The organism is Pseudomonas sp. microsymbiont 2, assembly GCF_054788395.1.
This window is the reverse complement of record NZ_CM139112.1, coordinates 3,169,515-3,397,178: the sequence shown is the minus strand read 5'-3', so window position 1 is coordinate 3,397,178 and position 227,664 is coordinate 3,169,515. Positions and strand designations below refer to the sequence as shown.

Below are 227,664 nucleotides of genomic sequence, written 5' to 3'. Positions count from 1 at the left end.
CCTTACGCCGAACTCACGGCGCCGAAGGGTGTGCTGCTGGTGACGGTCGGTGTCGACGTCCAAGGCGATCGCCTTGCCGTGCTGTTCACGGGCTGGGGGCGGGGGGAGGAGTCCTGGCGGTTGTACTGGGGCGAGTTACCCGGCAACCCCATCGATCCCCATGACCCGGTGTGGACCGAGCTGGACAAGATGATCGCCACACCGATCCCCACCGAGAGCGGTGCCCAGATCGCCGTGTCGGCGGTCAGCATCGACAGCTCGGACGGCAACACCAGCGACGCGGTGTACACCTACGTGCGGGATCGTCAGCGCTTCAACATCATGGCGATCAAGGGCGCCTCTATCGACAGCCGGGATCGGGAGATCTTCACCAAGCCGGCCCAGTCGGCGGACACCAGCCAGGACAACACCAAGGCCTCGAAGTATGGCCTGCGGGTGTTCATCGTCGGCACCCACAAGGCCAAGACGTTGATCGATGGCCGGATGAAGCTCAAAGGCTCAGGACCAGGGCGCATGCACTGGTACAGCGAGATCCGCTCGGACTACTACGAGCAGGTGACCAACGAGGTCTTGGCCCCGCACCCACGTAACCCCAGCAAGATGGTCTGGCAGAAGAAGGCCGGCCGGCGCAACGAAGCGCTGGACTGCGAGGTGTATGCCTTGCATGCGGCTCGCAGCCTCAAGACGCACCTGCTGCGTGATCACGAATGGGACCAGCTGGAGCAGCAACTGCTTCAGCCCACGCTCTTCACTACTGAACAGGCGGTGGCGCCGGTTCCTCGCCGTGCGGTCACGCGCGGTCGGGGCACGCGGAGCCGCGTCCACTAACCGAGGTCACCATGACTGATGCACAACAACGCCTCGCAGAGGTCCGGGCGGCGATCTCGCGCGTCCTGAAGAATGGCCAGCGCCTGCGTCGGCAGGATCGCGAGGTCCAGCTTGCCGAGCTCAGCAGTCTACGGATGCTGGAAAAGCAGTACGCCGACGAGGTCGCCCGAGAGCAGGCCGCTCTCTTGGGGCGTGGCCGCAACCGCGTTTCGTACGTGGGGATTTGAATATGTGGCCGTTCAGCAAACGGGAGTCGGCTGCCGAGCAGCTGATGACCGAGGCCATTCGTGTGGCCAGGGCGTCGGTCGAGGATCAGCAGATCTCTGCGCAGGGCGGCGGCGGTGGGGTTGAAACCCGCTGGCGTGGTGCGTCGCGGGTGCTGCGAAGCATGGCCAGCTGGCTGCCTGGTCTCGGCAGCCCACGGCGCGACTTCAACCAGAGCGAGCGCCGTACCCTTGTGGCGCGTTCCCGCGACGCCATGCGCAACCACCTGGTAGCCCGCGCGGCCATCACGCGGTTGCGCACCAACGTGGTGGGAACGGGGCTGGTCTGCCGGGCGCAGGTTGACCATGAGGCGCTGGGCATCACCGAGGAGGAAGCCGAGCAGCTCAATGGTCAGTTGGACCGGTTGTGGTCGTTGTATGCCGATGACCCCCGTGAATGCGATGCAGAGGCGACGCTGAACCATTACCAGCTGCAGGCCCTGGTGCTGGTGTCGTCGATGGTGGCGGGCGACGTATTCGTCGCTAGCCCAGATCAGGAGCGACCCGGATGCCTCTTCAGTACGCGGTTGCAGCTGATCGAGTCCGACCGTGTCGGCAACCCCAACAGCGGCCTTGACCGTGTTGACCTGGTGGAGGGTGTCGAGTTTGACGGCCTGGGCGCGCCGGTGGCGTATCACGTGTGTACCGGATACCCCGGCGAGCACCTGCAGGGCAAGCCGCTGCAATGGGAGCGGTTGCCGGTGTTCGGCGCCGAGACCGGACGGCGCCGTGTGCTGCATGTCATGGCCGACAAGGAACGGCCTGGACAGAAGCGCGGGGCGCCGTACCTGTCACCGGTGCTGGAGCCGCTGCAGAAGCTGGAGCGCTACAGCAGCGCCGAGCTGATGGCGGCGGTGATATCGGCGATGTTCACCGTGTTCATCAAGAAGAGCGACGGCTTCAACCCCGGCAACCTGCCGATGTCGGCACTCAGCGAAGAGCAGCCCGGCGGCGATGACACCTCCGACGGTGCGCTCGCGCTGGGCGAGGGCGCCATTGTCGACCTCGGTGTGGGTGAAGAGCCGATGGTGGCCAACCCCAGCCGACCCAACGCTCAGTTCGACCCGTTCTTCACCGCGGTGGTGAAAGAGATCGGTGCCGCGCTGGAGCTGCCGCTGGAGGAGCTGCTATTGCACTACAGCAGCAGCTACAGCGCCGCCCGCGCCGCCATGCTACAGGCCTGGCGGTTCTACAGCCTGCGGCGCTGGTGGCTGGCCTGCGACTTCTGCCAGCCGAGTCGCGAACTGATCATCGATGAAGCCGTGGCCAGGGGGCTGATCGAGCTGCCTGGGTACAGCGAGCCCGCCAAGCGCAAGGCGTATTGCCAGGCGCTCTGGATTGGTCCGGCGCGGGGCGCGATCGACGAGCTGAAGGAGGCCAACGCTGCCGGCAAGCGCATCGAAATCGGCGTCAGCAACGAAACGCTGGAGACGGCGGCCATGACCGGAGAGCCCTGGCAACAAGTGATCCGGCAGCGAACCCGCGAAGTCGCGTACCGGCGGCAGCACAACATGCAGGCCTTGCCCAAGGGTGGCCTTGAAAACCCGCCAGATCCCGAACCCAAAGAGGACTAGAAATGCCTCGAGCACTTGAGCTGGCTGCCTCGCAGCCCTGGCTGATGATGCCCGACGCCTTGGACAACCTGCTGACCATCTCCGACCGCATGGGCGATCCGGTGGCGCTGGCGACCAAGCGCGGCGAGCGGCTGGAAGAAACCCGGCGCGTCACCATGCGCGGCAACGTGGCGGTGGTACCGGTCACCGGGCCGATCTTCCGCTACGCCAACCTGTTCACCGAGATCAGTGGTGCCACAAGCACCCAGGTCCTTGCCACCGACATACAGCGTGCCCTGGACGATCCCAAGGTCAAGTCAATCGTGCTGAACATCGACAGCCCTGGTGGCGTCGCCTCGGGCATCAACGAGCTGGCCGAGATGATCTACGCGGGCCGCGCCCGCAAGCGGATCGTGGCGTACATCGGCGGGATGGGCGCGAGCGCGGCCTACTGGATCGCCTCGGCGGCGGGCGAGATCGTCATTGATGAGGCCAGCCTGGCCGGCAGCATTGGTGTTGTCGTCGAGGCTGTGGTCGAGGACGACAAGAAGGCCGGGCGAGCCCGCTACCAGATTGTCAGCCGTAACGCGCCGAACAAGCGCCCCGACCTCGGTACCGAAGAAGGGCGCGCCAAGGTGGGCGAGACCATCGACGCGATGGCCGAAGTCTTCGTGGGCAAGGTTGCCCGCAACCTCGGCGTCGCTGCCGAGAAGGTGCCCGAGATGGGCGATCACGGCGGCATCCGCGTCGGTGCGGACGCCGTCAAGCACGGCCTGGCCCACCGCACGGGCTCGCTGGAATCCCTGATCACCGAACTGGCCAAGCCGGCCATCAACTCCCCAAGGATACACACCATGACCACCGTCAAGACCACGGCAGAACTGCGCACCGCGATTGCGGCGGGCACTGACCCCAACACCATCGAGATCGCCCAGGCCGAGCAGGTCGACACCACTGCGATCCGCGCCGAGGCCACTACCGCTGAGCGTGACCGCATCAAGGGCATCAACGCCCTGGGCGCCAAGGGCTTCGAGAAGGAGATCGGCGCGGCGATCGACGATGGCTCGTCCGTAGAGGCCACGGCCCTGACGTTGCTCAAGGCTTCGCAGGATCGCGGTATCTCGCTGGCCGGCATCAAAAGCGACGCCCAAGGCGTTACCGGCACCGCTCCACCTGCCGGCGGCAAGGAGGGCGAGCGCAAGGTCGCCGTCAACGCAATCGTTGCAGGCGCCACGCGCCGCTAACTAGGAGGTTCCAATGCCAAACCCTACCCGCAGTTCCTACCTGCCGAGCCAGCTCTCGGCGGGCGACTTCCCCATCGTGATGGATACCGGCCTTATCGCCGCCGGCCAGAAGCTGACCCGTGGCGCAGTGCTGGGCCAGATCACGGCTAACCATGAGTACGTACTGTGCAAGGCTGCGGCCGAGGACGGCTCGCAGGCGCCCTGCGCGATCCTCGACCAGGACGTCGACACCACCGAGGGCGCCAAGAGCGCACCGATCCGTCTGACCGGCCAAGTACTCGGCGGTCAGCTCACTTTCGGCGAAGGCTTGACCCTTGCCGCCGCGAAGGCCGCCCTGCGGCCGCTCAGCATCTTCATTCGATAACGGAGTTCCAATGGATATCTTTGACACCCTCACCATGCTGGAAGCCATCGAGCAGATGCCGACGCCACGTCGCTTCCTCATGGACACCTTCTTCAATGCGAGCATGCCTGAGACCTTCGGTACCGAGGCGGTCACCATCGACATCGTGAAGGGCCAGCGCAAAATGGCGCCGTTCGTTCACCCGACCCTGCCAGGCAGTGTGTCGCAGCGCACCGGCATCAGCTCGTCGACTTACAAGCCGCCTTACATCCAACCGAAGCGCGTCACCCGTGCCGAGCTGATCCTGAAGCGTGGCGCGGGTGAGAACCCGTTCTCGACCCGCACTGCGCTGGAGCGTGCAGGCGAGCGGCTCGGCCGGGACCTGGTCGAACTCGACAACGAGATCACCCGGCGGGAAGAGTGGATGTGCGCTCAAGTGCTGACGACTGGCCGTCTGCGCGTTGTCGGCGATGGTGTAGATGACACCATCGACTTCCGCATGGAAGACACTCACAAGGTCACGCTGGCCGCCGGGCGCTGGAACACCAGCGATTCTGACCCGATCGGTAACCTGCGTCAGTGGCGTCGCCTGATTGCCAAGGACTCGGGGCGCTCCGCCAATGTGGCGGTGTTGAGCGCTGAAGCCCAGGACTCCTTCCACAACAACGATTCAGTGCTCAAGCAACTGAACAACCGTCGCGTCGACCTCGGCTTGATCAAGCCCGAGTTACTGCCAGATGGGGTGACCTACCTGGGCTACCTCAACGATCCGGGCATTGACCTCTACGCCTATGACGAGTGGTACCTGGATGACGAGGACGGCGAGAAGCCCCTGGTACCAGCCGGTGGCTTGATCCTGGGTTCTACTGGGACGCGCAACGCGATGCTGTACGCGGCGATTCAGGACATGGAAGCCATCGAGAGCGGTCTGGTCGAGGCGTCTCGCTTCCCCAAAAGCTGGGTCACCCAAGAGCCGAGCCAGCGTTGGCTGAAGGTGCAGGCCGCCCCGTTGGCTGGCCTGCTGGAGCCGAATGCCTTCCTCTTCGCCAAGGTGGTGTGACATGGCCAAAGTCGAATACGTGGTGGTGGATGGCTGCATTCAGGACGGCGGCAAGGTCGTGAAGGCGGGTGAGGTCTTCGTTCCGTCTTCGGCTGCCATCCGCGAGCTGCTGCTTGAAGAAGGAGCCATCGTTGCTCGCGGCAAGCTGAGTACCAGTAGTCGTTCCGCTGGTCGCTCGCCTTCAGCGGGGCCGCCCGCTCCGGCCCCTGCTCCAGCCTCTGGCCCGGATGGCGGTGGTAACCCAGACGAGGAGGAAGAGGAAGAGGAGGAAGACGAAGACGAAGGCGGGGAGGGCTGATCATGTCCTTTCGCGAGGGCGTGTCGGACATGGATGAGTCCCTGCTAGAGGAGTTGGGCGACGAAGTCGAGATCGAGGGCTTCGCGGAGCCGGTGCAAGGTTTCATGTCGGTGCCGTGGCAGCAGCCACGGGTCGGCTCGATCAACACCGGCCTGCGGCAACCCATCTTCTCGGTGCGGGTCGCCCAGGCCAATGGCATCAGGGAGGGCCTGCACCTGGTGTGCGATCTCGCCCCGGCAGATGGCGGTGGACGGTACGTCATCGCCAAGCGGGAGCCGGATGGGAGCGGTTGGATCAACTTTGCCCTTCGGGAGGTGAAATGAGCGTCGGCAGCTATTACAAGCAGTCCGGCAGCACCGGGTTGATCACGCTGCAAGCCAATCCCCGGCAGGTCAAGGGGTTTGAGCAGTTCGCTGGGTTGGTGCCCAAGGCGGTTGCCGCTGCTGAGCGTCGAGCGATAAACAAGACGTTGCGCTGGTTACAGGGACGAGTTGCTCGGTCGGTGGGGCAGCAGGAGCGCATCGCTATCAAGGCGGTGCGGCAGCGCCTGCGGGCTTACAAGGCCGGCAGTAACGGCCAGGGCAAGCTGTGGTTCGGTCTCAATCCGATCGAGGCCAGCCGGGCCGGGCGTCCTCGGCAGACCCGCGCGGGCGTGTCTGTGGCAGGGCGTCGCTATCAAGGCGCGTTCTACCGCCAGGTGTACGGCAGCAAGGCCGATATCTGGATCCGCACGGCCAGCAAGCACTTTGACCCCAGCGAGTACCCCGACAGCGAAGTCTCCAAGGGTGGCGGAGCTAGTTCAGGTTGGATCGCCGAGAACGACAGTCGCTTTCCCCTGGCCAAGGCCAAGATCTCGCTGGAGGAGGTCAGGCCTCACTTCGAGTCATGGACGAACAAGGCCCACCAGCGCCTGCTGGTGGTGATGGAGCAGGAGTTGAACTTCGAGATGGTCAAGCTTACACGGAGGGCCGGAAATGGCTGACGATGCAATCCCCCTGGCCAGGGTCTATGCGGCGATGGAGGAAGCCATCACCCAGGCGATACCGGGTCTGTGTTATGTGGGCACGATGCCCGGAATGCTCACCGTCGTTGATGTGCCGGCAGTGGTGATCGAGCTGGCGGGGTTCGACGCTGCAGAGCGTGACCCTGGCACAGGGGAAGTGGCGGTTGAGGCTCGCTTCGAGGCACGGCCCATTGTTGGCGTCGAGGACGAAGATCACCTGCACGTTGTGGCGTTCATTGCTGCGCAGCTGGCCGTGCTTCTGCGGCTGCAGACCTGGGGCATCGAAGTCGAGCCCGCACAGTTCGTTCGGGCGGAGCGAGATTGGAGTCGCCCCGAGCTGGACAGCATGGCGGTCTGGGTCGTCGAGTGGACGCAGATCATCTACCTCGGCGAGGAAGAGTGGCCATGGCCGAATCAGCCGCCCGGCTCACTTGTCTGGGGCTTCGCTCCCAACACCGGGCCAGGCAGTGAAGACAACTACCAATCGCCGGAGGCCATGGAATGAGCTACGCCGCTGCAATGCACGATCGCATGCTGGCCAGCCTGGTGATCCCGTGCCGGGTGGTCGCCGTCGATCTCGCGGCCGCCATGGTCCGGGTGTCGGATGGCAACGGTTGGACCAGCGCCTGGGTGCGCTGGCACAGCCAGGCTGCGGGCAAGGCGCGGCACTGGCGCGCGCCGAGCTTGGACGAACAGGGCGCGCTTATCAGTCCCAGCGGCGAGCCCGCGCAGGGTACGTTCGTGCCTGGCCTCTACGGCAATGCCGGCGCTCAGCCGGACAACCGCGACCACGTCGAGGTCTGGCGTTTCGACGACGGTGGTTCCCTGGTCTACGACTGGCAAGCCAAGAGCTACACCATCCAACTGCCGAGCGGCACGGTGACAGTGCAGGTCGGGGCGACCCAGGCGGTGCTGACAGTTGATGCCATCACGGCCCAGTCCGGCAACATCACCGCCACGGCTGACAGCATTACAGCCGAGGCCAGCACGATCACGCTGACCGGCGTAGTCAAGATCAACGGGACGCTGACGGTCACCGGAGACATCAACGGCGGTGGCCGGATCATCGACACCGCCGGCAACACGGCAAACCACAAACATTGATCAGAGCCCGCCAAGCGCGGGTTTTTTCATGCCTGGAGGAAACCATGGCCAGAACACAGCAAGCGCCTGATGAGGGCAACGAAGCAGCGCCGGTGCCGAGTGGGCCGGTGACCTTCATCGATCAGGAGTACACCCGCCGCAAGTTGATCCTGCCCGACTGGGTGGAGCTTGAGGTGGTGCAGGGCCAGGTCACGATCAGCGGCGATGACGCGGTGGGCCTGGCTTACATGCGCAACCGGCCCGACTTCAAAGAGGCCTGACCATGATCGGCATGGATCGTCGAACGGGCCAGCCGATTGCCGGCGTTGCGCACCTGCGGCAGTCCATCGAAGACATCCTCGGCACCACGGTCGGCAGCCGCCGCATGCGGCCCGAGTATGGCTGCCAGCTGCGGCGCTACGTCGATCTGCCGGTCAACGATGGCTGGAAGAGCGCCGTGCAGGCCGAGGTGGCACGCGCTCTGGGCCGTTGGGAGCCGCGGCTACGGCTTGAGCGTGTGCGGGTGCTGGCAGTGGTTGGCGGCAAGATTGATCTGCAGTTGACCGGTGAGTACCTGGGCGACAGCGCGGTGTTGGAGGTGAGTGTATGAGCGCAGTGGATTTGTCGCAGTTGCCGACGCCCCAGGTGCTGGAAAGCCTGGATTTTGAGGGCGTCTACGACGAGGAGCTACAGCGCTTCCGTGCGTATATGGGCGACAAGTGGGATGCGCTGCTCGAGAGTGACCCGATTACCAAGCTGCTTGAGCTGGGCGCTTACCGGCGTATGCAGAACAGAGCGCGGGTCAATGATGCGGCGAAGGCGTTGCTGCTGGCCTATGCCACTGGTGCCGATCTGGATCAGCTGGCGGCGAACGTGAACTTGAAGCGTCTGGTTGTGCAGCCCCAAGACCTGAATGCGGTCCCGCCGGTGGAACAGGTCATGGAGGCAGACGATGCGTTACGTGAACGGGTGCAGCTGGTCTATGAAGGGCTGACCACGGCAGGGCCGCGAAACAGCTACATCCTGCATGCCCGCAACGCCTCCGGGCGCGTCGCTGACGCCACGGCGGAAAGCCCGGCCCCGGCCGAGGTCGTTGTCACGGTGCTGGACCTGGAAGGGAATGGGCAGCCAACTGCCGAGCTGCTGGAAACGGTGCGGCTACACCTGAACGACGATGATGTGCGGCCGGTCGCGGATCGGCTCACAGTCCAAGGCGCGGAGATCCTCCGGTACCAGGTCACCGCGATCGTCTACATGTCAGGCACAGGGCCTGAGAACGAAGCCGTCTTGGCCGAGTGCAGGGCTCGCTTGGCTGCCTGGGTGAACCCCCGGCGTCGGCTGGGCCTGGAGGTGGCGCGTTCAGGGGTAGACGCCCAGTTGCACATTGCCGGCGTCAGCCGGGTGGAGCTGGTGGGCTGGTCTGATGTTCGGCCCACCAAAGCCCAGGCAGCTTGGTGTGAAGACTTCAGCGTTACCCGTGGAGAGTCGCCATGAAAAGCCTGCTTCCGTTGAACAGCACCCAGCTGGAGCGTGCCGTCGAGATGGCCACGGACGAGGTGATCGAGGTACCACTGCGCACGCTCTACAACCCCGACACTTGTCCGGCCCACTTGCTGTACCAACTGGCCTGGGCCTGGTCTGTGGATCGCTGGGACGACAGCTGGTCCGAGGCGGTCAAGCGCTCGGTTATCCGCTCATCGTTCTTCGTGCATGCCCACAAGGGCACGCTGGGGGCATTGCGGCGGGTAGTTGAGCCGTTTGGCTATCTCATCGAGATCGTAGAGTGGTTTCGCATGGCGCCGCCGGGCGTGCGCGGGACGTTCTCGCTAAAGGTTGGGGTCTCGAACGGAGGCATCAGCGATGAGACGTACCGCGAATTGTCTGCGTTGCTCGATGATGCCAGGCCGGTTAGCCGCCACATGATCGGGCTTGAGATCAGCATGGAGACGCGGGGGGCCATCTACATCGGTTATGGCCTGAACGAAGGGGACCAGCTCGACGTGTACCCGCCAGCGCTACTGGATATCGATGTTACCGGCGCGGTCGGGCGCGGAGGCCGCGACCACACTATTGACTCCCTGGACATTTCTTATGGTTGATCAGAACTCACAGTTTTACGCCATCCTCACTAACGTGGGGGCGGCCAAGCAGGCCAACGCGGATGCCCTCGGGATCCCGTGGAAGATCACGCAGATGGGCGTGGGGGATGCGAACAACACCGACCCTACGCCCAATGCCTCCCAGACTCGCCTGATCAATGAGTGGCGTCGCGCGCCGCTGAACCAGTTGAAGGTGGACGACAACAACGCGGCAATCATCGTGGCCGAGCAGATCATCCCGGCCGATGTCGGTGGTCGCTGGATTCGGGAAATCGCGCTGTATGACGCTGACGGCGACATGATCGCGGTGGCCAACTGCCCACCAACCTACAAACCACTGTTGAATCAGGGCTCCGGGCGCACGCAGGTGGTGCGTATGAACCTGATCGTGAGCAGTGCCAGCAACGTGCAACTGAAGATCGATCCGGCGGTGGTTCTGGCCACGCGTGAGTACGTCGACAGCCGGATTAGTGAGGAGATCAGCAAGCTGGACAACAAGCAGTCAGTGCGCGTCGCAGCTACAGGCAACGTCGCTTTGGCTGGACTTCAAGTAGTTGACGGCGTGCAGCTGGTTGCGGGTGATCGGTTGCTTCTGCCAAAGCAGGCGGCGGCAAAAGACAACGGGCTGTGGGTTGCGGCGGCGGGGGCATGGTCCCGCGCAACTGATGCCGATGCCAGTTCTGAGGTCACCCCCGGCCTGGTAGTCGCGGTCGAACAGGGAGCGACTTTTGCCGACACGATCTGGCAGTTGATCACCGACGCCCCAATCATTCTGGGCTCAACCGCGCTGACGTTCCGCGATATTACCGATGGCTTTGCCCGTCTGCTGTCGCCAGCCTTCGCGGGCACGCCTTCCACGACAAACCCAGCTCAGTTCGATAACAGCGGTCGAATTCAAACGACTGCTTTTGCAAAGCGTATGGGCGTGGAGTATTCGGGCTTTTCCCCGCTCACTGCCAGCACCGCGCTTGGGGTTTCAAGCGTGGGCGGGATTGTGGCCGCAGCGTCCGCTGCACCGATCAACATTACGTTGCCACCCACCTCTGCAGTGCCTGAAGGCGCCGTGGTGGAACTGGTGAACTCCGGGAGTGGTGCATTAACGGTCCTGGCTGCCGGGACGGATGTGTTGGCATCTCAAGTCGCAGCTGTAATACCGGTCGTCCTGGGGATGGGGGATAGTGCTGAGTTCGTGAAAGTATCGACTACTTGGCGCTTGCGTGGCGGGTCCGCGTTTCTCAAGTATGCAGCTGTCATGTCCAGTCCAAGCTGGTCAACGCGGCCGCAGTTCGACAATGCCCAGTACCTTGCGACGACGGAGTTTGTGCAGCGCTCGCTCGGGAATCAAGCTGGGGTAGTGAGTTTCACAGCCTCGGCAAACTTGATCTTGGCCAATGCTGGAGCGCTGGTCATGGCAAACATGGCGGCGAATGGTTTTATCACGCTGCCAGCGGGAGCCGTACCGGGGGTTGCATTCCATATCGTGAATTGGGGAATTTATGACGTCACGTTGGTTGCAAACTCAGGGTCGTCCATCAATGCAGGTGGTGGCATAAGAGCAAACATCACCATTAAGCCTGGCTGCAGTGCACGAGTGATTTCCGAAAACATCAACTCATGGGTGCTGGCTGGAGGCTCTGCCGAGGATATGTATTCTCCGTTGTTCCACTCGAGCCTGGGTCAATCCGGCTGGGCGAAGCGCCCGGATGGGCTCATTGAACAGTGGGGGCAGGGTCAGACGGATGCAAACGGTCTGATTTACATCACGTTCCCAATAGCGTTCCCGAACGCGGTGTTCAACATCACACCGATGCACTTGGGTTCACTGTCGCTTATGCACAACGTCATGGGGGCCTCGCTCACCAAGACAAGTTGTCAGGTTCGAATTCAGAACTCGGCAAACGCCGCACAGGCGGGCTGGACCGCTATGTGGCGAGCCATTGGCAATTGAGGTCGGAACTATGAACGAAGCAGTGTATTTCAGCCCGTCCACATGCGGTGCTTATTACCTCAGCGTGCACGGTGTAGATATGCCGTCGGATGTGGTGAAGATCAGTGAGACTGAATGGCAGGCTGTGCTGTCGGGCCTTTCCTCCGGTGCCAAGGTCGTTAGTTCGGATGAGGCTGGGTATCCGGTGCTGATCGATCCGCCGCCGCTAGCCATGGAACAACTGAAGGCCTTCGAGCGATCCTGGCGTGATGCTCAGCTTGCGGCAACTGATTCCCTGGTCTCGAGGCACCGCGATGAGCTGGAGGATGGCGGGACCACCACGTTGGCCGAAGAGCAGTATGCCGAGCTGCAAGCGTACCGCCGTGCGCTCCGCACATGGCCCGAGGGCGGAGATTTCCCACTGATCGAGCATCGGCCGCCGGTTCCGACCTGGTTGCCTGACCTCAACCCCTGACGCCCCGCACTGACGGGGCGTTTTCTTTCCTGCTGAACCAACGGCCTCGCTCTGCGGGGCCTTTTCGCATCTGGAGACTTGCATGAGTGGATTCTTTCACGGCGTCACCGTGACCAACGTCGACACCGGCGCCCGCAGCATCGCGCTGCCGTCGTCCTCGATCATCGGCTTGGTCGACACCTTCACCGAAGGCCCTGGCGCCACGGCCAAGGCGAATGACCTGGTGCTGATCACCAGCGAGCGCGAGGCGGTCGCCGCGTTCGGCGAAGGTGCGGCAATCACCAAGGCCTGCCGCGCCATCTATACCCGCGCCAAGGCCGTCATCGTCGCATGCGGCGTGGCTAAACTCGAGGACGCTGCTGAACAGACCTCGGCGATCATCGGGGGGACCAAGGCAGGCGGCCAGCGCACCGGCCTGCAGGCGCTGCTCGACGGCAAGAGCCGGTTCAACGCGCAACCGCGGTTGCTGGTCACCCCCAAGCACAGCGCTACCCAGGCCGTCGGCACGGCGCTGGTGGCCCTGGCCGACAAGCTGCGTGGGATCGCCATCATCGACGGGCCGAACACCACCGACGAAGCGGCCACTGCTTATGCCGGTGAGTTCGGTGCCAAGCGCGCGTTCCTGGTCGACCCCGGTGTGCGGTTCTGGGATACCGATGCGAGCACAACGGTGGATGCCCCCGGCTCGGCCTGGGTCGCCGGTCTGTTCGCGTGGACGGACAGCGAGTACGGCTTCTGGGCCTCGCCGTCGAACAAGGAGTTCGTCGGCATCACCGGCACCTCACGGCCGATCGAGTTCCTCGACGGCGACGAGACCTGCCGGGCCAACCTGCTGAACAACGCCAACATCGCCACCATCATCCGCGACGACGGTTACCGCCTGTGGGGTAACCGCACCCTGTCGAGCGATCCGAAGTGGGCCTTCGTTACCCGCGTGCGGACCATGGACATCGTCATGGACGCGATCCTCTACGGCCACAAGTGGGCCGTTGACCGTTCGATCACCGCGACCTACGTCAAGGACGTCACCGAAGGCCTGCAGGCCTTCATGCGCGACCTGAAGAACCAGGGCGCGATCATCAACTTCGAGGTGTTCGCCGACCCTGAGCTGAACACTGCCAGCCAGCTGGAACAGGGCAAGGTGTACTGGAACATCCGCTTCACCGATGTCCCGCCGGCTGAAAACCCCAACTTCCGCGTCGAGGTCACGAACCAGTGGCTGACCGAAGTCCTCGACGGCAACGCATAAGGAGCAACCTGCATGGCGATGATCCCCGAAACACTGGCCAACCTGAACCTGTTCGTCGACGGCGTCAGCTTCCAGGGCGACGTGCCCAGCCTGACCCTGCCGAAGCTCACCCTGAAGATGGAAGAACACCGTGCCGGTGGCATGGACTTGCCGGTCGAGATGGACCAGGGCATGGAAAAGCAGGAGGCCGGCTTCACCACCACCGGCATTCGCCGCGAATCGCTGAAGTTCTTCGGCCTGGCCGACGGCACCGCCTTCAACGGCACCTTCCGCGGTGCCTTCAAAGGGCTCAAGGGCCGTATCACTCCGGTGGTTGTGACCCTCCGTGGTGCGCTGAAAGAGGTAGACATGGGCGACTGGAAGTCCGGCGACAAGGCCGAGATCAAGCACAACGTCGCGGTGACCTACTACAAGCTCGAGGTCGACGGTCGCCTGGTCTACGAGATCGATGCCCTGGGCATGAAGCGCGTGATCAACGGCGTCGACCAGCTCGCCGCCCAACGCCAGGCCCTGGGCCTGTAACCCCTCACTGACAAGGACAACACCCCATGAGCAAGAAGATCCCCGCTTATCTGCAGGTTGAAGTCGACCGCGTCACCGTCACATTGAGCAAGCCAGCCGAGTGCAATGGCGTGCAGGTGGACAAGCTGAGCCTGCGGGCGCCGACGGTGCGCGACATCCGCGCTGCACAGCAGCTCACGAACGGTGATGACGAGCAACGCGAACTGAACCTGTTCGCCTCCCTGGCCGAGGTCGGTTTGAAGGACCTGGAAGGCCTGACCCTGAAGGACTACACCCGCCTGCAGGCCGGCTATTTTCGCTTGGTGCAAGACGACGAACTTTGACCCGCGATCCCAGAAGCGGCTGGCCAAGCGGCTGGCGAAGGAACTGGGCTTTTCGGCGGTCGAGATCTCGGCGATGTCGTGGATGGACATCGTCTGGTGGCTCACGGATTGAGCCTGCAGGAGGGTAGCGCATGGCAAAGCTGGCGATCGCGCTGGAAATTGGCGGGGCCGTTGCCGCATCGCTTGGTTCGGCATTCGGTACCGCCAAGGGGCATATCAAGAAGCTCGAGGAGAGCGGCAGCCGCGCGAAGGTGTTGAAGAACACCATCGGCGAAACGATCAAGCTCCGGGAGGAATGGAAGAAGGCGCACGACAGCGGCGCGGCGGCGGCCTCCGGGTTGCTGCGGCGCCTGGAGGGCAATCTCGATGCGCTGAAGAAACAGGGCGTCGAGGTCGGCCGGCTGTCCAAGGAGTACCAGCGACTCGGGCGTGAAGCGAAAGCTGCAGATCTGCAGCATAAAGGCCGGCAACAGATCGATGCGGGCAAGTCGTCGCTCAAGTCCAACATCGGTGCCACTGTAGTTGGCGCCGGTCTGGCGGCGATCCCGACGAAGATCAGTGCGGACTATCAAGCGATCATCCGTGACATCGCGATCAAGTCGGACATCGTCAACAAGCCGCAAGAGGCCCAGCTCAGCAGGGCGGTAATCGATACCGCGCGTGATACCGGAATGTCGCGCAACGACGTGGCGGACCTGATCAATCAGCTGGTCGGTGCCGGTATGGAGGTGGACAAGGCCATGGCCTATGCGCCGACGGCGGCGAAGTTCGCCATCGGCCAGGGGGCGTCGGGCGTCGACACGGCGGCGATGATCCAGGCGCTGCAGCAGAACGCCAAGATCACCGATCCGAAGGTCATGCAGCAGGCCCTGGAGGCCATTGCTTACCAGGGCCAGGCCGGTAGCTTTGAAGCCAGCGACATGGCGCGCTGGTTTCCGCAGCTGTTGGCGGGCATGGAGAAGGGCGGTGTCACGGGGCTGGATGCGGTCACCTCGCTGGGTGCAATGCTGCAGGTGCAGATGAAGACTGCCGGCAGTTCCGACGAGGCGGCGAACAACTTCAAGAACTGGATGGAGAAGATCGGCGCCGGTGACATCCAGAAGAACTATGAGAAGGTCGGGATCGACTACCAGAAGTCGCTGAACACCGGCTTGCAAAAGGGCATGAACGTCTTCGAGGCGTCCATGGGCCTGGCCCTGCAGTACGTTGAGAAGACCGACCCAAAGAAAGCGCTGGCGATGAAGGAAGCCCAGGCCAAGATCGACAAGGAAGTCGATCCGGAAAAGGCCACGGCGGCGCTGGCGGCGTTGGAAAAAAGCCTGCGCACCGGCGATGTGTTCGCTGATCAGCAGGTCAAGGCGGCGCTCACGGCCTACGCGCAGAACCGTGGCCTTTACAGCACGTTGAAAGCCGACTCAGCAGACGCCAAGAAGGTCGCGGGCATCCTCGACAAGAACCTGGCCGAGCGTCGCGAGACGTCCAAGCAGCGGTGGGGCGAGCTGGGCCAGGCCGTGGACGACTCAATGCGGAGCATCGGCGATGCGATCCGCCCGGCCACTGACCTGCTGGCGACGGGGTTGACCAAGATCGTCCACGGCATCACTGACCTGTCGGACAAGTTGCCTGGACTGGTCATGGGCATCGCGGGTGTTGCTGCGGCGGTCATGGCGTTCCTCACTGCTCGCAGCGCGGCCAGGGTTGGGCGTGGGGTGTTCAACCTCGCACGTGGCCGTAGGATGGGGCGCGGCGCCGGTGGCGAGGGAGAGCTGCCGGAGACGGGCAATCCTGTAGTCGATGCAGGCCTCGGTGCGTTAGGCAAGGTGTTTGGTGCGGGTGCTGCGAACGATGACCGTGGTGGCCTCGGGAGCGAGCCACAGCGAGTATTTGTCGTCAACGCCAAGGACCTGGGTGGGTTTGGCTCATCGGCCGACGTGGGTGAGCCGGCTGGTCGACGGCGCCGCCGGCAGCGCAGGGGCCGGGGTGGACCTGCGCCGCGTCGATCCGCTCCTACGGGGGCTGTCGGCCGAGTCGCTCGAGCCGGGGCAGCGACAGGTGTGGCGGCTGCAGGTGCTGCGACGGCTGCAGCGGAGGTCGGGCGGATAGGCCGAATGATGGGCGCAGTCGGCAAGGTGTCGAAGGTGGTCGGCAGGCTCCCAGGCGGGAAGGTCCTCGATGCGGGCATGACCGTGGTCGAGACTGCCATGAACGCGAAAACCCAGGACGAGAAAGCCGAGGGCTACGGCAGCGCGGCGGGCGGGTTGGCCGGTGCGCTGGCGGGCGGTGCCGCAGGTGCGGCGCTCGGCTCGGTTGTACCGGTCTTGGGTACGGCGATTGGCGGTGCCATCGGGGCGGCGATCGGCGGCCTCGGTGGTGAGGGCCTGGGTGGTTGGCTGGGCAAGAAACTGTTCGGTGAGGACGAGCAGGTGGCAAAGGTCGACAAGGACAAAGCCGCACCTGGGGATGTCGCGCGATCGATCGCCGCTGCGTCGCCCGCTCCCACGGCGCCCGTCGTGGCCCAGGCGCTCGAGCAGGCCAAGCCCAAGGCGGACCCGCCCAAGGTCGACCAGCAGTTCTCCTACATGCCCAACATGCCGATCACGGTTCAGGGTGACGTCAAGGATCCGCAGCAGGTGTTCCGCTCGCTTGAGGGGATGATCCGCAACAGCTGGGAAACCTGGTCACGGGAAAGCCTCGCGCGACAGGCTGCTGGTCAGCTCTTTGATCAACCTCATGTGTAAGGAGGTGCCATGGATTATATGGAGTCCATGCAGTCAACGCTGTCGTCGTTGATCGCGGCGGGGGAGGCTGGCCGTACCAGTCTGGATGGAATGCTGGGGCCGCTGACCGGCGCCGTCAGCGACATGACCGGCGCCGCGAGCGAGCTCGAGGATCTGCCAGTCCTCGGCCCGGCCCTCGGCCAGCGGCTGCAGCGCATGATGCGAGGCATCAACGCCGCGCAGTCGGCGGTGGGTCAGGTCGCGTCCACTTACAGCCGCGTAGTCAGCGGCGCAGCGGCGGTGCAAGACCGCATCGGTTCGCTGAAGGAGCAAGCCAGCAAGGCCTCGGCGGCGATCAACCGCATCGCCGGACAGGCCAGCCCAGCACTGGCGAACATCTTGCCGACAGGCGCACTGGGGCCGTTGGCAACGCCTGCTGCCTCGGCAGTCAAGCCGTTTCCGCACTTGCTGATCCTGCAGCCGCTCGATGCGAAGTTGCAGCCGTACTACTTCAACCTCGATACGGCAGCGTTCGATGAGTTGCGGCGGCAGACGTCCGCGCGCTGGGCTGGCCAGGAGCGCCTGACGCGTGACATCGCGCAACAGGCGGTAGGGCAGGGCGAGGACAAGTTGACTCTCAAGGGGGTGATCTTCACCAGTCGAAGCGGCATCAAGCAACTGGATGCCTTGCGCACCATCATTCGCCGTTTGCAGCCGGTCAGCTTGGTGACCGGTTACGGCGACGTGTTGGGCACCTGGTGCTTGACCAACTTGGACGAGGAGCAGGGCGCGCTGCTGGCCGGCGGCATCCCTCGCAAGCAGGGTTTCTCACTGGAGTTTGTGAAGTATGGCAACGACATGCAGAACGTCTGACGGGGATCTGCTGGACACGCTGTGCTACCAGCATTACGGGCACCTCAACGGCACCGTCGAACTGGTGCTGCAGGAGAACCCTGGGTTGGCGGATGAGCCGCAGCCCTACCGCGCCGGGGTGATCATCGTGCTGCCCGAGCTGGCAGCGCCGTCGATCGAGACAATCGAGCTGTGGGGGTGACCCACCGCCACACACCGAGCCCCGCCCAGTGCGGGGCTCTTTCATTCTGGAGGGCCTATGCAACCCACTTTCCGCATCGTCGCTGATGGCAGGGACATCACGATGCTGATCAACGACCGGCTGATCCTGCTGAGAACCACCGACAAGCCCGGCATGGACTCCGACGAGTTCGAGCTGCGGATCGATGACCGCGATGCCGCAGTGGCATTGCCTGCCCGGGGAGCCCGGATCGAAGTCCACCTGGGCTACGTTGGCCAGCCCCTGGCTCGTCTGGGGCGGTACACCGTCGACGAGATCGAGGTCTCGGCGCCGCCCCGCACCATGGTGATCCGTGGCAAGGCCAGCGATATGCGCGGCACCGGCAAGACCACGCGCAGTGGCAGCTGGGAAGGCGTGCCCCTGTCGCAGATCGTCCGCGACATCGCCGCCCGGAACGGCTGGACGCCGGTTTGTCCGGTGCAGACGAAGGTTGATCGCGTCGACCAGCGCAACGAATCCGACTTCAACTTCATCACCCGCCTGGCCAAACAGTACGACTGCACGGCGAAGGTGGCCGACGGCAAGCTGCTGGTCATGCCTCGCGAAGCCAGTCTGAGTGCCAGCGGCAAGTCCTTTGGTGCGATCACGGTCACCCCGGCGGATGTGAGCCGGTGGCAGTTCCGACTCGGCGATCGCAGCGCGCAGGCGGCCGTGAAGACCACACACCAGGACAAGAAGACTGGAGAACTGGCCGTCATCGAGCTGAGCAACGACGACGCCCCCTCCGGCCTGCCGGGCGTGCACACCGATCGCCACATCTACCCGAACAAGTCGGCAGCCCAGCAGGCGGCCAAAGCCAAGCTTGCGGCATTCAACCGCAGCACGGCGAGCGTGCGCCTGCAGATGCCCGGGCGAACTGATCTCTTCGCTGAGCGGGTGATCACCGCCAAGGGCTTCAAGGATGGGCTGGACGGGCAGTACCTGGTCGACAGTGTCGAGCAGACGTTCGATGCCTCTGGCTGGTCGACTGCGGTGGAGTGCAACGGCGGGAAGAAGGGTAAGGCCAAGGCCAAAGGCAAGGGCAAGAAATCGAAATCCGGCAAGCCACTGAAGGTGGTCGCGGTGAACCCGGCCTGAGCGGCCACAACAGGAGATTCAAGATGACCGTCACACTCAAGCAGCTGCAGCAGATCCTCCCCAACGCCGGCACCCAAGCCGGCGTTTTTCTTCCTGTCTTGAACGCGTCGATGGTGAAGTGGGGGATCGTCACTCCCTTCCGCAAGCGTGCGTGGCTTGCCCAGGTTGGCCACGAATCTGGCCAGCTGCGCTACGTCCGCGAGCTGGGCGGCTATCAGTACCTGAGCAAGTACGATACCGGCAAGCTCGCCGCGCGCCTGGGCAACACCCCTGAGGCAGATGGCGACGGCCAGAAATACTGTGGCCGTGGCCTGATTCAGGTCACCGGGCACGACAACTACAAACGCTGTGGCGAGGCGCTGGGCCTGGACCTGCTGGCCCACCCCGAACTCCTCGAGCGCCCTGAGCATGCCGCAGACTCGGCCGGGTGGTTCTGGCATCAGGCGGGGCTTAACTCGCTGGCCGACAAGGGGCCGTCGGCGTTCGAAGCCATCACGCGGCGCATCAACGGCGGCCTGAATGGTTTGGAGGATCGCTTGGCGATCTACAGGCGTGCCGAGCAGGTGCTGATCTGATGGGCCTGGAATCGCGGCTTGCGCTGCTGGCCCTGGTGTTCGGGGCCGTGGTCGGCGCACGGCTTGCCTGGTGGTGGCAGGCCAACGAGCTGGCCACGCAGGCGGCGGGCTACGAGCAGCAGCTTGCTGCAAAGGACCTGGAGCATAGCCGAGAGCGGGAGGGGGCTGCGGTGGCGGCGCTTGACCAGCTCGAGCAGCTACAGGAAGCAAGGCGTGCCCTGGAGGATCGCCTGCAGGCCCAAGATAAAACCCACTGGAAGGAGATGAACGATGCTCAACAAGCTCAGGCTCGCCTGCGCGACCGGCTTGCTACTGCTGATCTACGGTTGTCAGTCCTGGTCGACGCCGGGTCCATTGCCGCCCAGGGTTGTGACGGTAGGGGGCGAGCGCCCGCCGGCACCGGAAGCGTGGTGGATGGAGCCCTACGCGCCCAACTTGACCCAGCGCATGCTCGACGAATTATCGCCATCACCGACGAAGGCGATCGAGGATTGATCGCGCTCAAGGCCTGTCAGGCCTACGTGCGCGAAGTCACGAAGTAGTAAAGAGGCGAGCCGGGTGGATGCGTCAACATCCAGCCCGGCCCGCCGAACCCGCAGACCCTTCCTGCAAGTCCAGCCGTGGCCCCTGCCTTGTGCACAAAGCGCGGCGAGCCTAACACCTGTTTATTCATACAGTAAAGACTTGCAATCAATGACCTCTCCAATCATTCCCTGGATGGGCGGCAAGCGCCGCCTGGCCGACCGCTTGATCCCTCTATTTCCCCCTCATGAATGCTATGTCGAAGTCTTCGCCGGCGGTGCCGCGTTATACTTCATGCGTCCCCAGGCCGCTCCGGTCGAGGTGCTAAACGACCTCAACGGCGACCTGGTGACGCTTTACCGGGTGGTGCAGAACCACCTCGAGGAGTTCGTCCGTCAGTTCAAGTGGGCGCTCAGTTCTCGCCAGATCTTCGAGTGGCAGAAGATGACCCGCCCCGAGACGTTGACCGATATCCAGCGCGCCGCCCGGTTCTTCTACCTGCAGCAGCATGCCTTCGGCGGCAAGGTCACCGGGCAGACGTTCGGTACCGCTACCACGGGGCCGGCCATCAACCTGCTGCGCATCGAGGAGAATCTCTCGGCCGCATGGCAGCGCCTGGCCGGCACCTACGTCGAGAACCTCTCCTGGCTCGACTGCGCCGAGCGCTACGATCGAGCGCACACGTTCTTTTACATGGACCCGCCTTACTGGCAGACCGCGGGCTACGGCGTCGACTTCCCGTTCGAGGAGTACGAGCGCATGGCCGGCTTCATGCGGCGTTGCAAGGGCAGGGTGATGGTCAGCATCAACGATCACCCGGACATCCGGCGAGCCTTCGACGGTTTCCACTTCGAGTACCTGGACATCCGCTACAGCAACGCCAACCAGAGGCAGGGCAAGGCCGAGGTGACCGGCGAGCTGGTGATCATGAACTGGCAGCCAGCGGGGCTTGGCCAGCTGTTCTGACCCAGGCGGCATGGGGCAAAAATGGGGCAACCCGAGGGCCATTCTATGCCCCTCTATGCCCTTTCGACTTCTAGGCGGTCGACGCAAAAAAAGCGCCCAAGCCTTTTGTATATGGGGCTTGGGCGCATTTTTTCGTCAATACTCCAGCACAATCGGGGTGTGATGCCCTAGGGCTTGGAGGGGCTAGGAAGCTTATTTGGCGAAGTGATGTTCCATGTGCTTCAGAAGGGTCGACATGTTCAGTTCGGCGAGCGGCAGGTACACCTCCTGAGTGTTGTCGATATCCTCTTTGCTGGCGACGACGATTGCAAACTGGGTCGCGCCATCTAGCACCATCACACCGATACGCTTGTTAGTGATTTGACAGTCAAAGACGAACGATTCAGCGGCGTGGCCTTCCGCTCGGACCTTCCGGCTGTTGCTGCCGGCGCTGACACACGAAGCGGGGTAGAGCTTGGAAAACGTACTAGCTACGTTAGCACCAAGCTGGTGCAGTGGTATTGCGTCAGTCATGCTTGCTCCTCGGTGGTCTTGAGTGGTCATCATATTGTTGACGCCAGAATAATGGTAGTGGCGTTCCAGTGGCACGCCTTTTTGGCCTGATGAAGCCGAACGAATAATCTATATTGCCAATCAATAGGCAATCCGAAGGCGATTCTCATATTCACCGCCTTCCTGCCGCAGTTCGTGTCTGTCGGCAGCGCCACGCCGGTCGGTGAGCAGTTCCTGCAACTGGGCGTGCTGTTCCTGCTGCTGGAGTGGGCGGCCATCGCCATCTATGCAGGGCTCGGCGCGTACCTGCAGCGTTGGTTCGAGCGCCCCGGGCCACGCCGGCTGTTCAACCGGGTCAGTGCCGCGCTGCTGGGCTGTGCGGGCCTTGGGCTGCTGGTGGCGCGCCGCTAGAACTGCCAGCGCACTCCCAGGTTCACACCGCTGGCCTCCTGCTGGCGGCTATCGAGGTTGCTGGTGTACTGCACGCCACCGTGCAGGCTCAGCGCTTGGGTCACCTGGGCGACCATGCCGCCTTCCACTTGCATCGAGGTATAGCGGTAGTCGGTCTTGATCCTGTCCACCCCATCGAAGGTCAGGGTGTCGCGGCCACCGTCAGCGTGCCACAGGTCGAGCTGAACGTAAGGTTGCAGCAGGCGCACGCGGCTCTGGTTGAATGTCCCTTCCAGGCGCAGGCCCAGGCGCCCGGTCAGCTCCACCTGGGCGTCATGGCTGATGCGCGAGACGCTGTCGTTGGCGCTGTCGAGTGAGACCTTCTGGGCGATGAGCTGCGCCTGGGGCTCCAGGGTCCAATGCTCGGACAGGGCGATCGGGTAGCCAGATTCCGCCGATGCGGTCCAGGCGTGGCCGTCGATGTTTATCCTGTCGCCGCGTTGCGAGCGCGCGCGACCATCGAACTTGGTGTACTGCAGGACGATATCGAGGTAGGCGCGCTGCGCGCCCACCAGGGTCCAATAGGCACCGACGCTGTCGCCGTCGAGCTTCAAGTCGCCGACACTGCGGTCCTTCATGGCCAGGGCGAAGCCCTTGACGTCGGCATCCAGACGGGCGTGACTCAAATACACTCCGATCTGCTGGCGGTAGCCGTCGTCGCCGACCTTGGCGAACACATCCTGGCCTACCTTGAACCCGTAGAGGTTGCCATCCAGGCTCGGGCTGACAGTGCCGCTCCACTGTTGGCGCAACGCGCCGCCATAGGCCTGGCCCCAGCTGGCCGGCAGCGCGCCTTGACCAGCCAGCAAGTGCTGGTCGCCCTGGCGCTGGTGGAATGTGCCCAACGCCTGTCGGGCGATGAGCGCCGCCGCCCTTGGCGCGGCGGCATAGACAGGTACCTCGGGCCGGTACAGCGGCAGGGACTGGCCGGGCACCGGGTCGGGCAGATCGGGCTGGCCTGGCGCGAGGGCTGCCACGGGAGAGGGAAGCTCGGGCGTGGACGGCGCCACCAGGGTCGAACGCAGGTACCAGCTGTTCTCGCTGCCTGCTGCCACGCCGCCTTTGAATAGGCGGTAGTCGTAAGCGCCGACCGAGAGAGTCTGGGTCTGCACGAAGGCGGTGGAGGTGCTGCTGGCGCCGTCGCGGGCCTCGACTACCTGGATGCCGTTCTGGCTTGTGGCGGCACCCGTGCCGCCAAGGTTGTTGACCTGCAGCAGCGTGGTGCCGGTGATGCTGCCTTGGCTGACCACCAGGCGATCGGAGGGCGCTCCGTCAGCGCCGAGTTCGCTGTTGAGCCTGAGCGTGCCACCATCACCGGCATAGTCACCCACGATCGTCAGGCGTCCCTGTCCATCGTCGCCAGTGCCCAGGTCGATTGTCCCTGCGTTGCGCAGGCCTGCTCTCTGACCGCTGGCAAATGCCGATACCGTGCCCTGGCTCGAGCGCAGCGTGCTGCCGGCACCTATGCTCAGCACGCCGTTGAGGCTGCCAGCGTCACCCAGGACCAGGGTGTCGTCCAGGGTCAGCTGGCTGTTCCCGCTCAGGGTGATGGCCTCCCAGTTGACATATTGCGCCGCACCGACCAGCCGGCTGCTCTCGAACAGCAGGCTGTCGTTGCCCTGGCCGCCGTCGAGCGTGATGGACAGGGTCTGGGCACTCAGGTTGCGCACGCTGGCACGGTCGTTTCCCTCGCCCATGTCGACCCTTGCGCCGATGCTGCCGCCGGACCAGTCGAAGACATCGTTTCCTGCGCTGGCCAGGACACTGCCGGCCACTCGGCCACCGCTGATGCTGATGCTATCCACGCCGCCGCTGGTGCTGATGTTGCCGCCAATGGTGCCGCCACGCAGGATGATGGTGTCGTTGCCGAAGCCGCTCACCAGGTTGCCGTCGATGCGCGTCTGCACCGCGCTGTCCTGGGACATCTCGAAATAGTTGTCGGCGAGTTTCAGATCGACCCGGCCGATCCGACCACCGCTGAAGATCGCGCCGTCACCGTCCTCGAAGGCACCGATGATATGGCCGTCGGACATGGTGAAAGAATCGTACCCTTGGCCTTGGTTCAGTGACTGAATGGTGCCACCGGTCATGGTGAATGTGTCGATGTCCTGGGACTGTACGACAGCGCCGAGCGTGTCACCGGCGGACACCGTCAACGATTCGGCGAAACTTGGCGCAGGCAGGGCGAATACTACCAGTGAGGCGGGGAAGAGCAGGCGGGCACGGCGCATCGGCAGGTCTCCATTCCATTGGATAGGGACCAGCGCGTGATTGCGTGCAGCTCTGTTGTGCGTCGGCCTTGGCCGAGGTTGTAGGTGAACACCACACCAGGGGCAACTGGCAAAAATGCCAGGTGCCGTGGCGTCAGTCGCGATAGAACGTCTGCACCAGGTGATAGCCGAACTTGCTCTTGATCGGTCCATGCACCACGCGCAGAGGTTTCTTGAAAATCACCTGGTCGATCGCGCCCACCAATTGGCCCGGGCGCACCTCGCCCAGATCACCACCGCGCTTGCCCGACGGGCAGGTGGAGAACTTCTTCGCCAGGACGTCGAAGGCCTCGCCGTTGGCGATACGCTGCTTGAGCTTTTCGGCTTCGTCAGCGGTCTTGACCAGGATGTGGCGGGCTTGGGCTTTCATGGGGAGATACCTGTGTTTCGCGGCAAAAAGGACGCCATTATGCCTGATCGCGCAACTCCGCGCGGTCGCGGAACTGCTCCAGCGCCTCGGGGTTGGCCAGGGCGTCGGTATTCTTTACCGGCAGGCCATGCACCACATTGCGAATCGCCAGCTCCACCAGCTTGCCGCTGAGGGTGCGCGGGATATCACCGACCTGGGCGATCACCGCCGGCACATGGCGCGGCGTGGCGTACTGGCGGATCACCTGGCGGATGCGCAGGCGCAGGGCGTCGTCCAGTAGCAGGCCATCGCGCAGACGCACGAACAGCACCACGCGCACATCGCCGTGCCAGTCCTGGCCGATGGCCACGCTTTCCAGCACCTCTTCGACCTTTTCCACCTGGCGGTAGATTTCCGCGGTGCCGATGCGCACGCCGCCAGGATTGAGCACAGCGTCGGAGCGGCCATGGATGATCAGGCCTCCCCCTGGGATCTGCTCGGCGTAATCGCCCTGGCACCAGACCCCCTCGAACTGGCTGAAGTAGGCGTCATGGTAGCGGCTGCCGTCGCTGTCGCCCCAGAACCCAAGGGGCATCGATGGAAACGGTTGAACGCAGACCAGTTCGCCTTTCTCGCCGCTGACCGCCTCGCCCTGGTCGTTCCATACCTCCACAGCCATGCCCAGGCCCTTGCCAGCGATTTCGCCACGGCGCACCGGCAACAGCGGATTGCCGAGCACGAAGCAGGCGACGATATCGGTGCCACCGGACATGGAAGCCAGGCAGACATCGGCTTTTACCTTGGCGTAGACATAGTCGTAACTGTGCGGTGACAGCGGCGAACCGGTGGAAAGGATTAGGCGCAGATTGTCGAGACGATGGGACTTCGCCGGTTCGACACCGGCCTGCTCCAGGGCGGCGAGGTACTTGGCGCTGGTGCCGAAGGCGTGGATACCCTCGGCGTCGATCAGGTCCAGCAGGCGCTCGGGGCCTGGGTGGAACGGCGAGCCGTCGTACAGCACCAGGGTGGCGCCGACCGCCAGGCCGCTGACCAGCCAGTTCCACATCATCCAGCCACAGGTGGTGTAGTAGAACAGCACGTCGTCGGCCTTGAGGTCGTTGTGCAGGCCGTGTTCCTTCAGGTGTTGCAGCAGCACGCCGCCGGCACGATGGACGATGCACTTGGGCACGCCGGTCGTGCCGCTGGAGTAGAGAATGTAGAGCGGATGATCGAAGGGCAGGGCAGCGAACTCCGGAGCGCCGCCTGGCGTGAAGTAGTCAGCCCACAGGGCGGTCTGCTTGGCGCTGAACTCATCGGCGCGGGTCTGCGACCGGGTATGTGGCACCACCAGCAACAGCTCGACACTGGGGAGCTGAGCGGCGACCTGGTTGATCTTCTCCACCTGGTCGATGGTCTTGCCGGCGTACTGGTAACCGGCGCAGGCCACCAGCAGCCTGGGCGCGATCTGGCCGAAACGGTCGATGATGCCCTGGGTGCCGAACTCCGGCGAGCAGCTGGACCAGACCGCGCCAAGGCTGGTGGCGGCAAGCATCGCCACCAGGGTTTGCCAGGTGTTGGGCATCACCGCGGCGATACGGTCGCCGGGCTGGATACCGGCCTGCCTGAATGCTTGTTGCAGCCCCGCGACCTGAGCGGCCAGCTGGTTGTGGGTGAGGCTGTGGCGAGTGCCATCCTCGCGCACGGCGACCACGGCCGGGCGGTCGTCGCGGCGTTGCAGCAGGTGCTCGGCGACATTCAAGGTGGCGCCTTTGAACCAGCGGGCGTCGGTCATGTGCTCGCCTTGCTCGAGCACGCTCGCAGGGGGCGTGTGCCAGCGCACATGGAAGTACTCGGCCAGCGCCTGCCAGAACTGCGAGCGCTGCTCGATGCTCCAGCGGTGCAGGGCGGCGTAGCCATCGAGCTGGAGGTTGAAACGCCGGTTGACCCGGCGGCGGAAGGCGTCCATCCGGCTGGCTTCGATGCGGGTGGTGGAGGGGCGCCAGAGTACGTCGTTCATGCCGGGACCCTCGGTGATAGTCGATGGTGGGTACTATGCGTTTCTTCAGTCCAGCGCAATTCCTGTAGGAGCGCGTAACCCTGATCATCCGGCGTCAGGGTGTCCTTACACCACTTTAGTCGCTTACTGGGCGAGCCAGCCGCCATCGACGTTCCAGGCCGCGCCACGCACCTGGCTGCCGGCCTCGCTGCACAGGAACAGCACCAGCTCGCCGAGATGGCGGGGCGTGACGAAGGCCAGGGACGGCTGCTTTTCCGCCAGCAGGTCATGCTGCGCCTGCAGCGGATCGCCGCCGTTGGCGGCACGGTCGTCGATCTGCTTCTGCACCAGCGGCGTCAGCACCCAACCCGGGCAGACGGCGTTGCAGGTGACATTGCTGGTGGCGGTCTCCAGGCCGATGACCTTGGTCAGGCCGACCACGCCATGCTTGGCGGCCACGTAGGCGGCCTTACCGGTGGAACCCACCAGCCCATGCACCGAGGCGATGTTGACGATCCGCCCCCAGCCCCGTGCGCGCATGCCGGGCAGGGCCAGGCGGCAGCCATGGAACACCGCCGACAGATTCAGCGCGATGATCTTGTCCCAGGCTTCGACCGGGAACTGCTCGATCGGCGCCACATGCTGGATGCCGGCATTGTTCACCAGAATGTCGATCGCGCCGAATTCGCGTTCGGCCGTGGCGAACATCTGCTCGATCTGCGCCACATCGCCAAGATCGGCGGGGTGATGGCGCACCTTGACGCCGTGGCGCTGGATCTCGGCGATGGCCGCGGCCGGGTCGCCGAAGCCGTTGAGCAGGATATTGGCGCCGGCCTCGGCCAGTACCTGGGCTATCCCCAAGCCGATGCCGCTGGTGGAACCGGTGACCAGCGCGGTCTTGCCTTTGAGCGTCATGCCATTCTCCTTCATACGATGCCGGTGGCGTAGAACGTGGCGATGACCACGAACACGGCCAGGGTCTTGATCAGGGTAATACCGAAAATGTCCTTGTAGGCTTCGCGGTGGGTCAGCCCGGTCACCGCCAGCAAGGTGATCACCGCGCCGTTGTGCGGCAGGGTGTCCATGCCGCCGCTGGCCATCGCCGCCACCCGGTGCAGCACTTCGAGGGGAATGTCGGCGGCATGGGCGGCGGCGATGAAACTGTCGCTCATGGCTGCCAGGGCGATGCTCATGCCACCCGAGGCGGAACCGGTGATGCCGGCCAGCAGGGTAACGGTGATGGCTTCGTTGACCAGTGGATTGGGGATGCCGCGCAGGGCGTCGGCCAATACCAGAAAGCCCGGCAGCGAGGCGATCACCGCGCCGAAGCCATATTCCGACGCGGTGTTCATCGCCGCCAGCAGGGCGCCGCTGACTGCGCTTCTGGTGCCCTCGGCCAGGCGCTGGCGGATCGTTGCGAAAGCGCACGCCAGCACCATCAGGATGCCCACCAGCAAGGCCGCCTGTACCGCCCAGATCGCCGTGAGCTTGGCCACGTCGCTCTGCACCGGCGTGGCCATGCCCGGCAACTGCAGGGTGTGGCTGGCGCCGTACCAGTGGGGTATCCAGTGGGTGAACAACAGGTTCATCACCCCCACCAGAATCAGCGGCGCCAGCGCCAGCCATGGGTTGGGCAAGTCGATGTCGTCGGCGGTTTCCGGCTCGTTGCGCAGGTTGTTGCCGTAGCCCTCGCCAGCACGCTGAGCCTTGTTGCGCTGGCGTTGCAGGTAGAGCATGCCGGCGCAGAACACGAACAGCGTGCCGATCAGCCCCAGCCAGGGCGCGGCCCAGGCGGTGGTATTGAAGAAGGTGCTGGGGATGATGTTCTGGATCTGCGGCGTGCCGGGCAGGGCGTCCATGGTGAACGAGAAGGCGCCCAGCGCGATGGTGGCCGGGATCAGTCGCTTGGGGATGTCGCTCTGGCGGAACATCTCGGCGGCGAACGGGTACACCGCGAACACCACCACGAACAGCGAGACGCCGCCATAGGTGAGCAGGGCGCAGACCAGCACGATCACCAGCATTGCCTGGCGCGTGCCAAGCAGGCCGATGGCGGCGGCGACGATCGAGCGCGAGAAGCCCGAGAGTTCGATCAGCTTGCCAAACACCGCGCCGAGCAGGAACACCGGGAAGTAGAGCTTGATGAAACCGACCATTTTCTCCATGAACACCCCGGTGAACGCCGGGGCCACGGCGGCCGGATCGGTGAGCAGCACGGCACCGAGCGCGGCGATGGGGGCGAACAGGATCACGCTGTAGCCGCGGTAGGCGGCGAGCATCAGCAGGGCCAGGGCGGCGAGGGCGATGAGCACGGTCATCGGGGGTCTCCAACTGTTGTTTTTATGGTTGGAAATGCGAATAGCGGGAATCGTGCCAGGTTTATAACTAATTGATTTATAAGTAGAAAATTTAATTCGCTAAATTAAAAGTCTCTATCTTGAGACACGGTTGCGTGGGAGCGGGCTTGCAAGGCCGCTCAAAGACAGTTGCTCCTATGATCCCTGTTTTGAGATTGGAATCTCTTTATTGAGACTCTATCCCCAGCGCCACCATCTTCTTGTACAACGTCGACCGCCCCAGCCCTAGAGCCCGCGCTGCCTCCGGCACATTCCAGGTGCTGCGCGCCAAGGCATCGACAATCAACCCGCGCTCGAACTGCGCGCACGCCTGGCGATAATCCAGCGTCGGCGTGGCCGAGGCCACCGGGCTCAACGTCCCCAACGCACTGGTCAAGTCCGACACATTCAAGCGCGGCTGGTCCGCCAGCAAAGTTGCCCGTTCCAGCACGTTGCGCAGTTCCCGGATATTCCCAGGCCAGGCATGTCGCCCCAACAGTGCCTGGGCCTCGGCCTCCAGCTCATACTGGCTGCCCAGCTCGGCAAGGATCGCCTCGCACAGCGCCGGCAGGTCCTCCAGGCGTTCGCGCAGCGGCGGCACCTGCACCGGCAGCACATTCAGCCGGTAGTACAGGTCGCTACGAAACGCCCCCCGGGCCATGGCCGCCTGCAGGTCGATGGAGGTGGCGGCGATGATGCGCACATCGCTGCGCAGCATCTGGTTGCTGCCCACCGGCTCGTACTCCTTCTCTTGCAGCACCCGCAGCAGCTTGCTTTGCAGCGCCAGCGGCATGTCGCCGATTTCGTCGAGGAACAGCGTGCCGCCTTCGGCCAGTTGCAGCTTGCCGCTGCGTCCCTTGCGATCGGCACCGGTGAAGGCGCCAGGGGCGGTACCGAAGAACTCGGCCTCGAGCAGTGCCTCGGGAATCGCCGCGCTGTTGATGCCGACGAACGCCTTGTGCGCCCGTGGCGAGGCGGCGTGAATGGCGTGGGCGAGCAACTCCTTGCCGGTGCCGGTCTCGCCCAGCAGCAGTATCGGCGAGTCGCTGCCCGCGCCCCGGCGGGCGCGTCGCTTGGCCTCCAGGCAGGCGGGGCTGGTGCCGACGAACTGGGCGAAACTGTAGCGGGCCTGGCGGGCGCGCAGTTGCGAGCGGGTCGAGGCCAGTTCCTGCTGCATGCTGGCGTAGCGCTGGAGCAGTGGCGACAGACTGCGCAGCTCGTCGAACAGGGCGAAGCCAATGGCACCGATCAGAGCACCCTGGTCGTCATGGATCGGCAGGCGCATCACCACCAGTGGCTCGTTGGGCGTATCTAGCATGTCCAGCAGGATTGGCTTGCCGTTGCTCACCACCTCGCGCATCAGGCTGCCGGGGATCACCGCCTCGCAGGGCTGGCCGATCGCGTTGGCGGCATCCTGCAGGCCGAAACGTCGGGCATAGCGCTCGTTCATCCAGACGATGCGCGCCTGGCGGTCGACGATGACCGTGCCTTCGCTGGACTGCTCGATGATCTCGAATAGCGAGTGGATGGCCAGTTGGCGGACCTGGGGGTAGTTCTTGAGGTTGTCGCTTTCATGCATGGCTCGAGCCTTCGAGTCGGATATCCGGGGTATGCCACAACAAGTCGGGCGGCGACGGCTGCACGCCAAGGACCTTCGGCGAGCTAGCAATTCTGACAGTGGCGCAGGCATCAGGGGAACGTTAAATTTCCGCTTCAGGGAGAGTGGAGTAGGCATTATGGAACGGGTACCTGGCGCCAGGGAGCTTTTCGGGGCACTGGAGAAATTGTTCGCGTCCCAAGCGGGTGACGGTTTGCAGTTGCTGGGCTGTGACGTGAAGGGCAGTGTGCTGGTGCGTCTGCATGGTGGTTTGCTGCGGCGAATTGCCTATACACCCTATGGCTTCGCTCGGGGCGTCGTCGGCCTAGGGTTCAACGGCGAGTGGCATGACCCTTTCAGCCAGGCGTATGTCCTGGGCAATGGCTACCGCGTATTCAAGCCGAGCCTCATGTGTTTCCTGTCATTTGACGACAAAAGCCCATTCCAGCACGGTGGTATCAATGGCTATGCATACTGCCAGGGCGATCCGACCAATTACCTGGACCCCTCGGGAGAGGGACCGATCAGTTGGTTGCGGAACAAGTTCAGGCGCACCGATCCCCTCCCTTCACCGAGCAAGGTAGGAGGCGCTGTAGCTCATCTGGTGAGGGACATGGCTGGGTTGGCCGGATCTCAGCAGGAAGTGCGCAAGCAGAGCGCTGACTTGCGCCAGTTCCATGTCGACATGTCGCGCATTGCGGACAGTAGATGGCACGACATTGTCTGGCGTGAGTCGATAGCTGATGCTTCCAGTTATGTGGAGAAAGTGCTGACTTCCTGGTTCGTTCAGGGATCTTCCCTTGCGCAAAGTGCGTATGAGGCCCATCAAGTGGCCGCAATCGCTGAGGATTATGCAAATTACGCTGTCTCCAACGATGAGTTGGTAGGGCGCATCATGGCTATTCGCGGTGTACAACGCAGATCCGCGCTCAGCGACGAGGGTCGAACGCCTCGCGCAGTGCATCGCCGATGAACACCAGCAACGACAGGATCAACGCCAGGGCAAAGAACGCGGTGAAGCCCAGCCAGGGCGCTTCTAGGTGCTGCTTGCCCTGGGTCACCAACTCGCCAAGCGAGGCGCTGCCCGCCGGCATGCCGAAGCCGAGGAAATCCAGCGCGGTCAGGGTGGTGATCGCCCCGGTGAGCATGAACGGCACGTAGGTGAGGGTCGCGTTCATGGCATTGGGCAGGATGTGGCGCAGCATCACCTGGGTGTCCGGCAGGCCCAGGGCGCGGGCGGCCTTGACGTATTCGAGGTTGCGCCCGCGCAGGAACTCGGCGCGCACCACATCGACCAGGGTCAGCCACGAGAACAGCGCCATGATCCCCAGCAGCCACCAGAAGTCCGGCTCGACGAAGCCCGAGAGGATGATCAGCAGGTACAAGACCGGCAGCCCCGACCACACCTCCAGCAGGCGCTGGCCAAGCAGGTCGACCCAGCCGCCGTGGTAGCCCTGCAAGGCGCCGGCCGTTACGCCGATCAGCACGCTGGCCAGGGTCAGGGCGAAGGCGAACAGCAACGACACCCGGGTGCCATATAGCACCCGCGCCAGCACGTCGCGACCCTGGTCGTCGGTGCCCAGCCAGTTGCTCGTGCTCGGTGGGCTGGGGGTGGGTACCTGCAGGTCGTAGTTGGGGGTGTCGGCGCTGAACGGGATCGGCGCGAACAGCATCCAGCCGCCCTGGCTTTCGATCAGCTGGCGCACGTACTGGCTGCGGTAGTCGGGCTGGAACGGAAGCTGCCCGCCGAACTGCTGTTCGGTGTAGCGCTTGAGCGCAGGGGTGTAGAGCTCGCCCTGGTAGCCAAGCAGCAGGGGTTTGTCGTTGGCCACCAGCTCGGCGCCCAGGCTGAGCACCAGTAGCCCGGCGAACAGCCACAACGAAATCCAGCCGCGGCGGTTGTCACGAAAGCGCCGCAGGCGGCGTCGGGCGATCGGTGAGAGCATCAGCGGGCCTTCGCGTCGAAGTCGATGCGTGGATCGAGCACGGTGTAGCACAAGTCGCCGACCAGGCGGATCAGCAGCCCGGCCAGGGTGAAGATGAACAGTGTGCCGAACACCACCGGATAGTCCCGCGACACCGCCGCCTCGTAGCTCATGCGCCCGAGGCCATCGAGGGAGAAGATCACTTCGATCAGCAGCGAGCCGGCGAAGAACACGGTGATCAGCGCCTGGGGCACCCCGGCCACCACCAGCAGCATGGCATTGCGCAGCACATGGCCATACAGCACCCGACGCTCGCTCAGGCCCTTGGCGCGGGCGGTGACCACGTACTGGCGGGAGATCTCGTCGAGGAAGGCGTTCTTGGTCAGCAAGGTGAGCGTGGCGAAGCCGCCGATCACCAGGGCGCCGACCGGCAGCACCAGGTGCCAGAAGTAGTCGGCCAGCTTGCCCAGCAGGCTGAGTTGGTCGAAGTCGTCCGACACCAGGCCGCGCACCGGGAACCAGTTGAGCGAGGTGCCGCCGGCGAACAGCACGATCAGCAGCAGGGCGAACAGGAACGAGGGCAGGGCGTAGCCGATCACGATCAGCGCGCTGCTCCAGGCGTCGAAGCGACTGCCATGGCGCACGGCCTTGCGGATGCCCAGGGGGATGGACACCAGGTAGGTGATCAATGTGGCCCAGAAACCCAGGGACAGGGTGACCGGTAGCTTTTCCAGGATCAGCTCGGTGACCTTGGCGCCGCGGAAGAAACTCTGACCGAAGTCCAGCCGGGCGTACTGGCCAAGCATCAGCCACAGGCGTTCGGGAGCGGACTTGTCGAAGCCGTACTGGCGCTTGATTTCCTCGATCAGCTTCGGGTCCAGCCCACGTGTGGCGCGGGATTCGCCCTGCACCGTCTCGACCCTGGCGCCCGGCGCGCCGCCGCCGATGCCCTGCAGGCGCGCCACCGCCTGTTCCACCGGGCCGCCCGGCGCGGCCTGGACGATGGCGAAGTTGACCAGCAGGATCGCCAGCAGGGTGGGGATGATCAGCAGCAGGCGGCGCAGGATATAGGCGGTCATGGCGTTGTCCCGAGCAATTCGCGCATCTGCTGGTTGGTCAGCGCCTTGGGGCTGACCTCCCACCAGGTGTCCAGGCCTTCGTCATAGGTGGCCTGCACCTTGGGCAGGCCGAAACGGTTCCACCACACGGTCGAGCTGCCGGGCGGGTAGTAGTTGGGGATCCAGTAGTAGTTCCACTGCAGCACCCGGTCCAGGGCATGGGCATGGCGCAGCATGTTGGCCTGCGTGCTGGCGCGGACCAGGCCGTCGATCAGGCGGTCTACGGCCGGGTCCTTGAGCACCATCAGGTTGTTCGAGCCAGGATCGTTGGCGGCGGCGGAGCCGAAGTAGTTGTACAGCTCGCTGCCAGGCGACAGCGTCACTGGGTAGCCGGTGACGATCATGTCGTAGTCGCGGGCCATCAAGCGGTTGACGTACTGCGCCGAATCGACGTTGCGGATGTTCAGCTCGATGCCGATCTGTGCCAGGTTGCGCTTCCAGGGTAGCAGCAGGCGTTCCAGGCCCGACTGACCGTTGAGGAAGGTGAAGCTCAGCGGTGTGCCCCGAGCGTTCACCAGACGATCGCCCTGAGGTCGCCATCCGGCTTCCTGGAGCAGAGCCAGTGCCTGCAGCTGCTGGGGGCGGATGATGCCCGATCCATCGGTGACGGGGGCCGTGAAGACCTGCTCGAACACCGCGTCCGGCACCTGGCCGCGCAGCGGCTCCAGGAGCTTCAGCTCCTCGGCGTCGGGCAGCTCACGGGCCGCCAGCGGGGTATTGGAGAACAGGCTCTGCTGGCGGATGTACAGGTTGCGCATCATCTGCCGGTTGCTCCACTCGAAATCCCAGAGCATGCCCAGCGCCTGGCGCACGCGGCGATCCTGAAACTGCGGTTTGTCCAGATTGAACACGAAGCCCTGGGCCACTTGCGGCTTGGCCGGCCCCAGGTGGGCGCGCCGCAGGCGGCCGTCGTCCAGCTGGGCGCCGTTGTAGCCCAGGGTGAAGGCGGTGGCGGAAAACTCGCGGTTGTAATCGTAGCCGCCGCCCTTGAGCACCTGGCGCGCTACTTCGGTGTCGCCGAAGTACTCGATGCGCAGGCGCTGGAAGTTATACAGGCCGCGCGTCACCGGCAGGTCCCTGGCCCACCAGTCGGCATTGCGTTCGAAGGTGATGCTACGGCCGTTATCGATCCTGCCGATGCGATACGGACCGCTGCCTACCGGCTGTTCGAAGCCCGCGCCATTGGCGAAATCGCGTTTCTGCCAGTCGTGCTCAGGCAGCACCGGCAGGGTGGCCAGGTCCAGCGCCAGGGTTCGCGCGTGTGGCTGCCTGAGGTCGAAGCGTACCTGGCGTGGACCTTCGACCGTCACCCCGGCGACGTCGGCGAACTGGGTGCGGTACTTGAGGCTGCCCTTGCTCATCAGCAGCTCGAAGGTGAAGCGCACATCCTCGGCGCGCACCGGCTTGCCGTCGGCGAAGGTGGCGCGTGGGTCGAGATGAAAACGCAGCCAGGCATCGTCCGGGCCTCGCTCCATGCGGCGGGCGATCAGGCCATAGACGGTGTAAGGCTCATCGAGCGAGCGCATGGCCAGTGGCGCGTACAGCCAGCCGTCGACCTGGCTGACGCCGATGCCTTTGTCGATGTACGGCAGGATATGGTCGAACTGGCCGATCTCGATGGCCGAGCGGCGCAGGCTGCCGCCCTTGGGGGCGTCGGGGTTGACGTAGTCGAAGTGGCGAAAGTGTTCGGGATAGCGGGGTGCTTCACCGTAGACGGTGAGGGCGTGGCTGGGGGTGGCATTGGCCAGCGGACCCATGCACGCCAGCACGAGACAATACAGCACCTGTAGGAGCGGGCTTGCCCGCGAATGCGTCTGCTCACGCAACGCCGTTGCATGTTCGGAGTCATTCGCGGGCAAGCCCGCTCCCACAGGGCGGGCGATCAAGAACGCCTCAATCCTGACGGCTGGTCACTTCGAGCAGGTGGTAGCCGAACTGGGTCTTGACCGGGCCTTGCACCACGTTCAGCGGCGCGCTGAACACCACGGTGTCGAACTCCTTGACCATCTGGCCCGGGCCGAACGAACCCAGGTCGCCGCCCTGGCGGCTGGACGGACAGGTGGAGTTGGCCTTGGCGACTTCGGCGAAGTCGGCGCCGGCTTCGATCTGTGCCTTGAGTTCGTTGCACTTGTCTTCGCTGCTGACAAGGATGTGACGGGCAGTGGCGCGGGCCATGGGTAATGCTCCTTGGAGGTAAAGGCGCAAGCCTAGCGCAAAGCCTGCGGGCTTGTCTGTCGAAAACTACCTTGGCAGCCGCGCATGCCTGGTTTCTCGGGCATTGAACCTATCAATTCTGTCAGTTGTGCCTGTGCTTGCAACGGTCGTTCAATCAGGCCTGTCCACGTCCACTCAACCCATCGAACAAGGGGCGCACCATGGCTGACGATGCACAAGTGAATCAGGTAGAAGAAGAGACGACCGGGTCTTTTCTCAGTGAACAGATCGCCGCGCACAACGCGCGGGTGAAAGGGCGCAGCATGGGGCTCCTGGCCGCCACGACTTCACTTGATCCTATTTACATTCCGGGCCCGGAACTTGATTTGAAGACGCCAGGTGCCTTGGTCGGTGTCAACTACGGCATGGCCACCAGCAGCACTGCCGGCCTGATGGTCATCGTCCAGCCCTATAACAACATGCGTGATGGGGATTGGATCGAGGTGTTCTGGCGCGACGGTCAGATACCGGTCGCATCGAATGGCGTGAGGCCCGAAAACGTTGGACAGCTGTTCCCCATGCATGTGCCGGCGGAGGCCATTCCCGGCTACGCTCGGCCCGCGACCGTGCCTACACCTGAGCAGATCCGAGGCGTGGTGTCCGACCTGTGGTTCCGAGTGACTCGCGCAGGCGCCGGCAACAAGGAAGAGTCTGTGAAGCTGAGCGTGCTCAGCCGTCTGGTGTTTCCCGGTGGCACTGACCCGCAGCCTGGCGACGTTGGTCACTACAACCTCAGACCACCGGTCGCGGCCGTGCCCCCATCAGGGGTCATCGACGAGGATGCCGCGCGCAAGGGGGTAAGCGTCACCATCCCTGCCTATCCGAACATGCGCGCCTATGATGCCATCCGCCTGAGCTGGGGCGGGCTGTTCGTGGATTACACCGTTCAACCCGTCGACGTTGACAAAGATGTAACCCTCACGGTCGGCTACCAGATCATTCAGGCGGCGGGTGATAGCGACAGCCTGGTGCTGTACTACCGCATCGTGGACGAAGTGCATAACCAGTCCAGCGACTGGTCTTTGCGCAGCACGATCGCGGTCGCGCTCGAGCCTGGCCTGCTCCCCGCGCCGCTGATCGAAAACCCCGACCCGGATTCGTCGCAGAGCGATGTGATCGAACTGGACAAACTGGGGGAGGCTGACCTGCGGATTTTCGTCAACACGCTTTGCTGCAGCGATCCCAAACTGGAGAAGGGTGACAAGGTCGAGCTGACCTGGACGGGTATCACCGCAGCTGGTGTGCGTCTCGAGGTCAAGGCTGAGCAGGTGGTCAACCAGCCCGGTATTCCGTTGATTTTCACGATTCCGAACGCGCATATGCTTGGTCTCGGCATGGGCAGTGGCGTTGCGTCCTACGTAGTTGTCCGCGGCGCCCAGCAATTGAGGTCCAAGCGCTCGTTCGTCTCGGTGATCGGCAGGATCAGGTTGCTGCCCGAGCCGGAATTGCTCGAAGCAATTGGCGGCGTCGTCGAGCCGGACGTGAACACCGCCACCGTCCGTGTCCCGGCGGCCGCAGGCCTTCGGGCAAACGATTGGTTGATTTTGGAGTGGCGAGGCAGCCGGGGGACTGTGCCGCATGCAGAGCGTCGGCGCATTTCGGGGTCGCAGGCGGGCAGGGAGTTCCTGTTCAGAGTCGACCCGGTTGTGCATCTGGCTCCGCTGGTTGGCAGTCGGCTGATCCTCAGTTACAAGATCGAGCGACGAGGCTTGGAGTTGCCGCTGGATTCCGAGCAGTCGATGTACAACGTCGGCGCACAGTTGCCCGAATTGCCAGCTCCGTACACGGTTCCTCATTTTGCCGATGGGACGATCAAGCCGGGCGAGCATCCCAATGGCATCGATGCGCTCGTGCCGGTCTACCCGAACATGAATCCGAACCAGCAAGTTCACTTGCACTGGGCTCATCAGTCGGGTGAGTTCTCCGATTACCTGGAAGCAGATCCCAGGTATCCAGAGCCGTTCAGCTTCTGGATAGAGCAGGCACTGCTCAAAGCAAGCGAGGGTGCAGAGGTGCGGGTGTTCTACAGGATCACCGAGCCGGGCAAGCCTGACCGTCAATCGGACGAACTGGTGCTCTTCGTGGGTGATCGTCCAAGCAAGGAACTGCCAGCGCCAACCGTTTTGCAGGCCGAGGGCGGAGTGCTGGACCCGAGCAAGGGCGCGACCGCGCAGATTTCGCAAGAAGCCAAGCTGGCGGTCGGCGATATTGTGATCGCCTACTGGGCCGGGGAGCACGGCGATGCCAGCAAGGATGAGCAGCAACACACCGTCGTTGAAGGCGAGGCAGGGAAAGCTCTGAACATCGACTTCACGGATTCGGCGGTCCGTGCCAGCAACAATGGCAATGTCCAGGTACGGTACGTGGTATGGCGCCAGTCGACAGGCCTGCCGGACAACTCGCTGGCGTTGACGCTGCGTGTTCAGGGCGCCGTGCTGCCATTGCCGAGCTTCGTCCAGGCGGTCGACGGCAATCTCAACCCGGACGACGTGCCCGACGGAGTTACCGTGCTGATCGACGCCAGTGCGCGACTGCGGACCAATGACCTGGTCACCATCAAGGTCGGTCGCGATGCGGGAAGCAGGACTTACCCTGTCACCGTTCTGCCAGGCGATGCCGGCCAGGCTCTGCGTCATGTGATTCCTGCTGTCGATGTGCAGTCCTGGCAGGGCCAGACCGTCAGGCTGTCGTACGACATCTTCCGTTCCCCCAATGGGCCGCGCGAAGAATCGGGCGTGGGGAGCTACACGGTCAATCGTGTCATCGGCCAGGGCACGTTGCGCGTCTTCGGCGCACGCTACAACGCCAGCACCTATCGTGCCTCGGCATCGTCGCGCCTGCTCAGTGCCTACAACGCCACCACCGGGCGTCCGTTGCTCGCCGAGTGGCAGTATGTCGGCGATGTGCAATGGCGGGCGGGCACCACCTGGTTGGACCGCGAACCGTCACGCTTGCTGCGGGTGCGTAGTAGCACGGATGCCGTATTGCTCAACCCAGCCAACGTGGTGGGAACCGGTAACGATGCACAGGTCGATGGTACAGCGGCTTTCGCGGCCATGACCGATAACGCCAGACCCAATCCAGGGGTGCATGTCGCGGTTTGCTGGGGCAACGCGGCTTGGGGAGGGACGCTGCCTTTCAGCATGAGCGATGTCGTGGAAATCACGGGTACTCGAAGTGCCTATGCGGCACGGCTGGTCAACAAGACACTGGTGTGCTGGGGCAATGTGTCCGAAGGAGGGACTCTCCCATCGGAGCACTTTGGCCAGCCGTTCCTCGAGGTGCGCAGCAACGCGACGGCGTTCGTCGGTCGTCGCGAGGTGGTCGCTGGCAGCAATCTTGGACGTGTGGTTGGCTGGGGCACGGCTGCCAACGGTGCGAGTATCCCGCCTGCCATCGGCAGTTTGACGGACATCGTCGAGGTCTATGGCGCAGGTACGGCTTTTGCCGCCAAGCGCAGCGACAACACACTTGTCGCCTGGGGGCAGGTAGCCAATGGTGGCAACGTGCCGGCGGAGATCGCGCGCCGTACCGACAACATCTATGTCAAGGGCAATTCCGCGGCGTTTGTCGTGCGGCGCACGGATAACTCCGTGGCGGCGTGGGGGCATTCGGGCTATGGCGCAACCCTGCCCGACGCGATTGCCGTGAGAAGGGACATCGCCTCGCTGGAGGGCGCTTCCGCACGGGCCTTCTCGGTACTCACCACGGCAGGTCAAGTGTTGGCATGGGGCGCGGCCACCCATGGCGGCACCTTGTCGGCGGAGGCTGCGCAACTTACCGATGTGCTCGAGGTGACCAGTACCTGGCATGCATTCTGTGCTCGCGTGCGGATGCCCAACGGCGGTGGACGCGTGGTGGCCTGGGGCAATGCGACAAATGGCGGCACCGTGCCGCCTCAAATCGCCCAGCTGACCGACATCGTCCAGGTCACCGGCAGTGCCTGGACCTTCGCCGCGCTGCGCAGCACGGGCAATGTGGTGGTCTGGGGGGGAACCGCAGCCTCGGGCCTGGACATCAGTGGTGTGGTGAACGAGCTACGGGATGTGCGGGCCATCTATGCCAATGGCAACGGGTTTACCGCACTGACCAATGACGGTCGCGTGGTGACGTGGGGGCACGCCAATGGTGGCGGCAACAGTTCCGCGGTGCAGCCGCATCTGCGAGGTCGCTTGCTGACCGGGCGTCCCGACAACTCGCCGAACACGGTCGTGGCGTCGGACAACGATCTGCGCCAGGCGTCGTAGGCCTGACCTCAGGTTGCGTGACGCACTCAACGGTTACGCCTGATACCCATTTCAAACCAATGCGGCCTGGAGCGCCCTGTGCGCTCCAGGCATGGGAGCACTTTGATGCGCGAAACATATTACCGACGCCTGGAGTCACGCTTCTGGGCACATCTAGCGTGCGGCATGTTCGCTTTGTTGCTTGTCCTCGGCATGCCGGGCAAGACCTGGGCGGCGCTGCCCGCGCCGCAAATGACGCCCGCGCCGGTAAATGGCGTGCTTGACCCAGGTGACATTCCAGGCCGCAGTGTACGGGTTCGAACGCTCGAGGGGGGCCAGGAGCACTACGGTAAGGAGCTGGTCCTGCTGATGACCGATGATAAGGGCGCCCAGGTGAGCCGGGTCGCGACCAGAGTGGGCTTGGCCCCAATGTTCATAGAACTCAACCTGTCTAAGGACGCCTTCCTGCGGGTGATAGGGAAGGACGTGAAGGTTTATTACACCGTGGCGGGAGTACCTAGCCCGAGCGTCGCCTTCAAGGTGGGGCACGGCTTCGCTGACGATTTCACGCTGGACTTGAGCGGCAAGCTGCGCTTGGCATTCTACCGGGATGGGGAAATGCAGCTCCCGGAAGATGGCGAGGCGCGCGCGCCACTCAGGTTCACGCGCGAAGCGCCCGGTGCCACGAGTTACCAGAGCAGTGATAGCAGCATCGCCACGGTCGATGACAGGGGAGCCGTCACGGCACTGCGCAATGGTCAGACCACCATTACCGCCAAGGTGCCGTCTGGCTCCCAGTCCTATGTGCTGACGGTCACCGGCCTGAAAGGGCTCGAGGTGATATCCAAACAAGGCGCCAAGGCCTGGGCGAACGCCGATGGAATCTGCCGGGAGCTGCAGTTGAGGCTACCGAGCAAGGTCGAGCTCGACGATCTCAAAGGCGACTATCCCGGTCAACTGCGCAAGCTCGATCTGCCGGACTACCCGATATGGGGGGGCGCGCAGAGCGCAGGTACGGCTTGGACCTACTACGCACGCACCGATGAGGTGACCAGTGAATCGCGGGACGCCAACACGTTGCGTCAAGTGGCCTGCGTCACGCAGTGAACCGTGTGGCGTACAGCATAGCTGCGTCCAACCTGCACATTTGGGAGCGTTGTAATGAGATCGATAGGATGGCTTTGCGCGACACTGATGTATTGCCTGCCTTGCGTGGGGGTCTGGGCGCTGGATGGTCCAGAGACGGCGCAGGCGCTCAACCAACGCTTGCAAGCCGTGCCGGTGCGCTGCGTGGGCAACCAACCGATCGAGGCGTGTAGCGGTGTCCTGGTTCGCCCCATGAAGGATCATCACCTTGAAAATTTCTGGTTGCATGACGACGAAGCGACGAAGCGAGGCAGCGAGTGGTTCTACTTCCTGCGCAAGGGGCTCGCCCTGAATCCACCGGAACAGCGCACAGGCTACGTGCTGATGAGCGCGTTCGATGCCATGACAGCCGGCAAGCCGTATCGGGTGTTGACCCGTCCCAACCCCGCCGAGATACCGGTTCTCAACTGGGATCACGCCCGGCCAGCAACCATAGCCCTCGAAGCGCTTTACTACACGGTCGGCAAGTCCCAGGCCCTGTTGCGTGCCCAGCGTAGCCAACTGGCCTGGTTCAAGGCCACAGGGCAGTGGCTGCCGGTGTTGCGGTTTACTCCGGGACAGGCTGCTGCCTTTGGTTACGACGATGCCGACCAGCTGTATACCGGCTACACCGTCGCTTCGCGTATCAGGCAACGCTACGCCGATACCGCCGCCAGGTGCCCGGATGGTAGCGCAGCATTCAATTGCAACGGCGTACTGCTACGTACAACGGATGTCGGCAACTTCCACGCCTGGGACCCCAGCCCCAGTTCCATCACAGGCAATGGTGTCTCGTTCAGCTATTTGCGGGCGGACACCCGGGTGACCTCCATCTCCAAGCCTCAAGGGTTCATCGTTCGACCCTTGTCCTACCCGGTCACCCAGCGTTTGGCACTGCGTTGCGCATACCCCTTCGACGCCCATACCGTGAATTCAAGGGACATGTGTGATTCTAGCCGTTCTTGCGCCTCGTCGAAGGTGGCCACGGTGGAAGCCTGGACGGCCCTCTATAAGAACGATGCCAAAAGAACCTGCTACTTCGAGACCAACCCTGCCGACTTCCAGCTGAGCAACCAGGTCCGTGGCACGGTGGCTGACGCCAAGTCGGACTACGGCTGGAACGAGCCGATGATGGCCGCCTGGACCAAAGGGTCCGGAGCCGGATTACCGCTGGAGGCGTTCATCTACAGCACCGTCGCTCATGAATCGGGTCCGGGCTTGCAGGGGGCCCAGGCGTTCCAGATGGATTTCTATGAAAGCACCGGTCGACACCTGCCGATTTTGCGGGTGCAACCAGGGGCGGCGGTGGAGCAGATGTTCACCTACATGCCCGAAGACCAGAAGACCGAGTAGGGAAATGTCACGATGGAACGCAATGCATACCTCGTACTGCGTGTGTTCATGCTCTTGCTTTTGGGCGGTCAATCCTTGGTTGCGTTGGCGCTCAGTGGTCCGGAAACGGCAATGATGCTCAACCAGCGTCTGCAAGCGGCCCCCGCGCGTTGCGTCGGCAACCAACCGGAGTATGCCTGCAGCGGCGTGCTTGTGCGCCCCATGAGCGAACAGCACCCCGTGAAATTCTGGGAGCACGATCCCGCGAGCATCGTTCGCGGCAGCGAGGCCTTCGTCTACCTGCGTAGCGACCACGACGGCGGCCCGCTGACGCAACGCACTGGCTATGTGCTGATGAGTCGCTTCGATGCGCTGGCCGTGGGCAAGCCCTATGAGGTCAGCGCCAGGCCGACGCCGGGCGAAGTACAGGTGCGCAACTGGGACCAAGGGACGCCGGGCAGGCTCGCCGTGGAGGCGCTGTATTACGACCATGCCCAGGCCGGGGCGTTGCTGCGTGGGCAGCGTGCCCAGCTCGAATGGCACAAGGCTACTGGTGATTGGCTGCCCTTGCTGCGCCACGCTGGAGGTCGTTTTGGTTTCGACCAGGGTGAGCAGTTATACAACGGCTACCGTATCGCTCGCGACATCAATGCGCGTTATGCCAACACAGCAGACGCCTGCCCGGATGGCAGTGCCCGGTACCAGTGCCAAGGCGTGCTAGTTCGCGGCACGGGGGTTGGCAACTTCAAAGCCTGGAATCCCAGCCCCTTGTCGGAGAAGAGCCTTGGCGTCTCGTTCACGTATTTCGCGGCTGACGCGGGGCTGTCGATGACGGTCTGGCCGCAGGGATTCATCGTGCTGCCACTGGGGATACCGGTCAACCAGCCCCTTACGCTGAGCTGCATCTATCCGTTCGATGGCGGCACTGAACAAGTCGGTAAACCTTGCGAGGATCGGGGTGTTTGCTCCGGCATCGTCGATAAGGCGACCTGGTTGAAGCGTTACCCGAACCCGACCCGAAACTCCTGTGCGTTTCGCCCTGATCCGGCTGATTTCGTCGTCGGGGTGAAAGCGCACAAGTGGAGCCTTGAAGGTTTAAAGAGCGTACCTGATGGCTACGACTGGAACGAGCCGGTGGTGAAAACCTGGCCACAGGGCAAAGGCGCCGAGCTGCCCCTTGAAGCGTTCTTCTACAGCCTGGCTGCCCGTCGCCTGCCTGTCGAGGTAGGTCCTGCCAATGCCAGGCGCTTTCAGGGCGAGTACTTGGAAGAAGCCGGCAAGTACTTGCCAGTTCTACGCCTGAATCCCGAGGCGCCAGGCGGTACCTTGGTGACCTTTCTCCCGGAAGATCAGATGAGCAAATAGGGCATTTACACCATGGGTTGCTTACAACGTTTTGCGGCGAGTCTGGTGCTGGTTGTGTTTGCATTGCCCTCCCTGGTTTGGGCTGTCAGCGGGCCGGAGCTTGCCGTTACCCTCAATCAGGCTTACCAGAGCGGCGCGCCCCGCTGCGTGGGCAATAGACCTGCATATTTTTGCAGTGGCGTGATGCTTCGCCAACGGCCGGCGGACGCGCCTTCGCTGTTCTGGCTGCATGGTCCCGAAGCGATAGCTCAGGGGGCCGAGCGTTTCAGCTGGTTGCGCCATGATGTGCAAGGCCAGGGCGTGAGCGCTGCCAACGGTTATGTCTTCAGCAGCCGCTTCGAGGCCATGGCCCAGGGCAAGGACTACAGCTTGCAAGGTGACGATGGCAGCGGTCGGCCCAGCGAGTTGCTGGTGGCAAATTGGGACACGTCGCAGCCCGAGCGTCTGGCCGTGGTCGCGGTCTACTACAACCGAGGCGACATCAATGGCTTGCTGGCCGCGCAAAAGGACCAGCGTGACTACTTTGACGCTACGGGGGCCTGGTTGCCGCTGCTACGGGTAGACCCCGCCTTGCCGGCCGGGCAGGTATTCGGGTTCGACCAGCGCGAACAACTGCACAGCGGCTATCAGGTGGCCGACGGGCTCAACCAGCGTTACACCGACACCGCCTCCAGCTGTGTGGAGGGCCGTCCTGGCTACAACTGCAATGGTGTGTTGATTCGCGCCACCAGCGCCGCGACCAGTTACCACTCCTGGAACCCGACGGCCAACTCCATCGGACGTGACGGGGTGTCGTGGACTTACCTGCGGGCCGACACTGGAATCCTTCGACTGGCGAGCAACGCCTCGGGGTTGATCTTCGATCGCCTCGATCAGCCGTTCGCCCATGCCGTGAGGTTGCGCTGCGCCTATCCGGCCAATGCCGGGACCAGTGGCATTGCCAATAGCTGCCGTGCCAGTTGCCTGTCTCAGAACATCACCACGGTGGCAGCCTGGCGGTCGAGGTACGGCAGCAGCCCTGGTTCCAGCTGCGCCTTCAGCATGGAACCCACGCCCCATGCGGCGCAGTACCAGTTGAACATCGATGTGAGGGCCAGCGGGGGAGCGCACAACGAGATCATCATCGGCGCCTGGCCGCAGAACATACCCGCTCAGTTGCCCATCCAGGCGATCTACTTCCCCAGCGGCAGCGCCAGCCTGGCCGGCGCCCAGTACATCCAGTGGGACTACTTCAGGGAAACCGGCAGGCGCATGCCCCTGGTGCGGGTCAATCTTGCCGCAGGCGGACAGGTCTTCAGCTACCTGCCCGCCGACCAGTACCTGCAGGAGAGGCCACCGATCCTGCCGATGTCGGCGATCCTGCCCCAGGGAGAGACGCCTGAGTACTGAGCTATCCGTGTAACGCAACGGCAGCCTGGCGCAGCAGATGGGCGGTGCTTTCCCAGCCCAGGCAGCCGTCGGTGATCGACACGCCGTATTTCAGCGTGCCCTTGCCCAACGCCTGGCAGCCGTCGAACAGATGCCCCTCGATCATCACCCCGACCAGCGAACGGTCGCCAGCCAGGCGCTGCTGCAGGACTTCCTCGAACACCGCCGGTTGGCGCATCGGGTCCTTACCGCTGTTGGCATGGCTGCAATCGACCATGATCCGTGGCGCCAGGCCGGCCTTGGCCAGGCCCTGGCGCGCCAGGGCAACGCTCGTGGCGTCGTAGTTGGGGCCTTTGTGCCCGCCGCGCAGCACCAGGTGGGTGTCCGGGTTGCCCAAGGTCTCGATGATCGCCGGGTAGCCTTGCGCATCCATGCCGAAGTGACGGTGCGGATGCGCGGCGCTGCGCATGGCGTCGCAGGCGATGCCGATGCCGCCGTCGGTGCCGTTCTTGAAGCCCACCGGCAGTTCCAGGCCGCTGACCATCTCGCGGTGGATCTGCGATTCGGTGGTGCGCGCGCCGATGGCGGCCCAGCCCAGCAGGTCGTCGAAGTAGCCCGCGGCCATCGGCTGCAGCAGTTCGGTGGCGATCGGCAGGCCGCGCTCGAGCATGCCCAGCATCAGGCCACGGGACAGGGCGATGCCGGCGTGCATATCGTCGCTGCCGTCCAGGTGCGGGTCGTAGGCCAGGCCTTTCCAGCCGACCGTGGTGCGGGGTTTTTCCACGTAGGCGCGCATCACCAGCAATAGCTGGTCGTCGACCTCGCGGCTGAGCGCGGCGAGTCGGTCGGCGTATTCGAGGGCCGAGCGCGGGTCATGGATCGAGCAGGGGCCGACCACCACCAGCAGACGCTCGTCGCGGCCTTCGAGGATGGCGCGGATCGCCTGGCGGTGGGCATGGACTTGCTGGGTGAGTTCGGCGGACAGCGGCATTTGCTGCTTGAGCAGGTGCGGGCTGGGCAGGCGCTGGCTGACGTGGGTGTTGGCCGCTTGCGGCTGGCTCAGGGGCAGGGCGAGGTTCGAGGCTTGCATGGCGTGTTCTTCCTTGGGCGGACGGCGGGTTCTGGCCCGCGCGGTCGGCCCTATCGAGGTGTTCGACAGATTGTCAAAAGCTGTGTTTGTGCGGCTTCGCCACCGGAAATCGACCGAACGGAGGCGGCAGGCTGGCCCGAACGGCACTGGCTAAATCGCCATGCAAAGGTGCTTGGGTAGTAGTAGGTGGCGTAGTTCATGAATCTGTCCTCAATGTGAATCGGTGTTTTCGAAAGCCCGGAAAAGCAAAACCCCCGGTCGGGGAGCCGGCCGGGGGTTTGAGTATTCTCATGTTCGGCGGCCCCTCGAAGGTGGGCGCCGGATGGGTGATCGGCGCCTAGTGGCTAAACCAATACCCAAAATAAAAGCTGGCAACGGCGTCGCGACCGGCAACGGCCAGCACAGGGCGCGCGGTGCGACCGGTGTGATTGGCGTGGTTGCAGGATTGTTTCGACATGTTGCTCTCCAGTGAATGAGCCCGAGCTTACTGCACCTTGGCCTTGGCGTTCAATGGGTAATTGCTATTGCGGTGATAGCCCCTTTTACCGTGTCGCCTGATTCGCGGGCAAACCCTCCCACAGGGGCAAGGCGACACAGAAGGTTGCGGCCCATGCCTGCACAAAACGGATAGCACTCTGCACGATCCGGATATCGGTGCCTCATCCACGGGCATAACCTGACCTGGCCTGAACAATAACAACGGAGGCCCTGGCCATGTCCCTGGGATTCGACTATCTCAACGCCTTGCTCGAGGATGACCGGGAAAACGGCGTCTACCGCTGCAAGCGGGAAATGTTCACCGACCCGCGCCTGTTCGACCTGGAGATGAAGCACATCTTCGAGGGCAACTGGATCTACCTGGCCCATGAAAGCCAGATCCCGCAGAACAACGATTTCCTTACCCTGACCATGGGCCGCCAGCCGGTCTTCATCGCGCGCAACAAGGAGGGCGAGCTCAATGCCTTCCTCAATGCCTGCAGCCACCGCGGCGCCATGCTCTGCCGGCACAAGCGCGGCAACCGTGCCAGCTACACCTGCCCGTTCCACGGCTGGACCTTCAACAACAGCGGCAAGCTGCTCAAGGTCAAGGACCCAGGTAACGCCGGCTATCCCGACAGTTTCAACTGCGAAGGCTCCCATGACCTGACCAAGGTCGCCCGTTTCGAGTCTTACCGAGGTTTCCTGTTCGGCAGCCTCAACGCCGACGTCAAGCCGCTGGTCGAGCACCTGGGCGAGTCGGCGAAGATCATCGACATGATCGTCGACCAGTCGCCCGAGGGCCTGGAGGTGCTGCGTGGCGCCAGCTCGTACATCTACGAAGGCAACTGGAAGCTGACCGCCGAGAACGGCGCCGACGGCTACCACGTCAGCTCCGTGCACTGGAACTACGCCGCCACCCAGAACCAGCGCAAGCAGCGCGAGGCGGGCGACGAGATCAAGACCATGAGCGCCGGCGCCTGGGCCAAGCAAGGCGGTGGTTTCTATTCCTTCGATCATGGCCACCTGCTGCTCTGGACCCGCTGGGCCAACCCCGAGGACCGTCCGGCCTACGAGCGTCGCGAGCAGCTGGCCGCCGACTTCGGCCAGGCCCGGGCCGACTGGATGATCGAGAACTCGCGCAACCTGTGCCTGTACCCCAACGTCTACCTGATGGACCAGTTCAGCTCGCAGATCCGCATCGCCCGGCCGATCTCGGTGAACAAGACCGAGATCACCATCTACTGCATCGCCCCCAAGGGCGAGAGCGCCGAGGCCCGGGCCAGCCGGATCCGCCAGTACGAGGATTTCTTCAACGTCAGTGGCATGGCCACGCCGGACGACCTCGAAGAGTTCCGCTCCTGCCAGACCGGCTATGGCGCGGGCCAGGGCTGGAACGACATGTCCCGTGGCGCGACCCACTGGGTCGAGGGCGCCGACGAGGCGGCCCGCGAGATCGAGCTCACGCCACTGTTGTCGGGCCTGCGCACCGAAGACGAAGGCCTGTTCGTACTGCAGCACAAGTACTGGCAGGACACCATGATCCAGGCGCTGAAGGACGAGCAGCGGCTGATCCCCGTGGAGGCCGTGCAATGAGCCTGCATGACACCGTGCGCGACTTCCTCTACCGCGAGGCGCGCTACCTGGACGATGCCCAGTGGGACCAGTGGCTGGAGCTGTATGCCAGCGACGCGACCTTCTGGATGCCGGCGTGGGATGACGATGACCGCCTCACCGAGGATCCGCAGAGCGAGATCTCGCTGATCTGGTACGGCAACCGTGGTGGTCTGGAAGACCGCGTGTTCCGCATCAAGACCGAGCGCTCCAGCGCCACGGTGCCGGACACCCGCACCTCGCACAACCTCAGCAACATCGAGATCGTCGAGGTGGGCGAGGGCAGCTGCCAGGTGCGTTTCAACTGGCACACCCTGAGCTTTCGCTACAAGACCACCGACAGCTACTTCGGCACCAGCTTCTACACCCTCGACCTGCGTGGCGAGCAGCCGCTGATCACGGCCAAGAAGGTGGTGCTGAAGAACGACTACGTTCGCCAGGTCATCGACATCTATCACATCTGATTCACCGCCGAGCCTGTCGGTGTGCCCTCGGGCGCGCCGCGGCCAGGCTCGCCCGCGAGGTGCACCATGAGCTACCAGATCGCATTGAATTTCGAGGACGGGGTTACCCGCTTCATCGAGACCGATGGCCACGAAACCGTGGCCGACGCCGCCTACCGCCAGGGCATCAACATCCCGCTGGACTGCCGTGACGGCGCCTGCGGCACCTGCAAATGCAAGGCCGAGTCCGGGCGCTACGAGCTGGGCGACAACTTCATCGAGGACGCCCTGAGCGACGAGGAAATTGCCCAGGGCTACGTGCTGACCTGCCAGATGCGCGCCGAGTCCGACTGCGTGGTGCGCATCCCGGCCTCCTCGCAGCTGTGCAAGACCGAGCAGGCCAGCTTCGAGGCGGCGATCAGCGATGTGCGCCAGTTGTCGACCAGTACCATCGCCCTGTCGATCAAGGGCGAGGCGCTGAGTCGCCTGGCGTTCCTGCCGGGGCAATACGTCAACCTGAAGGTGCCGGGCAGCGAACAGAGCCGCGCCTACTCGTTCAGTTCGCTGCAGAAGGACGGCGAAGTCAGCTTCCTGATCCGCAACGTGCCGGGCGGCCTGATGAGCAGCTTCCTCACCGGGTTGGCCAAGGCCGGCGACAGCCTGAGCCTGGCAGGGCCCTTGGGCAGCTTCTACCTGCGCCCGATCCAGCGTCCGCTGTTGCTGCTGGCCGGCGGCACGGGCCTGGCGCCGTTCACGGCGATGCTGGAGAAGATCGCCGAGCAGGGCAGCGCGTATCCGCTGCACCTGATCTACGGGGTGACCAACGATTTCGACCTGGTCGAGCTCGATCGCCTGCAAGCCCTGGCCGCGCGCATTGCCAACTTCACGTTCAGCGCGTGCGTGGCCAACCCCGAGAGCGAGTATCCGCAGAAGGGCTACGTGACCCAGCACATCGAGCCGCGCCACCTCAACCAGGGCGACGTCGACGTGTACCTGTGCGGTCCGCCACCGATGGTCGAGGCGGTCAGCCAGTACATCCGCGAACAGGGCATCACCCCGGCCAACTTCTACTACGAGAAGTTCGCCGCGGCGGCCTGAAGTTTCACGGGGCTGCCCGCATCGTGCGGGTGAGGGTGGCCTCTTTTTATCCATGAGCTTCGAGAGTGCCGGGGCCGCGATGCGGCCCTTTCGCGACACAAGGCCGCTCCCACAGGTTCTCCTGTGCCCTGAACCGAGCGCGGTACCTGTGGGAGCGGCCTTGTGTCGCGACGGAGGGCGTAGCCCTCCCGGCAATTTCGGATCGAGCAGGAGATCGACATGAACAACCGATTCCAAGGCAAAGTCGCCCTGGTCACCGGCGCCGCCCAGGGCATCGGCCGCGCCGTGTGCTGGCGGCTCAAGGCCGAAGGCGCGCAGCTGGTGGCGGTGGACCGCTCCGAGCTGGTCCACGAACTGGCGGGCGAGGGCGTGCTGACGCTCACCGCCGATCTCGAGCGGCACGCCGACTGCGCGCGGGTCATGGCCAAGGCGGTCGAGACTTTCGGCCACCTCGACATCCTCATCAACAATGTCGGCGGGACCATCTGGGCCAAACCCTTCGAATACTACGAAGTCGAGCAGATCGAGGCCGAAGTGCGCCGTTCGCTGTTCCCCACCCTGTGGTGCTGCCACGCCGCGCTCCCCTACATGCTCGAACGCGGCAGCGGCGCCATCGTCAACGTTTCGTCGATCGCCACCCGTGGCGTCAACCGCGTGCCCTACGGCGCGGCCAAGGGCGGCGTCAACGCGCTCACCGCGTGCCTGGCCTTCGAGACCGCCGGGCGTGGCATCCGGGTCAACGCCACCGCCCCAGGCGGCACCGAGGCGCCACCACGGCGCATCCCGCGCAACGAGGCCGAACAGGGCGCGCAGGAAAAGCACTGGTACCAGCAGATCGTCGACCAGACCGTCTCCAGCAGCCTGATGAAGCGCTACGGCACTCTCGACGAGCAGGTCGGCGCGATCCTGTTCCTGGCCAGCGACGAGGCCTCCTACATCACCGGCGTGACCCTGCCGGTGGGCGGCGGCGACCTCGGCTGAAGGCCGCCCCGGCAAGGTTTTCTCTTCACACAACAAAAACAAAAGAGACACATGCCATGCGCACACTCGACATCCACCCGATCATCGACAATGCCCGCTTCAGCCCTTTCCACTGGATGGTCATGGCCTGGTGCGGCCTGCTGCTGATCTTCGACGGCTACGACCTGTTCATCTACGGCGTGGTGCTGCCGGTGATCATGCAGCAGTGGGCGCTGACCCCGCTGCAGGCCGGCGCCCTGGGCAGCTACGCGCTGTTCGGCATGATGTTCGGCGCCCTGGCCTTCGGCAGCCTGGCCGATCGCATCGGGCGCAAGAAGGGCATCGCCCTGTGTTTCGCGCTGTTTTCCGGGGCCACCATCCTCAACGGTTTCGCCACCAGCCCCAGCGAATTCGGTGTCTATCGCTTCTTCGCCGGGTTGGGCTGCGGCGGGCTGATGCCCAACGCCGTGGCGCTGATGAACGAGTACGCGCCCAAGCGCCTGCGCAGCACCCTGGTGGCGATCATGTTCAGCGGCTATTCCCTGGGCGGGATGCTCTCGGCGGGCATCGGCATCTTCCTGCTGCCGCGTTGGGGCTGGGAGTCGATGTTCTTCGCCGCCGCCGTGCCGCTGCTACTGCTGCCGGTGATCCTGTACTACTTGCCCGAATCCATCGGTTTCCTGGTGCGCCAAGGCCGGGTGGACGAGGCCCGCCGTCTGCTCAAACGCCTGGACCCGCACTGTGATGTGCGGGCTGACGATCAGTTGCAGGCGCTGGACAAGCAGGGCAAGGGCGCCTCGGTGCTGGAGCTGTTTCGCGACGGTCTGGCGGTGCGCACCCTGGCCCTGTGGCTGGCGTTCTTCTGCTGCCTGCTGATGGTCTACGCGCTGAGCTCGTGGTTGCCCAAGCTGATGGCCAATGCCGGCTACAGCCTCGGTTCGAGCTTGTCGTTCCTGCTGGCGCTCAACTTCGGTGGCATGGCCGGAGCGATCCTCGGTGGCTGGCTGGGCGATCGCTACAACCTGGTCAAGGTCAAGGTGGCGTTCTTCATCGCCGCCGCGCTGTCGATCAGCCTGTTGGGCGTCAACAGCCCGATGCCGGTGCTGTACCTGCTGATCTTCGTCGCCGGCGCGACCACCATCGGCACGCAGATCCTGTTGTATGCCGGCGCCGCCCAGCTTTACGGCCTGTCGGTGCGCTCCACCGGTCTTGGCTGGGCCTCTGGCATCGGCCGCAACGGCGCCATCGTCGGCCCGCTGCTCGGCGGCGCGCTGATGGGCATCAACCTGCCGCTGCAACTGAACTTCATCGCTTTCGCCATTCCCGGCGCCGTCGCCGCGCTGGCCATGGCCTTGCACCTGGCCAGCGGCCGGCGCCATGGCCTGGCCACGGCGGCCTGAATCGAACACTGACTGAACTGGAGCCTGGCATGACAAGCCCGACCATCGACCGGCTGGAGGCGATCATCGTCGACCTGCCGACCATTCGCCCGCACAAGCTGGCCATGCACACGATGCAGCAGCAGACCCTGGTGATCCTGCGCCTACGTTGCAGCGACGGCAGCGAAGGCATCGGCGAGTCCACCACCATCGGCGGCCTGGCCTATGGCTACGAAAGCCCGGAAGGCATCAAGGCCAACATCGACGCGCACCTGGCCCCGGCGCTGATCGGCCTGCCAGCGGATAACATCAACGCCGCCATGCTCAAGCTGGACACGATCGCCAAGGGCAACACCTTCGCCAAGTCTGGCATCGAGAGCGCGCTGCTCGATGCCCAGGGCAAGCGCCTGGGGCTGGCGGTCAGCGAACTGCTCGGCGGGCGTGTGCGCGACAGCCTCGAGGTGGCCTGGACCCTGGCCAGCGGCGACACCGCCCGGGATATCGCCGAGGCCGAGCACATGCTCGAGCTTCGTCGTCACCGCGTATTCAAGCTGAAGATTGGCGCCAATCCGCTGGAGCACGACCTCAAGCATGTGCTGGCGATCAAGCGCGAACTGGGCGAGCGCGCCAGTGTGCGGGTGGACGTCAACCAGTATTGGGACGAGTCCCAGGCTATCCGTGCCTGCCAGGTGCTCGGCGATAACGGCATCGATCTGATCGAGCAGCCCATCTCGCGCAGCAACCGTGGCGGCCAGGTGCGCCTCAACCAGCGCAGTCCGGCGCCGATCATGGCCGACGAGTCCATCGAGAGCGTCGAGGACGCTTTCAGCCTGGCCACCCACGGGGCCGCGAGCATCTTCGCCCTGAAGATCGCCAAGAACGGCGGCCCCCGTGCCGTGCTGCGTACCGCGCAGATCGCCGAGGCCGCCGGCATCGCCCTGTATGGCGGGACCATGCTCGAAGGCTCGGTCGGCACCCTGGCCTCGGCCCACGCTTTCCTCACCTTGCGCCAGCTGACCTGGGGCACCGAGCTGTTCGGCCCACTGCTGCTGACCGAGGAGATCGTCAACCAGCCGCCGGTGTACCGCGACTTCCAGTTGCACGTCCCCACCACCCCCGGCCTGGGCCTGACCCTGGACGAACAACGCCTGGCGCGCTTCGCCCGCCGTTGAAGGCAAACACAGCCCCCTGTAGGAGCGGCCTTGTGTCGCGAAAGGACCGCAAAGCGGCCCCAGTGTTACCACATGGATCGCCGGGGCCGCTGCGCAGCCCTTTCGCGACACAAGGCCGCTCCTACAAGGGCCGAGCCAGATTAGAGAAAGGAGAATCAGCATGCTGTTCCACGTAAAGATGACCGTGAAATTGCCGGTCGACATGGACCCAACCAAGGCCGCGCAACTGAAGGCCGATGAGAAGGAACTGGCCCAGCGCCTGCAGCGAGAGGGCAGCTGGCGCCACCTGTGGCGCATCGCCGGCCATTACGCCAACTACAGCGTGTTCGACGTGCCCAGCGTCGAAGCCTTGCACGACACCCTGATGCAGCTGCCGCTGTTCCCCTACATGGACATCGAGGTCGCCGGCCTGTGCCGCCATCCCTCGTCGATCCACGGCGACGACCGCTGAACTCACTACAAGAACGACACGAGGTACCTGATCATGACCGTGAAGATTTCCCATACCCCTGAAGTGCAGCAGTTCTTCGAACAAGCCGCAGGCTTTGGCAACGACAGCGGCAGCCCGCGCCTCAAACGCATCATCCAGCGTGTGCTGGCGGACAGCGCGCGGCTGATCGAGGAGCTGGAGATCAGCGAAGACGAGTTCTGGCACGCCGTCGACTACCTCAATCGCCTGGGCGGGCGTGGCGAGGCCGGGCTGCTGGTGGCGGGCCTGGGCATCGAGCACTTCCTCGACCTGCTGCAGGATGCCAAGGATGCCGAGGCCGGCCTGACGGGCGGCACCCCGCGCACCATCGAAGGCCCGCTGTACGTGGCTGGGGCGCCGATCGCCCAGGGCCAGGCACGCATGGACGACGGCAGCGAGGAGGGCGTGGCCACGGTGATGCTGCTCGAAGGTCAGGTGCGCGGCCCCGATGGCCAGCCATTGGCCGGGGCGACGGTGGACCTGTGGCATGCCAACACCCGGGGTACCTATTCGTTCTTCGACCAGAGTCAGTCGGCGTACAACCTGCGTCGGCGCATCGTCACCGATGCCGACGGCCGTTACCGCGCGCGCTCGATCGTGCCCTCCGGCTACGGCTGCGACCCGCAGGGGCCGACCCAGGAGTGCCTGGACCTGCTCGGTCGCCACGGCCAGCGCCCGGCGCATATCCATTTCTTCATTTCGGCACCCGGGCATCGTCACCTGACCACCCAGATCAATCTGTCCGGCGACAAGTACCTGTGGGACGACTTCGCCTATGCCACCCGCGACGGGCTGGTCGGAGAGGTGGTGTTTCGTGACGGCGCGCAGGGGCGGGTTGCCGAGCTGAGGTTCGATTTCCAGTTGCAGCAGGCGTTGGACAGCGAGGCCGAGCAGCGCAGCGGGCGGCCGCGGGCGTTGCAGGAGGCCTGATACAGCGCGTCAGGTATTTCGCGGGTAAACCCGCTCCCACAGGTTTCAAGCCTTGTTGATTTCCTGTGGGAGCGGGCTTGCCCGCGAAGCAGGCCACACCAGAACAAGAGCCTGCCACGAAGGCCGGCCAATGCCTTGCGAGAAACGCCATGAAAACCCTACTCGCGGACTGTTCCCTGTCGGCCGTCGTTGCCGGCTGCATTGCCACCCTGATCTCCTACGCCGGCCCCTTGGTGATCATCTTCCACGCCGCCGAAGCCGCCGGCCTGTCCCACGGCCAGCTGTCGTCGTGGGTCTGGGCGGTGTCCATCGGCAGCGCCATGCTGGGCGCGGTGCTGAGCCTGCGCTATCGGGTGCCCGTGGTGATCGCCTGGTCGATCCCGGGCTCGGCACTGCTGGTGAGCGCCTTGCCGCAGATTGGCCTGGCACAGGCGGTTGGCGCCTATCTGGTGGCCAACACCATGCTGCTGCTGATCGGCGTCAGCGGCGCCTTCGACCGCCTGATCGCCCGGTTGCCTGGCTCCATCGCCGCCGGCATGCAGGCCGGGATCCTGTTCGGCTTCGGCATCGAGGTGTTTCGCGCGCTGCCGGTGCAGCCCGTGCTGGTGCTGGCGATGTTCGTCAGCTACGTGCTGATGCGCAGGCTGCAACCGCGCTATGCGGTGGCGAGCGTGCTGGCGGTTGGGACGTTGGTGACCCTGCTCGGTGGCGAGTTTCGCGGCGACGAGCTGGTGCTGGCGCTGGCCTCGCCGCAGTGGATCACGCCACAGTTCAGCTTGGGCGCGACCTTCAGCCTGGCGCTACCGCTGGTGCTGGTGGCGCTGACCGGGCAGTTCATGCCTGGCATGGCGGTGCTGCGCAACGCCGGCTATGGCACCCCGGCCAGTCCCCTGATCGGCGCCAGCGCCGTGGGCGGCCTGCTGCTTGCGCCGTTCGGCTGCCACGGCCTGAACCTGGCGGCGGTCACCGCCAGCCTGTGCACCGGGCGCGAGGCCCACGAAGACCCGCGCCGGCGCTATGTGGCCGCCGTTGCCGGCAGTGGCCTGTACCTGCTGCTGGGCATTGCCGGCGCCACCTTGATGTCTGTGTTCGCCGCCTTTCCCGTCGCGCTGATCGCGGCCCTGGCGGGCCTGGCCTTGTATGGCGCGATCAGCGAGGCCCTGGTGCGTAGCCTCGCCGAGCCGGGCGAGCGCGATGCCGGCCTGTTCACCTTTCTGGTCACCGCCTCGGGGGTGACCTTTCTCGGGCTGTCGGCGGCGTTCTGGGGGCTGCTGTTCGGCCTGCTCGCCCATGGCCTGGCCCACCTGCGCCGAGCGCCTGCACTTGACCGAAGGAGGGCATGACACCGCATCCGCAACGTTCCAGCGCTTCATCACATAACAACAAGATCAGAGAGCTTCGGAATGAATCACACCCCTTGCGTCGCCATCGGCCTGAGCCTGCTCAGCCAATCCCTGTGGGCCGCCGACGGCGGCTTTTTCGAAGAGGCCAAGGCCAGCCTCAGCGCCCGTAACTACTACTTCAGCCGCGACTTTTCCGACATTGTCGGCGCCAACCGGCAGTCCAAGGCCGAGGAGTGGGCCCAAGGCTTCATCCTCGATTTCAAGTCCGGCTACACCCCGGGCGCCGTCGGCTTCGGCCTGGATGTCCAGGGCCTGCTCGGCATCCGTCTGGACAGCAGCCCCGACCGGGTCAACACCGGGCTGCTGCCGGTGCATGGCGATGGCCGCGCCGCCAGTGACTACAGCCGCCTGGCGCCGACCTTCAAGGCACGGCTGTCGAACACCGAGCTGCGTGTCGGTGAGTTGCAACCCAACTTGCCGGTACTGGCGTTCAGCGATATCCGCCTGCTGCCGCCCAGCTACCAGGGCGTGAGCCTCAGTTCCAGCGAACTGGCCGGCCTGAGCGTGCAGGCCGGTCACCTGAGCGCCACCCACCTGCGCAACGAGGCGGGCGACGGCAAGATGAACGCCATGCTTGGCCATGTACCGATGCGCCAGGCCGAGAGCGACGGGTTCGACTATGCCGGTGGCGACTATGCCTTCAACGCCGGGCAGAGCAGCGCCAGCCTGTGGTATGGGCAGCTGCGGGACATCTACCGGCAAGGCTTCGTCGGGTTCAAGCACAGTCAGCCGCTGGGCGACTGGGTGCTCGGCGCCAATCTGGGTTACTACAGTGCCCGTGAGGCCGGTGATGCGCGGCTGGGCAATATCGACAACCAGGCGTTCTTCTCGCTGTTCACTGCCAGGCTCGGCGGCCACGCCTTGCATGCCGGCTACCAGGCCATGTACGGCGACAGCCCGTTTCCCCGGGTGTTCGCCAACATCACGCCGCTGGGCAACGAAGTGCCAACCTACGAGTTCGCCTACACCGACGAGCGTTCGTACCAGCTGCGCTACGACTACAACTTCGTGGCCATGGGCATTCCCGGGCTGACCGCGTCGGTGCGCTACATAACCGGTAACAATGTCGATACCGGGCAAGGCTTCGAGGGCAAGGACCGCGAGCGTGACATCGACCTGGGCTACGCGGTGCAGAGCGGACCGCTCAAAGGACTGGGGATTCGCCTGCGCAATGCCATGGCGCGCTCGAACTACCGCAGCGACATCGACGAGAATCGCCTGATCCTGGTGTACACCTGGCAGCTGTTGTGATCGCCCGCGCGGGTTTGCACTGCCCGGCAGGATGCAGGTAGCTTTCCTGTATCTCCTCCCGGAAGCTCGTCATGGACTCTTTGACCCAAGCCGTACTCGGCGCCGCCCTGCAAGGCAGCGTGCTGGGGCGGATCCAGGGCCGCCGTTCGCTGCTGTACGGCGCCGCCCTGGGCACCTTGCCTGACCTGGACGTGGTGATCCGCTACGCCGATCCGGTGTCGCAGATGACCTATCACCGGGGCTTTTCCCACTCGATCTTCGTCCTGACCGGCTTGGCCCTGTTGCTGGCCTGGCTGGTCGCCTGGCGCTGGCCGAACAAAGGCTACAGCAGGCCCAGGCTATTTATGGCGTTCTGGCTGGTGCTGGTCACTCATCCAATCCTCGACGCATTCACCGTCTACGGCACCCAGCTGTTCTGGCCGCTGCAGCTGACGCCGCAGAGCTGGGCGGCGGTGTTCATCATTGATCCTGTGTATACGGTGCCGCTGCTGCTGGCGGTCGTGTATGCAGCCCTCAAGGGCCTGCAGGGCAGGGCGAGCGCGCTGCTGTCGCTGGCGCTGGTGTTCAGCACCGCCTACCTGGGCTTCGGCCTGGCCGGGCGCATGGCCGCCGAGCAGCGCTTCCATCTGGCCCTGCAGGCACAGGGCATTGCCACCAGCGAGGTGCGCGCGGTGCCCATCGCGTTCAACAGCCTGGTCTGGCGGGTGCTGGCCAAGACCCCGGACGGCGACTACTACGAAGGCATAAGCAGCTGGTTCGACAAGGCGCCCCCCGAGATGCTGCGTCAGTCGCGCAACCTGCAGGCTGGCCAGTTGCTGGCCGGTGAACCGTTGCACGAGCGCCTGCGCTGGTTCACCGGTGACTGGTTGCGCTATGACGTGGTCGGCGATGCATTGGTGGTCACCGACCTGCGCATGGGCATCCCCGGCAACTACACCTTCCGCTTCCAGATGGCCCAGCGCGATGGCGATGGTCAGTGGACGGCCATTGCGCCGCGTGGCTGGATCGGTGGTGGCGCCGCGTCGCTGTTCGATGGCGGGAAACTGTCACTGATCTGGCAGCGGATCCTCGCCCAGCAACCGCCCCTGCCACTGGCGGCCTGGGCCGCGCAGGCCAGCGGCGTCGCCGCCGAGGCCAGGCACTAGCCGGTGCGCTCGGCCGGGCTGGACCTGCTCAAGTGGACGGCGATCGTGACCATGGTCGCCGACCACCTGCGTTACCTGTGGCCCGCCGCCGATGGCCTGTTCGTGCTGGGGCGGCTGGCCTTTCCACTGTTCTGCCTGGCGATCGCGGTCAACGTCGGGCGCAGCCGCGTGGGTGAGCTTTTCACCCCGGCCAATGCCCGCTATCTCGGCTGGATGCTGGTGTTCGCAGTGCTGTCGGAGGCACCGTACCGCTGGCTGGATACCGGCTCGCTCACTTTCAACGTGATCCCGACCCTGGGCCTGGGCCTGTTGGTCGCCTGGGGCGTACGACACCCGCAGCCGCTGGCTCGCGTCTGCGGCATCGCTGCCGCGCTGGTGGCGACGGTGTTCAGTTCAGCGCTGATGTATGGGCTGGCGGGCGTCCTGTTGCCGGGCGCGTTGCTGCTGGCCAGAACCCGAGGTGGGTTGTGCTGGTGCCTGCCGGTCCTGCTGGCGGTGGCTGGCAATCTCAGCAACGGCTGGTTGCGCGAACACCTGCTGGCGCCGATCACCCTGATGGCGCTGGCGGTCGCTGCGCTGGCGGTGCCGGCCGGCATCTGGCTGCTGCGCCAGGATGGCTGGCGCGTGCCGCCCGTGGGCCGTTGGGGGTATGCGTTCTATCCCTTGCACCTGCTGCTGATCCGGTTGCTCCAGGGGCTGGGCTGACTTGCCTTGCAATCCCTGGATCCGCACCCATCTAACAGCCCTTGCCAAACTGGAAACCGCCCATGGAAACCAACCGCTTCGGCGATATCGCCGCCTTCGTCAGCGCCGTGAAGGCCGGCAGTTTCACCGCCGCTGCCGCCAGCCTGGGCCTGACCCGCTCGGCGGTGGGCAAGAGCATCGCCCGCCTGGAGGCGCGCATGGCGGTACGCCTGCTCAACCGCACCACGCGCAAGCTGAGCCTGACCGACGAAGGTCTGGTGGCGTTCGAGCGTTGGCGGCAGATCCTCGACGACCTGGACGAGGTCGAGACCACCATGGCCCAGCGCCGTGCACAGCCTACCGGTACCTTGCGCCTGACCGCGCCGCTGTCGTTTGGCCAGCGTCATGTGCTGCCGCTGCTCGATGCCTACCTCAAGCAGTGGCCCCAACTGCGCGCCGATATCCGTTTCACCGACCGTTTCGTCGATCTGGTCGAGGAGGGTATCGACGTCGCCGTGCGCATCGGGGCGCCGAAAGAAGACTCGCAACTGCTGACCCGCACCGTGGCCTGGCAGCAGTTCGTAACCTGCGCCTCGCCCGACTACCTGGCGCGCCATGGCACGCCGCAGACGCCGGCCGATCTCTACGGTCACGACAAGATCGCCTTTCTGGTCGGTGAGAAGCCCAACCCCTGGCGCTTTCGCACGGATGCGGGGCTGCATCTGTGCGAGGAGCCGGGGCGACTGAACATCGATAGCGCCGAGGCCCTGCTCGAAGGCGCACGGGCCGGGTTCGGGCTGATTCACCTGCCCACCTACATTACTGGTGACGACCTGCGCAGGGGCCAACTGGTAGAAGTGTTGCACGACTACCGGCCACCGGCAGATCCGATCCGCATCGTATACCCGAGCAAGCGGCACCTGTCGCCACGGGTGCGTGGGTTCATCGACCTGCTGGTGGCGCGCTGGGCCGATAGGGTGCCTTGGGAAAACTGACAGGGACATTCCTATATCGCGCGGCTCTGGTCACGCTGAGTTGACGGGCAACCAATAAAAGCGACTGCTCGACGACCTGGCAGAAATGCCAGTGGTGCCGTTTGCTGAGACGTGCGCATGATGCTGCATGTCGGGGCTACTCATTGGCAGTTCCGGCGCAAACAACTTGGACGAAGTATGGCATCAATCATCGAGGGCTCGGATCATGAGCGGACAACAAAGTGGGGTTGTGAAGCGGTACGACGAAAACAAGGGTTTTGGATACATAACACCGGATGACGGTGGGCAGGATCTGTTCGTACACTTCAACGCGTTTAGAAGCAGTGGCTTGAAAACATTGGCAGAAGGCCAGCATGTCAGCTTTGACGTCGAAAATGGACCAAACGGTGCGCTAGCCGTCAATGTGTCTGCTCAGTGAGCCCGACTGAGCAGTGCTTGCCTGGCGCAGGAACCTTCGGTTCAGGTGTTCCTGTCGCCAGGGCAAGTCGAGTTGTCAAGGGGATATTGCCCCTTGGCGCAGGCTAGGCCTGTTGCAGAACCGGATAGTCGGTGTATCCCTCGGGCCCATTGGCGTAATCGAACTGTGCCCGGTGTTCGTTCAGCGGCGCTTTCTGCTTCAGCCGCTGCGTCAGGTCCGGGTTGGCGATGAAGGCCCGGCCAAAGGCCACGGCATCGATCAGCCCGCGTGCCAGCAAATCCTCGGCTTTCTCGACGGTATAGGCCCCGGCCGCCACGATCACGCCGGGGAACGCTGCACGGATGGCTTCGCGGAATTCGTCGCGCAGCGGCTTGCCGCCCGACCAGTCCGGCTCCGACAGGTGCAGGTAGGCCAGGTTGCGCTTGGCCAGCTCGCCGATCAGGTACAGGCTGGCCGCTTCCTGGTCTTCACCGTTGTCCACGCCATTGAAGCCGCCCAGCGGGAAAATGCGGATGCCCACGCGCTCGGCGCTCCATTGGGCGATGGCGGCGTCCACCGCTTCCAGCACGATACGCGCGCGGTTCTCGACGCTGCCACCGTAGCGATCCTCGCGCACGTTGGCGCTGGGGGAGAGGAACTGGTGCAGCAGGTAGCCGTGGGCGGCGTGCAGCTCGATGAAGTCGAAGCCGGCTTCCCGGGCATTGGCGGCGGCCTGGCCGAAGTCGCCGACGATACCGGCGATCTCCGCTTGGTCTAAAGCCCGCGGGGCCGAGGTTTCGACGCGGATCACCTGGCGCGCTTCGTCACGCAGCGAGGTGCGGGTATTGGCAGGCAGCGCCGAAGGCGCCACGGGCGCCGCGCCGTCAGGTTGCAGCGAGGTGTGCGAGACCCTGCCGGTGTGCCACACCTGCACGGCGCTGTGACCGCCGGCGGCATGGATGCCCTCGTTGACCCGGCGCCAGCCGGCGATCTGCTCGGCGGTGTGGATGCCGGGCGAGCCGGAGTAGCCCTTGGCCTGGAAGGAAATCTGCGTGGCCTCGGTGATGATCAGCCCGGCACTGGCGCGCTGGGTGTAGTACTCGGCCATCAGCGGCGTCGGAACATCGCCCGGTTCGCGGCTGCGCAGGCGGGTGAGTGGGGCCATGAAGACCCGGTTGGGCAGGGTCAGGGGGCCAAGCGCGAGAGGTTCGAAGAGTTTCATCGGAGCTCCATCGGAAGGTTGGTTCGATGGTGGCCACGATACCGAGATGATTGGGGAAAGGGGGGACCGGAATACCGGCCTCTGGCTCCCCAATGGGGAACTGAGAGATATGGTTTAGCCGGTGCCATACGCTGCGGCGCTTGCTTCGCGGGTAAACCCGCTCCCACAGGATGGGGCAGGGCGTGAAGCAAGCGCGCTCGTTGTGGGCTGCCGGGTTATCCGCGCGACACGCGCCCGCTGACGAAGTGCGCCACGTCATTGAACCCCGGCGTCGAGGCATGCCCCGGCGTCACCAGCGAGTCGATGAACGCTTCGTCCTCGGCCGTGATCTTGACCTCCAGCGCCCCGGCATAGGTGTCCCACTGCGCCTCGGTGCGTGGCCCGACGATGGCCGAGCTGACCAGGCGGTTGTTCAGCACCCAGGCGATGGCGAACTCGACGATGCCCACCCCCTTGGCCTCGGTGTAGGCGTGGATCTTCTGGGCGATGGCCAGCGACTCCTGGCGCCACTCCACTTCCATGATGCGCTTGTCCTGGCGTCCGGCGCGGCTGCCTTCGTCCGGCGTCGAGCCGGGCGCGTACTTGCCGCTGAGCACGCCACGGGCCAGCGGGCTGAACGGCACCACGCCCAGGCCGTGGTAGGCGGCGGCGGTCAGTTGCTCGGGTTCGGCCTGACGGTTGACGATGTTGTACAGCGGCTGGCTGACCACCGGCTTGGCCACGCCGAGCCGCTCGGCCAGGTTGCAGATCTCGGCGATGCGCCAGCCACGGAAGTTGGACACGCCCCAGTAGCGGATCTTGCCCTGGGCCAGCAGGTCGCCGATGGCGCGCACGGTCTCTTCCAGCGGCACCGTGTGGTCCTCACGGTGCAGGTAGTAGATGTCCAGGTAGTCGCTGCCCAGGCGCGCGAGGCTGGCCTCGAGGGCATTGAACAGGTGCTTGCGCGACAGGCCGCTGCGGTTGGGGACGCCATCCACCGGGCCATAGCCGGCCTTGGAGGCGACGATCCAGTCCTGGCGATTGCGCGCCACCGCCTGGCCGACGATTTCCTCGGAGCGCCCGCCGTTATACACATCGGCGGTGTCGATGAAGTTGATGCCCTGGTCCCAGGCCTTGTCGATGATGCGCAGCGCGTCTTCGCTGCTGGTCTGCTCGCCGAACATCATGCTGCCGAGGGTGAGGGCCGAGACCTGCAGGCCGGATTGACCGAGGGGGCGGTAGATCATTGCAGATAATCCTTTTCTGACACCTGAAGGGAAATAGCCCTCTGTTTTACACAGATCCGCCGTGCATTGAAAGCGCACTCCCAAGCGGTCATGGGTCCGGCCAGGCGTCGATCAGCTCCCGCGCCTCGCGGCTCGACAGTGGCCGTTTCAGGCGCTGCGACAGCACCGCCATGGCCCGTGCGTAACCCTTGGCGATCACCGCCTCGACCTGGTCGTCGATGCATTGCAGGGCAATGAAATCACCGTGCTCCGGCTCCCCCACGTATTCGATGCGGTTCCAGTGCTGGCCATGCCCGAGCACCTCGTAGGTGCGTCCATGCTGGTAGGTCCAGAAGAACGGCACGTCGTCATAGCGACGTCGCTCGCCCAGCATGTTGGCCGCGGCGATCACCCCATGCTGCTCGGCCAGGCGCCAGTGTTCGATGCGTACCGGCCGTCCGGCGAGCGGGAAGGTGGCGACATCGCCGGCTGCCCACAGGCCGTCGGCGGCCTGCAGGTGCGCATCGACGCTGAGCGAACGGTCCTCGGCCAGTGCCAGGCCCTGCACGAAGCCTGTCACCGGCGTGACGCCGATACCCAGCAGCACCAGGGGCGTGACCAGCCGTTCGCCGTTGGCCAGGCGCACGGCCTCGACCCGTTCCTGGCCTTCGAAGGCGGTCACCTCGGTCGGGCCATGGAACACCACCCCCTTGCGTTCATGCAGCGCGCGCAGGCTGCGGCCGATGCGCTCGCCGAACGGCCGGGCCAGCGGGATCTCATGCCGGGTCACCACATGCACTTGCAGGCCGTACTTGTGCAAGGCGCTGGCCGCTTCCAGGCCGATGAAACCATCGCCGACGATCACCACCGGCTGGCCGGGCTCGGCCAGGTCGAGCAGGCGCTCGGCGTCACCCAGCGAGCGCAGCACACAGATGCCCGGCAGCTGCACGCCCGGCAGTTCGGGGCGATTCGGCTTGCCACCGGTGGCGAGCAGGGCAGCGTCGTAGACCAGGCGCTGGCCGTCGGCCAGGACCAGTTCGCGCTTATCGGTGTCCAGTGCGCGGACCTTGCCGTGCAGGCGTTGAACCTGTCCGTGGCGTAGCGTGCCGGGGGCGAGCAGGGGCGGCACTTCGTCCGCTGGCATCTGCCCGGCGATGACGAACTTGCTCAGGGCGGTGCGATCGTAGGCGCTCGGCTGTTCCTGGTCGATCCATAGCAGTTGCCCGCCGAAGCCGTGATCGAGCAAGGTGGTCACGGCGGCCGCGCCTGCGGCTCCTGCGCCGATCACCACGAAGGTACGGGCGTCGTCGTGCCGGGGCGGGCTGGGCTCGGGCAACGGTTGGTCATCGACCCAGACCTGGTCACCCTTCAACTGCACCGTATGGCGTCGCAATCCTTTCAAGGCGGGTGGTTCGCACACCGCCCCCTCGTCCAGCGCGAAAGCGGCCTTGTGCCAAGGGCAGACCAGCAATCCGCCACACACCACCCCTTCGTCCAGTGGCGCGCCTTCATGGGGGCAGTTGCCCTGGTAGGCACGCACCTGGTCGCCATGGCGTACCAGGATGAGCTCTTCGGCGCCGGCCTGGACGCGTAGCGGACGATGTTCATCGAGCTGGGCGAGGGACGCCACGGCATGCAGGGTCATGGGCATTCTCCTGAAGGCTGTGTGGTCATTTGACCCCTGGGGGATACCGAAGGTGCGCCCAACCGACGACCGGACTCACCGCTTACAATCTTTAACACAAAGCTCATATGAGACTAAATTGACTCAAATTAAATGTAAAAGTACTATCCGCGTCGTTTTTAACCAAAGGCTCGGGTGAGTACATGGGCAATTTGCGTGCAATAGGGATGGCCAGTTGGCTGGCGGCGGCCGTGGTACTGGCGGGTTGTGACACGGCGCAGGACCAGCAGGCCGCGGCTGAAACGGCGTTTCCGGTCGAGGCCGTGACTGTGGCCAGCGAACCCCTGGCGCTGGCGTCGACGCTGCCGGGCCGGGTCGAGCCGATGCGGGTGGCGCAGGTGCGCGCCCGGGTGGCGGGCATCGTCCTGCACAAGCGTTTCGAGGAAGGCGCCGACGTCAAGGCCGGCGATGTGCTGTTCCAGATCGACCCGGCACCGTTCAAGGCCGCCCTGGCCCGCGCCGAGGCAGACCTGGCCCGGGCCCAGGCCGTGCAACAGGAAGCCCAGGCGCGGGTCAAGCGCTATGCGCCGCTGGTGAAGATCGAGGCGGTCAGCCAGCAGGACTTCGACAGTGCCACCGCCGAGCAGCGCAGCGCCCAAGCCGCCGTGCGTTCGGCTCAGGCCGACGTGCAGACCGCGCGCCTGAACCTTGGCTACGCCACGGTCACCGCGCCGATCTCCGGCCGTATTGGCCGTGCCCTGGTCACCGAAGGCGCGCTGGTCGGGCAGGGCGACGCCACGCTGATGGCGCGTATCCAGCAACTCGACCCGATCTACGTCGACTTCACCCAGTCCGCCGCCGATGCCCTACGCCTGCGCCAGGCGCTCAAGGACGGCGCCCTGGCCGGTGGCGACGACAAGGCCCTGACTGCTCAGGTGGAGGGCACCGACTACCAGCGCCAGGGCGCGCTGATGTTCACCGATGTCACGGTGGACAGCAGTACCGGCCAGGTCACCCTGCGCGGTCGCTTCGACAACGCCGACGGCATTCTGCTGCCAGGCATGTATGTGCGGGTGCGCACTCCGCAGGGCACCGACCAGCAGGCCATTCTGGTGCCACAGCGCGCGGTGCGGCGCGGCAGCGATGGCGAAGCACAGGTGATGGTGGTCGGCACCGGCAATCTCGCCGAGACGCGCAGCGTGCGCACCGGCGTGATGCACGGTTCGCGCTGGCAGATCGTCGAGGGCTTGCGCGCTGGCGACCAGGTCATCGTCGGCAGTCCGGCCGGCCTGGCCGCGGGCATGCCCGTGGTGCTGGCCCAGGCTCAACAAGCCGCGGCGCGATAAGGCGAGGGTAGCGAGATGTCCAAGTTCTTCATCAATCGGCCGAACTTCGCCTGGGTCGTGGCGCTGTTCATTTCCCTGGCCGGCCTGCTGGTGATCCCGGCGCTGCCGGTGGCCCAGTATCCCAGCGTGGCGCCGCCACAGATTTCCATCAACGCCACCTACCCGGGGGCTTCGGCCAAGGTGATGGTGGAATCGGTGACCAGCATCATCGAGGAGTCGCTCAACGGCGCCAAGGGCTTGCTGTACTACGAGTCCACCAACAACTCCAACGGCGTGGCCGAGGTGATGGTGACCTTCGAGCCGGGCACCGACCCGGACATGGCCCAGGTCGATGTGCAGAACCGCCTGAAGAAGGCCGAGGCGCGCATGCCCCAGGCGGTGCTGACCCAGGGCTTGAAGGTCGAGCAGGCCAGCTCGGGCTTCCTGCTGATCTACGCCCTGACCAGCAAGCAGGGCGACCGTGGCGACACCACGGCGCTGGCTGACTACGCCGCGCGCAACATCAACAACGAACTGCTGCGCGTGCCCGGGGTGGGCAAGCTGCAGTTCTTCGCCTCGGAAGCGGCCATGCGGGTCTGGGTCGATCCGCAGAAACTGGTGGGCTATGGCCTGTCTATCGACGATATCAACGCGGCGATCCGTGGCCAGAACGTCCAGGTGCCGGCCGGCAGCTTCGGCAGCACGCCGGGCGCCAGCGAACAGGAGCTGACCGCGACCCTGGCGGTGCAGGGCACCCTGGAGACCCCCGAAGCCTTCGCCGGCATCGTGCTGCGCGCCAATCCGGACGGCTCCAGCGTGCGCCTGGGCGATGTCGCGCGCATGGCCATCGGCAGCGAGAACTACAACCTGTCGTCGCGCCTGGACGGCCACCCGGCGGTGGCTGGCGCGGTGCAACTGGCACCGGGCGCCAACGCCATCCAGACCGCGACGCAGGTCAAGGAACGCCTCGCCGAGCTGGCGCAGTTCTTCCCGGAAGGTGTCGAGTACTCGGTACCGTACGACACCTCGCGCTTCGTCGACGTGGCCATCGAGAAGGTCATCCACACCCTGCTCGAGGCCATGGTGCTGGTGTTCCTGGTGATGTTCCTGTTCCTGCAGAACATCCGCTACACCCTGATCCCGTCGATCGTGGTGCCGGTGTGCCTGCTGGGCACGCTGATGGTGATGAAGCTGCTCGGCTTCTCGGTGAACATGATGACCATGTTCGGCATGGTGCTGGCCATCGGCATCCTGGTGGACGACGCCATCGTGGTGGTGGAGAACGTCGAGCGGCTGATGGCCGAGGAAGGCCTGTCGCCGGTGGATGCGACCATCAAGGCGATGGGGCAGGTGTCCGGGGCGATCATCGGCATCACCCTGGTGCTGGCGGCGGTGTTCCTGCCGTTGGCGTTCATGTCCGGTTCCGTGGGGGTGATCTACCAGCAGTTCTCGGTGTCGCTGGCGGTGTCGATCCTGTTCTCCGGGTTCCTGGCCCTGACCTTCACCCCGGCGCTGTGCGCCACGCTGCTCAAGCCGGTGCCCCATGGGCACCATGAAAAACGTGGTTTCTTCGGCGTGTTCAACCGGATCTTCGCCCGTGTGACCGAGCGCTACTCGCTGATGAACAGCGCGCTGGTGGCCCGTGCCGGGCGCTGGATGCTGGCCTATGTCGGCATCCTGGTGGTGCTCGGCTATTCCTACCTGCGCCTGCCGGAGGCGTTCGTGCCGTCCGAGGACCTGGGCTACAGCATCGTCGATGTGCAACTGCCGCCAGGCGCCAGCCGGGTGCGCACCGACCACACCGCCGAAGCCCTGGAGCAGTTCCTGATGTCCCGCGAGGCGGTGGCCAGCTCGTTCATCGTCAGCGGCTTCAGCTTCTCGGGCCAGGGCGACAACGCCGCGCTGGCGTTCCCCACCTTCAAGGACTGGTCCCAGCGCGACAAGGCGCAGTCGGCGGAGGCGGAAACCGCCGCGATCAATGCGCAGTTCGCCGCCAACGGCGATGGCACCATCACCGCCGTGATGCCGCCACCGATCGATGGCTTGGGCAACTCAGGTGGTTTCGCCCTGCGCCTGATGGACCGTGGCGGCTTGGGCCGAGAGGCGCTGCTGGCGGCACGCGACCAGTTGCTGGCCCGTGCCAACGGCAACCCGGTGATCCTCTACGCGATGATGGAAGGCCTGGCCGAGGCGCCGCAGCTGCGTGTGCAGATCGACCGCGAGAAAGCTCGCGCCCTGGGGGTGAATTTCGAGGCCATCAACAGCACCCTGGCCACCGCCTTCGGTTCGGCGGTGATCAACGATTTCACCAACGCCGGGCGCCAGCAGCGCGTGGTGGTGCAGGCCGAGCAGGGCGAGCGCATGACCCCGGAAAGCGTGCTGCGCCTGTACGCGCCCAACGCCAATGGCGAGCAGGTGCCGTTCAGCGCCTTCGTCACCACCCGCTGGGAGGAAGGCCCGGTGCAGCTGGTGCGCTACAACGGTTATCCGTCGATCCGCATCGCCGGTGACGCCGCGCCCGGGCACAGCACCGGCCAGGCGATGGCCGAGATGGAGCGCCTGGTCAGCGAGCTGCCGCCGGGCATCGGCTATGCCTGGACCGGTCTTTCCTACCAGGAAAAGGTTTCCAGCGGCCAGGCCGCGGGGCTGTTCGGCCTGGCCATCCTGGTGGTGTTCCTGTTGCTGGTGGCTCTGTACGAAAGCTGGGCGATCCCGCTGACGGTGATGCTGATCGTGCCGATCGGCGCCCTGGGCGCGGTGTGGGCGGTGATGCTCACCGGCATGCCCAACGATGTGTACTTCAAGGTCGGCCTGATCACCATCATCGGCCTGGCGGCGAAGAACGCCATCCTCATCGTCGAGTTCGCCAAGGAACTGTGGGAGAAGGGCCATAGCCTGCGTGACGCCGCCATCGAAGCCGCGCGCCTGCGTTTTCGTCCGATCGTGATGACCTCCATGGCCTTCATCCTCGGCGTGGTGCCCCTGGCCATCGCCAGCGGCGCCGGCGCCGCCAGCCAGCGCGCCATCGGTACCGGGGTGATCGGCGGCATGCTCAGCGCGACCCTGCTGGGCGTGGTGTTCGTGCCGATCTGTTTCGTCTGGGTGCTGTCGCTGCTCAAGCGCAAACCGGCCCCCGTGCAGCATGCTGTCGAGGTGACGAAGTGATGCTCATGCGTACTCTTGCAATCCCGTTCGCGCTGGCTGTCACGTTGGCCGGCTGCTCCCTGGCGCCGACCTATCAGCGCCCCGAGGCGCCGGTGGCGAATGCGTGGGGCGACGCCGCCGGCCATCACGGCAAGGCGCTGGAGCAGCTGGACTGGCAGGCGTTCATCGTCGACCCGACGCTGCGTCAGCTGGTCGACACCGCGCTGGACAACAACCGCTCGCTGCGCCAGACCCTGCTGGATATCGAACAGGCCCGTGCGCAGTATCGCATCCAGCGTGCCGACCGGGTGCCAGGCCTGAATGCCGCTGCCTCGGGCAACCGCCAGCACCTGCCGGCGGGCCTGTCGAGCAACGGTCGCGAAGGCGTGGCCAGCACCTATCAGGAGGGTCTGTCGCTGCCGGAATACGAGGTGGACCTGTTCGGTCGGGTCAAGAACCTGAGCGATGCGGCCCTGCAGCAGTACCTGGCCAGTGAAGAGGCCGGGCGAGCGGCGCGTATCGCCTTGATCGCCGAAGTCAGCCAGGCCTACCTGACGCTGGATGGCGCCGAGCGGCGCCTGGCGTTGACCCGCCAGACCCTGTCCAGCCGCGAGGACTCCCTGTCCCTGGTCGGGCAGCGCCGCGCAGCCGGCACGGCCACGGCGCTGGATCACCAGGAAGCGCTGGGGCTGGTCGAACAGTCGCGCGCCGAGCTCGAAGCCACCGTGCGCCAGCAGCGCCAGGCTTACAACGCCTTGGTCTTGCTGCTGGGCACTGCCGATGCGGCCAAGGCGATTCCGGGCGAGCGTCTGGCCGAGCCGATGGTGCTGCAGGACATTACCCCGGGCGCGCCATCGGCGCTGATCGAACGTCGGCCAGACATTCTTGCCGCCGAACACCGGCTGCGGGCGCGCAACGCCGATATCGGCGCGGCGCGGGCGGCGTTCTTCCCGCGGATCAGCCTGACCGGCAGCTTCGGCACCTCCAGTGCGCAGATGTCCGGGCTTTTCGACGGTGGTTCGCGCAGCTGGAGCTTCATGCCGCAGCTGTCGTTGCCGCTGTTCGACGCCGGGCGGAACAAGGCTGGGCTGAGCCTGGCCGAGGCGCGCAAGGACTCGGCGGTAGCGGCTTATGAAGGGATGATCCAGACGGCCTTCCGCGAAGTCGCCGATGCCTTGGCCGCTACCGACACGCTGCGCCGCGAGGAGGCCGCGCGGCGGGCCCTGGCCGATACCAGCCGGGCGACCGTGGCCCTGGCCAAGGCGCGCTATGAGGGCGGGGTGGACAACCACCTGCGCTACCTGGACGCGCAGCGCAGCAGTTATGTCAACGAAGCGGCCTTCATCGAGGCCAGCACCCAGCGCCAACTGGCCCTGGTCGATCTGTTCCGCGCCCTGGGCGGCGGCTGGCCGGACAAGGGCTGAAAGACTCCTTTGGTTGGGGAATCCAACCGCTTGGCCCCGGGGGATTTTTGCCCCGGGGCTTTTTTATTGGGGGTTTTACACGATCTCTGTAGGAGCGGCCTTGTGTCGCGAAAGGGCTGCAAAGCAGCCCCAGGATCTCGTGGCAAGGCGAATATTGCCGGGGCCGCTACGCGGCCCTTTCGCGACACAAGGCCGCTCCTACAGAGATCGTGGTGTACTACGCCTGACAGGTTAATCCTGCAGCAGATCCGGGCTGTTGAAGTTACTCAAGCGCCCATCGTCCTCGGCACACTCCAGCCCCTGGACACTGGCCTGCAGCAAGGCCTTCTGCAAACTCCGTTCCCCTGCCTGCCAGGCTTGTTCCAGCAGCGGCAACAGCCGCCGCGGCAGCACGCTGAACATCGGCTGCCAGTAGCCGCCCTGGCGGACCATGGCCGCGCTGTCATGACGCACCGCCAACGCCAGCAGATCCTCGATCAGTACCCGGTCGATCCTCGGCGCATCGCAGGCCAGCAGCACCACCCATTCATGCCGCGCCACCTTGAGCCCGCTGATCACCCCGGCCAGCGGGCCGGGGAAATCCGCTTCGGCATCGCCGACGATCTGATCGGCATACGCCGCATAGGCCGCCTGATTGCGGTTGCAGGAAATCACCAAGTCATCGCTGAGCGCCCGCACGGCGCGCTGCACATGGGCCACCAGCGGCTCGCCGCGCCAGGCCACCAGGCCCTTGTCGCGGCCGCCCATGCGCTGGCCACGGCCACCGGCGAGGATGAGGATGGAGCAGGAGGGGAGGGTGGAGGGCATGAAAAAGGGTTCCGGGCAGTCGATGCCGGGAACCCTCCCATGTACCGCGGGGCTTGTCCAGTCAGGTATCGCTCAGCGCTACGTCAGCGGCCCTGGCCTTGCCGCGCCCGGCCAGGCGCATCACCACGACGAAGAACACCGGCACGAACACCACGGCGAAGGTGGCGCTGAGCATGCCGCCGATCACCCCGGTACCGATCGCCTGCTGGCTGGCCGAACTGGCGCCGCTGGCGATGGCCAGGGGCACCACGCCGAGGATGAAGGCCAGCGAGGTCATCACGATCGGGCGCAGGCGCAGGCGTGCGGCCTGGATCGCGGCGTCCGCCGCATCGACGCCCTGGTCCACCAGGTCCTTGGCGAACTCGATGATCAGGATGGCGTTCTTCGCCGACAGGCCGATCAAGGTGATCAGGCCGACCTTGAAGAACACGTCGTTGGGCAGCCCGCGCAGCGTCACGGCCAGCACCGCGCCAAGCACGCCCAGCGGCACCACCAGCAGCACCGCGGTGGGGATCGACCAGCTCTCGTACAGCGCCGCCAGGCACAGGAACACCACCAGCAGCGACAGCGCCATCAGCAGCGGCGCCTGGCTGCCGGATAGCCGCTCCTGCAGCGACAGGCCAGTCCATTCGAGGCCGCTGCCAGCCGGCAGCTGGGCCACGATGCGCTCGATCTCGGCCATGGCCTCGCCGGAGCTGAAGCCGGGCGCCGGCTCGCCGGAGATCGACACCGCCGGGTAGCCGTTGTAGCGGGTCAACTGCACCGGACCGCTCTGCCAGTGGGCGCTGACGAAGGCGCCCAGCGGCACCATCTTGCCGCTGGCGTTGCGCACGTGGATCTTCAGCAGGTCCTCGATCTGGCTGCGCTGGTCGCCTTCGGCCTGCACCACCACCCGCTGCATGCGGCCCTGGTTGGGGAAGTCGTTGACGTAGTTCGAGCCCACCGCCGTGTCGAGCACCGCGCCGATGTCGGCGAACGACACGCCCAGGGCGTTGGCCTGGCGACGATCCACCTCCAGCTCCACCTGCGGACTTTCGGCCAGCGAGGCCTCGCGCACGTTGACCAGCACCTTGCTCTTGCGTGCCTCATCCAGGAGCTGGTCGCGGGCCTGCATCAACTCGTTGTAGCCCATGCCGCCACGGTCCTGCAGGCGGAACTCGAAGCCGGTCGATTCGCCCAGGCCGTCCACCGGCGGCGGCAGCACCGCGTAGGCGATGGCGTCCTTGAGCTGGGTGAAGGCCAGCGTGGCGCGGTCGGCGATGGACTGCGCGCTGTCGTCATGGCCACGTTCGGACCAGTCCTTGAGCGTGGTGAAGGCCAGCGCCGCGTTCTGCCCGCTGCCCGAGAAGCTGAAACCGAGGATCAACGTGGTGTTGGCCACGCCCGGCTCCTGGCCGTTGTGCGCCTCGATCTGCTTGGCCACCTCGATGGTACGGGCCTGGCTGGCGCCGGGCGGCAGCTGGATGTCGGTGATGGTGTAGCCCTGGTCCTCGGTGGGCAGGAACGCGGTGGGCAGCTGGCTGAAGCCATAGACCAGCGCGCCGACCAGCGCGGCGTACACCAGCAGGTAGCGGCCGCTGCGCGCCAGGGCGTGGCCGACCCAGCGCTGGTAGCCGTTGCTCATGCCCTCGAAGCGGCGGTTGAACCAGCCGAAGAAGCCCTTGCGCTCGTGGTGCTCGCCCTTTTCCAGCGGTTTGAGCAGGGTGGCGCACAGGGCGGGGGTCAGGCTCAGGGCGAGGAACGCCGAGAACAGGATCGACACCGCCATCGACACCGAGAACTGCTGGTAGATGACGCCCACCGAGCCCTTCATGAAAGCCATCGGCAGGAATACCGCCACCAGTACCAGGGTGATGCCGACGATGGCGCCGCTGATCTGGCCCATGGCCTTGCGCGTGGCCGCCTTGGGGGGCAGGCCTTCCTCGGCCATGATCCGCTCGACGTTCTCCACCACCACGATGGCGTCGTCCACCAGGATGCCGATGGCCAGCACCATGCCGAACAGCGTCAGCACGTTGACCGAGAAGCCCAGCGCGTTCATCACCGCGAAGGTGCCCATCAGCGCGACCGGCACCACCAGGGTCGGGATCAGGGTGTAGCGCAGGTTCTGCAGGAACAGGAACATCACCGCGAACACCAGCACCATGGCTTCGAACAGGGTGTTGATCACCTGCTTGATCGAGACCTTGACGAATGGCGAGGTGTCGTAGGGGATGTCGTACTTCACCCCGGCCGGGAAGTAGCGCGACAGCTCGTCGAGCTTGGCCTTGACCAGGCTGGCGGTCTCCATGGCGTTGGCGCCCGGCGACAGCTTGACGCTGAAGGCGCTGGTGGCCTTGCCGTTCAGGCGGGTGCCGTACTGGTATTCCTGGGCACCGATCTCCACCCGGGCGACGTCGCCGACGGTGACCGTCGAGCCATCGGCGTTGGCGCGCAGGACGATGGCGGCGAACTCCTCGGGCGTGCTCAGTTGCCCCTTGACCACCACGTTGGCGGTGATTTCCTGGGTCGGCCGGCTCGGCAGGTCGCCGATGCTGCCCGGCGCCACCTGGGCGTTCTGCGCGGCGATGGCCTCGGCCACGTCGTTGGGCGTGAGGTTGAAACCGACCAGCTTGGCCGGATCGATCCAGATGCGCATGGCGCGCTCCGAGCCATACAGCTGGGCCTTGCCGACGCCCTTGATGCGGCGGATCTCGTTCATCACGTTGCGCGCGAGGATATCCGACAGGGCGATCTCGTCGAGGCTGCCGTCCTCGGAGGTGAGGGTGGCCAGCAGCAGGAAACCGGTGGATACCTTTTCTACCTGCAAGCCTTGCTGCGTGACTGGGCGCGGCAGGCGTGACTCGATCACCTTGAGGCGGTTCTGCACGTCGACCTGGGCCAGGTCCGGGTTGGTGCCGGGCTGGAAGCTGGCGGTGATGGTGGCGCTGCCCAGGCTGCTCTGCGATTCGAAATACAGCAGGTTGTCGGCGCCATTGAGCTCCTGCTCGATGATGCTGACCACGCTTTCGTCCATGGTCGCCGCCGAGGCGCCTGGGTAGACGGCGTAGATTTCCACCTGCGGCGGCGCCACGTCGGGGTACTGGGCCACCGGCAGCTGCGGGATGGCCAGGGCGCCGACCAGGAGGATGAACAGGGCGACCACCCAGGCGAACACCGGGCGGTCGATGAAGAACTGCGGCATGGATCAGGCCCTCACTGGCCGTTGTGTTGGGCGACCGCGGCGGCCCCCGGTTGCTCGTCTACCTGCACCTGGTCGCCGGCCTTGACGTGTTGCAGGCCCTCGACCACCACGCGTTCGCCGGGCGCCAGGCCCTCGCTGACGATCCAGCGATCGGCCTGGGCGCTGCCCAGGGTCACCGGGCGTTCGCTGACGCGGTCTTGCTGGTCGACCACCAGCACCTTGGGCACGCCGGCGCTGTCGCGCAGGATGGCGCGCTGCGGCACGCTGATGCCCTTGGGCTGCACGGCCTGTTCCAGGCGCACGCGCACATAGCTGCCAGGCAGCAAATCGAGGTCGGGGTTGGGGAACTCGCTGCGCAGGGTGATCTGGTTGGTGCTCGGGTCGACGCTGATGTCGGAGAACAGCAGCTTGCCGGCCAACGGATAGGCGCTGCCGTCGTCCTGGATCAGCGTGGCCTTGACCTGGTCCTGGCCCACGCGCTGCAGCTCGCCGGCGCGCATCGAACGGCGCAGGGCGTTGAGCTCGCGGGTCGACTGGGTGACATCGGCATGGATCGGATTCAGTTGCTGGATAGTCGCCAGTGGCGTGGTCTCGCTCTGGCCGACCAAGGCCCCTTCGGTCACCAGCGCGCGGCCGATGCGCCCGGAAATCGGCGCGGTGACGGTGGCATAGCCCAGGTTCAGGCGTGCGCGCTCCAGCGCGGCCTTCGCCTCGGCGACGGCGGCATCGGCCTGGAGGAAGGCGGCGCGGGCATTGTCGTACTCCTGGCGGCTGACCGCCTTGTCGTCGACCAGCTCGCGGTAGCGCTGCTCCTGCAGGCGCGCCTGGTACAGGGTCGCCTCGGCCTTGGCCAGGGTGGCGCGGGCGCTGTCGAAGTCAGCCTTGAACGGCGCCGGGTCGATGAGGAACAAGACATCGCCCTGCTTCACGTCGCTGCCTTCGCGGTACACGCGCTTGAGCACCACGCCGGCGACCCGGGCGCGGACCTCGGCGGTGCGCGGGGCGAGGATGCGGCCGCTGAGCTCGGTGCTGATCGCCAGTGGCTGCTCGGCCAGGGTTTCGACCCGTACCTGGGGGGCAGGGGCCTGTTCTTCCTGTTCGGTGGCGTCATTGCAGCCGGCCAGGACAAGGGACAGCGCCAGCAGCGCCACGGGGCGCAGGCGCGGAGTGCGGAAAGTGGACATACGGATCTTCCGGAATTGATCGAGCGTATGCTAAGGCAGCCGTTCGCGCACTCGCTGTGAAGCTGTGTAGGGCGTATGTGAAAAAGTGTGAACGAGCGACGGTGCCCGGCGCAGGATTCTATATCCTGCCTCACTTCACTTTCTGTTCAAACACCCTTATGCCGAACATTCTCCTGGTCGAAGACGACAGCGCGCTGTCCGAGCTGATTGCCAGCTACCTGCAACGCAACGATTTCCATGTCCGGGTGATTGCCCGGGGCGACCATGTGCTCGACGAGTTTCGACGACAGAAACCGGACCTGGTGATTCTCGACCTGATGCTTCCGGGGCTGGACGGCCTGCAGGTGTGCCGCCTGCTGCGCCAGGAGTCGCAGGGCCTGCCGATCCTGATGCTGACGGCGCGCGATGACAGCCACGATCAGGTGCTGGGGCTGGAAATGGGCGCCGACGACTACGTCACCAAGCCCTGCGAGCCCCGCGTGCTGCTGGCGCGGGTGCGCACCCTGCTGCGCCGCAGCAGCGTCAACGAACCGCGCCTGGACAGCGACTTGATCCAGATCGGCGGCCTGCGCATCGACCTGGCCGAGCGCACGGTCAGCTGGCGGGGCGAAGAAGTCGAGCTGTCCAGCGGTGAGTACAACCTGCTGGTGGTGCTGGCGCGCAACGCCGGCGAGGTGATGAGCCGCGACCGGATTCTCCAGCAGTTGCGCGGCATCGAGTTCAACGGCACCGACCGTTCGGTGGACGTGGCCATCTCCAAGCTGCGCCGGCGCTTCGACGACAGCGCCGGCGAGGCGCGCAAGATCAAGACCGTGTGGGGCAAGGGGTATCTGTTCAGCCGAGTCGAGTGGGAGTACTGACAGGCCATGCTCAAGATCCTGGTGCGGCTGTACCTGGTGATCATCGTCGCCTATGCCGGGGCGATCGCGCTGATCCCCGACACCATCGTCGGGCTGTTCCATGAGCGCTTCATGGCCTACAACCTCGAGCAGGCCAAGGGTGTGCAGACCCTGATCGTGCGCCAGTTCCAGCAGGCCCCGCGAGCGCAGTGGCCAGCGGTGGAAAAGGACCTGGCCGCTGCGTTCGCGCCACTCGAAGTGCGCTTGCTGCGCACCGACGAAGCGGGCCTGGACGCTGACGAGCAGGCGCGTTTCGCCAAGGGCCTGTATGCCGTGCGCATGGCCGACTGGGGTTACTACGAAACTGTGCTGGCACCACTGGACAAGGACTGGCTGGTGCGCCTGCATTCGCCGGACGATCCCCTGGACATCAACGTGCTGTCCTGGGGCGTGACGGTGCTGATCGGCGCGGCCATGCTCGGCTGCCTGCTGCTGTGGGTCTGGCCGCACTGGCGCGACCTGGAACGCTTGAAGGAGACCGCCCGGCGCCTGGGGCGCGGCGAGATGTCGGAACGCACGCATATTTCGCCACGTTCGAACATCGGCGAATTGGCGGGGGTGTTCGACACCATGGCCAGCGACCTGGAGCGTCACGTCAACCAGCAGCGCGAGTTGCTCAACGCGGTCTCCCACGAATTGCGCACGCCACTGACACGCCTGGATTTCGGCCTGGTGCTGCTGTTCGACGAGGTGCCCCCGGCCAGCCGCAAGCGCCTGCTGGGGCTGGTCGGCCATGTGCGCGAACTGGATGAACTGGTGCTCGAGCTGCTGTCCTACAGCCGTCTGGAAAGCGCCGACCAGGCTCGCGAGCGGGTCGAGGTGTCGTTGTTGGAACTGGTGGACAGCGTGCTTGGCGGCTTTGCCGAAGAGCTCGACAACCGTGGCATCCGCTGGGAGGTGCGCTGTGAAACCGACCTGCCACGTTTTGTCCTCGATCCACGGCTGACCGCCCGCGCGGTGCAGAACCTGGTGCGCAATGCCATGCGCTACTGCGACGAGAGCCTGCTGTTGCGCCTGCGCCTGGAAGGGGATGGCGCCTGCCTGGTGACCGTGGAGGATGATGGCATTGGCATTCCGGTCGAGGAGCGTGAGCGGATCTTCCAGCCGTTCTACCGCCTGGATCGTAGCCGTGATCGCAATACCGGTGGATTCGGACTGGGATTGGCGATCAGCCGGCGTGCCATCGAAGGGCAGGGCGGGACGCTGACGGTGGCGCAGTCGGCGTTGGGTGGGGCGCAGTTCAGGATTCGCCTGCCCGCGGGTTGATGCAGCGCCTGGGCCGGCCTCATCGCGGGGCAAGCCCGCTCCCACGCTGATGATGGAGACTGGTGTGGGAGCGGGCTTGCCCCGCGATGCTCATTGTCCAGACAGGCTTGCCGACCAAGTCACGAAGCGGTCCTTGCCCGTGTGCTTGGCCTCGTACAACGCCTGGTCCGCCCTGATCAGTGCCATGCTCAGGGTATCGCCGCTGCCGATCCGGGCCAGGCCGATGCTGATGGTCACCGGGTGCGCAGACAAGTCCTCACGCACTCTCTGGCACAGCGCCGCGACCTGTCGCTCGGCGCTGGACTCGTCCAGCCCCTGGAAGAAGATCGCGAACTCCTCGCCGCCCAGCCGGGCGATCTCATGCCCGATCATCGCCGCCTTGATATGCGCCGCCACACGCTTGAGCACTTCATCACCCACGTCGTGGCCGAAGCGGTCGTTGACCTGCTTGAAGTTGTCGATATCGATCATCGCCAGGAACTGCCCGGCGTCCGCCTGACGCAGTTGCTTCTCGGCCTTGGCCATGAACGAGCGGCGGTTGGGGATTTCGGTCAGGGCGTCGATGTAGGCCTGCTCCAGCAGCACCTTGGTCAGGTAGAAGTTGTGCAGCTTGGCCTGGCGGATGCGCAGGTAGCTGTAGATCACCAGGCCACTGAGGAACAGCGCGTAGCTGATCAGCATCGCGCCCTCGAACTCCAGGGCATCGATGTGGGTGTGCAGGAACGGGTTGAGCATGATCCAACTGATGCCAAGGGCACAGAAGAACGACCAGCGTCGGACCGGCAGTACCGAGACGGCATAGAGCACCGTCGAGGCGCCGAGCACCAGCCACAGCGGACGCAGGACGATCGGAATGCCCTCGATCACCAGGCGCATGGCCAGGGTGATCACTGCCACGAACAACAGGTTGAGCACGTCGAAATGCTGGCTCTTGCGGGTGAAGCCCAGGACCACGCAGAGGCTGCACAGCAGGGCGATGAATACCCCCGACAGCCAGGTGAAACCCTGGCCGCCGAGGTAGCTGACGATCAGGTCGAAGATCAGCCAGATGGCGATGCCGATGCAGAAGATCAGCAGGCAGAAGCGGCGCATGGCCTCGAATTCGTGCTGGCGGAACTCGGCGCGCAGGGCGGCGGGGGCGACCTGTTGGCGGATGTGGGCTTCGAGGGTTTTGTACATGCTGGAGGATACCCTCGGCTATTGTGTTGTTCATGCCGGCCCTATCGCGGGGCAAGCCCGCTCCCACAAAGGCTGGATGGTGGTATGCGTGGGAGCGGGCTTGCCCCGCGATGACATTCGATCAGGCGGTTGGTTTCAATCCCTGGAAAGCGTCCCCTTGGCCCAGGGCCGATAGCGCAGGGCGAACACCGCTTCGGTGTGGCAACCTTCACTCAGCGCCGGCTGCGCCGGTTGCGCACGGAAGGGTTGTCCAGGCTGGCTGACCTGGCGAAACGCCTCGCGCACGATACCCACCCGGCAGGGCAGGGCCTGTTCGTAACCCTTTCGCACCAGCGGCGCCAGGCGACCGGTGCCGGCGCCGTCCTGCCACCACACGTGCAGGCCAAGGCTCGCCAGCTGGTCCAGCCACGCGCCATTGACCCGAGGTGACAGCTGGCCGGCGCTGAAGGCACTGATATGCAGGGGCTTGTCCAGTTGCCGGTTGAACGCCTGCAACTGTGTATAGAGCGCGTCGCGCCTGGCCGCATCGCGAAAGTGCAGGTCGTCCAGCTCCAGCGGCAGGTACCAGCCGGACACCGGCAGCGCCCAGTCGGCCTTCAGCTGCTGGTACTGGGTAAGGGAGCGGCCCAGCTGGGCTTTGAAGTAGCTGTTCAGTCCCTCGCCGTCCAGCTGTTCCAGGCGTTGGTAATAGGCTGGGTCCATGTACAGGCCCAGCACCAGTTCCAGGCCCTGTGCCCGCGCCTCGCGCAGGCTGTTCGCGAGCCAGCCGTGGGCGCCGCCGAAGTCGCTATCACCGTAGGCGCTCCACTGCACGATCAGCGTCTTGCCACCCTGGGCCATGGTGGCGCGCCACAGTTGCTGCCACTGGGCCGGGGTCACGCTGGCGTCGCGGTTGAGCGGTTGGTAGAACAGGCGCTGGTCGGCCTGCGTGGGCAGGCACAGGGCGAGCAGGCAGACTGCCAGGAACTTGCGCATCAGAATGTCATCTCCACGCCCAGCAGCACGCCGTTGGCGCCCTCATAAAGGTTGCCACCCAGCGATTGCTGATACTCGGCGCGCACTTTCAGCGAGCCGCGGTAGGCGTTGTAGCGGTCATCGTCGAACCACCACTGCCAGCGTACGCCGACCCCGGCGCGGGCGTCCTGGCGCCAGTCGTTGCTCGGATCCTGGCTGGCGAACTCGAGGAAACCGTAGGGCATGATCGTCTGCGGCGACTGGCCGGGCAGTTTCCAGGCATGGCCCTGCTGGAAGCGCGATAGCCACGCATGATCGCCGGCGCGGGTCCACCAGGCGGCGTCGAGGTAGAGGAAGCGCTCGTCCCAGTCGTCCTCGTCGACACGCCAGTCGTTGCGATACCGGCCTTGGTCCAGGAACGAAGCGGTGGCGCGCAGCAGCAGGTCGTTGCTCGACTCGGCGTTGTGGCGCAGGTCGCCCCAGTTGCCGCCAACCTTGGCCGGGCTGAGCAGCTCGCCCAGGCTCAGGCCGCTGTAGTGCTCGCTGTCGACCTGGCGCTGGTGGTAGAGCTCGGCGTAGAGGTTGAGGTTGGCCTGGCCGAACGGCTTGTAGCGCAGGCCCACGCCGGTGCCCATGCTCTGGGCGTAGTCGGTGCGGCTCTGGCCACCGAACAGCACCCGGCCGTACACCGACAGGGTACTGCCGTTGCGGCTGGGTTCTTCACCCAAGGCGTGGTCCCACATGGCCAACTGCACATTCTGCGAGCGCGCCCGGCGCGAGGCGCCGTCGCGCTCGCCGGTTTCGAGGAACTTGTCGTTGGTCGAGGTGCCGGCCGGTGACCAGGTGCTGGCCAGGGTGATGGTGTCGCGGCGCGACAGGGCCTCGTGGGCGCGGCGCTGGCGGTACTTGCGAGCCTCGAGGCTGCCGTACTCGTCATCGCCGTCCACCAGGTTCTGCTCTACGTCCAATACCCGGCGCAGCTCGCGGCGGGCCGAGGCGCTGTCCTCGGCTTCGTCGTAGCGCAGCGCCAGGGTCTCGCCCAGGCGGTAGTCCTCGGGGAAGTCGCGGGTGGCGCGCTCCAGGTAGGGAATGGACTGACGCCGTTGCTGCTTGTCCGCCGCGCCGGCCAGGCGCATGCCGTAGTCGGCGCGGTAGCGTGGTTGCTCGGGCGCCAGGCGCACGGCCTCGGCCAGCCATGCCGTGCTCTGGGCGCTGTCACCAGCCTGCTGGGCGGTGCCGGCGGCGGCGTAGTAGTGATCGGCACGCGGGTTGTGGCGCAGGGCTTCGCGCTGGAACGCCAGGGCCTGCTGGGTGTCGCCCTGGCGCTGGGCAATGGCGGCCCCCAGCGCCCAGTCGTCGGCGCTGTGGTGGGCGGCGGCGTCCCAGTGGCGGCGGGCGGCGTTGGCATCGCCTGCGTTGAGGGCGCCTCGGGCGGCGGTCAGACGGGCATTGTCGGACCAGGCACTGGCCGGCAGGCTGTTCCAGATCGGCAGAGCGCTCTCGGAGTCGCCGGAGGCCTCCAGGGCATAGGCCAATGGCAGCCGGCTGGCCGTGTCGCCGAGGCGCTCGGCGGCCTGGTAGTAGACCACCGCCTCGCCGGGCTGGTCGGGCATCGCGCAGCGGCCCAGGGCACGGAACTGGCCGGCTTCGCTGGGCTTGGCCGGGATCGCCTGGCGCACGGCATCGCACTGGCCAGCCTCGGCCAGGCGGCCGAGCAACTGGCTGCGGGTCGCCGGGTCGACCCGGGGTATCAGGGCCAGCATGCGCGGGCTGTTCAGCGGACCGTCGTTGCGTGCGTAGAGATTGCCCAGGCGCTGTAGCAACGAAGGCGTCAGGTGACCTTGACGGCGATCGTAGGCCTGTTCCAGCAGCTGTCGCGCATGCTCGGACCGCCCGCGTTCGAGCAGCATGAAGCTGGCTTGCTCCAGCGCCGCGAGATCGCCTGTCTGTCGATAGCGCTGCTCCCACTGTGCGGGTGTGCGTGGTTGCGCCGGTTGCGGTGGGTCGCCATACAAGCGCTGCCTGAGGATCGCGTATGAGCGCTGGTTGTCGCTGGCCTGGCACTGGGCGAGCTGTTCGCGAGCCAGTTGCAGGTCCTTGCGCGACAGCCAGTCGACGGTTTCCAGGCAGGGGCGCTGCAGTTCATTGCTCAGACGCCGCACCAGGGGCGCGTCGTCGCCTTCGCGGGCCAGTTCCCACAGCTGCTGGCGTTGTTCGGGCTGTTGCAACTGATCCTGCGGCAGGCTTTGCAGCCAGCGCTCTGCCTGCTGGTTGTGGCCCATGGCGATGGCGCGGTTGGCCATGGCCAGGCGCGTACGGTTCGCGGCCTCTGGCGATGGCGCGCTGGCCAGTAGCTTGTTGAGGTGGTCTTCATCGACTTGCTGCACATAGGCGTTGGCCAGGCGCTGCCAGTCTTCGGCGGGCAACTGGCCCTTGTCGGCCAATGGCTGCAGTTGGTCGATGGTTTCGCCCCAGTTGCGCAGCTGTTCGGCGAAGTTGGCCCGGGTCAGGCGCAGCACCATGCCGTCGTCGCGCACCGGCAACTGGTTGAGCCAGTCCAGCGCCTTGGCGGCGCCGCCGAACTTGGCCAGGCTGACGCTGTAGGCCTGCCACAGGCGCACGCGCTGCTGGCCCTGGCTGCCGGCCAGCCAGGTCTCGACCTGGCCAGGTGACGGTGGATCCTGCTCGATCCAGGTCAGGCGCAATTCGAGCAGGGCGTCGGCGTGCTCGGGGTTGTCGTCGAGGTCCTCGGCGATCGCCTCGGCTTCCTTGTAGCGGCGTTGATGGGCCAGGGACTCGGCCAGCAGGGCGCGGGCTTCGTTGTTGTTGGGCACGCGCTTGAGCACGTGTCGGGTCAGGCGCTCGACCTCGGGCCAGTTGTCCTTCTGTGCCTCGCGATAGCCGCGCTCCATGAACGGATAGCTGGTGAAACGCTGAAAGTCGGTCATCGGCGCAGTGGGCGCGGCCAGGGTGGAGGAACACAGCAACAGGCTGGCCAATGTCAGGGAAAGACGGGGCGTCATGCCACCTCCCGGGTCAGGTCATAGGCGGCCTGCTGTTCGCTGGCCTGCTCGACGAGGGCTTGCTGCAGCACAGCCTCGGTGATGATGCCGCGGGCGATCAGGTGTTCGCCCAGGCTCTGGTGCTCGGGGTCGAAGTCGATCAGCGCCTGGTTGAACAGCGTCACCGGCACCATGCCACGTACCTGGAGCAGCGCGCCGAGCATCACCTGGTGGGTGCTGACCTTTTCCAGCAGGTCGGCGTCGTCCTGATGGCGCTCCAGGACCTTGAGCATTTCCCGCGTCTCGGGTTTTTGCCAGGGGCTCGGATAGTGGTAGCGCAGGCCAAGCGTGACCCGGCCCTGTGGCGCCAGCCGTGCCCGCACCGGGCGCTTGAGCTGGCGGCTGATCACCCCTAGCGACACCTGGCTGACCGGGCTCTCGCTGGCCAGCACCAGGGTGTCGCCGTCTTCGCCCACGGGCAGCACACCGTAGTGGGTGGCGAGCTTGCGCGGCAGCTTGGCGATCAGTTCGGGCGCGATCTTGAACGGGTTGAGCGGTGCCCAGGGCAGGTCCAGCTGCTCGGCCAGGGCCTCGACCAGTTGCTCGCTGTCGAGCCAGCCGCGCAGCAGCAACTCGCGGCCCAGGCGGCGGCGGACCGGGTTGGTGACGGCCTGCTGCAGTTGCTCGGCGTTGATCAGGCCTTTGTCCACCAGGCGCTGGCCCAGGGGCGTGCGGGCGGGCGAGGCGATGGCGGGGAACTCGTGGGTGGTCTTGTCCCAGGCCACACGGCGCGAGTCGCCCATTTCCATGACTTGGCGCAGCGCCCGCAGGTTGGCGAAGAAGTTGACGAAGTTGCTCCACATCATCCGCGGCGCCGACAGCAGCCCCTCGAAAATGCCGTAATAGCGCGTGACGAACCAGAAGCGCTGGAACAGGCGGTTGAACAGCAGCAGGCCGTTGAGCCAGAGCAGCACGCTGAGCAGCTTGCTGTCGCTGAGAATGGACATGAAGCGCCAGGAGTCCGGTGCGATCACCGTGACCAGCCACATCGCCAGCAGCACCAGCAGCAACAGGTTGACCAAAAAGCTCAGGAGGTAGGCGAACAGCCCGCGGCGGTCACGCCAGAGGAAGTAGTTGAGCGCGCCCTTGCGGCTCCAGCCGAGGTTGCTGGTGCCCTGGAACACGATGCCGACGATCCACCGCGACTTCTGGCGGATGGCGTGCTGCCAGTCGCGGGGGAAGTGCTCGCGCACGCAGATCACCTGGGCGAACTCGCGGCTCATGCCGGGGCGCCATTGCTGCTTCAAGGCCAGGGCCGGGTCGGTGATGGAGTAGCGGGCGAAGATGCACTTCATGCCCTTCTGCTTGAGACGAAAGCCGATGTCGTAGTCCTCGGTCAGGCTCTGCACGTCGAAGGCGATGCCGTCACCTTCCTCCAGCAGCGCGCTGATCGCCCGACGGCTGAAGCAGGTGCCGACCCCGGCGCTGGGCACCTGGCCGGTGAGCGCCTCGCGCACGATCACGTCCTTGCCGTGGTTCTCGGCGAACTCGTCGACGTAGTGGCCGGCGGTGAAGCCCTTCCATTCCGGGGCGTAGGGGTACACCGGAATCTGGATCATGTCCTTGTTCGGCAGCAGGTAGTTGAACAGGCGCAGCTCCATCGGCGAGATGACGTCCTCGGCGTCATGCAGGATGAAACCGGCGAACTCGATGCGCGCGTCCTGCTGGAAGCGCAGGATGGCGTCGATGATGTTGTTCAGGCAGTCGGCCTTGCTGGTCGGGCCGGGGCGGGCGCAGACCACTTTGTGCACGTTGGGATAGTGCAGGCACACGGCGTCTACGTCGGCTTGGGTCTGCGGGTCGTTGGGGTAGGTGCCGACGAAGATCTGGTAGTTCTCGTAGTCGATGGTCGAGGCGGCCAGGCGGGCCATCTCGCCGACCACACCGACTTCGTTCCAGGCCGGGACCATGATCGCCAGAGGCTTTTCCGGCACTTCGAACAGGCGCTTCTCGTCGGCTTTTTCGAACCTGTCGTAGATCCGGAAACGGCGGATCAGCTTGCGGCCCCAGTAGCACAGGTCGATGAACAGGTCGTCCAGACCGAGCAGGAACATCAATGTCGCCAGGACGATGGCCAGGATTTTCAGGCCGAACAGCACATAGGTCAGGAAATCGATGAAAACCAGGCTCATGCGTTGTCTCGCGCGGCGGATTGCTCGGCGAACCAGCGAGTCAGGCGTTCGGCGATACGTTCGCTGGCGTGGCCGTCACCGAAGGGTGTGTAGACCTGTGCCATGCGCGCATAGGCGACCGGGTCGTCCAGCAGTTGGCTGGTTTCGTGGACGATGCGTTCGGTGAGGGTGCCGACCAGCTTGACCGTGCCGCCCTTGAGCACCGCCGGGCGTTCGGTGACCTTGCGCAGCACCAGCACTGGCTTGCCCAGCGCAGGGGCTTCTTCCTGCACGCCGCCGGAGTCGGTGAGGATGATATGGGCGCGGTTCATCAGCCAGACGAAGTGCGGATAGTCCTGGGGCGCGACGAGGTGGATGTTGTCGCGACCGGAGAGCACGCTGTACACCGCATGCTGCACCTGTGGGTTGAGGTGCACGGGGTAGAGGAACTGCACGTCCGGGTAGCGCAGGGCGAGCTCGGCCAGGGCCAGGCAGATGCGTTCGAAACCGCTGCCGAAGTTCTCCCGCCTGTGGCCGGTGATCAGCACCATGCGCTGGTCGTCACGCAGCACGTTGAGCGGCGAGTCCGCGGCCGGGCGCCAGTTGTCGCTCTTGAGTTTGTCGCGCATCCACAGCAAGGCATCGATCACGGTGTTACCGGTGACTTCGATGTGTTCTGGCGGCACGCCCTCACGGATCAGGTTGGCGTCGGAGTCGCGGGTGGGGGTGAAATGCAGGTCGGCGAGCACGCCGGTCAGGCGCCGGTTGGCTTCCTCCGGCCAAGGCTGCTGCAGGTTGCCGGTGCGCAGGCCGGCCTCGACATGGCCGATGGGGATGTGCCGATGGAAGGCGGCCAGCGAGGCGATGAAGCTGGTGGTGGTGTCGCCGTGGACCAGGACGATGTCGGGCTTGACCTGTTCATAGGCTTGGTCGAGCTTGTCGAGCAGGTCGCGGGACAGGCCGTTGAGCGTCTGGTTCTGGGTCATCACCTGCAAATCCTGGTCGACCTTCAGGCCGAAGGCGGTGAGGACTTGTTCGAGCATCTCGCGATGCTGGCCGGTGGAGCAGATATGCAGGTCGACCTCGGGCCATTCGCGCAGGACGCGGGCCAGCGGGGCCATCTTGATCGCTTCCGGGCGGGTACCGAAAACCATCATCACGGTGTAGGCCATCGTGTAGTTCCTCGTTCGATTCCCTGGACGAAGTTGTACGACTTGTCGGCGCTTGCAAGTCATAGATACAAGCAGCGGAATGCGGGGTTGTCCAATGCGCGGCCGGCCCTGCGCAGCGCTTGGCGGCAGTGGCGCGAAGGCCGGATCGGGTCGACGGGGGTGGTGCCGGATGCCAGGGATGGGGTGCTGCTGAAACGTTCATGCTAGCTTTTCTTGATTGAACGGTCAGTCAATAAAGTATTTCTGACTTTTTCTCGTGGCTTTCTTCTTGTAATTTTGTAGGTCTTTTTTCCAGGGAGCTGCACATGCAAGGCAAGGCGCGCAAGGTCGTTCAGGCCATCCTCTATGAAGCCATCGCGGTGGCGTGCGTGGCGCCGGCCCTGGAGTTCGCGTTTGGCGCGGGCATGGCGCAGTCGACCGTGTTGTCGATACTCATGTCGGCCATCGCCATGAGCTGGAACATGGCCTACAACTGGGCGTTCGAGCGGTGGGAGGCACGGCAGCACAAGCGCAACCGTACGTTCCTGCGGCGTCTGTTGCATGCGCTGGGGTTCGAGGGTGGGCTGGTGCTGATTCTCTTGCCGTTGGTGGCTTACTGGCTGGATATCGGTCTATGGGCCGCGCTGGTGACCAATCTGGCCTTGTTCGTGTTCTTCTTCGTTTATGCGTTTGTGTTTCAGTGGGGCTTCGACAAGGTGTTCGATGTACCGGTTTCTGCGCAGGAAGTACCCAAGGGGTGTTGATCAGGTCGGCTTGATCGCCTGTCGAACGCCAGCGTCGGACAAACGGTTCAAGTGCTTAATCCCAAAGTGATATCAAATCGCTTGCACGGCCAAAACCCCGATCTATGCTCAGGATCATCCCGTGGAAACAAGGAGATCCGGCACATGTTCGAGTACCATCGCAAGTCCGACCTGGTCGAGATCCAACGCAGCCGACAGGCCTTGGCGGGCATGGAAGCGAAGCTGGCGGCAATCAGCCGCTCCATGGCGATGATCGAGTTTGCGCCCGACGGCATCATCCTCGATGCCAACGAGAACTTCTGCAATACCATGGGCTACAGCCCCGACGAAATCCGTGGCAAGCACCACCGCATATTCTGTGACCCAGGCTACGCCAAGAGCGCCGAATACCAGCAACTATGGCGTGAGCTGGGGCAAGGCAAGGCCATCAGCGGCACCTTCGAGCGGCTGGATAAATCCGGTCGTGAAGTCTGGCTCGAAGCCAGCTACATGCCGGTCGTCGACGACCGGCAGCAAGTGACCAGTGTGATCAAGGTGGCTGCCGACATTACCCGGCATGTGATCGAGGAACATGAGAGCGACAGCCTGCTCAAGGCGATCGGGCGGTCGATGGCGGTCATCGAGTTCACCCCGGCCGGGCGGGTGATCAAGGCCAACCAGAACTTTCTCGACACCATGGGCTACCGCCTGGATGAAGTGGTGGGGCGCCACCATGGGCTGTTCTGCCTGCCCCACGAGCGTGAATCGGCCCAGTATCGCGAGTTCTGGGCGTCGCTCAACCGTGGCGAGTATCACTCCCATCGCTTCGAGCGCATCAACAAGCAAGGGCAGACCGTCTACCTGGAGGCTTCCTACAACCCGATCTTCGACAATAAAGGGCGCCTCTACAAAGTCGTGAAGTTCGCCAGCGACATCACTCGGCAGGTCAGCACCCAGCAGACCGCCGCCGATGCGGCGCACGCCAGCTCCGTGCAGACCGACGCCTGTGCGCGCAAAGGCACCCAGGTGGTGCAGCAGGCGGTCGAGGTGATCGAGCAGATTTCCGCGGAGCTGAACCAGGCCGCGCGCAGCATCGATGCCGTGAGCAAGCAGTCCGAAGCGATCGGCCAGATCGTCCTGACCATTCGCGGCATTGCCGACCAGACCAACCTGCTGGCGCTCAATGCGGCAATCGAGGCCGCTCGGGCCGGAGAATATGGTCGAGGCTTCGCCGTGGTCGCCGATGAAGTGCGCAACCTGGCGGCACGCACGAGCAAGGCCACGCTCGAGATCGTCGACGTGGTGCGGCAGAACCATGACCTGTCGTTGACGGCAGTGGCCAGCATGCAGTCGAGCCTGACCCGTACCGGGCTGGGAGTGGAGCTGGCGAACGAGGCCGGCACCGTGATCATGGAGATACAGCAGGGATCACGGCATGTGGTGGATGCGATCAGCCAGATCAGCTCGACCTTGCAACTGCATTGAGGTTGTCGCGCAGTTCCTTTTCCAGATTGAGCAGGCTCGCCTTCAGCCGGTCGAGGGCCAGCCCGACCGGCTGGCCACTGGCGAGCACCTGCTCGAGCGCTTCGCAGTCCTGCACCACGTTCCTGACCTTGAGCATCTTGGCTCCGCCCTTGACCCGATGCACCACCGCGCTCAGCGCATCGTCCGCTGGTTGTGGCCCGAGGTCGTGCAATGCCTGCAGGTCCTGGGCGTTGCTGTGGGCCAGTTGCTCCAGCAGGTGGCGGGTCAATTGATCGTCGTCCTGGGTGAGATGGCGCAATTGTCCAAGATGAAAACCACTGGTGTTCTGTAGTTTGAACGGTTGCTCATGCGAAGGCGCGCCACCCTGTGGCAGGGCGGCCCTGAGCGTGCGCAGGCCGATCGGCTTGAACAGGCATTCGTTCATGCCACTGGCCAGGCAACGTTGGCGTTCTTCGCTCTGGGCATTGGCCGTGACGCCAATGATGCGACAGGCTGGCAGCTTCCTCGCCAGCTCTTGCGCGCGGATACGCCGGGTCAATTCATGGCCGTCCATGACCGGCATGCTGCAGTCGGTGATCACTACGTCGAAGCGCCCCTCCTGCCATGCCGCCAGCGCGCTTTTGCCCTGGTCGGCCAGCACGACCTGATGGCCGAGGGTGCGCAACTGTTTGTCCAGCAGTAGCAAGTTGGCGGGGTAGTCATCGACCACCAGGATCCGCAGAGGTCCTGCGCCGAGTTCGTTCGCAGGCCTGTCGGCGGACACGGGGGCATGGGGCTTGGCGATAGGAAGAGGCAGCAGGACATCGACCTGGGTACCTAGCCCTTCGAGGCTCTGCAGGTTCAGTTGCCCGCCCATCAGCTCGCACAACTCGCGGCTGATCACCAGCCCCAGGCCCGCACCCTGGCGCGCCTGGCGGCCATCGACCTGCGCGAAGGCGCTGAATAGCCGCGCCTGATCGGTCGCGTTGATGCCTATGCCCGTGTCCCTGATCTGGAGCGCCGCCCGTAGCGAGTGTTCGTCAAGCGCCGCTACCGTCAGCGACACATCGATATGGCCTTGATCGGTGAACTTGATCGCGTTGCTCAGCAGGTTCGACAGCACCTGCTTGATCCGCAGCGGATCGGCGATCACCCAGCAGGGTGGGGCGGGCAGCATCGTGCGCAGCGAAAGGCCCTTGAGGCGCGCATTGGCCTCGAACACCCGCAGGGTGGCATGCACCAACTCGACCAGGTCGATTACGTGGGGTTGCAGGCTCATATGGCCCGATTCGATGCGTGAAATGTCGAGTACGTCGCCGATCAGCTCGAGCAGGCCGATAGCGCTATCATGGGCGGTCTCCAGGGCCTGGTGGTCGCTGCGACCGTGGCGGCTGTCTTCCATGGCCAGCTCGAGCAGGCCGATGACAGCGTTCATCGGCGTGCGGATTTCATGGCTCATGACCGCCAGAAAGCGGCTTTTCGCCTGACTGGCGTGCTCGGCGTCCTCCTTGGCCTGCCGTAGCTGTTCGAGCAGGCCGCGGCTGAGCGTCAGTTGCGCCTGCAGAGCGCGCTGGGCTTCGGTGCGCTGGTGGATCAGTTTGCGCAGGTAAGTGTTCCAGAATGCCACGCCGGCCAGCAATACCGCGGCCAGTACCAGCACCTGCAAGGCCAGGGAGCGGTAATTGCGCCAGGGACTGTCGCTCACCACGGTGCTGGTACGCCAGCGGTTGACCAACTGCTCCAGTTCGTCGGGAGGAATGCTCAGCAACGCCTTGTCCAGGATGGCTTGCAGTTGTGGTAAGGCGGGACTCACAGCGAAGGCCGCCAGGGCAGGCTCGTCACCCTGCAGGCCGGCGATCCGCAGGCGCCCCTTGAACACCTGGTTGATGAAGTACGCGGCGTTGATGTGTGAACTGATCGCCACATCGGCGCTGCCGTTGGTAACCGCCTCCATCAATTGCAGTGGGTTCTCCACCTCCACGGGGCGTACGCCGACGCTGCCTTCGAGCAGCGGCGAGCCGCGCAGCACGGCCACGCGCAAACCGTGCAGCGGATGGGTGCTGGACAGCGCGGGTGCCTCCTGGCGGGTGACCAGCACCCGCGGGCTGACCATGTAGGGGCGGGTATAGCGCAGACGCTGGGCGCGGTATGTGCCGTAACCGATGGCGCCGATCATGTCCACTCGGCCTTGGCTGGCTTGCTCGACCATGTCCTGAAACGACTCCGACTCGACGATCTGGAATTGCAGGCCGGTGCGCAGGCTGATGCGCTCCAGCAGGTCCAGGGCGATGCCGCGAGGGTGCTGCTGAGCATCGGTGAAGGTCAGGGGGGCGAGGGTGGTGTTGATCATCACCTTCACCTGCCTGTGCTGTTCGATCCAGGCGCGCTCCTCGGCGGTCAGCGCATCCAGGCGGCGATCGAGCAGAATGCTGGTGCTGCCGCTGGTCCAGCGTCGCAGGATATTCAGCCGCTCGCTATCGGCGATGCGTCCCAGGGCCTGGTCCACCAGGGACAGCAGCCGGGCATTGTCCCGAGGCAGGGCGAACGCGAAGGTACTGGCAGGGGCCTTGACGAAGTGATCGACCTTGACCATGCCCTGGTAGCCTTTGGCGATGACGTAGTCGGAGCTGATGGCATCGCCCAGGTAGGCGTCGGCCTCGCCGAGGGCGACGGCTGCCACGCCCGCCAGGGTCGAGCGATAGAGGCTCAGTTGCGCCTTGGGGAACAGTTGGCGCACTGTCTGCATCGGCAGGTAGTGGTCGACCATGGCAAGGCGCAGTCCGGCAAGGTCGCCGTGCACGGAGCGGGAATGGCGGGTCACGATGACCGGCAGGTCATCGGCATACGGCAGGCTCAGGGCCAGTTCGGCGTCGTTGGCTTCGAAGGCGTTGGATGTGCCCAGCAGGTCGATTTCCCCGGCATGCAGCGCTGCCAGGGCCTGCACACGACTGGCGTAGCGTCGAACTTCGATGGGGATGCCCAGCTGTTCGGCAATCAGCCCCGCATAGTCGGCGCTGAGGCCTTCATAGTCGGTCAGGCTGTTGTTGATGTCGAACGGTGGGTAGTCCGGACGCGAACTGCCCAGTACCAGGCGTTTGCGCTCACGCAACCACTGGCGATCGGAGTCGCTCAGTGGCAGCGCAGGGGCGGCGCTCAGGGCGCGCGCCAGCAAATGGCGGCTTTCGCTGGCGGAGGCGCCCAGGGTGCAGGCGGGCAGCCATGCGGCAAGCAGCAGGCACAGCAAGGTGCCCTTGCTCATGGCTCAGACCACTTTGTTGCGTTTGGCCAGGTCGACCATCTCCACCAGCGATTCGGCCTTGAGCTTGTCCTTGATTCGACCACGGTAGGTGCTGATGGTCTTGGCGCTGAGGTTCATCTGCTCGCCGATCAGTTTGTTGCTCTGGCCGCTGCCAAGGCGCCTCAAGACTTCCACTTCGCGGTTTGACAGGCTGCCAAGTCGTTCGCCCTCGCTTTCGAGCGTATTGCTGTTGACGTGCATCTGCGGGAAGGTCGAATAGCCCTTGACCAAGGCTTTGAGGGCAAAGACCAGCGCATCGAGATCCTCGTCTTTGTTGACGAAGGCCGAGATACCGGCATCCATGCAGCGGCGCACATAAAGGTCGGCGGGTTGGCCTGTCAGCGCCATGATCCTGGGCGCTGGGTCCAGAAGCTTGAGGCGTTTGATGACTTCCATGCCGTCGAGGTCCGGCAGGCCAATATCAAGGATGACCACATCTGCCTTGGTTTCGGCCGCCAGGCGGGCAGCTTCCTTGCCTTTGCCGGTTTCACCCACGACGGTGAAGCGTTCACGCTCGAGCAGCATGCGCACGGCGAGTCGAACAATGTGGTGGTCATCGACCAACAGTACGGTTGTCATGGATAACTCCTGTCGAGATAAGGTCCGCTTCCTGCCTTGCAAGTTGGTGCTTTTATACGGACCCACTGGGCAGCGCGAACATTACGGCGATTCAGGGGCCTTGGTAATAGCCGAGTACTATCATGTTGAAAATCCTACCTCCATTTGTTGAAAAGGACTACAAGCCACTGATCAGGTGCAGGCGGGGTGGGCCTTGTTCACGCGTTGGCGCGAGGCCGGGTTGTTTATCAGCGAACGGCCCACTCGGGTTGGGCGCGTGACCAGTTGCCCCCCGCAGTTGGGGCATCGGCCTTGGAAGTGTCGATCATTGCAGGCCCGGCAGAACGTGCATTCGAACGAGCAGATCAGTGCGTCCGGGCTTTCGCCTGGCAGGTCGGTGTCGCAGCATTCGCAGTTGGGGCGTAGTTCGAGCATGGCTTGGCCGCCGTCGGGAGGATGAAGCCCTAGTGTGCAACGGTGCGTCGCCAGCCGACAATCGCCGCCTCAGCCCGGGCGATAGAGATGGGCGTGCCCGGCCCGATAGAGGGCGGATTCGGCGAACGGCGCATCGCCCAGCACATGGCCGACGAGGATCAGCGCGGTACGCCGGAACCCCTTGCTCGCCACGCCATCGACGATGTCCGCGAGGGTACCCTTGACCCAGTCCTGGTCCGGCCAGGTGGCGCGGTGGACCACGGCGACAGGGCAGTCGGGCCCGTAGTGCGGCAGCAGCTGCGCGACGATGCGGGCCAGGTGCTTGACGCCCAGGTGAATGGCCAGGGTGCTGCCGTGCCGGGCCAGGTCGGCCAGTTGCTCGCCGGGTGGCATGGGCGAGCTGTCGCCATAGCGGGTCAGGATGACCGTCTGGGCGACATCGGGCAGGGTCAGCTCGCAGCCCAGCAGCGCGGCGCTGGCCGCGGTGGCGGTCACTCCGGGGATGATCTGGTAGTCGATACCCAGCTCGCGCAAATGGCGGATCTGCTCGCCGATGGCACCGTAGAGGCTGGGGTCGCCACTGTGGACCCTGGCGACATCCTCACCTTTGGCGTGGGCCTGGCGCATGGCTGTGACGATCTGCTCCAGATGCAGCTCGGCGCTGTTGATCACGGTATGCGCGTGGTGCCCCTCCAGTACCGCGGGCGGGACCAGGGAGCCGGCATAGATGATCACAGGGCATTGCCGGATCAGGCGCTGGCCCTTGACCGTGATCAGTTCCGGGTCGCCGGGGCCGGCGCCGATGAAGTAGACCGTCATGGGGGTTCCTTGCAGAAAAAGGGCGGATTATCCGCCGATGGCCAGCGCCAGGGTAGCGCCACCGAGGACCTGGCGCGGTACATGCAGGCGTGGCCGGTCGGTTGCACGACCGGCCAGCGCCAGCGCGGTGCTTTCGGCAACGCCCCAGCAGCCGGTCTGGGCGTAGGCATTGGCCGAGCGCTGGCTGAGCAGGGGCTCGAAGACGAGCAGGTGCTCGGCCTCGAAGCATACGAAAGGCAACCCGAGGCGCTCGGCCAGCGCCAGCAGGCCGGGCTCGCGGGCCTTGGGGGCGATACTGGCGATCGCCCCCAAGGCAGAAAGCGGCAGGGCATTGCTGGCGAGGGTCTGACGCAGCAGCACCGCCAGGGTTTCCACCGGGCAGCCCCGGCGGCAGCCGAAGCCGGCATACAGCACCGGCGGATACACGGACATCAAGCCTGGCTGGAGCGGCGGTACAGCCAGGCGCTGAGCAGGCCCAGGGCCAGCCAGAACGCGGCATTGGTCAGCCAGGAGGCGATCTTGAACTGCGTCGCGAGGGCTTGCGGGGCGAGGCTCTCATGCACGGCGGGCTGCGGTGCGCCGATCAGGTGTGGAAGCACCAGCAGGGCAACGCCAAGCGCCTTGAGCAGCCAGTGTCGAGCGAACACCAGCAGGGCCAGGCCGCCTGCCGTGGCGGCGGCGGTGCCGATCCACCAGGTCTGGCGTTGGCCGAGGTCGGCGGCTGCGGTGCCGGGCAGTTCCGGCGGCAGGCCAAGGGTCGGCGCCAGGCAGAACACGGCGAAGCCAGCCAGGCCCCAGAGCGCGCCGGTGGTCACGCGGCCAGGTTCGCGCAGGCTGTAGAGCGCGGCGAGGATCAGGGCGAAGCCCACCGCGACCACCAGGTTGCCGCCTGTGGTGGACAGCACGCGTTGCCAACCGTCTTCCGGGGCCCAGGCCTCGGCACCGTGTTCGTGCTCATGGGCGGCGGCGGTTTCGCCATGCTCGTGATGTTCGGTGACGGGGGCCGCGCTTTCATAGGTCTCTGCCTGGAGAATGAGCGGGGCCACCCAGAAACTCTGCAGCAAGGTCAGCAAAAGGGCCGCAAGCAGCCCGCTGAAGCCCGCGGTACGGGCAATACGCGTGATCATGCGGGTCTACTCAGTGGCAGGGGAAGGCGGCGCTGTGGCGGGTATCGTGGGCGGCGTTGTGCACCGCCTCGATGTGCGAGAATCCGGCGAAATACACCAGGCACAGACCCAGCAGGCTGGCGCCTGCCGCGACGATCAAGCGCTGGCTGAGGGTGATGGGGGTGGCGACGCTGTGCTTGGCACTGGTGTAAGGCATGACGCGTTCCTCTGCTGCTTTATTATGGCAACGGGCAAGCGCGACGCTCCAAGGCACGACTCGCCCTGGGAATACGACAGCGCCCGCCCACCGCGGGGTGTTCATCCGCACGTCAGGCCGGTCTCCGGGCTGGCGAGGCTGGAGCGGGGCTCCATCGAGGGCGGCCACCTTCCCATGCCGACGCGCTGGCACAGTGGTCTGGACGTCTCTCTCGCTTACCGTTGCGGGGGCAGCACCGGCTTTGTCCGCACACTGTCGAGGCGGCGTGACGCACCGGTTTCCCGTTTCACCCCCGATGGGGGCACCTGAACGCAATGCGCTAGCAAATCATGGGGCACGGCTTGCGTCAATCGCGGCGGCGGTTGACCGCGAAGCAGGCACTGCGTAGCCTTGCCGCTTCGAGGTTCTCCGGCCCAGGCCGGAGCTAAGACGGGAACGCGGTACAAGCCGCGGCTGCCCCCGCAACTGTAGGCACTGAAGGGTTCGGCACAGCCACTGCGTAACGCGCGGGAAGGCGCCGGCCCACCGGCATCGAAACCGGAACGGTGCAAGCCAGGAGACCTGCCTCGTGACGTTTTCGACTTTCAACCGGGCGGGGTGATCCGGTGGCGAACGCGCCCGGCCGGCCTGGCCGAGGCTGTCGTCCGGCCTGCCCGCGCCATTGCTGCCAAGGGCATCGCGACATGAAAACACTGGCCAAGCTTCCCGTCACCATCGTCACCGGCTTCCTCGGCTCGGGCAAGACCACCTTGCTCCGCCACATGCTCGACAACGCCCAGGGCCGCCGCATCGCGGTGATCGTCAACGAGTTCGGCGAGCTGGGCATCGACGGCGAGATCCTCAAACAGTGCAGCATCGGTTGCACCGAGGAAGAAGCCAACGGCCGCGTCTACGAGCTGGCCAACGGCTGCCTGTGCTGCACCGTGCAGGAAGAGTTCTTCCCGGTCATGCGCGAGCTGGTGGCCCGTCGCGGCGATCTCGACCATATCCTCATCGAAACCAGCGGGCTGGCGCTGCCCAAGCCGCTGGTGCAAGCGTTCCAATGGCCGGAGATCCGCAACGCCTGCACCGTCGACGCGGTGATCACCGTGGTCGACAGCCCGGCGGTGGCCGCCGGCACCTTCGCCGCCTACCCGGAGCAGGTCGATGCCCAGCGCAAGCTCGACCCCAACCTCGACCACGAGTCGCCGCTGCACGAGCTGTTCGCCGACCAACTGGCCAGCGCCGACCTGGTGGTCCTGAACAAGGCCGACCTGATCGATGCCCAGGGCCTGGCCAAGGTCCGCGCCGAAGTCGCCGAGGAGCTGCCGTCGGCGGTCAAGGTGATCGAGGCGAGCAGCGGTCGTCTGCCGCTGGAGGTATTGCTGGGCGTGGGCGCCGAATCCGAGGCGCATATCGACGGCCGTCGCACCCACCACGATTCGCACCATGACGGCGACGACCATGATGATCACGACCATGATGCCTTCGACTCGATCTCCATCGACCTGCCCGAGGCCGACGACAGCCTGCTGCTCGACGCGCTGACGCAGTTGGTCACCGAATTTGGCATCCTGCGCGCCAAGGGCTTCGCTGCCATCCCGGGCAAGCCGATGCGGCTGCTGATCCAGGGCGTGGGCACGCGTTTCGACAAGCACTTCGACCGTGCCTGGCGCCAGGACGAGCCGCGCATCACCCGCCTGGTGCTGATTGGCCAGGACCTCGATGCGGTGCAACTGGAGGCGCGCCTGCGCCAGGCCCTGGGCGCCTGAGCCATGCATCTGCTGCGGACCCAGCCCGGCGGTTTCGTGCCGGACGACAGCATTGCCGATCTCGGCCAGACCCCTGCCGAGCTGGTGATCCTCTGCAGCGGCGATTCGCACCTGGCGCTGCTCGCCGAAACCGCCGAGCAGTTGCCCGAGGACTTCCCCAGCCTGCGCCTGGCCAATCCCATGCAGGTGCAGAACCACGCCTCGGTCGACCTTTATGTCGACGAGGTACTGCGTCACGCCAAGGTAATCCTGGTGTCGCTGCATGGCGGCGTGGGTTACTGGCGCTATGGTGTCGAACAGTTGGTCGAACTGGCCAGCCATGGCGTGCAGTTGATCCTGGTGCCGGGCGATGATCGTCCCGACCCTGAATTGACCGGCCTGGGCACGGAGCGCGGCGAGCATGCCGAGCGGCTTTGGCACTATCTGCGCCAGGGCGGCAAGGGCAACGCGCTGAACCTGCTCAATTGCCTGGCCAGTCAATGGCTGGGGCGTGATTACGCCTGGAGCGAGCCCCAGCCTTTGCCGCGTACCGCCGTGTACCACCCGGCCAGGGCCAGCGCGGCGCTCGAGGACTGGTACGCCGAGTGGCATCCCGAGTGGCCGGTGGCCCCGTTGCTGTTCTATCGCTCGCATCTGCAGGCGGCCAACACCGCGTTCGTCGACGTGTTCTGCCAGCGTCTGCAGGCCTGTGGCTTGAACCCGTTGCCGATCGCGGTGGCCAGCCTCAAGGAGCGCGCCTGTCTCGATCAGGTCGAGGCCTGGCTCGACGAGGTGCAGGCCGAGGTGGTGATCAACACCACCGGATTCGCCCTGTCCAGCCCGGAGCAGCCCAACCTGCGTCCCCTGCGCCGCGACGTGCCGGTGCTGCAGGCCATCTGCGCCCAGGACAACCAGCCCGCCTGGGAACAGAGCGAACAGGGCCTCGGCGCCCGCGACCTGGCCATGCACATCGCCCTGCCGGAGCTGGACGGGCGTATCATCACCCGACCGGTGAGCTTCAAGGACCTGGCCTGGCGCAGCGAGCGCAGTCAGTCCGACGTGGTCTGCTACCGCGCCCATCCCGAGCGCATGGATTTCGTCGCCGAACTGGCCCGGCGCTGGGTGGCACTGGCGCGCCTGGACAACCAGGAAAAGCGCGTAGCCCTGGTGCTGGCGAACTACCCGACCCGCGATGGCCGCATCGGCAATGGCGTCGGCCTGGACACCCCCGGTGCGGCGCTCAACATCCTCAAGGCGCTGCAGGCGCAGGGCTATCCGGTGGCGGGCCTGCCCGACAGCGGGACCGAGCTGATTCGCCAACTGCTAGGCGGGGTCACCAACGACCTCGACCACCTCGACCAGCGCCCCTGTGCCCAGAGCCTGAGCCTGGCCGATTATCAAGCGGCGTTCGCCGAGCTTCCCGAGGCCAACCAGCGCGCGGTGCTGGAGCGCTGGGGGGCGCCGGAGCAGGATCCGCTGCATCGCGGCGGGCGGATGATGGTGGCGGGCCTGCGCTATGGCCTGACCTTCGTCGGCATTCAGCCGGCGCGGGGGTATCAGGTCGATCACAGCGCGGTGTATCACGACCCGGACCTGGTGCCTCCGCATGGCTACCTGGCGTTCCATTTCTGGCTGCGCAACGGCTATGGCGCCGACGCGCTGGTCCATGTCGGCAAGCACGGCAACCTGGAGTGGCTGCCCGGCAAGGGCGTCGGGCTGTCCCGCGAGTGCTGGCCGGACGCATTGCTCGGGCCGTTGCCGAACATCTACCCGTTCATCGTCAACGACCCGGGCGAGGGCGCCCAGGCCAAGCGCCGGACCCAGGCGGTGATCATCGACCACTTGATGCCGCCGCTGACGCGCGCCGAGACTTATGGACCGTTGCGCCACCTCGAGCAGCTGGCGGACGAGTACTACGAAGCGCAACTGCTGGACCCGCGTCGCGCGCGCGAGTTGCAGCGCGACATCCTCGAGCTGGTCAAGGCCAACCATATCGACCGTGAATTGCAGCTCGAGGGACAACTGGACGACGCCGCCGTCTGGCTGCCACGCCTGGATACCTACCTGTGCGACCTCAAGGAGTCGCAGATCCGTGACGGCCTGCATGTGTTCGGGCAGTCGCCGGTGGGGCGTTTGCGCAGCGATACGCTGTTGGCCTTGATGCGTGTCGAGCGCGGCGACGGCAAGGGTGGCAACGCCAGTCTGATCCGCGCCCTGGCCAAGGCGCTGGCGCTGGGCTTCGATCCGCTCGATTGCGACCTCGGGCAGGCGTGGAACGGACCACGGCCTGCACTGCTCGAGGATACCGTCGCGGCGCTGTGGCGCACCACGGGCGATACCCGCGAGCGCTTGGAGCTGCTGGCGCTGGCGTTGGTCGAGCGAGCCCTGGAAGGTCGCGCCGCAGTGCCTGATGAACCCGCTTGGCAGCCCGTGCGTGAAGTGCTGCAAACACTGGTCGAGCAGATTGCACCACGTCTGGATGCCTGTGGCGGCGCTGAAATCGAAGGCCTGTTGGCGGCCCTGGCCGGGCGCTTCGTGCCGGCCGGCCCCAGCGGGGCGCCCAGCCGCGGGCGCCTGGATGTGCTGCCCACTGGCCGCAATTTCTACACCGTCGATGTGCGCAACCTGCCGACCGCCACGGCTTGGCGCCTGGGCTTCGCCTCGGCCAACCTGATCCTCGAGCGTCACCTGCAGGATCACGGTGACCACCTGCGCCAGCTGGGCCTTTCGGTGTGGGGCACGGCGACCATGCGCACGGGCGGTGACGACATCGCCCAGGCCATGGCGTTGATGGGCGTGCGCCCGGTGTGGGCCAGCGGCAGCCAGCGGGTCGACGATTTCGAGATCCTGCCGCTGAGCCTGCTCGACCGCCCCCGGGTCGACGTGACCTTGCGTGTTTCGGGCTTCTTCCGCGATGCCTTCGGCAACCTCATTCGCTTGTTCGACGCCGCCGTGCAGGCGGTGGCGGCGCTGGACGAGCCAGATGATCTCAACCCACTGGCCGCGCGGGTTCGGGCCGAGCGACAGGCGTTGCTCGAGCAAGGCCTGGACGCCGAGCTGGCCGCTCGCCAGGCGGGCTGGCGGGTGTTTGGCGCCAAGCCCGGCGCTTATGGCGCCGGCGTGCAGAACGCCATCGACGGGCGCCTCTGGCACAGCCGCGACGATCTGGCCGAGGTCTACCTCAACCATGGCGGCTATGCCTATGGCGCCCAGGACGAAGGCACTCCGGCCCGCGCCCGTTTCGCCCAGCGCCTTGGCCAGATGCAGGCGGTGCTGCAGAACCAGGACAACCACGAGCACGACCTGCTCGATTCCAACGACTACTACCAGTTCCAGGGCGGCATGCTGGCCGCCGCCGAGACCCTGGCCGGCGTGTCGCGGGCGAGCTATCACGGCGACCATAGCCAGGCCGACCGCCCACGCGTGCGCACCTTGAAAGAAGAGCTGAACCGGGTGATCCGCGCCCGTGCGCTCAATCCCAAGTGGATCGACGGCGCCAAGCGCCATGGCTACAAAGGTGCCTTCGAGCTGGCGGCGACGGTGGACAATCTGTTCGCCTTCGATGCCACCACGCACCTGATCGACGATCATCATTATCAGGGCCTGGCCGACGCCTATGTGCTCGACCCGGCCACCCGTGATTTTCTCCGTGAGCACAATCCCGAGGCCCTGCGCGACCTCACCGAGCGCCTGCTGGAAGCCCAGCAGCGTGGCCTGTGGCAGGAACCGGGCAGCTACCGCGACAGCCTCGAGCAGCAGCTGCTCGAAGGCGAGGAAGACAATTAACATGAGCGAACCCATGCAATTCCCGCTGGCCGCGGTGGTTGGCGCCGACGACCTCAAGCTGGCCCTGTGCCTGACCGCCATCGATCCCAAGATCGGTGGCGTGCTGATCGAGGGCCCGCGTGGCATGGCCAAGAGCACCCTGGCGCGTGGGTTGGCCGACCTGCTCGGCGATGTCCCGTTCGTCACCTTGCCTTTGGGCGCCACCGAGGAGCGTCTGGTCGGCACGCTGGACCTGGATGCGGCGCTGGGGCAAGGCCAGGCACGGTTTTCGCCTGGCGTGCTGGCCCATGCCGACGGTGGCGTGCTCTATGTGGATGAGGTCAACCTGTTGCCCGACCCGCTGGTGGACCTGCTGCTGGACGTCGCCGCCAGCGGTACCAACCGTATCGAGCGCGACGGCATTTCCCACCAGCATGCCGCGCGGTTCGTGCTGATCGGCACCATGAACCCGGAGGAGGGTGAGTTGCGTGCGCAACTGCTCGACCGCTTCGGCTTGAATGTCGCCCTCGAGGGGCTGCCGGCACCTGATGCGCGCCAGCAGATCATTCGTCGCAGGCTGGCGTTCGATAGCGATCCGCAGGCATTTCGTGCCCAGTGGGCCGCAGAGCAGGCGGCGTTGCGCGAGCGCTGCCGCGCGGCGGCCGAGCGCCTGGCATCGATTGCCCTGGATGATCGAGCCCTGGCCTGGATCACCGAGCGTTGTTTCGCTGCCGGGGTCGATGGCTTGCGCGCCGACCTGGTCTGGCTGCGCGCGGCCCGCGCCCATGCCGCCTGGCGTGGCAATACCGTTATCGAGGAAGCGGACATCGAGGCGGTTGCCGAGTTCGCCTTGCGTCATCGCCGCCGCACGGACGCCCCGCAGGCCCATGCTGCCCCGCAGCAGCCACAGCCTCGGCCAGCGGAGCGACAGGACGGGCAGGGCGACTGGGGCGCCTTGCCACCTCAACCGGTAACCAATGGTCCTCGCCGCGAGGTGCCGAACTGGGCAAAAAAGCCCTGAGCATCCGCGCGCGCAACGCCCGCGCGGCGGATGCCAGACCTCGCGCCGGTCATTTGACGGGGCCGGCCCGTGGCCGCTCGCGTGCCGCTGACCAGGGCCGTATCGCCTGGCTGCCGACCCTGCTCAAGGGGCGACCGCGTCAGCGCGCCGACCTGTGCTGGCGGCAGCGCCAGGCCCAGGCCCCCGAGTTGTGGCTGGTGATCGTCGATGCCTCGGCCTCCACCCGACGACATCAGGCGCTGGCCCAGGCCAAAGGGCTGCTGGCCGGGGTTTTCGACCAGGCCTACAGGCAGCGGGCGCGTCTGGCGTTGCTGACGGCCAGCGGCAGCGAGCCACACTGGCAACGCCATGGCCTCAAGGCGTCGGCGGCATTGCAACCGTGGCTGCGAGCATTGGGCGCCGGAGGCGGGACGCCGCTGTTCGCGGCTCTGGAACAAGCACGGACATGGTTGCTGGCACGCGGCAAGCGCCTGCCCCATGAGACCCGGCGCTGCCTGGTGCTGACCGACGGCCGCCTGCACGCGTGGCGTGCGCCACAGCCCATGCCATGCGATACCTTGCTCGTCGATATGGAAATGGCGGCGGTGAGGGTCGGCCGCGCACGACAACTTGCGGAACAACTAAATGCCGAATATCGGCATGTCGAGCAGTTCGAACAGGTCGAATGAAGAGCAGGCTTGCGACAGAATGTCGCAACTAAAAATTGCTCTTCATTAAAGAGAAGTGACTATCACAAGTGCGTGAGTCGCGCGCACTTGTGATAGTCGACGTTGATCACTTCGGCATCGACCAGGGTTGCAGGTCATAACCTTTGCGCGACAGTTCCGCGCGGACTTCCTCGATCAGGCTGGCCCATTGCGCAGGGTCGGAGTAGATGCGCGAGGACACTTGCTTGCTGCCGATTCGGGTGCTGGTCCGGTCGATCACTGCCAGGCTCAGCTCACCAGTACCGTTGGGTGCATCCCAGGCAACGCACTGGAAGGGTTCGAAGGCGTGGTCGGCGATCAGCAGTGCTTCGTTGACACGGAGCGGGGCATTCATGGTTCGGTCTCTCTCATGGTCCCAAACAGCGAAATAAAGTTCCGCGGTGCAGTCGTTGCAAACTCTACAGCGCGGGGTTAAACGTACTGATGCTCCAGGTCAGTGGTTGAGTCACATATGCGCGAATTTTTTTTCAACGGCCTCTTTGCCAATACGCTCACGCAGGGTTCATGACGCCAGATTTCTGCGCAAATTCGCGGATGTGCTTTATGTGGCGAAAATGGACTGACCAACGGTCATGGAGTGCGTCAAGTTCATTGCTACTGTTAATTTTGGCGTCGCAACTAACTGTTTATTCGTGAAAAACTAAAATCTGACGCCAAGGAACGGTCATGCTCGAGACTGCTGCCCACCGCCGCCTGTTGATCGTCGACCCTTGCGATGACTGCCACCGCCTGTTGCCAGGCCTGCGCAGCGTTGGCTGGGACGTGCGCAGCTGTACCCTGGAGGCCGCCCTGGAGCAGCCTTGCGATGTCGGTCTGGTTCGCTTGCAGGTATCGCACCTGCGTCACCCCGACGCGGTCAAGGACCTGATCAAGCGCAGCAACACCGAATGGATCGCCGTATTGAGTGCCGAAGAGCTGCGCTTGCAGAACGTCGGCGATTTCGTCTGCGAGTGGTTCTTCGACTTCCATACCCTGCCGTTCGACGTCTCGCGGGTCCAGGTGACCCTGGGGCGGGCCTTCGGCATGGCGCGTCTGCGCGGCAAGGGCGCGGTGCGTGTGGATGAGCCCGAGCACGAACTGTTGGGTGAGAGCCGGCTGATCCGTGAGCTGCGCAAACTGCTCGGCAAGCTCGCGCCCACCGAGTCACCCGTGTTGATCCGGGGCGAGAGCGGGACCGGCAAGGAGCTCGTGGCGCGCACGCTGCATCGCCAGTCGCAGCGTCGCGAAAAACCGTTCATCGCCATCAACTGCGGCGCGATCCCTGAGCATCTGATCCAGTCAGAGCTGTTCGGCCATGAAAAAGGCGCGTTCACCGGGGCGCACCAGCGCAAGGTGGGGCGCATCGAGGCCGCCAATGGCGGCACGCTGTTTCTCGATGAAATCGGCGATCTTCCGCTGGAGCTGCAAGCGAACCTGCTGCGTTTCCTGCAGGAGAAACACATCGAGCGGGTCGGCGGCAACCAGCCCATCGCCGTGGATGTCAGGGTTCTGGCGGCAACCCATGTGGACCTGGAAAAGGCGATAGGGCAGGGGCGCTTTCGTGAAGACCTGTATTACCGCCTCAATGTGCTGCAGGTGATCACTGCCCCGCTGCGCGATCGGCATGGCGACTTGTCGATGCTCGCCAGCCACTTCTCGCAGTTTTACAGCCTGGAAACAGGCAGGCGGCCACGTTCGTTCAGCGAAAACGCGCTGGCCGCCATGGGGCGGCACGACTGGCCGGGCAATGTGCGCGAGCTGGCCAATCGGGTAAGGCGTGGCCTGGTGCTGGCCGAAGGCCGGCAGATCGAGGCGCAGGACCTGGGCTTGCAGGAACTGCATGAGCAGGATCAGCCGCTGGGCACGCTGGAGGACTACAAGCACCGCGCGGAGCGCCAGGCGCTCTGCGATGTACTGAGTCGCCACAGTGACAACCTGAGCATCGCGGCGAAGGTGCTCGGCGTTTCGCGACCGACTTTCTATCGATTGCTGCACAAGCACCAGATTCGTTGAGCACCCCGTAGCGGCTGCTTCGCGGGCAAGTCGCATCGGCGCACCGCCGCTCCCTACAGTGGCGGCGCCAAAGCCAGCCGCGACTCAGCTCGACTGGGCAATATGCCCGTCCGCCAGCTCTTCCTCCGCGTCCTCCTCACCCGGCATGGCAGTGATCACGCTGAAGTCGCTGACCTCCACCTCGCCGCCGCCATAACCCAGCAGGTGGAAGGAAAATGCCTTGCGCACTTTCGGGTTGTCGAAATCGAACTGCATTTCCAGCGGCTGATCGGCCGTCACCAGCATTTCCTCGGGCAACCCCAGCGGTACATCCTGCTCCAGCTCCTTGGCTTTCAGGCGGATGAATGCCTGGTGCTGCGGATCGAGGGCGCGGACCTTGAGGCGTACCCGGGTGCGTGTGCCTTCGGGCATTTCCAGGTATTGCGCGCCGATCAGGTTGTCCGCCCAGTCGTCACGGATGCGTTCCTGCAGGGCGATGGGCGAAGGGCCACCGAACTGATAGCGCAGATTGAGTGGCGTCTGCAGCAGCGATTGGTCCAGGGTGGCGGCCAGCAGGTTGAGCTGCGGCCCGAGCGTGTCGTCGCCGCGACCGAGGAACCTGGCCTGGTCGGCGATGAACCCCTGGCTGGCATAGCGCCGGCAACGTTGCTGGAAGTCGCATTCGCTCAGGGTGCCCTGGCCATCGTGATAGCGCAGGACACCGTTGGTGTAGGAAATCATTTCACGACCACTGTCATAGTCGCGGTACAGCGAGCGCCCGCCCAGCGCCAGTGGAATCGGCAGGGCGAAGTAGTCGAGCAGTGACGTGGTCAGGTCGACATGGCCGTAGGTGCCGGACTTGAGCCGGGGCAGTTGCGCCTGTTCCGGGGCGAGGGTGAGATTGAAGCCCCAGGTCGAAGCCAGGCGTACGCCGTCGATGCCATGGGACTCGTCCGAAGTGACCACCACCAGCGTGTCCTTGAGCACGCCCTGGCGTTCGAGGCTGTCGAGGAAGTCGCCCAGCGCATCGTCCAGATACGCCACCGCAGCCTGTTTGGCGCTGGCATGGCGCTGCAGGTACGCCTCGGGCGCCGAGTACGGCTGGTGGGTGCCAACGGTGAGCAGGGTGAGCATCCAGGGTTGCGTCTGCTTGCGCAGTTCGCCGACATAGTCCAGCGCACCTTCGAAGAAGGCACGATCGTCCTTGCCCCAGGGGAATTCCAGATAGTTGTCGTTGCCGAACCACTCCAGGCCGTGCACCGAGTCAAAGCCAATGTGCGGCATGATCCGGTCCTTGGCCATGAAACGCAGGCCGGCGCCTTGCAGGTAGTGGGTGGTAAAGCCGGCCTGGCGCAACTGCGCCGGCAGGCAGGCCTGGTTGCGCTGGTGCTGGGTGAGCAGTTCCACGCCTTTGGGCGTGCCGTTGGCCAGCTTGTCGTAGTCGCCGCAGAGCATCGCGTAGAGGCCGCGAATGGTCTGGTGGGTGTGCAGCACGTAATCGGGCGTGTTCATGCCGCGTTCGGCCCAGTGGCTGAGCCTGGGCATGAGGTCCTGCTGGAAACGGCTGCCCAGGGCCTCGCGGTTGGCGCGCACGTAGGCCCCGGGGATGCCTTCCACGGTGATGATCAGCAGGTTGCGCGCACGGCCCGCGCCGTCCAGCAGCCGGCCCCCGTCAAGATCGGCTTGGGTCAGGCCCGTGCTGGGCAGTGCGGTGACGGCGGCTGGATGGCCCATCGTGTTCAATGCCAGGCGCTGGGCGTTGCCCACGGCGGCGGAGAGCGCCTGGTGGCCGAGGTTGAATTGCCGCCATTGATCGGCGTCCGATGGCGCCAGGTGCTGGCCGCCCCAGTGCAGGCCGAACAATGCCAGGGGAATGGCCCAGGCGCGCCGTGGCAGCGCTGCGCTGGTCGACTCCTGGCGTTGGCTCGCGAGCCAGGCGCCAAGCCCCAGGATCAGAAGCACGGGCAGCCAGGCATGGGTCAGCCCGCCGCCGGTGGAGTTTTCCATGAACTGTGGGTCGAACAGGTACGTCAGGTCGTCGACGGTGGGCAGCCTGCCGACCGCGCTGACCAGCTCCGCCGAGGCGACCCACAGGCCGCCCCACGCCAGCAGCACAGGCAGCGCCAGCCACCAGGGACGTCGGTGCAGGGTCATTACCAGCAGGCTGCCGATCGCGAAGTCCGACAGGTAGCCGAAGGGATCGGACCAGCCCAGCAGGGCACGTGCGGCCATTGGCAACACCAGCACCAGGGCTGCCAGGGTGGCAAGGCGGGCGCGAGGGTGACCGAGCAGCTTGTTCACAAAACTTTCCTTAAATGCCATTAAACCGTCACAAAATTGTGCAGGATGATAACAGGCTGGGGGCAGGAAAGCCGGGCGCTACAAAACCGGTAACCAAATGTCGGGCCCGTTGCCGGGCCCGACGGGGTCAGAAGTAGTACGGGAATTTCAGGCTGAACGAGAAGTCGGGCGCATCCTCGGTCAGGCCGATCGAAAGGTTGGGGACGATGGTCAGGTTGTCGGTGGCGGCGAAGGTCAGGCCGACGTTGAAGTTCGCGGCGTTGTAGTCGCTGTTGGTGATCGACTGCCAGTCGCCACCATCGGGCTTGATCTTGCTCTTGCGGGCGAACTGGTCGGTGACCGAGAACGACATGCTCATCCGCTCGTTCAGGGCAAAGGCGATACCGCCGCCGATCTGCCAGGAATCCCCCAGTTTCACGTCGCCGGGCACCTTGCTGTTGACCTGCGGGCTGATGTCGCTGAACGAGTCCTGCATGTTGTAGGTGTAGGACAGGCTGGCGAACAGCACGGCCGGGTCGAATGTCTTGACCAGCGAGATGCCTGGGGTGATCGCCCAGACGCCGTTGCCGGTCGGCAGGCTCTCGGGCACTGACAGGTTGTTGTTGGTCGGGTCCTCGACCAGCTTGATGCCATACGGGTCCTTGCCGGTGGGCGCCTTGACGCGCAGGGTGACGACAGCGTCGGGCAGGTTTTCCGACTCGTCGAGGAACTTGTAGGCAATGCCGACGTTGATATCGCCGATGGTGGGGTCCCGAGTGACCGAGGCGTCCGACGTGGCCGGGCCGGAGCCGCCGGCTCCACCGGAGGAATAGGTGGATTCGCGATAGACCACTGGCACGTTTATGTCGAACTGCCAGCGTTGGTCCAGGTTGTAGCGCGCGGTCAGGTCCAGGGTCCAGTTGTTCGCCTTGATGCGGTCGAGGTTGATGTTGCCCAGGAAGATCGAGTCCAGCGCCAGGAAGCCGTTGAGCGTCAGCGCCCGGGTATCGTAGTGGGTATAGGTCAGGCCGGTTTCGAAACTGAACTTGCCGCCGCCGAAGAAGCCGCTGGCTTCGTCATACAGGTTGGAAACGCTCTGCGCCGGCTCCGAATCGTCCCTGAGCGACTGGCCATATGAGCTGCCAGCGCCGGTCGATGAGCCCGAGGCCACGGTCTGTGCTCCCTTGGCCGGCGAGGATGGAGACTTGGTCAGACGTTTTGGCGGGGGCGCCGCAGGGGTTTCCTCAACCTGCCGTACACGTTGTTCGAGCACCATCAGGGCGTTCTGCTGGGCTTCGTAGCGCTGTTTCAACTCGCGCAGCTCTTGCTTCAATGCCTCGACCTGTGGGTCCGGAGCTGCATACAGCGCTGTTGCGGGGGCCAGTGTGCTCAAACAGACTACAGCTCTGAACGTCAGCGATCGTTGCATGGGTAAGCCGTCCCTTCTGACTACATACGATGAGACACAGCGTAGATCAGTATCCGAGCGCGCGAAGTCCTTTGAGCTGGTCAAGGTTGCCGTTCAGCGAGTTGGTGGCCACGTTGTCGCGCAGCACGACGTTGAGCGAGGTGAGGTTGCTGACCTGGTTGCCGTTGCCCAGCAGCGTGGCGTTCTGCATCAGGCCACCTTCGGCGATCCGCTGCAGGGTGCTGCCCTGGTTGTTGTTGGCCAGCACATTGAGCTGCACGCCGGAGCCGGTCGCGGACACGCTCAGCGAGCCTGCGTCATTGGCTCTGACCAGCGTCGATCCCGTCGCCAGCACCTGACCCTGCTGCTGCACATCCGGCGCCTGGTTGCCTTTGCTGACGTTGATGTCGACGTTGTTGTAGGCGGTGTTGTTGTCGCCGGCCGCGCGTACCACCTGGGTGACGCCTTCGGTCGCGTTCAGGCCGCCGCCGCCGGTGACGCTGCCGACGCCTTGCGAGCTCGACGTGCCGGTGCCTTTCTTGTCGATCATCGATACGTAGAACTGAGGTTTGATGGTCGTCTGCTGGATCTGCATCGAGGAGGTGGCCCCGATGATGTCGCCGTTGGCGTTCTGCCAGGTGCTGGTCATGACGATGCCGAAACTGACGATGCGTCCGGGCATCACGTAGCGGCCCCGCAAGTTGGCCAGTTCCTGATCCTTCAGTTCAATGGGCTTGAACGTCTCCGCCTGGATTGGCAGGGCGGCGGCCAGGCATATCAGGGTGAGCCACGCTGGGGTCTTCATCGGATGCTCCCGGAGCTTCGTGCTCGATTGTCATTAGAAGAAGTCGCTGCGGATGAAGCCAAAGTCCATCAGTTCGGCGTCTTTCACCGGGGTGAAGGTATTGACGCGGCCCTTGGCGCTCAGCGGCAGTGGCGGGTCGAGCAAGGCGTTGGTCTTGTCGTAACCTTGGCCGATGACGGCGAAGATGATGCCGTTCCAGCCCTTGAGGAAATCGTCGACTTTGTAGCGCTTGTGTCCCAGCACCGGGTCGCCGATGTACACCCAGCCCTTGTCGACCTTCTGTAGGACCACGAAGTGCTTGTAACCACGGATGTCCATCAGCACCACGACCGGGATACGCACGCTGTTAAGGGTGTCGGCGGCTACCCGGTAGCCGCGGGCGCGCATGCCCAGGCTTTCCACGTAGCGCTTCATGTCGAGCATCGAGAAGCCCTGGACCCGGACCAGGTCCTGGTCGGCGTGGGCCAGCATGCCCTCGATGACCTGTTGTTCGTCGACATCCAGCCAGTAGGCCTGGCGCAGGATGGTTGCCAGCGACGCGGCGCCGCAACTGAAATCGGTCTTCTGTTGCACCAGGTCGGCGAACTTGCGCTCGCGTATGCTCTGGATGGGCTTGTAGATCACCGCCCCCCCCGGCAAAACGGAAAGCGGCATCTGCGCCGCCTCGCTGTAGCTGGCCATGCAAAGCAGAAACGCCAAGGCGATCATACGCATGGTCGGTAGCCTCCTGGTCTTGTCGAAGAGAGGCCCCCAAAGGGGGCCTCCTGGTCATGCCACTCAGAACGAGGTGTTGGAGATGGCCAGCGAGTTGCTTTGCTGGTTGCCCACACCGGCTGCCACGTTGACGCCGAGGTTGCCGCTGCCGCCATTCACCGAGCCACTCAGGGTGGCGGTGTTGGTTACAGGGTTAGCCCAGCCAGTAGGGGTCAGCACCTGGAACGACACGGTGTTGCTCAGGTCGTAGGAGCTGGATTCGCTGAAGCTCTTCGAACCGGACTTCGACGACTCGTTGGAGGCGCTGCCCGACTTCTCATAGGAGGAGTCGTAGGCTTTTTCGAACGAAGAGTCGTAGGCTTTCTCGAACGAGGAGCTGGAAGACTTCTCGTGCGATTTTTCATACGAAGCGTCGATCGAGGCGTTCAGCGAAGCATCGAACGAGTCGGTGCGGCTGCGCTCGTGGCGGCCATAGTCCTGGGTATGGGTCACGCTGCCGTCCGCCGAAGCCTCCAGCGAAGCGTTCAGAGAGCCGCTAGCCGAGGAGCTCGACTCGTGACTGCGCGAACCGCTGGCGTCGAAGCTCTTCGAACCACTGGCGTTCCAGCTTTTTGCACCGGCGGCTTCCCAGCTCGACGAGGCGCTGCTGTCCTTGCTGTAGCTGGAATCCTTGTTGAACGAGGCGCTGCCGCTTTGGGTCGTGGTGAACGACAGCGTATCGACCCGATAGGTGCGGTCGGCGTTGTTGTTCACGACCAGGCCTGGGCCGTTCTGGTCGGCGGAGGCGGTGGCGGTGGCGTTGCCCAGTGGCGCATTGGAGTTGGCAATGGCCATGGTGTTTTTCTGCTGGTTGAGGTCGCCACCAGCAATGTTGATGCCCATGTTGCCGCTGCCGTTGTTGCCCGATCCGCTCATGATGCCGGAGTTGGTGGTGCCGTAGTTGTCGACCCGGTTGTTGTTGCTGTACTGGCGTACATCCGCGGTGGCCGAGGCGGAGCCGAACACGAAGCTGTTGTCCAGGCTGGAGTCGGCGCCGGCGTTGGCGATGGCGGCGGCGTTGTCCTGCTGGTTGCCGGCGCCGGCCGCCACGTTGACACCCACGTTGCCGCTGGTGCCGGAGGCCGAGCTGCTCATTTCAGCTTCGTTCACCGTCCCTTCGTTGCGGATACGGTTGTTGGTGCTGCTTTGCTTGTCCCAGGCATTGGCGGTGGCATACACAGGGATCTTGGTAGGAGGAGGGGTGTGATGACCGTTGTTATGGCCGTGGCCATTGTTGTGGCCATGGCCACGCGGATCATTCTGCCCAGCTTGTACAGCTACAGCCATGATCGCAGCGATTGCGAAAACCAGAGGCTTGAGTGCCATCGAGGGTTTCATGGTGATTCTCCGTACTTTTTTTTAGGTTAAGTGTTGTTGCTGCCGGTTTGGGTCAATCCGCGACCCGGATGCTCAGGGTGTTGGCCGTTCGGTTTCCCACCCCGGCACTCTGATTCAACTGCACTACGCCACGGCTACCGGTGAATGCCTGGTCGCTGGTGCTGACCTGGCGATGGCCGGGTGTCGGCGCGGTTGAATCCGAGCTGTTGAGCAGCGCCACGTTCTGTTGCAGAAGGACGCTGTCGTCGATGCTTTGCGGTTGGGCACTGACGCTGATGCGCAGTGCGTTGGCTTGCTGGTTGCTGGCGCCGGCGCTCTGGTTGACCCCCAGGATGCCGTTGCCGCGGCTGAAGGCGTCGCCCTGGATGCTGGCCTGTGCGTCGATCGCAGGGTCGACGTGGGTGCGCAGGCGCTGGTGGATCTGGGTGCTCGCCGCGGCATCGTGGCCAATGGCGATGGCCCGGGCGTTGACCTGTTGCTGCTGGTCGCCGGCTGCCTGGTTGACCCCTAGGTTGCCTTCGTAGCGGGCGCCGGAGCTGTCGATGGTGGCGTCGTTGACGACCGGAGACTGGGCGAAGGCCGATGCACTGCACAGGGTGGCCAGGAACAGCAGGGTATGCCGCATGTCACTGCCCTCCGTTGAGGATCTTCAGCGCGCCCAGGCCTTGCTGGACGTTGGAGTTGACCATGTTGGCGATGCCGTTGCCGCCGCCGCCCGACCCACGCCCGCCGGCGATGTTAGGCAGCTGGGTCTGGTTGCTGATGTTGGCGCCGATGTTGTTGGTCTGCTGAGTGATCAGCGAGTTGATGCCCGCGCCGCTGCTGATGCTGGCGAAGTCGCCATCGCTCAGCTCATGGGTCTGTCTGAGGATGTGCGCGGAAGGATTGGTGTTGACGGTGACCGGGCTGGGGTCGGGGATCAGTGGGGCACGGATCGCGTTGCGTGTCTGGACTTCGCGTGTGATGACGACAATGCCGTTTTCGGCGTGGGCCGGGAGGCCCAGGCTCGACCCCAATACGCATCCGAGCAGCAGGAGGCGGTAGATGCCGTTGTCTTTTTTCCCCACGATGGCAATTCCTTCTTCGGCGTGGCGGCCGTGTGGCCGGGCGTTGCGAGAAGGAGAGCAGAAGCTGTGCCGGTTTTTTTTATCGCTTATGAATCATGAGGTTGCGAGTCAACATCAGGAGCGTCGGGATTTTGTTGTAACAGCGCTGAGACAGATCGCGGGTCGAGCAGGCGCCAGGCTCGGCAACGGCGCGGCGCGGCGGCGGTTTTCTCGAAGGTGTTTCATCCGCGTGACACCGCCCCCAGAACTGGTGGGATGCCCACAAATACGGGGACTTGGCCCATTGGGGTGTATCAGCGCCTTAACACTCGGTGGGGCAAATGGGAGATTTGCCATCCAGCAGACACTGGACCGCGTTCAGGGCCGCCGCGCTGCGCTGTGGCCAGTCGCCATCGATGATCCGCATCGTCTGCCGGTGGCGTTGCAACCAGGCAAGACTGTCGTCGAAGAACGCCTGGCGTTCCTCCAGACAGGGTTGGCAGCGCAGGCCGTCGCCCACCCACGGCACGCCTTCGGGTCGCAGCAGCAGATGCAGGTCGTAATGCCGGGCGTCGAGCGCCTGCTCGATCCAGTCAGGGCAGTCGCCGAACAACGCCCGGCTCCACAGGATGTTGCTGAGCAGGTGGGTGTCGAGAATCAGCAGCTCCGGCGCCTGGGCCCGGGCCTGGTCTTCCCAGGCCAGCTGGCCGCGGGCGATGGCGGGGATGTCGGCATAGCAGGTGTCGCGCTGTTCGCGCTCCATGAAGTGGCGCACGTACTCACCCACCAGCACGCCACCGAAATGCGCCTGGATTTCGCCGCTCAACCAGCTCTTGCCGCTGGACTCCGGGCCACACAGCACCAGGACCTTCATGCGCTGGCCAGCGCCGGGTCGCGGCGCCACTCCAGCCAGCCACGCACGGCGATCAGGGTGAACAGGGCATAGAGCGCGGCGGTGAGGTACAGGCCCTTGTACAGGAACAGGCCGACGAAGATCACGTCCACCACGACCCACAGGGCCCAGCATTGCAGCCGCTTTTGCGCCATCCACAGTTGCGCGACCAGGCTGAAGCCTGTGAGCGCGGCATCCAGCCAGGGTTGCGCGGCGTCGGTCCAGTGCGCCATGCCAGCGCCCAGCAGCAGGCTGGCCAGCAGGCCGGCGGCCAGGCCCTTGAGCATGGGCGCCGGGGCCAGGCGGGAGACCTGGCGGGCATCCTCGACCCGGTCGGGCCGGGTCCACTGCCACCAGCCATACAGCTGCAACACCGCGTAGACCAGTTGCAGGAGCATGTCCGAGTACAGCTTGACCTCGTAGAAGATCCAGCTGTAGAGCACCACCATCACCAGCCCGATCGGCCAGCACCAAGGGTTCTGCTTGACGGTGAGCCAGACGGCGATGACGCCGAGCGCGGCGGCGAAGAGTTCGAGGCCGGACATCGGCGATCCTTGGGCGGGGAAAGGGCGCGATGCTACAAGTTTCGAGGCGCAGGCTTCAAGCCGTTCGCTCGAAGCCGTGCACCCAGTGGGCTGCTAGACCCGGAACTGGCGCAGCAACTGCTCCAGTTCCTCGCTCAAGCGCGTCAGCGCGGCGCCGGCATCGCTGGACTGGCGCGCCGCCTCGGCGGTCTGCTGCGAAAGACTGGCGGTCTCGGTGACGTTGCGGTTGATCTCCTCGACCACGTGGGACTGCTGTAGCGTGGCGCTGGCGATCGAGGCATTCAGCGCGCCAAGATTGCCCAGCGCCTGGCTGATCGCATCGAGGCTGCTGCCGGCCTCGCGGGCCTGCTCGACGGTCTGGCGCGAGGCTTCGCTGCTGGTGTCGATGGCGCGTACCGCCGCTTCCGACTGGCCTTGCAGATGTTCGATCATGGTCTGGATCTCGGCGGTCGATTGAGCGGTGCGCTGAGCCAGCAGGCGCACCTCGTCGGCGACCACGGCGAAGCCGCGCCCCTGTTCGCCGGCCCGCGCCGCTTCGATGGCGGCGTTGAGGGCCAGCAGGTTGGTCTGTTCGGCGATCGAGCGGATCACTTCGAGCACTCCGCCGATTCGGGTGCTGTGGCTGGCCAGCTCGCGGATCACCTGCACGGCCTGGTCGATGGTCGCCGAAAGGCGGTCGATCTGCTGCAGGCTGCCATGGATGGCCTGCTGGCCATGGCCTACCTGGGCCTGGGCGCTGCGCATTTCGCTGGCGGCCTGTTCGGCATGCCGGGCCACATCATGCACGGCATAGGTGACTTCATTGACGGCGGTGGCCACCTGGTCCATCTGTTGGGACTGCTGGGCACTGCGTGCCTGGGCGGAGCCCGCGTTGTCACCGACGTGGCCGGCCGACTCGGCCAGGGCGTGGGCGGCGCCCTGCAACTGACCGACCACACCCTGCAACTTGCCGTTGAAGCGGTTGAAGTGCTCGCCCAGGTGGGTGATCTCGTCGCGACCGTGGGTGTCCAGGCGCCGGGTCAGGTCGCTTTCGCCGCTGGCGATGTTGCCCATGGCTTGCACCGCCTCCCGTAGCGGGAGGGCGATGCTGCGGGCGATCAGCATGACCAGCAGCGCCATCAGCAGGGCGATGCCCAGGCCCACCAGCGAGGCATCGCGCAGCTGGCGGGCGAACTCGGCCTGCACATCGTCGACGTACACGCCCGAGCCGATGATCCAGCCCCACGGCTTGAACAGTTGGATATAGGAGGTCTTGGCCACCGGTTCGCTGGCGCCGGGCTTCGGCCAGCGATAGTCGACCGGACCTGCGCCCTGGCTGCGGGCGAGGGCGACCATCTCGTTGAACACGGCGAAACCATCAGGGTCGCGAATGGCGGAAAGGTCCTGGCCATCGAGCTTGGGATTGGCCGGGTGCATGATCATCTTCGGTTGCAGGTCGTTGATCCAGAAATAGTCATTCTGGTCGTAGCGCAGTCCCCGTACCACTTGCAGGGCTTGTTGCTGGGCGGCTTCGCGGGTCAGGGTGCCGGCGGCCTCCAGGCCTTGGTAGTAGGCCAGCACACCGGCGGCGGTCTGCACCACGTGGCGGGTCTTCTCGGCCTTGGCCTGGTACAGGTCGCCATGCAGCTGACGCAGCATCAGCAGGCCCAACACCAGCAACATGGCCACGGCCACCAGCAGGATCAGCCACAGACGACGGCTGATCGACATCGACCTCAGGGTGTTCATGATGCATTACTCCAGTGTTGTTCTTTTTATCGAAGGCATCCAAGCATGCTTTGTGGCCAGTCCCCACTCGACCAATGGCTAATGTGTGCTTCAGGCAATTGCGTGTTGCAGGTAAGACGAGTCTTGAAACCTGCGCTCTGTTAGGATTTCGGCCGCCGCAGATGAAACCTTTAGCCTGCTGAGCTTTTCAGCTGGCGTTCTGGCCGGCTGGCGCTGTAAAAAGCACGCGCCGCGTGCGGCATGACCATGTAGATCAAAACAAGCGGCCTGCCACGCGCAGCGTCGCACTTGGGGGAATGATGGATTTTTGGAGTGCCGTGCAGGCAATCATCTTGGGCGTGGTCGAGGGTCTGACGGAGTTCCTGCCGATCTCGAGTACCGGGCACCAGATCATCGTCGCTGACCTGATCGGTTTTGGCGGCGAACGCGCGATGGCGTTCAATATCATCATCCAGCTCGGCGCCATCCTGGCGGTGGTCTGGGAATTCCGACGCAAGATCTTCGAGGTGGTGCTGGGCCTGCCGACGCAGGCGCCGGCACGGCGTTTCACCGCCAACCTGTTGATCGCGTTCATGCCAGCGGTGGTGCTCGGCGTGCTGTTCGCCGACCTGATCCATGAATACCTGTTCAACCCCATAACCGTTGCCGCGGCGTTGGTGGTGGGCGGCGTGATCATGCTCTGGGCCGAGCGGCGGCAGCACCGGGTGGAGGTCGATCAGGTCGACGACATGCGCTGGCACCACGCCTTGAAGATCGGCTTTGTCCAGTGCCTGGCCATGATCCCCGGTACTTCGCGCTCCGGCTCGACCATCATTGGCGGCCTGCTGTTCGGCCTGTCGCGCAAGGCGGCGACCGAGTTTTCGTTCTTCCTGGCGATGCCGACCATGGTCGGTGCCGCGGTGTACTCGGGCTACAAGTACCGTGATCTGTTCCAGCCGGGCGATCTGCCGGTATTCGCGCTGGGCTTCGTGGTGTCGTTCATCTTCGCCATGATCGCCGTGCGCGGGCTGCTCAAGTTCATCGCCAACCACAGCTACGCCGTGTTCGCCTGGTACCGTATCGCTTTCGGCCTGCTGATCCTGGCGACCTGGGAGTTCGGCTGGGTCGACTGGTCGACGGCGCACGGCTGAGATGGCGCGCATGCAGGGGGCGTCCGGGCGGGCCGATCAGGGCGTGCGCAATGCGCGCCTGAAGCTGCTGGCGTTGGCACTGTTGTGTCTGTTGCCGCTGCTCGGGGCATTGCGCATGGGCCTGGGCGGCCAGTCCTGGATCCCGCTGGCGCTCTACCCGAGCATGAGCCTGATCAGCCTGTTGCTGTATTGGCAGGACAAGCAGCAGGCGCGCACGCAAGCCTGGCGTACGCCGGAAAAGGTCCTGCACGCCAGCGAACTGCTGGGCGGCTGGCCGGGCGCCCTGCTGGCGCAGCAGCTGTTCCGGCACAAGACCCGCAAGCTGTCCTACCAGATGGTGTTCTGGAGCATCGTCGCGATGCACCAGTTTTTCTGGGTCGATCAATTGCTGCTCGGTGGACGCTGGCTGGGTCAGGTGATCTGACGGCTCAATCGAGCAGCAATCCTGCCTGTGCCCGTTTGGGCAAGCGGCGTACCACCAGTTGATGCGAGCGGCGCAGCAGATCGCTCAGCTCTGCATATCCCATGGGGTAGGGCGGCACCATGCTGATCCACCTCGCCCGCGCCAGGTAGGGCGCCGGGCGAATCCCCGGGCGATCGCAGTAGCCCAGGAACAGTTCATCGGCGACCTTGAACGAAAGTCCGGCCCCCGCCAGGTCCAGCACCGCGAACATCTTGTTGCCGGCCACGGAAAATACCCGGATACCGCCCCATTTGTAGTCTTCGCGCGCCCCGGGCAGGCTCAGGCAGAACGCCGCGACCTGCTCCTGCGTCATCCTGTTCTCAGACATAACGCTCTCCACAGGCTTCGAATGACGCCGCCAGGTGATCGATCCATACCCGCACCGCTGGCAGCAGGCCCCGCCGATGCGGATAGACCGCCTGCAGGAAGCCGCCGGGCAGCGACCACTCCGGCAGCAGGCGCACCAACTCGCCACGCTCGAGCTCTTCTTCACAGAACATGCTGGGCAGGGCGGTAAAGCCCAGGCCAGCGCGCACGGCGGCGTTGCGCACCACGAAATCGTCGATCGCCAGGCGTGGTTCCAGCGCCAGTTCTTCCTGGCGACCCTGGGGGCCGAACAGACGGAAATGCACCAGGCGGTCCGCCTCGGCCGCACCCAGTACCGGCAGGCTCGCCAACTGCGCAGGCTCACGGACATGGTCGGCGAAGCCCGGTGCGGCCACTAGCTGCATCTGCGCCTGGCGCAGGCGCCGGGTGACCAGGGCTGGGTCTTCATCGCCCAGGTCGCGTACCCGCAGCGCAACATCGATGCCCTCGGAGATCAGGTCGACTCGGCGGTTGAGCAGCACCATGTCGAGCTGGACCTGGGGGTACTGGGCCAGGAAGCGACTGATCACCCCCGGCAGGAAGGCATGGGCCAACGCCACAGGGCAGGACACCCGCAGCCTGCCCCGCGGTTCGCTGGACATGCTGGCCACCACTTCGTCGGCCATCTCCGCTTCCAGCAGCATGGCCTGGCAGTGCGTCAGGTAACGTTCGCCCACGGCGGTGAGCTTGAGCTGGCGGGTGGTGCGTTGCAGCAGGCGCGTGCCCAGGCGTTCCTCCAGCTCGGCGATGCGCCGCGACAGGCGCGACTTGGGAATCCCCAGCTGGCGCCCGGCGGCGGCGAAACCACCGGCTTCGACCACCCGGGCGAAGTAGAACAGGTCGTTGAGGTCTTGCATGCGAAGGGTCCATTGTCCTATCAGTGGAACAAACTAACGCAAATTTGCCGACTTATCAGCCATTCGCTGTGTCGGTAGGATTCTCCCCATCGTGATCGCTTACCGCCGCGGTCTTCATTCACAGGAGAGTCCCATGAAACTGTTGCATATCGATTCGAGCATCCTGGGCGACAATTCCGCCTCCCGCCAACTGAGCCGCGAAGTGGTCGAGGCCTGGAAGGTCGCCGACCCGAGCATCGAAGTGGTCTATCGCGATCTGGCCGCCGACGCCATCAGCCATTTCTCCGCCGCCACCCTGGTGGCTGCCGGCACCCCGGAAGAAATGCGTGACGCAGCCCAAGCCTTCGAGGCCCGGCTGAGCAACGAAACCCTGGAAGAGTTCCTGGCCGCCGACGCGGTGGTGATCGGTGCGCCGATGTACAACTTTACCGTGCCGACCCAGCTCAAGGCCTGGATCGACCGCGTGGCGGTCGCCGGCAAGACCTTCCGCTACACCGAAGCCGGCCCTGAAGGGCTGTGCGGCGACAAGAAGGTCATCCTGGTCTCCACGGCCGGTGGCCTGCACCAGGGCCAGCCGACCGGCGTGGGTCACGAAGATTTCCTCAAGGTGTTCCTTGGCTTCGTCGGCATCACCGACCTGGAAATCGTTCGCGCCCACGGCCTGGCCTACGGCCCGGAGCACCGTGCCAAGGCCATCGACGCTGCCCAGGCGCAGATCGCAGGCCCGCTGTTCGCCGCAGCCTGAAGCCCGCGATAGCTGAAAAAGCCGACTGACGCCTTGGCGCCAGTCGGCTTTTTTCATCGTTTTTTCATGCAGGCCGAGTACAGCGGGTTCTATGCTGGTGCCATACGTCCGCCCCGGCGGGAGCGCCTGTGCATGTCCCGAACCTGTCGCTTGCTGATGCTCATGCTGCTTGCCAGCGTCATTACCCACGTTGCCGCGGCGCCTTGGGTGGCCGGGTTGCACCGCATGAACCTGTCCGACCCGGTGGATGCCCGTCCGATGCAGGCGCTGGTGTTCTACCCCTCCAGCGGCGAGGCGCGCACCGTGCGCATCGAGGGCTATCAGACCCGAGTGGCCGAGGAGGCCCCGGTGGCCATGGGACAGTTCCCGCTGCTGGTGATTTCCCACGGCAACACCGGCAGCCCCATGGCGCTGCACGACCTGGCCAATGGCCTGGCGCGCCAGGGTTTCGTCGTGGTGGCGGTGATCCACCCCGGCGACAACAACCGTGACCATAGCCGCCTGGGCACGCTCAGCAACCTCTATGGCCGCCCGTTGCAGGTCAGTGCCGCCATCTCCGCCGCGCGCGACGATGGGTTCCTGGCGCCGTACCTGAACGATGGCAAGGTCGGCGTGATCGGCTATTCCGCCGGGGGCGAGACCGCGCTGATCCTGTCCGGTGCCCAGCCTGACCTGGAGCGCCTGCGCCGCTACTGCCAGGAGCGCCCCATGGATGCCGACGCCTGCAAGACCCACGGCGTGCTGATCGCCGACCACAGCGAACTGACGGCAAAGGCCGATTCGCGCGTCGGGGCGGTGATGCTGATGGCTCCCCTGAGCCTGATGTTCGGGCGCCATGCCCTGGCGGGCGTGCAGGTGCCGGCACTGATCTACAGTGGTGACGACGATCGCTTGCTGGCGCTGGAGCACAACGCCGATGCGCTGGCGCGCAAACTGCCGGTGACCCCGGACTATCGCCTGCTGGCGGGCGCCGGGCACTTCGTGTTCATGGCGCCGTGCGATGCTGAGCAGCACCAGCGCATGCCCGTGCTGTGCAAGGATGCCGACGGTGTCGATCGCCGCCATATCCACCGTTCGCTGCGCAGCGAAACCGGCGCATTCTTCAGCCAGGCGCTCGGCGCGCCGGCGCCGGCCGAGCGTTCAGCCGCGACGGGCCAGCAACAGCGTCAGGCCAACCCCTGACAACGCAAGTAGCGCGGCCACGCAGAAAATCGCGGCATAGCCCAGATGCACGGCCACGGCCCCCATCAACGGACCGGCGATGGCCAGTGCCAGGTCGAAGAACACCGCATACGCACCCAGCCCGGCACCTCGGCTGCTGCTGGGGACCTGGCGGATCGCCTCCACCCCCAGCGCCGGATACACCAGCGACAGGCCGAAACCGGTCAGCCCGGCCCCGACCATCGCCCAGAGTGGGGAAGGTGCCAGCCACAACAGGGTCAAACCGAGCATCTCGGTGGCCATGCAGGCGATGGCGACGTTGTAGCCACCAAATCGATTGACCGCATTGACGAACAGCAACCGGGACAGGATGAAGCACACGCCGAAGGCGCTCAGGCACCAGGCCGCGCCGGCCCATCCACGTTCCAGGTAATAGAGCGTGACGAAGGTGGTCAGCGTGCCGTAGCCGATCGACGCCAGGGTCAGCCCGACACCGCACGGCGCCACCCGGCCAAAGGCCGACCAGAACGGCAGGCGCTCACCGCGCAGCGGTTGCGCATCCGGTCGGGTGCGCAGCACCCACAGGGCCAGCGCCGCCAGGACCAGCAGCGTCGCCCCCAGCACCCAGAAGCCCAAGCCACCTGCCAACAGCACCCCCGCAGGCGCGCCGATGGCGATGGCCCCGTACGAGGCGATACCGTTCCACGAGATCACCCGCGCGGTATGTTCCGGGCCCACTTGGCCAATCCCCCAGCTCAAGGTGGCGACCCCGATCAGCCCCTGGGCGATGCCCAGCAGCAGGCGCCCGCCCAGCAGCAGCGCCAGGCTCAGCCAGGGCAGGGCGAGGGTCCAGGCCGAAAGCAGGGTCAGCACGCCGCAGCCGGCGATGCCATACAACCCGTAGCGGATCGCCCGCTTGCCGCCCAGGGTATCCGCCACCCGCCCGGCGAAGGGGCGGCTGAGCAGCGTGGCGAGGTATTGCAGGCCGATGGTCAGGCCGGCGATCACCGCGCCGAAGCCCAGCTGGTCATGCACATGGCCAGGCAGCACCGCGATCGGCAGGCCGATGCAGAGGAAGGCGATGAAGGTGTACAGGACGATCGCGAGAATCTGCAGGGTGATGCTGGAGGCGTGGGGCGCGGTCATGGGCTCGTTCGCGGGCAGGCGGTTGGGCGAGACAGCATCATGGCCGTTGTGCGGGGGAAAAGAAAGCAGGCTAACTAATTGGTCGGCTTGGTCGAAGATTTACCGGAGGCATTCGCGGGTCAACCCGCTCCCACAGGGGCTGCGCCGTGCTCGGCAGCTGTGGGAGCGGGTTTACCCGCGAAAGGGCCGCCCGGTCGCCACAAGGCCACCAGGCAAGCTTGGTTACATCAGACCAGCACGCCCTGGCTGCGCAGGTAGTCGTCGTAAGTGCCGCTGAAGTCCACCACGCCATCGGCCGTCAGCTCGATGATGCGAGTGGCCAGCGAGGACACGAACTCACGGTCGTGGCTGACGAACAGCAGGGTGCCCGGGTAGTTCTCCAGCGCCAGGTTCAACGCCTCGATCGATTCCATGTCCAGGTGGTTGGTCGGTTCGTCCATCACCAGCACGTTGGGCTTTTGCAGGATCAGCTTGCCGAACAGCATGCGGCCCTGCTCGCCACCGGAAATCACCTTCACCGACTTGAGGATCTCGTCGTTGGAGAACAGCATGCGCCCCAGGGTGCCGCGGATCACCTGCTCGCCGCTGGTCCACTGGCCCATCCAGTCGAACAGGGTCATGTCGTCTTCGAAGTCGTGGGCGTGGTCCTGGGCGTAGTAGCCCACCTCGGCGCTGTCGGTCCACTTCACTTCGCCCTTGTCCGGGGTCATTTCGCCGACCAGGGTGCGCAGCAGGGTGGTCTTGCCGATGCCGTTGGGGCCGATGATGGCCACGCGCTCGCCGGCTTCGATGGTGAAGCTGAAGTCCTTGAACAGCACCTTGTCGTCGAAGGCCTTGGCCATCTTCTCGACGGTGACGGCCTGGCGGTGCAGCTTCTTGGTCTGCTCGAAGCGGATGAACGGGCTGACCCGGCTCGACGGCTTGACCTCGGCCAGCTGGATCTTGTCGATCTGCTTGGCCCGCGAGGTGGCCTGCTTGGCTTTCGAGGCGTTGGCCGAGAAGCGGCTGACGAAGGTCTGCAGTTCGGCGATCTGCGCTTTCTTCTTGGCGTTGTCCGACAGCAGCTGCTCGCGGGCCTGAGTGGCCGCGGTCATGTACTCGTCGTAGTTGCCCGGGAACACGCGCAGCTCGCCGTAGTCCAGGTCGGCCATGTGGGTGCAGACGCTGTTGAGGAAGTGGCGGTCGTGGGAAATGATCACCATGGTGCTGTTGCGCGCGGTGAGGATGCTTTCCAGCCAGCGGATGGTGTTGATGTCCAGGTGGTTGGTCGGTTCGTCGAGCAGCAGCACATCCGGATCGGAGAACAGCGCCTGGGCCAGCAGCACCCGCAGTTTCCAGCCTGGGGCGACTTCGCTCATCGGTCCGAAGTGCTGTTCAAGGGGGATGCCCAGGCCGAGCAGCAGCTCACCGGCACGGGATTCGGCGGTATAGCCGTCCATTTCGGCGAACTCGGTTTCCAGTTCGGCGACGGCCATGCCGTCTTCCTCGGTCATCTCCGCCAGCGAGTAGATGCGGTCGCGTTCGGCCTTGACCTTCCACAGCTGTTCGTGGCCCATGATCACCGTGTCGATCACGGTGAACTCTTCATAGGCGAACTGATCCTGGCGCAGCTTGCCCAGGCGGGTGTTCGGTTCGAGCATCACCTGGCCGCCGGACGGTTCCAGGTCGCTGCCGAGGATCTTCATGAAGGTCGACTTGCCGCAACCGTTGGCGCCGATCAGGCCGTAGCGATTGCCGTTGTTGAATTTGACCGAGACGTTCTCGAACAGTGGCTTGGAGCCGAACTGCATGGTGATGTTAGCGGTAGAAATCAAGTGCTTGTCCTGCGGGGGTTCCAGAGGTGTATTTAGGCCCTCTCGTCAGTTTTGGGCCAATTTTGGGCCAATTCGACTCGGGGCGGCAGCTTCTCCAGCTCCCTCCAGTCCGAGGAGGAGCTGATCCATTTCGCGTAGGTAGAGAGCAACATCTCGACGCTGTGGCCGAGCTGGTTCGCGATGAACGCTTCGGTTCATCCCAGCCATCAGGCACATGGTTGCGTAGGTGTGGCGGGTGTCGTACTGCCGGCGTTCACGGATGTTCAGCGCCTTGAGCGCTGATTTGAAGTGGCGGATTGTAACACTTGGTTCGTTGATCCACAGCCCACCTTTGCTCGGTTGGAACACAAATGGACTTGTGGGGTAGGCCGACTTTGAAGCCATCCGCCTCAAGTCGGCCAGGCGCTGCGCCTGCCTTATGGCGTTGAGCGCTCGATCATTCAGCAGCACTACCCGGTGATACTTTGTCTTCGTCCGGTCTGCAGGCTGGCGGTCAACGATGATCCGCTGGATCGTTGCGGTGCGTTCCTCTGGGTTGATGTCCTGCCATTGCAGGCCCATAGCCTCACCAGGGCGCAGGCCGGTGAAGAAGCTGAACTCGAAAAAGGCAGCATAGATCTGCGCGTACTTCCGGCTCGTAGCGTAGAGATGCTCGATGATCGTCTCTGCCTCAGCGCGGGTGTAAGGGTCAACGACCTTCTTCACTGCTGTTGGTTTGTCGAGCGAGGCCGTTGGGTTCTTGGTGATCAGGCCGTCAAGCACGGCGGTCTTGAAAATGCTGGCCAGCTTGATGATCGCATTACGCTTCACGCCGGCAGAAGTCCACTGGATTTGCGAGATGACACCCCGCAGCATCGTCGGTGTGATCATGTCGATCCGGCGTAGGCCCAGGTATGGCATCCAGTACAGATTTGCGGCCCGCTCGCGGCGCTTGGCTTCTTCTGCCTTGCGCTGAGCGATCCACTCTTGGTGGCGTTGTTCGTCGTTCATGGTTTTCTCCAAGCGTGCGCCGCCCTCCGTGCTGGTGGCGGCAAGACGCCTACTAGCAACAAGTCGGGAGTCAAAGGGGTGAGTTTCTCAGGAGGGAGCTGGACTGCGCAGGTGGCGGTAAATCGCAAGCCTGTTTTCATGAAGCGGTTCAAGACCAAGGAGGAAGCAGAGAAAGCCGTGCGCTTAGCCAGGAGCGAAGCGCATGGTGAGTTTGCAAATCATGGGGTTCATGGATACATCGCAGAAGAGGCTTGCAATTTAATGATCAAATGATCAGCATTACTCCCATCCTGTCATTCCTGCGCGTGTTGAGGAGTGACCCACAAAGCCCGGCAAATAGCTGGGCTTTTTACATAGGAATTCTATGGAACCAGTACAAACCGCTTCGGTCGCTATTTCCTGGCTTGATATTGGGAAAATTGTCCTCGGAAGTGGTGTCGTGGCAGGAATTGTGGCTTGGCTAAAGGATTCCTGGAACAAGCGCTCTGATCGCCGTCGCGAGGCCAAGTACGCCGCGATTGAGGCTCTCGCATTGCTTGATCTATACGTGCTGGAGTCTCGGAAGAATGTAAGGCGTTACTACGAGGAGTCAGCAGGTCTTACTCCTGAAGCTGACTACCAGATGTGGCCGGCCTGTAGTTATCCAGAGTTTCCATTTCCGCAGGAGTGTCTTAAGCGTCTCGCTGCAGAGGATGCGTGCCGCATATCCTGGCTCTCCACAGAGAAAGAGGTTGCTCATCAGTACCTTGCAGCCATCCATGAAGACGAGCTAGATCCAACCAAGGTTGAAGGGCACCAAGCGAAAATGGTGGGATACTTCGGATATGAGGCCTTTCTGCTTTCAAAGAATATGAGGGCGCGATACGGCCTAGCCAGCATGCCGCGAGCCATGAACGCAGATGACAACTTTGATGACCTCTGTTCGTACTGGCACTCAACGAAATCTGAGTTTAAAAGACGATCCGAACTGTTGCGCCAAGAAGGCTGAGTAGAACCCTGCTTAGGCAGGGTTTCTTATACCTGTATGAAACCATCGACGTATCCGTCCGGCCAACACATCTTCCTGCCGCAACCGCGGAAGCCGATGGTGTCCACCTAATTTAAGTGGACACCATTTCTGGCCCATCAAGCGGATTTCCCATGCACCCTCAGCGCCGTACCTACAGCAAATCTTTTAAAGCCCAAGTCATTCAGGAGTGTTCTCAGCCTGGCGCCTCCATCGCCAACATAGCCTTGGGCTACAGCCTCAATGCCAACCTCGTCCACAAATGGATTCGGTTGCACAATCAGAAAACCGTGGCGCTTCAGCCTGCGTTCATCCCGCTGCACCCTCAGATGCTCGGCGTCGGATCGCATACCCAGCCCTCCAGTATTTGCCTTGAAATCCAACACCCGCGCACACCCGTCAAGATGACTTGGCCAGTGGACAGCGCCGCCGTCTGCGCGAGTTTTCTTCGAGAACTGTTGCGGTGATTCGCATCGACACCATCTGGCTCGCTACCGAGCCGATGGACATGCGCGCTGGCACTGACACCGCCATGGCCCGCGTGATTTTGGTGTTCGGTGCGGCGCAGCCGCACTGCGCTTACCTGTTTGCCAACCGCCGCGCCACTCGCATGAAAGTCCTGGTACATGACGGGCTCGGTATTTGGCTGGCGGCACGCCGGCTCCATCAAGGTAAGTTCGCCTGGCCAAGTGTTCGGCACGGTTCGCAGATGGAGCTGAGCGCCGAACAACTGCATGCCTTGATACTGGGGCTGCCTTGGCAAAGAGTTGGCCCTGGAAACGCCATTTCCATCCTCTAAGCCAAGTCATGCCCCATCCGGCAGTGCAATTGTCCGATCAGTCTGTCGTCCTGTTTACGCTGATCTGGCAAGATCGGCGGCATGACTTCGATCCCCGACCTCGACCAACTGAACCCCGAACAACTGCGCGTTCTGGCGGCGCAGTTGTTACAACGTGTCTCGGCGCTCGACGAGCAAGTCGAGACGATGGGCAAGACCGTTCAGGTCATGGACAAGAAGATCCATCACGACAAAACGCTGATCGAAAAACTCAGCCACGAGATCGCCCAGCTCAAGCGCTTCAAGTTCGCCAAGCGTAGCGAGCAAATGAGCCCTGAGCAGGCCAGCTTGCTCGATGACCTTATCGATACCGATATCGCCGCCATCGAAGCGGAACTGGAGTCGCTGCGGGTCACGCCGGCACCCGGCCAAGAAAAGCAGAAGTCTAAACGTCGTGCCTTACCGCCCGAGTTTCCCCGCACGCTGATTCATCATGAACCGGACAACACCGATTGCACTTGTGGCTGTGCACTCAAACGTATCGGTGAAGATGTCAGCGAGAAGCTTGATTACACACCAGGCGTATTCACCGTGGAGCGCCACATCCGTGGCAAATGGGTCTGCGACAATTGCGAAACGCTGACCCAGGCCCCGGTGCCGGCGCAGGTGATCGACAAGGGCATCCCGACTGCTGGTTTGTTGGCCCATATCATGATTGCGAAGTTCGCCGACCATCTACCGCTGTACCGTCAGGAAGCCATGTTTGGCCGCGTCGGCCTGGCTATCCCACGCTCGACGCTCGCTCAATGGGTGGGCGCTTGTGGTGTGCAGTTAAAGCCGCTGGTCGATGCGCTGCGTGAGGTAATGCTTGAGCAACCGGTCGTTCATGTGGATGAAACGCCGGTGCAGATGCTCATGCCGGGCACCAAGAAAACCCATCGCTCTTACGTCTGGGCTTACGCCACCAGCCCGTTTTGCGAAACCTCGGCGGTGGTTTATGACTTCAGCCTCAGCCGTGCCGGCGAGCATGCGTGTAACTTCCTGCAAGATTGGAAGGGCAAGCTGGTCTGCGATGATTTCGGTGGTTACAAGGCCAGCTTTGAACTGGACGTGACTGAAATCGGCTGCATGGCCCATGCCCGGCGCAAGTTCTTTGAACTGCATGCGACCCACAAAAGCACGCTGGCTGAGCAGGCCTTGCGTTACATGCAGGTGTTGTACGAAATCGAGGGTGAAGTCAAGGATCTGGAGCCGGACACGCGCCGCCGAATACGGCAAGAAAAGGCGGTACCGGTGATGGACGCGTTGCACGCTTGGATGGTCGCCCAGCGCGATATCGTGCACACCGGTTCGGCCATCGGCAAAGCGCTGAATTACAGCCTGAAACGCTGGACGGCGCTGTCGCGCTACCTCGATGACGGGGCTGTACCCATTGATAATAGTTGGTGCGAGAACCAGATACGACCCTGGGCGCTGGGGCGCAAGAACTGGCTCTTTGCAGGGTCGCTACGCAGCGGCAAACGCGCCGCTGCGATCATGAGTTTGATCCAGTCGGCGCGCATGAATGGGCATGATCCGTATGCTTATCTCAAAGATGTGCTAACGCGGTTGCCGACGCAGCGGGCGAGTCAAGTTACTGAACTATTGCCTCATAACTGGCAGTCGATTTGTCCAAACCGAGACGCTCATTCACTCGCGAGTACCGGACGCTCCAATACGGAGGGCACCTGATTGCCTGAACAAAAGATAGCTATTCGCAATGCGACGGATCAAGACGCTCTGTGTATCGCGGTACTTGGTATGCAGGTGTTTCTCGACACCTATGCTACAGAGGGGATTCGGGGTTCTATCGCACAAGAAGTCTTGGACTCGTTCTCACCAGATAACATGTCAAAGATAATTGCTAAGCCGGACACTTTTATTATTGTCGCGGAGGTTGACGACCACCTAGTCGGGTTCGCGCAGGTGGCGATGAATACTGGTCATGATCTGATTTCTCATCCGAATCCGTCCGAGTTGCAACGTCTTTATGTACAAGAAAAATTCACAGGAAGAGGAGTTGGATACAGATTGCTCGAAGAGGCTGAGAAATATGCCTACCTTGGCGGCGCATCTCTACTCTGGGCCACCGTCTGGATTGGAAACTGTCGTGCGCTCACGTTCTATCCACGGCAAGGTTATAAACACCTAGGATCGCCCTCGTATACTTTTCAAAACGAGACTCACGAGAACCAGTTATTTGGGAAGATTTTGGGCTAGGAAACACACATCTCCTTTGCCCACTCAGCTCTGCAATCTCTGTTTTTTGTCCGACCACCTTTCGTCAAAAAACGGCAGGAGCAGCGAAGCGACAGCGTGGAAAGCATGCCCCCCTAAATTCCTACGTCGAACTGTCCCACAAGATGCATTGGCCGTACGCTTACCGCCCGATAAAGGCGCAATCTGCATAATCGCAACCTGAGCCTAGAGCTTCATGGGTAATGGGTCATTGCGTCCAGCTGCTTTTCTGCTGCCAAGAGACGCTCGAAGCGCAGGACGATCAGCTTTTTTAACAATCAAATCTGCCATGGCGAGGTTAAACAGGGAGAGCAAGCTATTTTGAGGATGTCTGGCTCGCATGGGAGTTGAGTGACGTAAGGCCAGTCACACACCTGTGACCATCCGGGCAGCACGGGGTATCTACGAGGTAGATTTCCTACTCCCAGAAAAACGCTGAACATTGAGCAAGATGTGTTGGGCAGACGCTTAGCCATCGACTGCATTGGGCTTCTTGGTGTTCGCCATGGCCCTGGCCAGCGACGTAGCGGTCGACCAGTCTTGCTGTCTATTGCTCATCAAGAAGAAGGCTGGCCACTTCTACGAGGCCACCAGCCTTGCCCTGCTGATTGCCAACAGATCAATTCGTTGTCCTAAACAGTCTCTATCATTAGGATTGCTCCTCTACTTCCGAACTAAGGAAGCCCCAGCCTCTGCGTAAGTAATTTGACGCCAATCCCTAGTGCGATTTCTGTGGTAGAACGCAATATTTCTTTTGCTCCTGATTTAGATGCATTAGCCAATTTATCTCCCAGTGATTCGCTAGGTTTGAGCGAGTCAGGGGTGGCCTGCAGAACCTCCAGCCCCTTAGCTGTTAACACCGCGTTGTTATAACCCCTCAAGACATTTTTTTGATCATCGCGATCCGCTGTCAAATATCCGGTTGTGATGAGCCAGCCGACGGTGGAGTGAAAAAAATCGAAATCATTCCTATTGTCTAGCGACGGTGGGCAGTCAGCTGTTATGCCGTCAACGTACTTGGCCTCGACTCCAGTTGCGTTTGGCCAGAGACTGGTTGGCACGGGGAAGGATAGGTAAAGGCAAGCAAAGATTTTTCCCGTCATTTCATTGAAGCGCGCGATGTTTTCTAAGGGCATATAGCTATCCAGTGCGGCGGGGTCATGATTTATGAGATTAGCGCAAGCTTAGAGTGCTGGCCCGTGCGAGCGAGCTTCGGAGTCTCATCAGCCAATAATCAGTGCATGCTTAACCAAGGAGTTGCGAGCATGGAGCTATTTCAGCGCCTGCTCGAAAAACTCGACTGGGCTATCGCGGGCCTCATTGGGGCCGTGGTCGCCAGTTGGTGGCACCGTGACGACCTGACCGACCGAAAGGCCTGGTTGTTGTTCCTGTCCACGGGCGCCGCCTGCGCGCACTACCTGACCGGTATGGTCAGCGCCTACTTCGGAATCGTAGAACCTCGGAGCGTTGCCGGCGTCGGCTTCCTCCTGGGCACCTTCGGCGGCTCTCTCATTGCCGCCATTCACCGTGCAATCAAAGCCGCCGACCTTTGGTCTCTGATCAAGTCCAGGTTTGGGGGAGGTGCGGGATGATCCTCGAGTATCTCAATACAGAATCGTCTGGGATGATCGGCATCTGGGCGACCTGGTGCGTGCTGAGCGGGAAAGTGCGAGATGGGGTTATCGGCAAGATCATCTACGCCGTTATCGCGCTGAGCGGGTATGCGGTGCTGGCTCGCAGCGATCGGATCTTCTTCGCGCCCTCGATAGCCGGGACGACCCTGTTGGCCTTCCTCGCGCTGGCCGGAGCCCGTCACATCTTCATGGTTATCTGGTGGCAGCGAGTGAAGGTATGGCTCTGCCACGCCCTGCACTGCGAGCACTGCCTGAAGGATTGCCGATACGGGCCGGCTGGCATCGAGCGGCGCAAATCGTAGCGCGTCACAAATTCGAGATGCGCCGTTTCGTGGCGCGGAGAAACGCATGACCACCATCGCATACAAGGACGGCGTGATCGCCTGCGACTCCCGCCAGACCCGCGGCGGTGCCATCGTTTCGGATAACGTGGTGAAGTGCCAGGTAGTGGATGGGGTGAGCTTCTTCCTGTCCGGCGCCGTGTGCGATGAGAAGGCCCTGATAGCGGCCTACTTCGGCACGCCTTCGCTTGTCCCGGTCGAGTGCTCGGGTTATGTAGTGGATGGTGGCAGGCTGCAGATGGTAGGTCATGACGACAAGACCGGCGTATGGCGGCAGGACCTCGACCCGGCCAACCCGGACGCGATCGGCAGCGGCTCGGCCTATGCCCTGGCAGCAATGGATATGGGCGCAAACGCCGAAGAAGCTGTGCGTGCCGCAATGAAGCGGGACATCTACACCGGCGGCAAGGTCGTGACGTTTCGCGTAGCAGGGTAGGTGTGCCGCAGGTGAGTGCGGCAGGTAGGTAGCCTACTTTTTGAAAATCACGTTCGCGCTGACGATTAACTGGCCATTGATCGTTACCTTGCAGTCGCGCCCAACCTCGGTTTTTTCATCTGTGGCAAGTACAGGGTTGCACTGCAGAAACACCTTCTTGCCTCGGTAGTCGCGAGTAATACCAGCAGTCGTTGTGCTTGCAGGCTCTTTCATGAATTTTCTATTCCATGGGCCAAAGTAGATCTCTGGCTCACCGCCGCCGAAGAAGCCGGACTCGGGTGTAGCGCAGATAGTGCCTTCCATCCTTTCGCCATCAATGATGTTTGCGTCCGTATAGCAAGAGATCAGGCCTGAGCCGGTGACCAGATCTGTTGGCCCTCTGTTGATCCATGTAGGCGCCGCCACACATCCGGCCAGAGTTACTGTGGCAAGCGCGAACGCCAAGATAGAAACGCTTTGAACGCGGAACATGGAATGAGTATCCCTACATTTGAAAGGACGCACTTAATACCGGCATCAAGCCATCATTTCAAGCTCAAGGTGAACCATGGATAGGCCACACCTTCCGTTAGCCAGCTGGGGTAGAGCACCCATCTATCGAACTCGGGTACGTTCTCGGCCACCCAGACATCCTGTTTCAGCACCCCAGCGGCAGATGGCACGGCCCAGGCTGTCGAGCGCGACGCGTCATGCTCAGGGTTGCCGCTCTTGCCGCGAGCGTCGGCGTGTCCTGGGCAGCAGGGGGAGACGATGCCGATGTCGGTGCGCGGAACCTTGGCCCAGTTGGCCTGGCGCAGGTCCTGGCACACGTGTGCGGTGTCTTTGTGGTTGGCTGCGTGCCACTTCACCGCTTCAAGCCAGCGGCGCGCGCGCCGCTGCTCCATCCACCGAGGCCGGCGAACAGGTAGATTGCTGTTGTCATGAGCACCTCGCCGGGTCGGCGTTATCGTTGAATAGGGGAAGGCGCTGGCGGACAGCGCCGTGAAGTGATTCGTGGTGATATGCTTCGCCGCTTACCCAACAAGGAGAGTGGTAATGGGGTTGCGGGAGAGGCATAAGGCTTTGCAGGAGTGGCTTACGCCGAGTCGCCGCCGGCGCACTGGGATCACGCTGATCGTCGCCTGGGTATCTGTGACGATGGTGTGGCCAAGCAGCAACTGGGCTTGGATAGGTGGGCCAGGTGTGTACATGTTCTTCAGCGCTTGGCCGGCTGAGCTTCACGACAAGCGATGAGGCGCTGGCGGCCAGCGCAGTGTGTGATTCGTTGGGCGGGCGGCATGCTCCGCTGCCTGCCAAACAAGGAGAGTGGAAGTGACGCAGCGTGAAAAGGGACAGCAGTTTTGGGACGCTCTCCCGCGTTGGTACAAGTTCGTGATCATCGGGACAAGCCTTTTTGGTACCACCTATGGACGCTGGTACATCGATGAGTGGCTGTCATGGACGCCACTTTTCTGGGGAATAGTGTTGATAGTTAGCATGCTCTACTGCCGATTCCGGGATTCTCGGCTGCGCCTGAAAGCGATGGCGGACCCAACGATCACTGCAGAAGCTACTGCGGAAGATCTTTCTGCCAAGTAGCGCTACAGATGTGGCACTGGTGAGTAGCGCCGGCTGGTCAGGCGGTAGGTTTCCGGCGAGGAAGTAGTCCCATGCGGCTTTGTCGCCCTGAGCCACGTACCATTTCCGCCCCTGGCCATCTTCGGCTTCGCTGACCGAGCCGCCGCACTGGGCGTCGGGGAAGGTGAGTCTCGCGCTGTAGCCACAGTACGGGTAGCTGCCGGTGAATTTGGTGAAAGTGACGCCCGGTTGAGCAGCGACCACCCGCTTCTTGAATTCTTCGAACCTGGCGTTCCGCGCCGCCACCTGACGCTCGTGGCCTGCCTTGCACTCCGCTGAGTAGTAGACGACGCGCCCATCGAATACTAGATCCAGCGGGATATAGTCCCCAGTCTCTTCATCCTGTCGTGTGGCATCGCTGTCGCACTTGGTGGCGCAGTGGTTGCAGTCGAACCACCCTCTGGCGTCGTTGTAGGCTTCTGCCGGGATGCAGCGCTGGTCGGCCCACTGCGCGCGGCGGCAGGAAACGGCGCCGAAGTCAGCGTCGATCTCGTCCGCGCCCTGGCGCCTGGCTGCGGCGTTCGATGGGGCGAACTGGATCGTAGATTCCTTGGGGTCGTCGGTCTCTACGGTGTAAGCCAGCAGGATGTGGTGAAAAATACTGGCTAGGAGCTATAGACAAGCTAAGGTTGGATTGCGCTCGGCTTTAGGTTTCCCGGCACTCTTGGATTAAGTTTTTTGCTCTCCTTGCAAGTAGATGTACGGGAAGAGGGTGCCTGTGCATGCCTACTAGGGGAGAAAAATCCTGGTGGGGTTGGGCGCTGATTTGTGACATTCGTTCGAGTGAACCGGGTCTGGCTATGAAAAAGGAGTTTTCGTGGTGTATTCACAGGTCTTAAAGAAGATCGCAATGCATATGCCCGTCCTGTCTGGCGTATTGGCAGAGCGGGATCGCCTACGTAGTGAGCTACATTCGGCCAGTCAAGAACTTAGCTTGCTGCACGCTGCTGTAGAGTCGGGGAAGAATCGGGGGTACTGCCACTGTTGCAGGCAGGAGACCCGTTTTGAAATTCAGGGTGATTGGTTGCGCGACCAATATTTTTGCGCTAATTGTTTTTCTATTCCAAGGCAGCGCCATATCCAATACGTATTGGATACTTATTTTTCAGGATGGGATGGGATGAACATTCATGAGTCCTCGCCATCAAATTCATTTATCTCAAGGAATTGCCAGGGGTACTCATCTTCTCAGTATTTAGAAGGCATCAGCTTGGGTGGTTTGGCGGCTGGGGTTCGCTGCGAGAATCTCGAATCGTTGACTTTTGAGGATGGCTCATTTGATCTGTTTATAACGCAGGATGTATTTGAGCATGTATTTAATCCTGACTTGGCATTGCAGGAGGTCATGAGAGTTTTGCGACCCGGAGGGGCACATGTTTTTACTGCGCCTAAGCATAAGCATATAACCTTGAGCCGTCCTAGAGCCAGGATGGTTGCCGGGAGTGTCGAGCATATGCTGGAGCCCGAATACCATGGCAATCCTGTAGGTGATGGGCGTGCATTAGTTACTTGGGATTATGGTGATGATTTTGAGGAGCTAATTAGTAATTGGTCTGGGTTTTCTGCGACAACCTACATGACTCGAGATCGCTCGCTAGGGTTGGATGGTGAATATCTCGAGGTTTTTGTTATCAGGAAGGCGGCTGTCGCCTGAAATTTTTCTTTGGCTGTATAGTTTCGTCATGCCTGCCTCATGATCTGGCGTTGCGCCAAGCCCAGCCGCGTGCTGGGTTTTTGCATCCAGCACCGCCCAGCACCTGGCTATGCTAGATTGCCCGCCTCAACAAGGAGGGTGGCATGCGTAAACTGATTGGGCCGGCGGTATTGATGATGCTCGCGGGTTGTTCGACAACGCCTGTTTCAGAAGATCATGCGAAGCAGATTCCGCCTGATCGCATCTACGATCAGGCACTGATGAAGCCCGTTGCAAAAGACGAGGCCATGGTCACGTTCCTGCGCGACGAGGGTTTCTACGGATCCGGATGCAGTCATGTGGTTTACGTGAACAACCGCAAGGCGTTTGCAATCAGGTCTGGCGAAGGTATTCGCATCCATCTGGTACCTGGGTCTTATTTCTTCCGTCTGGAGACAGGGGCAGGGATGTGCCCCAACATTGCCACGTCCCAGAACTCGGAACTCAAGCCTGGCGCCCATGAGGCTTATCGCATCCTGTTGCCATCGGATGGAAGTCTCAGGCTGACGAGAATCCAGTAGGCGCGCAGCACAGGGATAGCGAAGACCTCTGGCGTCCACACTGGATGGCCGCTCAGCCAGGTGGTACGCTCGCCGCTTGATGATGGCGGAAGGCTATTATGTTGAGAGTTGTGTCGGCATCACTGGTCTTGTTTTGTCTTTTCGCGAGTCAGACTGCTTCAGCCTGGTACAAGGTCAATGGCGTGCCCATGTTCAAACCCGAGGAGATCCGTCACTGCGAGCTGGTCGCAATGGATGCGATCGATATCATGGCGTCGAGGCAGTTCGATGAGCCGCTGGCCGAGGATGTCGGGGTACAGCCGAGCCAGCTCAGGGAAGATTACAAGGTACTGTTCACCGAAAAAGCCAAGGCTTACCCGGTCGGTGCCACTCAGGAAGAAAAGCATGAGGCGCTTCGCCAGTTTCTGGCATTGGCCAGGCTCACCTGCAGAACGGATTACATGAATTCGACCCCTCCAACCGAAGTCAGGTGAATACCCGGCATGCCCCTGCCGGGCCCACGTTTCGCCTGTACGTCAAGTAAAAGAACAAGAAGACCGACGCCTGTCGGATTCGCCTCTATTCCTAATTACCGCTGGAAGGTGGTTTCACTCAGTTGACGGTGAGTTGGGCTCGCTTGCGCGCGCCCATCGCAGCCGACACCGTCGGTGCCGACTGCTGTTATTACCCGGCGTTGCTCAGCGTGCGAACGACTCTATCGGGAACAGTTCGACATGCGCGAAATCCACATCGTTGTGCTGGAGATAACGGCTGTTGCCGAACTGCTTGTAGGGGCGACCGGAGTCCAGCTCTGCGGGGGCCTGCGGGTTAAAGAACTTGTCGTGATGGTAGACCGGTACTCCCAGCGGGGTGGTATGCATCACGAAGCTGAACCGTGTCTTGCTAAAGTCCTGGATGGCGCCACCGCCATGGGGCAATTGCGGGTGCCAGATCACGGTGTCCCCGGCGTTGACACAGACCTGTTCCTTCTCGATGCCGGCCTGCGCGCAGAGGCGTTGGACTTCGGCCTGGAAGTCGCTCCATAGCTCCGCCGAGCTGCTTGGAACCTCGGCCAGGCTGGGGTAGTTGGCCAGGGCAATGGCTGTGCGGTCTGGCTCGGGGATCTTGTGTCCGCCGCGCATGACATTGAGTGCACCGTTTTGCTCGTTGGCATCCTCCAGGGCAACCCAGACGCCCAGGTAATACATCTCCGGTTTAGTGGAAAAGTATGGCGTGTCGCGATGAATATCCTGTGCCGAGCCACGCTCGTAGAACAACGAGGTGTAGAGGCTGGGCGTGGCATCGAACATTGCCTGCTGCACCTTGTAGGCAATCGTGTTCTGCTCGAAGAGTTTCAACAGGTCAGTGAAGGCAGCATGCAGATTCGCAATACGTGGGTAGTGGCCGTCAGCATCCAGATACTTCGAGAACTTATCGCTGTTCTTGCGCGCGAAATCCTTGAACTTCTCGATCAGCTCAGCGCATTCTTCGCGGCTGAATGAGTTCCTGATAACGGTGAAGCCGTCTTCCAGAAGATTTTTTACATGAGTCCTGACGTCCGGCTCCAAAGTCTCGAGGCGCCGTCCGTGATCAACATTCGCCATGAACCAGGGCGTTCTACCCTTCACTGGGCTTTCGAAAATCATCGAGCAGTATCCTATGCGGTGGTTGAAGTGCCATCATGCGACCGCATCATGTTGGATTTGCCCAGGCTAGTCAAAACGAGCGCGGGCACCGCAGCGTCGTTCTCTTGCGCCAGATCGAACAGCGAGCATTGCGAAAGGTCCTTTTCTGTCTATAACATGCGACCCATTCTCATTTGAGTCAGGTTTCTCCGTGCCCGCATCCGACACCAGCAAGCTCGGTTTCTTTTTCAGCGACCACCATCGCTGGCTGCTGCAGCATGTGCAGCGGCAACTGCGCAACCGTCCGGACGCTGAAGACACTGCGGCCGAGACCTTCTGCCAGCTGCTCGCCGCACGGGTCGACCCGGCGACCATCGAGCAGCCTCGTGCTTATCTCTCCACCATCGCCCGTCGCTTGATCTTCGACCGTCACCGCCGTCGACGCCTCGAGCAGGCTTACCTCGAGCGGCTGATGCTGCTGCCCGAGGAACTGGCGCCTTCGCCGGAGCAGACGCACCTGCTTCTGGAGGCCCTGCATGCCATCGACGCCAGCCTGTCCGGCCTGCCGCTGGTGGTGAAGAAGGCCTTTCTGATGTGTCAGCTCGACGGCCTGACCTACGTGGAGATCGGCCGGCGCCTGGATCTGTCCGAACGCACGATCGCCCGCTACATGACCCAGGCCCTGCGCCAGTGCTACCTGAGCGCGGGGGCGCCATGAGCCGGGGAACACTGGACCCGGTCGCCGAGCAGGCCATCGCCTGGATGGTGCGCCTGCGCTCGGGGCACGACGATGCCCGACAACAGGCTCTGTTCCAGCAATGGTTGGTGCGCGATGCCGCCAACGCCGCGGCCTGGGAGCAGCTGCAGCGCGGCCTGGGCCGTCATTACGACGTGGTGCGCGGGGCACCGGATGCGCTGCGCAATACCCTGTTGCAGCCGGAGCTCGGACGCCGTGAGCTGGTCCGTGGGCTGGCCGGGCTCGGTCTGTTCGGCGGCGGTTTCTGGCTCGCCGCGCGCAGCGATACCGGGCGGACGATGATGGCCGATCTGCGTACGGGCACGGGTGAGCGGCGCAGTGTGTCATTGGCCGACGGCAGCCGGTTGATGCTCAACGCCGGCAGCGCGGTCGACCTCGACTTCAATCGCGAGCGGCGGCTGCTGAGGCTCTATCGGGGCGCCCTCGTGGTGCAAGTGGCCGCGGACCCGGCGCGCCCGTTCATCGTACGCAGTGCCCAGGGCGACGCGCGCGCCCTGGGTACGCGGTTTTCGGTCGAGCAGTTGCAGAGCACCACCCGGGTGGTGGTACTTGAGCACGCCGTGCGCGCCTCGCTGCCCGGTGGCACGCAGCTGGACCTGACCGAGGGCCAGGCTGCCATGCTCCATGCCCGGCGCATCGAGCCGCTGTCTGCAGGGCAGGGCTATCGGGTCGACTGGGTCGATGGCCGGCTCAGCGTGCTGGACGAGCCCTTGGCGGCAGTGATCGAGGCCTTGCGCCCCTATCGTGATGGCTTCATCCGCGTCAGCCCGAAGGTGCGTGACCTGCGTGTGCAGGGCGTGTTCCCCCTGGATGACAGCGAGCGCACCCTGGCCGCGTTGGCGGAGACCATGCCCATTCGCGTCGAACGCTATGGGGCGTGGTTGACACTGATCGACGCGCGATAAGTGCGAGCGCGTACTACTTGCGAGTGGAAATTTTTCTCATTCGTGTCAGGTTTTTCTTGCTCGTCACACCTTTCTCCTGACAACAGCAAAAACTTCAGGAGAATCCACGTGCTGAAACCCTGGCCACTCGCCCTCGCCATCGCCCTGGCCACCGCGCCCACGGCCTTCGTTCGGGCCGAAGGCGCTGCCCAGCAACAGCTGCAGCGCTTCGATCTGCCGGCTGCCAGCCTGGCGCAAACACTCAACGTCATCGCCCGTCAGGGCGGGCTGGTGCTGTCGCTGAGCCCATCCCTGGTCGCCGGCAAGCAAGCGCCGGCGATCCAAGGCCAGATGAGCGCCCTGCAAGCCTTGCAGCAGGCGCTGGCCGGTAGCGGCCTGCAACTGATCGTGACCGGGGGCCGGACGGTCACCGTGGCGCCGGCCGTCGATGCCAAGGGCGCGCTGGAGCTGGGGGCGACCAGCATCAACAGCACCGGGCTGGGGGAAACCACGGAGGGTAGTGGTTCCTACACCACCGGGGCCGTGACCATCGGCAAGACCCCTCAGTCGCTGCGTCGCACCCCTCAGTCGGTGACCGTGGTCACCCGCAAGCTGATGGACGACAAGAACCTTGTGTCCCTGGACCAGGTGATGGCCCAGACCCCAGGCATCACCCGCGCCAACCGTGGCTATGGCAACCACCATTTCAGCTCGCGGGGATTCGACCTGACCGATGAAAGCTACATGGTCGATGGCGTGCCCGGGCAGGCGTACGCCTACACCGGCTGGATGGTCCCGGACATGGGGATGTTCGACCGCGTCGAAGTGTTGCGCGGCGCCTCCGGATTGCTGGTGGGGGCGGGCAACCCTGGCGGCGCGGTGAACCTGGTGCGCAAGCGCCCGACCGTGGATCCGCGTCTTTCGATCACCACGCGAGCCGGTTCCTGGGACTACTACCGACTCGACGTGGACGCCAGTGGCCGGCTCAACCCCGAGGGCACGCTGCGTGGTCGCATGGTGGCTTCCTATGAGGACCGTGGTTCGTTCATCGATGTCACCAAGTCCAAGCGGCCTTTGCTGTACGGGATCGTCGAAGCCGACCTGAGCGATGCCACCACCGTTGGCCTGGGCCTGCGCCGTCAGACCTCGCGTATCGACGGCTACAGCGTGCTGGGCCTGCCGAACAACCCCGACGGCAGCAACCCACACCTGAAACGCTCGACGTTCCTCGGCCAGGACTGGGCCAAGCTGCAGACCCGCACCGACGAGGTGTTCGCCGACCTCAGCCACCGCTTCAACGACGACTGGAGCGCCAAGCTGGCGCTGTCCCACAGCGAGAGCGCGTTCAACCGCACGGTCATCGAATGGGGCGCGGAGGATACGCTGGAATATGGCAGCCCGACGGGGCCGATGATCAGCGGCACCAACTTTCACAAGTTCGATGTCACCTCCAATGCCGTCGACGGTCACCTGGACGGCGAGTTCGAGGTCTTCGGCCTGAGCCACCAGGTGACGCTGGGCGCCAACTGGTCGCGGCGCAAGATGAACGACAAGGACGCCACGGCCAAGCTGGCCGATCCGATCCCGCTGGATGTGTTCGATCCCAATCATCATCTGTTTCCAGAGCCTGACCGCCATGGCTGGGATGCCAAGGAAGACACCACCGACACTCGCTACGGCACTTACCTCAGCAGCCGTCTGCACCTGACCCCGGACCTGAGCCTGGTGCTCGGCGGACGCCTGAGCTGGTTCAAGACCGAGGTGTGGGATGGCACGCGGCTGTCGGTCAACGAGCAGAAGCATGAGTTCACGCCTTTCGTCGGCACCCTCTACGACCTGAACGATCAGTGGACGTGGTACGCCAGCTACGCCGACATCTTCATGCCCCAGGCCAATTACCGTACCGTCGGCGGCCGCATGCTGGACCCGTCGGTGGGGTCGAACTACGAGACTGGCATCAAGGGTGAGCTGTTCGACAAGCGTCTGAACCTGTCCTTCGCGGTGTTCTACATCGAGCAGGAGGATGTTGCCGTGCGCGATGTCGCCAATACCGGCGAGTGCCCGTCGGACCCGGCCGGCCGCTGCTGGCTCAATGGCGACGGCATCAGCCGCAGCAAGGGCTTCGAGGCCGAGGCCAGTGGCGAGCTGCTGCCGGGCCTGCAAGTGGCGGCCGGCTATACCTTCAACACCACCCGATCGGCCGCCGGCGGGCCAATCTCCGCACAAACGCCGAAGCACATGCTGCGCCTGAACACCAACTACACCTTGCCCGGTGAGTGGCGCCGCCTGAGCATCGGCGGTGGCGTCTCGGCGCAGAGCGCCTATGTCGACACCTACAACGGCGTGAGCAACAGTGGTCGAGCGATCTTCGACGCACGCGCCGCCTACAAGCTCGACGAGCACTGGACGGTGGGCGTGGACATCGAGAACCTGCTCGACCGCAAGTACTTCGACTCCACCGGCTACTGGACGCGGGGCACCACCTATGGCATGCCGCGCAGCTACATGTTCTCGTTGCGCGGCGACTTCTGACGCGGCCTTGGCGGCAGAATGCCTGGCGCGGCGGCGTGATGATGTTCACTTGAGATGATCTGGCGTCTATTGGGGCTGCCTTGCAGCCCTTCGCGGGTAAACCCGCTCCCACAGGTACAGCGTGAACTCCGCGCTGCGGGAGCCGGGTTACCCGCGAAGGGGCGCAAAGCGGCCCCAACTACTTAGGTGAACAGCATTGCGCCATGGCGGCGAGCCAGGGCCATGTTCGTTCACCCGCCTGTGGTAGATTCTCGCTCCCGATACCGATCCGCTCGTACAGGATAATCATGCTGATCGAGACACCACGCCTGAGGCTGCGCCCCTGGCAAGCACAGGATGTAGCTCCCTTCGCCATCGCCAACGCCGACCCTGAAGTCCGGCGCTACTACTACCCTGCAATCCTCGCGGCGGATGAGACCGCGGCGATGATCGCCGAATGCGAGGAGCATTTGCAGGCGCATGGTTTCGGCTTCGTGGCCGTCGAACGCAAGGCCGACGGCCAGCTCGTTGGCGGCGTCGGGCTGTCCCTGGCGGGGGACGAGATACCCGGCGGCCCGCATGTCGAGATCGGCTGGATCCTGGCGCGTGAGCACTGGCGGCAGGGCTATGCATTCGAAGCGGCGAGTGCTTGCCTGCAGTACGCCTGGTCGACGCTCATGCTGCCCGAAGTCATCGGCTATACCTCCGCCATCAACCAACCTTCACGGGCACTGATGGAGAAGCTCGGCATGCGCTCGGATCCTGCCGAGGACTTTGCCGATGCAACGGTCCCACTGGGTAATCCGTTGCGACCTCATGTGCTTTATCGCATCGCACGACCTTCCTGAGCCTGGTCAATGCCGAACGATCATGACGGACTGGCCGCATGGAGCTAACCTTGCAACCGTAAGCTGACTATTAAAAAGGGCAGTATGTATCCGGCACTGTCCAGGGTTTCCTGGTTGGGGCGATTGGAGCCTGTATGAAGCGCTTGACGATGGCATTGGCCGCCAGCCTGCTGCTGGCCGGTTGCGCGCATGACCCTGATATCCGCGCGGGTCATGACAACACGTTCGGCATGACCGCCAAGAGTCCTCCCGACTACCTTGACTGCGTGAAAGCCGAGCTTCCCGCGTCCACCATCACCTACGTGGTGCAGAATCAGGGCGCCTTGGAACTGTTCGTCGCCAGCACCGACCCGAACAAGGCGGACGGACTGGTCAAGGTCCATGGGGCCGATGGCCAGCAGCGTTTCTCGGCCTATCAGCGCGACGCCTGGTACGACAAAGGCCGCCTGCTCGATGCGGCGCAGGTGTGTGCACGGGCCTGATCGAGCTTCTCGGCATCGCTGTGGGGCGGATTCGTTCGCCCCGCAGTGGGCAAGCGCCTCATCCGTCGTTACAGTAAGCGTTTGCGCGCAAAGGGATGTGACGCATGCTGACGGGCTTCAATCATCTGACCCTGGCTGTATCCGAGCTGCCCCGCAGCATCGAATTCTATCAGCGCACGCTTGGCTTCAAGCTTGCCGCGAGCTGGGCCCGGGGCGCCTACCTGAGCCTGGGTGACCTCTGGCTGTGCCTGTCGCTCGACCAGGTTTGCACGGCCGAGCGTGACTACACGCACTATGCGTTCTCCATCGCGCCAGCGAACTTCGCCCCATTCGCCCGATCCTTGCGAGAGCAAGGGGTCCGGTTGTGGAAACAGGACAGTAGCGAAGGCGAGTCGCTGTACTTCCTCGACCCGGACGGCCATCAGCTCGAAGCGCATGTCGGCGATCTGCGCTCCAGGCTTGCCGCGTGCAGGGCGCAGCCTTACGCGGGCATGGTGTTCTTCGACTGAGGCCTTTGCTTCGATACCGCGCAAGAAAGCGGATGCGCCCGGTCGGCGCGATGGGTACAGTGCGCTGACCCTCTCGATCTACCGGAGCCTGCCATGTCCTGCGCCTTCACCTTGATGCAATCGCCTGTCGGCACGCTGACCCTGGTGGCGCGTGGCGAGCGGCTGGCCGCCGTGCTGTGGGAGCACGAGCGGGAAAACCGGGTGCGCCTCGGCGAGCTGTATCGCGACGACCACCACGGCGTGCTGCGTGACACCGCGCGCCAGCTGGGCGAGTACTTCGCCGGGCAGCGGCGGCGCTTCGGGCTGGATCTGGACTTCGCCGGCACCGCGTTCCAGCGTCAGGTCTGGGCGGCGCTGCTGACCATCCCTTTCGGCGAAACCCGCAGCTACAGCGATATCGCCCGGCAGATCGGCAACCCCGACGCGGTGCGGGCGGTAGGCGCCGCCAATGGGCGCAACCCGATCTCGATCATTGCGCCTTGCCACCGGGTAATCGGCGCCTCGGGCAGCCTCACCGGTTTTGCCGGAGGGCTGCCGGCCAAGCAGTTCCTGCTTGCCCTGGAAGGGCGCCAGAGCCTGGCGCTGGCGTTCTGAGCAACGCCTCAGCCAAGCCAGGCGAGCAGACCGACCAGCGCCAGCGCCAGCAGGCTGCCGACGAAGAAGCTGTAATGTCGGCGCGCACGCCGGGCATGTTCCTCCACCTCCCGCAGGTACTGGCCCGGCGGCGGGGCATCCGGGCGATGGCGCAGGCCTTCGGCGATATCGGCCAGGCGGCCGCGAATCAACAGACCCAGCAGGTAGTAGCTGCTTGCATAGCTGGCCAGTGTCAGCAACAGGTATTTCATGCCGCCCGTTCCTTGGCGTGAGTGCGAGCGCCGAGGATACTATCGGCTTGCTCGTCCGCACCAGCCGCGCGGCGCGTGTTTCATGGACGCGGCCAGGTATCGGGCTGGGCCCGCTATCGAGATGCCTGCTTCGTGGGTGAACCCGTTCCCCCAGGGGCGAAGCGCTGGCGGAACCAGTCGCCGAGCATGGCTTTTTCCGCATACAGCCGGTCGCTGCTGCCTTGGCGGCCGGGGCGGCTGAGGTACATCTTGTCGCTGACGCGCTCCTGAGCCTGGCGTACCGGCTGATCGGGCTGGCTCAGGGTGTAGCTGAGGTCGATGCTGGGCCAGGTGATGTCACGCAGATAGCGAACATCGTAGGCACGGCTGTGCCACGGCTCGAAGCGTCCGGCCAGGTCGATGTCGCGGATGTCGATCACCAGTTGCTGGTCGGGCCGCAAGTAGCGTTGGCCGAGACGCTGCAGGTGCTCGGTGAGGGCCTTCAGTACTTGCGCATCGGCGCCTTGCTCATAGCCACGGTTGTCGAGGCTGGCATCGCGGAATCGTTCCGGGTGGTCGAAGCGCACCTCGACCTGTGAGGTCGGGGCGCCCTGTGCCATGCTGTCGAATGCCAGCGCCATCAGCAGGGTACAGGCCAGGGTGGTACGCATGATGCACCTCCGGATGCGGACGGCTTGCCTGCCCATTTTACGCCGCTGTAGCAATAGAAGCAGGAGCGATGCAATGAGTGCGTTTCGCTGCGTGACTGCCAACGCGCATGGGCGCGACCTGGCCGTGGGCGATATTCACGGACACTTCCGGCGTTTGCGTGATTGCCTGGACCGGGTGGCCTTCGACCCGGAGGTGGACCGGCTGTTCAGCGTCGGCGACCTGGTCGACCGCGGGCCAGATAGCGAGCAGGCCCTGGAGTGGCTGGCACAGCCCTGGTTCCATGCCGTGCAGGGGAACCACGAAGCCCTGGCGATCAGCCACCTGCGTGGCGGACGCGTCGACCTGGAGATGTATCGCGCGGCGGGCGGTGGCTGGTTCCTCGATCGGCCTGCACATGAGCAGGTGGTCTTCGTCGAGGCATTCCTGCAAATGCCGATTGCCTTGCAGGTCGAGACGCCCGCAGGTTTGGTGGGGGTGTTGCATGCCGACAGCCCGTTCGACGATTGGCGGCAGTTGCGCCACAGCCTGGAGAGGCACGACGATCCAGCCGTGCGCGAGGTGTGCCAATGGTCGCGACGGCGACTGAAGGAGGGAGACAAGCAACCCGTGGACGGCCTGCGCGCCCTGCTGGTCGGCCATACCCCGGTGCTCGAGGTGAAGGTGCTGGGCAATGTCTGGCATCTGGATACCGGGGGCTGGAGCCGTGGTGTCTTCAGCCTGCTCGATCTGGCCAGCCTGACGCTGCTCGAGCCCAGCCCCGGTGCATGAGCTCGCCATCGATGGGCCGCGCCAGCAACTTGCGCCGTTTGTTCAAGCCGGCTTGCCGCAAGGGCCGCGAAACTGAGCGCTCCCTCAGCAACGGAGCCGGTCATGCGCATCCTCTACGCCCCCTGTTTCTTCTTCGGTTTCATCGCCACGGCCTTGTGGCTGGTACACCTTGGCGCCAGCGTCATCTGGCTGCTGCCGCTGCTCGGGGTGGCCATCCTGCTGTCGTTCTGCTGCGAGGCCTTGTACCCCTACAAGGGCGCCTGGGGCGAAGCAGGCGGGGAGGGTGGGCGCGACTGCTGGCACGCCCTGGTCAATGAAACCCTGAACATCGTCAGTATCGCCGCCATCCCTCTGCTCGTTGGCGGATTGCCCAGCGTCGGGCTTTGGCCCAGTCACTGGCCGATACTGTGGCAACTGTTGCTGGCCTTGCCGCTGGCCGACCTGGGCGTGACCCTGGTGCACTATGCCAGTCACCGCAGCGCGCTGCTCTGGCGGCTGCACGCGGTGCATCACAGCGTGACCCGGCTGTATGGATTCAACGGTTTGATGAAACACCCGCTGCACCAGCTCGCCGAGGCCCTGGGCGGGGTCGTGCCGCTGGTGCTGCTGGGTTTGCCGCAGGATGTCGCCGCGCTGCTGGCTTTCAGCATCTCGATCCAGCTGCTGCTGCAGCACAGCAATGTCGACATGCGCATCGGCTGGCTGCGCCATGTCTTCGCCTGGGCGCCGGTCCATCGCCTGCATCACCTGAAGTACGGCACCACGGGCGATGTCAATTTCGCCTTGTTCTTCCCCCTGTGGGACCGTCTGCTCGGCACCGCGCTGTACCTGCCCGGCTATGCGTTGGCCGACGACGACATGGGCATCGGCGATCGTCCGGACTATCCGCAAGGCTACCTCGCCCAGTTGCGCGAACCGTTTCGCGACAACGGGGCCGCGCAGGCGCCGGCCGTGTTGCCGCCCGCGCTGCGCGAAGCGCTAGGCGACGGGGCGTGAACGTAGGTGGCGCAGGGCGTCGCTGGCGCGGATGCCGAACTGCTGGCGCAGGCTACGCGACAGGTGCGCCGAGTCGGCGAAGCCGGCGGCCATCGCCGCCTCGGTCAGCGAGTCGCCGGTCAATGCCCGTTGCAGGGCCAGGCGCAGGCGTTGCCACAGCACCAGCCGGCGTACCGACAACCCCAGGCTGCCACTGAACAGGCGCTCCAGCTGGCTGAGCGAGAGGCTGGCTTCACGGGCCAGGGCTGCGGCGGGCAAGGTCTGTTCGTCCATCGCCCGGATGCGCGCCAGCGCCTTGGCCAGCCTTGGATCGAGCACGCGCCGAGGGCAGTCGCGCAGCAGCCCGGCCAGGTGCTCGGCGTTTCCTGCGGCCAAGCGACACAGCGAGGCCAGGGTCTCCAGGGAGAACGCCAGCGGTTCGGCGAACAGCGTGATGCAGGGCGTTTCATGGCTGATTACCGCATGCGCCTGCAGCGATGCGATCGCCAGCAACGGGCCTTGCTGGCGGCAGCCTTCGATCTCCACGCACAGTTCACCCTCCCGGGCGATCAGCACCTGGTGGGCGTAATGGGCGTGTTCGCGGGTACGCCCCGGCGTGCCGAGCAGCAGGCCGTGATCCTCGGCCAGCCAGAGCTCGCCCAGCCAGGTGGTGTCGGGTCGTTCGGTCATGGATAGGCTCGTCTCGGGCGTGAGTGGATAACCGTGCAAAGCCGATTATGCTTCAAATGACCTTGCAGCGATCCGAGGCGGTGCCTCGCCGTGCTTCGCGCAACCGTAAAGCCCAGGGGCCTGGGTGCGTGCGTTCGCGACTGATAGGGATACTCCGGCCCTCTGACAACCAGACGGAGGCGACCCATGGCGGTCCTCGACAGCGCATCCTCGGGCAGTAGCGCGCCCCAACGCGGTATCACCCGGGAGGAGCGCAAGGTCATCTTCGCCTCGTCCCTGGGCACGGTGTTCGAATGGTACGACTTCTATCTCTACGGCTCGCTGGCGGCGATCATCGCCAAGCACTTCTTCGCCGGGGTCAATGAAACCACAGCCTTCATCTTCGCCCTGCTGGCCTTCGCCGCAGGCTTTGCCGTGCGGCCGTTCGGCGCCATCGTGTTCGGCCGCCTGGGCGACATGATCGGGCGCAAGTACACCTTTCTCATCACCATCGTGATCATGGGCCTGTCCACCGCGGTGGTGGGCATCCTGCCTGGTTACGCGGCCATCGGCGTGGCGGCGCCGATCATCCTCATCACCTTGCGCTTGTTGCAGGGCCTGGCGCTGGGCGGCGAGTACGGTGGCGCGGCCACCTATGTCGCCGAGCATGCGCCGAAGGGACGGCGTGGCTTCTTCACCGCCTGGATCCAGACCACCGCTACCCTTGGCCTGTTCCTGTCGCTGCTGGTGATCCTCGCCTGCCGCACCGCCATGGGCACCGAGGCGTTCGAGGACTGGGGCTGGCGCCTGCCGTTCCTGCTGTCGATCCTGCTGCTGGCGATCTCGGTGTATATCCGTCTGCAATTGAACGAGTCGCCGGTGTTCATGAAGATGAAGGCCGAAGGCAAGGCGTCGAAGGCGCCGCTGACCGAGTCGTTCGCCCGCTGGGACAACCTCAAGGTGGTGATCATGTCGCTGCTCGGTGGCACCGCCGGCCAGGCGGTGGTGTGGTACACCGGGCAGTTCTACGCGCTGTTCTTCCTGCTGCAGACGCTCAAGATCGACCCGCAGACCGCCAACCTGCTGATCGCCGGTTCGCTGTTGATCGGCACGCCGTTCTTCATCCTGTTCGGCAGCCTGTCCGACCGCATCGGCCGCAAACCGATCATCATGGCCGGCTGCATCATCGCCGCGCTGACCTACTTCCCGATCTTCAAGGGCTTGACCGAGTACGGCAACCCGGACGTGTTCGTCGCCCAGGAGCAGAACCCGGTGGTGGTGATCGCCGATCCGGCGCAGTGCGCGTTCCAGTTCGACCCGGTGGGCAAGGCGCGCTTCACCAGCTCGTGCGACATTGCCAAGAGCCTGCTGGCCAAGCGCGCGATTCCCTACGAGAACCAGGCCGCCGAGCCCGGCACGGTGGCCCAGGTGCGGATCGGCGAACGGCTGTTGCCGAGCTTTGACGGCAGCAGCCTGGCGGCCGCGGACTTCAAGGCGCAGAACGACGCCTTCACCGCCACCCTGGGCGGCGCGCTGAAAGAGGCGGGGTATCCGGAGAAGGCCGACCCGGCGAAGATCCACTACCCCATGGTGTTGCTGTTGCTGACCATCCTGGTGATCTACGTGACCATGGTCTACGGGCCGATCGCCGCCTGGCTGGTGGAGCTGTTCCCGGCGCGCATCCGCTACACCTCGATGTCGCTGCCGTACCACATCGGCAACGGCTGGTTCGGTGGCTTCCTGCCGACGGTGGCATTCGCCATGGTGGCGGCGACCGGCGATATCTACTACGGGCTGTGGTACCCGATCGTGATCGCGGTGATGACGGCGGTGCTGGGTATCTTCTTCCTGCCGGAGACCAAGGACCGGGATATCAACCACGCCTGAGCGCGGGCGCATCTGCCCGAATGTGGGAGCGGGTTTTTCGGGGCGCCGAACCGCCGCGAAGCAGCCTGCGCGGAGCCTGGCACCGGCTGCGCCGGTGTTCGCGGCTGAAGCCGCTTGTGTCTTGAGGTGGGATTAGAATCTGGAGTGAGAGCGGTGAATGGCAAGAGCTGAATGCCGCAGGTGCCTTGAGCACGCGTGGGAGCACAAGCTGCCATTCACCGTTCCACTTTGGCGAGAGCCCGAACAGTTGGATGCGGCTCTGATCTCGAATCACAAGCGTGGGCCAAGCCAAAGTCCTCTCACTGTGTTGAGTTTAGGAGGTTTTGGTGATGGCTTCCTTCTTGGGTATCGATGTATCCAGTATCTCGCTCGATGCTGCGGTGCGGCCCCAGGGCATCAAACTGCATATCAGCAATGATCCGAGAGGCTTTGAGGTGCTACTGAAGAGCCTTCGCAAGCTCAGTATCAAGCGCGTCCTGCTAGAGGCAACGGGTGGCTACGAGCGAGATGTCATGCGTTTTCTACAGGACGCTGGCTACAAGGTCATACGCGTCAATCCCAGGCGGGCCAGGTCATTCGCTGACTCTTTGGGCATCAAGGCCAAGACCGACGCCATCGACGCCGAAGTTCTGGCGCACTATGCCGAAGTCATTCCAGATCAACCCTCTCTGCGAGTCAGCCCAGAACGAGCGCTTCTGCGAGAGCTGCTTCAGCAACGTGATCGGTTGGTTCAACAACGAGATGACGACCTGCGACGCCTGAAGCAGGTGCAATCGACTGCAGTCGCTAACTACCTGAATGCCAACCTGAAGCACTTCAAGACGCAGATCAAACTGGTTGAGTGCGAGATCGAACAGCAAACCGCGATGCTGAACGACGAACGGGTTGCCCAGCTGATCACAGTGAAAGGCATTGGGATGGTGACAGCGGGCAAATTAATAGCGCTGCTGCCGGAGCTAGGTCGGGTTGAATCCAGAGAAATTGCCTCCCTGGTCGGGGTCGCGCCCTTCAACCACGACAGCGGGAAGTCCGTGGGCAAGCGTTCTATCTCTGGTGGGCGATTTGCGGTCAGGCGATCGCTGTACATGGCATGCATTGTGGCGATGAAGTACAACCCAGCACTCAAGGCGCGTTATGAGTCACTGCGCGAGCGGGGGAAGCTTCCCAAGGTTGCTATCGTGGCCTGCATGAGGACTTTCATCGTACGGCTAAATGCCATGCTCAGAACGGGCACATCATGGCGCGACCTGGTGCTGCCGCAACCTGAAAGTACAACGTAAATCCAGAACGCTGCGCGATCAGCGTGGAAGCGGGTTTGCCCGCGAAGCCAACACCGTGGTGGATGGCACGGGCTTCGCCCGTGTTCGCGGGCAAGCCCGCTCCCACAGGGATCGCGCCAGATTCTAAAAATTGCGTAAGACAGTTGCTCCCACAGGACACGCGCCGACTTCGAGCCATGCACCGATCGGCGCCAGCGTGAGGAATCTGAGCGACCGCGCCTGCCTCGAACAGTCGCGTTCAGTCGAAATAGCCTCGCAGGCTATAGCGATAACCCGTATCGACCTGCACCCCGGCCCCGCGGCGGTGGGTCTTGTTGAGCACGAACTCGAATGCCGGCTCGTACAGCCCGTCGCGCACCAGCGCCCCGGCCAGCACTTCGACGTCATACCAGCCGTTGTCCAGTTCGATGATGGGCCGCCCCGGCTCCTGGTAGCGCGCCAGCAGGTCGCCCAGGGTCTTGTTGGTGAAGTGCTGCAGGACGCGCCAGGTGAACAGCATCAGCGCACGGTTCTCGACCCGCAGCACATACCCCGGACGGCGATGCTTCAGGCGGCTGCCAGGCTCGAGCAGGGCCGGGGTGCTTTGGTCAAGGGTGAACAGGATGCGATAGGGCAGGTTGTCGATGCCGGCCAGGGGCAGGATCACGCCTTCGCGCACGGCCTGGTCGCCACTGTCGCCGCTGGTGAACGCCCGGGCCAGGTCGTCGGGCAGGTCGTGCTGTTCCTTGAAGCTTTCCAGCAGTTGAATGTCGCCGAGCAGGAAGTAGTCGATCAGGTCATTGAGGACTTCGCTGAATTCGTAGCGCATGGGTTGTCCTTGTTCTGGCTGCGCTTGAGGAAGTCAGCAATGTAGCGGATGGCTGTCGGGCTGTCTTCAGTGCCGCTGGGCGATCTGGATCAGGTTGCCGCAGGTGTCGTCGAACACCGCCACGGTGACCGGGCCCATGGCGGTGGGGGGCTGGGTGAAGCGCACGCCGGCGGCGCACAGGCGGGTGTATTCGGCCTGTATGTCGCGTACTCCGAAGGAAGTGGCGGGAATGCCATCCTGCTTGAGGGCTGCCTTGTAGGTCTTCGCGGCGGGGTGGACATCGGGTTCGAGCAGCAGCTCGACGCCGTTGGGGTCGTTGGGCGAGGTGAAGGTGAGCCAGCGGTGCTGGCCCATGGGGATGTCATGCTTGGGCTCGAAACCCAGGACATGATGGTAGAAAGCCTGAGCCTTGGCCTGGTCGTCGACGAGGATGCTGGTGACCACGATCTTCATGGGCGCACACCTGATTGGAGTGGTGTAACAGCAAGTAAAGACGTTTCGCAGGGTTTGACCAGGGAGGCGTCGTAGCCCTTCGGTACTTGCCCCCCCGCAGATTAATCGTCACCGAAGTAGTCGGCCATTTCCTGGGCGTCCAGTTCCTGGGCGTAGGCCTGCTCGACAAACCCGGCGATCGCATTCGCGCGTCGCCGGGCAATGACGGGAAGCAGGTTGGCCAACAGGCTATGCGCGAGCAGGCGCAGCCGCTTGCGCTCCACGCGCTGCTGAATCTGCCATAGCCGTTCACGACGCGGCCCGGGGAAATCGACCCCTAGCTTGTGGTCGATGGTCAAGTCCAGCTCCCGACGACGTACCAAGGTGTCGTCCCCATCACCGGCCACATCGGCTTGCCGTTGGTACAGCGCCACGACTGCGATTTCATACTCTCGCTGGCTAAGTTTGCGGCCATGGCGCGGTGGGCTTGTCATGGTCTGTCAGCGATCGGGAAGGTTGCCAAAGACCGCTCTGGAGACACCCGCGCCGAACGCCTGGCTGACGATATCCGGATCGGCAAGTATCAGGCGTTCGTCCACCGAAACGCCGTAGACCTGCTCATATTGCCTGGGGGTCAATGCATTGGCCGCCTCGTCCTGGAACGTCAGGGTCATGCGATTGATCTGCTCCACCAACTGTGCAGGCTCGACGTTCTGCAAGCGTTGTTCGTGATCGAGCGAGAAGAGCATGGTTTCGACATGGAACTTCGCATCGATCAGCCCCTGCCGAGACGTCTCAGACAGCTTGAGCGGCGGCAGGTGATCCAGCAGCCGATCGAACGCTCGCATGTTGAAATCCAAGGCATCCTGCGGGGTAGTGATTTTGTCTTGCATGCGGCGGTAGAACGCCTTGTTCGATCGTACCAGTGCTTTCTCGCTTGGCAGGGCTGCGGGCTCGGGGACCAGCGTGCTGCTCATTAGGCGAGGTTTCTCCACGCACTCCGGGATATCACCCGTCACATCGTCGTGTCGGTCGAAAGTGCCTCGGCCATAGGTGCCATAGATCGAGACCGACAGCGCATAGCCTCGCGCTCCGGAGACCAGAATGTTAGCTGCGGTGAGAATGCGGTTGGCGGCCTGGTGGCAGACACCGTCGATGAGGTAGCGCCTGATGCCCGCGCGGCCATCGGGTCCGGCGATCATGTCCGCCCGGCGAGTACTGCCGCTGCCTTGGTTGAATGCGGTACCACCTGTCTTGCCGCCCCAACACCCCCAGGCCTTGCCGCCCGTACCACATTCCACGTAAGTGTGGTCGGCCGCCTTGAGGAAAAGCTTGGTGGGATATTTTTTCGCTACGAGTGTGCCCATGGTGCTTCCGTCCTTGTTGCGCAGGGTTGTCGATGGGTTGCTGCAAAGCGTGAGGTGATGCCACTTCGGTATAGGGTAGTACTGGCCAAATGCAAGTGCCGCACGCAGTCCCCCGATTCGGGGAACCGGAGTGGGGCATGCGCCCCAGTTCGTGTGGAGTTGAATCGTAAGGCATTGAAAGTAATTGAATTATTTTTGGCATAAGGCTTGCTCATCTCCTCGCAGAGTCCCTGCGCCCATCGGAGGTGCCCCATGTCGAACCCGCGCAAAGGTCCGGTCCTGTCCATGCTTTTGCTGGCCTTGCTCGGCTGGCAGGTCACCAGCGAGGCGGCCGTGCAGTGCCAGCGCACGCTGGTGGCCAATGTGGTGGCGCTGGACCAGCCGCTGATGTTCAACCGCCTTGGCGCGCAGAACGCCAACGGCATGATGTTCGCCTTGCGCAACGACGTGGTGGACGAGCACCTGGTGCCCCTGGGCAAGGGCGGCGCGGCCGTGCCGGGCAAGGTCACCCTGCGCCCGGACAAGCGTCCGCGGCCGATCGTGCTGCGGGTGGCGGCCGGTGACTGCCTGACCGTCAACCTCAACAACCTGCTGGCCTACCAGGCCAATCCCAACAAGCACGGCATCGACCACGAGGAAAACGAGGTCGAAGGCGAGGAGCAGGAAGGCCCCGAGGTCGAGAACGAAGGCAACGACGATTTCGTCGCCGACGAACAGGTCAGCGATCGCCACGTCGGCTTCCAGGTCAATGGCCTGCAGGCGGTGAACAGCATCGCCGACATCGCCGCCAATACCGGGCGCAACGGCAATTTCCTGGTCGCCCCGGGTGGGACTCGCAGCTACACCTTGTACGCCGAGCGCGAAGGCGCCTTCGCCGTCACCAGCCAGGGCGCCACCTTCGGCGGGCAGGGCGGGGCCGGCAACGTCGCCAACGGCTTGTTCGGCCAGGTGGTGGTGGTGCCCAAGGCCGGGCGCACCTACCGCAACACCTTGACCGAGGAAGAAATGCGCCTGGCGACCACCGGACGCACCGCCACCGGCCAGCCGGTGATCGACTACGAGGCGCGCTACCCCAACGTGCAACCATGGATCGCCGAGGGCAAGGCCGGCAAGCCGATCATCGCCATGGTCGATGGCAACGAGATCCTCAACAGCGAGACCGATGCCATCGTCATGGGCCCCAACCCCGACGGCAGTTTCCCCAAGTCCACCTACCCGCTGGAAAGCGTCGGCAAGCGCAACCCGGCGTTGCCCAACCGGCTGGAGGCGTTTCGCGACTTCGCCTCGCAGTTCGCCGATGAAGTGGCCGCCACCCAGGCATTCCCCGGCTATTGGGCGGACCCGGTGATGGGCCACGTGCTGGAGCCGACCCGTGATTCGTTCATGATCAACTACGGCTCCGGTGGCATGGGCGCCGAGGTGGTGGCCAACCGGCTGGGCGTCGGGCCGATGCATGACTGCCTGTCGTGCGCCTATGAAGAGTTCTTCCTCAGCGCGCACACGGTAGGCGATATCGGCACCCTGGTGGACATTCCGGCCAACGTCGGGCTGGAGAACATCCGCCCGGGCGAGACGCCACCGGCCAGCGCCACCGGCGTCAAGGCGACCATGGCGCTGTATCCGGCCGAGCCGGCCAACGTGCACCACAGCTACATCGGCGACTTCACCAAGTTCCGCAATACCCATAATGGCCATGAGCAGCACATCTTCCACCTGCACGGTCATCAGTGGCTGTTCAACCCCAACGACGACAACTCCGACTATATCGACGCCCAGGGCATCGGTCCGGGGGTCGGCTACACCTACGAAATCGCCAACGGCGGTTCGGGCAACCGCAACCGCGTGGCGGGCGACGCCATCTACCACTGCCATTTCTATCCACACTTCGCCCAAGGCATGTGGGCCATGTGGCGGGTACACGACGTATTCGAGCCGGGGACGCGCCTGGCCGTCAGCGGCGAGGGCGAGAACGGCTTCCACAGCACGCCGTTCGCCCTGCGCAGCGGCAAGCCCGCCCAGGGTGCGCGCGCCCTGCCTGACGGCGAGATCGTCGCCGGGACGCCGATCCCGGCCATCGTGCCGCTGCCCGGCAAGGCCATGGCGCCGATGCCGGGCAAGGTCACCGTGGTGCCCAAGTTGGGCGAGACACTGATCGCCGGGCATGACGATGACGACGAAGAGCAGCAGGGCGATGATCACGCCGATGAACCCGGCACCCCGCGCGCCGTCGGTTCGCTTGCCCTGGTCGATCGCAGCGAGGCCAACCGCAACGCCGACGGCACCTTGAAGAACCCTGGCTATCCATTCTGGATCGGCGGTATGGAAAGCAGTGTCGGCCAGCGTCCGCCGACGCCACCACTGGACATGCTCGACCCGGCGCTGGCCCGCCAGCTCAAGGACAGTGGCAAGGCGCTGTGGGCCAACCTCGACCCCAACCAGGTCGATGGCTGGGACGGTGGCCTGGGTCGCCACGCGCTCGATGGTGTGTCCGCGGGCGGCGAGGCGGTGACCACCACCACCCGGCTCGATTTCTCCAAGGTGGTGCACAAGGCCAAGCCGATCTACCTGCCTGAAGAGGGTACCGAGGTCGAACAGGCCGCCATGCAGTTTCACGCCAAGGCCGAGCACCAAAGCTTCGCCCTGATCCCGGGCGGCCAGCCGGTGGCCAAGGCGTTTCGCACCAATGGCGCGTTGCCGACGGCGGGCGCGCCGTACTATGAGCCGTGCATGGATGACCGGGGCAAGCGCCTGACCCAGAGTTCCGGGGTGGGCGAGTTCGCCAGCGGCGAAAGCCTGACCGGCATGAGCTTCCGTGGCGCGTCCACCTTCACCGCCGATCGCCCGCGCATCTACAAGGCCGCCAACATCCAGTTCGACGCGGTGTACAACAAGGTTGGCTACCACTTCCCGCAGGCCCGCATCCTGGCCCTGTGGGAGGACGCCTGGCCGGTGATCACCAAGCAGCGCCCGCCAGAGCCGCTGGTGATGCGCATGAACACCTTCGACTGCACCCAGTACGCACAGACCAACCTGATCCCCTCGTTCTACGAGATGGACGACTACCAGGTGCGTACCCCGACCGACGTGATCGGCCAGCATATCCACCTGCCCAAGTGGGACCTGACCGCCGCCGACGGCTCGGCCAACGGCTGGAACTACGAGGACGGCGTGCTCTCGCCCGGCAGCGTGGTCGAGCGCGTGCATGCGATCCGTAGCTTCAACGGCTGCACCGAGGGCGACGCCCGCGACGGCACCGCCGCCTGCCCGAAAGCCAGGCAGCATCCGTACTTCGGGCGTTTCGGTCGGGCCGACTGGCTGGGCGCGCGCACGGCCATGCAGCGCTGGTTCGCCGACCCGCTGGTGAACGTGCATAACGTCGACCGTGGCCTGGGCACCATCTTCACCCATGATCACCTTGGCCCGTCGACTCACCAGCAACTGGGGCTGTATGCCACCGTGCTGGCCGAGCCTGCCGGTTCCAGCTGGTACCACGCCGAAACCGGCGAGCAGCTGTACAACCCCGCCACTCGCCAGGATGGCGGCCCGACCTCGTGGCAGGCGGTGATCCAGACCGGCGACCACGATGGCGACGGCAGGAACGACAGCTACCGCGAGTTCTTCCTCGAGTACAGCGACTTCCAGCACGCCTATGAAGCCGGCGTGTACGTGGGCGCCGGGCCCAACGGTGTGCCGGATGGCCAGGCCTATCCGGCCAGCGCCGACAGCTTCCGCTATGCCATCAACCCACCGGTACGGCAGAAAGCCTCGACGCTGCTCGAGGCGGTGGTCGAGTCCCGTGGTGGGCTTAATCCGGGTTGCCCGAGCCGGCCGTGCCCGCAGGCGATCTCGGTGGATGACCCTGGCATGTTCGTCGTCAACTACCGCAACGAACCGCTGGCCCTGCGCGTGTTCGACCCGAACAAGGTCGGCCCGGACGGCAAGCGCGGCATGCAGGCCGACGGCCTCGGCGGCGACCTGGCCTATGCCATGCAGAGCCGTACCGACCGCGCCATCCCGGCAATGAACCTGGCGCCCTCGGCGATCACCCAGGCCACCGGTCCCACTGGCGGCACCACGCTGTTCCCGCCGCACGTCAACAAAGGCACGGAGCCGGGCGATCCGTTCACGCCGATGCTGCGCACCTATTCCGGCGACAACGTGCGCCTGCGCATGCATGCCGGCGGCCACGAAGAGGAGCACAACGTCACCTTGCACGGCGTCAAGTGGCTGCAGAACGGCTCGGGCTTCGGCAACAGCTCCAACTCGGGATGGAAGTCGTCGCAGATGGTCGGCATCTCCGAGCAGCTCGGCTTCATGGCGCCGGTGTCGATGATCTCCAGCTCCGCCGCCACCAATGGTGACTACCTGTACTCGCTGGACGCCGCGCTGGAAGGCTACTGGAACGGCATCTGGGGCATCATGCGCAACTACACCGCCCAGCGCGCCGACCTGTTCGCCCTGCCGAACAATCCGCAGCCGGTGGCCATGCGCAACACCGTCAACTTCGATGGCATCTGCCCGAAAACCACGGCCAATGCCAATGGCATCGGCACTCGGCCAACGGTCAAGCGCAGCTACGAGATCGTCGCGGCCCTGGCCAACGACATCCTCGAGAACCGCCATGGCGTCAGCATCAACGACCCGGCCGGCATCGGCCAGCACGTAGGCGGCGCGCTCAAGGCCAATGGCGGCACCCTGGTGTTCAACAGCCGTAAGGTCGATATCCCCATGGCCACGGTCACCGACGAGGAAGATGGCGCGACCTTCACCGTCGGCGGCCACAGTTCGCCGTTGCACGACCCGACCGCGGTGCTTTATGTGCGCAAGGCCGACCTCGATGCCAGCACCGGCAAGCTCAAGGCCGGGGTGCCGGTCGAGCCCCTGGTGCTGCGGGCCAACGCCGGCGACTGCATCAGCATCACCCTGGAGAACCGCTTGCCGCTGGTGATGCCGGACCTGCCCAGCACGGCGGTGATGCAGAACGTGGTCAAGCGCGACCGCGCGGGCAGCGAAGGTTCCACGGCGTTCAACAACAACCTGATGCGTCCGTCCAGCCATGTCGGCCTGCATGCGCAACTGCTGGCCTACGACATCACCAAGTCGGACGGCGTCAACGTCGGCCTCAACCCGGTGCAGACCGTGCCACCGCGCGCCGGTGGCAGCGGCGCCTACCCGAACAAGGTGTACCAGTACTACGCCGGGCACCTGGAGCGCGAAGGCAAGCCGGTGCTGCAACTGGGGCGCACGGTGGACAACATCAACACCACCGCCATCGAGTTCGGTGGCCTGAACCTGACCCCGGCGGATGTCATCAAGCAGCCGCAGAAAGGCCTGGTCGGCGCCATGAGCGTGCTACCGCAAAGTGCCACCTGGACCGAGGACGTCGCCAGTCGTGCCCAGGCCACGGTGAAGGTCAGCGGCCAGCCCGACTACCGCGACTTCGTGACCGTGTGGCAGCGCTCGCTGAACATGCGCTGGGCCGATGGCCGTCCGGTGGAAGGCATCGCCACCGAAGGCAACGGCGTGCCCGGTGATCCGAAGGACAACGGCAACATGGCCATGAACTACAAGACCGAGCCGCTGTGGCTGCGCTTCGGCCTGGCGCCGGATGCGCCGTTCGGTCATGCCGACGGCTTCGGCTTCGCCGATGTGCCCAACGCGCACATGGCCTACAGCAACGCCCTGGTCGGTGGCGATCCGCAGACCCCGGTGCTTTGGGCCAAGCCAGGGCAGCCAGCGCGCAGCCACGTGCTGATGCCCAGTGGGGGGAGTCGCGGTATCACCTACCAGCTGGACGGACACCTGTGGCCGCTGCACAACTACCAGGCCGAGAAGAACGATGTGGACGGTTACCCCATGGGGCTGCCGGGCATCGGTTCGGTGCGCTTTGGCTATAACCCGATGGCGATGTACGTGGGGGCACAGGAGAGCGTGCTGCCGGCGGCGCACTTCAGCTTCATGCTGCCCAGTGCCGGTGGGGCCAATGCGGTGCCGGGGGATTATCTGTTCCGCGACTATGCGGCGTACGGCAATGCTTCGGGGTTGTGGGGGATTCTGCGGGTGACCAATGAGGCGCCGCCGGCCACGGCACCGGCGCAGTGAGGGCGCCTGGTGGCCTGGCTTGGGAGTGGGGGAGGCCACCAGGTGTTTGGCGACAGGGATGCAGCGCCTATCAGATCGAGCGCCGCCCGCGCGGCGCATCGCGACGCAAGGCCGCTCCTACATTTGTTGCAACGTGCCGAACCTGTGAGGCCATGGTTGCCCGCCTTGGTGCATGCCTCAAGTCAGGCGAGGCGCCAGCAGTGCCCACCTTGATACCGCGTCGTACCAACAAGGCGGACCAGGTAATGGCACAGGAGAGACTGGCCCGAAACAAATGTAGGAGCGGCCTTGCGTCGCGATGCGCCGCGCGGGCGGCGCTCGATCTCACAGGCGCAGCACAACCATCACCCAGCGCCTGGCCGCCCTGACGCGGTCACCCATACCACGCTGGTCTGGGCGGCGCATCAGGATTGTGGGGCGCAAAGCGCCCCCGGCTTTGGGGCAGCCTCCCCAATTTTCTCGGGTTGTTCATCCAACCCTATGATTTAAAACGATACTTTTCATGGCATAGCGCTTGCTTTCACCCTCCAAAGACCCTTGAACCCAGTGGAGGTGCAGCATGATCATCCCCCCCGAAGGCGCCGCCCCGTGCGCACAGACCCTGGCCAGCGGAGCGCGGGCATGAACCGCGCACTGCGCCCGGCCTACCTCGGGCTGCTGCTGGGCGCGGCGTTGATCGGCCTGGGCGTCGCCTACGAAAAGCTCTGGTGCGACCCGCGCGAGCTGCTCGAACAGCCGACCGATCCGCAAGCCCTGCACACCCTCAGCCGCGACGGCGTCACCATCGAGTTCGAGGCCCTCCCCATGAACGGCGGCGAACTGCGCGAGGGCGACTTCGCCACGATCCGCTTCAAGGTCCGCGACCAGGCCAGCGGCCAGCCGCTGTCGGGCATGGCCCCCGGCGCCTGGCTGGACCCGGCGCAAGCAGCGCCGGATGGCGATCGCGACAGCAGCTGCAAGGCACGGGTGGCGCTGTTTCTCAAGAGCAGCATCGGCGCCCGGCCACTGTTGGACCTCAACAGCTACTTCCTGCTGGTGCTGAACAAGGACGCCAGCCTGACGGTGATCGACCCGACGGTGTCGGTGGGCGGCATCACCAGCACCCTGGCGCGCATCGAGCTGCCGGGGCGGCCCATGGACTGGGTGGCCACGGGCGATGACAAGCAGGTGTTCGTGTCCATGCCCGAACGCAACCAGGTGGCACTCATCGACACCGAGACCTTCACCCGCGTGGCCACGCTGGATGCCGGCGAGCAACCGTTGCGGGTCGCCCTGCAGCCCGACCAGCGTCAGCTGTGGGTGGGCAACAACAGCAGCGACCCGGCCAAGGGCGGGGTGAGCGTGATCGACGTGCCCAGCCGCACGCTGCTCAAGTCGTTCGTCACCGGCTCAGGCCATCACGAGATCGCCTTCAGCGCCGATTCGCGCCACGCCTTCGTCAGCAACCGCGATGCCGGCACCCTGAGCGTGATCGACATCGCCCAGATGCGCCTGGTGAAGACCCTCGAGGTCGGCCCGCACCCATTGTCGGTGGCCTACTCGGCGCTTTCCCAGGCGGTGTACGTGGTCGATGGCCAGGAGGGCACGGTACGGGTGATCGATGCCCGTAGCCACCTGCCACGGCACACGGTCCAGGCCGAGCCGGGCCTGGGGCCGATGGGTTTCAGCGGCGATGGCCGCTATGGCGTGGTGCTCAACACCCTGGAGAACCAGGCGCTGGTGATCGATGCCAGCAACGACCAGCTGATCCATCGCATCCCGGTGGCCGCCGAGCCTTATCAGCTGACCTTCACCAAGGCCTATGCCTATGTACGTGGCTTGGCCTCGCCGAAGGTCAGCATGATCAACCTGGCAAGCCTGGGGCAGGGGCAGGGGCCCATCGTCCAGGGCTTCGAGGCCGGCCCTGCGGCGCCGCGCCAGGCGGGCGACCTGCCACTGGCCCAGGGTTTGAGCGTGGCACGCGACGACAACTCGGTGTTCGTGGTCAACCCGGTGGACAACACCACGTACTTCTACGCCGAGGGCATGAACGCGCCGATGTCCGGCTACAACAACCGCGGCCACCAGGCCCGGGCGGCCCGGGTCATCGACCGCAGCCTGCGCGAAGTGGCGCCAGGGGTGTACGGCTCGACGGTGAAACTGCCGGCGGCCGGCACCTTCGATGTGGCGTTCCTGCTCAACCAGCCGCAGATCATCCACTGTTTCAGCACCCAGGTGGCGGCGTTGCCCCAAGCGAACCTGCGCAAGCGCGTGCACGCCGAGTTCCTCGGCACCGACCAGCCGTTGCCGCAGCTCGGCCCCTACAGGGTTCGCGTGCGCATTCTCGGCGAGGACGGCAGGCCGCGAGCAGGGCTGGGCGACCTGAGTCTGCGCTACTTCCTGGCACCTTCCTCGCTGCCGCGCAGCGTGCCGTTGGTGGAAGTGGCGCCAGGGCTGTACCAGGCACCGCTGGAGCTGGCAGAGGCCGGCGCCTGGTACCTGCACCTGCAGTCGCCCAGCCTTGGGCGCGGTTTCAGCGAAGAAAACTACACCAGTCTGCGCGTCCTGCCGGCCGCCGCGACGCCCACCGCTTCCCAAGGGGAACCCAGGAGTGTGCGATGAACCCTCTTCATGGCCCAACACTGCTTGGCCTGAGCCTGATGCTGGCCAGCCAGCTCGTCCTCGCCCACGCCGGCCACGATCATGGCGCCAAGCCCGAGCAGCCGCCCGCCGCGCGACAGGAAAAGGCCAGCGTGCGTTTCGTCGATGTGTCGCTGCTCGATCAGGACGGCATGCCGGTGCGCCTGGAACAAGACCTGGTGGGTGACCATCTGGTGGTGATGGGCTTCATCTACACCAGTTGCACCACAGTGTGCCCGGTGGTCTCGTCGATCATGAGCAAGGTCCAGCAGCAGCTGGGCGGGAGGGTTGGCGAGGAGGTGCGCCTGGTGTCGATCAGCGTCGACCCGCAGCGCGACGACTCCAGACGCCTGGCCGGCTACGCCCGTGCGTTCCAGCATGGGCCGGGCTGGAGCTGGCTGACCGGTTCCCCGTACGCCATCAGCGAGACGCTCAAGGGGCTGGGCAGTTTCAGTGCCAATCTCGCCGAACACCCGCCGCTGATCCTGGTCGGTGACGGGCGCACTGGGCACTGGACCCGCTACTACGGCTTCACCGACCCCAACGTGCTGGTCAGCGAGATCAACCGCCTGAGCGCACGCCGGGTGCATGCCAAGAGCACGGCCATCGCCGGCCAGGAGGTGCGGCCATGAGCGCGCGCACTTCTCGCCACGGCGGCATGCGCGGCCTTGACTGGCTGGTGCTGGGTGGCTGTCTGTGGATCCTGGCGTCGGTGGCGCTCGCCCACGAAGGGCACGCGCCAGCGCCGCGGCCGGCGCCGCAACCGATGCTCAGCGGTGGCGGTACCCGCGATGCGCAGACCTGGTTCACCGACACCGTGCTCAAGGACCAGGACGGTCGCGAGCTGCGTTTCTACAGCGATGTGCTCAAGGACCGGGTGGTGATGCTCAACGTCATCTTCACCCACTGCAACGACGCCTGTCCGCTGATCACCCGCAAGCTGCGCGAAGTGCGTGAGGCCATGGGGCCGGAGCTGGCGGCGCAGGTGACGTTCGTCTCGGTGAGCAGCGACCCGTTGAACGACACGCCCGAAGTGCTCAAGGCGTTTGCGCGCAAGCAGGGCGTGGATGGCCCGAACTGGCTGTTCCTGACCGGCGACAAGGCCAGCGTCGACCTGGTGCTCGGGCGTCTGGGGCAGTTCCTGCCCAGCCCCGAGCAACATTCCACGCAGCTGATTGCCGGTGACGTGGCGGGCAAGCGCTGGAGCAAGATCCGTCCGGACGCGCCGCCTGCGGCGATCGCCCAGCGCATGCAGTTGCTAACCCAGCCGCTGGCCGGGCGGTGAGCGCCATGGACCGTTGCCCTGGCTTGCGTGGGAGCGGGTGCTGGCTGGCTGGATGCCTGGCACTGCTGATCAGCACCTCGACGTCGGCCCTTGAACTGAACGAACAGGAGCTTGCCGGCAAACGCCTCTACCGCGAAGGCCTCTCCAGCAGCGACGCCCAGTTGCTGGCACGGGTGGGGCCTGGCGACATGAGCGTCCCGGCCAGCGTGCTGCCGTGCGCCAGCTGCCACGGCAACGATGGCCGTGGTCGCAGCGAAGGCGGGGTGCGCCCACCGAACCTGGACTGGCAGCGCCTGGCCCTCGGATCGGCTGAGCGTGAGAGCAACAGCCGACGTTACCCGGCCTACACCGATGCCAGCCTGGCGCGGGTCATCCGCAGTGGCATCGACCCTGCCGGCAATCGCCTGGACCCGGCCATGCCACGCTTCGACCTTAGTCTGGCCGACCAGCGCAACCTGGTCGCCTATCTCAAGCGCCTGGGCGAGGACCGCGATCCGGGTGTGGAGGAGGGCACGCTGCGCCTGGGCACCCTGTTGCCGGAACAAGGCCCGCTGGCCGAGGCTGGGCGCACGGTGCGGGCGGTGCTCGAAGATGGCATCGAGCAACTGAATCGGCAGGGCGGGATCCATGGGCGACGCCTGCAACTGATCACGCAGGATCCGGGCGTCGATCCGACAAGCACCGCGCAGGCGCTGGACAACCTGATACGGCGGGAGCGGATCTTTGCGCTGATCGCACCGCTGGCTCCGCTGCTCGACAGCCGGTTGCTGGAACAGGCGGGGCTGCCACTGATCGGCGCCACGCCGCGCGATGGTGGCAATGCGCAGGTGTTCGATCCCTTGCCGGGTGTGCCCGAGCAATTGCTCAGCGTGGCGCTGCACGCCCGTGACGCCCTCGGCCTGGCACCTGGTGCCCTGCGGGTGGTGCATGCCGGCGAAGACCAGGCCGAGGTGGCGCAGGGGGTGACTCGGCGCTTGCGCCAACTGGGCTTTGTCGTCGCACCTGCTCAAGCCTTCACCGGGCAGGCCCCGGAGGGTGAGGGCATCGTCTACGTCGGGCGCGCCCAGGCATTCGCCGAGCTGGCCTCCAACCTGCAGGCGGCCGGGCGTCATCCCTACCTGCTTGCCGTGTCGGGGCAGGTGGCCAGCGCCGTGCCGGGGTTGGCGCCGGCGTGGTCGAATCGGGTGTTGCTGGCCTATCCCTTCGTGCCCGGCGACTGGACGGTGCAAGGGCGGGCGACCCTGGCCGGCGTGCAGCAGCGGCAAGGGCTCCAGGCGCGCCAGGCATCGTTGCAGGTCAGCACCCTGAGCGCCTGGCGTTTGCTGGTCGAGGCCTTGAAGCAGGTCGGCCGCGACGCCAGCAGGGAGCAGCTGATCGGTGCCCTCGAGCGGCTGCACGATGTCGACACTGGGCTGACGCCGTTGCTGGGCTTCGGCCCCGGGCGCCGCCAAGGCATGGCGGGCGCCCATGTGGTGGCGGTGAGCCTGCCGGGGCCGGGCTATACCGAGGTGGCGCCGTACCGCCCGGTACCGCAAAGCCCATGAGCCGCGTGAGTGCCAGCGATGCTTCGATGAGGGGAGAAGCCTGTCATGCGAATCCTGATTGTTTGCCTGTTGTCACTGCTTGCCCAGGCAAGCCACGCCGACACCCCGGTAGCCCGGGTCAATGGCGTGGAGATCGGCGTGCTGCGCCTGGAGCGTTACTTCACCGAATACCTCCAGGCCCAGGGCAGGGCCGTGGCCAGCATCCGCAATCCCAACCTGTACCGCAGCCTGCGCGAGCAAGCCCTCGATGAGCTTATCGACAAGGAACTGCTCTGGCAGGAAGCCCGACGCCAGGGCATCGATATCAGCGACGCGCAGGTGGTGGCGCGGGTCGGCGAGCTGGAAGCGGCGTTTGGCAGCCCTGCCGTATTCGAGCGCCGGCTGGGCGAGGCGGGTTTCGATCGGGCGAGCTTCGCTGACTACACTCGACATGAGATGGCGGCGCAACAGGTCTATGCCCGGCTGACCGAGGTCCAGGCGCCCAGCGAGGCCGAAGTGCTGGCCTTTCATCAGGCCAACCGAGAAAGACTGCGGGCAATGCAGAACCAAAGTGATAACACTTCTGTCTTACCTGAGACTGACCTGCAACTGGCCCGGGCTGCGCTCGTCGCGCAATTGCAGGCCCAGGCGCGTCAGTCGGTGCGCCAACGTTTGCGCGAATCCGCTACAGTGGAGCGCGCCGACTGACGGGCAGGGGCGTTCCCCACTGTTGGGGAATCGCGGCAGGGCACAATGCCATCAGCTTCCCCGCTTGTGGGGAACTCGACGCCGAAGCTGTCTGGGACTGTTTTAAAGATTCAAAGTTATCAATGACTTGAAAGCGGTGCGCAATGACTTTTCATGCCTGGCACGAAGCCTGCTCAAGCCTCTACAAGGCCGCACTTCGCAGACCGGGAAACCGGGCAGTTCATGGGAGTGGACCTTGGTGAACAGAGTATTGGTAGTCGATGACGAACAGACCCTTGCGCAGAACCTGCAAGCGTATCTGCAGGCGCAAGGCCTGGAGGTCCATCTCGCCCATGACGGTGCCAGTGGCATCGATCAGGCCGAGAGCCTGGCACCGGACGTGATCGTGCTGGATTACCGCTTGCCCGACATGGAGGGGTTTCAGGTCCTGGAGACCGTGCGCAGGAACAGGCCGTGCCATTTCGTGCTGATCACCGCCCACCCGACCGCCGAGGTCCGTGAGCGGGCCGCCGAGCTGGGCGTGACCCATGTCCTGTTCAAGCCGTTCCCGCTGATGGAACTGGCCCGCGCCGTCTTCGACCTGATGGGCATCGAGCGCCAGCGCAGGGCCACGGACACGCCAGCCGAAGGGTTCGTCGAACGACGCCAGAACAGGAACGAGTCGTTCCCCTTGCAGTTGTACGATGGCAGCTGGGTCCTGGCCGACCGCCGACGCAATGGCGCCAAGCCTCCCGGACCTGACGACGATCAACTGCTCACCGGGGAATAGCGGCGCCCGCGGCCTTCCCTGAAGCAGCCTGCGACGCGCCCCTGAGCGGAGTCGCAGGCCATGTCCCAGGCATTCGATGCAGATCCACTGGACCAATCGCGGGGCAAGCCCGCTCCCACGGAATCGGCTGCGTGGGAGCGGGCTTGCCCCGCGATTGCCGGCTACCCCCGCGACCTCCTGGCCCAGGCCCGCCAGCAAGCCGGCGAAGAGCGCCTGCTGACCTGCCTGGAGCGCCTCTGCAGCGACACGCCCAGCACCTTCACCCAGCGTCTGGCCGCCACCCTGCATTACCCGGTGCTCGCCACCCAGACCCTGTTTGCCTGCGCCCCTGCCTTCAACCAGGTCAGCCTGGCCCAATGCCTGAAGCGCGAATTCGCCCTGGTCGAGCTGGGCGGCGAGCGGGTCGGCGTGTTCGCCGACCCCTTCGACAGCGCTCGCCTGGCCTGGATCGACGACTGCCTGCAAGGCGCGCCGCTGTACCTGGCCCACGCCGCCGACCTGGCCGCGTTTCTCGCTCGCCACGAAGAGAGCTTTCACGCGGTCGACGCGTTGGGCCACGACGCCGAGGCCAGCAGCGAGGTCGACCCGCTGCAACGCCTGTCCCTGACCAGCATCAGCGAAGACCAGAGCCGTGTGGTCAAGCTGGTCAACTCCACGCTCTACGACGCCCTCAAGCTACATGCCAGCGATATCCACCTGGGCATGACCGGCCAGGGCCTGAGCATCAAGTACCGCATCGACGGCGTGCTCAACGGCGCTGGCAAGGCCGCTGGCAGCGGGTTCGCCGAGCAGGTGATCTCGCGCATCAAGGTGATGGCCGAGCTGGACATCGGCGAGAAGCGCGTACCCCAGGACGGCCGCTTCAAGGTGGCCATCGGCGAGCGGCAGATAGACTTTCGTGTGTCGATCATGCCGAGCATCTTCGGCGAGGACGCGGTGCTGCGGGTGCTGGACAAGCAGGACCTGGCCGACCAGGTCAGCGGCGTGCAGCTGCAGGCCCTGGGCTTCGAGGCGCACACCCTGCGCGCCCTGCGCCGGTTGGCCGGCGAACCCTACGGCATGATCCTGGTCACCGGCCCCACCGGCAGCGGCAAGACCACCACCTTGTACGCCATGCTCAGCGAGATCAACCATGGCACCGACAAGATCATCACCATCGAGGACCCGGTCGAGTACCAGCTGCCCGGCGTGCTGCAGATCCCGGTCAATGAGAAGAAGGGCCTGACCTTCGCCCGTGGCCTGCGTTCGATCCTGCGCCATGACCCGGACAAGATCCTGGTCGGCGAGATCCGTGACCCGGATACCGCGCAGATCGCCGTGCAGTCCGCGCTCACCGGTCACCTGGTGTTCACCACCATCCACGCCAACAACGTGTTCGACGTGATCGGCCGCTTCAGCCAGATGCAGGTCGACCCCTACAGCTTCGTCTCGGCGCTCAACGCCGTGCTGGCCCAGCGCCTGGTGCGTCTGGCTTGCCCGCACTGCGCGGTGGCCTGCGAGCCCGACGACGAACTGCTGGCCGCCTCGGGCCTGACCCGCGAGGCGATCGTCGGCTGGCACTTCGTGCGCGCCCAGGGCTGCGGGCAGTGCCGGGGCAGCGGTTATCGCGGGCGCAGCGCGATTGCCGAGCTGCTGCACCTGGACGACGACCTGCGGCAGATGATCGTCGAACGCCGCCCCCTTTCACAGATCAAGCAGCTGGCCTGCCAACGTGGCCTGCGCCTGTTGCGCGCCTCGGCCCTGGACCTGGTCCGCGCGGGTCGCACCACGCTCGAGGAGATCAACCGTGTCACATTTATCGCCTGATCGGTATTGCGCGGTGCTCGGCGCCGAAGGTGTCGGCCTGGGTCGCTGGCAGGGCCAGCGTCATCAATGGCTGGGTAGTCGCGGGTTCAGCTGCGAGGCGGCGCAGCCGGCCTGGGCCGCGGCCCTGGAAACCCTGGCCGGGTTGCTCGATGAGCATGCGCTGCGCGGCGCGCAACTGCGCGTGCTGTTATCGGCCCGCTACAGCCGCTTCTGCCTGGTGCCCTGGAGCGACGCCATCGCTCATCCTCGCGAGCTGGACGCCTATGCCCGAGCCTGCTTCGAGACCCTCTACGGCCAGACGCTGCACGACTGGCGCATCGTCCTGTCGCCGGAACCGGCCGGTGCCGCGCGCATCGCCACCGCGTTGCCCGAGGCGCTGCTGCAGGGGCTGCACAGCCTGGGCCAGGCCAGTCGGCTGAGCCTGCGCTCGGTACAGCCTTACCTGATGGCCGCGTACAACAGTTGCTCGGCGCAACTGACCCAGGGCGACTTTCTCTTCGTGCTGGCCGAGCCGCGCCGCAGCGTCTTGCTGCTGGCTGCCGGAGGCCTGTGGCAGCAGGTGCTGGCCCAGGGCTGCGCGGATAACGACCAGGCCCTGCAGGCGCTGATCGAACGCACCTGCGAGCTTTACGGCGAGCAGGTGCCACGGGTTTACCTGCACGCGCCAGGGCGCGCCGCGCCATCGAGCCTTGCCGCCGTGCAACTGTGCGCGCCGGTCGCCGAGGCCGACCCGCTGTGCGCCATGTGGCGGGCGGTGGCCTGACATGCGCCGCCTCGACCTGGAATTCCAGCCTCGCCAGAGCGGCCCGCTGGCCTGGGCACTGTTGGCATTGTCGTTGGCCGTGCTGGCACTGCTGCTGCTTGCCCAACAGCGCCTGCTCGGCGAGCAGGCGGACCTGCAAGGGCGGGTCCAGCAGCTGGAGCTCAAGCTCGGCCGCCGCCCGGCGAGCGCCGTCGCGCCAAGCAGCGCGATGGTTCGCGAGCAGGCCGAGCGCCTGGCGCAGATGCGCAGTGTCTCGTTGCAGCTGCAGCGGCCCTGGCAGCAACTGTTCGCCATGCTCGAGGCGATGCCGCAAGAGCATGTCGCACTGCTCAGCCTCACCCCCGATGCGCGCAAGGGCCAGGTCCGCATCAGCGCCGAAGCGCGCAACCTCGAAGCCATGCTGCAGTACCACCAGCGCCTGGAACGCAGCGCCGAGCTGTCCGACGTGTCGCTGCTCAACCATGAGGTGATGACCGGGCAACCCGAGCATCCGGTGCGCTTCAACCTCACCGCCACCTGGGAGACCGGCCATGCGCGTCCCTAGCCTGATCGTTCATGAAGCGGCCCGGCGCCTGGGCCGGGCAGGGCTGGCCGCCGTGCTGGTCGCCAGCCTGGCTCTGAGCGTGGCGGTGGCGCTCGTGCTGCCGCAGTGGCAGACCGTGCGCGAGCTGCGCGCCAGCGAAGCCGACGCCAGCGCCCAGGTGCGGCGCCTCGAACGCGGCGAGTTGAAGGTCCAGGCCAAGCCCGAGCAACAGGCCCTGGATGACCTGCGCCAGCAGTTGCCGGGCCAGCCCCAGGCCAGCGAGCTGATCGAGCGCCTGTACCAGCTGGCCAGCGCCGAGCGCATCAGCCTGGCGCGTGGCGAGTATGCCCTGGGCGTGGACCCGAAGACCCAGCTGGCGCGCTACCAGATCGTCCTGCCGGTGCGAGGCAGCTACCCGCAGATCCGCGGCTTTCTCAGGGCGCTGCCCGGTCAGCTGCCGGCGCTGGTGCTGGAGGACCTTGAGCTGCAGCGCAAGCGGATCGGTGACCGGGAGCTGACCGGTCGTGTGCGCATGACCCTTTACCTGTCGAGGTCGTGATGAACGCAAAGCGCGCGGTGACATGGGCCGGGTTCCTGGGGGTGAGCGCAGCGCTCGCCTGGGCACCGGGGCATTGGTTCGGTCAAGAAGACGCGGTGGCCCCATTCGCGGGTAAACCTGTTCCCACGGCGCCCCCCGAACCTGTGGGAGCGGGTTTACCCGCGAAAGAGCCAGCACAGGCTTCCGCAGATCTGTTCCCCAGCCAGCAATGGACCCCGACGCAAACCCTGGCCACCGTCATCGAACAACCTGTGGTGGTCGCCCCGGTGGTGGCCGCGCCCACGGCCCCGGCCTTGCCTTTCCAGTTCATCGGCCGCCTGGGCGATCGCGACGATCTGCAGGTCTTCCTGCAAAGCGGCGACAAGCTCTACGTCGTGCGTCAAGGCGACGTGATCGACGACACCTACCGTCTGGACCGCGTTTCGGCCACCGAGTTGAACCTGGTCTACCTGCCACTGCATCAGCCACAGACCCTGTCTGTCGGGAGCGCGCCATGAAACCGTCGAAGTTGTGCAAGCCTGCGCCGTTCGTGCTTCTGGCCCTGTGCGTGGCCATTGCCGGATGTGGCTCCAGCGCCGCGCGCAAGGACAGCCAGGACCTGATCAAGGAAGGCCAGTACGAAGCCGGCATCGCTCGCCTCGAAGAAGCCCTGCGCGAGGATCCGCGTGACACCGAGCTGAACCTGGCCCTGGCCCATGGCCGCCAGGCGGCCGTCGAAGCCCTGCTTGCCCAGGCCGACAGCGACCGCATCCGCCACGACTTCGCCGGCGCGCGCATGGGCTATGGCCGGGTGCTGACCCTCGAGGCGAACAACCGCCGCGCCCAGGAGGGCATCCGCCAGCTGGAGCTGATGCGCACCCTGGATGAGCGCGTCGCCCTCGGCCAGGCGGCGCTGCGCCAGGGCGACCTGTTCGGCGCCGAACGCTACATGCGTGAAGTGCTGCGCCTGGACCCGCAGAACCAGAAGGGCCAGATGCTGCGCAGCGACATCGAGAATGTCCAGGCACGCACCGCCACGCCGTACCCGCAACTGCGCAGCAAGCTGGAACGTCCGGTCACCCTGGAGTTTCGCGATGCCAACCTCAAGACCATCTTCGAGGTGCTGGCCCAGGTCGCCGGCATCAACTTCATCTTCGACAAGGATCTGCGCCCGGACATGAAGGCGACCATCTTCGTGCGCGAAGTGCGCATCGAGGACGCGGTGGCCCTGTTGCTGGAGCAGAACCAGCTGCACCAGAAGATCGTCAACGACAACACCCTGCTGATCTATCCGGACTCGCCGCAGAAGACCAAGGATTACCAGGAGCTGGTCATGCGCACCTTCTACCTGACCAGCATCGACGCCAACACTGCGCTGAACATGGTCAAGACCATGCTCAAGACCCGCGACGTGTTCGTCGACGAGCGCCTCAACACCCTGACCATGCGCGACACCCCCGACGCCGTGCGCATGGCCGAGAAGCTGCTGCAGTCCCAGGACCAGTCCAACCCCGAGGTGGTGCTGGAAGTGGAGGTGATGGAGGTGGCCCGCTCGCGCATCCTCGACCTCGGCCTGCAATGGCCCAATACCTTCGGCCTGTTGAGCAACGACGGCAAGCCCGTCAGCGTGCTCGACCAGCTGCGCGGCATCAACTCCAGCCGCATCAGCATCGCGCCGGCCCCACAGGCCAAGATCAATGCCGCGGACAAGGACATCAACACCCTGGCCAGCCCGGTGATTCGCGTCAGCAACCGTGAGCAGGCGCGCATCCACATCGGCCAGCGCGTGCCGATCATCAGCGCGACCTCGGTGCCCTCGACCCAGGGGCCGGTGATCACCGAAAGCGTCACCTACCTGGATGTCGGCCTCAAGCTCGAAGTCCAGCCCACGGTGCACCTGAACAACGAAGTGGCGATCAAGGTGGCGCTGGAGGTGAGCAACGCCACGCCGCTGGAGGCGACCCGCCAGGGCACCATCCCGGTCCAGGTCGATACCCGCAACGCCCAGACCAGCCTGCGCCTGCACGATGGCGAGACCCAGGTGCTGGCGGGCCTGGTGCGCAACGACAAGACCGGCAATGGCAACAAGATCCCGGGGTTGGGCGACATTCCGGGCCTGGGCCGGCTGTTCGGCAGCAACCATGACGAGACCAGCAAGTCCGAACTGGTCCTGGCCATCACCCCGCGCATTGTGCGCAACCTGCCCTACCAGAGCCCGTCGGACATGGAGTTCGCCACCGGCACCGAGTCGAGCCTGCAGGTGCGCCAGCTGGCCCAGCCGGTGCCCGCCAGCGCCGCGCCCATCGAGGCTCCGGGCGAGGCGCCGCTGGTGCAAGGCCAGGTGGCCGTGGTGCCTGCGGGCGCGGGGGCACGGCCATGAAACGCCGGCAACGGGGCTTCAGCCTGATCGAGGTGGTGCTGACCCTGGCGCTGCTCGGCTTGCTCGCCAGCATGGCCGCGCCGCTGACCGAAACCGTGGTGCGCCGCGGCAAGGAACAGCAGCTGCGCGAGGCGCTGTACCAGATCCGCGATGCCATCGATGCCTACAAGCGCGCCTTCGACGCCGGCTACATCGAGAAGCGCCTGAACGCCAGCGGCTACCCGCCGAACCTGCAGGTGCTGGTGGACGGCGTGCGCGATGTGCGCAGCGCCAAGGGCGCCAAGTTCTATTTCCTGCGACGCATTCCCCACGACCCGCTGCGCAGTGCCAAGCCCGACGACGAGGGTGGCTGGGGCCTGCGCGCCTACGACAGCAGCGCGGACAACCCACGGGAAGGCCAGGACGTGTTCGACGTGTACTCCAAGGCCAGCGGCAAGGGCCTGAACAATGTGCCTTACGGGCAATGGTGACGGCGATGAAAGCGAGCAAAGGCTTCACCCTCATCGAGCTGCTGGTGGTCATGGCGATCATCGCCACCCTGATGACCATCGCCATGCCGAAGTACTTCAACAGCCTGGAGGCATCCCGCGAGGCCACCCTGCGCCAGAGCCTGGCGGTGCTGCGCGAGGCGCTGGACCACTACTACGGCGACACCGGGCGCTATCCCGAATCCCTGGAGCAACTGGTGGAGCAGCGCTACCTGCGCAACACACCGCTCGACCCGATCACCGAACGCCGCGATGCCTGGCAACTGCTGCCACCCCCCGAGGGCGTGGCGGGCGGGGTCGCCGACATCAAGAGCGGAGCCACTGGGAGGGCGCGCGATGGCAGCCTCTATGCCGAATGGTGAAGCGGGTTTCACCTACCTGGGCGTGTTGCTGCTGATCGCCGTCAGCAGTGTGGCCCTGGCCGCCACCGGTACCTTGTGGGCCACCAGTGCGCAGCGCGAGCGCGAGCGCCAGCTGCTCTGGGTCGGTGGCCAGTACGCCCAGGCCCTGCGCAGCTACTACCGCGCATCACCCGGCTTGGCCCAGTACCCGCGTGAGCTGGGCGAGCTGGTGGAGGACAACCGCTTCCCGTCGCCACAACGCCATCTGCGCCGCCTGTATCCGGACCCGCTGGCGGGTGCCGACGGCTGGGGCCTGCTGCGTTCGGTCGACGGGCGCATCACCGGGGTGTACAGCCGCTCGAGCGGCGTGCCGCTCAAACGCAGCGGTTTCGATGCCCAGTGGAGCGGCTTCGAGGGGTTGGAACGCTACAGCGACTGGCAGTTCGTCGCCGAGCAGGCCTTCGCCGAGAGCGCCAGCGGCGCCCGTCGCCACGCAGGCCCAGGAGGCGCGCCATGAAACGCCTGGCCATGCTGATCTGCCTGTGCCTGACCCTGCTGCAAGGGCAGGCGCGCGCCGGGCAGGAGGACGAGATGATGGGCTTCATCGTCGACAACACCATCTCGCACATTGGCCACGACTTCTACTCCGCCTTCAGCGACCGGCTGCACGCCACCAGCCGGCTGGATTTCAACCTGGTGGTGCGCGAACGCCCGGATGCCCGCTGGGGCAGCCTGGTGACCGTGGAGTACGAACGCGAGGTGCTGTACCGGCGCTTCCTGCCGCCCAGTACCACGCAACTCAAGGACGAGGCCATCGCGGCCGCCGACCTGGTCCGCCAGCAGATCATCCAGCGCAAGTTGCAACGGCTGCTGCAGGACACAACCGATCTGGAGAGGGACGAGCTATGAGCAACCCCATGCTGCAACGTTTCGCCGCCTGCCTGCTGGCCGCGAGCCTCGGTGGCCAGGCCCTGGCCACGGAACTGGTACACACCCCGGTCAACCCGGCCTTCGGCGGCAACCCGCTCAATGGTGCCTACCTGCTCAACAACGCCCAGGCGCAGAACGACTACGACGACCCCGACCTCAAGGATCGGGCCTCGGCGTTCACCGGCACCTCGGCCCTGGAGCGCTTCAGCAACCAGCTCGAATCGCGCCTGCTGGGCCAGCTGCTGGACAACATCGGCAACGGCAAGACCGGCAGCATGGCCACCGACGCCTTCCTGATCGATGTCATCGACGACTCAGGAGCGCTGAGCATCAAGGTCACCGACCGGGCCACGGGGGAAGTGTCGATCATCGAGGTCAGCGGACTGAACCCCTGAGAGGGACGGGTCTTTACCGGGGAGAGAACACCATGAAACGCCTGCTGAGCACACTGCTGATCCTCGCCGCCCTGCAAGGCTGCGGCCTGCGCGAGCCGATGCCCGCCGAACAGGATGTCGAGACGCCCACGCTGACGCCGCGCGCATCCACCTACTACGACCTGATCAACATGCCCCGGCCCCGCGGCCGGCTGATGGCGGTGGTCTATGGCTTCCGCGACCAGACCGGTCAATACAAGCCGACCCCGGCCAGCTCGTTCTCCACCAGTGTCACCCAGGGGGCGGCGAGCATGCTGATGGACGCGCTCAACGCCAGCGGCTGGTTCGTGGTGCTGGAGCGCGAGGGCCTGCAGAACCTGCTGACCGAGCGCAAGATCATCCGCGCCTCGCAGAAAAAGGCCGAGGTGCCGGAGAACATCCAGGCCGAGCTGCCGCCGCTGCAGGCTGCCAACCTGATGCTCGAGGGCGGCATCATCGCCTACGACACCAACGTGCGCAGCGGCGGCGAGGGTGCCCGTTACCTGGGCATCGGGCTGTCCCGCGAGTACCGGGTCGACCAGGTCACGGTCAACCTGCGCGCGGTGGATGTACGCACCGGGCAGGTGCTGGCCAACGTGATGACCAGCAAGACCATCTATTCGGTAGGGCAGAATGCCGGGGTGTTCAAGTTCATCGAGTTCAAGAAGCTGCTGGAGGCGGAGGTGGGTTACACCACCAACGAGCCGGCGCAGCTGTGTGTGCTGTCGGCCATCGAGGCGGCGGTGGGGCACCTGCTGGCCCAGGGCATCGAGCGGCGGCTGTGGCAGGTGGCGGGGGACGGGGCAGGGGACAAGGCCGTGCTGGACAGGTACCTGGGCCAATACCAGCAGCAGTGAACACGGCCTGATGGCCTGGGTAACCTGGTAATTCTGTCAGTAGAACCGGTTTCTTTCGCATGGGTAAATGGCCGCCAGAACGCTCTCCCACAACAAGCGACCCTGGTGCTTCATGAAAGAAACTCTCAGTCCGTCCATCAGGTACCTCACTGGTCTTGCGCTGCTTCTGACGCTGGCCGCCTGCAGCTCGACAGCACCGCCTGGCCTGACGGCCAGCTCTTCGGCGACGCAGCTCGACGAGCGCGGCCGGCAGGCCGTCAGCGAACTCAGGCGCTGGTACAACAGCACCACCGACGACTGCGGCGGGCCGGACAAGCCTGCCTACCTGTGCAGCGGGCTGGCCTTGCGCACCACCGCCAGCAGTCCGGACTTCCTGCCTTGGGACCCCACCGACAACCAGCTTGAAAAGGGCAGCGTTGCCTTTTCCTGGGTGCGCCGGGACAACAACTTCACCAGCCCCGCCAACAACCGCAACGGCCTGCTGCTGTATCCGCCCCAGGCGGTACCGGCCGGCAAGATCGCCGACCTGAACGTGTTGTGCACGTTCCCGATCAATGCCAATACCAACCTGCGCCGGACGTTGCAGGGGTGCGGCGCGATCAGCGGTTTCGAAACCACCACCGACACCTGCATGACCCTGGGCATCGGCTCGGCGCAGCAATGGCTGGGCGCCTATCCGCAGGCGAGAAACTTCCGGGTGTGCGGCTGGGATCTGCGCCAGCAGCGTAACGATGCGGCCAGGTGGTTCCAGACCGCGATCCAGGCACGCGCGGGCATGTCTGCGGCGAACTGGGCGTACAACAACGAAGTGTTGTTGCCGGTCTGGCCCAGAGGCAAGGGGGGCGAGCTGCCTGTGCATTCGTTCTTCTACATCGAGGGTGACCGCGTAGCGTTGGCCAAGGCGCAATACGACCAGATCCGCTATGCGCAGCACTACCAGCAGTGGCTGCCGGTGGTGCGGGTGACGTTTCCTGTGCGGCAGACCGACGGCATGACCTTCGGCTATCTCCCTGAAGACCAGGCGGCGGGCCGTCCGACCCCCACGCCGTCCATCACCTTCGAGGACCAGCCCGTAGGGGCGCGCAGCCCGGTGACCAGCCAAGGTGTCGAGTTCGTGCTGCACAGGCTTGACCACAGCGCCGTCAGTGACGAACCCCACGAAAAGAGCGCAGGCCTGATCACTGGCAAGCACCTGGAGGCGGACTCCACGATCAGCTTCGTGCTGGAAGGGGCTGGGCGTCGGCTGGTGAGTTTCTCCTGGGGCTGCAACACCTACTGTGGCATGCAGACAGCCATCGGCCAGGTGCAGCTCGAACTGGACGATGACGAACTGGGTGAGATGCGCTATGGCAGGCAGGAACTCATCATCGATGGACCCGAAGCCGTTACCCTGGCTGTCGATACCACCGATGACGCCGGCCGACTGGTGCTGGACAACCTGAAGGTGCAGGCGCTGCCGGAGAAGTAGTCTCGACCCTGCGTGACCGGCTCACTTGCGTCGGTCGCAGCTGCACCCAACCTCCACGGGTGCCTGGCATTCGATGCCTGGTGCCCGGTCTTCGCGCCGGCCATGAATCTTTCATGACAAAAGTTCGGTAGCAAAGCGCCATCCCTGTCAAAGCCATGAACACCGACAAGGCACCCGGCCACCAGGCCAGGCGCACCGTCGGAGCACGCGGGGAGCGGGGCGATGGGGACTATGGAACGCTACACGAAAGTGGGAATGCAGGAGCTCGACCAGCGCCTGGCGAAGATCGTCGAGGCGGCGCGCAAGCAGCCGGTCTCGGTGTACCGCTACGGCGCGCCCTGGGTCTGGATCGTGTCCCAGGAGGACTGGCAGGGCGCCTTGCGCGAGGTGGCCAGCTGCGTGCCGCCCGGTCATTCGCTGGCGCAGCTCAAGCCGCGTATCGAGGCGCTGCTGGACGAGCACCACGGCGCCCTGGCGCGCCTGGCCGAGCAGCAAGGCATGAGCATCGCCCCGCACACGCTGATGCACGTCCTGCTGTTGCAGCTTCTCTACTCGGTGCCCAGCGAGAAGCAGCTCTACGAGCAGCTCACCTACAACCTGCTGTTCCGCTGGTTCGCCGGCCTGGAACTGAAGTCGCGGGTGTGGAACTTCAGCCTGTTCAGCCATGACCTCGGGGTGCTGCTCGGCAGCGCCATGGCGGTGTCGCTGCTGCAGCGCATGGTCGACGAGGTGCTGGGCGCGAGCTTGCAGGCGATGCCCGAATTCAGCCTCAACCTGGCGCTGCTGCACAGCTGGCTGGCACGCCATCAGGGTCAGGGCTCGCCTGATCACAACCACTAGAAACCAATCGCATAACGGGCTCTGTAAGGGGGCGGTGTGGAGCAATTGTTCTTCAAACGATGCGGCGTGGGCGCAGGGGTACTGCTGTGCCTGTTGTCGGCCACGGTGGCCGCCGACGAGCCCGAGCGCCGGGTCGAAATCAACGAGTATGTGGTGCGCGGCAATACCGTGCTCGACGCCCAGGCCATCGAGCAGGCGGTGTACCCGTACCTAGGGCCGGACAAGACCCTGGCCGACCTCGAAGGTGCCCGTGAGGCCTTGCAGAAAAGCTACCAGGCCCGTGGCTACCAGTCGGTGTTCGTCGAGCTGCCGGAACAGAAGGTCGAAGGCGGGATCGTCTATCTGCAGGTGACCGAGACCAAGGTCGGCCGGGTGCGGGTGGTCGGCGCCAAGCACTACTCGCCGGTGGAGATCCGCGAGCAGGTGCCAGCGCTGGAAGAGGGCAAGGTGCCCGACTTCGCCCAGGTGCAGGATGAACTGGCCGCGCTCAACCGCAGCCCGGGCCGCCAGGTCATGCCCCTGGTGCGCGAAGGCCAGCGTGCGGGCACCATGGATGTCGACCTGCAGGTCGAGGACAAGCGCCCCTGGACCCTGAGCCTGGGCCTGAACAACGATCACAGCGCCGATACCGAGAAGCTGCGCAGCGTCGTCAGCCTCGGCTACAACAACCTCTGGCAGGCCGGTCACAGCGTGTCGCTGACCTGGTTCACCGCGCCTGAGGATCGTGACAACGCCGAGGTCTGGTCCGGCTCGTACGCCATGCCGTTGAGCGAACGCTGGACCGTGCAGTTCTCCGGCTACCAGTCCGACAGCGACGTGGCCACGGTCGGCGGCACCAACGTGCTGGGCAAAGGCCATTCGTACGGGGTGTCGGCCATCTACAACCTGCCGGGCGTCGGCGCCTGGGCCCATGCCCTGTCGATGGGCGTTGACTTCAAGGACTTCGACGAGCAGGTCGGCCTGGGCGGCAGCCGCGACAAGGTGCCGCTCAAGTACGCGCCGATCAGCCTGGGCTACAACGGTTACCGCTTCACCGAACAGGACCAGCTGACCTTGGGCCTGAACCTGGTGGTCGGCACCCGCGGCCTGTTCGGTCACGGCAGCGACGACCAGGCCTTCGACTACAAGCGCTATCGCGCCGATTCGAGCTTCGCCGCGCTCAAAGGGGACGGCGGCTACACCTTCGATTTCGCCGGCACCTGGCAAAGCGCCTCGAAGCTGGCGTTCCAGCTGGCGTCCGGCCCGCTGGTCTCGAACGAGCAGTTCGCCGCCGGCGGTGCCACCTCGGTGCGCGGCTATCTCGCCGCAGAACGTACCGGCGACGACGGCGTGCTGTTCTCCCAGGAGCTGCGCACGCCCTCCATTGGCCGCTATGTCGGCAGCTACATCAGCGACTGGCGCTTCTACCTGTTCGCCGAAGGCGCGCAACTGCGCCTGCAGGACGCCCTGCCGGAGCAGGACGACAGCTACAGCCTGGCCAGTGTCGGCATCGGCACGCGCGCCAGCCTCAGCGACTGGCTGTCCGGCAGCCTCGACTGGGCCGTGCCGCTCAAGGACGGCCCCAACACCGACAAGAACGATTCCCGTGTGCACTTCAGCGTGCAGGCGACCTTCTGACTCACTGACCGGCATCGACCTGGAGACCTCTCATGCAACGCCTGATAATGACCCTGCTGCTGTGCCTGGGCTTCGCCCTGCCAGGCAGCGCCAGCGCCTGGTGGCAGGACGACTGGATGTACCGCAAGCAGATCGCCGTGGACACCACGCCCCAGGGCGCCGGCCTGACCCAGCCGCTGGGCCGCACCGCGCTGCTGGTGCGCCTGCACACCGGCAACTTCAGCTTTGATGGCGTCAGCGAGAGCGGCGCGGACATCCGTTTCGTCAGCGCCGACGACAAGACCGTGCTCAATCACCATGTCGAGCAGTTCGATCCGCTGATGGGCATGGCGCTGATCTGGGTCGACGTGCCACGCATCGAGGCCGGGCAGCGCCAGGACCTGTGGATGTACTACGGCAACCCGAAGGCCCAGGCGCCTGGCGGGCAGCCTGCTTTCGACGCCGACTACACCGCGCTGTACCACTTCGACGGTGCCACCGTGCGCGACGACAGCCCCTACGGCAATCAACTTCAGGGGCCGACGGTCAGCGTCGATGGCGTGATTGGCCGGGCCATCCAGCTCGGCGGCCAGCCTCTGCAGCTGCCGGCCAGCGCTTCGCTGCAGTTGCCGGCGGGCGCGGCCTTCACCTTCGGTGTCTGGTTGCGCCAGGACCAGGCCGTTGGCGATCAGCTGTTGCTGGCCCGGCGCGAGTCCGGCCACAGCCTGCTGCTGGGGTTGGCCCAGGGCGTGCCGTTCGTCGAGGTCGATGGCCAGCGCGCCAGTGCCAATCAGGCCGTGGCTCCCAGCCAGTGGCAGCACCTGGCGCTGGTGGGCGAGGGCGGCAACCTGAGCCTGCTGCTCGAAGGTCAGCCGGTGGCCCGTCTGGCGGCCAACCTGGCGGCCTTCGACGGTGCGCTCGGTATCGGTGGTGATCTGCCACCGGCCGAGGGCGAGCCGGTCAGCGGCTTCGCCCCGTTCGTCGGGGCCCTGGACGAGTTGCGCATCTCCCGTGTCGCCCGCAGCCAGGCCAGCCTGCAGGCCGATGTGCTGGCCCAGGGCGCCGAGTCGCGCCTGGTGGTGTATGGCGTCGATGAAGAACAGTCGGGCTTTGGCTTCGGCGGGCTGGGCTTCCTGCTCAAGGCCGTGCCGGTGGACGCCTGGGTGATCATCGCCGTCCTGGTGCTGATGATGCTGCAGTCGTGGGTGATCATGTTGCGCAAGCAGCGCACCCTGAACCGGGTGACTGCCGCCAACACCCGTTTTCGCGAACAGTTCGCCACGGTGGGCACGCGCCTGGAGCAGTTTGCCGACGACCCGGCACTGCACGAGCGCCTGAACGATTCGCCACTGTGGCGTCTGTACCTGGTGGCGGTGCAGGAGATCCGCACCCGCCGGGCGCAGGGCGCCGATACCAGCGCGGTATCGGCCGCCACCATCGAGGCGATCCGTTGCTCCATGGATGGCGTGCGCACCCGCGAGAACCAGGCGCTGTCGTCGAAGCTCTCGACCCTGTCCAATGCCATCGCCGGCGGGCCGTATATCGGCCTGCTGGGCACCGTGCTGGGAATCATGGTGGTGTTCCTCGGTACCGCCATGGCCGGCGACGTGAACATCAACGCCATCGCCCCGGGCATGGCCGCCGCGCTGCTGGCCACCGCCATGGGCCTGTTCGTCGCCATTCCCGCGCTGTTCGGCTACAACCGCCTGACCACCCGCAACCGCGAGGTCGGCGCCGACATGCGGGTATTCGTCGACGAGTTCATCACCCGTCTGGCCGAGCTGCATGGCGAGGGCCAGGCCGGCGAAGTGGCGCAGCGCCTGGCCGGGCGCAGCGTCAACCCCTCGGTTCCGGCGTGAGGGCGCGACCATGGCATCCGTGAACAACGCCCATGACGACGACACCGACGCCGCGGTGGACAGCATCAACATCACCCCTTTGGTGGATGTGCTGATGGTGGTGCTGGTGATGTTCATCCTCACCGCCACCGCGCAGGTTTCCGGGATCCAGGTGCAGTTGCCCAAGGCCAGCGCCTCGGTGTCGCTGGCCCAGCCCAAGACCAAGGCAATCTCGATCAACGACGCAGGCCAGGTGTTTCTCGACGCCTACCCGGTGACGTTGCCAGAGCTGGAGGACCGCCTGCGCAGCGAGAAAGCGCGCAACCCCGACTTCCCGCTGATCGTGCGCGGCGATGCCGGTGTGCAGTACCAGAAGGTGGTCGAGGTGCTCGACCTGCTGCGTCGTCTCGAACTGGCCCAGGTCGGGCTGGTCACCGGCAAACCGAACCAGGGGTGAGGGCAGGCATGGAACGTAAAGCCAACCCCCGCCAGTGGCTGACCTGGGCCGTGCTCGCCGTGGCCGGCGCTGGCCTGGCCTGGCTGCTGTGGCAGTGGGCCAACGACATGGCCGGGGTGCGCCGCGAGGCGCCCAAGGTGCCGGCGATCATTCCGCTGCCGCCACCTCCACCGCCGCCACCGGAGCCGCCCAAGGAGCCGGAGCCGCCGGTGCAGGAAAAAATCGCCGAGCCTGAACCGGTGCCCGAGGCCGAAGAGGTCAAGCCCGCCGAGGATGCCCCGGACCCCGCCCAGGACCTGGCCGAACCGATGCAGATGGACGGCGATGCGCAGTCCGGCAGCGACAGCTTCAACGTCGGTGCCGGCAAGGGCGGTGGCATGGCCGGTGGCGGTGGTGGCGGCTTGGGCAGTGGCACCTACAGCCAGTACCTGGCCTACGCCTTCCAGCGCCTGCTGCGCGACAACCCCGAGCTGCGCAACCTGGTGTTCAACCTGCAAGCCGAGATCTGGCTCAGCGCGGCGGGGGAGATCACCCGGGTCGAGCTGCTGCGCGGCAGTGGCGAGCCCGAGGTCGACGCCCAGGTGGTCGCCGCCCTGCGCGCGGCGCCCGCCCTCGATCAGCGTCCGCCCGCCAGCCTCACCCTGCCGGTGAAGATTGCCTTGCAAGGGCGCCGGCCATGAACAACGAAGCACGACCGACCTACAGGAGTTGCAAACCCATGAAGTGCCCAGTGAACCGATTGACCCTGGCGCTCGGCCTGCTGGCCGCCGCCACCGCGGTCGGTCCGGCCGTCGCCCAGGCTTCGCCGTCAGAGAACGCGACCGTCAACCTGATCCGCCTGCTGGTGGAGCAGGGCGTGCTCAAGCAGGACAAGGCCGACGCGCTGATCGCCCAGGCCGAGCGCGAGGCCCGCGAAGCCCGGGCCGCCGGCAGCGCCGCGTCGATCGTCGCCCAGGCCCCGGCGGCCAATGGCGAGGTGCGCGTGCAGTATGTGCCGGCCATCGTCCGCCAGCAGATTCGCGACGAGATCAAGGCCGAGGTGATGAACACTGCCAAGCAGGAGAATTGGGCCGCGCCCAATGCCTTCCCCGACTGGGCCTCGCGCATCAGTTTCGACGGCGACGTGCGCCTGCGCGGCGAGTCGCGCTATTACGCCGACGGCAACAGCAATGAGATCGTCGACTTCGCCAAGCTCAACGACAAGGGCCCGTACGACGTCAACCCCAACAGCAGTTCGAGCCTGCCACCGCTGCTCAACACCCGCGAGGACCGCGACAGTATCCTGCGCCTGCGCGCGCGTTTCGGCCTCAAGGCGCAACTGGCCGAGGACTGGGTGGCCGGCATCCGTGTCGCCACCGGCTCCAACAACAATCCGGTGTCGACCACCCAGAACCTGGGCGGCGGCTTCGGCAAGAAGGACCTGTGGCTCGACCAGGGCTACATCAGCTGGACCCCGAGCGAGCGCCTGACCCTGACCGGTGGCCGTATCGCCAACCCGTTCATGTCCACCGACATCCTGTATTCCCACGACCTCAACTTCGACGGCGTGGCGGCGCTGTTCGACCAGCCGGTCAACCGCGACCTCAGCCTGTTCGGCACGGTGGGTGCGTTCCCGGTGCAGTACAGCGACGACAGCGCCAGCAGCAACGGCTTCGACAAGGAAGACAGCGAGAACAAGTGGCTGTATGGCGCCCAGCTTGGCGCCAAGTGGGCACTCAACGACCACCACCGGCTCAAGGGCGCGGCGGCCTACTACCGCTTCGACGATATCGCCGGTTCGCGCTCCAGCCCCTGCGCGCCCTGGGACGGCCAGCCAGCCTGTGACACCGACGAGACCCGGCCGACGTTCATGCAGAAGGGCAACACGGTGTTCCTGCTGCGTGACATCACGCCCAATCCGGCCAACCCGACCGCGACCGCGCAACCGCAGTTCGTCGGCATTGCCTCGGAGTTCGAACTGCTGGACCTGAACCTGGTCTGGGACGCCGACCTACCCCATGACTTCAAGCTGCGCAGCCAGGTCGACTACGTGCACAACCTGGCCTACGACGAAGGCGACATGCGCAAGCGCTCGGCCGGCCAATTGGCCAACAACGTCGACGAGAACGGCAACATCAAGAGCGGCGGCGACGCCTGGATGTTCCAGTTCACCCTGGGCAACGCCCTGGAAATGCGCAAGGTGGGCGACTGGAACCTGTTCGCCGGCTACAAGCGCATCGAGCCCGACGCCTTGCCGGACGGTTTCAACGACTCCAGCTTCCATCTCGGCGGCACCAACGCCAAGGGTTATTTCCTCGGTGGCAACTACGGCCTGGCCAACAACGTCTACGCTACAGCGCGTTGGTTGAGCAGTGAGACGGTCTACGGCGCGCCGTTTGATATCGATGTGCTACAACTTGAAGTCAACACGCGGTTCTAGGGAAGGAGCACCTGCATGAACAAGGGAGCTTATCGCCGTCGTTGCACCTGGCTGATGCTGGCCCTGGGCGCGAGCCTGGCGGCCTCGGCATCGGCCGAAACCCTCGAGGAACGCCTGCGCGCCCAGTTGCGCAGCACCACTCAACAGTTGCAGGCGCTGCAGAGCGAGCAGGCCCAGGCCAGCGCCGCGCGCCAGAGCGCCGAACAGCAGCGTGACGCCGCGCTGGGCCAGGTGCGTGAACTCACCGCGCAACTGGCCAGGGCCCGTGGCCAGAACGAGCAACTGAGCGGTCAGCAGCAGGCCGTGCAGCAGCAGGCCCAGGCCCAGGTAGCCAGCAGCAACGAGCAACTGCACAAGTACAAGCAAGCCTATGAAGACCTGCTGGGCATGGCGCGCGCCAAGGAAAGCGAGCGGGCCAGCCTGCAGGCGCGGCTCGGCGAGCGCGATGGCCAGGTGCAGCAGTGCCAGGCGCGCAACCAGCAGATGTACGGGGTAGCCAAGGAGCTGCTGGCCGCCTATGAAAAGGTCGATATCGCCGATGTCGTGAACATGCGCCAGCCCTTTGCCGGCGCGGCCCGGGTCAAGTTCGAGGAGCTGGCCCAGGCCTATGGCGACAAACTCTACCAGAGCCAGTTCGACGCCCCGCAGGGCGTGGCCCAGTGACGTTTTTCTCAACGCAAGGAAGTAAGCACATGACCGAAGTCACCCTGATCGAAACCGTTAGCGCCGATTCCCTGACCAAGCTGCTGCAGGACGCCGGCTGCCGGGTCAATCGCACCGAGCAGAATGCCGTGGTGCAGTTGCTCAGTGCCAGCCAGGGCGTGGGCTACGCCGTGCGTTTCGGCAACCGTGCCGCCGATAAAGAGGGCGAGTTCCTCGATTTCACCTTCAGCTGCGCCCTGCGCATCCAGGGCGAGCTGCCGAACGGCCTGGCCGAACGCTGGAACGCCAGTCGCCGTTTCGCCCGCCTGTCGGTGCAGGGCGAGTTCCTGGTGATGGAGAAGGACGTGGTGGTCGCCGATGGCGTCAGCGAGAAGCATCTGCTGGGCAGCCTGCTGCTGTGGGATCGCCTGCTGCAGGAGTTCATCGTCTATCTGCGTGACTACAGCCGCAATGTGGCCGAGCAGGTGTCGATCCAAGATGCTGAACAGGCCAGCGCCTCGTGACGGCGCGCACCTTCTGGGCCAGCGCTGGCGCGCTGGCCATCGTCGCGGTGGCGGTCGCCCTGGCCTTGCGCCCGGGCGCCGAGCCGGTGGCGGCGGCGCGTTCGGCAGCCACCGCGCAGGCGCCGGGCGACAGCGGCCAGACCCTGGCTCGCCTGGGCGAGCAGCAGGTTGGCAGTGGCGAACTCAAGGCCCTGTTCGCCCAGCTGCCGGAGGACGCTCGCGCCAACCTGCGCGGCGACCGCCCGGCGCTGGAAGCCTGGATTCGCGCGCGCCTGGCGGAGAAGGCCCTGTACCAGCAGGCCGAGGCCCAGGGCTGGTTGCAGCGCCCGGACGTCCAGGCACAGACCCGGGCGGCCACCGAGCAGATCGTCCTGCGCGATTATCTCAATTCCGTGAGCAAGGTCCCCGACGACTACCCCAGCGACGCAGAACTCAAGCAGGCATACGAGGCAGGCAAGGCCGGCTTGCAACTGCCGGCGCGCTACCGCCTGAGCCAGATCTTCCTGCGGGTTGAAAACCCCAGGGACGACGAGGCCGTGCGCAAGCAGGCACAGGCGCTGGCCAAGCAGGCGCAGGCCGCCGATGCGGACTTCGCCACCCTGGCCCGCGAGCACTCGCAGGATGCCGGTACGGCGGCCAAGGGCGGCGATACCGGTCTGCAAGCGCTGGTGCAGCTGTTGCCGGAGGTGCGTGGGGTGGTGCCCAAGCTCAAGGTCGGAGCGGTCAGCGAGCCGGTGCAGAGCGCGGCGGGCTACCACATCATCAAGCTGGTCGAGCAGCAACCGGCCCGCGCCGCGACGCTCGAAGAGGTCGCGCCGCGCCTGCGCGAGCTGCTGCGCGCCCAGCGCCAGGAGCAGGTGGCCAAGGCGTATGTCGAGGGCATGTTCGACACCGCGACCTTGAGCATCGATGGCGCGGCGCTCAATCAGGTACTGGAAAGCAGTCGCTGATCCTCAACAACCATGGAAGAACCGGACCCGTCCAGGCGGGTCCGGGGGAGGCGAGGGATGCCGATCGATCTGTCCCGGGGGCAGCCCCCGGAAACCGTCGTAGCTGTCGTTCGCCCACAGGTGCCGCTGGCCCTGGATGAACAGACCCAGGACTGTTTCATCATCACCGCCCGTTGTGGCTGTTTCATGCAGGCGGCGCGGCGACTCAACCTGAAGCCGGTGGCGCTGCGCAAACGCCTGGCGGCGCTGGAGGCGCGCCTGGGCTACAGCCTGTTCGTCAACCGCAACAACAACCCGGTGCTCAGCCTGCAAGGCGAGCGTCTGCTGCAGATTCTGCAGGCGCGTGAACCGGCCATGCCGGCACCTGTGCCCCGGGTGGACACGGCGACCGTGCGCCTGGCGGTGGCCGAACCCCTGTTGCAGGACCTGCTGGGCCGCAACCTGATCAATTTCGTTCGCCAGCACGCCGGCATGCGCCTGGACGTCGCCACCCTGGACGCACGCCAGGCCCCGGAGCGCATGGCCGATGTGGCGCTGTGGCTGGGCGACCTGCAGCGTCCCGCCGCTTTTGCCGGAACCGTGCCCGAGGCGCTGGCCGCGCTCGAGTATCTGCCGCATATCGCCAAGCGCTACGCCCGCGAAGCCAACCGCCCGACGCGGCTGGCGGACCTGCAGGACTACATGCTGGTGCAGTGGCAGGGCGAGTCGGGCGTACAGGCACTGACGCCCTGGCAGGCGCTGTTGCGCACGCGCAGCGCCGGGGTGACGCAGATCCAGGACTACGAGATGTATTGCCAACTGATCAAGTGCAGTGCCAGCGTGGGGTTGCTGCCGCACTACGCGAGCCATCTGGACCGTGGCCTGCTGGCATTGCCTGGGTTGTTCCGAGAGCCGATGCGTCGGCGGGTATGGCTTGCGGTGAATGCCGAGACCGAAGGTGATCCACTGGTGCAGGTGATGGTGGGTGCGATCCGGGCCGCGTTCGACGAGCGACGCGAGTGGCTCGCCGGGGATTGAGCGGTGCTGGCTCTGCCGGTTCCTGGTATCGCGCCGCTTGCTTCGCGGGCACAGCACATGACTTGGAGTAGATGCGGTCGCTGTGGGAGCGGCTTTAGCCGCGAACACCGGCGAAGCCGGTGCCAGGCTCCGTGGATTGGATCATCGCCCGGGCACTCAGCCTGCCTTGCGCAGGGTCAGGTTGATCCGTCGCTCGCCCATGCGTGGGTGCACGCCTGGCTTGATCGGCAGCACCCCGTGAAAACGCAGGCGGTCCTCGCCGCCCCATACCAGAACGTCGCCATGGCTCAAGGGTATGCGCTCGGCACGGTCCGAGCGCTGCATGCCCCCGAACAGAAACACGGCCGGCAAGCCCAGCGAGATCGACACGATCGGTTGCCCGAAATCCGCTTCGTCGCGGTCCTGGTGCAGGCTCAGCCGCGTCCCTGGCGCATAGTGGTTGATCAGGCAGGCATCTGGCACGAAGCCTTCGAAGCCAGCCAGGGCTGCTGCCCGGCAGGCCAGTTCGAGAAGAATCGGTGGCAGGGCTGGCCAGGGCGCCCCACTGAGCGGATCGACAGGGCTATAGCGGTAGCCGTGGGCATCGCTGACCCAACCCAGCGCGCCGCAATTGGTCAGCGCCACGGCCATGCGCAACCCGCCGGGCGTATGCATGTGCCGCCACGGCGCGGCGCGCAGCACGGGGCGCAGGGCATCGAGCAATGGTTCGATATCGGCCAGGACAAAGCCTGGCAGCAGCACTGTGTGGCTGGCCAGGCGCTGCGGCTGCTGGTCGAACAGGTCGAGGTCGGACTGGATCATGCTGCGTGCTACCAGGGGGCGATGGGCGATTGTAGCGCGTGATGCCCAGGTACCGACAAACCAGGGTGTTGACTTGCACCCATGAGCCGCGCTAGCTTCCCAGCCCATGAACACATTCCCGCAGTGTCGCGCCCTCAGCATTATTACCGCCATTATCAGTTTGGCGGGCTAGCGCACACATGCACTGAACCCGCCCTGGAGGCGGGTTTCTTCTCTCTGACTCCTGGGCAAGGCAAAACAACCAGGAGTCATCGATGACCAGCCTTCGTACCCCCGCAACGCCCCAGCAACTGCTGTCCGAGCAGGTGCGCCGGATTCTTTCGGCGCCCGTGTACGACCTGGCCATTGAAACACCCTTGCAGCGCGCGCCGGCCTTGTCCGCCGCCCTTGACAATCAGGTGCTGCTCAAGCGCGAGGACCTGCAGCCGACGTTCTCCTTCAAGATCCGCGGCGCCTACACCCGCCTGTCGCGCCTGACGCCGGCCCAGCGCGAGCGCGGTGTGATCACCGCCTCGGCGGGCAACCATGCCCAGGGCGTGGCCCTGGCGGCCTCGCACCTGGGCCTTAAAGCCACCATCGTCATGCCGACCACCACGCCCTCGCTCAAGGTCGAGGGCGTGCGCTCACGCGGCGGGCAGGTGGTGCTGCACGGTGAAAGCTTCCCCCATGCGCTGGCCCACGCCCTGGCCTTGGCCGAGCGCGAGGGCGCGACGTTCGTGCCACCATTCGACGACCCTGACGTGATCGCCGGGCAAGGCACCGTGGCCATGGAGATCCTGCGTCAGCACCCCGGCGCCCTGCACGCCATCTTCGTGCCGGTGGGCGGCGGCGGGTTGATCGCGGGAATCGCCGCCTACGTCAAGTACCTGCGCCCCGAGGTGAAGGTGATCGGGGTCGAGCCCGAGGACTCCAACTGCCTGCAGGCGGCCATGGCCGCCGGCGAGCGGGTGATCCTGCCCCAGGTCGGCACGTTCGCCGATGGCGTGGCCGTGGCGCAGATCGGCGCCCACTGCTTCGAGCTGTGCCGCCATTTCGTCGACGAGGTGATCACCGTGAGCAGTGACGAGCTGTGCGCGGCGATCAAGGACATCTATGACGACACCCGTTCGATCACCGAGCCCTCCGGCGCCCTGGCGGTAGCGGGGATCAAGAAGTACGTGGCCCGCGAGGGCGTGCAAGGTCAGGCCCTGGTGGCGATCGACTCCGGCGCCAACGTCAATTTCGACCGTCTGCGCCATGTCGCCGAGCGGGCCGAGCTCGGCGAGCAGCGCGAGGCGATCATCGCCGTGACCATCCCCGAGCGCCCCGGCAGCTTCCGTGCCTTCTGCCTGGCGTTGGGCAAGCGTCAGATCACCGAATTCAACTACCGCTACTACCCCGGCAAGGAGGCACGGCTGTTCGTCGGCGTGCAGACCCATCCCCTGCACGATCCTCGCGAGCAGCTGCTGGCCAGCCTGCGCGAGCAGGGCTATCAGGTGCTCGACCTGACCGACAACGAACTGGCCAAGCTGCATGTGCGCCATACCGTGGGTGGCCATGCGGCGCCAGGAGCGGATGAGCGGGTGCTGCGCTTCGAGTTTCCCGAGCGACCGGGGGCCTTGCTGGGCTTTCTCGAGCGACTGGGCAAGCGCTGGAACATCAGCCTGTTCCATTACCGCAACCATGGCGCCGCGCAGGCGCGGGTGTTCGCCGGGCTGGAAGTGCCCGACGACGAGCTGGCCGGGTTGCCCCGGGCGCTGGACGAGATGGGGTACCAGTACTGGGACGAGACGCAGAACCCGGCGTATCGCCTGTTCATGGGCTAGGGTTGCGCTGGGTCAACGCGGGACGGTCGATTCGGGCGGATGCTCGAACTCTACCGTCAGCTTGAGAGGACCCGGCCATGAGCAGCACATTCTTCATTCCCGCCGTGAACATCATGGGCATCGACTGCCTGGACGAGGCGATGGCCGCGATCGCCGGCTACGGCCTGCGCAAGGCGTTGATCGTCACCGACGCTGGGTTGGCCAAGGCGGGTGTCGCCGAGCGCATCGCCGGCCTGCTGGCCATGCGCGACATCGATTCGCGTGTGTTCGATGGCGCCAAGCCCAACCCGAGCATCGCCAATGTCGAGGCCGGCCTGGCGATGCTGCGACGCGAAGGCTGCGACTGTGTGGTCTCCCTCGGCGGTGGTTCGCCCCATGACTGCGCCAAGGGCATCGCCCTGTGCGCCACCAACGGTGGGCATATCCGCGACTACGAAGGCGTGGATCGCTCGGCCAAGCCGCAATTGCCGTTGATCGCGATCAATACCACGGCGGGCACGGCCAGCGAGATGACCCGCTTCTGCATCATCACTGACGAGCAGCGCCATGTGAAAATGGCCATCGTCGATCGCAACGTCACGCCGATCCTCTCGGTCAACGACCCGGCGCTGATGGTCGGCATGCCCAAGGGCCTGACCGCCGCCACCGGCATGGATGCGCTGACCCACGCCATCGAAGCCTATGTGTCGACCGCCGCCACGCCGATCACCGACGCCTGCGCGCTCAAGGCCATCAGCCTGATCAGCGACAACCTGCGCCAGGCGGTGGCCGATGGCAGCGACCTGGTCGCCCGGGAAAACATGGCCTACGCGCAGTTCCTGGCAGGCATGGCGTTCAACAATGCCTCGCTGGGTCATGTGCACGCCATGGCGCACCAGCTCGGCGGCTTCTACGACCTGCCCCATGGTGTGTGCAACGCGGTGCTGCTGCCCCATGTGCAGCGCTTCAATGCCAAGGTCAGCGCCGCGCGGTTGCGCGATGTGGCCAAGGCCATGGGCGTGAAGGTCTGCGCTCTGGACGCGGAGCAGGGCGCTGGCGCGGCGATCTCGGCCATCGAGCATCTGGCCGCGGCCATCGGCATTCCCGCGGGGCTGGCGGAGCTGGGGGTCAAGGTCGAGGACGTGCCGGTGCTGGCGGCCAATGCGCTGAAGGATGCCTGCGGGTTGACCAACCCTCGGGTAGCCAGCCAGGTGGAGATCGAGGCGATCTTCAAGGCGGCGTTCTAGCGGCTTGAGCCGGTACCGTGTCGCCTGCTTCGCGGGTAAACCCGCTCCCACAGGATTGCGCATCCCCGAAGTTTGCTATGGGAGCGGGTTTACCCGCGAAGCAGGCGATGCGATATCGGGCAAGATGCTTTCAGCGCTCACGCATGAAGAACCCGGCCACGTACTTGCGGAAGGTCTCCAGGCTCTTGAAGTCGGCATAGCGCTTGAAGTTCTCGGCATCCGGTTCCGGGCCGATCGGCTGCGCCAGCAAGGACACCGAGAGCACCCGGTCCTGATCCGAGGTCAGCACCAGTTCGTCCATCACCTGGCCACCGATCACCGGGCGGCGCATCAAGACCTTCACGCCCTTGCTCGCCATCCAGTCGATCAGCGACACCAGTGCCTTCAGCGGTTCGCGCTCCTCGTCGCGGTACACCGGGAACAGATGCCCACGTGACAGTACCGGCACGCTGGCCACATGGATCAACTCGTAGAAATGGCTGCCGGCGGTAGCCGGCGAGTACAACGCCAGGGCCAGCAGGGGGCCGCAAGCGCGGCTGCCGCCCCAGTACTGGTGGTGGCCCTGGAAGTCGAAGCCGTCCTCGCTGCGGTTGTTGAACAGCTTGCGCCCCTTGATCTGGTCGACGCAGTCCAGCAGCAGGCCATGTCGGCGGTGGTTGCCGAACACCGTGGCCTCGCGCAGGCGGGCCTTGAGCATCATCATGTGCTTCATGTCCAGGCGGGTTTCCAGGTAGTTGCTGGCCGGTACCCGCTCGAGCAACGGATAGCGGCTGGCGACTCCGCGCAGCTCGGCGAACTGGGCGGTAAGGTCTTTCTTCAGGTGGGTGGCGTAGACGTTCAGGCCGCTGACCTCGATCCATGTCAGCAGTAGCGAGAGCAGGCGCTGTTGTTCGCGCCGCTCGGCGGGATTGCGCGGGGCGCCCGCCGTTTCGCCGGCGCTGGCGCGGGAGTAGTCGCCAAGCAGGCGCAACGGCGTGTCCGGCGCGAGCCAGGACGCGGGCGGGGCCGTTTCCTCGGCCCGTTCGCCGGGCTCTCGCTCATCCTTGCTGAACGGACAGCCCTGGGTGTGTTCGGGCGTATCGGGGTTGTTGCGCAGGAACAACGTGCCGGTGCTGCCGTTCAACGACACGTTGAGCACCGGCAGTGCATCCTTGCGGCAATCGCAGGCCAGCCACTGGTTGGCGCTGCGCACCTTCATCAGCCACTGGTTGGCCTGCAGCAGGCGCGGGCCAGTCAGGGTAGCGCTGGCGAAACCCTCCAGCAGTTGTTCTTCCGCCGGGGTCAGGCTGCGCACCAGGGCGCCGGTTTTTTCGATGATTCGCATTGAGGGGCAGCTCCAAGCTACAAGCCTCAAGCTTCAAGCAAAGCCGCCCGGCTTTCAACTTGTAGCTTGGAGCTTGGAGCTTGCCGCTCAATCGCCGCCGAACAGCTTGGCGGCGCGGGCGCGGATTTCCTCGGGGGTCAGGTCTTCCTTGTGGGTGGAGACGAACCACAGGTTGTTGAACGGATCTTTCAGCGTACCGCTGCGATCGCCGTAGAACTGGTCCTTCACCTCGCTGACCTGGCTGGCACCGGCGGCGATGGCCTGGGCGTAGACCTTGTCGCAATCCTCGACATACAGGTGCAGGCCGACGGCGGGATGTTCGATGGTCTGGCTCGGCTTGAGGCCGCCTTCCATGTCGCACGGATCGCCGAGCATCAGCGACGAGTCGCCGATTTTCAGTTCGGCATGACCGACGCGCCCGTCGGGGCCTTCGAGGCGGAACATCTCCACCGCGCCGAACGCTTTCTTGTAGAACTCGATGGCCTTGGCGGCGTCCTTGATGCCCAGGTAGGGCGTGAGGCTGTGCTGGCCTTCGGGAATGGGTTTGACTGCCATTTTCGTAAACTCCTTTCACGTGGGTTGTGGTTTGCAACATCCAGATGATTAGAGTCGTTCACGCGGGTGGAAAATCGACAGTCGCGTTATATCGATTGTCTATAGAAAACCGCGTTCAGGCGCTGATGCGTTCAGGGTAGGAGCGGCCTTGTGTCGCGAAAGGGCCGCAACGCGGCCCCGGCGATCTTTGCTTTAACGCTGAAATCCTGGGGCCGCTCCGCGCCCCTTTCGCGACACAAGGCCGCTCCTACAGGGGGCGTGCATGGAGACATCAGAAGATGTAGTCGGTGGTCAGGAAGCTCGATTGCCGGTTACGGATGATTTCACTGATCAGCTCCTTGTTCGCTTCCTGGAACTTGGTCGCCACCAGGGTACGGATGGAGAACACCCGCAACGCGTCATGCACCGACAGCGTGCCTTCGGCGCTGTTCTTGCGGCCATTGAACGGATAGGTGTCCGGCCCGCGCTGGCACTGGGCGTTGAGGTTGATGCGCCCGACCTGGTTGGCGAAGGTGTCGACCAGCGCGCCGATGGTCGCGGGATCGTTGCCGAACAGGCTCAGTTGCTGGCCGTAGTCGGAGTCGAGCACGTAGTCGACCACCGTCTGCAGGTCGCGGTACGGCACCACGGGTACCACCGGGCCGAACTGCTCCTCATGATAGACCCGCATGTCCTGGCTCACCGGATACAGCAGGGCAGGGTAGAAGAACGATCCGCGGCTTTCTCCGCCACCTTCGTTGAGCACCCGCGCGCCCTTGGCCGTGGCATCCGCCACCAGGCCGTCGAGGTAGTCGATCTTGCCCGGTTCCGGCAGTGGCGTCAGCGCCACGCCCGGCTCCCAGGGCATGCCGGGCTTGAGCGCGGCCAGCTTGCGTTGGAATTTGTCGAGGAAGGCCTCGACCACGTCCTCGTGCACGAACAGGATCTTCAGCGCGGTGCAGCGCTGGCCATTGAACGACAGCGAGCCGGTGACGGCTTCCTCGACGGCGTTGTCGAGGTCGACCTGGGGCAGCACGATGCCGGGATTCTTGGCGTCCAGACCCAGCGCGGCACGCAGGCGGTGGGGGCGCGGGTGGAGTTTCTTCAGGTCGCTGGCGGCCTTGTGGGTGCCGATGAAGGCGAACACATCGACCTTGCCACTGGCCATCAGCGCGCTGACGGTCTCGCGGCCGCGACCGTAGATGACATTGATGACCCCGGCCGGGAAGCTGTCGCGGAACGCCTCGAGCAGAGGACGGATCAGCAGCACGCCGAACTTGGCCGGCTTGAACACCACGGTATTGCCCATGATCAGCGCCGGGATCAGCGTGGTGAAGGTTTCGTTCAGCGGGTAGTTGTAAGGCCCCATGCACAAGGCCACGCCCAGCGGCGCGCGACGAATCTGGCCGAGGGTGCCCTGTTCGAGCTCGAAGCGGCTGGAGCGGCGGTCGAGGTCCTTGAGGGCGTTGATGGTATCGACGATATAGTCGCAGGTGCGGTCGAACTCCTTTTCCGAGTCCTTGAGGTTCTTGCCGATTTCCCACATCAGCAGCTTGACCACGGCGCTGCGTTGCTCGCGCATGCGCGCCAGGAAGACTTCGACATGCTGGATGCGTTCGGCCACGCGCATGGTCGGCCAGGCGCCGCGACCCTTGTCGTAGGCGGCGACGGCGGCGTCGAGGGCGGTCAGCGCGGTGTCGGCATCGAGCAACGGGGCACTGCCGAGGATCACCTGCTGTTCGTCGCTGCCGTCCTTCAGCCAGATCGGGCTGCGGACGGTGGCCAGCGGCCCGTGCCATTGCCGCAGCTCGCCGCCGACCAGGTAGTCGCGCTGTTCCAGCGGTGGCCCCAGACGCCAGGCCTGGGGAATATCTTCGGGCTTGGGAAACAGTGAGTCGAGCAGACGATCCATGGGTACCGCACCTCTCTAATCCGATGATGAAGCGTTTCAGCTTGCGAGCATGCGCCCGTCGGCTGAAAAACGCCAGTCTGGCGCAGGGGCGGCGACACGGCACCTGCCTCGGACCCATCGAGCGATGGACGGTACGAAATACCCTCAACATTGTGCGTCGAGCGCCGATAACCTCAGCATCGATCGCCAACGCCGACCTATGACCTCCTTCCGATTCCCTGATGATGAGCAGCCGCCCAGCCGGGGAGCGTTGCACCAAACCCTGAGTCGCCTGCTGCCAGTCGGCTTCGCCCTGATCGGCATCGGTCTTTCGGTCGCGCTCGGGCACCTTGACGCCCAGCGCGAGCGCAGCGAGCAACTGGGCAACCTGGCTGCCCGCCTGGCTGGGATACGCGGCGCGCTCGAGGCGCAATTGGGGGCGGCGTTCGGTGAGGCCGAGGGCATCGCCCAGCTGATTGCCAGCGATGGCGCCATCAGCCCGGCACACTTTCACAGCATGGCCCGGGACGCCTTGCAGTCGGTGCCGTACATGCGCCACATCGCGCTGGCACCGGCGGATGTGATCAGTGACATCTATCCACTTGCCGGTAACGAACAGCTGATCGGGCTGGACTATCGGCAGCTGCCCGATCAGTTTCCCATGCTGCAGTCGGCCCGCGATCAGTTCCAGGCGGTCCTGGCCGGACCCTTGCCGATCCTGCAGGGCGGCCGGGCCCTCGTCTATAGGCGACCGGTGTTCGTCGCCGGCAAGCGCGGTGTGCAGTTCTACTGGGGCAACGTGTCGATCGTGACCGACATCGACCGGCTGCTGCTCAGCGCAGGCCTGCGCCCGGACACCGCCTTTGAACTGGCGGTGCGTGGCGGTGATGGCAAGGGCGCCGAGGGCAGCATGATCTGGGGCGACCCGCAGCTGTTCGACGACCCGCAGGTCAGCATGACCGTGGAAGTGCCCGGTGGCCTGTGGCAACTGGTGGCCGCGCCTCGGGGCGGCTGGTCGGGCCTGGACCTGTTCGCCTCGCCGCTGTTCCTGTTCGCCCTGAGCTGCACGGGGTTGTTCAGCCTGTTCGTCGCCCAGCTCAACCGCAAGCAGCACCTGCTCGAGCTGCGCAACCGTGAGCTGCGCCGCTACCAGGCACAGCTCGAGCGCCTGGCGCACTACGACACCATCACCGGGCTGCCCAATCGGGTGCTGTTCCAGCAGCAACTGGGCCAGGCCATCGCCCAGGGCCACGGCCTGGCGGTGCTGTTGCTGGATATCGATGGTTTCAAGCAAGTCAACGACAGCCTCGGCCATCCGCTGGGCGACCTGCTGCTGCAACAGGCCACCGCGCGCTTCCTGCAGGCGCTGGACAGCCAGGATCGTGTCTGCCGCCTGGGCGGCGACGAGTTCGTGTTCATGCTGCAGGGCACGCAAGGGCAGGTGAACCAGCAGGTCCGCACCCTGCTGCGCTGCCTGCAGCGGCCCTTCGACCTCAACGGCAACGCCGCCCTGGTCACCGGCAGCATCGGCGTGGCGTGGTGCCCGCGCCATGGCGAGGATGCCGATAGTCTGCTGCGCCACGCCGACACGGCCATGTACGCGGCGAAGGAAGCCGGGCGCGATGCCTGGCGAGCCTATCATCCGGACATGACCGAGCGCCTGCAGCAGCGCCTGGAGCTGGAGCGCAACCTGCGTCGGGCGCTGGAGCACAATGAGTTCGAGCTGTGGTACCAGCCCAAGGTCGATCTGTTCAGTGGTCAGTTGCAGGGGGTGGAAGCCCTGTTGCGCTGGCGTGATCCCCAGCATGGCCTGGTATCGCCTGGCGAGTTCATCCCCCTGGCCGAACGCACCGGGTTGATCATTCCGCTGGGTGAACGGGTGCTGGAGCTGGCCTGTGCGCAGCTGGCCGAATGGCGCGCCAGCGGTGATGGGTGTGGTCCCTTGGCGATCAACGTTGCCGCCTTGCAGATCGAACGCAGCGACTACGTGACCAGCCTTGCCTGCGCCCTGGAACGCCATGACCTGCCGGCCAACCTGCTGGAGGTGGAGATCACCGAGAGCCTGCTGATGGAAAGCCAGCAGCAGGCCTGCGCGGTGCTGGCGCAGCTGCAGGGCATGGGCGTGGCCACGGCGGTCGACGACTTCGGCACCGGCTATTCGTCGCTGGCCTATCTGCGTGCGTTGCCGATCGACCACCTGAAGATCGACCGCGCCTTCATCAAGGACCTGCCGGGTGACGATGACGCGGTGGCCATCGCCCGGGCGATCATCGACCTGGGGCACGCCCTGGGCTTTCGCATCACCGCCGAAGGCATCGAGACCCAGGAACAGTACGATTTCCTGCGTCACGCCGGTTGCGACCAGGGCCAGGGTTTCCTGCTCGGACGACCGATGCCGGCCGAGGCGCTGCACCGCTGGCTGGTCGAAAACCACGCACGGCGCTAGGCAGCGCATTGCTCGCTTCGCCGGCAAGCCCGCTCCCACAGCGACCGAGCTGACCTCAAGCCGTGGGAGCGGGTTTACCCGCGAACACCGGCGTGGCCGGTGCCAGGCACCGCTGCTCTCACAAGGGCCGGCGTGGGTCAGGGACGCAGCGCGGCCATTGGCCTCTCGCTCTGCCCAAGGCTCGCATAGCCGACCCGCGGCACCTGGCCCAGGCGCTGCTCGACCAAGGCCAGCAACGACTCCCCGGTGGCCAGGTAGGCATCGCCGAAATCGTGCCCGCCCAGCGCGCTGGGATGGGCGACCACCTCCAGCACGCCATGCGCGGGCGCCAGGCCGGCCTTGAGGTCGGCCGGCGTGCAGACGAAGTCGGCGGTGCTCCCGGCGAGCTGGCGCAGACGGCGGTTGAGCAGGGTCTTGAACGCCCGCTTGAGTGGCCCGATGTTGTGCCCCACATTGCGCGCCAGGCGCACCGGCACGCCCTGGCTGCGGGCGAAGCGGGCGACGATCGTGCCGACTGGCCAGATGTTGTGCACGTGCTGGTGCGAATCCAGATGGCTGGGCATCAGGCCATGGTCCAGGCAGTGCTTCCACTGTGCTTCGAGTTCTTCTTCCACGGCCGCCTGCTCGCGACGGGACAGGCGCAGGGTGCGCTGCTTCAGGCGTAGGTCGAATTCGCCATGGGGCGCACAGAAGCGTGGCTCGGCAAGGATCGCCCGGCTCAGCGGGCGTCCGTAGGTCAGGTTGAAGTGCAGCCCGATCCGCCCCTTGAGCGCCGGTTGCCGGGCCAGCACGCAGGCGGCGGGGAAGGCCGGCATGTTGGCCATGGCAGTGGCCGAACTGATCAGGCCGGCCTGGAAGGCATGCAGGATGACCGCGTTGGTATGGGCGCTGAGGCCGAAATCGTCAGCGTTGACTATGACCTGGGACGGCATCGGGATGCTCCTGTGGCGGGGTGGGGGCGACAGTGCCAGGCGTGTGGGTGGTCCTGCGCAGGCGCGGCTTGAGCCATTGCCAGGCACGCAACGCCAGACCCAGCAGGACGCCGTCGAGGCGCCAGCTGTAGCTGCTCAGGCGCCACTGCTCGATCTGGCCGGTCATGCGTTCGAGAAGCTGATGGCTGGAGTTTTCCAGGCTGACCCGTGACGCGTCGATCCACTTCCAGTCCTCGTCCAGACCCCAGTGAATCCATTCTTCGAGCAGCACGCGGCCGCTACCCAGGTCACGATGCTCGGGCACGAAGGCGAGGTTGTAGTCGTATACCCGGCCCCGTTCGAGCAGGCCCAGGCGGTAGCTGATGCAGCGTCCGTCCAGTTCGAGCAGCACCAGGCACACCAGGCCTTCGGCGGCCAGCGCGGTGAAGGCCTGGTACATCCACTGGCGCCGTTGCGTGCCGGAAAAGATGCCGACCTCGTCATCGCCTTTCCAGCTGACGGCTTCCACGGCACTGATGGCGTCGAGCAGTGCCGGCATGTTGCTGGCGTCGGCCATCACCCGGCGTACCCGAGCGCCGCAGGCGTCGATGCGCTTGCGTGCGCGGCGTAGCTTGTAGCGTGGATCGCCGCTGACTTCCTGGCGATCGCCCTCGTTGACGCGATGCACCGGCACGCGGCAGGTCAGGCGCTGCTGCCAGGTGGAACTGGCGCTGGCCCACTGGCGCAGCCAGCCTTGGGTCTCGACGCTGTCCGGCACTTCGCTCAGCTGCAGCAGCGCGTGGGGCAGCCGCTTGCGGATGGCCTGCAGTACCTGCTCGGCGTACAGCGCCGGCAGGTCGATGAGCAGGGCGATACGGTCGCTCAGCGGGTAGCCCAGGTGACGCACCACCGGGGCGAACAGCGGCCCGAACGGTTCGCGGGCGCGTACCAGAGGCAGGCACAGGCACAGGCGCTCGTCCTGGTAGCCCAGCAGCACCTGCAGTTGCTGCCCCGGCTGCAGGACGGCCTCGGCGGCGCGCAGCCAGCCGAGGTGGTTGAATGGCGTGCTGCCGGGCAGGCGCTTGCGCAGCGCCTCGTACTCGGCGGCGGGGAAGTCGTGGGTGCGCAGCGAGGCGCACCATTTCAGCTGCAAGGCCATGGGTTCAGGTCGCCGTGGTCGTGGAGGTGGCGGCCTCGGGCTTGCGCAGCGGCTCCAGGCGCGATTCGGTGTAGCGGCTTTCGCGGAAGAACTTCCAGCGACCGAACAGGCAATACACGTTCATGATCCGGCGTTGCTCCTGGTAGCCCATGCGCAGGTGCAGCTTGAGCGCGGGGATGTTGTGCTGCTCGCACACGTCCACCACCTTGGTGCAGCCCTTGGCGGCCATGGCTTTCCACAGCGCCAGTTGCAGGTCCACCGACAGTTCCGTGCCCCAGTAGCGGCGGATCAGCTCGCCGCCGAACTCGAAGAATTCGCCAGGCCCCACCGGGAACCAGCAGCCATAGTAGTGACGGTCGTGATAGTGGCGGTTGCTGCCCCAGATGAACGCCACGGCATCGTTGTCGTCGTCGAGGAACATCAGCCCGGTGTGGCCCTCGGCGGCCAGTTCGCGCATGGTTTCCACCCGGTCGCCGAAGTGGCGGGCGAAGGCCTTTACGTTATGCGCGGTGATGGTCTCGATGCGCAACGGACCGTAGGGCTTCAAGCGGTGGGGTGGGACCGGGCTCACCAGGTCGCGCTCCATCCACAGCAGCTCCCAGTGGTAGAAGACATAGTGCCTGAAGGCGCTACCGAGGGTTTCGCGCAGTCCCTTGCGCTTGATGCGATCCTGGATCTTGGTCAATGCAGTCATGGTGCCTCCTGGGAATGGCAGGTCGAGGTGCGTCTCATGACGCGCTCCAGGTCAGGGCGAACACGGTCTGCCCCGGCAGTTGAAAGCGGATCTGGCCGTCGCGGCAGCTGAAGCTGGCGCGGCGGCTCTGGTTGTCGGGGCCGAACAGCTCCAGCTGGCCGGCGGGACAGTCGTCCAGGGTCAACGCCACGTGTTGCAGGCGTTCGGCCTTGTTCACCCCCAGCAGGCTGCGCTGGCGCTGCCGGGCCATGGCCAAGGCATCGACCTCGAAGGCATCGTTGTCCAGGGCCAGCACCTGGTCGAGCCAGTGGCGCTGGATGAACTGCTGCGCCAGGCCCACGGGCTTGAGCTCGTAGCGCTGGTTGCCGGCGTCGCGCAGCATGCCCTTGGGCCACTCGGGCTCGTCGGCGACGTGGAACCAGTTGAGCATGTCGAGCAGGCCGTCGCTGGCCGCGTTGATCACCACCGAGGTCCACCACAGGCCCGCGTAGTGGGTGTTCTGGTCGTAGGGGCTGAGGCTCGAGCCGCTGGAGAGGTTGGTCTGGTCCAGCAACAGCGCCTTGCGCGGTCGGCCAGCGGCGTCGAGCCCCACCAGGCTCGCGGCTTGGCGCACGCTGTCGCGGTAGCTGCGGGTAGCCAGCAGGTCGCGCACCATCCACTCGTGCCAGGCCAGGGCGTCGATCTGCTCGCCGTGTTCGGCGAGCAGGCGCCGGGCCCAGTCGATGCCGCGACGCTGCTTGGCGTTCTCGGCGAACGGGCCATCGACCAAGCGCGACGACGCCGGCATGGCGATGCGCACGCCGGCCTCGCGGGCACCGGGGTAGTCACGCACGCGCTTGGCCATGGCCTGGAAGAAGTCGCGATAGCTCGGGTAATCGCGGTAGTTGAGGTTGGGTTCGTCGGCGAAGGCCAGGTAGTGCGTGCCCTTGCCGCCCAGGGCCTTGGTCGCCTCCAGCCAGGCGCCCAGCGCGTCGTTGCTGGTGCGGTCGCTCCTCAAGTCGGCGATCCGGGCGCTGCCGGCCAGCAGGGTGATGTCCTGGCGAATGCCGAAACGTTCCTGGTAGAGCTTGCGCCAGGCGTTCTCGAAATCGGGCTGGCGTTGCAGCACGTCGACGAAGCTGTAGAACCCGGCCGCCTGGGGGCGCAGGGCGTCCAGCGCCGCGAAGCTGCTGGCGGGCGGCAGCACATAGGGCAGGGCCACGCCGAGCCGTGGCGTGGGCCCCAGGACCTTGCCGCCCAGGGTCAGGCGTACCTGGCCGTCTGCCTGGGGCAGGTCGCCAAGGTCCTCGGCGCGCTGGGCGAACAGGTTGGCACTGCCATCGAGCCAGAACGCCGCCTTGCCGCTGCCCAGCAGGCCCAGACGCCAGGTTTCGTCGTGCTTGCTGGCGGGCAGTGCCTGCTGGTCGAAGCGCCAGTAGGCGCGGTAGGGCTTGAGCGCCAGCTGCACCCGGCGCCCGTCGCCGAGGCGTTCGGCGAACAGGCCGTGGACGCCGCCGTGGTACTTGCCGGCCAGCACGGCCTGTTCGCCGGCCTTGACCCGGAAGTACAGGGCGACCCCCGGCCCCACTTCGGCGGCGAAGTGCACCTTGGCCGGGGCGAACAGCGCGCGGGTGCTCTCCTGATGCTCGATACGGTAGTCACGGAAACTGTAGCCGGGCACTTCCAGGCGATAGACCCCGTTGCCGCTCGGCAAGGGCCAGCGTTGTTCGCCGCGTACCTGCGCGGCCTGGATCAGGCGCTCGCCGGCCAGGCGCCCGTGGCCGTCCAGCAGGAACAGGCGCTCCTGGTTGGCATCGGCCTGCCAGGCGGGCCGCCACTGGATGCGCAGCTCATCGCTCTGGGTCGGCAGCAGGTACAGGCTGCCATCGCGAATGTCGCCCCATTGCACGGGGGTGGCCAGCGCGGGTTGCGCCAGCAGCGCGCCGGCCAGCAACAGGATCCTCATGCCGCCCTCCGTAGCAGCATCTGCCGCAGCGGGGCCAGGTCCGAGGGCAGGATGATCAGGGTCTGCCCCAGCGGCACGCCGCTGAGGCGGCAGTACAGCACCAGCATGGCCACGGTCACTGCCAGGTAGGCGATGGACGAGGCCGCCGCCGCGCCGACGATGCCCCAGGTGGGGATAAGCAGGATGTTCAGCAACAGGTTCAGGGCAGCGCCGATCCCCATCATCAGCGAGACCGTGCCGGGCCGGTTCTTGCCCAGCAGGTCCAGGCGCAGGATGCTCGCGTAGCACAGTCCCAGCAGGCCCGGCAGCAAGGCCAGCAGCGCCGGGTAGGCCGGTGCGTACTCGGCGCCGAACAGGGTGACGATCAGCCAGTGGCCGATCAGCGCCATGCCCAGGCAGGCGCCGAGCATCACCGTGGCGGTCAGGCGCAGCGCCAGTGGGGTGATTTTCTCCATGCCGGCATCCTGTTGCAGCAGGCGCTTCATCAACGGCGTGGTCACCGCCTCGGGCACGATCAGCAGCAGCTCGGCGGCGGCGCTGGCCATGGCATAGTGGCCCAGGGCGGTGCTGCCAAGCATGGCGCCGATGAACAGGTAGTCCGAGCGCAGGATCAATTGCTGGAACAGCAGGTCGGGATGGCTCTTGGCACTGTAGCTCAGCAGCTCGCGCTGGCCGCCGCGGTCCCAGCGCAAGGCCAATGGATGCTGGCGACGCAGCCACCACAGGCCGAGCACCAGGACCAGGGCGATGCCGCACAGCCAGCTGATCAGCGCGGCCTCCAGCGCATCGTCGCGCCACATCCAGAACAACCCGAGGAACAGCAGCAGCGGCGCCAATGATTCGCACAGGCGCAGGGCGTTGAAGGCGCCGACGCCGCCGCTGGCGTTGTGCAGGGTCAGCAGGCCGCTCTTGAGCACGGTCATCGGCACCGCCAGCAGCAACAGCCAGGCCAGCAAGCCCAGCTGCACGGTGACTTGCAGATCGGCGCCGAACTCGCGTACCAGCAATACGCAAGCCAGGGTCAGCAGCCCGGCCAGCAGGCAGCCGTAGACCAGCACCTGGGTCAGCAGCAGGCCCATGTCGCGCTGCTTGGCCGCCTGGTAGCCGACCGCGCTGTTCAGGCCACCGCTGGTGGCGGCGCTGATCAGGTCGGGCAGGGTGCTGAGCAGGGCGAACAGGCCGCGCTCGCTGGGCCCGAGAATGCGCGCCAGCAGCACGTTGCGCAGCAGGCGCAAGGCGATCATCGCAAGCTTGGTGCCCATGCTCAGCGCCAGGTGGCGCAGGTAGCTGTTGCGGTTCATCCGCGCTCTCCACGGCTGATGCGCCAGGCCAGCAGTGAAGGTCGGCTGGCGTTGCGCTGGCTGACGCCGATGCGCGGCAGGGCCAGCGGGTCGTCGTGGCCCTGGCAGATCCCCGGACGGGTGCTCAGGGCGTAGGGGTAGCGGTGCGCGGCGACCCGGGCGCGCACGCGCTCGTCGTGATCGCCGTTGGGGTAGCAGTAGACCGGCAACGGTTCGCGGCAACCTTGGTTGAGGGCCGCGTGGCTGCGTTGCAGCTCCTCGTCCAGGCGGTGGTCGTCCAGGTAGGGCAGCAGGGCATGGCTGGCACCGTGCGGACCGAAGCGCACCAGGCCGGAGTCCTCGAGGGCGCGCACCTGCTGCCAGTCCATGGCCTGGGGCAGCGACTCCGGTGGGCAGGCGTCGGTCAGCACATGCAGGGCCTGGGGGCTGAGGCTCTTCAAGGTCTGCAGGTAGCGCGCCAGGACCAGGCTGCGGGCCTTGCTGTGGTCGTGCATGAAGTAGGCCGCGGGCAATGGCCGGCCGAGCTTGCGCAGGCGCTCGATCAGTTGGCGGCGGGCATCTTCGCCATGGGCGCCCCACAGGGTCTCGCCGACGCTTTCCCACCAGAAGCGCTGGCGGCTGCCGATGTAGTCGGTGGACAGGAAGATGCTCGCCGGCACCTGGTGACGCTGCAGCAGTGGGAAGGCGTTGACGGCGTTGTCGCGCCAGCCGTCGTCGAAGGTCAGGGCGACCTTGGGGCGGTGGTCGCCGCGTGGTTCCTCGTGGCTCTTGAGCAGGTCCATGAGACTGACGCAGTCGAAATGCCGGGGCAGCCAGCGCAGCAGCCCTTCGAAGGCCCGGGGGCCGACGCACAGCTCGTTGCGATGGGGCAGGGCGGCGCTGGCGTCATCGGCCAGCACCCGGTGCAGCATGAGAATCACCCCGGAGCCCCGCAGTGCGGCACGTCCGCGCGGGGATTTGAAATAGAACCAGCCACTGGCCTGCTTGATGTGGGTCTTGATCGGCATGTCCGTCGCTCATCGATTCTGGTCGGGGTTCCATTGGCTGTAGCTGTGCCCGCGCAGGAACTGCCACAGGCCCACGCTCATGCCGGCGAAGGTGACCAGCACGAAGGCGGCCAGGCGAAACGGGCGCGGCAGACGCCGCTGGGCGTCGAGCAGGCCGGCGATGGCGGCGGCATAGCCGAGCAGTTGCAGGGCCAGGGTCAGGCGATAGAAACCTGGTTCGGCGGCCAGCCACAGGTTGGCCAGCAGCAGCGGCAGGAGCAGCACCGGAGCCAGGCGGCGGATCAGTTTGTGGCTGATCAGGGCGATGGCATACAGGCCGTGACGCGCCGGGTTGAGCAGCTCGCGGCGCGCGGCCAGGCTCAGCAGGCCGCCGACGGTGACACGCTGGCGGCGGCGGAACTGCTTGTCGGCTTGGTCCACGCCCTGGTCAAGCACCACGGCCTCGGGCACATAGACGATGCGCATGCCGGCGGCCGGGGCGCAGGTGCTGATGAAGAAATCGTCGTTGACCTGCCTGGGTATCGGCTGGTACAGCGCCCGGCGCAGGGCCAGCAGCGCGCCGTCGGCCGAGACCATGCAGCCGGTGCGGTTCTCCACCTTGCGTACCCAGGCCTCGTAGTGGCGGTACAGGCTGTCGCCGATGCTCAGGCCCTTGCCTGGGTCGGGAATGATCATGTGCCCGGCGGTGCCACCGACCTGCTCGTCGGCGAAAGGCGCCAGCAGCAGGCCAAGGGTATTGGCCGACCATTGGTTGTCGGCATCGGTGAACACCAGCAACTCGCCCGTGCAGTGCTGCACGGCGCTGTTCAGCGCATCGGCCTTGCCCTGGCGCGGCAAGTCGAGCACCAGTACCCGCGGATCGCCCTGCGCGCGAGCCAGGGCCACGGTGCGGTCGCTGGAGCCGTCGCTGGCCACCACCACCTGCAGCTCGGCGGCCTGGTAGTCCTGACCGAGCACGCTGGCAAGCTTGGCTTCGATATGGCGCTCTTCGTTGTGCGCGGCGATCACCACGCTGACCCGTTGCGCGGCAAGCGGCCCTGGCGTGCGCCGAGGGCACAATGGCGCGGCCAGGGTCAGCAGCAGCGGGTAGCCAACCCAGGCGTACAGTGGCAGCAGCAGGCAAAGCCAGAAGATGAACTCAGCCACGGGCGGGCCTCCTTGCGGTGCGGTTGAACAGGCTGAGGATGAACGCCGCGCCCGCCAGGTGCAGGCGCAGCCAGTGCAGGCCCCAGAGCTGCAGCGTCAGTAGCAGGTCGCGATGCCTGCGGCTCTGGCGCAGGCTCAGGAACAGGGCGGGCAGGGCGCTGATCAGCAGCAGGAACAGCGCCACATGGGGGAAACCATCGAGCAGCGCCGACAACGCCATGGCATCCAGTACCCAGGCCCCCACCGAAAGCATCGGAAAGCGCAGCAGGCGCAGGCTCACGCCATGGCTGCGGAGCAATTGCAGGTGGCTGCCCTGGCGCCACATCTCCTTGCCCAGCCATTCGCGCCAGCTGGCCTCGAAGCCCCAGTGCAGCACCGCCGGTTGGCGCAGCACGCGCAGGCGCGCGCCGGACTCGTGCAGGCGCAGGGTGAAGTCCTTGTCCTCGCCGGTGCGCAGGTGTTCGGCGAAACCGCCGACCTGCTCGAACCAGCTACGGCGCATCAGCAGGTTGGGGGTGGGCAGCCAGGTGCAATCCTGCACGGTCTGGCCGGTGCGCAGGGTTCGGCGCTGCCAGGCCTGGGCGAACCACGGGGCATGGCGCGGGGTGTCGCAATCCAGGGCGAAGACATCGCCATCGCCCCGGCGTTGCAGGTCCAGCAGCAGGTCCAGCCAGTGCTCGGGCACTTCGATATCCGCATCGAGGAACGCCAGCCACTCCCCCTGGCTGGCGCGCACGCCGGCATTGCGCAGGGCGCCGATGGCCACGCCGGGCAGGCTCAGCACCTGGGCGCCATGCTCGCGGGCGATCCGCGGGCCGTCGTCGCTGGAGCCGTTGTCCACCACGATCAGCTCGCAGGCCAGCCCCGCCGCGCTGGCCGAGCGGCGCGCGGCGTCCAGCGTGCGGCCGATATGGCGGGCCTCGTTGAACATCGGGATGACGATGCTCACCCGGCTCATCGGGTCACCTCCGTGGACTGCCGTTCGCGTGCCTGGCCGAGCAGCACGCTGGAGAGCGCGAGCATCAGCCACAGGTACTTGTGGCTCGGTGCGCTGAGGAACATCAGGAACAGGCCGATGGCCAGCATGCTCATGGTCAGGTGGGTCATCAGGTCGGCCTGGTCAGGGTCGCCGGCGGCGCGGAAGGCGGCGCGCGCGCGCCAGAAGTTGCGCAGGGCCAGGGCGATCATGCCGACGAACAGCAGGCCCGCCGGCAGGCCGACCTCGCTGAACAGCTCCAGGTAGGTGTTGTGGGCGCGGCGGTAGAGGTCGGTGGTCTTGCTGTTGACCGGGGCGAAGGCCTTGGAGAACCCCGTGTCGGCGTAGTGCAGCGGGAACGTGCCAGGGCCGGTGCCAAGCAGCGGGCTGTGGCTGATCATCTCCTTGCCCACCACCAGGTAGGAGGCGCGCCGGCCCAGGGACTCGTCCTGGTGGGCGTTGACCCCGGACTTGAGCAGCATCAGCGACTGGATGCGCTCGGCATAGCCTGCCGGCATCAGGGCCACGCCCAGGGGCAGGACGATGGCCAGGCCGAGCATGGCGAAGCCCAGGTGGCGCGGGCGAATGCGTGTCAGCTGTTCGCGGTAGTTGTACAGCACGATGCCCAGGCTGATCAGCAGCACCACCAGCCCAGAGCGCGATTCGGTCTTGGTCATGCCCACCAGCAGCAGCAGGCAGCAGCCGGCCCAGAACAGCTTGACCGGGATCTGCCGGGCCTTGATCGCCAGCCACAGCCCCAGCGGCATGGCGATGGTGATCAGCAGGGCGAAGGCGTTGGGGTCGAGCATGGCCGAGGCACGGCCTTGCTCCTGGTACTTGGTGGAGAAGATCGCGAACAGGCAGGTGACGCAGACGCTGACGGTGATCAGTCGGGCCAGCATCGGCAGGTTGAGGTCGCGACCGACCAGCAGGGTGATGACGAACACCACCAGGCCCACCAGCAGTTCGCGCAGGTGTCCGCCCGACAGGGCCAGGTCGTCACTGGCCCACAGGCTCAGCAGGTACAGGGCCATGAACGGTAGCAGCAGGCGCCACTGGTTGCTGCGCAGGCGCTCGCCAGGCAACTGGCGTACCGCCAGTTGCAGGCTGAGGATCAGCACCAGGCCGATGCCCACCAGCTTGGCGCCGGACACCAGGCCATCCTTGAGCAGCCCTTCCAGCGGCACCAGGGTGGCGATGGCCAACAGGCCCCAGGCCGGCTTGCGGTACAGCACCAGCACGCCGGCCAGGCCGATCACGCCGCCGGGGGCCAGGAACGGGTAGGGGCTGGCCAGCAGTCCCAGGCTCAGCAGGGCCACCAAGGCCACCAGCGACAGGGGAATGATCATGCGACAACCTCCTCGGCCGTGCCCCGATAGACCAGGGCCCAGCGTTGCGCCAGGGTCGGCAGGTGGTAGCGTTCGCGTTGCGTCTGGCGTGCGCCGGCGACCAGTTCGGCGGCTTGCTCGGGGTCCTGCAGCAGGGCCTCGAGGTGCGTGCCCAACTCGTCGCTGGCCAGCGGTGCGGCCAGCAGACCGTTGCGGCCATGCTCGATGACATCTGGGATGCCGCCGACTCCGAAGGCCACCACGGGCACGCCGTCCTGCATGGCCTCGAGCAGGATCATCGGCGTGCCTTCGGTGCGCGAGCTGATGACCAGGGCGTCCAGGCGTTTCATCCAGGCGCGCATGTCGCGCTGGAAGCCCGGCAGGGTAATGCGCCCGGCAAGACCGGCGGCGTCGATGCGGGCCTGCAGGGTTTCGCGTTCGGGGCCTTCGCCGAGCATCACGGCGTGGACCTGCGGGTGACGCTGGCACACCGGGATCAGGGTATCGAGGAACAGGTCGGGGCCTTTTTCGCTGGACAGGCGGCCGACGTAGGCGGCGAGCCAGGGTTTTGGGTCGTGATCGCAATCCCTGTAGGAGCGGCCTTGTGTCGCGATCGGGCGCGAAGCGGCCGCCGCCGCTAGGTAATCCGATGTGCCTGACTTATCGGCGTGGGTGGCCTTGGGGCCGCTTTGCGGCCCATCGCGACGCAAGGCCGCTCCTACATGATCTTCATCAGCCGTGCGGGCTTCAGGCAGACCGTTGGGAATCACCTGCAACTTGGCCTCGGGCACGCCAGCATCGCGGTGGATGCGGGCGATGCTCTCGGCCACGCACACCACCGTGTCCACCGTGGGCGTGCGGCACAGTTGCAGGCTCAGCCAGGTGTAGAAACGCTGCTTGCGGCTGCGCGGGGTGAAACCATGCTGGGTGCTGACCATCGGCAGGCGCCACAGCGTGGCGCCGAGCCAACCGAACAGTTGGCCCTTGAAGTTGTGACTGTTGACCAGTGGGCGCTCGGCCCGGCGCGCGCCAAGTTCCTTGAGCACCGCCCCCAGCCCGTGGCAGGTGTCGCACTCGACCCCGGCCTCGCGAAAACGCGCCACCAGATCGGCCGGGGCATCGAGGAACAACACCCGATGCCGACCGGGCGTGGCCTGGCAATGGTCCAGGAGCATGCGCTCGGCGCCGTAGAACCCGCCACTGCCGAGCAGGTGCAGGATCGGCCGGCTGCCGGCATGCAGCGCGGCGTTCAATTGCGCACCCAGTGCCACAGGCGTGGCAGCGACCAGCTCTTGTGCGGGTTGGGCAGGGCCGGGGTCTGGTCGTTGATCACCAGCAGCACCGGCAGGCCCAGTTCGTGGCTGATCTGCGCCGGATGCTTGAAGCGGTGGTCGAAGAACTCCTTGACGTAGACCACGGCGATGGCCAGCAACAGGCCGGTGACCAGGCCGAACGGAATGATCAGGCCAGGTTTCGGGAAGCTCGCCGAGGCCGGTTCGTAAGGTGCGCTGAGGATCCGCGCGTTGGATTGGCTGCCATCGAGCAGGCCCTGGCCACGGCTTTCCTCATAGCGCTGGGCATAGGTGGAGAAGGCCTTGTGCAGCGCGTCGATCTCGGTGTCCAGCTGGCGGGTCTTGCTCTGGGTTTCGCGCAGTTGGTGGATGCGATCGGTGTAGTCGGCGATGCGTTGGGTCTTCTGGTTGATCACCTGCTGGGTCACGGCCAGATCCTGTTGCCGCTCACGGATGCGGTTCTCGACGATCTTGAGGAACTGCGCGCGCAACTGGGCGATCTGCTGGCGGGCCAGCACCATCTGGTCGGAACCTGGCTGGAATACCGTGGCATCGCCGTTGTAGCGGGCCAGCAGGGTGGTCAGCTGCTCGCCGAGCTGCTTGATCTCGCGGTCCTCGAAGGCCACGTTGTCGACCGTGGTGGTGAAGGTGTAGGGGAACGCGTAGTCGGCCATCTTCGCCTTGCTGGCCGCGGCCAGGCTGGTCTGCAGGTAATCGAGCCACTTCTGGTTCTGCAGCTGGCGATCACGTTGCAGGTTGAGCGCCTGTTCCTCGGTGTTGATGGCATTGAGGCGGAAAGTGATCTCCTCCTTGGGGTCCGACGAGCCGATGGCGGTCAGCAGGCCCAGGCGCTGGCTTTCCAGGTCACCCAGGCGAGCCTGGTAGTGCAGCTTCTTCTGTTCATAGAAGGCTTCGGGCAACTCGTTGGATTGCAGGTCCTGGCGGTTGGTCAGGAAGTTATCGAGCAGGCGGCTGACGAACAGCGTGCCCAGTTTCGCATCGTCGGCGCTGTAGGTGATCGAGATCACGTTGGAGCCAGGCAGGGTTTCCACCTTGAGGTCCTTGACCGCCTGGTCGGTGAGGGCGTCGAGCTGGGTATCGCGGTCATCGGCCACGTTGTTGCCGAACACCCGGTGCAGCGGCTCGATCACGCCATGGCGCAGCGGATCGATCAGGGCGCGGCGCAGCAGGCCGGGTTCGTCGGGGTAGTGCCCCTCCTTGCGCAGCTCGCCGAGGGTCTGGCGGATCAGGGTGGGCGAGCGCAGGATGTTGCTCTCGGTCTCCATGTCGGCCAGCGACGGTGGGATGAACTGGTCGGCCTGCTGGCCCAGCGCCGAGGTGGTGTCGCTCTGCGAGAGCTTCTTCGACTGCACGATGACTTCGGCGGTGATGTCGTAGCTTTGCTTGAGCACCAGCGGCAACAGCACGGCGATCACCGCGAACACCAGGAACACCCGCTTCACCAACTGGCGGTTGGCGAAGAAGATGCGGAAGAACTCATGCACATAGTTTTCTTTCGGTTGCGTGGTCATGGTCCGTCCCCCGGTCAGTCGTCGCTTTCTTTGTTGTCTACGCGGTAGCTGAAGCTGAAGCCGAAGCCCTGGAACAGCACCACGTCGGCCAGTTGCCGGGACAGCTCGGCGGCGCTGGCCAGCTTGGTCTTGGGCACATAGAGCATGTCTTCGGGCTGCAGGTAGGCGAGTTTCTGGCTGCCGCCGGAGAGCGCCTGGTCGACGTCATAGTTGACGGCGTGAACGGTGTTGCCTTCGCGGCGCATGATCACCACCGAGCCGAGCTTGGCCTTGAGGGTCGGGCCTCGCGCCAGGGTCAGTGCCTCGAGCACCGAGACCGGGCGGCGGATCTGGAAGGCGCCGGGCTGGCCGACTTCGCCGAGCACATAGATCTCGTTGGCGGCGGTGGACTTGAGCAGCACGTCCACGCTCATGCGTCCGGGCAGGCTGGCATAGCGCTCGTTGAGGTAGTCGCGCAGTTGGTTGACGGTCATGCCCTGCAGCGGCACCGAACCGATTTCCGGGAAGGTGGCGCGACCGTCGTTGCCCACGGTGATGTCGCGGCTCATGCCGGTGCCGGGGTGGGTCAGGGCGTTCTTCAGGTTGATTTCGTCGGTCATCGGGCTCAGCACCCGCACGGTGACCTGGTCGCGGTTGGGCTTGAACACCCGCTTGTCCTGATAGGCCTGGCGGATCGCGCTTTCAGCCTGGCCCGGGGTCATGCCCTCGACGCGTACCGCCGAGTTGGTGCTGGGCAGGGTGATGGTGCCGTCGGGCTGCACCAGCTGGTTGCCGTTCAGGCCGCTGGCGGCCATGAAGTTCAGGTCCAGGGTGTCGCCGGACTGGATGCGGTACACCCCGGCCGAACGGTTGCTGACATGGAAGATCACTTCCAGCACGTCTTGCGGGCGCAGCACCTGCTCGCGCCGGGCAACCTCCGTGGCCTGGCTCTCCGCCGCCGGCGCGGTGAGGATCTGCACCGGCATCTCGCGGCTTTCCTGGCTGGCGCAGCCGGTCAGGGCCAGCACGCACAGGGCAATCGATGGGTATCTCATGGCGTTCATCCTGTGCGGCCTCTCAGAGGTTGTCGTACAGCCACTTGGGCATGTAGTACTTGCGCTTGTTGAACACGCTGCCGATCAGGCGCGCGCCGGCCTGGGTCAGGCGTTGGGCGGCGGCCTGGGCAACTTCCCAGCGGGTTTCCTCGGCGGTGACCACCAGGATCACGCCGTCGACCAGGGTGCCGATCACCAGGCTGTCGGCACTGGCGTAGATGGCCTCGCCGTCGATCACCACGAAGCGGTACTGGGCGCTGAGCTGGCGCAGCAGCACGCGCAGTTGCTCGGGGTCCAGGCGGTCGCGGCCGCGCTTCCAGGTGCCGGTGGGCAGCACATCGAATGGCTGATCGGACAGGCGCACGATGCAGTCCTGGGCCAGGGGCGGGGTGTCCTGGTCGAACAGCAGGTCGCTGTAGCCGCGCAGCTTGGTCAGGCCCAGTTGCTGGCTGAGGCCGCCGGGGGTCAGGCTGGCATCGATCAGCAGCACGTTGCCCGCGCTCATCAGTGCCAGCTGGCTGGCGAAGGCCAGGGCGCTGGTGCTGGTGCCACTGCCGGTGTTGGCCGCGGTCAGCAGCAGGGTGCGCTGGTCGAGGTCGAGCACGGTGGCGGTCAGGTTGGTTTCGCTTGGGGTAGCGATCGTCAGGCTTCTTGAAGTTGAACCGTCCATCTCAGCTTGCTCCGTGGCCAGTGAAGACTTTGAACGGGGTCTTGAGCAGGATCTTCAGGTCCAGCATCAGGCTCTGTTCGTTGATGTAGCTAAGGTCCAGCTCTACGCGTTGGTCGAAGTCGATGTTGCTGCGCCCGGAGATCTGCCACAGGCCGGTCATGCCCGGGTAGATCGACAGCCGCGCGAGGTGGCTGTCGTGGTAGCGGTAGGCGTTGAACGAAGTGGGGCGCGGACCGACCAGGCGCATGTCGCCGGTGACCACGTTGATCAGGTTGGGCAGCTCGTCCAGGCTGCTGCGCCGCAGCCAGCCGCCGATCGAGGTGATGCGCGGGTCCTTGTCGATCTTGAAGTCGATCGAGTCGGCACCGTGCTTGTTCAGATGGCGCAGCGAGTCTTTCAGCGCCTCGGCGTTGGCGACCATGGTGCGGAACTTGAACATGCCAAAGGCGCGGCCACGGTAACCGGTGCGTTTCTGCACGAAGAACACCGGGCCTGGGCTCGAACGTTTGATCAGCACCGCCAGCACCAGGAACAGCGGCGACAGCAACAGCAGCAGGGTCAGCGCGGCCAGGCACGACAGCACGCGGTTGGTCCGCGACAGGGTCCACGGTCGACCACCGGCGCGCCCGGTGATCCAGCCGCGGCCCTGCATGTGAATGGCCGCATCGATGCGCTGCCGATGCGCCGGGTCCATGCGTTTGTCCTGGTACAGCGCCTGCAGTTGCGCGCTCTTGGGTTGTCCTGTCATACCGCCCTCCGCTGATCTGGCTGCTCGCCCGTGGGCGCCGCTTCGCTGGCGGCGGGCGAGTAGTAACTCTTGAACCAGGCGACGAAGCGCCCGAGCCCTTCATCAAGGCCTATCTGTGGGGTGAAACCGGTGACCCTGGCCAGGGCGCTGGCATCGGCGCAGGTGGCCAGCACATCGCCCGGCTGCAGCGGCATCAGCTCGATCACCGCTTTGCGGCGCAGGTGCTTTTCCAGCAGGGCCAGGTAGTCGAGCAGCTCCACCGGGCGCTGCCCACCGATGTTGTACAGGCGCCAGGGCGCGTGGCTGCTCGCGGCATCCGCGGCGAAGGCGTCCCACTGCGGGTCGGCGACCGGCGGCAGGGGGATCAGCCGCACCAGGCTTTCGACGATGTCGTCGATGTAGGTGAAGTCGCGCTGGTGGCGACCATGGTTGAACAGCTGGATCGGCCGGCCTTCGCTGATGGCCCGGGCGAACTGCATGGGCGACATGTCCGGGCGGCCCCAGGGGCCATACACGGTGAAGAAACGCAGGCCGCTGCAAGGGATGCCGAACAGGTGGCTGTAGCTATGGGCCATGGCCTCGTTGGCTTTCTTGGTGGCGGCGTACAGCGACAGTGGATGGTCCACCGCGTCCTCCACCCGATAGGGCGTGCACTGGTTGGCGCCATAGACCGAACTGGACGAGGCGTACAGCAGATGGCGCACCGGGTGACGGCGGCAGCCCTCGAGGATGTTGAGAAAGCCCGCCAGGTTGCTGTCCAGGTAGGCCTGCGGGTTCTGCAGCGAGTAGCGCACGCCGGCCTGGGCCGCCAGGTGCACCACCACCTCGGGGCGCTCGTTGGCGAACAGCCAGGCCATGCCATCGCGGTCGCTCAGGTCCAGGCGATGCAGCGTGAAGTCGCTGGCCGTCTGCCGTACCCAATGCACGCGGGCGTGCTTGAGCGACGGATCGTAGTAGTCGTTGAAGCTGTCCAGCCCCACCACCTGGTGGCCGTCGAGCAGCAGTTGACGGCAGGTGTGGGCACCGATGAAACCGGCCGCGCCGGTGACCAGCACCCTCATGGCGCGTCCGCCTGCGGGGCGACCTGGCGCAGGCCGATGCCGCTGTAGTGCAGGCCGTGGGCGGCGACCTGCTCGGGGTTGTACAGGTTGCGGCCATCGACGATCACCCGCGCGCGCAGCTTGTCGGCGAGCATCGAGAAGTCGACCACGCGAAAGTTCTTCCATTCGGTGCAGATCACCAGGGCATCGGCGTCCTGCACGGTGTCGTCGCGGGTGGCGCACAGATGCAGATCGTCACGGTAGCCGTACAGGCGCCGACACTCGTCCATGGCCTCGGGGTCGTAGGCGCGCACGGTGGCGCCTTCGGCCCACAGTGCTTCCATCAGGTAACGGCTGGGGGCCTCACGCATGTCGTCGGTGTTGGGCTTGAAGGCCAGCCCCCAGAGGGCGATGGCCTTGCCTGCCAGGCCGCCCAGGCGCTGCTTGAGCTTGGCGAACAGAATGCGCCGCTGCTGGTCGTTGACTTCGCTGACGCTCTGCAGCAGGCGCAGTGGCATGCCGCTGTGGGCGGCGGTGTGCAGCAGGGCCTTGATGTCCTTGGGGAAGCAGGAACCGCCGAAACCGCAGCCGGGATAGATGAAGTGGTAGCCGATGCGCGGGTCGGAGCCGATGCCGCGACGGACCGCCTCGATATCGGCGCCCAGGTGCTCGCTGAGGTTGGCCAGCTCGTTCATGAAGCTGATGCGGGTGGCGAGCATGGCATTGGCGGCGTACTTGGTCAGCTCGGCGCTGCGGTTGTCCATGAACATCAGCTTTTCGTGATTGCGGCAGAACGGCGCATACAGTTCGGCCAGCTGGTCATGGGCGACTTCGTCGAGGGTGCCGACGATGATCCGGTCCGGGCGCATGCAGTCGGCCAGGGCGCTGCCTTCCTTGAGAAACTCGGGGTTGGACACCACGCGCACCTGCAACTGGTTCTTGCCCAGGCGCTGCAGCTCGTCGCGGGCCAGGGCCATGACCTGGTCGGCGGTGCCTACCGGCACGGTGGACTTGATGATCAGGGTATGGTCGGTCTCCATCAGCGCGGCGATCTGCCGGGTGACGTTGAGCACATGGGTCAGGTCCGCCGAGCCGTCTTCGTCGGGTGGCGTGCCGACGGCGATGAAGATCAGCTCGGCATGGCTGACCGCATCGCTGGCCTGGGTGCTGAACAGCAGGCGGCCTTCCTTGATGTTGTCCTCGAGCAGGTCCGACAGGCCGGGCTCGCTGATGGGCGGGACGCCTTGGCGCAACTGATTGATCTTGTGGGTATCGACATCCACGCACAGCACCCTGTGGCCAACGTCCGCCAGGGCTGCTGCCTGTACCAGTCCTACATAACCGGTGCCAAAAACGCTCACGTCCATGCGCAGTGCCTCGAATGGATGAGTAAGGGAGATGAAACAGTGGTGTGAATTCGGTATAGCTCAGCTGGGAGGATTTGCGTCAAAGCAATGGCATGTTTCGTCGAATTTACAGACCCCAGCAAAACGGGCCATCTGCCACCAACCCGTTTCCAATCCGGGTCTTAGCGAACATAGCTAGTGGCAATTGGCCGTTCGACGAACCGATGAACGGTTCAATGCGGCTAAATAAGCGGGTTGCAGACGATAGGGATAATCAACAGCAGCTTGCGACAGGTGCCAGATTCCAGAGCTGGGATATCGTCGGAAAATTGACTTTTTCACGTTGTGGTTTGTTTCACAGCTGCTACGGTTTGAGGAGAATTCCATGACCGGAGTGGCCGAAAACATGCGCGGATGGATCAAGATTCTGCTGTTGCTCGCCTATCTGGGCAGCTTTCATGCCTATTACCTGGAGCGCATAGAAGCCTTGGGTATTGGCCTGGCACTGGTGCTGTACCTGGGCGTCTTCGCGGTGTTGGCCGGGGCCCTGCTGCTGGCGGCCTTCACGCGCCCTGGCTGGCTGCGCTGGTCCTTGGCCGTGGTCTTCGCGGTCAGTGCGGTGTTTCTCGATGCTTATGCCCGCATCACCGATTCCTACCTGACCTATAGCGCGTTCGTTTCCATGGTCTATGCCGGCGGCTTCGTGCAGGAGGCGCTGCAGCAGTACCACTACGCCATCACCCTGGCCGCGGCGCGGGCGCTGTTGCTGCTGCTGGGCCTCGGCCTGCGCCCCGGCGCCAGGCCCCGTCTGCCGAGCATGTTGCCGCCGTTGGCGCCGGTGTTGGCCCTGCTGGTGCTGATCGCGATCCTGTTCGTGCGGGCGGGCGAGGGGGCTCGCGGATTGCCAGTGATGTATACCCCGCTGGCCTACCTGAGCCTGTTCAGCTATGAGTCCCTGCACGATCATGTCGGACCGCGCCAGCCGGTGACCCTGGCGCAATCCGGCCCGCCCATGGCGCGGGACATCGTGCTGCTGATCGACGAGAGCATTTCCGGCAACTACCTGGACCTGAACACCCCCCTTGGGGTCACCAGTCACCTGGCGCAAGCCCAGCCTGGGGTGAGTATCGTCAATTTTGGCTATGCCGCGTCCATCGCCAACTGCAGCGCCGATACCAACGTCACCCTGCGCTATGGCGGGACGCGAGGCGACTACCTGCGCATCAACTCGACCCAGCCGTCGATCTGGCAGTACGCCAAGCGCGCGGGCCTGGGCACGATCTACATCGATGGCCAGCGCACCAACGGCAACCTGCAGAATCTGATGGACGCCGCCGAAAAACGCGACATCGACCAATTCATCCAGTTCGACGAGACGCCCGTCGTGCAGCGTGACATGGCGGCGCAGGCGAAACTGGTCGAGTTGCTCAAGGATGGCAAGGCGCAACTGATCGTGGTGAACAAGGTCGGTGCGCACTTCCCGGTGCACGACAAGTATCCCGACGATTTTCTCAAGTACCAGCCGGCCCTGCCTCGCGGTCGCTTCGTCGACATCGCCGACACCGGCACGCGTGATGGCTTCGACGGCACTTCCCAGGACTGGGTGTTGTACCGCAACGCCTACCAGAACACCGTGCTGTGGAACGTCGGCGAGTTCTTCCGGCGCCTGTTCGCCGAGGCCGATCTGAGCCAGGCCGTGGTGCTCTATACCTCCGACCATGGCCAGGACCTGCATGAGCGTGGCAACCCGGGGCTCAATACCCACTGCGACAGCGATCCGGTGCCGGAGGAAGGCTTGGTGCCCTTGGTGGTGATTCAGGGGCAGGGGCTGAGAACGCTCGACTGGCAGGGGCACCTGGAGGTCAACCGCAACGCCTCCAGTCACTACAACCTGTTCCCCACGCTGCTCAAACTGATGGGGTATGACGGTGCTCAGGTGAGCGCGCTGTACGGTCGCTCACTGGATATGCCGACCGAGGATCCGTTCACCTTCAACGTGCGCTTCAATGCACGCTTGGGAGCCAAGCCGGATTTCCGTCATATCGACCTGGGACAGATCGTCACTCCCGCCAGTGTTCTGGCGGCGCAGCCGATGCCGGTGGGCAAGGCGGATTGATTACATAAGAATATCTGGCGTTTATCTGGGCCGCTCTGCGCCCCTTCGCGGGGGCTTTTGCGGTGGGCACGATGGCCTTGCGTGGGTGAATCGTCTCTGGTCGGTCAATGTGCCGCGGCACGGTCCCACAGTGCCCGAAAGCCTTGCGCCTCTTCCACGAGCCAGTCATGCACCGCGCGTGCGCCTGGCTGGCTCAGCCCGCCCGGTGGATAAAGCAGCACATAGCGCTTGTGGTTGGCGATCGGCACGCCGAACGGCACGATCAACGCACCCCGCTCCAGTTCGTCATTGAGCAGGGTGCGTCGGGCGATGGCCACGCCGACGCCGGCGATGGCCGCCTCGATGGTCAGGTGATTGCGGTTGAAGGTATGTCCACGGCGCACATCCAGCCCGCTGGCGCCGATTCCGTCCAGATAGAACTCCCATTCGGCGTACTCCGAGCTGCCGCGCCAGGCGGTGATGTCGTGCAGCAACGGATAGTGCGCCAGGTCGCCGGGGCCGTGCAGCGGTGGCCGGCCGCGCAGCAGCGCGGGGGAGCAGACCGGAAAGATCTGCTCGTCCAGCAGCGGGGTGGAGAGCATGCCCGGGTAGCTGCCGTCGTTGAGGTCGATGGCCAGGTCGAAGTCGTCCGGGTGCAGGGCCTGGTTGCTGTCCTCGGCCACCAGGCGCAGTTCGATGTCCGGGTAGCGCTGCTGGAAGCGCGGCAGGCGTGGCGTCAACCATTTGGCCAGGAACGAGGGGATCGAGCGCAGGCGCAGGGTGCCGCGGATTTCGCCGGCGTCCAGGCGCAGCAGCTCGGCCTCGATGCTGCCATAGGCCTCGGTCACGGTCTGCGCCAGGCGCTGCCCTTCGGCGGACAGCTCCACGCCTCGGGCTCGGCGCAGGAACAGGCGAAAGCCCAGGCGCTCTTCCAGCTGCCGCATCTGTTGGCTCACCGCGCCGGGGGTAATGTGCAGCTCTTCGGCGCAGCGGGTGAACGACAGGTGCCGCGCCGCACAGGAGAACACGTGCAGCCAGACGAACACCTGGCCATTGAGTGGCCCTCTCATCGTTTAGTCCTGCTAAAGGCTTGTGTAGAAAGTTTCGTTGGTCAAGCCGAGCTTGGCGCGGCAGTATCGCGCAACTTTGCATTAACGTTCAATTTTTCCAGAGAGCCGTGGCGCACGTCAGTTCGCTGTCACGGTCAGGCATTAGCATGGCTATCAGTGTTTTCGACCTTTTCAAGATTGGCATCGGCCCGTCCAGCTCCCATACCGTCGGCCCCATGCGCGCCGCGGCGACCTTTGCCCAGGCACTGCGCGAGCGCGGTCTGCTGGCCCAGGTGAGGCGTGTCGAGGTGCGTCTCTATGGGTCGCTGTCGGCCACCGGCGTCGGGCATGCCACGGACCGTGCCTGCCTGCTCGGGTTGATGGGGCAGTGGCCAGACCGGATCGATCCGCACAGCATCGAACCGCGCATCGATCAGCTGATGCAGGAGCAATGCCTGATGCTCGACGGCAGCCAGCCCATCGAGTTCCAGTATGGCCGTGACATGCGCCTGCTCGACGAAAACCTGGCCTATCACCCCAATGCGATGACCCTCGAGAGTTTCGACGAGCAGGGCAGCCTGTTCAGCCAGACCTATTATTCCGTGGGCGGCGGTTTCATCGTCGAGCAAAGCGAGATCGACGCGCCGCAGCGCGACGCGAGCCAGGTCCAATTGCCCTATGAGTTTTCCAGCGGCGACGAACTGCTCGCGCTGTGCAAGGCCCACGACCTCAGCGTCAGCCAGCTGATGCTGGCCAACGAGTGCGCCTGGCGTCCGGAAAGCGAGGTGCGCGCGGGGTTGCTGAAGATCTGGGCGGCCATGGGCGAATGCGTCGACAATGGCCTGCGCAATGAAGGCATCCTGCCTGGTGGGCTCAAGGTCAAGCGCCGGGCGGCGCGTCTGCATCGCAGCCTGCAGGAGATCGGCAAGCCCAACGTGATCGGCTCGACCCTGAGCGCCATGGAGTGGGTGAACCTGTTCGCCCTGGCGGTCAACGAGGAGAACGCCGCAGGCGGGCGCATGGTCACCGCGCCCACCAATGGTGCGGCGGGAATCATCCCGGCGGTGCTGCACTACTACATGAAGTTCAATCCCGGCGCCTGTGACGATGACGTGGTGGCGTTCCTCCTGGCGGCGGCGGCGGTGGGCATCCTGTGCAAGAAGAACGCCTCGATCTCCGGCGCCGAGGTCGGCTGCCAGGGCGAGGTGGGTTCGGCCTGCTCCATGGCTGCCGCTGGCCTCGCCGAAGTGCTTGGCGCGACGCCGCCGCAACTGGAGAACGCCGCCGAGATCGCCCTGGAACACAACCTGGGGCTGACCTGCGATCCGGTCGGTGGCCTGGTCCAGGTGCCATGCATCGAGCGCAACGCGATCGCCGCGGTGAAGGCGATCAACGCCGTGCAGATGGCCCTGCGCGGCGACGGCGAGCACTTCATCTCCCTCGACCGGGTGATCCGTACCATGCGCGACACCGGCGCGGACATGCACGCCAACTACAAGGAAACCTCGCGCGGCGGCCTGGCCGTCGCTTTCGTCGAGTGCTGATGGCTGCGCTGTAGGAGCGGCCTCATGCCGCGAAAGGCCGCAAAGTGGCCCCGGCGATCCTCATATCACTCTGAAATCTGGGGCTGCCCTGCAGCCCTTTCGCGGCACAAGGCCGCTCCTACAGGGGGCGGTATCAATCTGCGACACCCGCTGTACCTGCGACAAAAACAACTACAAAGGCGATACCCATGACTGATGTACAAAGCACCACGAGCATTCGTGCGGATTCGGCTGCCCAGGCTGCGGCCACCGGCACGACCACCTGGAACCGTCACGACACCACCTGGGCACTGGGCCTGTACGGTACGGCGATCGGCGCCGGTACCCTGTTCCTGCCGATCAATGCCGGGGTAGGGGGCTTCTGGCCGCTGCTGATCCTGGCCTTGCTGGCTTTCCCCATGACCTTCTTCGCCCACCGGGCCCTGACCCGTTTCGTGCTGTCTGGTCGCAAAGGCGGCAACGAGGACATCACCGAAGTCGTCGAAGAGCACTTCGGCGTGGGCGCCGGCAAGCTGATCACCTTGCTGTACTTCTTCGCCATCTTCCCGATCCTGCTGGTCTACAGCGTGGCGCTGACCAACACCCTGACCAGTTTCTTCGAACACCAGCTGCATATCGGCGCGCCGCCCCGGGCACTGCTGGCGTTGCTGCTGATCTGCGGGCTGATGATCGTGGTGCGTTGCGGTCAGCAGCTGATCGTCAAGGCCATGAGCCTGCTGGTGTACCCCTTCGTCGCATCGCTGCTGTTGCTGGCCCTGAGCCTCATCCCCAACTGGAACGGCGCTTTCTTCGCCCAGGCCAACGAAGGCATCAGCGCCTCGAAGCTGCTGCTGACCCTGTGGCTGGCGATCCCGGTGATGGTGTTCTCGTTCAACCACTCGCCGATCATCTCGGCCTTCGCCGTCGACCAGAAGCACCGCTACGGCGCCGACGCCGACCGCAAGAGTGGTCGCACCCTGGCCACGGCTCACGTGATGATGGTGCTGACGGTGATGTTCTTCTGCTTCAGCTGCGTGCTGGCCCTCAGCCCTGCTGATCTGGCCGCGGCCAAGGCGCAGAACATCTCGATCCTGTCGTACCTGGCGAACCACTTCCAGACGCCGGTGATCGCCTTCGTCGCGCCGCTGATCGCGTTGGTGGCGATCACCAAGTCCTTCCTCGGCCATTACATCGGTGCCAGCGAAGGTTTCCAGGGCATGATCGTCAAGAGCCTGCGCGGCCGTGGCAAGACCTGGCCGGCCAAGCGCCTGGAGCGCGCCACGGCGCTGTTCATGCTGGTGACCTGCTGGGCGGTGGCGACCGTGAACCCGAGCATCCTCGGGCTGATCGAGAGCCTGGGTGGTCCGGTGATCGCCTGCCTGCTGTTCCTGATGCCGATGTACGCCGTGCACAAGGTGCCCGCGCTGCGGCAATACTCGGGGCGCTTGTCGAACGTGTTCGTGGTGCTGATCGGTCTGATCACGCTGTCGGCGATCGTCTACAGCTTCGTTGCCTGACGAAAGACCCTGCCTGCCGGCATACATTCATGGATGGTCGCCGGCAGGACGGATCAGGCTCCGATCACTTGGCCTTTTGCTGCAACGCCACGAAGCTGCGGCGCATGTCGCTGGCCCAGCCATCGAGCACCGGCTTGACGTCGTTCAAGGTCAGCTGGGTGCTGTCGTTCTCCAGCTCCTTGCCGCTGCCCTTGCGCACCACCTGCGCCAGTACCTTCTGGCTGGCGCCATCGAGGAAGGCCGCTTCCACCGCCACGTCCACGGCCTGGTCGCGACCACCTGCGGCGGTGTTGACCGCCGCGGCGACCAGGGCGATGGGAATCACTTCATAGGGCTTGAGGCCCTCGGTACTGGTGGAGACGGCGGTGATCGCCGGACGTACCACGATGGTGTTCGGCCCTGGTTCCTTGACCAGGGTGAGCACGCTGCCCAGCTCGCGGCGCATGGCCTCGTTGAAGTAGCGGGTGATTGCCTGGAGGGTCTGCGCCGAGATCACGGCGGTCGGCTGCGGCTTGGGATAGAACTGGCTCGGCTCGATGAACACCTTGGTGTACTGACTGGCCTTGACGTCCGGGTCGATCCAGCGCATCACCGGTGCGCCGGAGATGCTCTCGGCTGGCTTCAGGCGGCTGTAGTCCTGGAGAAAGCCGGAATAGTCCTTGGGGTCGACCCGATTGCTGGAACAGGCAACCAGGGCCAGCAGGGCGGCACACAGCAGGGTGGTGCGAGGCAGTCGCTTCATGATGACGGGGTCCATGAGGGAGATGGCCAGGACAACGCTAGCAGGTGCTGGGCCGAAGGCCAGCATTCTGGCGAGCTGCGGTTGCGGTTTCCCACCGCACTGCCCGAGCGGGACGACTGTTCATTTATGTTCGAGGCTGGAAAAGTATGCCCTTTACGGGTATGGTTTGGGGCGTCCGACATGGAAGTGTACAAGCGCAGGGAATTCGCCCGTTGGCAGCTCAGGGAATGTCTGCCGGACTGGATGCTGTGCCAGGCGGTCGTGGAGATGCAGAGCGGACTGGTGGACGCCAGCCTTGGCGGGCTGTTGTTCAAGAAGCGCGTAGCGGGCCATGGCGGCGGCAAGCGCGGTGGATATCGCACGTTGCTATCGGCACGCATCGGCAGCCGATACGTATTTCTCCACGGTTTTGCCAAAAGCGACCTGGCCAATGTCACGCCAGGCGAGCAAAAGGCCTTGCAGTTCACCGGCAAGGTATTTCTGGAATTGTCACCGCATGACGTGGCCAAGGCCCTGGATTGCGGCGTATTGATGGAGGTCCACTGTGACCAGCGAACTCATTGAATCGTTACGCGCCGACCTGACGGCCCTCGAGCAGGCGGGCGCGATCGGTAAAGTCACGCTGCGCGATTTCGAGGCGATCTGCCCGGCGCCGGTCCGCGCATTCAGTGCCCAGGACATCAGGCGCCTGCGCGAGGCGTTGAATTTCAGCCAGCCGGTGTTCGCCCTGCACCTGCACACCAGTGCCTCCACGGTGCGCAAGTGGGAGCAGGGCGAGACACGGCCCGCGGGACCGGCCCTGAAGCTGCTCAACATCATCGCCGACAAGGGTCTGCAAGCCATTCTCTGAGCACCGCCGCGCTCAGCCCAGCGTCTCGCGCAGCCGGTACCAGAGCATGCCCAGTGCCAGCAGCGGCGAGCGCAAGGCCTTGCCACCGGGGAAGGTCAGGTGCGGTACGGCGCTGAACACATCGAAGCCGTAGCTGTGCTCGGTTGCAATCGCCTCGGCCAGCAGCCTGGCGGTCCAGTGGGTGACGTTCAGCCCGTGCCCCGAGTAGCCTTGGGCATAGAACACGTTGGGGTGCTGGCTCAACCGGCCGACCTGGGGGAAGCGGTTGGCGGTGATGCCGATCATGCCGCCCCACTGGTAGTCCAGGCGCACCTCGGCCAGCTGCGGGAACACCTTGAGCACCTTGGGCCGCATGTAGGCGCCGATGTCCCTGGGGTCGCGCCCGGAGTAGTGACAGGCGCCGCCGAACAGCAGGCGGTTGTCGGCGGTCAGTCGGTAGTAGTCCAGGCCGACCTTCTGGTCGCACAGCGCCATGTTCTGCGGGATCAGCGTGCGCGCCAGGGCTTCTGGCAATGGCTCGCTGGCCACCACGTAGCTGCCGGCCGGCAGCACCTTGCCGCTCAGGCGCGGCTCCAGTTCGTCGAGGTGGGCATTGCAGCCCAGGATCAGGCTTTGCGCCCGCACCTTGCCGCGCGCGGTGTGCAGGGTCACGGTGCGGCCATGCTCGATGCGCAGCACCGGGCTCTGCTCGAAGATGCGCACGCCCAGGCCGTGGGCGGCGCGGGCTTCGCCCTGGACCAGGTCGAGCGGGTGCAGATGGCCCGAACCCATGTCCACCAGGCCGCCGGCGTACAGGTCACTGGCGACGATCTCGCGCATGCGCTCGGGGCCGACCAGGCGTGTTTCGTGGCGATACCCCAGCTCGGCGAGGTCGCGCTGTTCGTCTTCGAACGCGGCGAACTGGGCGGGCGTGTTGGCCAGCTCGCAGAAGCCCCAGCGCAGGTCGCAGGCAATGTCGTACTGCTTGATGCGATCGGCCACCAGGGCCACCGAGTCGATGCCGGCCTGCTTGAGGTAGCGCACGCCATCCTGGCCAACGTGGCGGGCAAAGCCCGACACGTCATGGCCGATACCACGGATCAACTGGCCACCGTTGCGTCCGCTGGCGCCCCAGCCGACGCGACGCGCCTCCAGCAGGATCACCGACAAGCCGCGCTCGGCCAGCTCCAGGGCGGCGTTGACCCCGGTCAGGCCGCCACCGACGACGCAGACATCGGCGTGCAGGTCCTGGTCGAGCATCGGGTAGGGCGTGCCTTGACGCGCCGTGGCGGCGTAGTAGGACGCAGTATGTTCATTCATGTTCGGCATGGCTGTGCTCGGCTCAGCGGTTGGATTTGATCTTGCTCCAGGAACGGGTCATCTGCCGCAGGATCCCTGGGCTCTGCATCGTCGACACATACAGCCGATCCAGCACTTCCTGGGGCGGGTAGATCTCGGGGTTTTCCACCAGGCTGTCGTCCATGAACGCCTTGGCATCCGGATTGGCGTTGGCGTAGCCGACCGAGGCGCTGACCTTGGCGATCACCTTGGGGTCCATCAGGTAGTTGATGAACGCCAGCGCCTGCTCGGGGTTCTTGGCGTCCTTGGGGATGGCCAGCAGGTCGAACCAGATGTTGCTGCCTTCCTTGGGAATGCTGTAGGCAACCTTGACGCCGTTGCCAGCTTCCTCGGCGCGGTGCGCGGCCTGCAGCACATCGCCGGAGTAGCCGAAGGCCACGCAGACATCACCGTTGGCCAGGTCCGAGACGTACTTGGAGGAGTGGAAGTAGGTGATGTACGGGCGCAGCTCCAGCAGGCGGGCTTCGGCCTTGCGGTAGTCATCGGCCTTTTCGCTGCGTGGGTCCAGGCCCAGGTAGTTGAGCATGGCCGGGAACAGTTCGTCGGGCGAGTCCATGAACGCCACCCCGCACTGCTTGAGCTTCTTCAGGTTCTCGGCTTCGAACAACACCGCCCAGGAGTCGACCTTGTCGATGCCCAGCACCGCCTTGACCTTGTCGACGTTGTAGCCGATGCCATTGGTGCCCCACAGGTAAGGCACGGCGTACTCGTTGCCGGGGTCGTTCTGTTCCAGCTGCTTGAGCAGTTTCGGGTCCAGATGCCGCCAGTTCGGCAGCTTGTCGCGATCCAGCGGCAGGAACGCGCCGGCCTGGGCCTGGCGGGCGAGGAAATGGTTGGAGGGCACGACCACGTCGTAGCCGGTACGTCCGGCCAGCAGCTTGCCCTCCAGGGTCTCGTTGGAATCGAAGACGTCATAGACCACCTTGATCCCGCTGCTGGCCTGGAAGTCGGCCAGGGTGGTGTCGCCGATGTAGTCGGTCCAGTTGTACACGCTCACCGTCGGCTTGGCCTGGACGGTGGCGCCGAACAGCAGGGCGAAGGTTGCGGGGATCAGGATGGGCAAATGACGCATGTCGACACCTCGTTGGTCTTTTTCTTGGTCGTGGTATTAACGGTGGATCGGTAATGCGGGCAGGCTCTGTCGGGACAACGTGGGAGCGGGCTTGTCCCGCGATTGGGCTGCTGGCCTTGTCGCGGGGCAGGCCCGCTCCCACAAGATGGTCAGACGCTCAGCAACAGGAACTCCCGCTCCCACGAGCTGATCACGCGCTTGAAGTTCTCGTGCTCGGCGCGCTTGACCGCGACGTAGCCCTGGACGAACTGCTGCCCCAGGTATTCGCGGACCACCTCGCAATCTTCCATGTGCTGCAGCGCATCCTCGATGGTGATCGGCAGGCGCAAATTGCGCCGCTCATAGGCGCGACCCTGTACCGGCGCGCTCGGTTCGATCTTCTCGACCATGCCGATGTAGCCGCACAGCAGGCTCGCGGCAATGGCCAGGTAGGGGTTGGCGTCGGCGCCCGGCAGGCGGTTCTCCACGCGCATCGCCTCGGGGCTCGAGGTCGGCACGCGCAGGCCGGCGGTGCGGTTTTCCTCGCCCCACTCGACGTTCACCGGCGCGGAAGTGTCCGGCAGGAAGCGGCGGAACGAATTGACGTTCGGCGCGAACATCGGCAGCAGCTTGGGAATGTACTTCTGCAGGCCACCGATATGGTGCAGGAACAACTCGCTCATGCTGCCGTCTTCATTGGCGAAGATCGGCTTGCCGCTGGCGATGTCGATCACGCTCTGGTGCAGGTGCATGGCGCTGCCCGGTTCGTCGGTGATCGGCTTGGCCATGAAGGTGGCGGTGACGTTGTGCTTGAGCGCCGCCTCGCGCATCGTGCGCTTGAACACGGTGATCTGGTCGGCCAGGTCGAGTGCGTCGCCGTGGCGGAAGTTGATCTCCATCTGCGCCGGACCGTCTTCGTGGATCAGCGTGTCCAGGTCCAGGCCCTGGAGCTCGCACCAGTCGTAGACGTCCTCGAACAGCGGGTCGAATTCGTTGGCGGCATCGATGGAGAACGACTGGCGACCGCTTTCGGCGCGGCCCGAGCGGCCCAGCGGCACCTGCAGCGGCAGGTCCGGGTCTTCGCAGCGCTGGGTCAGGTAGAACTCCATCTCCGGCGCGACGATCGGCTGCCAGCCTTTGTCGGCATACAGCTTGAGCACCTTCTTCAGCACGTTGCGCGGCGACAGCTCGATGGGGTTGCCCTGCTTGTCGAAGGTGTCGTGGATGACGATCGCGGTCGGTTCGATGGCCCAGGGGATCTGGTACACCGCCGTCGGGTCGGGACGGCAGATCATGTCGATATCGGCGGCGTCGAGCAGGCTGTAGTAGATGTCGTCATCGACGTAGTCGCCGGTGACGGTCTGCAGCAGCACGCTCTCGGGCAGGCGCATGCCGCGTTCGTGGAGGAACTTGGCGGTCGGGGCGATCTTGCCGCGGGCGATGCCGGTCAGGTCGCTGATCACGCATTCGACTTCGGTGATCCGGTGTTCTTTCAGCCAGGTGGACAGCTGATCGAAGGGGGCGTTCATACAGACCTCTTGGTTGGGTTGTTGTGGTGGGACGCAAGGCGCTCGTGCCGTAGGGCACTTCCCACAGGTGACGCTGAGGGCTATCTTGGGCGCTGCCCCTCGGGGCGATCTATCCACTTTTTTCGCCGTTGAATGCACCAAAAGAGTGCAATAGGACAGTGCGTGAACACGCCAACCGCCTTGCAGGTCCAGGATTTCCGTACCACCGACGTGACCGAACAGACCCGCGCCACCCCTGGCTGGCAGCAGCAGTACCGGCAGATGTCCCCCGGGCATTTCAACGGTCAGCTGCGCTGGCTGGCGCTCGAGGGCGTCGAGGTATACGAAGAGCGCTTGAACACCCGGGTCGAGCAGTTCTTCCGCGCCCCCAGTGGCGCTCTGGCGTTCTGCTTCGACCGCAGCGAGAACAGCCTCTACCTGCTCAACGAAGACAGCCGCAACATCTGGATCACCCCGGAGAACTACCAGGAAGTGGCGGTGGTGTTCGAGCAGCCGTTCCTCGCCAGCCATGGGCTTGATCCGGAGCGTCTGCGCGGCCTGTTCATGGTGCCGCTGACCTGCCAGCAGACCGCGCTGTTCGGTAATTGGCTGAGCGCCACGCTCAGCCGTCTGGGCCAGGCCGACTGCCCGCTGGAGGGCAGGGCGCTGGCCGAGCAGTTGCTGGAGGACTGCCTGTTCATTCTCGACAACGCCGGGCAGCGCTTGCAGGGCGACGCCCTGGGGCGGCGCGACGAGGAGCGGACGATCATGCGGCGGGTCAGCGAATGGGCCGCCGACTGTCCCGACGAGACGCTCAACCTGGTGGAACTGGCCAAGGTCGCCGGGGTCTCGGTGCGTCAGTTGCAGCAGGCCTTCAAGGGCTTCACCAACCTGCCGCCGGCGCATTGGCTGCGGCTGCGCCGCCTGAATGGCGCGCGGCGGGATCTGCTGGCGGGGGACGCGACCGTGGCCGAGGTGGCCATGCGCTGGTCATTCTGGCACCTGGGGCGGTTTTCCGAGAGCTATCGGCAGCTGTTCCAGGAGTTGCCCAGCGACACCCTGAAGCGGGTGCGGGGGCGCTAGCAAAGGGGCAGGGCAAGCCCGCCCCCAAGCTGTTCAGTTGCGATCCAGCCACACGGTCTGGGCATTGGTGAACTCGCGCACGCCGAAGTGCGAAAGCTCACGACCGAAGCCGCTTTTCTTCACGCCACCGAACGCCACGCGGGGGTCGGAGGCGCAGTAGCCATTGATGAACACGCCACCGGTGTCCAGCGCCGTGGTCATGCGTTCGGCCAGGGCGTAGTCGGCGGTGTAGATGGTCGAAGCCAGGCCGAACTCGCTGTCGTTGGCCAGTTCGACGGCATGGTCGGCGTCGCGGGCGCTGATGATCGCCGCCACCGGGCCGAACAGCTCCTGCTTGAACGCCGTCATCTCGGGGGTGACGTCGGCGAACACGGTCGGTGCGTAGAAGTTGGCCGCGCCCTCGATCTTGTGCCCGCCCAGCAGCAGGGTGGCGCCTTCGGCGAGGGTCGCCTGAACTTGGCCGTCAAGCTCGTCGCGCAGGTCGAAGCGGGCCATCGGGCCGATGTAGGTGTCTTCCTCCAGCGGGTTGCCGAGCTTGAGCGCGCGCGTCGCCTCGACGAACTTGGCGGTGAAGGCCTCGACGATGCTTTGCTCGACGATCAGGCGCTTGGCCGCGGCGCAGACCTGGCCGGTGTTCTGGTAGCGGCCGATCACCGCGGCCTTCACCGCGGCATCCAGGTCGGCGTCGGCCAGCACGATGAACGGGTCGGAGCCACCCAGCTCCAGCACGCACTTCTTCAGCGCGGCGCCAGCCTGGGCGCCGATGGCCATGCCGGCGCGCACGCTGCCGGTCAGGGTCACGGCGGCGATGCGTGGATCGTTGATCGCGCGGGTGACACCCTCGGGAGCGACGTTGAGCACTTCGAACACGCCCTCGGGCAGGGCGGCGCGCTTGAACAGGTCGGCCAGCAGGTAGGCACTGCCCATCACGTTCGGCGCGTGCTTGAGCACGTAGGTGTTGCCGGCCAGCAGCGCCGGCACGGCGCCGCGCAGCACCTGCCAGATCGGGAAGTTCCACGGCATCACGGCGAGGATCGGGCCCAGCGGGCGGTATTCGATGCGGGCCTTTTCGATTTGCGTGGGTTCAGGGGCGAGCATCGCCGGACCGTGTTCGGCGTACCACTGGCACAGCCCGACGCACTTGCTGACCTCGCCACGTGCCTGGGCGATCGGTTTGCCGATTTCGCGGGCGATCATCTGGGCGAAGGCTTCGGCGTTTGCCTGCAGGGCCTGCCCCAGCGCGACCAGGTATTCGCTGCGCTGCCCCAGCGACACCTTGCGCCACTGGTCGTAGCCCGCCTTGGCGCGTTGCAGCGCCGCGTCTTGTGCGGCGTCGGTGTCGAAGGCGTAGTGGCCGATCCGCTCGCCGGTATAGGGGTCGACGGAGATGGCGTGGGTCAGGCTGCTGATCTCGCTCATGGCAGGACTCTCATTGTTTTGATGG

The 227,664-nt window shown here is 65.0% G+C and carries 206 protein-coding genes, 6 pseudogenes and 2 riboswitches (1 of these 214 cut by a window edge); of the genes and pseudogenes, 127 read left to right on the top strand and 85 right to left on the bottom strand.

Annotated elements, in window-relative coordinates:
* From ACYUME_RS15115 to ACYUME_RS14985, 27 genes are all read left to right on the top strand, one after another.
* Nucleotides 1–828 carry the 3' portion of a phage terminase large subunit family protein gene (locus ACYUME_RS15115; RefSeq protein ID WP_460415487.1) on the top strand. It extends 1,065 nt beyond the left edge of the window, so 828 of the gene's 1,893 nt are visible here — the last part of the coding sequence; its start codon lies off the left edge, out of view; it ends in the stop codon at nt 826–828.
* 11 nt (nt 829–839) lie between these two features.
* Nucleotides 840–1,055, top strand: coding sequence for a hypothetical protein (locus tag ACYUME_RS15110; protein ID WP_460415485.1), 216 nt, complete (start codon nt 840–842; stop codon nt 1,053–1,055).
* A 2-nt stretch (nt 1,056–1,057) separates the two neighbouring features.
* Nucleotides 1,058–2,665: a phage portal protein gene (locus tag ACYUME_RS15105; RefSeq protein ID WP_460415483.1), complete on the top strand. Its 1,608-nt coding sequence runs from the start codon at nt 1,058–1,060 to the stop codon at nt 2,663–2,665.
* A gap of 2 nt (nt 2,666–2,667) precedes the next feature.
* Nucleotides 2,668–3,888: a S49 family peptidase gene (locus ACYUME_RS15100; RefSeq protein ID WP_460415481.1), complete on the top strand. Its 1,221-nt coding sequence runs from the start codon at nt 2,668–2,670 to the stop codon at nt 3,886–3,888.
* Between the two features lie 13 nt (nt 3,889–3,901).
* Nucleotides 3,902–4,252 carry a head decoration protein gene (locus tag ACYUME_RS15095; RefSeq protein WP_460415479.1) on the top strand — a complete coding sequence of 117 codons (351 nt, stop codon included), beginning with the start codon at nt 3,902–3,904 and terminating at the stop codon, nt 4,250–4,252.
* Between the two features lie 10 nt (nt 4,253–4,262).
* A complete protein-coding gene (locus ACYUME_RS15090) occupies nt 4,263–5,291 on the top strand; it encodes a major capsid protein (protein WP_460415477.1) in 1,029 nt (342 codons plus the stop codon).
* A gap of 1 nt (nt 5,292) precedes the next feature.
* Complete coding sequence (locus ACYUME_RS15085; RefSeq protein ID WP_460415475.1) at nt 5,293–5,589, top strand: hypothetical protein; 297 nt, start codon at nt 5,293–5,295, stop codon at nt 5,587–5,589.
* A gap of 2 nt (nt 5,590–5,591) precedes the next feature.
* Nucleotides 5,592–5,912: a head-tail joining protein gene (locus ACYUME_RS15080; RefSeq protein WP_460415474.1), complete on the top strand. Its 321-nt coding sequence runs from the start codon at nt 5,592–5,594 to the stop codon at nt 5,910–5,912.
* Nucleotides 5,909–6,571 carry a hypothetical protein gene (locus tag ACYUME_RS15075; RefSeq protein WP_460415472.1) on the top strand — a complete coding sequence of 221 codons (663 nt, stop codon included), beginning with the start codon at nt 5,909–5,911 and terminating at the stop codon, nt 6,569–6,571. The genes ACYUME_RS15080 and ACYUME_RS15075 overlap by 4 nt, the downstream gene beginning before the upstream one ends.
* Nucleotides 6,564–7,097, top strand: a complete 534-nt coding sequence (locus ACYUME_RS15070; protein ID WP_460415470.1) for a hypothetical protein — start codon at nt 6,564–6,566, stop codon at nt 7,095–7,097. Before ACYUME_RS15075 ends, ACYUME_RS15070 begins: the two co-directional genes overlap by 8 nt.
* Nucleotides 7,094–7,696 carry a phage baseplate assembly protein V gene (locus ACYUME_RS15065; protein WP_460415468.1) on the top strand — a complete coding sequence of 201 codons (603 nt, stop codon included), beginning with the start codon at nt 7,094–7,096 and terminating at the stop codon, nt 7,694–7,696. The genes ACYUME_RS15070 and ACYUME_RS15065 overlap by 4 nt, the downstream gene beginning before the upstream one ends.
* 44 nt (nt 7,697–7,740) lie before the next feature.
* Nucleotides 7,741–7,956, top strand: a complete 216-nt coding sequence (locus ACYUME_RS15060; protein WP_460415466.1) for a hypothetical protein — start codon at nt 7,741–7,743, stop codon at nt 7,954–7,956.
* Between the two features lie 2 nt (nt 7,957–7,958).
* Complete coding sequence (locus ACYUME_RS15055; RefSeq protein WP_460415464.1) at nt 7,959–8,285, top strand: GPW/gp25 family protein; 327 nt, start codon at nt 7,959–7,961, stop codon at nt 8,283–8,285.
* Nucleotides 8,282–9,169, top strand: coding sequence for a baseplate assembly protein (locus tag ACYUME_RS15050; protein WP_460415463.1), 888 nt, complete (start codon nt 8,282–8,284; stop codon nt 9,167–9,169). The genes ACYUME_RS15055 and ACYUME_RS15050 overlap by 4 nt, the downstream gene beginning before the upstream one ends.
* On the top strand, nt 9,166–9,774 hold the full coding sequence (locus tag ACYUME_RS15045; RefSeq protein ID WP_460415461.1) for a phage tail protein I: 609 nt from the start codon (nt 9,166–9,168) through the stop codon (nt 9,772–9,774). The genes ACYUME_RS15050 and ACYUME_RS15045 overlap by 4 nt, the downstream gene beginning before the upstream one ends.
* Entirely contained in the window at nt 9,767–11,722 is a 1,956-nt protein-coding gene (locus ACYUME_RS15040; protein WP_460415460.1) for a phage tail protein, read from the top strand. Before ACYUME_RS15045 ends, ACYUME_RS15040 begins: the two co-directional genes overlap by 8 nt.
* A gap of 10 nt (nt 11,723–11,732) precedes the next feature.
* On the top strand, nt 11,733–12,176 hold the full coding sequence (locus tag ACYUME_RS15035; RefSeq protein WP_460415459.1) for a tail fiber assembly protein: 444 nt from the start codon (nt 11,733–11,735) through the stop codon (nt 12,174–12,176).
* A gap of 82 nt (nt 12,177–12,258) precedes the next feature.
* Nucleotides 12,259–13,425 (top strand): phage tail sheath subtilisin-like domain-containing protein, encoded by a 1,167-nt coding sequence (locus tag ACYUME_RS15030; RefSeq protein ID WP_460415457.1) that lies wholly within the window; start codon nt 12,259–12,261, stop codon nt 13,423–13,425.
* A gap of 12 nt (nt 13,426–13,437) precedes the next feature.
* Nucleotides 13,438–13,947 carry a phage major tail tube protein gene (locus ACYUME_RS15025; RefSeq protein ID WP_460415455.1) on the top strand — a complete coding sequence of 170 codons (510 nt, stop codon included), beginning with the start codon at nt 13,438–13,440 and terminating at the stop codon, nt 13,945–13,947.
* 26 nt (nt 13,948–13,973) lie between these two features.
* Entirely contained in the window at nt 13,974–14,270 is a 297-nt protein-coding gene (locus ACYUME_RS15020; protein ID WP_460415453.1) for a phage tail assembly protein, read from the top strand.
* Between the two features lie 131 nt (nt 14,271–14,401).
* Nucleotides 14,402–17,008, top strand: a complete 2,607-nt coding sequence (locus ACYUME_RS15015; RefSeq protein WP_460415451.1) for a phage tail tape measure protein — start codon at nt 14,402–14,404, stop codon at nt 17,006–17,008.
* Nucleotides 17,009–17,017: 9 nt separating this feature from the next.
* Nucleotides 17,018–17,860: a phage tail protein gene (locus ACYUME_RS15010; RefSeq protein WP_460415450.1), complete on the top strand. Its 843-nt coding sequence runs from the start codon at nt 17,018–17,020 to the stop codon at nt 17,858–17,860.
* Entirely contained in the window at nt 17,835–18,041 is a 207-nt protein-coding gene (locus ACYUME_RS15005; RefSeq protein ID WP_046856344.1) for a tail protein X, read from the top strand. The genes ACYUME_RS15010 and ACYUME_RS15005 overlap by 26 nt, the downstream gene beginning before the upstream one ends.
* A 57-nt stretch (nt 18,042–18,098) precedes the next feature.
* Nucleotides 18,099–19,157 carry a phage late control D family protein gene (locus tag ACYUME_RS15000; RefSeq protein ID WP_460415447.1) on the top strand — a complete coding sequence of 353 codons (1,059 nt, stop codon included), beginning with the start codon at nt 18,099–18,101 and terminating at the stop codon, nt 19,155–19,157.
* Between the two features lie 23 nt (nt 19,158–19,180).
* A complete protein-coding gene (locus ACYUME_RS14995) occupies nt 19,181–19,732 on the top strand; it encodes a glycoside hydrolase family 19 protein (RefSeq protein WP_460415445.1) in 552 nt (183 codons plus the stop codon).
* Nucleotides 19,732–20,274, top strand: a complete 543-nt coding sequence (locus tag ACYUME_RS14990; protein WP_460415443.1) for a lysis protein — start codon at nt 19,732–19,734, stop codon at nt 20,272–20,274. The genes ACYUME_RS14995 and ACYUME_RS14990 overlap by 1 nt, the downstream gene beginning before the upstream one ends.
* Before the next feature lie 151 nt (nt 20,275–20,425).
* Nucleotides 20,426–21,220: a DNA adenine methylase gene (locus ACYUME_RS14985; protein WP_460415442.1), complete on the top strand. Its 795-nt coding sequence runs from the start codon at nt 20,426–20,428 to the stop codon at nt 21,218–21,220.
* Nucleotides 21,221–21,412: 192 nt separating this feature from the next.
* On the opposite strand, the gene ACYUME_RS14980 is transcribed toward ACYUME_RS14985, so the two are convergent.
* Nucleotides 21,413–21,733: a hypothetical protein gene (locus ACYUME_RS14980; protein ID WP_460415440.1), complete on the bottom strand. Its 321-nt coding sequence runs from the start codon at nt 21,731–21,733 to the stop codon at nt 21,413–21,415.
* A gap of 126 nt (nt 21,734–21,859) precedes the next feature.
* Between ACYUME_RS14980 and ACYUME_RS14975 the strand changes: the two are divergent.
* Nucleotides 21,860–22,123: pseudogene (locus ACYUME_RS14975) on the top strand (LysE family transporter); the annotation flags it as partial.
* On the opposite strand, the gene ACYUME_RS14970 reads toward ACYUME_RS14975, so the two are convergent.
* From ACYUME_RS14970 to ACYUME_RS14945, 6 genes are all read right to left on the bottom strand, one after another.
* The gene (locus ACYUME_RS14970) at nt 22,120–24,393 is read right to left on the bottom strand and encodes an autotransporter family protein (RefSeq protein WP_460415438.1); all 2,274 of its coding nucleotides are present in this window, start codon (nt 24,391–24,393) and stop codon (nt 22,120–22,122) included. The pseudogene ACYUME_RS14975 and the gene ACYUME_RS14970 sit on opposite strands and share 4 nt — an antisense overlap.
* 133 nt (nt 24,394–24,526) lie before the next feature.
* Nucleotides 24,527–24,802 carry a peptidylprolyl isomerase gene (locus ACYUME_RS14965; RefSeq protein ID WP_008095636.1) on the bottom strand — a complete coding sequence of 92 codons (276 nt, stop codon included), beginning with the start codon at nt 24,800–24,802 and terminating at the stop codon, nt 24,527–24,529.
* 37 nt (nt 24,803–24,839) lie between these two features.
* Nucleotides 24,840–26,798, bottom strand: a complete 1,959-nt coding sequence (locus ACYUME_RS14960) for an acetoacetate--CoA ligase (RefSeq protein ID WP_460415436.1) — start codon at nt 26,796–26,798, stop codon at nt 24,840–24,842.
* A gap of 123 nt (nt 26,799–26,921) precedes the next feature.
* Nucleotides 26,922–27,692, bottom strand: coding sequence for a 3-hydroxybutyrate dehydrogenase (gene hbdH / locus ACYUME_RS14955; protein ID WP_279887782.1), 771 nt, complete (start codon nt 27,690–27,692; stop codon nt 26,922–26,924).
* An 11-nt stretch (nt 27,693–27,703) separates the two neighbouring features.
* A complete protein-coding gene (locus ACYUME_RS14950) occupies nt 27,704–29,095 on the bottom strand; it encodes a GntP family permease (RefSeq protein WP_279887780.1) in 1,392 nt (463 codons plus the stop codon).
* Between the two features lie 205 nt (nt 29,096–29,300).
* Nucleotides 29,301–30,692 carry a sigma-54 interaction domain-containing protein gene (locus tag ACYUME_RS14945; RefSeq protein WP_460415433.1) on the bottom strand — a complete coding sequence of 464 codons (1,392 nt, stop codon included), beginning with the start codon at nt 30,690–30,692 and terminating at the stop codon, nt 29,301–29,303.
* Nucleotides 30,693–30,849: 157 nt separating this feature from the next.
* Between ACYUME_RS14945 and ACYUME_RS14940 the strand changes: the two genes are divergently transcribed.
* Nucleotides 30,850–31,683 (top strand): RHS repeat-associated core domain-containing protein, encoded by an 834-nt coding sequence (locus ACYUME_RS14940; protein WP_460415431.1) that lies wholly within the window; start codon nt 30,850–30,852, stop codon nt 31,681–31,683.
* On the opposite strand, the gene ACYUME_RS14935 is transcribed toward ACYUME_RS14940, so the two are convergent.
* From ACYUME_RS14935 to ACYUME_RS14920, 4 genes are read right to left on the bottom strand one after another with little or no spacing between them, the layout of a single operon-like run.
* Nucleotides 31,640–32,656 (bottom strand): ABC transporter permease, encoded by a 1,017-nt coding sequence (locus ACYUME_RS14935; protein WP_460415430.1) that lies wholly within the window; start codon nt 32,654–32,656, stop codon nt 31,640–31,642. The genes ACYUME_RS14940 and ACYUME_RS14935 overlap by 44 nt on opposite strands.
* Entirely contained in the window at nt 32,656–33,714 is a 1,059-nt protein-coding gene (locus tag ACYUME_RS14930; RefSeq protein WP_460415429.1) for a microcin C ABC transporter permease YejB, read from the bottom strand. Before ACYUME_RS14930 ends, ACYUME_RS14935 begins: the two co-directional genes overlap by 1 nt.
* Nucleotides 33,711–35,639, bottom strand: coding sequence for an extracellular solute-binding protein (locus ACYUME_RS14925; protein ID WP_460415427.1), 1,929 nt, complete (start codon nt 35,637–35,639; stop codon nt 33,711–33,713). The genes ACYUME_RS14930 and ACYUME_RS14925 overlap by 4 nt, the downstream gene beginning before the upstream one ends.
* 7 nt (nt 35,640–35,646) lie before the next feature.
* Nucleotides 35,647–35,928 carry a peptidylprolyl isomerase gene (locus ACYUME_RS14920; RefSeq protein WP_042125162.1) on the bottom strand — a complete coding sequence of 94 codons (282 nt, stop codon included), beginning with the start codon at nt 35,926–35,928 and terminating at the stop codon, nt 35,647–35,649.
* Nucleotides 35,929–36,128: 200 nt separating this feature from the next.
* On the opposite strand from ACYUME_RS14920, the gene ACYUME_RS14915 reads away from it, so the two are divergent.
* From ACYUME_RS14915 to ACYUME_RS14895, 5 genes are all read left to right on the top strand, one after another.
* The gene (locus tag ACYUME_RS14915) at nt 36,129–40,214 is read left to right on the top strand and encodes a hypothetical protein (RefSeq protein WP_460415425.1); all 4,086 of its coding nucleotides are present in this window, start codon (nt 36,129–36,131) and stop codon (nt 40,212–40,214) included.
* A 105-nt stretch (nt 40,215–40,319) separates the two neighbouring features.
* A complete protein-coding gene (locus ACYUME_RS14910) occupies nt 40,320–41,300 on the top strand; it encodes an Ig-like domain-containing protein (RefSeq protein WP_460415424.1) in 981 nt (326 codons plus the stop codon).
* 231 nt (nt 41,301–41,531) lie between these two features.
* Nucleotides 41,532–42,671 carry a hypothetical protein gene (locus ACYUME_RS14905; RefSeq protein ID WP_460415423.1) on the top strand — a complete coding sequence of 380 codons (1,140 nt, stop codon included), beginning with the start codon at nt 41,532–41,534 and terminating at the stop codon, nt 42,669–42,671.
* A 12-nt stretch (nt 42,672–42,683) separates the two neighbouring features.
* On the top strand, nt 42,684–44,015 hold the full coding sequence (locus tag ACYUME_RS14900) for a hypothetical protein (RefSeq protein ID WP_460415422.1): 1,332 nt from the start codon (nt 42,684–42,686) through the stop codon (nt 44,013–44,015).
* 183 nt (nt 44,016–44,198) lie between these two features.
* Nucleotides 44,199–45,404, top strand: a complete 1,206-nt coding sequence (locus ACYUME_RS14895; RefSeq protein ID WP_460415421.1) for a hypothetical protein — start codon at nt 44,199–44,201, stop codon at nt 45,402–45,404.
* Nucleotide 45,405: 1 nt separating this feature from the next.
* Here ACYUME_RS14895 and ACYUME_RS14890 read toward each other — a convergent pair whose 3' ends face one another.
* Entirely contained in the window at nt 45,406–46,473 is a 1,068-nt protein-coding gene (locus ACYUME_RS14890) for a 3-deoxy-7-phosphoheptulonate synthase (RefSeq protein ID WP_460415420.1), read from the bottom strand.
* 714 nt (nt 46,474–47,187) lie between these two features.
* Between ACYUME_RS14890 and benA the strand changes: the two genes are divergently transcribed.
* The 14 genes from benA to ACYUME_RS14820 all read left to right on the top strand — a co-directional run bounded on the left by benA (nt 47,188) and on the right by ACYUME_RS14820 (nt 60,911).
* On the top strand, nt 47,188–48,546 hold the full coding sequence (gene benA, locus ACYUME_RS14885) for a benzoate 1,2-dioxygenase large subunit (RefSeq protein WP_460415419.1): 1,359 nt from the start codon (nt 47,188–47,190) through the stop codon (nt 48,544–48,546).
* Nucleotides 48,543–49,028, top strand: coding sequence for a benzoate 1,2-dioxygenase small subunit (gene benB / locus ACYUME_RS14880; protein ID WP_460415417.1), 486 nt, complete (start codon nt 48,543–48,545; stop codon nt 49,026–49,028). Before benA ends, benB begins: the two co-directional genes overlap by 4 nt.
* A 66-nt stretch (nt 49,029–49,094) precedes the next feature.
* Nucleotides 49,095–50,105 (top strand): benzoate 1,2-dioxygenase electron transfer component BenC, encoded by a 1,011-nt coding sequence (gene benC, locus ACYUME_RS14875; RefSeq protein WP_460415415.1) that lies wholly within the window; start codon nt 49,095–49,097, stop codon nt 50,103–50,105.
* Nucleotides 50,106–50,324: 219 nt separating this feature from the next.
* Nucleotides 50,325–51,086, top strand: coding sequence for a 1,6-dihydroxycyclohexa-2,4-diene-1-carboxylate dehydrogenase (locus tag ACYUME_RS14870; RefSeq protein WP_460415413.1), 762 nt, complete (start codon nt 50,325–50,327; stop codon nt 51,084–51,086).
* A 56-nt stretch (nt 51,087–51,142) separates the two neighbouring features.
* The gene (locus ACYUME_RS14865; RefSeq protein ID WP_460415412.1) at nt 51,143–52,465 is read left to right on the top strand and encodes an MFS transporter; all 1,323 of its coding nucleotides are present in this window, start codon (nt 51,143–51,145) and stop codon (nt 52,463–52,465) included.
* 29 nt (nt 52,466–52,494) lie between these two features.
* Nucleotides 52,495–53,616 carry a muconate cycloisomerase family protein gene (locus tag ACYUME_RS14860; protein WP_460415410.1) on the top strand — a complete coding sequence of 374 codons (1,122 nt, stop codon included), beginning with the start codon at nt 52,495–52,497 and terminating at the stop codon, nt 53,614–53,616.
* Nucleotides 53,617–53,776: 160 nt separating this feature from the next.
* Nucleotides 53,777–54,067, top strand: coding sequence for a muconolactone Delta-isomerase (catC, locus tag ACYUME_RS14855; protein ID WP_460415409.1), 291 nt, complete (start codon nt 53,777–53,779; stop codon nt 54,065–54,067).
* A 33-nt stretch (nt 54,068–54,100) separates the two neighbouring features.
* Nucleotides 54,101–55,015 (top strand): catechol 1,2-dioxygenase, encoded by a 915-nt coding sequence (catA, locus tag ACYUME_RS14850; RefSeq protein WP_460415408.1) that lies wholly within the window; start codon nt 54,101–54,103, stop codon nt 55,013–55,015.
* Between the two features lie 149 nt (nt 55,016–55,164).
* A complete protein-coding gene (locus ACYUME_RS14845) occupies nt 55,165–56,358 on the top strand; it encodes a benzoate/H(+) symporter BenE family transporter (protein WP_460415406.1) in 1,194 nt (397 codons plus the stop codon).
* Nucleotides 56,359–56,418: 60 nt separating this feature from the next.
* Nucleotides 56,419–57,669 carry an OprD family porin gene (locus ACYUME_RS14840; protein WP_460415404.1) on the top strand — a complete coding sequence of 417 codons (1,251 nt, stop codon included), beginning with the start codon at nt 56,419–56,421 and terminating at the stop codon, nt 57,667–57,669.
* Nucleotides 57,670–57,740: 71 nt separating this feature from the next.
* On the top strand, nt 57,741–58,814 hold the full coding sequence (locus ACYUME_RS14835; RefSeq protein WP_460415402.1) for a metal-dependent hydrolase: 1,074 nt from the start codon (nt 57,741–57,743) through the stop codon (nt 58,812–58,814).
* A gap of 3 nt (nt 58,815–58,817) precedes the next feature.
* Entirely contained in the window at nt 58,818–59,519 is a 702-nt protein-coding gene (locus ACYUME_RS14830; RefSeq protein ID WP_460415400.1) for a TraX family protein, read from the top strand.
* A gap of 62 nt (nt 59,520–59,581) precedes the next feature.
* Entirely contained in the window at nt 59,582–60,493 is a 912-nt protein-coding gene (locus tag ACYUME_RS14825; protein ID WP_460415398.1) for a LysR family transcriptional regulator, read from the top strand.
* Between the two features lie 205 nt (nt 60,494–60,698).
* Nucleotides 60,699–60,911 carry a cold-shock protein gene (locus ACYUME_RS14820; protein ID WP_460415397.1) on the top strand — a complete coding sequence of 71 codons (213 nt, stop codon included), beginning with the start codon at nt 60,699–60,701 and terminating at the stop codon, nt 60,909–60,911.
* Between the two features lie 103 nt (nt 60,912–61,014).
* On the opposite strand, the gene nemA is transcribed toward ACYUME_RS14820, so the two are convergent.
* From nemA to ACYUME_RS14805, 3 genes are all read right to left on the bottom strand, one after another.
* The gene (gene nemA, locus ACYUME_RS14815) at nt 61,015–62,112 is read right to left on the bottom strand and encodes an N-ethylmaleimide reductase (protein ID WP_460415395.1); all 1,098 of its coding nucleotides are present in this window, start codon (nt 62,110–62,112) and stop codon (nt 61,015–61,017) included.
* A gap of 215 nt (nt 62,113–62,327) precedes the next feature.
* Nucleotides 62,328–63,338 carry an aldo/keto reductase gene (locus ACYUME_RS14810; RefSeq protein ID WP_460415394.1) on the bottom strand — a complete coding sequence of 337 codons (1,011 nt, stop codon included), beginning with the start codon at nt 63,336–63,338 and terminating at the stop codon, nt 62,328–62,330.
* 88 nt (nt 63,339–63,426) lie between these two features.
* Nucleotides 63,427–64,962 carry an FAD-dependent oxidoreductase gene (locus ACYUME_RS14805; protein ID WP_460415392.1) on the bottom strand — a complete coding sequence of 512 codons (1,536 nt, stop codon included), beginning with the start codon at nt 64,960–64,962 and terminating at the stop codon, nt 63,427–63,429.
* Between the two features lie 182 nt (nt 64,963–65,144).
* On the opposite strand from ACYUME_RS14805, the gene ACYUME_RS14800 reads away from it, so the two are divergent.
* From ACYUME_RS14800 to ACYUME_RS14790, 3 genes are read left to right on the top strand one after another with little or no spacing between them, the layout of a single operon-like run.
* Complete coding sequence (locus ACYUME_RS14800; protein WP_460415390.1) at nt 65,145–66,287, top strand: MexC family multidrug efflux RND transporter periplasmic adaptor subunit; 1,143 nt, start codon at nt 65,145–65,147, stop codon at nt 66,285–66,287.
* Nucleotides 66,288–66,302: 15 nt separating this feature from the next.
* Complete coding sequence (locus ACYUME_RS14795; protein WP_460415389.1) at nt 66,303–69,431, top strand: multidrug efflux RND transporter permease subunit; 3,129 nt, start codon at nt 66,303–66,305, stop codon at nt 69,429–69,431.
* Nucleotides 69,431–70,834, top strand: a complete 1,404-nt coding sequence (locus ACYUME_RS14790; RefSeq protein ID WP_460415387.1) for an efflux transporter outer membrane subunit — start codon at nt 69,431–69,433, stop codon at nt 70,832–70,834. The genes ACYUME_RS14795 and ACYUME_RS14790 overlap by 1 nt, the downstream gene beginning before the upstream one ends.
* A 231-nt stretch (nt 70,835–71,065) precedes the next feature.
* On the opposite strand, the gene mobA is transcribed toward ACYUME_RS14790, so the two are convergent.
* The 3 genes from mobA to ACYUME_RS14775 form a co-directional block, all read right to left on the bottom strand.
* Entirely contained in the window at nt 71,066–71,641 is a 576-nt protein-coding gene (mobA, locus tag ACYUME_RS14785) for a molybdenum cofactor guanylyltransferase MobA (protein ID WP_460415386.1), read from the bottom strand.
* Between the two features lie 61 nt (nt 71,642–71,702).
* Entirely contained in the window at nt 71,703–74,825 is a 3,123-nt protein-coding gene (locus tag ACYUME_RS14780) for a multidrug efflux RND transporter permease subunit (RefSeq protein ID WP_460415384.1), read from the bottom strand.
* Nucleotides 74,826–74,836: 11 nt separating this feature from the next.
* Entirely contained in the window at nt 74,837–76,009 is a 1,173-nt protein-coding gene (locus ACYUME_RS14775) for an efflux RND transporter periplasmic adaptor subunit (protein ID WP_279887063.1), read from the bottom strand.
* A gap of 158 nt (nt 76,010–76,167) precedes the next feature.
* On the opposite strand from ACYUME_RS14775, the gene ACYUME_RS14770 reads away from it, so the two are divergent.
* Nucleotides 76,168–76,869 carry a response regulator transcription factor gene (locus tag ACYUME_RS14770; protein WP_279887065.1) on the top strand — a complete coding sequence of 234 codons (702 nt, stop codon included), beginning with the start codon at nt 76,168–76,170 and terminating at the stop codon, nt 76,867–76,869.
* 6 nt (nt 76,870–76,875) lie between these two features.
* Complete coding sequence (locus ACYUME_RS14765) at nt 76,876–78,174, top strand: ATP-binding protein (RefSeq protein ID WP_460415382.1); 1,299 nt, start codon at nt 76,876–76,878, stop codon at nt 78,172–78,174.
* 90 nt (nt 78,175–78,264) lie between these two features.
* Here ACYUME_RS14765 and ACYUME_RS14760 read toward each other — a convergent pair whose 3' ends face one another.
* The 5 genes from ACYUME_RS14760 to wecB form a co-directional block, all read right to left on the bottom strand.
* Nucleotides 78,265–79,353, bottom strand: a complete 1,089-nt coding sequence (locus tag ACYUME_RS14760; protein WP_460415380.1) for a GGDEF domain-containing protein — start codon at nt 79,351–79,353, stop codon at nt 78,265–78,267.
* A 135-nt stretch (nt 79,354–79,488) separates the two neighbouring features.
* Nucleotides 79,489–80,328, bottom strand: a complete 840-nt coding sequence (locus ACYUME_RS14755) for a DUF4434 family protein (protein WP_460415378.1) — start codon at nt 80,326–80,328, stop codon at nt 79,489–79,491.
* On the bottom strand, nt 80,328–83,330 hold the full coding sequence (locus tag ACYUME_RS14750; protein ID WP_460415377.1) for a phage receptor: 3,003 nt from the start codon (nt 83,328–83,330) through the stop codon (nt 80,328–80,330). The genes ACYUME_RS14755 and ACYUME_RS14750 overlap by 1 nt, the downstream gene beginning before the upstream one ends.
* Nucleotides 83,327–85,501 (bottom strand): cyclic di-3',5'-guanylate-activated glycosyltransferase NfrB, encoded by a 2,175-nt coding sequence (gene nfrB, locus ACYUME_RS14745; RefSeq protein ID WP_460415375.1) that lies wholly within the window; start codon nt 85,499–85,501, stop codon nt 83,327–83,329. The genes ACYUME_RS14750 and nfrB overlap by 4 nt, the downstream gene beginning before the upstream one ends.
* Nucleotides 85,498–86,652 (bottom strand): non-hydrolyzing UDP-N-acetylglucosamine 2-epimerase, encoded by a 1,155-nt coding sequence (wecB, locus tag ACYUME_RS14740; RefSeq protein WP_460415373.1) that lies wholly within the window; start codon nt 86,650–86,652, stop codon nt 85,498–85,500. Before wecB ends, nfrB begins: the two co-directional genes overlap by 4 nt.
* A 305-nt stretch (nt 86,653–86,957) precedes the next feature.
* Between wecB and ACYUME_RS14735 the strand changes: the two genes are divergently transcribed.
* The 3 genes and pseudogenes from ACYUME_RS14735 (at nt 86,958) to ACYUME_RS14725 (ending at nt 88,859) form a co-directional block, all read left to right on the top strand.
* Nucleotides 86,958–87,395, top strand: coding sequence for a PACE efflux transporter (locus tag ACYUME_RS14735; protein ID WP_279886564.1), 438 nt, complete (start codon nt 86,958–86,960; stop codon nt 87,393–87,395).
* Nucleotides 87,396–87,539: 144 nt separating this feature from the next.
* Nucleotides 87,540–88,322: pseudogene (locus tag ACYUME_RS14730) on the top strand (PAS domain-containing protein); the annotation flags it as partial.
* 42 nt (nt 88,323–88,364) lie between these two features.
* The gene (locus tag ACYUME_RS14725; RefSeq protein ID WP_460419371.1) at nt 88,365–88,859 is read left to right on the top strand and encodes a methyl-accepting chemotaxis protein; all 495 of its coding nucleotides are present in this window, start codon (nt 88,365–88,367) and stop codon (nt 88,857–88,859) included.
* Here ACYUME_RS14725 and ACYUME_RS14720 read toward each other — a convergent pair.
* The 7 genes from ACYUME_RS14720 to ACYUME_RS14690 all read right to left on the bottom strand — a co-directional run bounded on the left by ACYUME_RS14720 (nt 88,834) and on the right by ACYUME_RS14690 (nt 95,271).
* Complete coding sequence (locus ACYUME_RS14720) at nt 88,834–92,097, bottom strand: transporter substrate-binding domain-containing protein (RefSeq protein WP_460415372.1); 3,264 nt, start codon at nt 92,095–92,097, stop codon at nt 88,834–88,836. The two genes, ACYUME_RS14725 and ACYUME_RS14720, sit on opposite strands and share 26 nt — an antisense overlap.
* A 3-nt stretch (nt 92,098–92,100) precedes the next feature.
* Entirely contained in the window at nt 92,101–92,715 is a 615-nt protein-coding gene (locus tag ACYUME_RS14715; protein ID WP_460415370.1) for a response regulator, read from the bottom strand.
* A 171-nt stretch (nt 92,716–92,886) separates the two neighbouring features.
* Nucleotides 92,887–93,129, bottom strand: coding sequence for a DUF1272 domain-containing protein (locus ACYUME_RS14710; protein ID WP_279886574.1), 243 nt, complete (start codon nt 93,127–93,129; stop codon nt 92,887–92,889).
* A gap of 69 nt (nt 93,130–93,198) precedes the next feature.
* Nucleotides 93,199–93,948 (bottom strand): precorrin-4 C(11)-methyltransferase, encoded by a 750-nt coding sequence (cobM, locus tag ACYUME_RS14705; protein ID WP_460415368.1) that lies wholly within the window; start codon nt 93,946–93,948, stop codon nt 93,199–93,201.
* A 27-nt stretch (nt 93,949–93,975) separates the two neighbouring features.
* Complete coding sequence (locus tag ACYUME_RS14700; RefSeq protein WP_279886580.1) at nt 93,976–94,380, bottom strand: cobalamin biosynthesis protein; 405 nt, start codon at nt 94,378–94,380, stop codon at nt 93,976–93,978.
* Nucleotides 94,380–95,075: a CbtA family protein gene (locus ACYUME_RS14695; RefSeq protein ID WP_460415366.1), complete on the bottom strand. Its 696-nt coding sequence runs from the start codon at nt 95,073–95,075 to the stop codon at nt 94,380–94,382. The genes ACYUME_RS14700 and ACYUME_RS14695 overlap by 1 nt, the downstream gene beginning before the upstream one ends.
* A gap of 10 nt (nt 95,076–95,085) precedes the next feature.
* Complete coding sequence (locus ACYUME_RS14690) at nt 95,086–95,271, bottom strand: CbtB domain-containing protein (protein ID WP_279886586.1); 186 nt, start codon at nt 95,269–95,271, stop codon at nt 95,086–95,088.
* 98 nt (nt 95,272–95,369) lie between these two features.
* Nucleotides 95,370–95,596: riboswitch (cobalamin riboswitch) on the bottom strand.
* A 59-nt stretch (nt 95,597–95,655) separates the two neighbouring features.
* A riboswitch (cobalamin riboswitch) is annotated at nt 95,656–95,854 on the top strand.
* Between the two features lie 100 nt (nt 95,855–95,954).
* Here ACYUME_RS14690 and cobW point away from each other — a divergent pair.
* The 4 genes from cobW (at nt 95,955) to ACYUME_RS14670 (ending at nt 102,455) form a co-directional block, all read left to right on the top strand.
* The gene (gene cobW / locus ACYUME_RS14685; protein WP_279886588.1) at nt 95,955–97,022 is read left to right on the top strand and encodes a cobalamin biosynthesis protein CobW; all 1,068 of its coding nucleotides are present in this window, start codon (nt 95,955–95,957) and stop codon (nt 97,020–97,022) included.
* Nucleotides 97,023–97,025: 3 nt separating this feature from the next.
* Nucleotides 97,026–100,787, top strand: coding sequence for a cobaltochelatase subunit CobN (cobN, locus tag ACYUME_RS14680; protein WP_460415364.1), 3,762 nt, complete (start codon nt 97,026–97,028; stop codon nt 100,785–100,787).
* Between the two features lies 1 nt (nt 100,788).
* Entirely contained in the window at nt 100,789–101,787 is a 999-nt protein-coding gene (locus ACYUME_RS14675) for an ATP-binding protein (RefSeq protein WP_460415362.1), read from the top strand.
* Nucleotides 101,788–101,888: 101 nt separating this feature from the next.
* Complete coding sequence (locus ACYUME_RS14670; protein ID WP_347881635.1) at nt 101,889–102,455, top strand: vWA domain-containing protein; 567 nt, start codon at nt 101,889–101,891, stop codon at nt 102,453–102,455.
* Nucleotides 102,456–102,561: 106 nt separating this feature from the next.
* Here the strand turns inward: ACYUME_RS14670 and ACYUME_RS14665 are convergent, their stop codons facing one another.
* Entirely contained in the window at nt 102,562–102,828 is a 267-nt protein-coding gene (locus ACYUME_RS14665; RefSeq protein ID WP_279886596.1) for a hypothetical protein, read from the bottom strand.
* A gap of 332 nt (nt 102,829–103,160) precedes the next feature.
* On the opposite strand from ACYUME_RS14665, the gene ACYUME_RS14660 reads away from it, so the two are divergent.
* Nucleotides 103,161–104,486, top strand: a complete 1,326-nt coding sequence (locus ACYUME_RS14660) for a sigma-54 dependent transcriptional regulator (protein ID WP_279886598.1) — start codon at nt 103,161–103,163, stop codon at nt 104,484–104,486.
* 84 nt (nt 104,487–104,570) lie between these two features.
* Here ACYUME_RS14660 and ACYUME_RS14655 read toward each other — a convergent pair whose 3' ends face one another.
* The 11 genes and pseudogenes from ACYUME_RS14655 to ACYUME_RS14605 form a co-directional block, all read right to left on the bottom strand.
* Complete coding sequence (locus tag ACYUME_RS14655; protein ID WP_460415360.1) at nt 104,571–106,787, bottom strand: LTA synthase family protein; 2,217 nt, start codon at nt 106,785–106,787, stop codon at nt 104,571–104,573.
* Nucleotides 106,788–106,893: 106 nt separating this feature from the next.
* Nucleotides 106,894–108,174, bottom strand: a complete 1,281-nt coding sequence (locus ACYUME_RS14650) for a hypothetical protein (protein WP_460415358.1) — start codon at nt 108,172–108,174, stop codon at nt 106,894–106,896.
* 46 nt (nt 108,175–108,220) lie between these two features.
* Nucleotides 108,221–108,958, bottom strand: coding sequence for a hypothetical protein (locus tag ACYUME_RS14645; protein ID WP_279887814.1), 738 nt, complete (start codon nt 108,956–108,958; stop codon nt 108,221–108,223).
* A gap of 33 nt (nt 108,959–108,991) precedes the next feature.
* Nucleotides 108,992–109,672 carry a C39 family peptidase gene (locus tag ACYUME_RS14640; RefSeq protein ID WP_279887816.1) on the bottom strand — a complete coding sequence of 227 codons (681 nt, stop codon included), beginning with the start codon at nt 109,670–109,672 and terminating at the stop codon, nt 108,992–108,994.
* A gap of 63 nt (nt 109,673–109,735) precedes the next feature.
* Nucleotides 109,736–111,049 carry a heme utilization protein gene (locus ACYUME_RS14635; RefSeq protein ID WP_460415356.1) on the bottom strand — a complete coding sequence of 438 codons (1,314 nt, stop codon included), beginning with the start codon at nt 111,047–111,049 and terminating at the stop codon, nt 109,736–109,738.
* Nucleotides 111,050–111,101: 52 nt separating this feature from the next.
* The gene (locus tag ACYUME_RS14630; RefSeq protein WP_460415354.1) at nt 111,102–111,674 is read right to left on the bottom strand and encodes an adhesin; all 573 of its coding nucleotides are present in this window, start codon (nt 111,672–111,674) and stop codon (nt 111,102–111,104) included.
* Nucleotide 111,675: 1 nt separating this feature from the next.
* Nucleotides 111,676–112,116, bottom strand: coding sequence for a hypothetical protein (locus ACYUME_RS14625; RefSeq protein WP_279887819.1), 441 nt, complete (start codon nt 112,114–112,116; stop codon nt 111,676–111,678).
* Between the two features lie 301 nt (nt 112,117–112,417).
* The gene (locus ACYUME_RS14620; RefSeq protein ID WP_460415352.1) at nt 112,418–112,969 is read right to left on the bottom strand and encodes an AAA family ATPase; all 552 of its coding nucleotides are present in this window, start codon (nt 112,967–112,969) and stop codon (nt 112,418–112,420) included.
* A complete protein-coding gene (pnuC, locus tag ACYUME_RS14615) occupies nt 112,966–113,532 on the bottom strand; it encodes a nicotinamide riboside transporter PnuC (protein ID WP_279887822.1) in 567 nt (188 codons plus the stop codon). Before pnuC ends, ACYUME_RS14620 begins: the two co-directional genes overlap by 4 nt.
* 93 nt (nt 113,533–113,625) lie before the next feature.
* Nucleotides 113,626–114,141: pseudogene (locus ACYUME_RS14610) on the bottom strand (methyl-accepting chemotaxis protein); the annotation flags it as partial.
* Between the two features lie 405 nt (nt 114,142–114,546).
* A pseudogene (locus ACYUME_RS14605) lies at nt 114,547–115,170 on the bottom strand (cache domain-containing protein); the annotation flags it as partial.
* A gap of 389 nt (nt 115,171–115,559) precedes the next feature.
* On the opposite strand from ACYUME_RS14605, the gene ACYUME_RS14600 reads away from it, so the two are divergent.
* Both ACYUME_RS14600 and ACYUME_RS14595 read left to right on the top strand, forming a co-directional pair.
* Nucleotides 115,560–116,390 carry an undecaprenyl-diphosphate phosphatase gene (locus ACYUME_RS14600; RefSeq protein ID WP_460415351.1) on the top strand — a complete coding sequence of 277 codons (831 nt, stop codon included), beginning with the start codon at nt 115,560–115,562 and terminating at the stop codon, nt 116,388–116,390.
* Between the two features lie 10 nt (nt 116,391–116,400).
* A complete protein-coding gene (locus ACYUME_RS14595; RefSeq protein ID WP_460419370.1) occupies nt 116,401–116,814 on the top strand; it encodes a DUF1294 domain-containing protein in 414 nt (137 codons plus the stop codon).
* Between the two features lie 4 nt (nt 116,815–116,818).
* Here ACYUME_RS14595 and ACYUME_RS14590 read toward each other — a convergent pair whose 3' ends face one another.
* Nucleotides 116,819–117,181, bottom strand: coding sequence for an MmcQ/YjbR family DNA-binding protein (locus ACYUME_RS14590; RefSeq protein ID WP_460415349.1), 363 nt, complete (start codon nt 117,179–117,181; stop codon nt 116,819–116,821).
* Complete coding sequence (locus ACYUME_RS14585) at nt 117,174–118,076, bottom strand: LysR substrate-binding domain-containing protein (protein WP_279887831.1); 903 nt, start codon at nt 118,074–118,076, stop codon at nt 117,174–117,176. Before ACYUME_RS14585 ends, ACYUME_RS14590 begins: the two co-directional genes overlap by 8 nt.
* Nucleotides 118,077–118,209: 133 nt before the next feature.
* On the opposite strand from ACYUME_RS14585, the gene ACYUME_RS14580 reads away from it, so the two are divergent.
* Nucleotides 118,210–118,821 (top strand): FMN-dependent NADH-azoreductase, encoded by a 612-nt coding sequence (locus tag ACYUME_RS14580; RefSeq protein ID WP_279887832.1) that lies wholly within the window; start codon nt 118,210–118,212, stop codon nt 118,819–118,821.
* A 132-nt stretch (nt 118,822–118,953) separates the two neighbouring features.
* A complete protein-coding gene (locus ACYUME_RS14575) occupies nt 118,954–120,003 on the top strand; it encodes an alpha/beta hydrolase family protein (protein WP_279887833.1) in 1,050 nt (349 codons plus the stop codon).
* On the opposite strand, the gene ACYUME_RS14570 is transcribed toward ACYUME_RS14575, so the two are convergent.
* The 4 genes and pseudogenes from ACYUME_RS14570 to ACYUME_RS14555 form a co-directional block, all read right to left on the bottom strand.
* Nucleotides 119,962–121,128 carry an MFS transporter gene (locus ACYUME_RS14570; protein ID WP_460415347.1) on the bottom strand — a complete coding sequence of 389 codons (1,167 nt, stop codon included), beginning with the start codon at nt 121,126–121,128 and terminating at the stop codon, nt 119,962–119,964. The genes ACYUME_RS14575 and ACYUME_RS14570 overlap by 42 nt on opposite strands.
* Nucleotides 121,129–121,355: 227 nt before the next feature.
* The gene (locus ACYUME_RS14565) at nt 121,356–122,942 is read right to left on the bottom strand and encodes an ABC-F family ATPase (protein ID WP_460415345.1); all 1,587 of its coding nucleotides are present in this window, start codon (nt 122,940–122,942) and stop codon (nt 121,356–121,358) included.
* Between the two features lie 32 nt (nt 122,943–122,974).
* Nucleotides 122,975–123,647 (bottom strand): annotated as a pseudogene (locus ACYUME_RS14560) (site-specific integrase).
* 72 nt (nt 123,648–123,719) lie between these two features.
* Nucleotides 123,720–123,932, bottom strand: a pseudogene (locus ACYUME_RS14555) (site-specific integrase); the annotation flags it as partial.
* Nucleotides 123,933–124,296: 364 nt separating this feature from the next.
* On the opposite strand from ACYUME_RS14555, the gene ACYUME_RS14550 reads away from it, so the two are divergent.
* From ACYUME_RS14550 to ACYUME_RS14530, 5 genes are all read left to right on the top strand, one after another.
* Nucleotides 124,297–124,920: a hypothetical protein gene (locus ACYUME_RS14550; RefSeq protein ID WP_460415343.1), complete on the top strand. Its 624-nt coding sequence runs from the start codon at nt 124,297–124,299 to the stop codon at nt 124,918–124,920.
* A gap of 152 nt (nt 124,921–125,072) precedes the next feature.
* Entirely contained in the window at nt 125,073–125,405 is a 333-nt protein-coding gene (tnpA, locus tag ACYUME_RS14545) for an IS66-like element accessory protein TnpA (protein ID WP_460415341.1), read from the top strand.
* Complete coding sequence (gene tnpB, locus ACYUME_RS14540; protein WP_460415339.1) at nt 125,402–125,737, top strand: IS66 family insertion sequence element accessory protein TnpB; 336 nt, start codon at nt 125,402–125,404, stop codon at nt 125,735–125,737. The genes tnpA and tnpB overlap by 4 nt, the downstream gene beginning before the upstream one ends.
* A gap of 81 nt (nt 125,738–125,818) precedes the next feature.
* Entirely contained in the window at nt 125,819–127,447 is a 1,629-nt protein-coding gene (gene tnpC / locus ACYUME_RS14535; protein ID WP_460415337.1) for an IS66 family transposase, read from the top strand.
* 69 nt (nt 127,448–127,516) lie between these two features.
* Nucleotides 127,517–127,975, top strand: coding sequence for a GNAT family N-acetyltransferase (locus ACYUME_RS14530; RefSeq protein WP_279880138.1), 459 nt, complete (start codon nt 127,517–127,519; stop codon nt 127,973–127,975).
* A 692-nt stretch (nt 127,976–128,667) separates the two neighbouring features.
* Here the strand turns inward: ACYUME_RS14530 and ACYUME_RS14525 are convergent.
* On the bottom strand, nt 128,668–129,129 hold the full coding sequence (locus tag ACYUME_RS14525; protein WP_460415336.1) for a hypothetical protein: 462 nt from the start codon (nt 129,127–129,129) through the stop codon (nt 128,668–128,670).
* A gap of 129 nt (nt 129,130–129,258) precedes the next feature.
* Between ACYUME_RS14525 and ACYUME_RS14520 the strand changes: the two genes are divergently transcribed.
* From ACYUME_RS14520 to ACYUME_RS14510, 3 genes are read left to right on the top strand one after another with little or no spacing between them, the layout of a single operon-like run.
* Nucleotides 129,259–129,585, top strand: a complete 327-nt coding sequence (locus ACYUME_RS14520) for an MFS transporter (RefSeq protein ID WP_460415334.1) — start codon at nt 129,259–129,261, stop codon at nt 129,583–129,585.
* Nucleotides 129,582–129,929, top strand: a complete 348-nt coding sequence (locus ACYUME_RS14515; protein ID WP_460415332.1) for a hypothetical protein — start codon at nt 129,582–129,584, stop codon at nt 129,927–129,929. The genes ACYUME_RS14520 and ACYUME_RS14515 overlap by 4 nt, the downstream gene beginning before the upstream one ends.
* A gap of 46 nt (nt 129,930–129,975) precedes the next feature.
* The gene (locus ACYUME_RS14510; protein ID WP_460415330.1) at nt 129,976–130,404 is read left to right on the top strand and encodes an Ntn hydrolase family protein; all 429 of its coding nucleotides are present in this window, start codon (nt 129,976–129,978) and stop codon (nt 130,402–130,404) included.
* 33 nt (nt 130,405–130,437) lie between these two features.
* Here ACYUME_RS14510 and ACYUME_RS14505 read toward each other — a convergent pair whose 3' ends face one another.
* Together ACYUME_RS14505 and ACYUME_RS14500 are read right to left on the bottom strand one after the other, a co-directional pair.
* Nucleotides 130,438–130,875, bottom strand: coding sequence for a hypothetical protein (locus ACYUME_RS14505; RefSeq protein ID WP_279886092.1), 438 nt, complete (start codon nt 130,873–130,875; stop codon nt 130,438–130,440).
* Nucleotides 130,876–130,928: 53 nt separating this feature from the next.
* Nucleotides 130,929–131,213 (bottom strand): hypothetical protein, encoded by a 285-nt coding sequence (locus tag ACYUME_RS14500; protein WP_460415328.1) that lies wholly within the window; start codon nt 131,211–131,213, stop codon nt 130,929–130,931.
* A gap of 502 nt (nt 131,214–131,715) precedes the next feature.
* Here ACYUME_RS14500 and ACYUME_RS14495 point away from each other — a divergent pair.
* The 4 genes from ACYUME_RS14495 (at nt 131,716) to ACYUME_RS14480 (ending at nt 134,708) form a co-directional block, all read left to right on the top strand.
* Entirely contained in the window at nt 131,716–131,982 is a 267-nt protein-coding gene (locus ACYUME_RS14495) for a hypothetical protein (RefSeq protein WP_460415326.1), read from the top strand.
* A gap of 889 nt (nt 131,983–132,871) precedes the next feature.
* Complete coding sequence (locus ACYUME_RS14490; protein ID WP_460415324.1) at nt 132,872–133,675, top strand: class I SAM-dependent methyltransferase; 804 nt, start codon at nt 132,872–132,874, stop codon at nt 133,673–133,675.
* Nucleotides 133,676–133,818: 143 nt separating this feature from the next.
* The gene (locus ACYUME_RS14485; RefSeq protein WP_460415322.1) at nt 133,819–134,235 is read left to right on the top strand and encodes a hypothetical protein; all 417 of its coding nucleotides are present in this window, start codon (nt 133,819–133,821) and stop codon (nt 134,233–134,235) included.
* A 188-nt stretch (nt 134,236–134,423) separates the two neighbouring features.
* A complete protein-coding gene (locus ACYUME_RS14480; protein ID WP_279886102.1) occupies nt 134,424–134,708 on the top strand; it encodes a hypothetical protein in 285 nt (94 codons plus the stop codon).
* A gap of 204 nt (nt 134,709–134,912) precedes the next feature.
* Here the strand turns inward: ACYUME_RS14480 and ACYUME_RS14475 are convergent, their stop codons facing one another.
* Entirely contained in the window at nt 134,913–135,860 is a 948-nt protein-coding gene (locus tag ACYUME_RS14475; protein ID WP_460415320.1) for a phytanoyl-CoA dioxygenase family protein, read from the bottom strand.
* 190 nt (nt 135,861–136,050) lie between these two features.
* Between ACYUME_RS14475 and ACYUME_RS14470 the strand changes: the two genes are divergently transcribed.
* The 7 genes from ACYUME_RS14470 to ACYUME_RS14440 all read left to right on the top strand — a co-directional run bounded on the left by ACYUME_RS14470 (nt 136,051) and on the right by ACYUME_RS14440 (nt 142,424).
* Entirely contained in the window at nt 136,051–136,557 is a 507-nt protein-coding gene (locus ACYUME_RS14470) for a sigma-70 family RNA polymerase sigma factor (RefSeq protein WP_279886106.1), read from the top strand.
* Nucleotides 136,554–137,501, top strand: a complete 948-nt coding sequence (locus tag ACYUME_RS14465) for a FecR family protein (RefSeq protein ID WP_460415318.1) — start codon at nt 136,554–136,556, stop codon at nt 137,499–137,501. Before ACYUME_RS14470 ends, ACYUME_RS14465 begins: the two co-directional genes overlap by 4 nt.
* 108 nt (nt 137,502–137,609) lie before the next feature.
* Nucleotides 137,610–140,012, top strand: coding sequence for a TonB-dependent siderophore receptor (locus ACYUME_RS14460; RefSeq protein WP_460415316.1), 2,403 nt, complete (start codon nt 137,610–137,612; stop codon nt 140,010–140,012).
* Between the two features lie 287 nt (nt 140,013–140,299).
* On the top strand, nt 140,300–140,839 hold the full coding sequence (locus tag ACYUME_RS14455) for a GNAT family N-acetyltransferase (protein ID WP_460415315.1): 540 nt from the start codon (nt 140,300–140,302) through the stop codon (nt 140,837–140,839).
* 134 nt (nt 140,840–140,973) lie between these two features.
* A complete protein-coding gene (locus tag ACYUME_RS14450) occupies nt 140,974–141,321 on the top strand; it encodes a hypothetical protein (protein WP_279886115.1) in 348 nt (115 codons plus the stop codon).
* Nucleotides 141,322–141,425: 104 nt separating this feature from the next.
* Nucleotides 141,426–141,830, top strand: a complete 405-nt coding sequence (gene fos / locus ACYUME_RS14445; RefSeq protein ID WP_460415314.1) for a fosfomycin resistance glutathione transferase — start codon at nt 141,426–141,428, stop codon at nt 141,828–141,830.
* A gap of 93 nt (nt 141,831–141,923) precedes the next feature.
* Entirely contained in the window at nt 141,924–142,424 is a 501-nt protein-coding gene (locus tag ACYUME_RS14440) for a methylated-DNA--[protein]-cysteine S-methyltransferase (RefSeq protein WP_460415313.1), read from the top strand.
* A gap of 8 nt (nt 142,425–142,432) precedes the next feature.
* Here the strand turns inward: ACYUME_RS14440 and ACYUME_RS14435 are convergent, their stop codons facing one another.
* Entirely contained in the window at nt 142,433–142,675 is a 243-nt protein-coding gene (locus ACYUME_RS14435) for a hypothetical protein (RefSeq protein WP_460415312.1), read from the bottom strand.
* A 113-nt stretch (nt 142,676–142,788) separates the two neighbouring features.
* On the bottom strand, nt 142,789–143,325 hold the full coding sequence (locus tag ACYUME_RS14430; RefSeq protein WP_460415310.1) for a DUF3016 domain-containing protein: 537 nt from the start codon (nt 143,323–143,325) through the stop codon (nt 142,789–142,791).
* A 73-nt stretch (nt 143,326–143,398) separates the two neighbouring features.
* On the opposite strand from ACYUME_RS14430, the gene ACYUME_RS14425 reads away from it, so the two are divergent.
* The gene (locus ACYUME_RS14425; protein ID WP_460415308.1) at nt 143,399–144,094 is read left to right on the top strand and encodes a metallophosphoesterase; all 696 of its coding nucleotides are present in this window, start codon (nt 143,399–143,401) and stop codon (nt 144,092–144,094) included.
* Between the two features lie 102 nt (nt 144,095–144,196).
* Nucleotides 144,197–145,090 (top strand): sterol desaturase family protein, encoded by an 894-nt coding sequence (locus ACYUME_RS14420; RefSeq protein WP_460415307.1) that lies wholly within the window; start codon nt 144,197–144,199, stop codon nt 145,088–145,090.
* Here ACYUME_RS14420 and ACYUME_RS14415 read toward each other — a convergent pair.
* Nucleotides 145,073–145,759, bottom strand: coding sequence for a helix-turn-helix domain-containing protein (locus ACYUME_RS14415; RefSeq protein ID WP_460415305.1), 687 nt, complete (start codon nt 145,757–145,759; stop codon nt 145,073–145,075). The two genes, ACYUME_RS14420 and ACYUME_RS14415, sit on opposite strands and share 18 nt — an antisense overlap.
* Before the next feature lie 186 nt (nt 145,760–145,945).
* Between ACYUME_RS14415 and ACYUME_RS14410 the strand changes: the two genes are divergently transcribed.
* Both ACYUME_RS14410 and ACYUME_RS14405 read left to right on the top strand, forming a co-directional pair.
* A complete protein-coding gene (locus ACYUME_RS14410; protein WP_460415303.1) occupies nt 145,946–147,625 on the top strand; it encodes an MFS transporter in 1,680 nt (559 codons plus the stop codon).
* Between the two features lie 329 nt (nt 147,626–147,954).
* A complete protein-coding gene (locus ACYUME_RS14405) occupies nt 147,955–148,905 on the top strand; it encodes an IS110 family transposase (protein WP_460415301.1) in 951 nt (316 codons plus the stop codon).
* A 238-nt stretch (nt 148,906–149,143) separates the two neighbouring features.
* On the opposite strand, the gene ACYUME_RS14400 is transcribed toward ACYUME_RS14405, so the two are convergent.
* The 4 genes from ACYUME_RS14400 to ACYUME_RS14385 form a co-directional block, all read right to left on the bottom strand.
* Nucleotides 149,144–149,713 (bottom strand): hypothetical protein, encoded by a 570-nt coding sequence (locus ACYUME_RS14400; protein WP_460415299.1) that lies wholly within the window; start codon nt 149,711–149,713, stop codon nt 149,144–149,146.
* Nucleotides 149,714–149,779: 66 nt separating this feature from the next.
* The gene (locus ACYUME_RS14395; RefSeq protein WP_460415297.1) at nt 149,780–150,166 is read right to left on the bottom strand and encodes a VOC family protein; all 387 of its coding nucleotides are present in this window, start codon (nt 150,164–150,166) and stop codon (nt 149,780–149,782) included.
* A gap of 101 nt (nt 150,167–150,267) precedes the next feature.
* Complete coding sequence (locus ACYUME_RS14390; RefSeq protein WP_460415295.1) at nt 150,268–150,579, bottom strand: hypothetical protein; 312 nt, start codon at nt 150,577–150,579, stop codon at nt 150,268–150,270.
* Between the two features lie 66 nt (nt 150,580–150,645).
* Nucleotides 150,646–151,512 carry a hypothetical protein gene (locus ACYUME_RS14385; RefSeq protein ID WP_460415294.1) on the bottom strand — a complete coding sequence of 289 codons (867 nt, stop codon included), beginning with the start codon at nt 151,510–151,512 and terminating at the stop codon, nt 150,646–150,648.
* A 252-nt stretch (nt 151,513–151,764) separates the two neighbouring features.
* Here ACYUME_RS14385 and mnxG point away from each other — a divergent pair, with 252 nt between their 5' ends.
* The 30 genes from mnxG to ACYUME_RS14235 all read left to right on the top strand — a co-directional run bounded on the left by mnxG (nt 151,765) and on the right by ACYUME_RS14235 (nt 185,308).
* Nucleotides 151,765–157,614 carry a manganese-oxidizing multicopper oxidase MnxG gene (gene mnxG / locus ACYUME_RS14380; RefSeq protein ID WP_460415292.1) on the top strand — a complete coding sequence of 1,950 codons (5,850 nt, stop codon included), beginning with the start codon at nt 151,765–151,767 and terminating at the stop codon, nt 157,612–157,614.
* Between the two features lie 621 nt (nt 157,615–158,235).
* Nucleotides 158,236–160,215 (top strand): cytochrome D1 domain-containing protein, encoded by a 1,980-nt coding sequence (locus ACYUME_RS14375; RefSeq protein WP_460415290.1) that lies wholly within the window; start codon nt 158,236–158,238, stop codon nt 160,213–160,215.
* Nucleotides 160,212–160,865, top strand: a complete 654-nt coding sequence (locus tag ACYUME_RS14370) for an SCO family protein (protein WP_460415288.1) — start codon at nt 160,212–160,214, stop codon at nt 160,863–160,865. The genes ACYUME_RS14375 and ACYUME_RS14370 overlap by 4 nt, the downstream gene beginning before the upstream one ends.
* Nucleotides 160,862–161,518 (top strand): SCO family protein, encoded by a 657-nt coding sequence (locus ACYUME_RS14365; RefSeq protein ID WP_460415287.1) that lies wholly within the window; start codon nt 160,862–160,864, stop codon nt 161,516–161,518. Before ACYUME_RS14370 ends, ACYUME_RS14365 begins: the two co-directional genes overlap by 4 nt.
* A 5-nt stretch (nt 161,519–161,523) precedes the next feature.
* Nucleotides 161,524–163,062, top strand: a complete 1,539-nt coding sequence (locus ACYUME_RS14360; protein WP_460415285.1) for a cytochrome c/ABC transporter substrate-binding protein — start codon at nt 161,524–161,526, stop codon at nt 163,060–163,062.
* A gap of 45 nt (nt 163,063–163,107) precedes the next feature.
* Nucleotides 163,108–163,749 (top strand): SurA N-terminal domain-containing protein, encoded by a 642-nt coding sequence (locus tag ACYUME_RS14355; protein WP_460415283.1) that lies wholly within the window; start codon nt 163,108–163,110, stop codon nt 163,747–163,749.
* A gap of 235 nt (nt 163,750–163,984) precedes the next feature.
* Nucleotides 163,985–164,518, top strand: a complete 534-nt coding sequence (locus tag ACYUME_RS14350) for a response regulator (RefSeq protein WP_460415281.1) — start codon at nt 163,985–163,987, stop codon at nt 164,516–164,518.
* Nucleotides 164,519–164,578: 60 nt separating this feature from the next.
* Nucleotides 164,579–166,324 (top strand): GspE/PulE family protein, encoded by a 1,746-nt coding sequence (locus ACYUME_RS14345; protein ID WP_460415279.1) that lies wholly within the window; start codon nt 164,579–164,581, stop codon nt 166,322–166,324.
* Entirely contained in the window at nt 166,305–167,087 is a 783-nt protein-coding gene (locus ACYUME_RS14340; RefSeq protein ID WP_460415277.1) for a hypothetical protein, read from the top strand. The genes ACYUME_RS14345 and ACYUME_RS14340 overlap by 20 nt, the downstream gene beginning before the upstream one ends.
* A gap of 1 nt (nt 167,088) precedes the next feature.
* Nucleotides 167,089–167,631 carry a pilus assembly protein gene (locus ACYUME_RS14335; RefSeq protein WP_460415276.1) on the top strand — a complete coding sequence of 181 codons (543 nt, stop codon included), beginning with the start codon at nt 167,089–167,091 and terminating at the stop codon, nt 167,629–167,631.
* Nucleotides 167,618–168,169 (top strand): type 4a pilus biogenesis protein PilO, encoded by a 552-nt coding sequence (gene pilO / locus ACYUME_RS14330; RefSeq protein ID WP_279882175.1) that lies wholly within the window; start codon nt 167,618–167,620, stop codon nt 168,167–168,169. The genes ACYUME_RS14335 and pilO overlap by 14 nt, the downstream gene beginning before the upstream one ends.
* A complete protein-coding gene (locus ACYUME_RS14325; protein ID WP_460415274.1) occupies nt 168,169–168,666 on the top strand; it encodes a hypothetical protein in 498 nt (165 codons plus the stop codon). Before pilO ends, ACYUME_RS14325 begins: the two co-directional genes overlap by 1 nt.
* Nucleotides 168,663–170,528 carry a secretin N-terminal domain-containing protein gene (locus tag ACYUME_RS14320; protein WP_460415272.1) on the top strand — a complete coding sequence of 622 codons (1,866 nt, stop codon included), beginning with the start codon at nt 168,663–168,665 and terminating at the stop codon, nt 170,526–170,528. Before ACYUME_RS14325 ends, ACYUME_RS14320 begins: the two co-directional genes overlap by 4 nt.
* Nucleotides 170,525–170,998 (top strand): type II secretion system protein, encoded by a 474-nt coding sequence (locus tag ACYUME_RS14315; protein WP_279882181.1) that lies wholly within the window; start codon nt 170,525–170,527, stop codon nt 170,996–170,998. Before ACYUME_RS14320 ends, ACYUME_RS14315 begins: the two co-directional genes overlap by 4 nt.
* Before the next feature lie 5 nt (nt 170,999–171,003).
* Entirely contained in the window at nt 171,004–171,378 is a 375-nt protein-coding gene (locus ACYUME_RS14310; RefSeq protein WP_460415270.1) for a type II secretion system protein, read from the top strand.
* Nucleotides 171,353–171,874, top strand: coding sequence for a type II secretion system protein (locus ACYUME_RS14305; protein WP_460415268.1), 522 nt, complete (start codon nt 171,353–171,355; stop codon nt 171,872–171,874). Before ACYUME_RS14310 ends, ACYUME_RS14305 begins: the two co-directional genes overlap by 26 nt.
* Nucleotides 171,871–172,266 (top strand): curli production assembly/transport protein CsgE, encoded by a 396-nt coding sequence (gene csgE, locus ACYUME_RS14300; RefSeq protein WP_279882187.1) that lies wholly within the window; start codon nt 171,871–171,873, stop codon nt 172,264–172,266. The genes ACYUME_RS14305 and csgE overlap by 4 nt, the downstream gene beginning before the upstream one ends.
* Before the next feature lie 8 nt (nt 172,267–172,274).
* Entirely contained in the window at nt 172,275–172,682 is a 408-nt protein-coding gene (locus tag ACYUME_RS14295) for a curli assembly protein CsgF (protein ID WP_460419369.1), read from the top strand.
* A gap of 32 nt (nt 172,683–172,714) precedes the next feature.
* Nucleotides 172,715–173,557, top strand: coding sequence for a CsgG/HfaB family protein (locus ACYUME_RS14290; protein ID WP_279882191.1), 843 nt, complete (start codon nt 172,715–172,717; stop codon nt 173,555–173,557).
* Nucleotides 173,558–173,669: 112 nt separating this feature from the next.
* Nucleotides 173,670–175,025: a hypothetical protein gene (locus ACYUME_RS14285; protein ID WP_460415266.1), complete on the top strand. Its 1,356-nt coding sequence runs from the start codon at nt 173,670–173,672 to the stop codon at nt 175,023–175,025.
* A gap of 231 nt (nt 175,026–175,256) precedes the next feature.
* Nucleotides 175,257–175,865 carry a transposase gene (locus ACYUME_RS14280; protein WP_460415264.1) on the top strand — a complete coding sequence of 203 codons (609 nt, stop codon included), beginning with the start codon at nt 175,257–175,259 and terminating at the stop codon, nt 175,863–175,865.
* A gap of 81 nt (nt 175,866–175,946) precedes the next feature.
* The gene (locus ACYUME_RS14275; RefSeq protein ID WP_460419367.1) at nt 175,947–177,482 is read left to right on the top strand and encodes a ShlB/FhaC/HecB family hemolysin secretion/activation protein; all 1,536 of its coding nucleotides are present in this window, start codon (nt 175,947–175,949) and stop codon (nt 177,480–177,482) included.
* A gap of 32 nt (nt 177,483–177,514) precedes the next feature.
* Nucleotides 177,515–179,320 (top strand): DUF2341 domain-containing protein, encoded by a 1,806-nt coding sequence (locus ACYUME_RS14270; protein ID WP_460415262.1) that lies wholly within the window; start codon nt 177,515–177,517, stop codon nt 179,318–179,320.
* Nucleotides 179,321–179,330: 10 nt separating this feature from the next.
* Complete coding sequence (locus ACYUME_RS14265) at nt 179,331–179,756, top strand: ExbD/TolR family protein (RefSeq protein ID WP_279882198.1); 426 nt, start codon at nt 179,331–179,333, stop codon at nt 179,754–179,756.
* A gap of 8 nt (nt 179,757–179,764) precedes the next feature.
* Nucleotides 179,765–180,436 carry an energy transducer TonB family protein gene (locus ACYUME_RS14260; RefSeq protein ID WP_460415260.1) on the top strand — a complete coding sequence of 224 codons (672 nt, stop codon included), beginning with the start codon at nt 179,765–179,767 and terminating at the stop codon, nt 180,434–180,436.
* Between the two features lie 38 nt (nt 180,437–180,474).
* Complete coding sequence (locus tag ACYUME_RS14255; protein WP_460415259.1) at nt 180,475–182,175, top strand: putative porin; 1,701 nt, start codon at nt 180,475–180,477, stop codon at nt 182,173–182,175.
* A 15-nt stretch (nt 182,176–182,190) separates the two neighbouring features.
* Complete coding sequence (locus ACYUME_RS14250; protein ID WP_460415257.1) at nt 182,191–182,838, top strand: DNA repair protein; 648 nt, start codon at nt 182,191–182,193, stop codon at nt 182,836–182,838.
* Nucleotides 182,839–182,867: 29 nt separating this feature from the next.
* Nucleotides 182,868–183,341, top strand: a complete 474-nt coding sequence (locus tag ACYUME_RS14245; protein ID WP_460415255.1) for a YbjN domain-containing protein — start codon at nt 182,868–182,870, stop codon at nt 183,339–183,341.
* Nucleotides 183,338–184,291: a peptidylprolyl isomerase gene (locus ACYUME_RS14240; RefSeq protein WP_279882208.1), complete on the top strand. Its 954-nt coding sequence runs from the start codon at nt 183,338–183,340 to the stop codon at nt 184,289–184,291. The genes ACYUME_RS14245 and ACYUME_RS14240 overlap by 4 nt, the downstream gene beginning before the upstream one ends.
* Before the next feature lie 57 nt (nt 184,292–184,348).
* Entirely contained in the window at nt 184,349–185,308 is a 960-nt protein-coding gene (locus ACYUME_RS14235) for a LysR substrate-binding domain-containing protein (RefSeq protein WP_460415253.1), read from the top strand.
* Nucleotides 185,309–185,464: 156 nt separating this feature from the next.
* On the opposite strand, the gene alkB is transcribed toward ACYUME_RS14235, so the two are convergent.
* Nucleotides 185,465–186,109, bottom strand: a complete 645-nt coding sequence (gene alkB, locus ACYUME_RS14230; protein WP_460415251.1) for a DNA oxidative demethylase AlkB — start codon at nt 186,107–186,109, stop codon at nt 185,465–185,467.
* Nucleotides 186,110–186,363: 254 nt separating this feature from the next.
* Between alkB and ilvA the strand changes: the two genes are divergently transcribed.
* Nucleotides 186,364–187,914 (top strand): threonine ammonia-lyase, biosynthetic, encoded by a 1,551-nt coding sequence (ilvA, locus tag ACYUME_RS14225; protein ID WP_460415249.1) that lies wholly within the window; start codon nt 186,364–186,366, stop codon nt 187,912–187,914.
* Between the two features lie 77 nt (nt 187,915–187,991).
* The gene (gene yiaY, locus ACYUME_RS14220; RefSeq protein WP_460415247.1) at nt 187,992–189,140 is read left to right on the top strand and encodes an L-threonine dehydrogenase; all 1,149 of its coding nucleotides are present in this window, start codon (nt 187,992–187,994) and stop codon (nt 189,138–189,140) included.
* A gap of 130 nt (nt 189,141–189,270) precedes the next feature.
* Here yiaY and ACYUME_RS14215 read toward each other — a convergent pair whose 3' ends face one another.
* From ACYUME_RS14215 to ACYUME_RS14205, 3 genes are all read right to left on the bottom strand, one after another.
* Complete coding sequence (locus tag ACYUME_RS14215) at nt 189,271–190,464, bottom strand: hypothetical protein (RefSeq protein WP_460415246.1); 1,194 nt, start codon at nt 190,462–190,464, stop codon at nt 189,271–189,273.
* Nucleotides 190,465–190,551: 87 nt separating this feature from the next.
* Nucleotides 190,552–191,019, bottom strand: coding sequence for a VOC family protein (locus ACYUME_RS14210; RefSeq protein WP_279882219.1), 468 nt, complete (start codon nt 191,017–191,019; stop codon nt 190,552–190,554).
* 271 nt (nt 191,020–191,290) lie between these two features.
* Complete coding sequence (locus ACYUME_RS14205) at nt 191,291–192,910, bottom strand: NADP-dependent glyceraldehyde-3-phosphate dehydrogenase (RefSeq protein WP_460415244.1); 1,620 nt, start codon at nt 192,908–192,910, stop codon at nt 191,291–191,293.
* Nucleotides 192,911–193,109: 199 nt separating this feature from the next.
* Here ACYUME_RS14205 and ACYUME_RS14200 point away from each other — a divergent pair, with 199 nt between their 5' ends.
* Entirely contained in the window at nt 193,110–195,335 is a 2,226-nt protein-coding gene (locus ACYUME_RS14200; protein WP_279882221.1) for a putative bifunctional diguanylate cyclase/phosphodiesterase, read from the top strand.
* 137 nt (nt 195,336–195,472) lie between these two features.
* On the opposite strand, the gene ACYUME_RS14195 is transcribed toward ACYUME_RS14200, so the two are convergent.
* The 16 genes from ACYUME_RS14195 to ACYUME_RS14120 are packed head-to-tail and all read right to left on the bottom strand — an operon-like array spanning nt 195,473 to nt 213,485.
* Nucleotides 195,473–196,267: a ChbG/HpnK family deacetylase gene (locus ACYUME_RS14195; protein WP_460415242.1), complete on the bottom strand. Its 795-nt coding sequence runs from the start codon at nt 196,265–196,267 to the stop codon at nt 195,473–195,475.
* Complete coding sequence (locus ACYUME_RS14190) at nt 196,239–197,405, bottom strand: GNAT family N-acetyltransferase (RefSeq protein ID WP_460415240.1); 1,167 nt, start codon at nt 197,403–197,405, stop codon at nt 196,239–196,241. Before ACYUME_RS14190 ends, ACYUME_RS14195 begins: the two co-directional genes overlap by 29 nt.
* A gap of 4 nt (nt 197,406–197,409) precedes the next feature.
* Nucleotides 197,410–198,099: a GNAT family N-acetyltransferase gene (locus tag ACYUME_RS14185; protein ID WP_279882224.1), complete on the bottom strand. Its 690-nt coding sequence runs from the start codon at nt 198,097–198,099 to the stop codon at nt 197,410–197,412.
* Nucleotides 198,100–198,133: 34 nt separating this feature from the next.
* Nucleotides 198,134–200,044 carry a hypothetical protein gene (locus ACYUME_RS14180; RefSeq protein WP_460415238.1) on the bottom strand — a complete coding sequence of 637 codons (1,911 nt, stop codon included), beginning with the start codon at nt 200,042–200,044 and terminating at the stop codon, nt 198,134–198,136.
* Nucleotides 200,041–201,345 (bottom strand): lipopolysaccharide biosynthesis protein, encoded by a 1,305-nt coding sequence (locus ACYUME_RS14175; protein ID WP_460415236.1) that lies wholly within the window; start codon nt 201,343–201,345, stop codon nt 200,041–200,043. The genes ACYUME_RS14180 and ACYUME_RS14175 overlap by 4 nt, the downstream gene beginning before the upstream one ends.
* Nucleotides 201,342–202,352: a polysaccharide deacetylase family protein gene (locus tag ACYUME_RS14170; RefSeq protein ID WP_460415234.1), complete on the bottom strand. Its 1,011-nt coding sequence runs from the start codon at nt 202,350–202,352 to the stop codon at nt 201,342–201,344. The genes ACYUME_RS14175 and ACYUME_RS14170 overlap by 4 nt, the downstream gene beginning before the upstream one ends.
* 9 nt (nt 202,353–202,361) lie before the next feature.
* Nucleotides 202,362–203,498 (bottom strand): glycosyltransferase, encoded by a 1,137-nt coding sequence (locus tag ACYUME_RS14165; RefSeq protein WP_460415232.1) that lies wholly within the window; start codon nt 203,496–203,498, stop codon nt 202,362–202,364.
* Nucleotides 203,491–204,456 carry a glycosyltransferase family 2 protein gene (locus ACYUME_RS14160; protein ID WP_460415230.1) on the bottom strand — a complete coding sequence of 322 codons (966 nt, stop codon included), beginning with the start codon at nt 204,454–204,456 and terminating at the stop codon, nt 203,491–203,493. Before ACYUME_RS14160 ends, ACYUME_RS14165 begins: the two co-directional genes overlap by 8 nt.
* Nucleotides 204,453–205,823: an O-antigen ligase family protein gene (locus tag ACYUME_RS14155; RefSeq protein WP_460415228.1), complete on the bottom strand. Its 1,371-nt coding sequence runs from the start codon at nt 205,821–205,823 to the stop codon at nt 204,453–204,455. The genes ACYUME_RS14160 and ACYUME_RS14155 overlap by 4 nt, the downstream gene beginning before the upstream one ends.
* Nucleotides 205,820–207,055, bottom strand: coding sequence for a glycosyltransferase family 4 protein (locus tag ACYUME_RS14150; RefSeq protein ID WP_460415226.1), 1,236 nt, complete (start codon nt 207,053–207,055; stop codon nt 205,820–205,822). Before ACYUME_RS14150 ends, ACYUME_RS14155 begins: the two co-directional genes overlap by 4 nt.
* The gene (locus tag ACYUME_RS14145; protein ID WP_279882231.1) at nt 207,052–208,626 is read right to left on the bottom strand and encodes a GumC family protein; all 1,575 of its coding nucleotides are present in this window, start codon (nt 208,624–208,626) and stop codon (nt 207,052–207,054) included. Before ACYUME_RS14145 ends, ACYUME_RS14150 begins: the two co-directional genes overlap by 4 nt.
* A gap of 14 nt (nt 208,627–208,640) precedes the next feature.
* The gene (locus ACYUME_RS14140) at nt 208,641–209,660 is read right to left on the bottom strand and encodes a polysaccharide biosynthesis/export family protein (protein ID WP_279882232.1); all 1,020 of its coding nucleotides are present in this window, start codon (nt 209,658–209,660) and stop codon (nt 208,641–208,643) included.
* Between the two features lie 22 nt (nt 209,661–209,682).
* Nucleotides 209,683–210,330 (bottom strand): CpsD/CapB family tyrosine-protein kinase, encoded by a 648-nt coding sequence (locus ACYUME_RS14135; protein ID WP_460415223.1) that lies wholly within the window; start codon nt 210,328–210,330, stop codon nt 209,683–209,685.
* Between the two features lies 1 nt (nt 210,331).
* Nucleotides 210,332–211,078, bottom strand: coding sequence for a sugar transferase (locus ACYUME_RS14130; protein WP_460415221.1), 747 nt, complete (start codon nt 211,076–211,078; stop codon nt 210,332–210,334).
* Nucleotides 211,075–212,139: an NAD-dependent epimerase gene (locus ACYUME_RS14125; protein WP_460415219.1), complete on the bottom strand. Its 1,065-nt coding sequence runs from the start codon at nt 212,137–212,139 to the stop codon at nt 211,075–211,077. The genes ACYUME_RS14130 and ACYUME_RS14125 overlap by 4 nt, the downstream gene beginning before the upstream one ends.
* Entirely contained in the window at nt 212,136–213,485 is a 1,350-nt protein-coding gene (locus ACYUME_RS14120; RefSeq protein WP_460415217.1) for a UDP-glucose dehydrogenase family protein, read from the bottom strand. Before ACYUME_RS14120 ends, ACYUME_RS14125 begins: the two co-directional genes overlap by 4 nt.
* A gap of 385 nt (nt 213,486–213,870) precedes the next feature.
* Between ACYUME_RS14120 and ACYUME_RS14115 the strand changes: the two genes are divergently transcribed.
* Nucleotides 213,871–215,580, top strand: a complete 1,710-nt coding sequence (locus ACYUME_RS14115; protein WP_460419365.1) for a sulfatase-like hydrolase/transferase — start codon at nt 213,871–213,873, stop codon at nt 215,578–215,580.
* 104 nt (nt 215,581–215,684) lie between these two features.
* Here the strand turns inward: ACYUME_RS14115 and ACYUME_RS14110 are convergent, their stop codons facing one another.
* Entirely contained in the window at nt 215,685–216,629 is a 945-nt protein-coding gene (locus ACYUME_RS14110) for a LysR substrate-binding domain-containing protein (RefSeq protein ID WP_460415215.1), read from the bottom strand.
* 146 nt (nt 216,630–216,775) lie between these two features.
* On the opposite strand from ACYUME_RS14110, the gene ACYUME_RS14105 reads away from it, so the two are divergent.
* Both ACYUME_RS14105 and ACYUME_RS14100 read left to right on the top strand, forming a co-directional pair.
* Nucleotides 216,776–218,152 carry an L-serine ammonia-lyase gene (locus tag ACYUME_RS14105; protein WP_460415213.1) on the top strand — a complete coding sequence of 459 codons (1,377 nt, stop codon included), beginning with the start codon at nt 216,776–216,778 and terminating at the stop codon, nt 218,150–218,152.
* Nucleotides 218,153–218,340: 188 nt separating this feature from the next.
* Entirely contained in the window at nt 218,341–219,648 is a 1,308-nt protein-coding gene (locus ACYUME_RS14100) for a serine/threonine transporter (RefSeq protein WP_460415211.1), read from the top strand.
* Nucleotides 219,649–219,712: 64 nt separating this feature from the next.
* Here ACYUME_RS14100 and ACYUME_RS14095 read toward each other — a convergent pair whose 3' ends face one another.
* Nucleotides 219,713–220,390: a DUF3313 domain-containing protein gene (locus ACYUME_RS14095; RefSeq protein ID WP_279882245.1), complete on the bottom strand. Its 678-nt coding sequence runs from the start codon at nt 220,388–220,390 to the stop codon at nt 219,713–219,715.
* A gap of 180 nt (nt 220,391–220,570) precedes the next feature.
* Between ACYUME_RS14095 and ACYUME_RS14090 the strand changes: the two genes are divergently transcribed.
* Both ACYUME_RS14090 and ACYUME_RS14085 read left to right on the top strand, forming a co-directional pair.
* Nucleotides 220,571–220,954: a type II toxin-antitoxin system RelE/ParE family toxin gene (locus tag ACYUME_RS14090; protein WP_279882247.1), complete on the top strand. Its 384-nt coding sequence runs from the start codon at nt 220,571–220,573 to the stop codon at nt 220,952–220,954.
* Nucleotides 220,935–221,240, top strand: a complete 306-nt coding sequence (locus ACYUME_RS14085) for a helix-turn-helix domain-containing protein (RefSeq protein WP_460415208.1) — start codon at nt 220,935–220,937, stop codon at nt 221,238–221,240. Before ACYUME_RS14090 ends, ACYUME_RS14085 begins: the two co-directional genes overlap by 20 nt.
* Before the next feature lie 12 nt (nt 221,241–221,252).
* On the opposite strand, the gene ACYUME_RS14080 is transcribed toward ACYUME_RS14085, so the two are convergent.
* The 3 genes from ACYUME_RS14080 to ACYUME_RS14070 form a co-directional block, all read right to left on the bottom strand.
* Nucleotides 221,253–222,548 carry an NAD(P)/FAD-dependent oxidoreductase gene (locus ACYUME_RS14080; RefSeq protein ID WP_460415207.1) on the bottom strand — a complete coding sequence of 432 codons (1,296 nt, stop codon included), beginning with the start codon at nt 222,546–222,548 and terminating at the stop codon, nt 221,253–221,255.
* Between the two features lie 13 nt (nt 222,549–222,561).
* A complete protein-coding gene (locus ACYUME_RS14075) occupies nt 222,562–223,650 on the bottom strand; it encodes a polyamine ABC transporter substrate-binding protein (RefSeq protein ID WP_279882253.1) in 1,089 nt (362 codons plus the stop codon).
* 149 nt (nt 223,651–223,799) lie between these two features.
* Nucleotides 223,800–225,158 carry a glutamine synthetase family protein gene (locus ACYUME_RS14070; RefSeq protein WP_279882255.1) on the bottom strand — a complete coding sequence of 453 codons (1,359 nt, stop codon included), beginning with the start codon at nt 225,156–225,158 and terminating at the stop codon, nt 223,800–223,802.
* 162 nt (nt 225,159–225,320) lie between these two features.
* On the opposite strand from ACYUME_RS14070, the gene ACYUME_RS14065 reads away from it, so the two are divergent.
* Complete coding sequence (locus tag ACYUME_RS14065; protein WP_279882257.1) at nt 225,321–226,220, top strand: helix-turn-helix domain-containing protein; 900 nt, start codon at nt 225,321–225,323, stop codon at nt 226,218–226,220.
* 33 nt (nt 226,221–226,253) lie between these two features.
* Here ACYUME_RS14065 and ACYUME_RS14060 read toward each other — a convergent pair whose 3' ends face one another.
* Nucleotides 226,254–227,639, bottom strand: a complete 1,386-nt coding sequence (locus ACYUME_RS14060) for an aldehyde dehydrogenase family protein (RefSeq protein ID WP_460415204.1) — start codon at nt 227,637–227,639, stop codon at nt 226,254–226,256.
* Nucleotides 227,640–227,664 lie beyond the last annotated feature (25 nt).

Bases quoted from the DNA above. Each gene is read 5' to 3' on its own strand.
- ACYUME_RS14455 (WP_460415315.1), top strand. From the start codon at position 140,300: ATGCTGATCGAGACACCACGCCTGAGGCTGCGCCCCTGGCAAGCACAG.
- ACYUME_RS14295 (WP_460419369.1), top strand. From the start codon at position 172,275: ATGCTGCAACGTTTCGCCGCCTGCCTGCTGGCCGCGAGCCTCGGTGGC.
- ACYUME_RS14080 (WP_460415207.1), bottom strand. From the start codon at position 222,548: ATGCCGAACATGAATGAACATACTGCGTCCTACTACGCCGCCACGGCG.
- ACYUME_RS14825 (WP_460415398.1), top strand. From the start codon at position 59,582: ATGGAAACCAACCGCTTCGGCGATATCGCCGCCTTCGTCAGCGCCGTG.
- ACYUME_RS14650 (WP_460415358.1), bottom strand. From the start codon at position 108,174: ATGCAACGATCGCTGACGTTCAGAGCTGTAGTCTGTTTGAGCACACTG.
- ACYUME_RS14355 (WP_460415283.1), top strand. From the start codon at position 163,108: ATGCGAATCCTGATTGTTTGCCTGTTGTCACTGCTTGCCCAGGCAAGC.
- ACYUME_RS14840 (WP_460415404.1), top strand. From the start codon at position 56,419: ATGAATCACACCCCTTGCGTCGCCATCGGCCTGAGCCTGCTCAGCCAA.
- ACYUME_RS15040 (WP_460415460.1), top strand. From the start codon at position 9,767: ATGGTTGATCAGAACTCACAGTTTTACGCCATCCTCACTAACGTGGGG.
- ACYUME_RS14155 (WP_460415228.1), bottom strand. From the start codon at position 205,823: ATGATCATTCCCCTGTCGCTGGTGGCCTTGGTGGCCCTGCTGAGCCTG.
- ACYUME_RS15025 (WP_460415455.1), top strand. From the start codon at position 13,438: ATGGCGATGATCCCCGAAACACTGGCCAACCTGAACCTGTTCGTCGAC.
- ACYUME_RS14075 (WP_279882253.1), bottom strand. From the start codon at position 223,650: ATGCGTCATTTGCCCATCCTGATCCCCGCAACCTTCGCCCTGCTGTTC.
- ACYUME_RS14645 (WP_279887814.1), bottom strand. From the start codon at position 108,958: ATGAAGACCCCAGCGTGGCTCACCCTGATATGCCTGGCCGCCGCCCTG.
- pnuC (WP_279887822.1), bottom strand. From the start codon at position 113,532: ATGTCCGGCCTCGAACTCTTCGCCGCCGCGCTCGGCGTCATCGCCGTC.
- ACYUME_RS14795 (WP_460415389.1), top strand. From the start codon at position 66,303: ATGTCCAAGTTCTTCATCAATCGGCCGAACTTCGCCTGGGTCGTGGCG.
- ACYUME_RS14215 (WP_460415246.1), bottom strand. From the start codon at position 190,464: ATGCGAATCATCGAAAAAACCGGCGCCCTGGTGCGCAGCCTGACCCCG.
- ACYUME_RS15085 (WP_460415475.1), top strand. From the start codon at position 5,293: ATGGCCAAAGTCGAATACGTGGTGGTGGATGGCTGCATTCAGGACGGC.
- ACYUME_RS14515 (WP_460415332.1), top strand. From the start codon at position 129,582: ATGATCCTCGAGTATCTCAATACAGAATCGTCTGGGATGATCGGCATC.
- ACYUME_RS14115 (WP_460419365.1), top strand. From the start codon at position 213,871: ATGCGCGGATGGATCAAGATTCTGCTGTTGCTCGCCTATCTGGGCAGC.
- catC (WP_460415409.1), top strand. From the start codon at position 53,777: ATGCTGTTCCACGTAAAGATGACCGTGAAATTGCCGGTCGACATGGAC.
- ACYUME_RS14070 (WP_279882255.1), bottom strand. From the start codon at position 225,158: ATGAACGCCCCCTTCGATCAGCTGTCCACCTGGCTGAAAGAACACCGG.
- ACYUME_RS15095 (WP_460415479.1), top strand. From the start codon at position 3,902: ATGCCAAACCCTACCCGCAGTTCCTACCTGCCGAGCCAGCTCTCGGCG.
- ACYUME_RS15065 (WP_460415468.1), top strand. From the start codon at position 7,094: ATGAGCTACGCCGCTGCAATGCACGATCGCATGCTGGCCAGCCTGGTG.
- ACYUME_RS14170 (WP_460415234.1), bottom strand. From the start codon at position 202,352: ATGCCGATCAAGACCCACATCAAGCAGGCCAGTGGCTGGTTCTATTTC.
- cobM (WP_460415368.1), bottom strand. From the start codon at position 93,948: ATGACGGTCTACTTCATCGGCGCCGGCCCCGGCGACCCGGAACTGATC.
- ACYUME_RS14395 (WP_460415297.1), bottom strand. From the start codon at position 150,166: ATGAAGATCGTGGTCACCAGCATCCTCGTCGACGACCAGGCCAAGGCT.
- ACYUME_RS14595 (WP_460419370.1), top strand. From the start codon at position 116,401: ATGCAGGGGGCGTCCGGGCGGGCCGATCAGGGCGTGCGCAATGCGCGC.
- ACYUME_RS14345 (WP_460415279.1), top strand. From the start codon at position 164,579: ATGTCCCAGGCATTCGATGCAGATCCACTGGACCAATCGCGGGGCAAG.
- ACYUME_RS14895 (WP_460415421.1), top strand. From the start codon at position 44,199: ATGCTTCGCCAACGGCCGGCGGACGCGCCTTCGCTGTTCTGGCTGCAT.
- ACYUME_RS14145 (WP_279882231.1), bottom strand. From the start codon at position 208,626: ATGACCACGCAACCGAAAGAAAACTATGTGCATGAGTTCTTCCGCATC.
- nfrB (WP_460415375.1), bottom strand. From the start codon at position 85,501: ATGAGCCTGGTTTTCATCGATTTCCTGACCTATGTGCTGTTCGGCCTG.
- ACYUME_RS14105 (WP_460415213.1), top strand. From the start codon at position 216,776: ATGGCTATCAGTGTTTTCGACCTTTTCAAGATTGGCATCGGCCCGTCC.
- ACYUME_RS14120 (WP_460415217.1), bottom strand. From the start codon at position 213,485: ATGGACGTGAGCGTTTTTGGCACCGGTTATGTAGGACTGGTACAGGCA.
- ACYUME_RS14530 (WP_279880138.1), top strand. From the start codon at position 127,517: ATGCAGGTGTTTCTCGACACCTATGCTACAGAGGGGATTCGGGGTTCT.
- ACYUME_RS14930 (WP_460415429.1), bottom strand. From the start codon at position 33,714: ATGACCGCCTATATCCTGCGCCGCCTGCTGCTGATCATCCCCACCCTG.
- ACYUME_RS14775 (WP_279887063.1), bottom strand. From the start codon at position 76,009: ATGTCCACTTTCCGCACTCCGCGCCTGCGCCCCGTGGCGCTGCTGGCG.
- ACYUME_RS14450 (WP_279886115.1), top strand. From the start codon at position 140,974: ATGAAGCGCTTGACGATGGCATTGGCCGCCAGCCTGCTGCTGGCCGGT.
- pilO (WP_279882175.1), top strand. From the start codon at position 167,618: ATGCGCGTCCCTAGCCTGATCGTTCATGAAGCGGCCCGGCGCCTGGGC.
- ACYUME_RS14900 (WP_460415422.1), top strand. From the start codon at position 42,684: ATGGAACGCAATGCATACCTCGTACTGCGTGTGTTCATGCTCTTGCTT.
- ACYUME_RS14525 (WP_460415336.1), bottom strand. From the start codon at position 129,129: ATGCCCTTAGAAAACATCGCGCGCTTCAATGAAATGACGGGAAAAATC.
- ACYUME_RS14315 (WP_279882181.1), top strand. From the start codon at position 170,525: ATGAAACGCCGGCAACGGGGCTTCAGCCTGATCGAGGTGGTGCTGACC.
- ACYUME_RS14580 (WP_279887832.1), top strand. From the start codon at position 118,210: ATGAAACTGTTGCATATCGATTCGAGCATCCTGGGCGACAATTCCGCC.
- cobN (WP_460415364.1), top strand. From the start codon at position 97,026: ATGCATCTGCTGCGGACCCAGCCCGGCGGTTTCGTGCCGGACGACAGC.
- ACYUME_RS14720 (WP_460415372.1), bottom strand. From the start codon at position 92,097: ATGAGCAAGGGCACCTTGCTGTGCCTGCTGCTTGCCGCATGGCTGCCC.
- ACYUME_RS14945 (WP_460415433.1), bottom strand. From the start codon at position 30,692: ATGCATGAAAGCGACAACCTCAAGAACTACCCCCAGGTCCGCCAACTG.
- ACYUME_RS14095 (WP_279882245.1), bottom strand. From the start codon at position 220,390: ATGAAGCGACTGCCTCGCACCACCCTGCTGTGTGCCGCCCTGCTGGCC.
- ACYUME_RS14820 (WP_460415397.1), top strand. From the start codon at position 60,699: ATGAGCGGACAACAAAGTGGGGTTGTGAAGCGGTACGACGAAAACAAG.
- ACYUME_RS14960 (WP_460415436.1), bottom strand. From the start codon at position 26,798: ATGAACGACGTACTCTGGCGCCCCTCCACCACCCGCATCGAAGCCAGC.
- hbdH (WP_279887782.1), bottom strand. From the start codon at position 27,692: ATGACGCTCAAAGGCAAGACCGCGCTGGTCACCGGTTCCACCAGCGGC.
- ACYUME_RS14415 (WP_460415305.1), bottom strand. From the start codon at position 145,759: ATGACCGAACGACCCGACACCACCTGGCTGGGCGAGCTCTGGCTGGCC.
- ACYUME_RS14125 (WP_460415219.1), bottom strand. From the start codon at position 212,139: ATGAGGGTGCTGGTCACCGGCGCGGCCGGTTTCATCGGTGCCCACACC.
- benA (WP_460415419.1), top strand. From the start codon at position 47,188: ATGTCCCTGGGATTCGACTATCTCAACGCCTTGCTCGAGGATGACCGG.
- ACYUME_RS14195 (WP_460415242.1), bottom strand. From the start codon at position 196,267: ATGCCGTCCCAGGTCATAGTCAACGCTGACGATTTCGGCCTCAGCGCC.
- ACYUME_RS14235 (WP_460415253.1), top strand. From the start codon at position 184,349: ATGCCGATCGATCTGTCCCGGGGGCAGCCCCCGGAAACCGTCGTAGCT.
- ACYUME_RS14420 (WP_460415307.1), top strand. From the start codon at position 144,197: ATGCGCATCCTCTACGCCCCCTGTTTCTTCTTCGGTTTCATCGCCACG.
- ACYUME_RS14810 (WP_460415394.1), bottom strand. From the start codon at position 63,338: ATGATCTACCGCCCCCTCGGTCAATCCGGCCTGCAGGTCTCGGCCCTC.
- ACYUME_RS14190 (WP_460415240.1), bottom strand. From the start codon at position 197,405: ATGGCCTTGCAGCTGAAATGGTGCGCCTCGCTGCGCACCCACGACTTC.
- ACYUME_RS14640 (WP_279887816.1), bottom strand. From the start codon at position 109,672: ATGCGTATGATCGCCTTGGCGTTTCTGCTTTGCATGGCCAGCTACAGC.
- ACYUME_RS15010 (WP_460415450.1), top strand. From the start codon at position 17,018: ATGGATTATATGGAGTCCATGCAGTCAACGCTGTCGTCGTTGATCGCG.
- ACYUME_RS14210 (WP_279882219.1), bottom strand. From the start codon at position 191,019: ATGGCAGTCAAACCCATTCCCGAAGGCCAGCACAGCCTCACGCCCTAC.
- ACYUME_RS14310 (WP_460415270.1), top strand. From the start codon at position 171,004: ATGAAAGCGAGCAAAGGCTTCACCCTCATCGAGCTGCTGGTGGTCATG.
- ilvA (WP_460415249.1), top strand. From the start codon at position 186,364: ATGACCAGCCTTCGTACCCCCGCAACGCCCCAGCAACTGCTGTCCGAG.
- wecB (WP_460415373.1), bottom strand. From the start codon at position 86,652: ATGGCCTACACCGTGATGATGGTTTTCGGTACCCGCCCGGAAGCGATC.
- ACYUME_RS14250 (WP_460415257.1), top strand. From the start codon at position 182,191: ATGAACAAGGGAGCTTATCGCCGTCGTTGCACCTGGCTGATGCTGGCC.
- ACYUME_RS14570 (WP_460415347.1), bottom strand. From the start codon at position 121,128: ATGACCGCGCCCCACGCCTCCAGCATCACCCTGCAGATTCTCGCGATC.
- ACYUME_RS14200 (WP_279882221.1), top strand. From the start codon at position 193,110: ATGACCTCCTTCCGATTCCCTGATGATGAGCAGCCGCCCAGCCGGGGA.
- ACYUME_RS14665 (WP_279886596.1), bottom strand. From the start codon at position 102,828: ATGAATGCCCCGCTCCGTGTCAACGAAGCACTGCTGATCGCCGACCAC.
- ACYUME_RS14370 (WP_460415288.1), top strand. From the start codon at position 160,212: ATGAACCCTCTTCATGGCCCAACACTGCTTGGCCTGAGCCTGATGCTG.
- ACYUME_RS14405 (WP_460415301.1), top strand. From the start codon at position 147,955: ATGGCTTCCTTCTTGGGTATCGATGTATCCAGTATCTCGCTCGATGCT.
- ACYUME_RS15060 (WP_460415466.1), top strand. From the start codon at position 7,741: ATGGCCAGAACACAGCAAGCGCCTGATGAGGGCAACGAAGCAGCGCCG.
- ACYUME_RS14060 (WP_460415204.1), bottom strand. From the start codon at position 227,639: ATGAGCGAGATCAGCAGCCTGACCCACGCCATCTCCGTCGACCCCTAT.
- ACYUME_RS14710 (WP_279886574.1), bottom strand. From the start codon at position 93,129: ATGCTCGAACTACGCCCCAACTGCGAATGCTGCGACACCGACCTGCCA.
- ACYUME_RS14475 (WP_460415320.1), bottom strand. From the start codon at position 135,860: ATGATTTTCGAAAGCCCAGTGAAGGGTAGAACGCCCTGGTTCATGGCG.
- ACYUME_RS14760 (WP_460415380.1), bottom strand. From the start codon at position 79,353: ATGTACAAAACCCTCGAAGCCCACATCCGCCAACAGGTCGCCCCCGCC.
- ACYUME_RS14385 (WP_460415294.1), bottom strand. From the start codon at position 151,512: ATGGGCACACTCGTAGCGAAAAAATATCCCACCAAGCTTTTCCTCAAG.
- ACYUME_RS14090 (WP_279882247.1), top strand. From the start codon at position 220,571: ATGGAAGTGTACAAGCGCAGGGAATTCGCCCGTTGGCAGCTCAGGGAA.
- csgE (WP_279882187.1), top strand. From the start codon at position 171,871: ATGAAACGCCTGGCCATGCTGATCTGCCTGTGCCTGACCCTGCTGCAA.
- ACYUME_RS14440 (WP_460415313.1), top strand. From the start codon at position 141,924: ATGTCCTGCGCCTTCACCTTGATGCAATCGCCTGTCGGCACGCTGACC.
- ACYUME_RS14430 (WP_460415310.1), bottom strand. From the start codon at position 143,325: ATGCGTACCACCCTGGCCTGTACCCTGCTGATGGCGCTGGCATTCGAC.
- ACYUME_RS14285 (WP_460415266.1), top strand. From the start codon at position 173,670: ATGAAAGAAACTCTCAGTCCGTCCATCAGGTACCTCACTGGTCTTGCG.
- ACYUME_RS14575 (WP_279887833.1), top strand. From the start codon at position 118,954: ATGTCCCGAACCTGTCGCTTGCTGATGCTCATGCTGCTTGCCAGCGTC.
- ACYUME_RS14130 (WP_460415221.1), bottom strand. From the start codon at position 211,078: ATGACAGGACAACCCAAGAGCGCGCAACTGCAGGCGCTGTACCAGGAC.
- ACYUME_RS15020 (WP_460415453.1), top strand. From the start codon at position 13,974: ATGAGCAAGAAGATCCCCGCTTATCTGCAGGTTGAAGTCGACCGCGTC.
- ACYUME_RS14255 (WP_460415259.1), top strand. From the start codon at position 180,475: ATGAAGTGCCCAGTGAACCGATTGACCCTGGCGCTCGGCCTGCTGGCC.
- ACYUME_RS14160 (WP_460415230.1), bottom strand. From the start codon at position 204,456: ATGAGCCGGGTGAGCATCGTCATCCCGATGTTCAACGAGGCCCGCCAT.
- ACYUME_RS15055 (WP_460415464.1), top strand. From the start codon at position 7,959: ATGATCGGCATGGATCGTCGAACGGGCCAGCCGATTGCCGGCGTTGCG.
- ACYUME_RS14550 (WP_460415343.1), top strand. From the start codon at position 124,297: ATGGAACCAGTACAAACCGCTTCGGTCGCTATTTCCTGGCTTGATATT.
- ACYUME_RS14360 (WP_460415285.1), top strand. From the start codon at position 161,524: ATGGACCGTTGCCCTGGCTTGCGTGGGAGCGGGTGCTGGCTGGCTGGA.
- ACYUME_RS14790 (WP_460415387.1), top strand. From the start codon at position 69,431: ATGCTCATGCGTACTCTTGCAATCCCGTTCGCGCTGGCTGTCACGTTG.
- nemA (WP_460415395.1), bottom strand. From the start codon at position 62,112: ATGAAACTCTTCGAACCTCTCGCGCTTGGCCCCCTGACCCTGCCCAAC.
- ACYUME_RS15030 (WP_460415457.1), top strand. From the start codon at position 12,259: ATGAGTGGATTCTTTCACGGCGTCACCGTGACCAACGTCGACACCGGC.
- ACYUME_RS14990 (WP_460415443.1), top strand. From the start codon at position 19,732: ATGGGCCTGGAATCGCGGCTTGCGCTGCTGGCCCTGGTGTTCGGGGCC.
- catA (WP_460415408.1), top strand. From the start codon at position 54,101: ATGACCGTGAAGATTTCCCATACCCCTGAAGTGCAGCAGTTCTTCGAA.
- ACYUME_RS14175 (WP_460415236.1), bottom strand. From the start codon at position 201,345: ATGAACCGCAACAGCTACCTGCGCCACCTGGCGCTGAGCATGGGCACC.
- ACYUME_RS15075 (WP_460415472.1), top strand. From the start codon at position 5,909: ATGAGCGTCGGCAGCTATTACAAGCAGTCCGGCAGCACCGGGTTGATC.
- ACYUME_RS14265 (WP_279882198.1), top strand. From the start codon at position 179,331: ATGGCATCCGTGAACAACGCCCATGACGACGACACCGACGCCGCGGTG.
- ACYUME_RS14755 (WP_460415378.1), bottom strand. From the start codon at position 80,328: ATGCGCAAGTTCCTGGCAGTCTGCCTGCTCGCCCTGTGCCTGCCCACG.
- ACYUME_RS14635 (WP_460415356.1), bottom strand. From the start codon at position 111,049: ATGAAACCCTCGATGGCACTCAAGCCTCTGGTTTTCGCAATCGCTGCG.
- ACYUME_RS14690 (WP_279886586.1), bottom strand. From the start codon at position 95,271: ATGCCTTACACCAGTGCCAAGCACAGCGTCGCCACCCCCATCACCCTC.
- ACYUME_RS14290 (WP_279882191.1), top strand. From the start codon at position 172,715: ATGAAACGCCTGCTGAGCACACTGCTGATCCTCGCCGCCCTGCAAGGC.
- tnpC (WP_460415337.1), top strand. From the start codon at position 125,819: ATGACTTCGATCCCCGACCTCGACCAACTGAACCCCGAACAACTGCGC.
- ACYUME_RS14305 (WP_460415268.1), top strand. From the start codon at position 171,353: ATGGCAGCCTCTATGCCGAATGGTGAAGCGGGTTTCACCTACCTGGGC.
- ACYUME_RS14520 (WP_460415334.1), top strand. From the start codon at position 129,259: ATGGAGCTATTTCAGCGCCTGCTCGAAAAACTCGACTGGGCTATCGCG.
- ACYUME_RS14620 (WP_460415352.1), bottom strand. From the start codon at position 112,969: ATGAAGGTCCTGGTGCTGTGTGGCCCGGAGTCCAGCGGCAAGAGCTGG.
- ACYUME_RS14735 (WP_279886564.1), top strand. From the start codon at position 86,958: ATGCAAGGCAAGGCGCGCAAGGTCGTTCAGGCCATCCTCTATGAAGCC.
- ACYUME_RS14600 (WP_460415351.1), top strand. From the start codon at position 115,560: ATGGATTTTTGGAGTGCCGTGCAGGCAATCATCTTGGGCGTGGTCGAG.
- ACYUME_RS14890 (WP_460415420.1), bottom strand. From the start codon at position 46,473: ATGCAAGCCTCGAACCTCGCCCTGCCCCTGAGCCAGCCGCAAGCGGCC.
- ACYUME_RS14180 (WP_460415238.1), bottom strand. From the start codon at position 200,044: ATGAGGATCCTGTTGCTGGCCGGCGCGCTGCTGGCGCAACCCGCGCTG.
- ACYUME_RS14490 (WP_460415324.1), top strand. From the start codon at position 132,872: ATGCATATGCCCGTCCTGTCTGGCGTATTGGCAGAGCGGGATCGCCTA.
- ACYUME_RS14655 (WP_460415360.1), bottom strand. From the start codon at position 106,787: ATGGCATTTAAGGAAAGTTTTGTGAACAAGCTGCTCGGTCACCCTCGC.
- ACYUME_RS14965 (WP_008095636.1), bottom strand. From the start codon at position 24,802: ATGAAAGCCCAAGCCCGCCACATCCTGGTCAAGACCGCTGACGAAGCC.
- ACYUME_RS14805 (WP_460415392.1), bottom strand. From the start codon at position 64,962: ATGACCCTGCATGCCGTGGCGTCCCTCGCCCAGCTCGATGAACATCGT.
- ACYUME_RS15000 (WP_460415447.1), top strand. From the start codon at position 18,099: ATGCAACCCACTTTCCGCATCGTCGCTGATGGCAGGGACATCACGATG.
- ACYUME_RS15100 (WP_460415481.1), top strand. From the start codon at position 2,668: ATGCCTCGAGCACTTGAGCTGGCTGCCTCGCAGCCCTGGCTGATGATG.
- ACYUME_RS14325 (WP_460415274.1), top strand. From the start codon at position 168,169: ATGAACGCAAAGCGCGCGGTGACATGGGCCGGGTTCCTGGGGGTGAGC.
- ACYUME_RS15080 (WP_460415474.1), top strand. From the start codon at position 5,592: ATGTCCTTTCGCGAGGGCGTGTCGGACATGGATGAGTCCCTGCTAGAG.
- ACYUME_RS14780 (WP_460415384.1), bottom strand. From the start codon at position 74,825: ATGCCGCAGTTCTTCATCGACCGCCCGGTGTTCGCCTGGGTGGTCGCC.
- ACYUME_RS14800 (WP_460415390.1), top strand. From the start codon at position 65,145: ATGGGCAATTTGCGTGCAATAGGGATGGCCAGTTGGCTGGCGGCGGCC.
- ACYUME_RS14480 (WP_279886102.1), top strand. From the start codon at position 134,424: ATGTTCAAACCCGAGGAGATCCGTCACTGCGAGCTGGTCGCAATGGAT.
- ACYUME_RS15090 (WP_460415477.1), top strand. From the start codon at position 4,263: ATGGATATCTTTGACACCCTCACCATGCTGGAAGCCATCGAGCAGATG.
- ACYUME_RS14980 (WP_460415440.1), bottom strand. From the start codon at position 21,733: ATGACTGACGCAATACCACTGCACCAGCTTGGTGCTAACGTAGCTAGT.
- ACYUME_RS15015 (WP_460415451.1), top strand. From the start codon at position 14,402: ATGGCAAAGCTGGCGATCGCGCTGGAAATTGGCGGGGCCGTTGCCGCA.
- ACYUME_RS14260 (WP_460415260.1), top strand. From the start codon at position 179,765: ATGGAACGTAAAGCCAACCCCCGCCAGTGGCTGACCTGGGCCGTGCTC.
- ACYUME_RS14435 (WP_460415312.1), bottom strand. From the start codon at position 142,675: ATGAAATACCTGTTGCTGACACTGGCCAGCTATGCAAGCAGCTACTAC.
- ACYUME_RS14750 (WP_460415377.1), bottom strand. From the start codon at position 83,330: ATGACGCCCCGTCTTTCCCTGACATTGGCCAGCCTGTTGCTGTGTTCC.
- ACYUME_RS14425 (WP_460415308.1), top strand. From the start codon at position 143,399: ATGAGTGCGTTTCGCTGCGTGACTGCCAACGCGCATGGGCGCGACCTG.
- ACYUME_RS15035 (WP_460415459.1), top strand. From the start codon at position 11,733: ATGAACGAAGCAGTGTATTTCAGCCCGTCCACATGCGGTGCTTATTAC.
- ACYUME_RS14585 (WP_279887831.1), bottom strand. From the start codon at position 118,076: ATGCAAGACCTCAACGACCTGTTCTACTTCGCCCGGGTGGTCGAAGCC.
- ACYUME_RS14505 (WP_279886092.1), bottom strand. From the start codon at position 130,875: ATGTTCCGCGTTCAAAGCGTTTCTATCTTGGCGTTCGCGCTTGCCACA.
- ACYUME_RS14845 (WP_460415406.1), top strand. From the start codon at position 55,165: ATGAAAACCCTACTCGCGGACTGTTCCCTGTCGGCCGTCGTTGCCGGC.
- ACYUME_RS15050 (WP_460415463.1), top strand. From the start codon at position 8,282: ATGAGCGCAGTGGATTTGTCGCAGTTGCCGACGCCCCAGGTGCTGGAA.
- ACYUME_RS14950 (WP_279887780.1), bottom strand. From the start codon at position 29,095: ATGACCGTGCTCATCGCCCTCGCCGCCCTGGCCCTGCTGATGCTCGCC.
- ACYUME_RS14995 (WP_460415445.1), top strand. From the start codon at position 19,181: ATGACCGTCACACTCAAGCAGCTGCAGCAGATCCTCCCCAACGCCGGC.
- ACYUME_RS15070 (WP_460415470.1), top strand. From the start codon at position 6,564: ATGGCTGACGATGCAATCCCCCTGGCCAGGGTCTATGCGGCGATGGAG.
- ACYUME_RS14630 (WP_460415354.1), bottom strand. From the start codon at position 111,674: ATGCGGCATACCCTGCTGTTCCTGGCCACCCTGTGCAGTGCATCGGCC.
- ACYUME_RS14135 (WP_460415223.1), bottom strand. From the start codon at position 210,330: ATGGACGGTTCAACTTCAAGAAGCCTGACGATCGCTACCCCAAGCGAA.
- ACYUME_RS14270 (WP_460415262.1), top strand. From the start codon at position 177,515: ATGCAACGCCTGATAATGACCCTGCTGCTGTGCCTGGGCTTCGCCCTG.
- ACYUME_RS14590 (WP_460415349.1), bottom strand. From the start codon at position 117,181: ATGTCTGAGAACAGGATGACGCAGGAGCAGGTCGCGGCGTTCTGCCTG.
- alkB (WP_460415251.1), bottom strand. From the start codon at position 186,109: ATGATCCAGTCCGACCTCGACCTGTTCGACCAGCAGCCGCAGCGCCTG.
- ACYUME_RS14280 (WP_460415264.1), top strand. From the start codon at position 175,257: ATGGAACGCTACACGAAAGTGGGAATGCAGGAGCTCGACCAGCGCCTG.
- ACYUME_RS14335 (WP_460415276.1), top strand. From the start codon at position 167,089: ATGCGCCGCCTCGACCTGGAATTCCAGCCTCGCCAGAGCGGCCCGCTG.
- ACYUME_RS14695 (WP_460415366.1), bottom strand. From the start codon at position 95,075: ATGATCACGCGTATTGCCCGTACCGCGGGCTTCAGCGGGCTGCTTGCG.
- ACYUME_RS14935 (WP_460415430.1), bottom strand. From the start codon at position 32,656: ATGCTCTCACCGATCGCCCGACGCCGCCTGCGGCGCTTTCGTGACAAC.
- ACYUME_RS15045 (WP_460415461.1), top strand. From the start codon at position 9,166: ATGAAAAGCCTGCTTCCGTTGAACAGCACCCAGCTGGAGCGTGCCGTC.
- ACYUME_RS14985 (WP_460415442.1), top strand. From the start codon at position 20,426: ATGACCTCTCCAATCATTCCCTGGATGGGCGGCAAGCGCCGCCTGGCC.
- ACYUME_RS14970 (WP_460415438.1), bottom strand. From the start codon at position 24,393: ATGCGCCGTGCCCGCCTGCTCTTCCCCGCCTCACTGGTAGTATTCGCC.
- fos (WP_460415314.1), top strand. From the start codon at position 141,426: ATGCTGACGGGCTTCAATCATCTGACCCTGGCTGTATCCGAGCTGCCC.
- tnpA (WP_460415341.1), top strand. From the start codon at position 125,073: ATGCACCCTCAGCGCCGTACCTACAGCAAATCTTTTAAAGCCCAAGTC.
- ACYUME_RS14140 (WP_279882232.1), bottom strand. From the start codon at position 209,660: ATGAGATACCCATCGATTGCCCTGTGCGTGCTGGCCCTGACCGGCTGC.
- ACYUME_RS14770 (WP_279887065.1), top strand. From the start codon at position 76,168: ATGCCGAACATTCTCCTGGTCGAAGACGACAGCGCGCTGTCCGAGCTG.
- ACYUME_RS14365 (WP_460415287.1), top strand. From the start codon at position 160,862: ATGAGCGCGCGCACTTCTCGCCACGGCGGCATGCGCGGCCTTGACTGG.
- ACYUME_RS14660 (WP_279886598.1), top strand. From the start codon at position 103,161: ATGCTCGAGACTGCTGCCCACCGCCGCCTGTTGATCGTCGACCCTTGC.
- ACYUME_RS14860 (WP_460415410.1), top strand. From the start codon at position 52,495: ATGACAAGCCCGACCATCGACCGGCTGGAGGCGATCATCGTCGACCTG.
- ACYUME_RS14410 (WP_460415303.1), top strand. From the start codon at position 145,946: ATGGCGGTCCTCGACAGCGCATCCTCGGGCAGTAGCGCGCCCCAACGC.
- benC (WP_460415415.1), top strand. From the start codon at position 49,095: ATGAGCTACCAGATCGCATTGAATTTCGAGGACGGGGTTACCCGCTTC.
- ACYUME_RS14940 (WP_460415431.1), top strand. From the start codon at position 30,850: ATGGAACGGGTACCTGGCGCCAGGGAGCTTTTCGGGGCACTGGAGAAA.
- ACYUME_RS14715 (WP_460415370.1), bottom strand. From the start codon at position 92,715: ATGACAACCGTACTGTTGGTCGATGACCACCACATTGTTCGACTCGCC.
- ACYUME_RS14915 (WP_460415425.1), top strand. From the start codon at position 36,129: ATGGCTGACGATGCACAAGTGAATCAGGTAGAAGAAGAGACGACCGGG.
- ACYUME_RS14905 (WP_460415423.1), top strand. From the start codon at position 41,532: ATGAAGGATCATCACCTTGAAAATTTCTGGTTGCATGACGACGAAGCG.
- ACYUME_RS14865 (WP_460415412.1), top strand. From the start codon at position 51,143: ATGCGCACACTCGACATCCACCCGATCATCGACAATGCCCGCTTCAGC.
- ACYUME_RS14700 (WP_279886580.1), bottom strand. From the start codon at position 94,380: ATGTCCGTGTATCCGCCGGTGCTGTATGCCGGCTTCGGCTGCCGCCGG.
- mobA (WP_460415386.1), bottom strand. From the start codon at position 71,641: ATGCCCTCCACCCTCCCCTCCTGCTCCATCCTCATCCTCGCCGGTGGC.
- ACYUME_RS14205 (WP_460415244.1), bottom strand. From the start codon at position 192,910: ATGGATCGTCTGCTCGACTCACTGTTTCCCAAGCCCGAAGATATTCCC.
- ACYUME_RS15110 (WP_460415485.1), top strand. From the start codon at position 840: ATGACTGATGCACAACAACGCCTCGCAGAGGTCCGGGCGGCGATCTCG.
- ACYUME_RS14100 (WP_460415211.1), top strand. From the start codon at position 218,341: ATGACTGATGTACAAAGCACCACGAGCATTCGTGCGGATTCGGCTGCC.
- ACYUME_RS14320 (WP_460415272.1), top strand. From the start codon at position 168,663: ATGAAACCGTCGAAGTTGTGCAAGCCTGCGCCGTTCGTGCTTCTGGCC.
- ACYUME_RS15105 (WP_460415483.1), top strand. From the start codon at position 1,058: ATGTGGCCGTTCAGCAAACGGGAGTCGGCTGCCGAGCAGCTGATGACC.
- ACYUME_RS14245 (WP_460415255.1), top strand. From the start codon at position 182,868: ATGACCGAAGTCACCCTGATCGAAACCGTTAGCGCCGATTCCCTGACC.
- ACYUME_RS15005 (WP_046856344.1), top strand. From the start codon at position 17,835: ATGGCAACGACATGCAGAACGTCTGACGGGGATCTGCTGGACACGCTG.
- ACYUME_RS14465 (WP_460415318.1), top strand. From the start codon at position 136,554: ATGAGCCGGGGAACACTGGACCCGGTCGCCGAGCAGGCCATCGCCTGG.
- mnxG (WP_460415292.1), top strand. From the start codon at position 151,765: ATGTCGAACCCGCGCAAAGGTCCGGTCCTGTCCATGCTTTTGCTGGCC.
- ACYUME_RS14835 (WP_460415402.1), top strand. From the start codon at position 57,741: ATGGACTCTTTGACCCAAGCCGTACTCGGCGCCGCCCTGCAAGGCAGC.
- ACYUME_RS14110 (WP_460415215.1), bottom strand. From the start codon at position 216,629: ATGAGAGGGCCACTCAATGGCCAGGTGTTCGTCTGGCTGCACGTGTTC.
- ACYUME_RS14375 (WP_460415290.1), top strand. From the start codon at position 158,236: ATGAACCGCGCACTGCGCCCGGCCTACCTCGGGCTGCTGCTGGGCGCG.
- ACYUME_RS14185 (WP_279882224.1), bottom strand. From the start codon at position 198,099: ATGACTGCATTGACCAAGATCCAGGATCGCATCAAGCGCAAGGGACTG.
- ACYUME_RS14870 (WP_460415413.1), top strand. From the start codon at position 50,325: ATGAACAACCGATTCCAAGGCAAAGTCGCCCTGGTCACCGGCGCCGCC.
- benB (WP_460415417.1), top strand. From the start codon at position 48,543: ATGAGCCTGCATGACACCGTGCGCGACTTCCTCTACCGCGAGGCGCGC.
- ACYUME_RS14400 (WP_460415299.1), bottom strand. From the start codon at position 149,713: ATGCGCTACGAATTCAGCGAAGTCCTCAATGACCTGATCGACTACTTC.
- cobW (WP_279886588.1), top strand. From the start codon at position 95,955: ATGAAAACACTGGCCAAGCTTCCCGTCACCATCGTCACCGGCTTCCTC.
- ACYUME_RS14485 (WP_460415322.1), top strand. From the start codon at position 133,819: ATGCGTAAACTGATTGGGCCGGCGGTATTGATGATGCTCGCGGGTTGT.
- ACYUME_RS14510 (WP_460415330.1), top strand. From the start codon at position 129,976: ATGACCACCATCGCATACAAGGACGGCGTGATCGCCTGCGACTCCCGC.
- ACYUME_RS14910 (WP_460415424.1), top strand. From the start codon at position 40,320: ATGCGCGAAACATATTACCGACGCCTGGAGTCACGCTTCTGGGCACAT.
- yiaY (WP_460415247.1), top strand. From the start codon at position 187,992: ATGAGCAGCACATTCTTCATTCCCGCCGTGAACATCATGGGCATCGAC.
- ACYUME_RS14765 (WP_460415382.1), top strand. From the start codon at position 76,876: ATGCTCAAGATCCTGGTGCGGCTGTACCTGGTGATCATCGTCGCCTAT.
- ACYUME_RS14920 (WP_042125162.1), bottom strand. From the start codon at position 35,928: ATGGCCCGCGCCACTGCCCGTCACATCCTTGTCAGCAGCGAAGACAAG.
- ACYUME_RS14675 (WP_460415362.1), top strand. From the start codon at position 100,789: ATGAGCGAACCCATGCAATTCCCGCTGGCCGCGGTGGTTGGCGCCGAC.